The organism is Bacillus cereus group sp. MYBK30-2, assembly GCF_051915945.1.
GTDB lineage: Bacteria > Bacillota > Bacilli > Bacillales > Bacillaceae_G > Bacillus_A > Bacillus_A paramycoides.
In genome coordinates, this window is sequence record NZ_JBQAFR010000002.1 from 461,371 (window position 1) to 692,056 (window position 230,686).

The window sequence follows — 230,686 nt, forward strand, 5'->3', positions numbered from 1 at the left end:
TTTCTAAAATCAAATCTTCCACATGTTGAATTAGTTTCTCCGCCTCATCTGCATCATGATGTTTGGCAGTCAAACGTAATGTCACTTCTCCATCATTTGCAAGTGGTGCAATTGTTGGATTCGTTTGTCCATCAATTAAATCTTGAACTTTCACCTCTAATTGAGATTCACCAATACCAAAAAAGCGAAGAACACGAGAATAAATATTTTCACCCGTTGTAAAGTTACGTAAAAAAGGCTCTACGTAACTTACATACATCGGCTTCATTTCTTTCGGCGGTCCCGGTAATAAAATATAAACTTTTCCGTTCTTATTTAACCCCATACCTGGCGCCATACCGTGATCATTCGCAAATACTGTCGATCCATTTAAAACGAGCGCCTGCTTTTTATTATTCTCCGTAAATTCGCGGCCTGTACGCTTAAAATAATCGCTTATCGATGTTAATGCCTTTTCATCATACACAAGCTCTTCATTTAAACTAGACGCTATTGTTTCTTTCGTTAAATCATCTTTTGTCGGTCCTAATCCACCTGTAAAAATGAGCATATCAGCGCGTTCTTCAGCAACTTCAATTGCCTTCTGTAATCGCTTGTTATTATCCCCAACCACAGTATGGTAGTACACGTTAATTCCGATTGAAGCTAACTTTTCAGATAAAAACTGGGCATTTGTATTTGCAATTTGTCCAAGTAATAATTCAGTTCCAACCGCAATAATCTCAGCATTCATCCCGATTCCCCCATAAACTTCTATTTTGAGTTTACAAAAGCAGCTCTATTTTTCCAGAAATAATCCCATCCTGAAATAACGGTAAAGATTAATGCAATCCATATGAAAATATCTGCAACTGGGATATGGATTAAATTTAACGGTACATCGTGTAATAAATATGCTGCAATCGCAATAATTTGAGTCCACGTCTTAATTTTCCCCAACTGATTTGCTGCAACTACTTCCCCTGTTCCAGCAAGTACAAGGCGTAAACCTGTTACTGCAAACTCACGGCTTATAATTACAATAACGATCCAAGCAGGTACATATTGCATTTCTACTAATGTGATAAGTGCTGCCGAAACAAGTAATTTATCTGCTAACGGATCAAGGAATTTCCCTAAATTCGTTACAAGATTATACTTTCTTGCATAATGTCCATCAATCCAATCTGTAGCTGAAGCAATAATAAAGATAAGTGCCCCTACTAAATGTTGAATTGGTAACTCTACATCACCAATTGTAATTGAGCCCCAATCAAAGGGCGCTAGCATAATTACCATAAAAATTGGAATTAAGCAGATTCTAGATATTGTAATTTTATTTGGTAAATTCACAGCTATTCCTCCATCATGTCAAAAACATTTGTTCATTGAAAAAAGTCATCGAAGCGATGACTGTTATTGTGCAGGTTGCCCTATCCCTTGGTTTTTTATCACCAATCTTTGGTGATATTCTTTTTCTGGATCTAATGGGAAAGTAACCACTTGGCCATTCAGTTTAATTTCAACATTCGGTGCACTTCCAATATTAAGTCGCACTTCTTTTGCTGTTGATAAATCACGTTTTTCTGTTTGACCACTTTGTACTGTAGTGTTTAGAATTTCGTTACCCGCATCATCTTTAACATCTACATAACTTGCACCCTTTGCTGAGATTTCCAGTTCTAATGTTTTATTATTATGAATTTCCAAAGTAGATACCTTACCAGTTGTTCCAACTACTTTCACTTCTTGTTGTCCAGTTGGTTGCGCTGGTTGCTCCTCTTTCTTTGGTTCTTCTTTTTTAGGTTCTTCTTTTTTTGGCTCTTCCGCTTTCACTTCATCTTTCTTCGTATCTAGCGGAGAATCTTTTGCTTTTTGAACTTCAATTTTCTCACTTTGAGCATTTGGAACTTGTCCGTCATCTTTTCCAGTTAACATTTGAATCACAAACCAAACTACTACTCCAAATACGATTACTAATAACGCAATTAAAATCTTTGGCATATGATCTGCAATTGGCCATGATGAAGATTTCTGCATTGTTTCTTGTGTTTTTTGTCCAGTTGATACTTGTGGAACTTCACGATTTTCAGATTGTGGTATTGTGCTCTGATATTCTACAAGCAGTTCCTCTCCATTTAATCCAACAGCATCTGCATATTGTTTAATGAATGCACGCGCATAAAAAGCTCCTGGCAACACATCGTAATTGCCTTCTTCAATCGCTACTAAATGGCGTTTTTGAATTTTTGTAATCTCATGCAGCTGATCCATAGACAAGCCTTTTGCTTCTCTTGCTTCTTTCAGCTTTTGTCCTAATTCCGTCACTACTAACACCTCAATATTTCTTTAAAAGTCGAACATAGAGAAATTATTTTGCGCACCTTGCTCAATTTCATCTACTAAATTATATTGAATTTCTTCATCATAATCGTTACGCAATTCGATAATATAATCAAAATCATCCAACGTGTACTCTGACTGACTCACAAATACATCCGGATGTTCCACAACTTTCGTTGCAGGCAATCTCATTATTTCACGAACGAGCTGCCAATGCCTTTCATTTGCACGCTTTGTTGACACGATTCCATCTAGTATGAAAATATTATCATCGCTATACTCATCTTCAATCAATTGACTACGAACAGTTTGCTTAATAAGAGTAGATGATACGAATAACCACCTCTTATTTGCACAAACACTTGCGGCAACAATGGATTCTGTTTTTCCAACACGAGGCATTCCTCGTATTCCAATTAGTTTATGACCTTCTTTTTTCATTATCTCCGCCATAAAGTCTACAAGTAATCCTAATTCATCACGCACAAATCGAAATGTCTTCTTATCATCTGCATCTCGTTGTATGTACCTACCATGTCTAACCGCTAGCTTATCTCTAAGCTTTGGCGGACGATATTTCGTTACCGTTATATTATCCATAGTATTTAAAATTGATTCAAGTCTAGAGATTTGCTCTTGATTATCACACATAAGCAAAAGCCCACGTCGTGCATTATCTACACCATTAATTGTGACAATATTGATGCCAAGCATACCGATTAACGAAGAAACGTCACCAAGCAAGCCAGGTCGGTTCTTATGTATTTCATATTCAAAATACCATTCAATCATCCAAGATCACTCCCCCACGCTTACTTTACACCTACGTACTATATTATATGATTTCACCTTAATAGGGAAGCTAAATGTATAATCTATTCCGTGTAATTATTATACAAAAAAAGTAGAGAGGAGCTTCTCCTCTCTACTTTTACTTATGTTGTACAAATTTCACCATTAAATTTGCAATCGTATGTTGCTCTTGTTCATCAGCAACTTTCCAAAGTTCAGCTAACAATTTTTCTTGGTCATTACGCGCTTCCACTTCATTAGCTAGATAATCTCCAACGCGAAATGCCATATCTGATACTGCGCCACCATCAATTCCTTTTCCTTGCGCTTGTTCTAAACGTTCTCCTAAAAAGCTCTTCCACTGATCAAAGTTTTCTAACACTGTCATGTTTAAGCACCTCACTATTAAGTAATAGAATCATGCTTAATTTGTACAATTTCTTGTTTTTTATGTAAGAATTTTTAGCAATGCCAACCTCCATTGACTCCGATAATTTGTCCCGTAATATAAGAAGCTCCTGGTGAAACGAGGAAGGAGACTGTTTTTGCTACCTCATCCGGTAGTCCTATTCTACCTAATGGAATATCTTCAGCAATTTCATTTTTATCCTCTTCTGAAAATACACTTAACATTTCTGTCTCAATTGCTCCTGGCGCTACCGCATTAACACGCAATCCACTTAAAGAAACTTCTTTTGCTAAAGCTTTTACATATGAATTTTGTGCACCTTTTACCATTGAGTACAGTACCTCACAAGATGCTCCTATTTGCCCCCAAATGGATGAAATAATGACAACATTACCACTTCTTCGCCCTATCATCGGTGGAAGCGCCCTCTTTAGAAGTTTATATACACTCTTCACTTGAAGCTCCACCATATAATCTAATTCTTCATTCGTAACATCTGTTACTAATCCAAAGATACTCTTTCCAGCTGCGTATACGATAACATCAATCGGATGTTCGATTTGTCCCCATAATTCCTCAGCGCCCTCTTTAGAAGCTAAATTCGCTTGAACAGGAATTACTTCACCAAATTTCTTCTGTAACTCCCTTACCTTCTCTTCGCTTTTATTGTAATGAATATAAACTGTATAACCATCTTCGATTAACTGCTTCGAAATAGCAGAGCCAATCCCTCCGCTCCCGCCAGTTACTAATGCATACTTTTTCATAAATTCCCTCTCTTATCTTTTACGTATAAATAAATAATACCCTCATCTTACCATTTGGCAATAACCAAACGTTAGATGAGGGATTTAGATACTGCGTTTTTTATTCAAATATCACTTTATTTTTTTGGCAACACTTGGCAAACACTCATTTTCTCTTCAATTAATAATGTTTTCGCTGCCTGTTGTAAGTCTTGAACAGTTAATCCTTCCAACACTGTAAGAGCATCGAATAAACTAGATTCATTAAACGCATACCGTGTAAACTGATTTGCAATATACTCAGGTGAATTCAATGAGCGTAAGAATCCACCAATTTTCTTTTTCTTCACACGTTCCAATGCCGCCTCATCTAGCTGATCATAATTTGTTTGTAGTAAAATCCCTTTTAACCGATCTGCCAATTCGTCAGGCTGCTTCGTATCGCCGCCAACCATTGCAAAACCGAAGTTATTTTCTTCTGTATAGTCATACGAGAACGAATCATCAATAAGACCTTCGTTATATAGAGTTTCGTAATGAACTGACCCTTTCCCAAATAAATAATCTAAAAGTAATGTAAGCGCAATTTCTTGTTTTAAAAGGGCTTTCCCTTTTTCTTTTAAATTTGTCGCCTTAATACCAACTAGACATTTCGGAGTTTGAACAGGCATTGAAATAATCTTTTTCTTTTCATTCACTTCTTCTGGTTCCTCTTCAAAAGAGCGCACAATTTCCGGTTGGTTTTCATAATCTTTTTTCGCTTGGTTTTCTCGTACTAAATCCATTGTTTTTTCAGGGTCAATTGCTCCAACAACAAACATTAACATATTGCTCGGATGATAAAATGTTTCATAACATTCATACAAAAGGTCTTTTGTAATTTTACTAATCGACTCAATTGTCCCTGCAATATCAATTTTAATTGGATGTTTAACAAACAAACTATCGATTAATCCAAAATATAAACGCCAGTCTGGATTGTCTTGGTACATTTGAATTTCTTGGCCGATAATACCTTTTTCTTTTTCAACCGTTTTTTCAGAGAAATACGGTTCTTGGACAAAATTTAACAACGTATTTAAATTTCGCTCTACATTTGATGTACAGGAAAAGAGGTAAGCAGTTCTCGTAAAGGATGTAAAAGCATTTGCCGATGCTCCTTGTTTACTAAATAATTGGAACGCGTCATGGTCCTCTTTTTCAAACAGTTTATGTTCAAGGAAATGAGCAATTCCATCTGGTACACGAGTCATTTCTTCTTTTCCAAGCGGAACAAATGTATTATCAACGGAACCGTACTTCGTCGTAAATGTTGCAAATGTTTTGTTGAAGCCTTGTTTCGGTAAAATATACACGTCTAATCCATTCGGAAGTTTTTCATAATATAGCGTCTCTTTTAATTGCTCATACACAATCTTCTCCATTTATTCTCCCTCCGTTCCATGTAAAAAGTAAATTGTATCTAGTTCAATATTATTAGCAACTTTCACAATCTCTTCTTTCGTCACGCTTTCTATGCCTGTTATCCATTCTTCAACTGGACGTGTACGCTCTGAAATAACGCCGTGATAAAGCATTTCCACAAAACCACGTGGTGTATCAATTGCCTCTAATATTTGATTTTGAATTACACTTTTCGTTTGTTGAATCTCTTCCTCTGAAAAATCACCGTTTTGCATTGCTTTCATCTGTTCTTTAATAATTTCAACTGCTTTTTCAAAGTTTTTCGCTTCAATTCCAGACATAACGAAGAGCAACCCTTTATGACTTTCAAATCTCGATGCTGCATAGTACGCTAAACTATTTTTTTCACGGACATTTACGAACAACTTCGAATGAGAAAACCCTCCAAATAATCCATTAAACAATTGTAATGCAAAATAATCTTCATCTTTATACGTAACGAATGTGCGATAGCCGATATTTAATTTACTTTGCTTTAATTCTTGTTTTTCAACAATTTCTTTTTCTTCATTATTTCGTTTATGAAGAAGTACATTTTTTTCTTTCATAACACGAGGTGAAATCGAAAAATACTTATTTACAAGCTCCACAGCATCTTCTGAAATATCACCAATGATGTATAAATCCAGTTCATCTTCAGCTAACACTTTTTGATAATATTGATACAAACTTTCATTTGTAATAGAAGCTACACTCTCTTTTTTCCCATTTGCACTTAAGCGATATGGTTCTACTTTGCACATTTCTTCAATTAAACGCTCGTTTGCATAACGCATTTTATCATCATAAGTAGCTTCAATTCGTTGTAAGAGTGCACGTTTCTCACTTTCTACAATAGAAGATAGAAAGCCGTCCCCTTCTGTTGCCGGATGTAAAACAATATCAGATAACATAGAAAGCGCTTTTTCAAATAACGGTGGTGCATCGCGTAAATATGTTTCATTTGCGATGTCTACATAAATAGAAATGATATGGTCTTCCCCTTTTTTACTTACATCTACCGCTAAAGAAGATCCATATAATTCTTCTAAATATTGACGAAGTCGAATTACAGAAGGCAGTTTTTCTGTCGCACTTTGCAATACGTATGGCAATAGGGCACGCTCTGTCACCGTCTCCTCATTTAAAGATGCTTTGAAACGAAATACAAAGGTATTTGTTTTATATTTATCAGTCGGAATAATATGTACTCGCAAGCCACCTAACTCATGCATTTGCTGTTCCATTAGTTTCATTTATAGCCCTCCTTTACGTATATAGGAATATTCCTCTTCAATATACAGTTTTTAGAAATGAAAAATCAACTTTTCTTCCTTATTATGTTTACATATGACTCATTCTAAAAACTTTAATATGTAAGGAACATATTAAAATCCCGTATTAAATATATTCTATGTAAAAAAGCCCGCACTAATGTGCGAGCTTTTCTTATACTTTCTAAATACTCATCGTTTTCCTTTTTCATAAGGCGTTCCTAATGCTTTCGGAGCTTCAGATCGACCTACAAAACCAACAAGTGCTAATATTGTGAATACATACGGTAATATCGTTAAGAATACACTTGGAATTTCTTTCAATACAGGAATTGTACCACCTGTTATCCCAAGTGATTGAGCAAATCCGAAGAACAGAGCTGCTCCAAGGGCACCTAGTGGATTCCATTTACCAAAGATCATAGCTGCTAACGCTAAGAAACCTTGTCCTGTAATTGTAGCACCTGAGAAGTTACCGGAAATTGACATCGCAAATACCGCGCCACCAACCCCTGCAAACATTCCAGATATACAAACTGCAATATAACGCATTTTATATACATTAATCCCCATCGTATCCGCTGCCATTGGATGTTCACCAACAGCACGAAGACGAAGACCGAACGGCGTTTTATAAATAATATACCAAACAACAAAAGCTAAAATAATAGCAATATACGATGTTAACGGTACATTTGAGAAAAAGATTTTCCCGATTACCGGAATATCCGAAAGTCCTGGAACATCGATTTTTTCAATACGGTATTGAATAAAATCAGTTTGTCCTTTACCAAAGATTTTCTTAATCGCAAATACTGTTAAACCGAGAGCCAAAAAGTTAATCGCTACCCCACTTACTACTTGATCCGCGCGGAATGTAATGGATGCTACTGCGTGAAGAAGTGCAAATAACCCACTACCAATAGCTGCAAATAATAGTGCAATCCAAGGAGTCATCGATCCCCACGTATCCCCCATTAATAACGTTGTAACGATACCGATAAATGCACCAAATAACATTAAACCTTCTAATGCTATATTTACAACCCCAGAACGTTCACTGAACACTCCACCTAACGCCGTAAAAATAAGTGGCGCTGCCGTATATAACGTACCAGTCACAAGAATGGCTAAAATATCTAAAAAGCTCATTTATTTCCCCTCCTTGCTCATACGTGTAAGTGCCCAGCGTAAAACATAACTGCAAGCAACAAAGAAGATAATACATGCTATAATGACATTAATTAACTCCGATGGCACGTCAGCTTCAAAGTTCATTTGCGGCGCTGCACTTTTCAAACCACCGAACAGTAACGCAGATAGTAGTATACCAAACGGATTATTCCCTCCAAGAAGAGCTACCGCAATCCCATCAAATCCAATACCAGTAAACGATGTCATTGCCGTCATACTTTGGAATGTTCCTAGACCTTCCATAGCCCCACCAATCCCAGCAAAAGCGCCAGCAATTGTCATTGATAATACAACATTACGCGAAACTTTCATTCCTGCATAATGAGATGCATTTTGGTTAAAACCAACCGATTTCAATTCATACCCTAATGTTGTTCTATCTAATAAAAACCACATTACAATAGCAATTATAATAGCTACAACAATTCCCCAGTGCAAACGAGACCCATCTGTCAATGAAGATAGCCAATCAGAGGCTAACGAAGCGCTCGCTTGTACATCATAAGACTTCTCATTACCTTCATGTATAAAGCGTTTAATAAGGTCATACGTAACATAAAGCGCAATGTAGTTCATCATAATTGTGACAATTACTTCATTTACTTTAAACTTTCCTTTTAGATACCCAGGTATAAATCCCCATAAACCACCAACAATTGCCGCTACTAAAATAGATAACGGTATATGCAAAAATGCTGGTAAAGATACTGCATACCCAAACCACACAGCGGCAAGCCATCCAACTAATAATTGCCCCTCTACCCCAATGTTAAAAAGGCCGGTACGGAATGCAAATGCCACAGAAAGTCCTGCTAACACAAGTGGAATCATCGTACGTAATGTTTCACCAATTGCCTGTGGATTTCCAACCATCCCTTCCCATAACGCTGCATATCCAACAACTGGATCGTATCCACTAACTAACATTACAATGGCACCAACAAGTAAACCAAAAATAACGGATAATACTGGAACTAAAATATTAATTGTTCGCTCCGTTAAAAATTTTTTAGCCATTTGTATTCACCTTCTCTTTCTCCGTTCCGCCAGCCATTAACAAACCAAGCTGTTGTTCATTTGTTTCTTTCGCATCAACAATTGCTACAATTTCCCCTTCATATATAACAGCAACTCGATCACTTACATTTAAAATTTCATCCAGCTCTAAAGATAGGAGCAATACTGCCTTACCATTATCTCTCTGCTCAATTAATTTTTTATGAATAAATTCAATCGCACCTACATCTAAACCACGTGTTGGTTGTGCTGCAATTAATAAATCCGGATTACGATCTACTTCACGTGCAATGATAGCTTTCTGCTGATTTCCACCTGATAGAGCACGCGCTAATGTTTGTTCGCTAGGTGTACGTACATCGAACTGTTCAATAAGCGCCTTTGCCTTCTCTGTAATTTTGCTGAAATTTAAAATCCCCTTCTTTGAAAATGGATTTTTATAGTACGTTTGCAAAACTATATTATCTCTAACAGAAAAATCAAGAACTAGCCCGTGCTTATGACGGTCTTCTGGAATATGACCAATTCCCTCTTCTGTAATTCTTCGAACAGGCCAATTCGTTATTTCTTTGCCTTTAATTGCAATAGAACCTGACTCAACTTTTCGTAAACCAGTAATTGCTTCTATTAATTCGCTTTGTCCATTTCCATCGATCCCTGCAATACCAACAATTTCCCCCGCACGAACAGTTAAGTCAAGGCCTTTTACAGCAGGTAATTGGCGTGCATCTTGAACAACAAGATTTGCAATAGAAAGTACTTCTTCTTTTGGCGTAGCGTCTATTTTTTCTGTTTTAAAATTCACTTGACGTCCGACCATTAATTCCGCAAGTTTATGTTCATCCGTATTTGCAACGTCAACAGTTCCAATCCCTTTTCCTTTACGAATAATCGTACAACGATCGCAAACTTCCATAATTTCTTTCAATTTATGAGTAATAAGAATGATAGATTTTCCTTCTTGCACAAGCTTTTTCATAATTTGAATAAGTTCATGAATTTCTTGGGGAGTTAACACCGCAGTCGGCTCATCAAATATTAAAATTTCTGCACCGCGATAAAGTGTTTTTAATATTTCAACCCTTTGCTGCATCCCAACCGAAATATCTTCAATCTTCGCATTTGGATCAACAGCTAAACCGTACTGTTCAGATAATTGTTTAATTTCTTTCGCAGCCTCTTCAACAGCGATTTTCCCTTTTTTCCTCGGCTCATTTCCAAGAATGATATTCTCTGTAACTGTAAAATTATGAACAAGCATAAAATGCTGATGGACCATCCCAATGCCAAGGTCATTTGCTATATTCGGATTTGTAATTTTTACAGGTTTTCCTTTAATTTTAATCTCACCCTGTTCTGGTTGATACAAACCGAATAGTACATTCATCAGCGTTGATTTCCCTGCACCATTTTCTCCAAGTAAAGCATGTATTTCTCCCTGTTTTACTTGCAGCGTAATATCATCATTCGCTACAATGCCTGGGAATACTTTCGTAATATTGTTCATCTCAATTACGTATTCCATTTTGTTCCTCCTTCTAGCAGGGAACACTCCCCAATTACACTCTATTAAAAGTAATTTTATATATACAAAGGTTAGTTCTAAGAACTAACCTTTGCTATTTCTCTATTATTATTTCTTTAGAGAAGCTTCGTATGTTTTATATTCATCATCAGTCGCAGGTACTTTAATTTCGCCAGCAGTAATTTTCTTCTCAAACTCTTCTACTTTTGTTAAAATTTCTGGGTTTACTTTTTTCACATTGTCAGTTGTTTTCGCAATACCGACACCCTCATCTTTTAAGCCAAACTCTTCTATTTTACCGCCTTTTAACTTACCATCTTTCGCTTCTTGTGCCACTTTTGCAACCGCAATATCAACACGTTTTACCATTGAAGTTAAAGTTACGTTTTCAGGCATACCTTCTTGATTTTGGTCACGGTCAACACCGATTACCCAAACGTTTTCACCTTTTTTCTTACGATTTTTTGCTTCTGTAAATACACCGTTACCAGTTGCACCTGAAGCATGGTAAATTACGTCAACCCCTTGACCGTACATTGCTGATGCTAATACAGATCCTTTTTCTGGTTTATCAAATGCATCTGCATATTGCGCTACAATCTCGATGTTTGGATTTACTGCTTTCGCTCCAGCTTTAAAACCTGATTCGAACTTTGTGATTAACGGGCTCTTTACACCACCAACAAAACCAACTTTATTTGATTTCGTTGTCATTGCTGCTACAACCCCAACTAGGAATGAACCTTCATGATCTTTAAATGTAATACTTGTTACATTTGGCTTATCCACAACTGTATCTACAATTGCAAATTGTTCTTTCGGATACTGTTCAGCTACCTTTATTACAGATTTTTCCATTAGGTATCCGATACCAAATGTTGTGCTATAATTGTCTTTCGCAAATTTCGTTAAATTCGGGATATAGTCTGCATCTTTACTTGATTGAAGATAACGGTACCCTTCATTTTTCTTTAAATTATTGTCTTTACCAAATTTCGTTAAACCTTCCCAAGCTGATTGGTTGAATGATTTATCATCAACGCCCCCAACATCTGTAACCATACCAACTTTGAACTCTTTATCACCTTTTTTGTCGCTACCTGCTTTATCTGCTTTATCCGAATTACCACATGCACCTAACACTGTACTTGCTGCTAACGTTAACGATAATAAAAGACCTGCTTTTTTCTTCATACTAGAAACCCCTCCTGAAATGATATGTCTATTTTTTATACGCTGCTGTCCCTAACTTCTTGCTGTCACCTCCCTAAAAAGGAACTTACCTACATACGTTTTCTTAATACGTGGAAGCTAAACTTGTCAGCTCTAAAGTAATTAATAGAATATAAGATTGGCTCATCATTTTGATCATAGTGCATTTGCTTTAAAACTAGCAGTGCCGTTTCAGGCTCACATTCTAAAATCGGTGAAATTTTCGGATGATAACCTATTGGCTCAATGTGAGCAACTGCATATGTGATACGCTTGTGCGTGTTATTATGTATAACTGTAAGCAATGATTCCTCATTGTATCCCGATAAATCTGGTAATATCTCTTTCGCTAACTTATCGATACAGTACACAACAGGTTCCCCATCTGCTGTACGAACACGCTCAATCATCACTGCACTAAATCCATCTTCACTATTAAACTTCTCTTTTTCTTCTTCTGTTAAAGTTGTTGTAGATGATGATAAGAAGATTGTTCCTGGTGTTTTCCCCACACTAGAAATCATATCTGTAATACTAGAAAGTTGCTCTATGCCAGAAGAGAATAGCGGCTTCGCATTTACAAATGTCCCTACACCATGTCTACGAATAACAACATTTTCTTCTTCTAAAATACGCAATGCTTCCCTTAAAGTTGCCCTACTTACACCAAGTTCTTTCGCTAGATCAAACTCTGAAGGTAGCTTTTGTTTTTCTTTGTAAGCACCATCTTTAATTTTTTCTTTGATGTGATCAATCACCCGTAAATATAGGTGACGACTATCCGATTTTACTGACATAAGACTCCCCCGCATTTCAATTATTCGACCTCTGATGTAAGACTTCTTTTCTCTTTTTTCAACTTACAACATAGTATAAATTACTACATACTAAAAATAAGCATAATTGTCGAATAAATATTAATAATTTTTCAAGATGAAATTTTCACTCTTTATCCCATAAAAAAAACTTTGCACCATAAACATTCCTCATTTCGAGAAAAAGTTCGGCACAAAGATCCCTTACATCCTTTGTTACACACTTTTCCCCTCATAGTCTAGCAATTCATGGTTGCCAGGTAGAAACTTATGGACCTTATCTCCAAGATTATATGAGGCAGTGATTCTTTTCGAAGTAATCGTACCACTTGCTCCCATATGTGTCAACATAATTCAACACTTTTCTACATTGAATATCGAACATTTAAAAAAACTTAATAAAAAGCATTCGTATTCTAAAGGACACTCTCAAATGTAAGCCCTTTCTTAATTGCTAACTATAGTATATAACAGAAACAGCATATAAAAAAGCCTAATTGTAAAAACAATTAGGCTTTTTTTAAGAACTTTTTTCTTGTACATCTTTAATGAGTACTTCTCTCGGTTTACTACCTTCATAAGGACCTACTACACCATTCATTTCCATGGCATCAATTAAACGAGCCGCTCGCGTATATCCTACTCTAAATCTACGTTGTAACATAGAAACAGATGCTGTTTGCATTTCTACTACAAGCTGAACTGCTTCATCATACAATTCATCTTCTACTTCCTGTCTTGTTTCAGGAACATCTTGTGGAATCATATCCTCTTGATATTGCGCTTTTTGTTGTGCAACAACATATTCTACGACTCTCTCAACTTCATCATCAGATAAAAATGCCCCTTGTACACGAACAGGTTTCGATGCACCAATTGGTATGAACAACATATCTCCACGACCTAGCAATTTCTCAGCACCACCACCATCAAGAATCGTTCGAGAATCTGTTTGGGAAGATACAGCAAATGCAATACGTGATGGAATATTCGCCTTAATAACACCCGTAATAACGTCAACTGACGGACGTTGTGTCGCAATAATTAAATGAATACCAGCAGCACGTGCCATTTGTGCTAAACGCATAATTGCATCTTCTACATCAGAAGAAGCAACCATCATTAAATCAGCTAACTCGTCCACAATTACTACAATATATGGCAATTCAGGTTGTTTCGCTTCTGATTGGCTATTATGTTCTTTAATATGATCGTTATATCCTTCAATATTACGCGTTCCACTATGCGCGAACAATTCATAGCGACGCTCCATTTCACTCACAACTTTTTTCAACGCCTGTGACGCTTTTTTCGGATCAGTTACAACTGGTGTTAATAAGTGCGGAACCCCGTTATATACATTTAACTCTACCATTTTCGGGTCAATCATCATTAATTTTACTTCATGCGGTTTCGCACGCATTAAAATACTAACGATAATTCCATTAATACATACACTCTTTCCGCTACCAGTTGCACCAGCCACTAGTAAATGAGGCATTTTATTCAAACGTGCCAACACAGCTTCACCGGTAATATCACGTCCAAGACCGATTAATAACTTCTCTTCTGGATGGTTATTCGCCTTTGAATCTAGAACCTCTCTAAGCGTTACCATAGAAACTTCTGAATTCGGAACCTCAATCCCTACAGCCGATTTCCCGGGAATAGGTGCTTCAATACGAATATCTTTCGCAGCTAAAGCAAGTGCTAAATCATCACTTAAACTAACAATTTTACTTACCTTTACTCCCATATCAGGGTACACTTCATACTTCGTAACTGCAGGACCTCTATGTACTTTTGTTACTTTCGCTTTCACACCAAAACTTTGGAATGTACGTTCCAATTTACGAGCATTCTCATAAATTTCCGCATTTTCATTTGTAAGTTGTTTATTCTTTGGAAATTTCAATATATCAAGAGCAGGAAGCTTATAATCTTTATTTTCCACATTAGAAAATTGCATAGGTGGCGCTTTCGTTTCACTTTCTAGCGATTCAACGATTTTTTCTCCTCGTTTCTTTTGCGGTTGCTCTACTGGCGTAGGCGGAACTGCTTCTTCAATAAACGGAGATGTAATTGAATCATTTTCGTTCTCTTCTTCAATACGCTTTTCCGTCTCTTCACTCATTGGATAATTCTCAGTAAAATTCGAAATAATTGGTGGACCAATTTCTATTTCTTCTACCGGCTCAATAGCTTCTTCTTGTTCGGCAACACGTTCACGGCGCGTGCTTCTTGTTGTTTTTTTCTTTTCAGTTTGCTCGGCGACCCTTTTAGATCTCCAATCTTTATAATCCCCTTGCATCACTTGAAATTGACTTCTAAGTATTCTCCCTACTGGAGCAAGCACTTCTCCAATATGCTTATTTGTTATACAAAGTATTCCGAGGATAACTAAAATAATTCCAATGATATATGCTCCTACTTCATCAAATAAGAAGTAGCATGTTGCAAACATAAGCGCACCAAACATACCACCGCCTAAATGAACGCTATCTGGACCCTTTTTCATTTCAAGAAAGAAGTTATCTTTTGTACTAACAATAACAGATGTATTTTGCACCGCTCCATCTTTTGTAAGAAGATTAAATAATGTAATATGACTAAACATTAATATCGCTAATACAATTAAATAAACACCAATTAGCCGTTTATTTAAAAGGTTCGGCCACCCACGCTTTATGACGAACGCAACTGATAAAGCTATTACACCTAACACACCAATTATGTACCACTCACCAAAGAAGAAGCGAAAAAACAACACAAACGATTTCCCTACAACACCTAGCTGTAAAATCGTAATAATCGAAAGTGCAAAAAGAGTCAAACCGACGATTTCATAATACAAAGTTGGCTTTATCGTACGTCTTGCCTTTGCCTTCGTCCCTCTTTGCTTTTGTTTTGCCATTTCTTCACCTCATGTTCTAAAATTAAGTACAACTTCCTTATAAAAAAGCTCTACTTATATGTCTTTCTCTCTATTTTTCAGGTCTTTATATCTTCTATTTTTACACTTCTTGTAAAATGTTAAATAAACAGAAGAAAGCAGCCTACTCATGGCTGCTCAACCGTCTTGTTTTTTATATTATACCATAGCTTCTAAACAAAATCCTTCTTTTTACTAAAAGGTTATTTTCTGCCCAGGCTCAAATTCTAAGTAGTGAGATGGATTCGTACTTAACACCCGTACAATAGAATAACATTGATGATCCTCTTCAGAGACCATTAATTCTACACCGTTTATATTTACAACTTTTTGGCTTTCGCACTGTGAATAATCGGCCGGATATACAAGTTGTTCTGGCATAATTGTATATAAGATCATTGTAGCATTGTCCCTTCTGTATGATCGTCCATGCGCGCATCAATTAATTCGTTTAATTTTCGAAGTGCACTCCCAATACCACCGACATCATCTATAAGACCATACTTCACTGCATCTCCACCAATTACATTTGTCCCAATATCTCGTGTCAAATTCCCTTTCGCAAACATAAGTTCTTTAAAGCGATCTTCTGTTACTTTCGAATGCTTTGTCACAAATCGAATGACTCTTTCTTGCATTTTATCCAAATACTCAAATGTTTGCGGCACACCTATAACAAGACCTGTTAAACGAATTGGATGAATTGTCATCGTAGCTGTTTCGGCAATAAATGAATAGTCAGTCGAGACAGCAATCGGTACACCAATTGAATGCCCTCCTCCTAAAACAAGAGATACAGTTGGTTTCGAAAGTGACGCCACCATTTCAGAAATTGCTAGCCCAGCTTCAACGTCACCTCCAACTGTATTTAATATTAAGAGCAAGCCTTCAATTTTCGGATTTTGTTCAATCGCGACAATTTGCGGAATGATGTGCTCATATTTTGTTGTTTTATTTTGCGGCGGCAACTGAACATGACCTTCCACCTGTCCAACGATTGTTAAACAATGAATACGTGCTTCATTCATTTGCGGTACATTCGTTTGTCCAAGCTGTTGAATTTTCTCCACTATAGAAGCTTCTTTCGGCTCAGCTTCCTTTTCTTCATTTGTATAACGATCACGTTCTGTCATATCGCATCCCCTTTCACTCGTATATAACTATTATTTCTTAAGTTATAAATTTCATTCGATAGGGTTGAAAAAGAAAAAGATCACCTGTAAAGGTGACCTTCTTTATACTTCCATAATAATCGGTAAAATCATTGGCTTTCTCTTCGTTTCTTCGTACAAGAACTGCCCTAATAATTCACGAATATTTTGTTTCAACATAGACCATTCAATTGTATACTCTTTAATTGATTGTTCAACAATCATACGTACAATATCTGTAGATCGTTCGATTAATGCTTCTGATTCACGAACGTATACGAAACCACGTGAAATAATTTCTGGACCAGAGATGATTTTCTTTTCATCTTTACCAAGTGTCACAACGACAACTAAAATTCCATCTTGAGATAACATCTTTCTATCTCGAAGAACAATGTTACCAACGTCGCCCACACCTAATCCATCAATTAAAACATTGCCAGCTTGCACTTTACCGACTAAGTTTGCTTCATCGTCGCCAAAAGCAATTACATCACCTTTTTCTACGATAAAGATATTCTCTCTCGCAATACCTACATCTTCCGCTAAATATGCATGTGCTTTTTGCATACGGAACTCACCATGTACGGGTACAAAATACTTCGGCTTCATTAAGTTTAACATCAGTTTTAATTCTTCTTGGCTACCGTGACCTGAAACGTGAACTTTTCTTTCACCGTAGTAAACAACTTCAGCTCCAGCTCTAAATAACAAATCAATGATTTTCGATACAGATATTTCATTTCCTGGAATTGGAGAAGCTGCAATAATAACCGTATCACCTTTACGAATTGAAATTTGTTTATGAGCTTGCTTTGCCATTCTAGAAAGGGCTGCCATCGGCTCACCTTGACTACCTGTCGTTAAAATAGCTACCTTTTTCTCCGGGAAATTGTCTACTTCTTGTAATGAAATAATCATACCTTCTGGAACATCTAAATAACCAAGACGTCTTGCAATGTCTACCACTTTTACCATGCTACGTCCTACTACCGCTACTTTTCGTCCTGTTTCGGCAGCTGCATCAAATACTTGTTGGATGCGATGTACATTCGATGCAAATGAAGCAACAATAAGGCGACCTTCTGCACTATAGAACACTTTTGAAATCTCTATACCAACTTCTTTTTCCGAACCAGTATAGCCAGGACGTTCAGCATTTGTACTATCAGATAATAAGCACAGTACGCCTTCATTTCCGATTTGAGCCATTTTCCCAAGATCCGCTCCACTATTTCCGATTGGAGTTTGATCAAATTTAAAATCTCCTGTATACACTACAGCACCTTTTGATGTATGGAAACAAACACCAACAGAATCCGGAATACTATGTGTCGTTCCAAAGAATGACACAGTTGTTGAATTAAACTCAACAGTTGAATTCGAGTCAATTGTTTTTAAGTCTACACGGCCTAACATTCCTGCTTCGCCAAGCTTTTCTTGTATAAGTCCTACCGTTAATTTCGTCGCATATACTGGAATAGATAATTTACGAAGTACATAAACAATTCCACCGATATGATCTTCATGACCGTGAGTTATAAATAGTCCTTTTACTCGCTCTTGATTTTCTACTAAATATGTAATATCAGGAATAACAATATCAATCCCAAACATTTCATCTCCCGGGAACATCAATCCTGCATCTACAATAAAGATTTCAGAATCAATTTCAACACAGTACATGTTTTTTCCGATTTCACCTACTCCGCCAAGAGCAAATACTTTAACAGACTCATTCTCTTTTCTCTTCATGTTGTTGCCTGGTTTAAAAATCTTGCAAACACTGATTTCACTAAAATTGCAGAGACACCAGGGGAAACTCTACAACCACCATATATTCACCGTCCAAGACGAATGTCCTTACCGTTATGCGATATCATGTCCTTGTTTATTTTTTAAACCAGGTTTCACCTCTCTTTCATTATATAAATCAAATATCTTATTCGATATGATATGAAAATTTCATTAAATCATAATTTTTTCCAATTTTGCTAAGCATACCCGTACTAAGCTACTTAGCCATATTATACCTGATACAAGAAATAGAACACAAGTTAAATTATGCGAAAGACTAGAGAAGAAGCTAAAGTGAGGTTGTAATTTACGAGGAAATTTTTCATATCGTACCCACTATTTTTCCTACTTAGATAGGAGTTTAATGGAAAAATATACATGTAAGTTCTTTACATAAACATGAAGCGATTTTTACTAAAACATCTTATCTCTGTAAGCAGTTTCTAACCAATATTATGCCATCCCCTGCTGATTTTTACCACTCACATATATTTAATCAAAATAAAAATGACCTAGTTTTTCACTAGGCCATTTTTATTAACGAGGAATAGATTGCATTACAGATTGTAACGTTACTCTTTCTTCTTCTGTTAATGGAAGAAGCGGCAAACGTACCGAACCTACATCTAATCCAACCATTTGTAATGCTGTTTTTACTGGTGTTGGGCTTGGCGCCATAAATAGTGCATCCGTTACTTTTACTAGTAATTGATGTAATTTCTGCGCTTTTTTGAACTCTCCAGCTTGGAATGCAGCAATCATTTCTTGCATTTCATTCCCGATAACATGAGATGCTACAGAAACAATACCTTTTGCTCCAATTGCCATAGCTGGTAACGTTAAACCATCATCACCGCTGTATACCGCAAAGTCGTCCGCTGTTTTTTCAATGATTTCTGTCATTGTTAACACATCGCCGCCTGCATCTTTAATTGCAACAATGTTTTCTATTTCTGATAAACGAACAACTGTATCAACGGAGATTTGTACAATAGATCGTCCCGGAACATTATATAGCATAACCGGAAGCGGAGTGCTTTCAGCGATTATTTTAAAATGCTGATACATCCCTTCTTGACTCGGTTTGTTATAATACGGCGCCACTAGCATAACTGCATCGACACCAACTTCTGTTGCCTTTTTAGTTAAATCAACCGAAGCATGTGTATTATTGCTACCTGTTCCAGCGATTACGGGCACCCTTTTATCGACAACAGATACGACATGGCGATATAACGCTACTTTTTCTTCTGAAGTTAATGTAGGAGATTCACCTGTCGTTCCTCCTACCACGATTGCTGTTGTACCGTTATCAATTAAATAATTTACCAATTTCGTTGTCTTTGCAAAATCGATATTGCCGTTTATATCAAACGGTGTTACCATCGCGGTTGCAATTGTCCCAAAATCTATCATGGTCTCACTCCTTATTGTTCCAGTTGCTTTTCTTTTGAAAGCTCAAACGCACTATGTAATGCATTTACAGCCTCCACTAAATCGATTTCTTTTACAAGAACCCAAATCGTTGTATGACTATCTGCCGATTGCAAAATTTGAATACCTTTTTCCGCTAAAGCTGTAACAATTTTCGCAGTAACCCCTGGGTATCCTGCCATTCCAGCTCCAACAATAGATACTTTCGCACAATGTTCTGTCACAATTGGCTCATATCCAAGTTGTTTTAAGACTTCAACAGCACGAGCTGATACACTATCATTTACTGTATAAGCTACGCCAGTAGGAGAAATGTTAATTAAGTCAACACTAATGCCTTCGTTTGCCATCTCTTTAAACACTTGTTGTTGCAAATCATATGCAGTTTCTTTTGCAAGTACTTTAATTTGCGTTACGCTTGATACGTGAGCAATACCTGTAACAGGACGTTCTTCTACATCTTGCCCTTTTGTAGCACCATCGTATGCCGCAATAAGAGTACCTTCACTATCAGAATACGTAGAGCGTACACGAAGTGGTACTTTTGCATGCATCGCAATTTCAACCGCACGCGGATGAACAACTTTCGCACCTTGGTAAGCCATGTTACAAATCTCGTTATACGTTACAGTTTGAAGATGACGTGCATCTTTAACGATACGAGGATCCGCAGTCATAACACCTTCTACATCTGTGAAGATATCAATATATTCAGCATGAAGCGCAACACCTAATGCTGAAGCTGAAGTATCACTACCTCCGCGTCCAAGTGTTGTCGTATCTCCATTTTTCGTTTGACCTTGGAATCCAGTAACGACAATAACATCTACATTTTGTAACTCTTCATGTATACGATCGCAATTCATTTCAACTATTTTCGCATTAGTAAAATCCGCATTCGTTACAAAACCAGCTTGTGCACCATTTAGCGCTGCTGCTTTTATACCATTCTCATTTAACATATTAGAGAAAACAATTGCTGAGATTAATTCTCCACATGATAATAATAAATCTTGCTCACGTTTAGAAATATTAGATTCCTCTTGATTTACAAGACTTAATAACGTATCAGTTGCATACGGTTCACCTTTACGGCCCATTGCTGATACGACAGTAACTACTTTATAACCAGCAGCTAACGATTTTTTTATATGGTGAAGCGCATGCTTACGCCCATTGTCATCACGTACTGATGTACCACCAAATTTTTGAACAATAATTTTCATATTTTGCACCTTCTCTTAGCCGTTTACACTAATTGTAATTTTACTAAGCGCTCTGCGATTTGAACAGAATTCCATGCAGCGCCTTTTAATAAGTTATCAGATACGACCCAAAGATGGAACCCTTTATCATTATTTAAATCTTTACGGATTCTTCCAACGAATACTTCGTTTTTACCTACTGCAGTAGCAGGCATTGGATATAACTGCTCTGCTGGATTATCTTGCAGTACAATACCTTCTGCATTTGCAAGTAAGTTTTTCATTTCTTCTACTGTTACGCCTTCTTTATCCACTTCAATGTACACAGACTCAGAATGACCTGATACAACTGGTAAACGTACACATGTCGCAGCTACTTCTAATTCAGGCATATGCATAATTTTTTTCGTTTCATTAATCATTTTCATTTCTTCAAATGTAAATCCATTATCTTGGAATTTATCAATCTGTGGAATAGCGTTAAAAGCGATTTGGAAATGCTTTTCGTCACCTGATACAGGTAAAACATTCGCCTTTACTTCTTCTCCATTTAAGATTGCTTGTGATTGTTCATGAAGTTCTTCAATAGCTGCCGCACCAGCACCCGATACAGCTTGGTATGTGGAAACGATTACTCGTGTTAAACCATATTGCTGACGAACTGGCTCAAGAGCTACTACCATTTGAATTGTAGAACAGTTTGGATTTGCAATAATACCATTATGTTCTTTTAAATCATTTTCATTTACTTCAGGTACAACAAGTGGCACGTTTTCTGTCATACGGAATGCACTTGTATTATCAACAACAATTGCACCGCGCTTTGCTGCTTCAGGCGCTAATTGTTTCGATACAGATCCTCCAGCACTAAATAGTGCAATATCTACTCCTTCAAAACTTTCAGGAGTTGCCTCTTGAACTGTAAATTCTTCGCCTTTAAATACAAGTTTCTTACCTGCAGATCGTTTAGATGAAAGTAACGTTAACTTCCCAATTGGAAATTCTCGTTTCTCTAAAGTATTTAACATTTGTTCACCAACTGCGCCGGTTGCTCCAACTACAGCGACATGAAAAGTTTTTTGCTTTTCCATCACTATGCCCCTTTCTAGATACCAATCCTTCTATAACTTAGAATTAGAAGGAGCTACGATGCCCCTTCTAATCTTAATAACGTTAATTTTATCATATTCTACAGTAAGAATGATGGTTTCATCAAAAATTGTCCGTTTTTTTTCGTTTTTTAATTCATATATCTGAATTTTTCTACAACAACAGGTTGCAATTGCTTTCCTTGTAACGCCTCTAATACTGTATCTTCAAGTAACTCCATACGAGCTACCATTGAGTTCGGTTTTTTCTCTGGTGCATCTTGGCCGAACGGGACGAAGTATATGTTTTTTGTGGCCATTAAGCGCATAAGATTTACCCCATTAAGACCTAAAGCATCATTCGTCGATACAGCCAACACAACAGGCTTGCCATTTCTAAGCGTCGCCTTCGCCGCCATTAATACTGGAGAATCTGTCATCGCGTTAGCAAATTTACTCATCGAATTTCCAGTTAAAGGAGCAATTACCATACAATCTAGCGGGATTTTCGGTCCTAATGGTTCTGCTCCGACAATTGAATTTATTGCTTTAAATCCCGTTATTTCTTCAATTTTTTTAATCCATTCTGCCCCTTCGCCAAATCTAGTATTTGTTGATTCGACAGTATAAGAGACAACTGGACGCACTTCCGCACCTTCTGCAATTAACTTTTCTAGATGCGGCATAACTTCCTCATACGTACAATGTGAACCTGTAAATCCGAAACCAATTCGTTTCCCCTTCAAACTCATTTCTCATCCTCCTCCTTTGCACTTGCATCTGCTATTAATAACTGAGAAAGAACATTCGCTAAAATTTGCCCAGCTGTTTTCGGTGCAACAATTCCAGGAAGACCAGGTGCTAATAGTGCCTTCACGCCTCGCTTTTCCGCATAACGAAAGTCCGTTCCACCTGGCTTAGAAGCCAAATCTATAACTAACGTGTGAGCAGGCATCCGTGAAAGTACACTTGCCGTTACCACGAGATGCGGAATTGTATTAATAACAATATCGATATTGCTTACTTCTTTCTCAATGTCTTGCATATGAAAAGGAGAAAACATCATTTCTGTAATACGAGCAATATGTTCCGAACGTCTCGCTCCAACTTTGACATGTGCTCCTAATGATTGAAAGGCTCTTGCTACACTCATACCAGTTCTACCAAATCCTAAAACCATTACATTCGACCCATGAATTGTGTAATCAGTATGTTGAATAACCATCATTAATGTACCTTCTACAGTCGGAATAGAGTTATAGATTGCAACATCATCACGATCAAATAATTTTACCAGTTTGCGATTTGTAGTAGACACGAGATTTTCCAAGTAAGGTGTACCAATACCTGAATATATAGTAAAGTTTTCTGGCGTCTTTTCAATTTGTTCTTTCGTTATGGAAACTTTTTCATTTGAAAAAATAGTATCTACTTCTCCTTTGGCATTCGTCCCTGCAACCGGCAAAATAATCGCATCTAAAGAAGTGAAATCTAAATCTTGTATACTTTCTTTTGCTGCCCCTGTGAAGCCATGATCTAACTGTTCAAACCCTATTAATGAAAGTTTCGCGTCCAGTTCGACTAGCTTGCGAATTACTTCTAGCTGCCGTGCATCTCCTCCTATGACAGCAATATGCATCTCAGTCAACATTCCCTAATTCACCTTCTTTTTCTTTCATTTATAAGAAAAATGCCTACTTTTTCTTTTTCCTCCACATCATATGTAATGTACGAGTTTGAGGTGATTGAAAAACAAAAAGCACACGTGATTTATCTTCTTTATCCCGATTGGTGTGGGCTAATAATCAGTGGGGGACGGACAAAACCCCCACTGATTAAAGTTTCACTTTATATAAAAATAAAAAAAGACAACCAAAATGGTCATCTTTCACTCCGATTTTGAATGGTTCGTAAGATCACAAAGTATCATATCATGTCCCACCTTCTTTATTTTGCTCCATTCTACTCTCATTTCTTGCTGTTCTCTTTTAAAACCTCCCCATTTCCCAACAGGTATAATAAGCGCTTGTATTTGTCCATCTCTCTCATCAATTTCTAAATCTGTATGACCTAAAACTCCCATTTTTTCTGCTCTTTCTAAATCCACAATCTCTTTGCCACTTAATTCACTTAAACGCATTAAATCTCCCCCTATCCTACTTTTCATGAAGGTTATCCTATAATAAGTACCTATTCTGCATATCTAAAAAAAATAACCGTATCTCATATAAAAGAGATACGGTTATTTTCAAAAGCGAATGAATTACAAAACCGATTAAAGTTTCATTCCTTTTGGCAGTTTTCCATCTGGACTAATAAGTGCTGCAGAGAATTCATCGGTAAACATGTTGCGAATTAATTCGTCTACATTTTGTTTTGTTACAGTATTTACACTTTCAATAATCTCATCAAGAGAACGATGTTTACGAAGAAGCAGTTCGTTTTTACCGTTACGACTCATACGACTATTGGTACTTTCTAAACTTAACATTAAGTTTCCTTTTAATTGTTCTTTACTATTAACAAGCTCTTTTTCTGTAATACCTGTATTTTTTAACGTATCTAACGTTTCTTGCATTGTTTCATACAGTGTATCTAATTGTTGACTGCCTGTTCCACCGTAAAGCGTTAACATACCTGTATCTTCATAAGAAGAATGGTAAGAGAATACTGAGTATGCCAATCCACGTTGTTCACGTACTTCTTGGAATAAACGGCTACTCATGCTACCACCTAAAATATTATTCAATACAATTAAGTTATAAATATCTTCGTGTCCCATTTGCAAGCCTTTATATCCTAAACATAAATGAGCTTGTTCTGTTTCCTTTTTACGTGATACTTTATTAAAGTGGAAAATTGGGCTATGTACTTGTTCACGATTTGTTGTTCCTTCGTAATTACCGAAATATTGTTCCACAGTTTGAACAAATGCTTCATCAATATTTCCAGCAATTGATACAACTACGTTTTCAGGTGTATAGTGGTCTTTAATATATTGACGTAACGTATCACCTGTAAATGTTTCAAGCGTTTCCTCTGTTCCTAAAATAGGATATCCAAGCGGATGCGTTTCATATGTTGCTTTCGTTAACATATCATGCACAATATCATCTGGAGCATCTTCGTACATTTTAATTTCTTCACATACGACATTCTTCTCTTTTTTCAGTTCTTCCTCATCAAATGTTGAGTTAAAGAACATATCCGCTAATACATCTAAAGCATATTTAGCATGCTCATCTAGCACTTTCGCATAGTAACATGTATATTCTTTTGAAGTAAAAGCATTTACTTGTCCGCCAATGCTATCAAATGATTCTGCAATCTCTCTTGCACTTCGCGTTTCTGTCCCTTTAAAGAACATATGCTCTAAAAAGTGCGAAACTCCATTATTTTTTTCATTTTCATTTCTTGAACCTGCATGAATCCATATCCCAATCGCAACCGAGCGTACAGTTGGTATATTCTCCATAACAATTCTTACACCATTTTTACAAGTATATTTTTTAATCAAAAACTTTCCTCCTACTGCCAGTTTCTCTAAATAATTGCTATTGTTTAATGATAACAAGTTTACAGATGAATGTCATGCAAATGTATTTAATCCACACGTTTTTCATCTAGTAATTCTGTAATATTCCCCACTTTATATCCTTGTTCCTTCAAATTTTTAATCATAGTATCTAACGCTTCTGTTGTAGATGAAGTAGGGTGCATTAGCACAATAGCACCTGGATGGATTTTTCGCATTACTCTCTGCAATAGTACATCCGGTTCTGGACGCTTCCAATCAATTGTATCTACAGTCCACATAATCGTCCCCATTTGGAAATCATTCGCTATTTTTACTACCTCATCCCGAAAGCTTCCGCTTGGCGGGGCAAACCATCTCACTTTTTGATTCGTAGCTGCTTCTATCATTCGATTCGTTTTTTGTAATTGATCTCGTATTTCATCCGCAGATAGCGTTTTCATATTAGGATGTGTGTAAGAATGATTTCCTACTTCTTGATTTGCATCCACAATCATTTTTGCAAATCGTAAATTTTCTTTCACCCAACGCCCTTCTAAAAAGAAAGTCGCCTTCACATCATGTTTTTTCAATATCTCTAATATACGTGGCAAATACTCATTACCCCAGGCCACATTAATTGTTAATCCCACCATTTTTTTATTTGGATGTCCTCGATAAATGGGAGCTGGTGATAAATCTGCTAAGTGGACACTTGGTGATACTTCCTTAAATTCAAGTTGTTTGTGATCAAACTTCTTGAGCTTCTTCATATTATTATAGGACGCTTCTATATCCACTTGTCTTCCATTATACCCAGGCGTCGCTTTCCAAATCTTATCAATCATCGCATTTTGCGGCATGATCTCGTACTGTTTTGCATGCTTTCGAATCTCTTCATGCAAGTTATCCTGTGCAAAGACTGAATAAGAGCCAAAACCCACATATAAAGAAAATATAAATATGTATGCCAATATACGAACTTTCATAAAAAACCCTCCCATTAACTATAAAAAAAGAAACCATTTTCTTCTTATCTTTGTTAATTTGAGCGTTATGATGAAAACTATACCTATACTCACATAAAAATCTATATGAATCACATTTTTTACATAACAAAAAAAGCCAGCTAAACTGGCTTTCACTTATTGTTGTTCTTGTGCGTTTTCTTCTTTAGCATTTTCTTCTTTAGCAGCTTCTTTTTCTTGCTCTTCTTTTAGCAATACTTTTCTAGATAAGTTTACACGACCTTGTTTGTCAATCTCGATAACTTTAACTGAAATCTCATCACCGATTTTCACAACATCTTCTACCTTACCTACGCGCTCAAGTGCAAGTTCAGAGATGTGAACAAGTCCATCTTTACCGCTAAATAATTCAACGAAAGCACCGAATTTTTCAACACGTTTAACTTTTCCTAAGTAGATTTCGCCTACTTGTACTTCGCGAACGATATCTTCGATAATTTTCTTCGCTTTTTCATTCATCTCTTGATTAATTGATGAAATGAATACTGTACCATCTTGCTCGATGTCAATTTTAACGCCAGTTTCTTCAATGATTTTATTAATTTGTTTACCACTTGGTCCAATAACATCACGAATTTTATCTGGGTTAATTGTCATTGTAATAATCTTCGGAGCATACGCAGATAACTCTGTACGAGGTTCAGCGATAACAGATAACATGTGATCTAGAATGTGCATACGACCAACTTTCGCCTGTTGTAATGCTTCTTCTAAAATCTCACGAGATAAACCATCGATTTTAATGTCCATTTGTAGTGCAGTTACACCTTTTGCAGTACCTGCTACTTTAAAGTCCATATCACCTAAATGGTCTTCCATTCCTTGAATATCTGTTAAAATTGTGTAATGCTCACCAGATTTCACTAGACCCATTGCAATACCAGCAACTGGCGCTTTAAGTGGTACACCCGCATCCATCATCGCTAATGTACTACCGCAAATACTCGCTTGTGAAGTAGAACCATTTGATTCTAATACTTCAGATACAAGACGAACTGTATATGGGAAATCCTTTTCAGATGGAATTACAGGCTCAAGAGCACGTTCTCCTAGTGCACCGTGACCAATTTCACGACGACCTGGTCCACGCATTGGTCTTGTTTCACCGACACTAAATGAAGGGAAATTATAATGGTGCATAAAGCGTTTTGACTCTTCTACACCTAGACCATCTAAAATTTGCACATCACCTAATGCACCTAATGTACAAATACTTAATGCTTGCGTTTGTCCACGTGTGAATAGACCAGAACCATGTGTACGAGATAAAATGCCAACCTCTGATGCTAAAGGACGAATTTCGTCACCTTTACGACCATCTGGGCGGATTTTTTCAACTGTAATAAGACGACGTACTTCTTCTTTTACAATTTTATATAAAATCTCATTTACTTGTCCTAATGTGTCAGCATCAGCTTCTTCTGCTTCGTAATGCTCAATTACACGCTTTTTCACTTCATTAATTGCATCTTCACGTGCATGTTTTTCGTGCACTTGAATTGCAGAATGCATATCTGTCTCAGCCATTTCACGTATAGCTTGGTTCAAATCAGCATCCACTTCATAAAGCTTCACTGCTATTTTTTCTTTACCAACAGCTTGTACAATCTCTTCTTGGAATGCAATTAGACGTTTAATTTCATCGTGTCCAAACATAATTGCTTCTAACATTGTTTCTTCAGGTACTTGATCAGCTCCTGCTTCAACCATGTTAATTGCATCTTTCGTACCAGCTACAACAAGGTGCATATCACTTTGTTCTTGCTGTTCTACTGTTGGATTAATAACGAACTCGCCATTAATACGACCAACTGTCGCACCTGCGATTGGACCTTCAAATGGAATATCTGAAATCGATAATGCTAATGAAGAACCAAGCATAGCTGCCATCTCAGAAGAACAGTCTTGATCAACACTCATTACGATGCTGACAACTTGTACTTCATTACGGAAACCATCTGCGAAAAGTGGACGGATTGGACGGTCAATTAAACGACTTGCTAAAATTGCTTTTTCACTCGGACGGCCTTCGCGCTTAATAAAACCGCCTGGGATTTTTCCGACTGCATATAAACGTTCTTCATAGTTTACTGTAAGCGGGAAGAAATCCACATTTTTTGGCTCTTTTGATGCAGTTGCTGTAGATAGAACTGCTGTGTCGCCATATCTTACTAATACTGCTCCGTTTGCTTGTTTTGCAAGCTGACTTGTTTCAATTGTTAGCTGACGACCAGCTAAATCTATCGAGAAGACTTGCTTTTCCTGACTCATTTAAGTACCCCTCTCAATTTAAAATATTCAATTCTTCTATGTAAATGGATAGTATATCACAATATTCTTCCTCTAGTATTGCCGAAAATTAAGTAAGCTATAAAGAGTAGAAGATATATTTTTACCTAACAAAAAAGCGGGAATATTCCCGCTTCTTTGACTATCGACGTAAGCCAAGCTTTGTGATTAATTCACGGTAACGTGTGATATCGCTATTACGAAGGTAAGTAAGTAAGTTACGACGTTTACCAACCATCTTTAATAGACCACGACGTGAATGATGATCTTTCTTGTGAGTACGTAAGTGCTCGTTTAGAGTGTTAATTTGCTCCGTTAGGACAGCAATTTGAACCTCTGGAGAACCAGTATCAGTCTCATGAGTTCTAAATTGTGCAATGATTTCATTTTTACGCTCTTGTGTTAAAGCCATCCTATTTCACCTCCTATTAATTAAACCCCCAATTACCTAGCAAGCGTCGGTGAGTCGCAATGCCAAGCAATGGTTGTCATAAAGTACATAACATAGAATACTACTTTTCATTTGAAAAAGCAAGTGTATTCTTTACGCTCGCAAAATATTCTTGGGCAACTTTTTTATCCCGAGCGATTTGTGCAACTAACTCATCAATACCATTGAACTTTTTTTCTTCTCTTATACGCATGTGCCACTCTACTGTAACACTTTGTTCATATATGTCTTTATTAAATTCAAATAGGTGTACTTCAATCGATAATTGATGCTCATTCTCTTTGAAAGTTGGTTTATATCCGATATTACATACGCCATCATGCCACTCATCATGGACTTTCAGCCTTACTGCGTATACACCTACAGGTGGCAACAAATATTCATCACTTAAACCTACATTTGCAGTCGGAAAACCAATTTGGCGTCCACGCTTATCACCGTGCACAACTGTTCCTTCTACCGTGTATGCTCTCCCTAAAATAGATGGAATTTGTTCCATTTCGCCATTTCGAATTAACTTTCGTAATGAAGTAGAACTTACTTTTTCTTCTTGATATTCAACTTTTTCGATCACGGTCTGTGTAAACTCCCCTCTTGCATGAAATGGTAAAGTCTCCATCTTCCCTTTTCCTAAACGTCCATATGAATAATCAAAGCCTGCTACTACATGCTTTACATTTAAACCAATAATATAATCATCGACAAATTGTTGTGGCAATAATCCAGCAAATGGTTCATCGAATTTCACCACATATAATATATCAATTCCTAAACTTGCGATGATTTCTTCTTTAAGGCGCATCGGTGTAATGTACTCCACATGCGCTTCTTTTTTTCCTAATACAACAGATGGGTGTGGATGAAACGTCATGACAGCACTTTTACATCCTCTTTCATCCGCTATTTTTTTCGCTGTTCGAATTACACGTTGATGTCCTAAATGAATGCCATCAAAATATCCTAATGCCATTACAGTAGGTGGTAATTCTATTTTATTTTGTTCATGTGGATGAGTTAAATGAATAAGTTTCACGCTTGAATTCACCTTTTTCTGTAATAATCCTTCCAATAATTCATTATAGCTTTAGTTCTTGATTATTCACAAGTACTTTCATTGGCTTTAGCATACCAGGGTGTTTTGGATGGTGCTCATAAATTGCTAAGCAACGATCATTTTTATCAAATACTGTAATAAATGGTGCTGTTGTTTCTAATTCATTCTTTAAGAACATACCATTTTTTATTTTCTCTGCTTGCTTTTCATCTACAACCATTTTTGGAAACTTACTTAGCGCCTCATCAATTGAGATGAAAATAGACTCTACTGTTCCATTTTGCACGTTTTCTTCAATTTCTTCAAATGATATGCAATCTTCTAGTAAAAATTCACCAGATGCTGTTCTTACAAGGTGAGACATATGTGATGGAAAACCAAGTTTTTCACCAATCATTACTGCTAGCGTTCTTACATATGTTCCTTTACTACACGTTACACGAAAACGGAATGAAACGTTTTCCCCTTCAAAAACGTCACGCTCATCAAGTAATACAAATTCATGAATTGTAATTGTACGAACTGGACGTTCAACTTCTTGTCCTGCCCTTGCGTATTCGTATAGTTTTTTCCCGTTAACTTTTACAGCTGAGAACATCGGTGGCATTTGTTCAATTGTCCCTGTTAGTTCCGCTAGTACTTCTTCTACTTCTTTACGTGTAATGACACGAGTTACATCTTGTTTCTCCACAACTTCACCAGAAGCATCTTCTGTTGTTGTTGAAAATCCTAATGTCACTTCACCTTCGTATGTTTTTGTTTCACTTGTTAAAAATTGTGCAATTTTCGTTGCTCGCCCAACGCAAATAGGTAATACTCCTGTTACATCTGGATCCAGTGTCCCTGTATGACCAATTCGTTTCTCACGCAATATCTTTCTTAATTTAAACACACAATCATGTGATGTCATGCCCTTTGGCTTATGTAATAATACTACACCTTCCATATATTCACCTCATCGTTATTCTTTAGTAATAATCGTAATTATGCAAAACTTATTTTACATTGAAAAAATGGATAGACAAATGTCTATCCATTATTCTTCACGTTTACCGTCTTTATTAATTTCATGTAAAAGTGTATCAATTCGATGACCATATCCGATAGACTCATCAAACTCAAAGGAAATTTCCGGTGTTTTACGAAGACGAATACGTTGGCCAATTTCTGAACGAATAAAGCCTTTTGCCTTCGCTAAACCTTTTAATGTATTTTCTTTCTGTTCTTCGTCACCTAAAACAGAAATATATACTTTAGCAATTTGCAAATCTCCACTCACTTGTACATCTGTTACTGTAACAAATCCAACACGTGGGTCTTTAATTTTACGACTGATAATGTCGCCTAATTCTTTTTTCATTTGCTCGCCCACACGGTTCGCACGTAATTTCATAACTCTTCACCTCATTCAATACCATTCCAATTGTGTTATCGTACGTTCAATTTCAGGAAATGAATCGATATACTCAAGTACACGATTCATTTCTTTTTCACAGACAACACGATTTGAGGATACGGAAACAATTGCAATTTCTGTACGTTGCCATACATCTTGATGCCCAACTTCAGAAACAGCTACATTATAGCGCTGTTTCACACGAGTTAACACACGTTGCAAAATTGCTCGTTTCTCTTTTAAAGAATGTACATCGTAAATCATACACTCGAATGAGAGTGAAGCGATAATCATCGCTTCACTTCTTCCATAATGTACGCTTCAATGATGTCCCCTTCTTTAAGATCATTATATCTCTCAATTGTAATACCACACTCATAGTTTTGTGCAACTTCTTTTACGTCGTCTTTGAAACGTTTTAACGTATCAAGTTGTCCTTCGAAAATTACTACGCCATCACGGATAATACGAACGCCACTATCACGTGTAATTTTACCGTCTATTACGTAACAACCTGCGATTGTTCCAACTTTTGTTACTTTGAACGTTTGACGAACTTCCGCTTGACCGATTACTTTTTCTTCGAATTCTGGATCCAGCATACCTTGCATTGCTGATTCGATTTCTTCGATTACTTTATAGATAATACGGTGTAAACGAACATCAACGTTCTCTAATTCAGCTGTACGCTTCGCATTTACATCAGGGCGTACGTTGAATCCAATTATAATTGCATTAGATGCAGAAGCTAAAATAACATCTGATTCTGTAATCGCACCTACGCCTGTATGGATAATTTTCACTTTTACGCCTTCAACATCAATTTTACGAAGTGATGCTGCCATTGCTTCTACAGAACCTTGTACGTCTGCTTTCACAATTAAGTTAATTTCTTTTACATCGCCCTCTTGGATTTGTTGGAATAAATCTTCAAGGCTTAATTTAGATTTCTCACCACGTTGTGCAACTAATGCTTCTTGTGCACGTGATTCACCGATTTGACGAGCTTTCTTCTCATCAGCGAATGCCATGAAACGATCGCCCGCTTGTGGTACTTCATTTAAACCTGTAATTTCAACAGGAGTTGATGGACCGGCAACTTTTACACGACGACCAATATCACTTACCATTGCACGAACACGACCGAATGATGTCCCAACAACGATTGGATCTCCAACTCGAAGTGTACCGTTTTGAACAAGTAATGTCGCGATAGTTCCTTTACCTTTATCAAGCTGCGCTTCAATTACAGTACCAGTTGCATAGCGATTTGGATTTGCTTTATATTCTTCTACTTCACTTACAAGAAGAATCATTTCTAGCAAGTTGTCAATTCCCTCGCCTTGAATTGCAGAAATTGGTACAAAAATCGTGTCTCCGCCCCAAGCTTCTGGAACTAATTCATATTCTGTTAATTCTTGCATTACACGATCAGGATTTGCCGCTGGTTTATCCATTTTATTCACAGCCACAATAATTGGTACTCCAGCTGCTTTCGCATGGCTAATCGCTTCTACTGTTTGTGGCATAACACCGTCATCAGCTGCAACAACCAGAATTGTAATATCCGTTACTTGCGCACCACGAGCACGCATCGTTGTAAATGCCGCGTGACCAGGCGTATCTAAGAATGTAATTTTCTTATCGTTTACTTCAACTTGGTATGCACCAATATGTTGAGTGATCCCGCCAGCTTCGCCAGCAGTTACTTTTGAATTACGGATAGAGTCAAGTAAAGTTGTTTTACCATGGTCAACGTGTCCCATAATTGTAACAACAGCTGGACGTTCTTTTAAGTTTTCTTCATCATCTTGCTCATCGATGAATGTTTCAAATTCAGTTTCACTTACAACTACTTCTTCTTCTACTTCAATACCGTAATCAGTAGCAATTAACTCAATTGTATCTTTATCTAGATCTTGGTTAATTGTTGCCATAATTCCTAGCATGAAGAGCTTTTTAATAATTTCAGATGGCTCTTTGCTTAACTTTTTAGCAAGGTCACCTACTGTAAGGCTTCCAGAGAAAGTAATTTTATCTGGTGTTTCTACTATTTGCGTTTGTTGTCTTCCAGCAAAGTTATCTTGACGTTTGTCTTCATTTCCTTTGCCTTTTTTCTTCTTCTTATTGCTGTTCTTTTTACTGCGAACAACTTTCTCTTCTACTTCAAACTCATCTGCAACAGAAGGTTTTTCCGCTCCAGTGTTATATTGATTATCTAATTTGTTTACTACTTCATCTTCTAACATTGTCATATGATTCGAAACCTCGATATTCATCTCTTTTAGTTTTGTCATAAGATCTTTACTTGAGATATTATTTTTTTTTGCATATTCATGTACTCGAATTTTACTCATACCTTCACCCCCGGTAATTTGTATCGAGCATGCTACGTAGCTTTTTCGCAAAGCCTTCATCTAACACAGCTACAACGACTCGCTCGTCTCTCCCAATCGCATGCCCTAATTGTTGTCGATTTTCGACTTTTCTCATTGGTATGTTGTAGTACGTGGTTTTATCAATGATACGTTTTGTAGTGTTCGCTGACGCATCTTCAGAAAGCAATACAAGCTTTGCTTTGCCACTTCGTACTTCTTTTAAAACGAGTTCTTCACCCGAAATAATTTTTCGAGCGCGGTTTGCTAGTCCTAAAAACGATTTCCAATCGGACACTTATTTCGACTCCTTCTCAACAAGCTCAAGAAGCTCTTCGTACAGAGAACTGTCGATTTTCGCTTTTAGATGATGTTCCAAAATATTTTTCTTTTGGGCTTGAATAATGCATTCTTTATCTTTTGACAAATATGCACCTCGTCCTGATTTTTTTCCTGATAAATCAATAGACACTTCGCCCTCTTTGGAACGAACAATGCGAACGAGCTCTCGTTTTGATTTCATCTCTTGCGTCGCAATACATTTTCGTAACGGAACTTTTCGATTGCTCATACTCATCACCTCTACTCGATTTCGTCTTCAACTGAATCGAATCCGAATGCGATTACGCTATCTTCTTCTGTCACAATACCAAGTTGTTTCGCATCAGACTCACTTTTAATATCAATTTTCCAGCCTGTTAATTTAGCTGCAAGGCGCGCATTTTGTCCACGCTTACCAATTGCTAATGAAAGTTGGTGGTCTGGAACAACAACAGTTGTTGCTTTTTCTTCTTCATCTACAAGTACTTTAACGACTTGTGATGGACTTAAAGCATTCGCAACATATTCAACTGGATCATTTGACCAGCGAACGATGTCAATCTTTTCACCTTTTAGTTCATCCACAACGCGTTGTACACGTTGTCCTTTCGGTCCTACACAAGAACCTACTGGATCAACATCGATATTCTCTGCATATACAGAAATTTTAGAACGGTCGCCTGCTTCACGTGCTACAGAGCGAATTTCTACAGTTCCATCATAAATTTCTGGAACTTCCATTTCGAATAAACGTTTTAAAAGACCAGGATGTGTACGTGATACGTAAATTTGTGGTCCTTTCGTTGTCTTTTCTACTTTTGTAATAAATACGCGAATACGATCATGTGGTTTATATTGCTCATTTGGCATCTGCTCACTTACAGGTAATAAAGCTTCTACTTTCCCTAAACTTACATAGATGAAACGAGCATCTTGACGCTGTACAATACCAACCATAATGTCTTCTTCACGATCACTAAATTCTGAATAAATAACACCACGTTCCGCCTCACGAACTCGTTGTGTTACAACTTGTTTTGCAGTTTGCGCTGCAATACGACCAAAATCTTTTGGCGTTACTTCAATTTCTAGTACGTCGCCATCTTGGTAGTTTGGATTAATTTGTCTCGCCTCTTCTACAGAGATTTCAAGACGTGGATCAAACACATTATCAACAACGTCCTTACGTGCTAAAACTTGAATTGTTCCCACTTCTGGGTTAAAGCTCACACGAACGTTTTGTGCTTGGTTAAAATTGCGTTTATAAGCAGAGATTAATGCTGCTTCAATTGCATCAATAATAATATCTTTACTAATACCTTTTTCTGACTCTAATACGAGCAAAGCATCTAACAACTCAGTGCTCATGAAGATCCCCCTTCTTACTAAAACGTAACAGCAAGTCGCGCATTTGCAACTTTATCCATTGGAATTTGGATTTCTTTTTTACGTGTTTTAATTGTTAATAGTAGTGTAATTGTAGTACCGTCGTAGGAAAGTAGCTTTCCTTCAAACATCTTTTCACCATCAATCGGCTCATATGTTTTAATTGCCACTTGTTTTCCTACCGCTTGCTGGAAGTCTTTCTCTTTCTTTAATGGGCGTTCCGCTCCAGGAGATGATACATCCAAAAAGTAAAGATGAGGAATTGGATCCTCTTTATCTAAAGCTTCGCTTAAACGTTCACTTACCGCACCGCATTCTTCAATGTCGACTCCCTTTTCAGAATCGATGAATACGCGTAAGAACCAGTCTTGTCCTTCTTTCACATACTCTACATCTACAAGTTCAAGATTTAACTCTTCAACGATTGGCTGCGCAAATGCTTCTACAACTTCTGTGACTTTCTTATCCATAAACAGCCTCCTTCCTGCCGCCATGTACCATTTACAAGAAAAGATTCCGTTCATAAAGACGGTATATCTTATTCTTTCTCGTTAGCTAACAAAAGCCCCTGCCGTTAAGCAGGGAATATCTGTCTTAGTATTACCAAATTTAAGAAGTAAAACTTGTAACAAAATATGTATATACGACAGAAATATCTTTACTATCTACAGAAATAAAATGTAGATAGTAACACGAAAGAGTGGGTTTCCCCACTCTCTTTTTCACAAAATATACATGACATGGTTATCTCGGTTTATAGTATACCATAGCAAATGTTGATTTGCAAAGACTTTTCCTACCTATTAGAACAGTGACAATTGGTTTTGATCCGGTAAATCTCCTAGACAACCTTGACTATCTAAATACTCAATAATCGTTTTAGAAACCTTACTACGTTGCTGTAAGTCTTCTTTTGATAAGAAATCACCATTTTTACGAGCTTCAACGATACTGAAAGCTGCGTTTGTACCAAGACCAGGCACTGCATTAAATGGAGGAATTAAAGTATCCCCATCAATAATAAATTCGGTTGCATGCGAGCGATATAAATCAACCTTTTGGAATGAGTAGCCACGCTCACACATTTCAAGCGTCATTTCTAGTACCGTTAATAAACTTTTCTCTTTCGGTGCTGCATCCAACCCTTTTTGTGCAATTTCATCAATTCTTACACGTATGGATGCTGAACCTTTCGCCATCGCCTCTACATCAAAGTCATCTGCACGAACTGTAAAGTATGCCGCATAGAATAAAAGTGCGAAATGTACTTTAAAGTATGCGATACGTACAGCCATAAGTACGTAGGCAGCGGCATGGGCCTTAGGGAACATATATTTAATCTTCTTACATGAATCAATATACCAACCTGGTACATTGTTATTTCTCATGTCCTCTTCCCATTCTTCTGGTACACCTTTACCTTTACGCACCGACTCCATGATTTTGAAGGCTAATGATGGATCCAAACCTTGATAAATTAAATATACCATGATGTCATCACGACAACCGATAACTTCACTCAGTGTACACGTACCGTTATAAATTAATTCATTCGCATTACCTAACCATACATCTGTACCATGAGACAGTCCAGAAATTTGGACAAGCTCTGAAAACGTCGTTGGTTTCGTTTCCTCTAACATTTGTCTTACGAATTTTGTACCAAACTCTGGTATACCAAGCGTACCTGTTTTACAGTTAATTTGTTCTTCCGTTACCCCTAAAGATTCTGGACCAGAGAAAATCTTCATTACTTCCGGATCATCCGTTGGGATTGTTTTCGGATCAATACCACTTAAATCTTGAAGCATACGAATAACGGTCGGATCATCGTGTCCTAATATATCAAGCTTTAATAAATTATCATGAATGGAATGGAAGTCAAAGTGTGTAGTTCTCCACTCAGCCCCTATTGAATCAGCAGGAAACTGAATTGGTGAAAAGTCAAAAATATCCATGTAATCTGGCACAACGATAATACCACCTGGATGCTGCCCAGTTGTACGCTTTACTCCTGTACATCCCGCAACTAAGCGATCAATCTCTGCATTTCGAATTGTTAAGTTATGATCATTAGCATAACCTTTTACATACCCATAAGCGGTTTTTTCTGCAACCGTACCAATTGTTCCAGCACGGTATACATAATCCTCACCGAACAGTACTTTCGTATAGTTATGAGCACGCGGTTGGTATTCTCCGGAGAAGTTCAAATCGATATCGGGCACCTTATCTCCTTTAAATCCAAGGAATGTTTCGAACGGAATATCATGTCCATCTTTCACGTATGAAACATTACATGTTGGACATTCTTTATCTGGCAAGTCAAAACCAGAACCTACAGAACCGTCATTAAAGAACTCTGATTGTTTACACTTTGGACATACATAGTGCGGTGGTAATGGGTTTACTTCTGTAATTTCCATCATTGTTGCAACAAATGATGATCCTACTGATCCACGCGAACCTACTAGATAGCCGTCTACTAACGATTTTTTCACAAGCTTATGCGAAATTAAATAAATAACGGCGAATCCATGCCCAATAATACTTTTCAATTCTTTTTCCAGACGGGCCTCTACAATTTCCGGTAATTCTTCACCATAAATACTACGCGCCATTTTATAACTCATATCACGTGTTTCATCATCAGCACCTTCAATTTTCGGTGTGTATAAATCATCTTTTACTGGATGAACATCACCAATTAATGATGCAATCTTTTGTGTATTTGTTACAACAATTTCTTTCGCTGTATCTTCACCTAAGAATGAAAAACAATCTAGCATTTCATCTGTTGTACGGAAATGTACAGGCGGTAATGAATGGCGATTTAACGGATTTGCTCCGCCCTGTGAACTTACTAAAATTTTACGATACATCGCATCTTCTGGATCTAAATAATGCACATTCCCCGTAGCAACAACTGGTTTATCTAACGTCTCACCTAGTTTTACTAAGTTAGAAATAATTGTTTTTAATTGTCCTTCATCTCGGACAAGCTCACGTTCTACTAAATGACGTAACACCTCTGGAGGCATAACCTCAATATAGTCATAGAACTGTGCAATTTCTTCTACCTCTTCAGGTGCTTTTTGCATCATCGCTTCAAACACTTCACCTTTATCACAAGCCGTGCCTACTAATATACCTTCGCGATATTTTTTTAATAATGATCGTGGTACACGTGGTACACGGTAAAAGTAATTCAGATGAGAATAGGAAACAAGTTTATATAAATTTTTCAATCCAACGTCTGATGTGGCAAGTAATGTCATATGACTTGGACGCCCACGTTTATATGCATCCCCTTGCCCCATACTATCGTTTAGTTGATCGTGATATTCGAATCCCTTTTCAATCACATCTTTCAACATTTTCACAAGTAAATATCCCGTTGCTTCTGTATCATAAATCGCACGGTGATGTTGCGTTAATTCGATATCAAGCTTTTTACACATCGTATTTAACCGATGATTTTTCATTTCCGGGAATAAGAACCGTGCAAGTTCTAACGTATCAATAACTGGATTTTTCGTTTTTTCTAGCCCGGCCTTTTTAAAGCCGACATTAATGAATCCCATATCGAAGCTTGCGTTATGAGCAACAAGTGTATGGTCACCCATCCATTCCTCAAACTTCTTAAACACTTCGTCCACTTCTGGTGCATCAGTTAACATATCATCAGTAATACCTGTTAATTCAATAATCGTCGCCGATAATGGTTGATGGGGATTTGCGAAAGATTCAAAGCGATCAATAATTTCGCCACCTTTTACCTTTACAGCAGCTAACTCAATGACTGTGTCATATACAGCAGATAATCCTGTTGTCTCAACATCAAAGACAACATATGTTTCTTCTGCCAGTAGACGATGTGCTTCGTTATAAGCGATCGGTACACCATCATTAACTAAATTTGCTTCTACACCGTATAGAACTTTAACTCCAGCCTTTTTACCAGCAGAATATGCTTCTGGGAATGACTGCGCAACAGCATGGTCTGTAACTGCAATAGCCTCATGCCCCCATTTACCTGCTTGAGCAACAAGCCTAGAAACAGGAGTAACAGCATCCATTTGGCTCATTGGAGTATGAAGGTGAAGCTCTACACGTTTTTCGCCTTCTGGCGCTTTATCTTTACGAGACGGCCCTGTTATTTCATTAATATCATTTGCAATCATTACTAAATCTCGAACGAATGTATCATTTTGAACAGAACCACGTGCTTTCACCCACATTCCTTTTTTCAAGGATTGTAGCATTGGAATATCTTCTTTATCACGAGAGAACATTTTGATCATAATAGAATCCGTATAATCTGTTATTTTTAAGGTTAATAACGTACGACCACTACGAAGCTCTTTTGTTTCTACATGGAAGACATACCCTTGAACCGTTTTTCTTCTTTCTTCATCTTGAATTTCTCGCATCGGTGTAATCTCTTCATCTGGCTTAATAAGATACCCGAGTACAATCGGTCCTTCATGCACAACACTGCTTTCTTCAGCCTGCTTCTTCGCCATTTCTTCCATAGCTTGTATAACACGCTGACGGTCTTCTTGCTGAGTTTGCTCACGAAACTTTTGCATCTCTTCTGCATTTTGCTTTATATGTGTGTCTAACTGAAAACGTGGGAATCCAAAAGCTTCGTATTGATCACCTACTGGTTTCGCAACGTTTTTCTTTAAGGCTGTAGATTCCAGTTCATTATTCACATTTAATAGTAACTTCACGCCATTGACCTGCGGAAGTTGCTTCTTTAAGTATGCGAACATAGGTGAAAATGTAATTCGTTCCGTACAAAGCGGCCAATACGCTTTAACTTCTTCTTCTGTAAATTGTTTATTCTCTGTTTCTAATGCAAATGTTGTTCTTGCAATATGAGAAAATGATTGCTTAAGCTTTGTTTCTAGCAATTCATATAATTCTGTCGGCAAAATACGTGGCACTTGTAAGTCAAAATGCCAACTTTTATTCGCTTTATCAATAACTAGCTTTTCAATACCACCGCCATGTAAATATTGATTTATAAGGTCTTCTGGTATTTGCAACTGCTGGAGCAAAATTTGAAATCGCTCTTGTTGTTCATTTGTTAATGACATAAGCACTCTCCTTCCATTTGCTATTATAAATTGAAACGTACTACAAAGAAAGATTTCTACCTTCTTCTTTTACAAAATACGTTTACAAAGAAAGAGAAGGTACCTCATTATGAGGTACCTCTTCTTATTTTAAAATATTTGCAATATATGTTTGAAGTTCTTCTACTTGCACTTCTTCAGACTCGCCTGTAGCACGTACTTTCACTTCTACAATACCTTCATCTGCTTTTTTACCAACTGTAACGCGAACTGGAAGGCCGAATAAATCTGCATCTGCAAATTTAACACCTGCACGTTCTGCACGATCATCTAGTAATACTTCGTATCCTTGCTCTTGTAATGAGTTGTAGATGTTTTCACCCATTTCACGTTGTGCATCAGATTTCATATTTACTGGAATTACATGCACATGGAACGGTGCAACAGCTTTTGGCCAAACTAGACCGTTCTCATCATTAAACTGCTCTGCAATTGCTGCCACTGTACGAGATACACCAATACCGTAACAACCCATAATAAGTGGTCTTGTTTTTCCGTTTTCATCTAGGAATGTTGCGTTCATTGCTTCACTATAACGAGTTCCTAATTTAAATACATGACCAACTTCAATGCCACGCGCGAAAAGAATTGTTCCGTTTCCATCTGGAGATTGATCTCCTTCTTGGATGAAACGTAAATCTATATATTGACTTACTTTAAAGTCACGTTCTGGATTTACATTTACATAATGGAACCCTTCTTCGTTCGCTCCTGAACATCCGTTTACAATTGATGCTACAGCATGGTCAGCAATAATTTCTACATCGCCTGTCACACCAATCGGTCCTAATGAACCAACTTCACAATTTAATAATTCTTTTACTTCTTCATGAGAAGCAAGTTCAACAACTGAAGCGCCGTATACATTTTTCACTTTTACATCGTTTACTTCATGATCACCACGAACAAGTACAACTACTAATTTCTCGTCTACTTTAAATACCATAGACTTAATGCACTTTTCCGCTTCAATGTTTAAGAATGCAGATACTTCTTCAATTGCTTTTTGATCTGGTGTTGCTACTTTTTCAAGTGCCTTTTCTGCTTCGTCACTCTTCGTATACGTAGCTACAACAGGAGCCATTTCAATGTTCGCTGCATAATTAGATGTATCAGAGTATGCAATTGTATCTTCACCAACATCTGATAATACCATAAATTCATGTGTATCTTTTCCGCCCATTGCTCCAGAATCAGCAATAACCGCACGGAAATTCAAACCACAACGAGCAAAGATATTAGAATACGCTTCGTATAAACGGCTATATACTTCATCTAAACTTTCTTGTGTTGCATGGAAAGAATATGCATCTTTCATTAAAAATTCTCTTCCGCGTAATAAACCGAAACGTGGTCTTTGCTCATCACGGAACTTTGTTTGAATTTGATATAGTGTTAACGGTAATTTTTTATATGATTTTACTTCATCACGTACAAGATCAGTAATTACTTCTTCATGTGTCGCCCCTAATGCAAATTCACGAGCGTTACGATCTTTCATACGCATTAATTCAGATCCGTAAGAATACCAACGGCCTGATTCTTGCCATAATTCTGCAGCTTGCATAGCTGGCATTAATAATTCTACAGCTCCTGCGCGCTCCATTTCTTCACGAACAATACGTTCTACTTTGTGTAATACTTTTAGACCAAATGGTAGAAAACTATAAATACCTGAAGCATTTTGACGCATAAACCCTGCGCGAAGTAATAATTGATGACTCTTAATTTCAGCATCGGCTGGAACTTCACGTAATGTAGGACTGAATACCATACTTTGTTTCATTGATTCGCACCTCTTCATTTTACTCTTACACGCAGTAAAACCCCTCACCTCGAGTTAGGTGAGGGATTTTATTCTACGAGCTTTATTTCATTATAAACTTCATCTTATTTTACAAGAAAAACTTACGGATGTCATTCCATGTTACAACTAACATAAGCAACATTAATAATGCAAAACCAATAAAGTGAACCATTCCTTCTTTTTGACGATCAATCGGTTTGCCTCTTAACGCTTCAATTAAGAAGAAGAACAAACGTCCACCGTCTAAAGCTGGGACTGGTAATAAATTAAATAAACCAAGGTTAATACTTAAAACTGCTGCTAAACTTAGTACACGCGTAAATCCATACTCTACAACTTGATCTGTTAGATTATAAATTCCTACTGGACCTGACAACTCATTAATAGAAAATTGACCCGTTACTAATTTCACAAGAGAATCAAAAATTAGTTTCGTCCATTGGTACGTTTGTTCAAATCCTGATTTAATAGAACCCATCACTGTTTTCTCTACAGGAGAGTAAACACCAATTCTACCAACTTCTTCTTTTCCTTCTTTATCAACCGTTGGTGTTACTTTTACATTAAATTGCTCACTATCACGCTTTACTTGTAACGTAATTTCTTTATTTGGGTTTTCACGAACAATTGATACAACATCTTTCCATGTACTAGTGTTCTTCCCATTAATCGCTTGAATTGTATCATTTTCTTTTAATCCAGCTTGTTCTGCAGCACTATTCTCCATTACTTTTCCGACCATCGGTTTGTCAACAGGAACTCCTTGTACAAATCCAAGAATCACAAAAATAACAAATGCTAGAATAAAGTTCATTGCAGGACCTGCAAAAATTGTTAGAGCACGTTGGCCCAACTTTTTAGAGCCAAATTGTCTATTATACGGAGCGATTTGGATTTCTTCTCCCGCAGAAATGATACGAGCTTTTTCATTCACTCGGAATGTTTGCTGCTCTTCCTCGTACTCTTCATATCCCGAAATTGTAAGATTGTGTTCTAAATCAGCTTGTTCGACTTCAATGACACGAACATTTGGATATTTTTCATGTCCGTCAAAAACTAATTTCACAACTTCGTCTTTTTCATTTAATACAAGGCCAACCTTTTTCCCGGGCTTTAACTCAACTGTATCCGCATCCTCGCCAGCCATTCTTACATAGCCACCAAGGGGCAGTAATCGAATCGTATACACCGTTTCATTCTTCTCAAATGAGAATATTTTCGGACCAAAACCAATCGCAAACTCGCGGCACAAAATACCTGCTCTTTTTGCGAAATATAGATGCCCTAGCTCATGGAAAAATACGAGTGCACCGAAAATTAATATAAAGGCAATCGCTGTATTCAATTCCATAACCACCTTTGCTAAATTTGTTCCATCACAAACCGTCTTGTGGCTGCATCAATTTCCTGAATTTCCTCTAAGCTCGGACGCGCAATGACATTGTGATGGTGCATTGCTTTTTCAATGAGGTCTTCAACCGTTAAGAAACCAATTCTCTTTTGTAAAAAAGCTTCAACAGCTACTTCATTTGCCGCATTCATTACAGCTGGCATACTTCCACCTGTTTTTCCAGCTTCATACGCGAAACGTAGACAACGGAAACGTTCTTGATTCATTTTCTCAAAATGCAATGTTCCCATTTCCCATAAATTTAACTGTTTCGTGTCTGAAAGAGGTAATCTATCAGGATATGTAAGCGCGTATTGAATTGGTACTCGCATATCAGGTGAGCCAAGCTGCGCCATTACACTACGATCTTCAAATTCAACCATAGAATGAATAATACTTTCTTTATGTAGAACAACATCGATTTGCTCATAAGGGATACCAAAAAGCCAGTGTGCTTCAATTACTTCTAGCCCCTTATTCATCATTGTAGCAGAATCAATTGTAATTTTCGAACCCATTGACCAGTTTGGATGACGAAGCGCATCTTCTACGGTCACATGATGCAATTCATCTCTCGTTTTATCACGAAAACTTCCGCCTGAAGCAGTGATAATTAGTCGAGAGATCCTTTTTTCATTTTCACCATTCAAGCATTGAAAAATAGCTGAATGTTCACTATCTACCGGAAGTAACGACACGTTATGTTTTCGTGCTGCTTCCATTACAAGATGCCCTGCAGTTACTAAAGTTTCTTTGTTTGCAATTCCAATTGTTTTTTTTGCCTCAATTGCGCGGAGCGTCGGTAACAACCCTACGCTACCTACTACAGCATTCACTACAATTTCTGTATCTGGGTGTAACGCTACTTCTAATAGGCCTTCGCTACCATATACGACTTTTGTATTACCAGAAACAGCTTGTAATTTTAAAACATCTTCCTCTCTTTGCACAGAGACAATTTGCGGAGAAAATTCTTGAATTACCTTTACTGCGTAGTCAACATTTTTCCCTACAGAAAAAGCAACGAGACGGAATTGGTCTGGGTGCGAGCGTAACACATCTAATGTTTGTGTACCGATTGATCCGCTTGCACCTAATAAACTAATGTTTTTCATGACTCCAACCCCTCGTTCATTTATTAATTATATTGTAATAAGAAGTATAGAATTGGTAACACAAATAACCAACTATCTGTTCGATCTAATATACCACCATGCCCAGGTAAAATTGTACCTGAATCCTTTACACCATAATGGCGTTTAAATGCAGATTGCACTAAATCACCAATTTGTCCAAAAATAGAAATGATAATCGTCAGAACGATTAAAACTCCTATATTCGCTTCAACTGGGAAGAACATGTTGTAAACAAGTGCAACAACAATTCCACAAACAATACCGCCTAATGAACCTTCAATCGTTTTATTCGGACTAATTTCTGGCCACAATTTTCTTTTTCCAAATGCTTTTCCTATGAAATATGCACCTGAATCAGTTGCCCAAATGACAAATAGTGCACAGAACACATATTTGATTCCCAATATTCTCGTTTCATTTAAATATAAGAATCCCATTCCAACATATGTCGTTGCCATAAGTAAAAATGAAGCATTGTCAAAAGTAAATGTATTCTTAGAAAGGACTGTATATGATAAAAGTAATAAAACAATCACAAATGTGATTTCTAATTTACCTAATCCAATCCATGTAAACAGCTCTGATGCACTACTTGGAATTAAAATAACCCACAATAATACTGCAGCTAAAACTGTCGGTACCGAAATAAGCGTAAGCTTGTTCATACGAATTAATTCATATAAACCTATAGAAGCAAGTGCATACACTAAAACTGTAAAAGGCACACCACCGTAAATTACGATGGGAATGAATAGCGCGGCAGCAATCACTCCAGTAATAATTCTCTGTTTCACTACCAAACCCTCTCTTTCTACACGCCTCCGAATCTGCGCCCTCTATGCTGAAAGTCTGTAATCGCATTTAGCAAATGTTCCTCGGTAAAATCTGGCCAATACACATCTGTAAACCAAAATTCTGAATAAGCAATTTGCCATAACATGAAATTACTAATACGTAGTTCTCCGCTTGTACGGATTAACAACTCTGGATCAGGTAAAGAACTCGTCATTAAGTAAGAAGAAATTATTTCTTCATTTATTTCTTCAGTACGAATTTTTCCTTCCTCACTATCTTTCATCATATGTTGCACAGCAGAAACGATTTCATCTCGACTTCCATAGTTTAACGCGAAATTAAGAATTAATCCCGTATTCTCTTTCGTATCTTCCATGGCTTTTTCCATCGCTCTGCGCGTATGCGTAGGGAGACGATCTTTTTGCCCTATTACTCGGACTTGTACGTTTTCTTCAATCAATTCTGGTAAAAATGCACCTAGAAATTCTTCTGGAAGTTTCATCAAATAATCAACTTCCTTTTTCGGTCTTTTCCAGTTCTCAGTCGAAAAAGCATAAAGAGTTAATACTTTCACACCAAGTTTACTTGCAAATTTTGTAATTTTCTTCACAACTTGCATGCCTTCATGATGTCCAGCAATGCGAGGCATCGCTCTTCTCTTCGCCCATCTTCCATTACCATCCATAATAATAGCAATATGTTCTGGGATATATCCTTTTTTCACTTCTTCAATGAGATGATCAAACGATGTGACCTTTTTAGCTTTAAAAAAAGGAAACTTTTTAAACATCATTCATACCCTCCAACAAGCAGACGTATGCCTAAAAGTGTAAAAAGACCCCCTTAAGAAGAGGGTCATATTTGCGAAGTTATCGCTATTACACTTCCATGATTTCTTTTTCTTTGTTTTTTGCGATTTCGTCAACTTTTGCAATATATTTATCTGTTTCTTTTTGGATATCTTCAGTATATCCTCTTAAATCGTCTTCTGTAATTTCGCCAGCTTTTTCAAGCTTCTTAAGATCGTCATTACCATCACGACGTACGTTACGAACAGCAACTTTTGCTTCTTCAGCATATTTTTTCACAACTTTTACAAGATCACGACGACGCTCTTCTGTTAATGCAGGGAATGCAATACGAATTACAGTTCCATCATTAGAAGGGTTTAAGCCTAAATCTGCTTTTAAAATTGCTTTTTCAATATCACCGATAGAAGTTTTATCATAAGGTTGAATTACAAGTAAACGCGCTTCCGGAACTGTAATGTTCGCTAATTGCACAACTGGTGTTGGTGCACCATAGTAATCAACTTGTACCTTATCTAATACAGACGAACTTGCACGACCAGCGCGAACTGTCGCTAATTCACGAGAATAAGCAGCAACTGCTTTTTCCATTTTTTCATTTGAAGACTTCAATACTTGTTGTCCCATATTTATTTCCCCCTTACAACTGTTCCAATATTTTCGCCTAAAACGGCACGTTTAATATTACCTTTTTCCATAACCGAGAATACAATTAATGGAATATCATTATCCATACATAAAGAAGAAGCTGTAGAATCCATTACACCTAAACCTTCTTTTAATACATCTAAGTAAGTAAGTGTTTCGTATTTCGTAGCTGTTGGGTCAATAGATGGATCTGCGCTATATACGCCATCCACATTATTTTTCGCCATCAAAATAACGTCCGCTTCGATTTCCGCTGCACGTAATGCTGCTGTTGTATCTGTAGAGAAGTATGGGTTACCAGTACCTGCTGCAAAGATAACAACACGTTTTTTCTCTAAGTGACGGATTGCTTTACGACGAATGTAAGGCTCTGCCACTTGACGCATCTCAATTGAAGTTTGTACGCGAGTTTGAATTCCAATGTTCTCCAAGCTATCTTGAAGAGCTAATGAATTCATAACTGTTGCTAACATGCCCATGTAATCTGCTCCTGCACGATCCATGCCCATTTCACTTCCAATTTTCCCACGCCAAATGTTACCGCCACCAACAACAACAGCAACCTCTACATCAAGTTCTGCAATTTCTTTCACTTGTTCCGCAACTGACTTAATAACAGCCGGGTTAATTCCAAATCCTTGCTCGCCAGCTAAAGCTTCTCCGCTCAGCTTTAAAACGACACGATTATATTTCGGTGTACTCATAATGAACCTCCAATTGCTTACATCTGTATTTTAAAAAAGGGAACACAATGTGTTCCCTAATCTGTATTAGTTGTTACCTTTTACTTGGTTCATTACTTCTTCAGCAAAGTTGTCTTCGCGTTTTTCGATACCTTCACCAACAGCGTAGCGAACGAATCCTTTTAATGTTCCGCCTTTAGACTCAACGAATTGACGAACTTTCATATCAGGGTTTTTAACGAATGCTTGGTCAAGTAAGCAAATCTCTTCAAAGAATTTGCCAAGACGGCCTTCTACCATTTTTGCAACGATTTTTTCAGGCTTGCCTTCGTTTAAAGCTTGTTGTGTTAATACTTGACGCTCATGCTCAACTTCTTCAGCTGTTACAGCATCGCGGTCGATGTATTTAGGGTTAACTGCTGCAATGTGCATTGCTACATCTTTAGCAGCTGCCTCGTCAGTAGAACCTTCAAGAACTGTTAATACACCAATGCGTCCACCCATGTGTAGGTAAGCACCGAATGCATCTGCATCAGTTTTTGATACGATTTCGAAACGACGAAGTGTAAGTTTTTCACCAATTTTAGCGATTGCTTCATTGATGTGCTCTTCTACTGTTTTGCCGCCTTCAATTGTTTGAGCCATAGCTTCTTCAACGTTAGCTGGTTTGTTAGCTAATAAGTGAGCAGCTAATTCTTTAATTAAAGCTTGGAAACCTTCGTTTTTCGCAACGAAATCAGTTTCAGAGTTTAATTCTAAGATTAAACCGTCGTTACCGTTTGTTTCGATGAAAGTTAAACCTTCAGCAGCGATGCGGTCTGCTTTTTTAGCAGCTTTCGCAATACCTTTTTCACGTAAGAAGTCAATTGCTTTCTCCATGTCGCCGTTAGTTTCTGTTAAAGCTTTTTTGCAGTCCATCATACCTGCGCCAGTTTTTTCACGAAGTTCTTTTACCATTTGTGCAGTGATTGCCATATTTTTCATCCTCCTAAAATATGTATTTATACCTTTTGTAAAGGTGTTTATACCTTAAAAAAGGTGATAAAAGGCCGAACCCCTTATCACCTTTCCAAATTTGTTACGCAGTAACAGTTTCTTCACCTTGTTTTGCTTCAAGGATCGCGTCTGCCATTTTAGATGTAAGAAGTTTTACAGCACGAATTGCATCATCGTTTGCTGGGATAACGTGATCGATTTCGTCTGGATCACAGTTTGTATCAACGATACCGATGATTGGAATGTGTAATTTGCGTGCTTCAGCAACTGCAATACGCTCTTTACGAGGGTCTACTACGAATAATGCACTTGGAAGACCTTTCATATCTTTAATACCGCCTAAGAATTTCTCAAGACGCTCTAACTCTTTTTTAAGTTGAACAACTTCTTTCTTAGGAAGTACTTCGAAAGTGCCATCTTCTTGCATTCTTTCGATGTCTTTAAGACGCTTGATACGCTTTTGGATTGTTTGGAAGTTTGTTAAAGTTCCACCTAACCAACGTTGGTTAACGAAGTACATACCAGCACGAGTTGCTTCTTCTTTAATAGCTTCTTGTGCTTGTTTTTTAGTACCTACGAATAAAATGTCTCCACCTTCAGCAGCGATGTCACGCATCGTTCTGTAAGCTTCCTCAACTTTTTTCACAGTTTTTTGTAAGTCGATGATGTAGATACCGTTACGCTCTGTGAAAATGTAACGCTTCATTTTTGGGTTCCAACGACGAGTTTGATGTCCGAAATGAACACCAGCTTCAAGCAATTGCTTCATAGAAATTACTGACATAATTTAGTTCCTCCTAAATGGTTTTTGATATCCTCCGTTTACTTCATCTCTAAGCGAAACTACGAACGTAGCACCAACACTTAAATCAGTAAACGTGTGTACTTTGTACTGACACCACTGCTTACTATATCATACTGAAATATTACAATCAAGTCGAAAATGCGAACAATGTAAAACTTTCTTTTTTTCACGCTCAAATTCTAGTATTACCAACCTTCAATTCCTTTAAGCAAGGAATTGAAGGTTAATTAATAGTTTTCTAATGAACGTTGTCATGACGCCTTACGTAAGCAAAATCATTCTCTTAAAAAACAAAAAACTCTCCTCAACCGAGGAGAGTTTTTTTATAAATTAGTTTGTTTTTAATTTAGCAAGTTCCTGTAGAAACTTGTCGTTTAGCACTTTAATGTATGTTCCTTTCATACCTAAAGAGCGAGACTCAATAACACCAGCACTTTCTAATTTACGTAGTGCATTTACGATTACAGAACGAGTAATTCCTACGCGATCAGCAATTTTACTTGCAACAAGTAAACCTTCTGTTCCATTTAATTCTTCGAAGATATGCTCGATTGCTTCTAACTCACTGTAAGATAATGAGCTAATCGCCATTTGAACAACAGCTTTACTACGTGCTTCCTCTTCGATTTCTTCTGCTTTTTCACGTAAGATTTCCATACCTACAACAGTTGAGCTGTATTCAGCAAGAATCAAATCATCGTCTAAGAACTCTTGACCCAGACGAGCTAAGACTAGTGTACCTAGGCGCTCACCGCCACCAACGATTGGTACGATTGTAGTTAAACCTTGACCGAATAATTCTCTATTTTCTACTGGGAATGCTGTGTAAGCACTGTTCACATCTAAGTTAGAAGATGTTTCTGTAATGTTGAATAAGCTTTGTGTGTACTCTTCTGGGAATTGACGCTCTGCAAGCATTTGCTTCATGCGTTCGTTCTCGATTTGTTGGTGAATCGCATATCCTAATAATTTACCGCGACGACTTACAACGAACACGTTCGCTTCAATTACTTCACACATTGTGTCAGACATCTCTCTAAAGTTTACAGGCTTTCCTGCTGCGCTCTGTAATAACGCATTTAATTTTCTCGTTTTTGCTAATAATTCCATTTCAAAAGTTCCTCCTACATGTTACTTACATATTTTTTCATCACTTGGAAACTAGGGCGAGTCACCTGATGACACTATTACAAAATAAACTGGCTCACATCTTTATTTTTAGCAATTGTCGCTAATTTTTCCTCAACATATTGAGGTGTTATCGTTATTTTCTCTAACGTAATTTCAGATGCTTCAAACGATAAATCTTCAAGGAGCTTCTCCATAATAGTATGGAGTCTTCTCGCTCCAATATTATCTGTATCCTGATTAACTTGATAAGCAATCTCAGCAATCTTACGAATAGCTTCGTCTGAAAATTCAATTTCTATACCTTCAGTCGCTAATAATGCCATATATTGTTTAATTAACGCATTGTCAGGTTCGATTAATATTTTAACAAAATCATCTACTGATAATTTTGTTAACTCTACTCGAATCGGAAATCTCCCTTGCAATTCCGGAATTAAATCCGACGGTTTAGACATATGGAACGCTCCAGCTGCAACAAATAAAATATAATCCGTTTTTACTGATCCGTATTTTGTTGCAACATTCGATCCTTCTACAATCGGTAAAATGTCACGTTGCACACCTTCACGCGATACATCTACGCTATTCGACTGCTTACCAGCAATTTTGTCAATTTCATCGATAAAAATAATCCCGAGCTGTTCAGCACGATAAACAGCCTCTTGTGTAACTTCATCCATATCAATTAAGCGCTGTGCCTCTTCATTTGTCAAGAGTTTTCTTGCTTCTTTTACAGAAAGTTTACGTTTTTTCGTTTTTTTCGGCATGATACTTCCTAGTGCATCTTGGAAATTCATTCCCATTTGCTCCATACCAGTTCCTTGCAACATATCAAACATAGAAGACTGTTGTTCCGTCACTTCGATCGATACCACTTCATCTTCAAGAAGGCCTGCCGCAAGCTTTCTTTCCACATCTTGACGTTTCTTTTCGATTTCAACATCTTCCTGTGCATCAGATGTTTGGTTTGAATTTTGAGTACCACCAAAAAGCATTTCTAATGGATTTTTAAATCCAGATTGTTTCTCCGGACTCGGCACTAAAATTTCAACAAGACGTTGATTCGCTTGCTCTTCCGCTTTATCTTGAACTTTAACTACCATTTCCTCTTTCACGATACGAACGGATGTTTCAACAAGATCGCGGACCATCGACTCTACATCTCGACCCACATATCCAACTTCTGTAAATTTCGTCGCTTCAACCTTAATAAAAGGTGCTCCAACGAGTTTCGCCATTCGCCGTGCTACCTCTGTTTTACCAACACCTGTCGGTCCAATCATTAAAATGTTTTTAGGTGCAATTTCATCACGTAAATTTTCAGCTAATTTACTGCGACGGTATCGATTTCGTAGAGCTACAGCAACCGCTTTCTTTGCATCTTTTTGACCGATGATGTATTGATCTAATTTTTCCACAATTTGACGCGGAGTAAAATGTAAATGCATATAAAATGCCTCCCTTACGATTCTACAATTCTTCAACAATTATGTTGTGGTTCGTATAAACACAAATATCGCCTGCAATTTCTAAACTGGCCTTCGCAATTTGTTTCGCTGTTAAATGTTCACTTGCATGTTGCTTTAAAGCACGACCAGCAGCAAGTGCATAATGTCCACCTGAACCAATTGCTAAAATACCATCATCTGGTTCAATTACTTCTCCTGTACCTGAAACAAGGAGCATCGTTGTTTTATCCATTACAATGAGCATTGCTTCTAGCTGACGTAACATTTTATCACCACGCCATTGTTTCGCCATCTCAACTGCAGCGCGCTGCAAGTTGCCATTATACTCTTCTAATTTTCCTTCAAACATTTCAAAAAGAGTAAATGCATCAGCAACTGAGCCTGCAAAACCAGCTAAAACTTTCCCTTGGAAAAGTTTGCGAACTTTGCGAGCTGTATGTTTCATTACAACAGCATTCCCCATCGTTACCTGACCATCTCCAGCCATTGCACATTCTCCATTATGATGAACTGCAAATATCGTTGTAGCGTGGAAATTTCCCATAGAAAAAACTCCTTTATATGTTTTTATAGCTTTAAAAGCAATTTATGCCCGCGGGTGATGCTTCATGTACACAGAACGCAATCTTTCTTTAGAGACATGCGTATAAATTTGTGTCGTCGACAAATTCTCATGACCTAATAGCTCCTGCACAGTACGTAAATCCGCTCCTTCATCCAACATATGTGTAGCAAATGTATGCCTTAACATATGGGGATTTATCCGCATTGTAAGTGAAGCCTTTTTAATGAGTTCGTTCAAAACATAACGTACACCCTGATCTGTTAACGGCTTACCTTTCGCATTTAAAAATACCATATGAGATTGTTCTTCAGTCTTTTGAGCTAACTGTTTTCTCCCGTTCTCTATATAAGTAATTAAAGCATCTTGTGCATAGCTTCCGAACGGAATATATCTTTGTTTTTTCCCTTTTCCCATCACTAAAATTGTTCCCACTGCAAAGTCAATGTCGGTAAGTTGCAAATTAACGCATTCGCTTACACGAATCCCAGTTGCATACATCAACTCTAATAAAGCTTGATTCCTTTGACCTAATGGCGTCTCTGTATCAGAAACTTCAAACAATTCCTCTAACTCTTCAGCATATAAAAACTTTGGGATTGACAATTCTTTCTTGGGGAGTGACGCAAGTGCAAACGGATTATCTTTTTGATAACCTTCACGCATCAAAAAACGATATAAACTTCGTAAGCTTGATACTTTCCTTGCGACAGATTTACGGGCTAACTTTTCATCGTGCAACGTCGTCAAGTATAAACGAACATCCGCGTATGTAACATCTAAAAAAGAGGATATGCCTTCTCGCTCCATAAATTGCACAAAATGTTCTAAATCATTTTGATAACTTGCAATTGTATATTTTGAATAATTTCTTTCAATTTGTAAATATCCAACGAATAATTGTAACAATTTCTTCACATTCACATCCATATAACTCACCTCAATAAAGGCTACTAAATCGTATCACAACTTAGTAGCCTTTGCAAGAAATTTAATTAAATATTTACAAAATTTTGAATTGTTTCTAAAGCGCGTGTAGCATATGCTTCATTTCGCTCTTGTTTCTTTTTAATTTTCTTCTCTAACGGTGCAAATAATCCGAAGTTTGCATTCATTGGCTGGAAGTTTTTCGCATTTGTCGCAGTAATATAATTTGCCATACTTCCCATTGCAGTTACAGGTGGTAATACAACTGGCTCTTCACCTTGTACAAGTCGAGCAGCGTTAATACCCGCTAATAATCCTGATGCTGCTGATTCAACATAACCCTCTACCCCAGTCATTTGACCAGCGAAGAATAAATCATCACGTTGTTTATATTGATATGTTGGACGAAGCAAATTAGGCGAATTAATAAACGTATTACGATGCATTACACCATAACGTACAATCTCTGCGTTTTCTAGTCCTGGAATTAGCTGTAACACTTCTTTTTGTGGCCCCCACTTTAAATGTGTTTGGAAGCCTACAATATTGTATAATGTTCCTGCTGCATCATCTTGACGTAACTGAACAACCGCATACGGTGTTTTCCCTGTTTTCGGATCTTCTAACCCAACAGGCTTCATCGGTCCAAATACTAACGTCTGTCTTCCTCTACTTGCCATAACTTCTACTGGCATACAACCTTCAAAGAAAATTTCTTTTTCAAATTCTTTTAAAGGCACTGTCTCAGCAGCAATTAAAGCTTCATAAAAGCGATCAAACTCTTCTTCTGTCATTGGACAGTTTAAATATGCCGCTTCACCTTTATCATAACGAGATTTTAAATATACTTTATTCATGTCAATGCTGTCTTTCTCAACGATTGGCGCTGCAGCATCATAGAAATAAAAATAATCTTCACCTGTTAGTTTTTTTAATTGTGCAGAAAGATCCGGAGACGTAAGTGGACCTGTCGCAATAACAGTTGGTCCCTCTGGAATTTCAGTGATTTCCTCATTCATTACAGTTACGTTCGGATGATTTTTCACATATTCAGTCACTTTCGCCGCGAATTCATGACGGTCTACAGCTAAAGCACCTCCTGCTGGTACAGAGCACTCATCAGCTGCACGAATAATGACAGAATCCATTAGGCGCATTTCTTCTTTAATAACACCAACAGCATTTGTTAATGTGTTTGCGCGAAGTGAATTACTACATACTAATTCAGCAAATTTATCTGTGTGATGAGCTGGTGTTTGTCGTACCGGCCTCATTTCATATAATCTTACTTGGACACCACGTTTTGCAATTTGGTAAGCTGCTTCACTTCCTGCAAGACCTGCGCCAATGACGTTTACTACTTGTGTTGTCATATATATCACCTTTCCTTTTCTTCCCGAAAAAAATGTGAGCAGTTACGCTCACATTTGTTGTTCTTCTTCATAATCACACGAAATACATTGTACTTGCACGCCTTTTTTCAACTTCTTCTCTACAAGCATACCTTCACACTTCGGACATTTACGACCAATTGGCTTATCCCAAGATACAAAGTCACATTCTGGATACGTACCGCATCCGTAGAAAAGACGTTTCTTTTTATTACTACGACGTTCAATAATTTGTCCTTCTTCACACTTCGGACAAGTAACACCGATTTCTTTCACAATCGGTTTTGTATTACGACAATCAGGGAAATTCGAACAAGCCATAAACTTCCCGTATTTACCCATTTTAAAGACCATTGGATGACCACATAATTCACAGTCTTCCCCAGCTGGTTCATCTTTAATTTCCACTTCACGCATTTCTTTTTCCGCTTTTTCTAAGCGCGGTTCAAATCCTACGTAAAAATCATCAACAATTTTCACCCAATTCGCATTTCCTTCTTCTACTTCATCAAGGCTCTGCTCCATATTGGCAGTAAATTCAATGTTAATAATTTCCGGGAAAAACTCTAAAATAAGTTCGATTACTATTCCACCAAGTTCAGTCGGTACGAAGCGTTTATTATCTAAAGCAACGTATCCACGTTTTTGGATTGTTTCAAGTGTCGGTACATAAGTAGATGGTCTTCCAATTCCAAGCTCTTCAAGTGTTCTTACTAGACGAGCCTCTGTGTAACGCGGCGGAGGCTGTGTGTAATGTTGCTTCGGTTCTATATCTTTTGAAAATACAGTTTCACCTACTTCTAACGGCGGCAACATCTTATCCTTTTCTTCCGCACCATCATCTTTCGATTCTACGTACACTTTCATAAATCCTGGGAACTTTACAACTGATCCACTTGCACGGAACTGAACATTGTTATTAATGAGTCTCGCTGTAACAGTATCCATTATAGCAGATGCCATTTGACTTGCAACAAATCGCTCCCAAATCAGTTTATACAAACGAAGTTGATCACGACTTAAGAAACTTTTTAGTTCCTCTGGCTTTCTCATTACCGAAGTAGGACGAATCGCCTCATGCGCATCTTGTGCTTTCGACTTTTTCGTTTCTTTCTTCTTCTCTGTTCCTATGTATTCCGCACCAAACGCCTCAGTAATGTAATTACGAGCCTCTGTTTGAGCTGTTTCTGAGATACGTGTTGAATCAGTTCTCATATACGTAATAAGACCTACAGTCCCTTGTTTTCCAAGATCTATCCCTTCATACAGTTGCTGTGCAAGCATCATTGTTTTCTTTGCTCGCATATTTAATTTACGCGCTGCTTCCTGTTGTAGAGAAGATGTTGTAAATGGTAATGCAGGATTACGCTTTCGCTCTTTTCGAGTTACATTTTCAACCGAAAACGCATTGTCTTTCATCTTTTCGATTATTTCGTTCACTTGTTCTTCGTTCGTTAATTGAACTTTTTCACCATCTACACCGTAAAAGCTTGCTTCAAATGTGTCTTTCCCTTTCACAAATTCTGTTTTAATTGTCCAGAATTCTTCAGGTTCAAAGTTTTGAATTTCTTTTTCACGTTCGATAATTAAACGAACTGCTACAGATTGTACGCGTCCTGCACTTAATCCTTTTTTTACTTTCTTCCATAATAAAGGACTAATATTGTAGCCAACAAGACGATCAAGTATACGTCTTGCCTGTTGTGCATCTACTAAATCCATATTAATTGCACGAGGATATTTAAATGATTCTTTTATTGCATCTTTTGTAATCTCATTAAATACAACTCGGCAATCTGATTCAACGTCCACATTTAACGTATTCGCTAAATGCCAAGCAATTGCTTCTCCTTCACGATCCGGATCGGCCGCGAGATAGACTTTCTTTGCTTTTTTTGCCGCTGATTTTAAATCTTTTAAAACGGGACCCTTACCACGAATGGTAATATACTTCGGGGTGAAGTTATTCTTTACTTCTATCCCCATTTGGCTTTTAGGTAAATCGCGGACATGTCCCATGGACGCGACGACTTTGTATTTTTTCCCTAAATATTTCTCAATGGTCTTCGCCTTAGAAGGCGACTCCACGATTACGAGGTAATCTGACATGCTAGTGCCTCCTTAAGAGGTGGATTCAAGTCTTCATTAATCTTATTGATTTCTCTTGTTTTTGTCAATCAAGAATGAATATACCATACAGTGCCAATCTACCATTTGTCAATAATTGTTTAATAAAAACATAAAAATATAAAGTTAATTTATAAATTCTTCAAGGATATCCTCTGCATTTCGCACTAGTTTTGCACCTTGTTGAATAAGATGATTTGTTCCCGACGCACTATCTATAAATATAGGTCCAGGAAGCGCAAATACCTCTCTATTTTGCTCTAACGCTAGGTCTGCAGTAATAAGTGATCCACTTCTTGATTTTGCTTCTACAACTAAAACACCTTTACTTATACCACTAATAATTCGATTTCTTTTTGGAAAATACCATTTTTTCGGTGCATAATGTGGGGGATACTCTGTCAATAACAATATATAGTCTTTCCACGTGTCATATAAACTTCTATTCTCTTTCGGATACATATAAGATAATCCATGTCCTAATATGGCGATTGTCGGGCAATGCTGCCTTACTGTAACTTCGTGAGCAATTATATCTATCCCTCTTGCAAACCCACTAACAATAAGCCATTCCTTTTCAAGTAAAGGGTGTAAAATAAACCTCATACTCTCCTTTCCATATAAAGACGGCTCTCTCGTCCCAACAATCGCTAATTTATTTACTTTACTAAGAAAATCCCTCCCCCCTTTTCCATATAAAACAAAAGGGGGATCTTGTATTTCTCGCAATAATTGTGGATAATCCTTATCCCAAATAGTCGTATAAAATATTCGATTTTCTTCTAAATAGGAGATATATTGCAGGAGATTTGAAGTCTGAAGAAAATTTACTAGTTCTGAAGATTTTTCCGAGGATATTCCAGCGTAATATTCAAATTGTTTCGTACTAAAAGTGTATATTCCATTCAATTCCGGATCAATATATAGTAGCCTCTCCATCGCCTTCCAATGATCCGCCAACATGTAATGAAGGTGCAATAATCGTTCTCTTTTCATCTCAATTCTCCTTACCCATAATTTTTATTATGTAAACAGGAAAAGTGCAAAAAGACACCTTCAAACAAGAAGGTGCCTTTCAAAAAGATTAGTAGTTTTTACAAGTTTCAAATAATCCCTTTTCTTTTAAAACAGAGATTAATGTTTCACCCATAACAGCTGGTGTTTCAGCTACTTTAATACCACAAGCTTCCATTGTTTTAATCTTTTCAGCAGCAGTTCCTTTACCGCCAGAAATGATTGCCCCAGCATGACCCATACGTTTGCCAGCAGGCGCTGTTTGACCACCAATGAAGCCTACAACTGGTTTTGTCATATTAGCTTTTACCCATTCAGCTGCCTCTTCTTCTGCCGTACCGCCGATTTCACCAATCATAATTACAGCATGTGTTTCTTCATCATCATTAAATGCTTTTAACGCATCAATAAAGTCTGTACCGTTAACAGGGTCCCCACCGATACCTACAGCAGTAGATTGGCCAATACCTTCTTGTGTTAACTGATGTACAGCTTCATACGTTAATGTACCCGAGCGAGATACGATACCAACATGACCTTTTTTATGAATGTATCCTGGCATAATACCAATTTTACATTCATCAGGTGTAATGACACCAGGACAGTTTGGTCCAAGTAAACGTGTATGTTTACCCGCCATATACCTCTTTACGTTTACCATATCTAATACAGGGATCCCTTCAGTAATACATACTACTAAATCGATCTTTGCATCAACTGCTTCCATAATTGCATCAGCCGCAAAAGCGGGTGGAACGTATACAACTGAAGCGTTTGCGCCTGTTGCTTTCACAGCATCTTCTACTGTATCAAATACTGGTACACCTTCAATATCAGTGCCACCTTTACCTGGTGTTACACCACCGACAATTTTCGTACCGTATTCAATCATTTGTTTTGTATGGAATAATCCTTGAGAACCTGTAATACCTTGAACAATAACTTTTGTATCTTTATTAACTAATACGCTCATTTTTCTCCCCCGCTTTCTATTAGCCCACTAGTGAAACAATTTTTTGTGCACCGTCTGCCATAGATTCTGCTGCAACAATATTTAAACCAGACTCATTTAAAATTTTCTTACCTAACTCTACGTTTGTACCTTCAAGACGTACAACTAAAGGCAACTCAAGACCTACTTGCTTCGTTGCTTCAATAACACCTTCTGCGATAACATCACACTTCATAATGCCACCAAAAATGTTAACGAAGATACCTTTTACATTTTTATCAGAAAGGATAATTTTGAATGCTTCTGTAACTTTTTCAGCTGTCGCGCCGCCACCAACATCTAAGAAGTTAGCTGGGTCACCATGGTAATGTTTAATGATATCCATTGTAGCCATTGCTAAACCTGCACCATTAACCATACAACCGATATTTCCATCTAAAGGAATGTAGTTTAAGTCATATTTAGAAGCTTCAATTTCTTTTGAATCTTCTTCATCAAGATCACGAAGTTCTAAAATGTCTTTATGGCGATATAACGCATTAGAATCAAAGTTTAATTTTGCATCCAATGCCATTACTTTACCGTCACCTGTTGTAACAAGTGGATTAATCTCAGCGATAGAGCAATCTTTTTCGATAAACGCACTATATAAGCCCATCATAAACTTCACAGCTTGTCCTACAAGCTCTTTTGGAATATTGATATTAAACGCGATTCGACGCGCTTGGAAACCTTGTAAACCTACTGCTGGATCAATATATTCTTTAAAGATTTTTTCAGGTGTTTTTTCTGCTACTTCTTCAATTTCTGTTCCACCTTCTTCAGATGCCATTAAAACAACTTGAGAAGTTGCACGATCTAATACAAGACCTACATAATATTCTTTTTTAATATCGCAACCTTCTTCGATAAGTAAGCGTTTTACTTCCTTACCTTCAGGACCTGTTTGATGTGTCACAAGTGTAGTTCCTAAAATGCTTTCCGCATATGTACGAACTTCTTCTAAATTTTTCGCAACTTTTACTCCGCCAGCTTTGCCGCGTCCACCAGCGTGAATTTGTGCTTTAACTACACATACATCCGTTCCTAATTCTTTCGCTGCTTCTACAGCTTCTTCTACTGTAAATGCAACCTTCCCGTTCGGAACGCTAACCCCATAGCTTCTAAGGACTGCCTTACCTTGGTACTCATGGATATTCATGGTCCCATCCTCCCCTGTTTTCCTGTTTTACTCGAAAAGTTTTTTAATGTTTAAAAAACATTACATTGCCATTGTATAAGATGATTGGCACGCTGTCTACAATAAAGTGTCAGAAAACTGAAATCGCTTTATTCTTTTTTGAAAATAATAATGTTCATATACCAAAATAAAAAAATAAGCTGTATATTCACAGCTTATTTTTGAATCATATCTTTAATTGGTGCGAATGATTTCCGATGTTCCTCTAGTACCCCATGCACTTCAATCGCTTCTAAATGCTGTTTCGTCCCATATCCCATATGTTGTTCAAATCCATATGCAGGATACTTTTCACCTAATTCTTTCATCATACGATCTCTCGTCACTTTCGCAATAATAGATGCAGCCGAAATAGAGACACTTTTCGCATCACCTTTAATAATTGATGTTTGCGGAATTGATGTAGGAAGCTTCATCGCATCGATTAATAAATATTCTGGTGTACATGATAAATTAGCAACAGCATCTAACATCGCTTGCTTCGTTGCTTGATAAATATTTATTTCATCAATAACTTGTGGTGATACAATGCCAACTCCAATCGCAATCGCATGGTCTTTAATTTCATCATAAAAACGCTCACGCTTCGCTTCACTTAATTTTTTTGAGTCATTTAATCCTGGAATATAAAAATCTTCTGGAAGGATGACAGCCGCCGTCACAACCGGTCCAGCTAACGGTCCTCGGCCCACTTCATCAATGCCAGCAATGTATGTGAGACCTTTTTCACGTAACGCGTTTTCATACTTTGACATTTCTAAAAATTTTTCTCTTTCTTTTTGTGCTAATTCTTTTTGTTTATACCACTTCAAAATTAGTTTTTGAACACCTTTTCGCTCATCTTTCAATAACAGTTGAAAATGTTCATCCTCTTCACTCATAATTTCTTGCAATAAACATTCAGCTTCTTGAATAGTCATTTTTTGCATATATGTACACTCCCTTTTAAACGTAACCAAAAAGAAAAGACGCACAAACGCACGTCTTATACTTCTTCTACTTTTTCCACTTCTTCTACCTGCTCTGCAAACTCTTCTGGTATCTCAAACGTCATTCTTCCAAGTTTACCACCACGAAGTTCACGAAGTATAAGCTCAGATGTTTTATCATAATCAATCATTCCGCCGCCCATTAAGCAACCTCTGTTTTTTCCGATTGCATCAAATAACTCCACGATATCTTCTGGAATCTCATTTAAATTATATCGCTCTTTCAAACGTTCTGGATAATGTTTCTCCATAAAACGTAATGCGTAAACAGCTACATCTTGTAAATTTAAAATTGAATCTTTAATTGCACCCGTTGTCGCTAAACGAAGACCCACTAATTGATCTTCAAATTTAGGCCATAAAATACCCGGTGTATCTAACAGTTCCATTTCTTTCCCAACTTTAATCCATTGTTGGGCTGTTGTCACACCTGGGCGATCTCCTGTTTTAGCAATATTTTTCTTCGCCAACTTATTAATTAACGTAGATTTACCAACATTCGGTATACCTACAATTAATGCACGAATTGCTCTCGGTCTAATACCTTTAGCAACCATTTTGTCAAATTTTTCTTTAACCAACACTTTACAAGCCGCTGTAATTTCCTTCATCCCTTGTCCAGCTTGTGCGTTAATTGAAATTGCCATATGACCTTTTTCTTTAAAGTATGCAATCCACTGCTTCGTTAGACGGTCATCCGCCATATCCGCTTTATTTAAAACAACAAGTCTTGGTTTATGTGTAATAATTTCATCAATCATTGGGTTTCGAGATGATAAAGGTAATCGAGCATCTACAAGCTCAATTACAACATCAATTAACTTTAATTTTTCGGTTACTTGGCGTCTAGCCTTTGCCATATGTCCCGGGAACCATTGAATTACCATGTTGCCACCTTCTTTTTCTTTTATTTCACAATACGTGCATCTTTTAACGGCCAATATAACATATTTGCTTTACCAATCACTTGGTCCATTGAAATTGTACCAATTGAGCGGCTATCTTTACTAAAACGACGATTATCGCCTAAAACAAATAATTGACCTTCTGGAACAGTTTTCTTTCCTGTCATTTCTTCAAGAGTAAAATCATATGTAAGCGGTCCGTCAGCAAGTTGTTTTTTCTGCTTATCTAAATACGGCTCCTCATAAGGTTTCCCGTTAACATATAGTTTATCATTACGGTATTCGATTTCATCGCCTGGTAGGCCAATAATACGCTTAATATAATCTTTTTCTTCCGTCGCTCGGAATACAATAATATCAAAGCGCTTCGGATCACCTATGTGATAGCCAATTTTATTAACAATCATTCGATCACGGTCATGTAAAGTCGGCGACATCGATACACCATCTACGAGAATTGGGGCAAAGAAAAACTGTCTAATTACACCCGCTAATACAATGGCAATCAAAATTGCTTTAATCCATTCCCAAAGTGAACTCTTCTCTTTCTTCATGCTTTTCCCCTCCACAGTTATGTAAGCTGTTCGTATTATATCAAAATTTCATATAGATTGGAAAAAGGGAGCTTGCGTATTTACAAGCTCCCATACATGTCTTATCGAATTTCTTTAATACGTGCTTTTTTACCGCGAAGGTTACGTAAGTAGTATAACTTAGCACGACGTACTTTACCACGGCGAAGTACTTCGATTTTCGCGATTCTTGGCGTGTGAACTGGGAATGTACGCTCAACACCTACGCCGTAAGAAATCTTACGAACTGTGAATGTTTCACTGATTCCGCCACCACGACGTTTGATTACAACACCTTCGAAAAGCTGAATTCTTTCACGAGTTCCCTCAACTACTTTTACGTGTACACGTAAAGTGTCTCCAGGACGGAATGAAGGAAGGTCAGTTTTTAATTGGCCTTTTGTAATTTCTGCGATTAATTGTTGCATATTAAATTCTCTCCTTTAAACAGATGCTCTTATAAAGTCTTATTAAATTACAGCGGAACATCGTTAATATGGCCACTGATTTCAGTAGCACAAATGTTATAATAGCATATTGCTAGGACTGTTGCAATAGAAAATATATCAAGCCCTTATTGGTCTTCTTTTATCTGTTCTAGCCATTTCTCTTCTTGCTTAGATAATTCTCGTTCTTCCAATAAATCCGGTCTACGTGTGTACGTACGACGCAAGGATTCTTTATGGCGCCATTCATCAATATTTTTATGATTTCCTGACATTAGTACATCCGGTACCTTCATACCACGAAAATCAGCAGGACGTGTATAATGTGGGTGTTCTAACAAACCTGTGCTAAAAGAGTCTTCCACTTGTGACGTTTGATTCCCAAGTACTCCTGGTAAAAGACGTACAACACTATCAGTAACTACCATAGAGGCTAATTCTCCACCCGTTAATACGTAATCACCAATAGAAATCTCATCTGTTACAAGATGTTCACGAATTCTTTCATCGTATCCTTCATAATGGCCACATACAAAAATAACATGCTCTTCTCCAGCAAGCTCTTCTGCCTTCTTCTGCGTGAAACGCTCTCCTTGTGGACACATTAAGACGATTCTCGGTTTACGGTCTGTTTCCTTCGTTAGCTCTTCCACCGCATCAAAGATAGGTTGTGGGGTTAATACCATTCCAGCGCCCCCACCATACGGATAATCATCTACACTATTATGCTTACTAGTTGTATAATCACGGAAATTGACAACACGAAGCTCTACCGCTTCTTTTTCTTGAGCCTTCTTTAAAATTGAAGACCCAAACACACCTGTAAACATATCTGGAAACAATGTTAAAATGTCAATTTTCATTATAGCAATCCTTCCATTACATGAATGGTTACTAATTTATTTTCAATATTAACTTGAAGCACAACGTCATCAATGTAAGGAATTAAAAGATCTTGGCCCTTTGGACGTTTAATCACCCAAACATCATTTGCACCAGGGGATAGAATCTCTTTGATTGTCCCTAACGCTTCTCCTTCTTCCGTTACAACGTTGCAACCAATAATTTCATGATAGTAGTATTCACCTTCAGCTAGCTCGCCTAACTGCTCTTCTGGTACTTTTATTAAAGAACCTTTAAACTTCTCTACTTCATCTACATTGTTGTATCCTTCAAATGTTAATAAATCAAATGTCTTATGTTGACGATGAGAAGTTACCTTCACTGGAAGATAGTCTGTACCTTTCTCATTCGATATGTATAACGTGTTTCCTACCTTATATCGCTCTTCCGGAAAATCAGTACGAGAAATAACACGAATTTCTCCTCTTACGCCATGAGTATTTACAATTTTCCCTACGTTAAACCATTTTGTCATAAATAGTATGTCACCCCTGGTTTCTATATAAATTAAGCATCTCCATTTCATATACGGAACATGCAGTTTCTCTTTAAATGTTAAAAAAGGGAGAGGAAATAACTCCTCGCCCTTTTTACGTTTATTGAATTTCCAGTGTTACTTTTTCATCATTATGATGTCCCACTGAATACAAGAGCATTCGAATTGCTTTCGCAACTTTCCCTTGCTTTCCAATGACTTTTCCAACATCCTCAGGATGTACAGTTAATCGATACTTTATCTCTCCGTTGTAAAGTTCCTGTGTAACTTTTACATCTTCAGGATGATCGACAAGAGGCTTGACAATCGTCTCGACTAACTTCTTCATAGTCATTGCCTCAATTACTTACCTTGTTTAGATAAGTGGAATTTCTCCATGATACCTTGGTTAGAGAATAGGTTACGAACTGTATCAGATGGTTTAGCACCGTTTCCTAACCATTTTAATGCTGCTTCTTCGTTGATCTTAACTTCAGCTGGTTGAGCAACCGGATTGTAAGTACCGATTTCCTCAATGAAACGTCCGTCACGAGGAGAACGAGAATCTGCAACAACTACACGATAGAAAGGAGTTTTTTTAGCTCCCATACGTTTTAAACGAATTTTAACTGCCATTTATAAAGCACCTCCGAATTTATTTCACACAGATAATTATATTAGCAAAAAGACTATTGCTTTGTAAAGTATTTTTTCTTAACAGAGCCATCTTTTTTTCCTTACATGAATGGAAACTTCAATCCACCTAGTCCTTTTTTCTTACCTTTTTGCATTCCCGTCATCGTCTTCATCATTTTTTTCATATCATCAAACTGCTTGATTAGACGATTGATTTCTTGTACTGTTGTACCGCTACCTTTGGCAATGCGCTTTTTACGACTAGCATTGATTATTTCCGGTTGTTCTCGTTCTAATTTAGTCATAGAACGAATAATTGCCTCAATATGCCCAATTTGTTTTTCATCAACTTGCGCATTTTTCAGCCCTTTAATTTTATTTGCACCAGGAAGCATTCCTAACAATTCATCAAGTGGTCCAAGTTGACGCACTTGTCCAAGTTGTTCTAGGAAATCGTCAAGCGTAAACGAAAGCGTACGCATTTTTTGCTCAAGTTCTTTTGCTTTCTCTTCATCAACTGTAGCTTGCGCTTTTTCAATTAATGTTAAGACATCACCCATCCCTAAAATACGGGATGCCATACGTTCTGGATGGAACTCTTCAATCGCATCTAGTTTTTCACCCATACCAGCAAATTTAATTGGTGTGTTTGTTACAGCCTTAATAGATAATGCCGCACCACCGCGCGTGTCACCATCTAATTTCGTTAATACAACACCTGTTAACCCTAACTGCTCATGGAAACTTTGTGCAACATTTACCGCGTCTTGTCCCGTCATCGCATCGACAACAAGGAAAATTTCATCCGGTTTCGCAACTTCTTTAACTTTCGCTAATTCATCCATTAGTTCTTCATCAATATGCAGGCGACCCGCCGTATCGATTAAAACATAATCGTGATGATCTTCTTTTGCTTTTGCAATCGCTTGTTTCGCAATTTCAACAGGACTTACTTGATCTCCTAAAGAGAAAACAGGCATGTCCAATTGCTTCCCTAATGTTTCAAGCTGTTTAATCGCTGCTGGACGGTAAATATCCGCTGCAACAAGCATCGGTTTACGATTATGCTTTTTACGAAGCAAATTCGCAAGCTTACCTGTCGTCGTTGTTTTACCCGCACCTTGCAGACCAACCATCATAATAACAGTCGGTGGCTTATTAGCAACAGCAATTTTGCTTTGCTCTCCGCCCATAAGTCCTGTAAGTTCTTCCTGTACGACTTTAATTACTTGTTGTCCAGGTGTCAAACTTTTCATTACATCTTGTCCGACAGCACGCTCAGACACACGCTTTACAAAATCTTTTACTACTTTAAAGTTAACATCCGCTTCTAAAAGAGCTAGACGAACTTCTCTCATCATTTCTTTCACATCGGCTTCAGAAACTTTTCCTTTGCCGCGGATTTTTTGCATTGTCTGTTGAAGTCGGTCGGCTAATCCTTCAAATGCCATATTGCCGCCCTCCTAATCTAATTTTTCGATAGCTTCAACAACTTGTTTCATTTCTTCATTCACATGCTCTTCTTCGCTGATTAGCTGTTTTAGCTTTGCAACAAGTCGCTGTCGCTCTTGAAACTTTTGAAGTAATACTAATTTATCTTCATATTCTTCAAGCATCGCTTCAGTCCGTTTAATGTTATCATACACGGCTTGGCGACTTACATCAAATTCTTCCGCAATTTCACCAAGAGATAAATCATCTAGATAATAAAGCGACATATAACTTCTTTGTTTTTGCGTTAACAACGATTGATAAAAATCAAATAAATAGTTCATTCTCGTTGTTTTTTCGAGCATGTTGGATCATCCTTTGTTAAGTGATTTCCCTTTACATGAATTAGTTTACATGGAGTATAAAAGAGTGTCAAGTTTTTTTCTTAACATCACATATTTTTTTATACAAAAAGAAGCGGGAATACCGCTTCTTTCACTTACACTTCTTCTGTTTCTACCAAGTTCGCAAATAAACCATAAACATATTGTTCTGGATCAAACTGCTGCAGATCATCCATTTGCTCTCCTAATCCAACAAATTTCACCGGTACATCCATTTCGTTACGAATTGCTAATACGATACCACCTTTAGCAGTTCCATCTAACTTCGTTAAAACAATACCAGTAACATTCGTTGCTTCACGGAATGTTTTCGCTTGGCTTAAACCATTTTGTCCTGTTGTTGCATCAATAACAAGTAATACTTCATGAGGAGCTCCTGGTACTTCACGCTCAATTACACGCTTCACTTTCTCTAACTCTTTCATTAAGTTTACTTTGTTTTGTAAGCGTCCTGCTGTATCACATAGCAATACATCCACTTTACGAGCCTTTGCCGCTTGTACAGCATCGTACATAACCGCCGCTGGGTCAGATCCTGATCCTTGTTTAATTACTTCTACACCAACGCGATCGCCCCATACTTCTAATTGTTCAATCGCCCCAGCACGGAATGTATCTCCTGCCGCTAATAGGACAGACTTACCTTCCGATTTAAATTTATGTGCAAGCTTACCAATTGTCGTCGTTTTCCCAACACCATTAACACCAACAAATAAAACAACTGTTAATTGATTCTCTTGTATATTAACTTCATTACTAAAATCGCTGTCACCTTTGTAAATTCCCACTAACTTCTCAGAAATAACAGCCTGTACTTCTTTCGGATCTTGAATGTTACGACGTTGCACTTCTTCTTTCAGCTGATCAATTAATTCCATCACCGTCGAAACTCCGACATCTGCACTAATTAAAATTTCTTCTAATTCCTCAAAGAAATCTTCGTCTATTTTACGGTAACGATACACTAAGTCATTTACTTTATCAGCAAATGAATTTCTCGTTTTTTCTAATCCTTGTTTAAACTTCTCTGTTACCGTATCTGTTTGTTTTGAAATTTTTTCTTTTAATTTTTTAAAAAAGCTCATACTTCCCATCCTTCCTATTTACTTGCCACAAGTTCTTCGCCATCGTCTAAACGAACAGAAACAAGCTTAGACACCCCTGATTCTTGCATTGTTACACCGTACAATACATCAGACTCTTCCATTGTACCTTTCCGGTGTGTAATTACAATAAACTGCGTTTCATCACTAAATTTCTTTAAATACTGTGCAAAACGAGCAACGTTTGCCTCATCAAGAGCCGCTTCCACTTCATCTAGCACACAGAATGGAACTGGGCGTACTTTTAAAATACCAAATAAGAGCGCAATTGCAGTTAAGGCACGCTCTCCACCTGAAAGTAAACCTAAGTTTTGTAGTTTCTTCCCTGGCGGTTGCGCTACAATATCAATACCAGTATTTAATAAATCTTCTGGATTTGTCATTACTAAATCCGCTCTTCCGCCTCCGAATAATTCAGAGAATACAGATTGAAACTCCGTTCGAATGCCTTCAAACGTAGTAGAAAAGCGTTTTTTCATCTCTTCATCCATTTCTGTAATAAGTTGATGCAATGTCGATTTCGCTTCTTCTAGGTCATCTCTTTGCTCTAGCAAGAATGTGTGACGCTCTGCTACACGCTCATATTCATCAATTGCCCCTAAGTTTACTGTGCCTAACTCTTCGATGGATAGTTTAATTAGTTTCACCTTTTTACGTGCATCTTCTGCAGGCATCGTCATTGTATACTTCAGTTTTGCTGCTTCAAATGAAATAGTATATGTTTCACGCAAATGTTGCAATCTATTTTCCAACTCTACATCAAGTCGGTTAATCTTCACTTCTTGATCTTTCAACATCTCAAGAATATATTTATGTTTACCTATTGTTTCTTTCACATTGCGTTCTAAATGCTCTACTCTCTCTTGTAATGTTACGCGTTGTTCACGGCGAGAACGAATTAGCTCCGAAGTTTGATTACGATCATACGCTTTCTTCTCAATCATATTCGTAATTTGTTCTTCACCACTTGAATTAGATGTCATCTCTTGTTTTAAGAATGCTAAATCTTCTTTCGTTTTTACAAGCGTCGCATCTGTCTCTTCTTTTTCCTTCGTCAATCGTTCAACTTTTTCTTTTTGATTAGACAAACGCTGTTGTTGTTCAGCCGCTTGTACTTTTAGCTCAGTCATTTCCTTCTGAACTTTTTCTTTCGAAGAATGTTGTTCACTCTTTTGTTTCGTTAAAGCGACGATTTTGCTATCTAATTCCGTAATCTCCGCTTGAAGAGTCGCTAAAATCTTTTCTAACTCTTCTCTACGCCCTTGCATTTTTACTTGATCTTGTAAAAATCCTTCAATCTCTAAATCGTAAATAGATAAACGATCATTAATACGATGTTCTTCTAATTCTAAACGACTAATTTCTTCTCTTAATTTCTGTTCATCTACACGCTCTGTTTCTACACCTTGTCGTAGTTTGCGTATTTGTACTTCTTTTTCTTGAATCTCTTGCTTTACTGCTTTAACAAAGTTTTCTAGCTTCGTTGTTTTTTCTTCCATATCAGCTAGCTTATTAGTCCACTCTTCCAGTTCACGTTGACGCCCCAATATAGAGGATTTCGCTTGTTTTACAGCTCCACCAGTCATAGAACCGCCTGGATTCACTACGTCACCTTCGAGCGTTACAATACGATAGCGGTATTGCAGTTGTTTCGCTAATTCATTTACTCCGCGTAAATCTTTCGCAACAACAACAGTACCTAATAAATTTGAAACTACATTCTCATATTTATTATTGTACTGCACAAGTTCTGCCGCCACACCAACAAACGATGGATGCTGATTCACAATGCGTAATTGATCAAATGATAACGATCTACTTTTAATAACAGCTTGAGGTAAAAACGTTGCACGGCCATGCTTATTTTGCTTTAAAAATGCAATTGCATTACGAGCATGTTCTTCTGTTTGTACTACGATATGTTGCATCGCTGCCCCAAGGGCGATTTCCATTGCGATTTCATATTCTTTCGGCACAGTCAGAAGTTCTGCAACCGCTCCTTCAATGCCTTGTAACCTATTTTCTCTAGCCTTTAATACTTCACGTACTCCTTGATAGAAACCAGAATAGTCCTCTTGCATCTCTTCTAGCATTTCTTTTCGTGAGCGCGCCTGTTGCACAAATTGATACGCTTGATACAGTTTCGTTTCATTTTCACTATACTGCGACTTACATTTCCCAAGCGCAGCTTCTGTCTTCTGTATGTCGGAAATAATGCCAGCTACTTTCTCTTTCACTTGCTCATAACTTTCTACAAGTTTCGCCTTTTTCGCTGTAATTTCCATACGCATCTGTACATATTTTTCATTTTCTTCATCAAGTCGTTCATTTTTAGAGTTTTGCTGTTTAGATTGTTCTTCAATCATAGATAATTCATTTCGATGACTTGCTTGTTGATTTAAAAGTTCAATATAATCACCTTTTAAATTCTCAATCTGTTCCTCTAAATTCTCAGCAAAAGTTGCAAGTAGTTGCTCGTTATCATGCAATTTTGTCTCCAACTCTTTTACTTGATTCACAAATTGCATTAACGCTTCTGTACTTGTTTCAATTTCACCATCATAGCTTTTAGCTTTCTCTGCCAACTCAACAATTAGTTTTTCAAGTTGCTCACAATGCGTCGTTGCATTTTGCTTTCTTTCCTTTAACAACTCACGCTGTCCTTCTAGCTTTTCTAGCTCTTTACTAGAAAGAAGGAGAACTTCTTGTAAGGAGTCTACAGATTCATCAACCGCTTGTAATTGCCCACGTAATTCCTCAAGTTCTTCTTCACTTTTTTGTAAGTTCGTCGACATTTTGGCTTCTTCATCTTTATTATGCCCAAATTGATTTCGAAGCGCTTCCCACTTCTCATGTAATTCTTCAATTTCATGCACAATAAGCGCAGCTTCTACTTTCTCTAATTCTTCTTTTTTCTCAAGATAATCTTTCGCAATAGAAGCTTGTCTTTCTAACGGTTCTACTTGACTACTTAATTCGTGAATAATATCTTGTACACGATTTAAGTTTTCTTGTGTTTCCGCCAATTTCCCTTCAGCTTTCTTTTTACGAAGTTTGTATTTCAGCACACCCGCAGCTTCTTCAAATACACCACGACGTTCTTCTGATTTACTACTTAAAATCTCTTCGACTTTCCCCTGGCTAATAATTGAAAAAGCTTCCCTTCCCATACCAGAGTCCATAAATAAATCAATAATATCTTTCAATCTACAAGATTGTTTATTAATATAAAAATCACTATCACCTGAACGAGATACACGACGCGTTACACACACCTCGTTATACTCAATCGGTAATCGTTGGTCTTCATTATTTAAAGTTAATGTTACTTCAGCAACATTAACCGCTCTTCTCGTATCACTGCCAGCAAAAATAATATCCTCCATCTTTGCACCACGTAATGACTTTGCAGATTGTTCACCCAGTACCCAGCGAATTGCATCAGTAATATTACTTTTCCCGCTCCCATTAGGTCCTACTACAGACGTTACACCTGGAACAAAATCGACAGATACACGCTCAGCAAAAGATTTAAATCCTGCTATTTCTAATCTTTTTAAAAACACGAAAGGCCTTCCTCCTATTCTCCGTTGTTATAAACGTTGTCTGTACGAAAACAAGCTACTATACGGATTTCCCCCTCCTTTTACTTACAAATAAAAGGAAAGTTTCATTCTATGCATAAGGAATCCCCCTCATTCAAAGGGGGATTCCTTATGATTGTTCTTTTAACTTTTTCAATGCTTCTGCAGCAGCTTGTTGCTCTGCTTCTTTTTTTGACTTACCACTACCAAGACCTAACGCCACGTTATTTAACGTAACACGTGACACAAATTCTCGGTTATGGGCCGGTCCTTTTTCTTGCAAAATTTGATACTCAATATTGCCACTGCCATCACGCTGAATCAATTCTTGCAATTGGCTCTTATAATCCATCACATGAGAAAAAGCACCTTCATTAATTTTTGGATATACAACTTCTTTTAAGAATCCCCAAACTATTTCTAGCCCCTGATCAAGATAAAGGGCACCAATAAACGCTTCAAAGACATCCGCTAATAAAGCTGGTCGTTCACGTCCACCCGTCATTTCCTCACCTTTTCCTAATAACACCAGGCTACCAAATGACAATTCGTTTGCAAAACGAACAAGAGATGGCTCACATACAATAGCTGCACGTAGTTTTGTTAACTCACCTTCGCTCATTGTCGGATATTTTTGAAACAGATACTGTGATACAGTGAGTTCCAATACAGCATCTCCAAGAAATTCAAGACGCTCATTGTCCTCATGCGGTTTTTTTCGATGCTCATTCACATAGGATGAATGCGTAAATGCTTGAATCAATAATTTTTCATCTGTAAACGTAATACCTATCTTTTCTTGAAACACTTTAAAAGCTTCGCGATATTTTGTTTCGTATTTTTTTTCTCTATATTTTCGGTACGGCATAGGTCCCTCCAGATATAAGCCGAGAAAGCCCCGCTAAAAAACGGGACTTCACTCAAACATTATAGATGACTCTCTATGTAAGTCACAGCATCGCCAACAGTAGCAATCTTTTCAGCATCTTCATCAGAAATTTCCATTTCGAATTCATCTTCTAATTGCATTACAAGTTCTACTACATCTAGGGAGTCTGCGCCTAAATCTTCTTTGAAGCTTGCAGCTGGTACTACTTCAGTCTCTTCTACACCTAAACGATCAACGATGATTTTTGTTACACGCTCTAATACATCTGCCATTCCATTCACCTCCCCTCAAATATTATATTAAATATTGTCCAAAAAAACTAGGTGAAATCCATTCTTTTATTACATTACCATACCGCCATCAACATTTAACGTTTGGCCTGTAACATATTTGCTTTGATCAGAAGCAAAAAACGTTACAGCATTTGCGATATCTTGCGCTTCACCAAACTGAGCAGCAGGAATTACTTTTAACATTTCTTCTTTTATTTTTTCATCCAAAACATCCGTCATATCAGTCGCAATAAACCCTGGAGCAATTGCATTTACAGTAATACTTCGGCTCGCTAACTCTTTTGCCGATGTTTTTGTTAATCCAATCACACCAGCTTTAGCAGCAACATAGTTTGCTTGCCCTGGGTTTCCGATAACCCCAACAACCGAAGCAATATTTATAATTCGACCGTGACGTTGACGCATCATATAACGAGATACTGCTTTCGTACATAAGAAAACACCTTTTAAGTTTGTATTAATAACTGTATCCCATTCCTCTTCTTTCATACGCATTAATAAATTATCTTTCGTTACACCTGCGTTATTTACAAGAATATCAACTTGGCCAAACGTATCTACAGTTTGTTTTACCATATTTGTAACATCATCAGCATTTGCAACATCTGCTCTTACTGCAATTGCATCCGAACCTAATTTCTTTATTTCATCAACGACTTCATTCGCCTTTTGCTCATTACCAGCATAATTTACTACAACATTTGCCCCTTGTTTCGCTAAATCAATCGCAATTGCACGACCAATTCCACGTGATGCACCAGTTACTAATGCTACTTTCCCTTTTAACATCAGCTTTCTCCTCTCAAATTTGAAATGGTATCTTTTAATGTCTCTTCATCATATATCGCATATGCTTTCACTGAAGAATCAATCGACTTCATAAGACCAGCAAGTACTTTTCCAGGTCCGATTTCAATAAATGTATCTACCCCTTGATTCACCATGTTCTCAATAGATGGGTACCATAATACAGGCGAATAGAGCTGTTCAATTAGCTTTTCTTGAATATCTGTACCACGTGTAATAACGTCTGCCGTAACGTTTGCAATAACAGGAATATCCGTGTCTTGAATTGTAATTTCATTTAAAACACTTTGGAACCTATCAGCAGCTGGCTTCATAAGCGAGGAATGAAACGGTCCACTTACTTTTAGCGGAATTGCTCTTTTAGCACCATTTTCTTTCGCTCTCTGAGAAGCAAGTTCTACTCCTTGCTTTGTTCCAGAAATAACAATTTGCTTCGTGCTATTCATATTAGCAATTTGTACTGCATATCCTTCACTTGTTACTTCTTCTGTAACTCGTTTCAGCATATCCGGATCTGCACCTAAAATAGCTGCCATTGCACCTTCCCCGCCTGGAACTGCTTCTTCCATATATTCGCCACGTTTCCTTACAGCATATACAGCGTCTTCGAAAGTTAATGCACCCGCCGCTACAAGAGCGCTATATTCACCTAAACTATGTCCTGCGACAAAGTCAGGTATAATATCATACTCCTTCAAAGCTGTTAAAATTGCAAAACTCGTTGTTAATAATGCAGGTTGCGCATTTGTCGTTAATGTTAACTTTTCTTGTGGTCCTTCAAAAATCACTTCTGAAAGAGAATCATGCAAAACTTCATCCGCTTTTGCAAATACTTTTGCAACCTCTTTATTATTCTCCGCTAACTGTCTACCCATTCCAACTGCCTGTGAACCTTGGCCCGGAAAAAGAAATGCTATTTTTCCCATTTCAAATCCTCCTCTTATTGAAGCGGCTCCTTCTCCATTACACTTGAAATTGTAGGAATTACTTCTTTCGCTACCATTTCTCTCGTTTGACGAATCGCACTAAATATCGATTGGTCATTAGAAGAACCGTGAGCCTTAATGACAGGAGCTTTCAATCCAAATAACGCCGCTCCTCCATACTCCGAATAATCCATTTTATCTTTTAATACCATAAGTTTTGGTTTTAATACTGCTGCTGCTAATTTGCTCGTAAATGAACTCATTAGTTGCTCTTTTAACATAGAGAATAACGCAAGTGCTGTTCCTTCTAATGATTTCAACGCTACATTACCCGTAAAACCATCACATACAACAACGTCTGCTACACCTTGCAATAAGTCTCTTGATTCAACGTTTCCAACGAAATTAATTGGCGCATCCTTGAGCATAGCAAATACTTGTTTTGAAAGCTCGTTTCCTTTACCATCCTCTGTTCCAACGTTCAAAAGTCCAACGCGAGGGTTTTTAATCCCTCTTACCTTCTCTGCGTAAACAGATCCCATTACTGCATATTGATATAAATGAATTGGTTTTGCATCAACGTTTGCTCCAACATCTAACATAACAAAACCTTCTCCATCAACAGTTGGCATTGTAGGTGATAAAGCTGGCCTTTCAATCCCTTCCATACGACCGACAACAAACAATCCAGCCGCCATTAAAGCTCCTGTACTCCCTGCTGATATACAAGCATCCGCAACACCATCTTTTACTTGCTGCGCTGCAAGTACCATTGAAGCTTGTTTCTTTCGACGAACCGCTCTTACTGGTTCATCTGTCGCTTCGATTTTTTCATCTGTATGAAGTATAGTAATTCGCTCTTCACTCGTTAAGTATTGACGAATTTCCTCTTCTTTCCCTACTAACGTAATATGTATATCTGAATATTCCTTAATAGCTTTCATTGCTCCTAATACTACAGCCTTTGGAGCATGATCGCCTCCCATTGCATCTATTGCGATTTTCATAAGTTGTTACCTTCCTCACTATAATTACTAGATCGATACATTTCAAAAGTGCCTGTAAAAACAAGTTCTTCTCCAACAAAACTTCGCACTTTGACAACCGTCCGTCCTTTATCATTCTCTACATCCTCAACACGCGCTTTTGCAACAACGCGCTCTCCTAATTTTACAGGACGAATATATCGAATGGTAGACTTTGCAGTTAAAGCTAATTCTTCATCAATAACCGCAACAGCTAGTGAGTTTGCTTGTGCAAACAAATGATGCCCACGAGCAATTTGATTTCTTTTAAATACATGTTCTACCTTTACTTCAAAGATAGAAATAGCATGTCTATCTAATTCTATATCGATAATTTCTCCGACAACCTCTTCTAACGGTAAAGATTTCACATCTTCTTCATGTTGCTTTGTAGCTACATGCTTAATTCGCTCTCTTAATTCAGGAATAGATAATTCCATACGATCAAGACGAACAGTTTGTATGCTCACCTGAAATTTTTCAGCTAAATCTTCATCCGTAATAAAAGGATTCGTTTCTATTGTTTGTTGTAATAATTCTTGTCTTTCTTTTTTACTTCTTCTTTTTTTCATACCGCACCATCCATTTTTATGACTAGGTACTAACAGTAGTATATAATCATTAAAAGTAGAATGCAACAAAAACTTTTGTTGACTCCCTTTAATCGAGCTTCTCTCCTTGGAACACACCTGTTCCATCAAGATAAGTACGCAGCGAAGCATACTGATCATTGTGCCAAAATGCTTCTGATTCTACCAATATTGCCGCATCTTGTCTAGCAGTTTCTAACGCCCGATAATCATGTACCATATCAGCAACCTTAAATTCTGGCAGACCACTTTGCTTACTTCCAAAGAAATCCCCAGGACCTCGTAACTCTAAATCTTTTTCTGACAATACAAATCCATCATTCGTTTCAGTCATAATACGCATTCGCTCTTTTCCCGTTTCCGATTTCGGATCCGCGATTAATAAACAATATGATTGTTCACTACCACGTCCAACACGCCCCCTCAGCTGATGGAGCTGTGATAAACCGAAACGCTCTGCGTCATAAATAACCATAACAGTCGCATTTGGTACGTTCACACCTACTTCAACAACTGTTGTCGATACAAGAATTTGCACTTTATTTTCACTAAACTGTCCCATTATCTCTTCTTTTTCCTGAGATGATAGCCTTCCATGCATTAATCCAACTTGGCATTTCCCTTCGTAATGATGAGTCAGCATACTATGTAAATCGATAGCATTTTGCACATCAAGCTTCTCAGACTCTTCAATAAGAGGACAAATAACATATGCTTGTCTTCCTTTTTTTATCTCTTTCTCCACAAAACCGAGAACACGATCTAACATATCATGTTTTGCCCAATACGTTTCAATTACCTTTCTACCAGCTGGCATTTCGTCGATAATAGAAACGTCCATCTCTCCAAATGCAGTGATTGCTAACGTACGCGGAATTGGGGTCGCCGTCATAAATAACACATCTGGACTTTCACCTTTCTCCCGTAAAACCCGGCGCTGCGCTACACCAAATCGATGTTGTTCATCGGTAATAACGAGACCTAACCTATGAAATATAACTTCATCCTGAATTAAAGCATGCGTCCCAACGAGGATATCTATTTCTCCTTGTTCTAATTTCGCCAAAATTTCTCGACGTCTCGCACCCTTAACAGAACTTGTTAGTAATTCAACCTTCATACCGAAATACGAAAATGTCTCAGCGAGCGACTGATAATGTTGTTCAGCTAAAATTTCTGTAGGAACCATCAACGCGCCTTGGTAATGAGCCAATTTCGCCGCATAAAGAGCAATCGCAGCGACAACTGTTTTCCCAGACCCTACATCACCTTGTAATAATCGATTCATTCGATAAGGAGATGTCATATCTTTCATAATTTCATCTACAACTCGGCGTTGTGCGCCAGTTAACGGAAATGGAAGTGCATCGGTAAACTCTTGTAATTCTACTGACGAAATTTCTTTCTTCATCCCTTTCGAATTTTCCCTTTCCATCTTCCGAAGTGTTTGCATTTTCAACTGAAACAAGAAAAACTCCTCATATACAAAACGGCGACGCGCTTGCTTTAAGTCTTCCTGTCCCACTGGAAAATGTAACGCTCGCAGCGCTTCATAGCGTGGTAATAATTTATACCGACTTAACAAACCGTCTGGTAATACTTCGACTATGGAATCTCCATACTCCTTAAATGCTTGCGTAACAAAACGGCGCATCTGTTTTACTGTCAGTTTTCCTTTCACTGAATATACAGGCTCTACTTCTTGTTGACGTAAAACTGGTCCAAAATGAAGTTCTGATACAGCAATTGTTTGGCGATGCTGATCCCATTTACCAGTAATTGTTACCGTTTCCTCTAACTTTAACTTCTGTTTATAGTATGGTCTATTAAAACATACAGCTGTAATTAAATAACGACCAACGAGGACACGAACTGTTAGACGCGACTTCTTCTTCCCATAATATTGCAGTAAAGGAGCACTATGAACTTTCCCCTCAACTGTCACACGCTCATCATGCTTTACTTCAGCAAGATCTTTCATCGCATAGTCTTCATAACGGTACGGAAAATGTTCTAATAGATGAGAAACTGTATAAATTCCCATCTCGTGTAATAACTCAGATGTTTCTCCTCCGATTCCCTTTACATCCGTAACAGGAACTTGTACAACTTCATTCAAGATTCTCACGCTCCGTCACATTATTTTCTTTGTTTCACTCTATTGATTAACCATTAACATCATTAACATCTGTAATCGCTCTCTTTCACCCTATATATTCTATCATAGGCATTCTAAGAGAAACTACTCTAATCCCTCTATATAAAACAAAGTTATACAACACGTAAGAAAAGAGCCTCACTTTTAGCAGCAAGGCTCTTTTCTATCATCAATATGCTAGCCTTTTGAATAAAAACTAGTAATAAATTTCATATCACTACTTCTTATCCATTAGCAAGTAAGTAATCCATTTATTTTCAAAACGAATCTTTTCTTATTCTACAGAGAAGATGAAAGAATACACCGGTTGGTTCCCTGCATGTACTTCTACTTCTGCATCTTCAAAGCTCTCTTCTACAAACGTAACTAATTCAGCCACTTCTTCATCTGTTGCATCTTCACCTTGTAGAATCGTTACGATTTCAGAATCCTCATCAATTAGCGCTTCTAGTAATTGCTTCGCAGCTCCTACTTTTTCAGCATTTGTAGATACAATTTTCCCATCTGCAATACACATGAAATCATCTTTTTGAATTGCTACACCATCAATTTCCGTATCACGAACAGCATACGTAATTTGACCTGTTTTCACATGGGATAAAGCTTCTTTCATGTGTTCTTCATTCTCTTCTAACGTTCCAACTGGATTAAATGCTAACATAGCAGCCATACCTTGAGGAACTGTTTTTGAACGAACAACAATAACTTCTTGATCTACCACTGATGCTGCTTGTTCTGCTGCCATCACGATATTTCCGTTATTTGGTAAAATGATAATTTTTTCAGCATTCGCCTCTTCAATCGCCTTCACGATATCCTCCGTACTTGGATTCATCGTTTGGCCACCTTCGATAACTTTTGTTGCGCCAATGCTCTCAAATAAAGTTTTAATACCAGATCCCATAGCTACAGTTACAATACCATACGGTTGTTTCTCTTTTGGCTGATTCGTTTGTTCAGGCATCGGAGTAGGTTCATCTAATAAAGCAGTATGCTGTTCACGCATATTTTCTACTTTGATCTTAATTAGACTACCGTAACGCTGTCCGTAGTTCATAGGATCTCCAGGATGTTCCGCATGAATATGAACCTTTACAACCTCATCATCCGATACAACAAGTAGTGAATCTCCGTATACACTAATATCTTCACGGAATTTTTGTTCAGAGAAATTATGTTCCTTCATTTTTTCAGGCTCTAATTTCACCATGAATTCCGTACAATATCCATACTTAATATCTTCTGTACTCAATTGGCTTTGTACACTACGGTGATGTTCTGCGCGTACCATTTCATTCATAGATGGTTGTGCAGGCGCATCAGAAGAAATCGTTTCTCCTTTTAAGTCAGCTAAAAATCCTTCGTATACAACAACAAGACCTTTACCACCGCTATCTACAACGCCAACTTGTTTTAATACAGGTAATAAATCTGGCGTACGATTTAACGATGCATTTGCTTCTTTCACAACGTCTTCCATAAACAAAACAAAGTCGCGCTGTTTTTTCGCAACTGTCACTGCATATTTACCCGTTTCTCTTGCAACCGTTAAAATCGTTCCTTCGATCGGTTTCATAACCGCTTTGTAAGCCGCCTCTACTCCAGCTTCTAAAGCTGCAGCAAAATCAACTGTTGTTAATTCTTCTTTTTGTTCAATGGATTTAGAGAAACCACGGAACAATTGAGATAAAATAACACCAGAGTTACCACGTGCTCCCATTAATAATCCTTTGGCTAAACTTACGCCGACTTTACCAGCATGCTGTGAAGGATTTGCTTTCACTTCACGTGCGCCTGATGTCATTGATAAGTTCATGTTTGTACCGGTATCGCCATCTGGAACTGGAAATACGTTTAATGCATCAACAAGCTGAACATTATTTGTTAAATTATTCGCTCCTTGAATGATCATTTGTGATAAACGTTTCCCATCAATTTTTTGAATTGACACAGATTTTCCTCCTTAATGCACATTACAAGTTTATTACTTTAACTCCTTGTACGTAGATGTTTACAGAATCTACTGCTAGTCCTACAGTTTGATCTAATGTATATTTCACTTTCGTCTGCACGTTATGTGCTACTTCTGAAATTTTCGTACCATAGCTCACAATAATATACATATCAATATGTACTTCATCTTCATTTTTACGAACAATTACGCCTCTAGTGAAGTTTTCTTTTCGTAAAATGTCTGTTAATCCATCTTTTAATTGATTTTTTGATGCCATACCTACGATACCGTAGCAATCTACTGCGGCACCTCCAGCAATTGTTGCAATTACATCTGTACTAATATCAATTTGACCGTACTTCGTTTTAATTTCAATTGACATCTCGTTTCCCCCTTCATAAATGGTGAAAGTGAGCTAGACTACTTTAGTTACTATCATATAATCTTTTTAAAGAAAATTCCATCGTTCTTTCTTTTTCACTCTCATATTTTATGTTTTAAATTACATTTTTTTATGATGAGCAAAATAGTCCATTGTTATTATACAACATGTACCACTATAATATGTCAAGCAATTTTTCTTGATTTCAACTTTTCTTCCTTGATATATAGTGTCAAGTAATTTTTCTTGATTTCTTTTTCCTACGGTGTTGCATTCTCTTTTTAGTTGTGTTAAATTATAGTAGTGTTTTTAGCATCGCATAAAAGACTAACATTGAAAAATTACGTATGGTAAGGTATCAAGGGAGGGAAATATAAATGGCTCGTGTTTGTGCTATCACTGGAAGAAAAGCTCGTTCTGGTAACTCTCGTTCTCACGCAATGAACGCTACAAAACGTAAATGGGGCGCTAACCTTCAAAAAGTTCGCGTACGCATCGACGGTAAAGTTCAACGTGTTTACGTTTCTGCTAGAGCATTAAAATCTGGCAAAATCGAACGTGTTTAATAATAAAAAAAAGAGCCGCTAGGCTCTTTTTTTACTATACCAATGGAAAAAGCACCGGTAATAGGTGCTTTTTTTAGTCTTTTTTAAAGGTATTTAACATCGCACGAACAATTCCACCAAGAAATTTAGGTAACTTAATTGTATAAAATCTCATGGTTTCCCTCCTAATCCCCATTACTCCACTTGTTCACTATATGATGCAAGGAGCAAAATTGTTTCTTCAATCAGTGCTTCTTATCATCATTAATATGCCAGAAGTAAATGAAAAAGTACCTTTTTCATTAATGAGTTCATTACTAATACAAAGTGTCGATCCCCACTCTATTGTTTTATTAGTAAGAGGGTACTTAAAACCGTGAAGTGTAATGCCTTCCACCCTTTCAGTAACTGGTACAAATGATACGTATGGAAAATCTTCATTTCCTTCAATTATATACGTACCAAGCTTTTTCACCATTATTTCATTTTTATTGTCCACAATACACATTTCTATATTTACTTCTAATCCCTTTAAAAGCATCTGAATATTTGCTAAACCGTGATCAAGCCTTCCACCAGTAGCACCAAAAATACGAATTAATTTTGGTTTCTGTTCTAAAGCCCAGCTAATTGCAATTTCTAAATCTGTTTGATCTTTTTCTCGTGGGACAATATGTAATTCATTTGTCTGCTGTCCCATCCATGCTAATTCATCATCAGTAACTGAATCATAATCTCCAAACGCAACAGCCGGAGTGATTCCTCTTTTCAACAAACGGTACACTCCTCTATCAACGGCCGCCCACACTACTTCTTCATTTTCATATCGAGAGAAATCTGCGCAGTATTCTGCAGGTCCTCCCGCTAAAATATGAATAATCATTTTTCCTTCCCCTTCTATTGTAAAAAGGCAATCTGCCATTCGGTAGATTGCCTTTCTTCTTATTTTCTGCTCTAACATGTATAAATAGTGAAGTCTTAATGAACTAGAGGCTTCACTATGATAAAAGTTCGTTCATTCTTTATCCACGAATTACACGAATTGCTTCACCGCGGTCTTTTTGATTGTATACTGCTGATCCCGCTACAAGAACATTCGCTCCTGCTTCAATACAAAGTCTTGCCGTTTCAGCGTTGACACCACCATCAACTTCGATTTCCACTTGTAGATTTCGCTTTTTAACCATTTCTGCAACTTGTTTAATTTTCGGTAATACAGAATGAATAAACTTCTGTCCGCCAAATCCAGGATTTACTGTCATAAGTAATACCATGTCTATATCTTCTAATACATGCTCAATCGTTGAAACTGGAGTATGTGGATTTAATACAACCCCTGCTTTAATGTCATGAGATTTAATTAACTGAATTGTACGATGTAGATGAGGACAAGTTTCTACATGGACAGTAATAATATCCGCTCCCGCTTTTGCGAAAGTGGGGATATAGTTATCAGGATTTTCAATCATTAAATGTACATCTAACGGTAATGATGTAATCGGACGGATTGCTTCTACAATTAATGGTCCGATCGTAATATTTGGTACGAAATGTCCATCCATTACATCGACGTGAATGTAATCAGCTCCGCCTTTTTCTACATCTTTAATCTCTTCCCCTAATTTTGAAAAATCTGCTGATAAAATCGATGGTGCAATTTTAATCATGACTAATACCTCGGCTTTCTCTCTCTAATTTCTTCTACGAATTGTTTGTAATTCTTATAACGATATTCAGTAATCTTTCCTTCTTCAACCGCAACTTTCACCGCACATTTCGGTTCAGAAAGATGTGTACACCCTCTAAATTTACAGTATTGGCTCGCTTCTTTCAACTCTGGAAAACAATATGTAAGATCTTCTACTTCTATATCTATGAAATCCAGTGAACTAAAACCAGGTGTATCCGCAACTAGTCCGCTTCCAACTGTAATTAATTCCACGTGTCTTGTCGTATGCTTCCCGCGTCCTAAATGTGAAGAAATATCATTTGTTTTCAATTCTAAATCTGGACGTAATACGTTTAGCATTGAAGATTTCCCAACACCAGATTGGCCTGCAACGACAGAAATACAGCCTTCTAAGAATGGTTTCAAAATGTCGATACTTTCCGATGTATTTATAGAAGTAAACAAGACATCATAACCCATTTCACGATAATCATTTGCATAAGATTCAACAGTTTCTCTCATTTTTTCATCTACTAAATCCATCTTACTAATACAAATAATCGGCTTAATGTTATGATATTCAATCAATACTAAAAATCGATCTAACAGTCCTGGATTAAAATCTGGTTCTACTGCAGAGAAAACAAGAATTGCTTGATCAACATTAGCAATAGGAGGTCTAACAAGCTCATTTTTTCGATCAAACACTTCTAACACATAACCTTCATTCGGATTATCTGCTTGAAATACAACTTGGTCTCCTACAAGTGGCGTAATTTTATTCTTTCTAAATACACCACGCCCGCGACATTGTGTAATCCCTTCTTCATGCTGCACATAATAAAACCCACTTAAAGCTTTTACAATTTTTCCTTCTGGCATATAATTCTCCTTTATTTTGTATAAAGTGAAACTGTAATTAGAAATGAATGGACTAAAGCTCTTTAAACAATTATTTCAAAACCCACCAAATATATACCCAGGTTAATATATTTAATCTACCATCAAATTCAAAATACTATTTACAGCAATATCACTTTTATAGCTTTTTGAATCATATATTTTTGCCTGTTATACCGTCCACTATGTAGACAGCATAACAGGCAAGAGTAATAAAGTGAAATTTTAATCAGTGAGGGCTTTGGCTATCCCCCATAACAAGACAATGGAATTCACTATTATTGAGATGGATACGGCACTTCTTTGTCGATAATCGTTACTCCATCCCGAACAATTTTATAGTGTCCCTTTGCACCTTCTTGAATTACAAATTCTAAAGAAATAGTGGCCGACTCAGTAATTGTTCTCGTTTCAACTGGTCTATCCATTTTTTGCTGCATATCTTCTTTATAAATTTCTATTGTTTGTGGCTTTTTCTCACCTGTTGCAGGAGGCTCATATGGGATAGAAATGTTATCCACTTTTACCGTTTTCGTCACTTTAGGCTTCGGACCATCAGAGATAATAATCGTTACTTTATCTCCTTCTTTTAAAGCTGTCCCAGGCTTCGGAAATTGTGAAATAACAAGACCTTTATCAACCGTATCTGAATATTCCCTTTTTATATCAGAAACAAGTTTTCTTTCATTTAAATAACTTTTCACGCTATTTTCAGTCCAGCTTGAAAAATCCCCTGGTCTAATCTGATAAGGCCCTTTACTTATCCAAATCTTTACTTCTTGTTCTCCTTCTACAACCATTTGGTCAGGTGTTGGTATTTGTTCTACAATTTCACCTTTAGGTTTATCATTTTCAATATAATTTGGTGTAACTTGTTTATATTTCTCTTCTAGCTCAGCTCTTATACTCTCAAAATCTTTTCCTGTCAAATCGCGCATCTTACTTTTCTTTTTCCCACCTGATTGATAGATAGTAATTTTAGAGTTTTCTTTCACTACTCTTCCTGCTATAGGATCTGTTTTTATCACTTTTCCGACTTCAACATTATCTGTATATACAATATTAGGTTCAGTAACTTCAAACCCCTTTTCAACTAATGCATTTACAGCTGTCGTATACTTCATACCAGCCACGTCAGGAACCTTCACATCTTTCGGAATAAAGAAGCCTGGAATAACAGTAAGCGCTAATGTTATCCCTATCGCTAAAAGTAAAAATGTTGTAATTAAAACCTTCAGCCATTTGTTACTTCGTTTTTTCTTCTTACCGGATTCTGTCGCTTCTTTTCTTACTTGTTCATCCACTTTACTTCCTTTTAATACAATCGTTTCATCACTTACATTTTGAAATAATTGTTCTTGTTGAATAATTGGAATCGCTTTCGTCGCTTCCATATCTTCTGGTATGTAAAATGGTTGTTCATTTATTCGTTCTGGGTATAGCGCTGTTTCAATATCTCGTTTCATCGCATTAGCAGATTGATATCGATGAAACGGATCTTTCGCAGTTGCCTTTAATATAATATTTTCAACACTTTGTGGAATATTTTCATTCCATCTTTTCGGAGATGGTATTTCATTTTGTAAATGTTTTAAAGCAATTGCAACAGCAGATTCACCAGAAAATGGTTGTCTTCCTGTTAACAATTCAAACATAACAATCCCAAGTGAATAAATATCTGATTGTTTATTCGCTATACCGCCGCGCGCTTGTTCTGGTGATAAATAATGCACCGAACCGAGCACCGAATTTGTATGTGTAATCGTTGTTGCACTTGTAGCTGTCGCAATTCCAAAGTCTGTGACTTTTATCACTCCATCATCTCGAATCAAAATATTGTGCGGTTTAATATCACGATGTACAATCTCAAAATGATGGGCATGTGCCATGGCGGACGTTAACTGCTCCATAATATCAAGAGCTTCTCCTATCGGTAACATTCCTCGATCAATTATGTATTGCTTCAATGTTCGTCCAGGTACATATTCCATTACAAGATAATATATACCATCCTCTTCCCCAACATCATACATATTCACAATATTTGGATGCGACAACGTTGTAACAGATTGCGCTTCTCGATGGAAACGTTTAATAAACTCTTCGTTATTTGAATAGTCGAGTCTTAATATTTTTACCGCTACATCTCGGCCGAGTATATCATCATGAGCTAAATATACATTGGCCATTCCTCCACCGCCAATCATTTTTAGCAGTTTATAACGGTCATTTAAGCGTTTTCCAATCAGCACGTTGCACTTCACCTACTTTCGTTTGTCGAATCCGCATAATCAATAAGAACGAGGGTGATATTATCTTCTCCACCACGATCATTTGCTAATTGAATGAGATGCTCTCCTTTCGCCTCGAGCTGTTCATTTAATTGTAAAATTTGTTGCATATCAGTCATAGGTACTTTGTTAGACAATCCATCAGAGCAAAGAAGTAATTGATCGTCTTCTTCGAGCACCAATGTTTTTACATCTAGTTCGACCTTTTCTTCTGTTCCTAACGCTCTTAACAGAACATTCTTTTTCGGGTGATATTCTGCATCTTCTTTTGAAATTTCACCGTGCCTAACAAGTTCATTTACAAGTGAGTGATCTTCCGTTACAAGCGCTATCTCTCCCTCTGATACCATATAACAACGACTATCTCCTATATGACCAATTGTTACAAAACTAGGTGTACAAATCGCTACGATAACCGTTGTTCCCATGCCATTACATTCTACATGTTGCTTAGAGTACGCATATATGCGCTCATTAATAATTCCAACATTAGTATGTAACCACTTTTCTATCTTTTTAGGCTCATTCATATTATGCGTTTGCTTCCAATAATCATGGAATAATTGAATGGCCATCGAGCTGGCTACATCGCCAGCTCGATGACCTCCCATTCCATCTGCTACTACCGCTAAAATATTTCCATCTAAATTGTGAAAAACTCCTGCACTATCTTCATTATGTTGACGAACTTTCCCTTTATCCGATAGAAACACGGCTTTCATCTCGTCACCTCGTCTCTTCTTTGCGCTCCTTCGCACGCAACTGACCGCAGGCTGCATCAATATCATGACCTTGTTCACGGCGAATCGTTACATTCACTCCACGATCTTTTAGCGTCTTTTCAAATAAGAAAATTTGCTCACGTGGCGTACGTACGTAATCACGTTCTGGCACGTAGTTTACCGGAATTAAGTTTACATGACATTTTACACCTTTTAAGAGCGCAGCAAGTTCTTCAGCGTGCTCAACTTGGTCGTTTTCTCCTCCAAATAAGCCATATTCAAATGTAATACGACGCCCTGTTCTATTTACATAGTATTTAATAGCTTCCATTAAATCAGGTAGCTTATAAGCACGGTTAATCGGCATTAATTTTGAACGTAACTCTGTATTTGCAGCATGCAATGAAATCGCAAAATTGATTTGCATATCTTCTTCAGCGAACTTATAAATTTTCGGAACAATTCCACTTGTTGAAACTGTCATATGCCTTGCACCAATATGAATTCCTTTTTCATGATTTACAATGCGTAAGAATGACATTAAGTTGTCATAATTATCAAACGGTTCTCCAATTCCCATAACAACAAGAGAACTTACACGTTCTTCTGTTTCATCAAGCGCACGCTGAACTTCTACTACTTGCGCTACAATTTCTCCAGCTTCTAGGTTTCGTTTTAACCCACCAAGTGTAGATGCACAGAACGTACATCCAATACGGCAACCAACCTGTGTTGTTACACAAATGGAATTTCCATATTCATGTCGCATTAATACCGTTTCAATAGAGTACCCATCGTATAACTGGAATAAGAATTTAATTGTTCCATCCGAAGACGTTTGTTTTACTAACGTATTTAAAGTAGTAATATCAAAGGAATTCGACAATTTATCGCGCAATCCTTTAGAAAGGTTTGACATATCCTCATAATTTTTTACACGTTTTTTATATAGCCAATCAAAAATTTGTCCTGCACGGAATTTAGGTTCCCCTTGTTCCTTTAACCAATCTTGCATTTCATGAAGTTGTAAAGAGTAAATTGATGGTTTCTTTGTTTCTAGATTTTTCTTTTGTTTTTTTACAGTCGTTTCCATGATGCTACACCTTCTTTCTTAAACAAGCAATATAAAAGCCATCTGTTGCAAAATAATGCGGTAAAATTTGTATTTGACCTTCATTAATATACGGACTTAATTTTTCTGGCATACGCTCTTTAATCGTAGTATCCCACTCAAATTCAGGATGCTCTTGTAAAAATTGCTCTATTACTTGTTCATTTTCTATTTTTTCAATTGTGCACGTACTATAAACAAGGCGACCACCTTGTTTTAACAATGGTGCTATTTTTTCTAATATCGCAAGTTGAATCGTTGATAATCGTTCACTATCGCCCTTATCTTTGCCTAACTTAATATCAGGTTTACGTCTTATAACACCAAACCCAGAACATGGTGCATCTACTAATATTTTATCAAAAGTTTCATTTTCGAAATGCTCTTGAACTTTTCTAGCATCTAATGCCTTTGTTTCTACATTTTCTAGACCAAGTCGATCTGCTTGTTGTCTAATTAAACGTACTTTATGCGCGTGTAAATCAAGTGACATTACTTTACCCGTTCCCTTTAAACGCTCAGCTATATGCGTTGTTTTACCACCAGGAGCGGCACAGCTATCAAGAACTGTATCTCCCTCATTCGGTTCTAAAGCACGTGCAACAAGCATAGAGCTTTCATCTTGAATAGAAAGAAATCCTTTTTTGAACGCTTCTGTATGCGCTACATTCCCTCTTTCAATTTGAATTGCATCATCTGACAAATCGCCACGTTTCGCTTCTATACCCTCATTTGCTAATAGTCCAATCGCTTCTTCTACCGTAACTTTATCAACATTCACACGTGCTGTCGGTACAGGTGGTATCATATTTACTTCACACATTTTCTCTGCTGTCTCTAAACCATATTCAGATGCCCAGTCTTGTACAAGCCACATTGGATGACTTGTTGCAATCGCAAGACGTTCTACCGGATTATTGATTTCTTCTAAAGAAGGTACACCTTCTCGCTGAATCGAACGCAATACTCCGTTCACCATGCCTGAAATCCCCTTATGCCCACGACGCTTCGCAATCTCAACAGCTTCATGAATAGCAGCTCTTTCTGGAACTCGGTCTAAATATAGCATTTGATATAAAGATAAGCGAAGCAACACTCTTACCCACGCCTCAACCTTTTTTCTTAAAAATGGTTGTAAATAATAATCTAGTGTGTCACGACGTTGAATCGTTCCATATACAATTTCAGTTAATAAACCAATATCTTTTCTGTCAATTGTACTTTTTTCAATCAAATTATTTAAAAGTAAGTTACTATATGCACCACTTTTTTCTACTTGAATTAAACCATCAAGAGCTAACTCACGAACATTTTGTCTCATGCATTTTCTCCTAACTTCGTACCAATTTCAGGTTTTGTTCCACGTAAAAATTGTGAACAACTCATACGTTTTTTACCAGACGGTTGCAATTCAGTAATTTTAATACCTGTCTCATTCCCTGTTGCAACAACAAATCCATCTTCTTCATGAGCTACTACTGTACCTGGTTCAGCTTGCTCTGCCATAGAGACCTTCTCTCCCCACCATACTTTAACAACTTGTCCTGCTAAAGTCGTATAAGCAACTGGCCATGGATTCAATCCGCGAATGTGATTGTATACTTCTTCACCTGTTTTTGTCCAATCAATTTTCTCTTGCTCACGTTTTATATTATATGCGAACGTCACTTCATCTTCATTTTGTTTAATTGGTTCTAGTTTACCCTGAATTAGTAAAGGAACCGTTTTAGATAAAAGGTGCGCTCCCGCTTCGCTTAACTTATCAAATAATGAACCTGTTGTTTCACGCTCTTCAATTTCTACTTCTACTTGCGTTAAAATATCACCAGCATCTAATTTTTCTACCATATACATAATTGTAATACCTGTTTTCTCTTTACCTTCCATGATTGCATAGTGAATCGGTGCACCACCGCGAAGTTCTGGAAGTAATGAAGCATGGACATTAATACATCCGTACTTTGGCGCTTCTAAAATTTCATTCGGTACAATCTGACCGAACGCAGCTGTTACGATTAAATCCGGCTCTAACGCTAATACTTTTTCATATTCGTCTTTTTCACGAATTTTCAGTGGCTGTAACACCGGAATACCATGCTTCTCCGCTTCTACTTTAACAGGCGTAGGTGTTAAAACCTTTTTTCTACCTACTGGACGATCTGGTTGCGTTACAACACCCACTACGTCATATCCATCCTCGATAAGACGACGAAGCACCGGCACAGAAAAGTCCGGTGTTCCCATAAATACTACTTTTATCATTCAAAAACCGCTCCTTTTAACACCTATTCTAATTCGTTTTCTTCATAATATCTCGTCACTTTAGATGTGAATAAAACACCATGTAAATGATCGATTTCATGCTGAATTGCACGCGCCAAGAAGTCTTTCGCTTCTAATAAGAATATTTTCCCGCGGCGATTTTGCGCACGCACTTTAATATAATCTGCACGCTCCACTTCACCATAAAGTCCCGGAAAGCTTAAGCAGCCTTCGGGACCTACTTGTTCACCACGTTTTTCTAAAATAACCGGATTAATTAATTCGATTTTCCCCGTATCATCACCGATATCAACAACAGCTACTTGTAAGCTTACACCTACTTGTGGCGCAGCTAAACCAACGCCGTCTGCAATTAACATTGTTTCATGCATATCTTTTAACAATTTCACTAACTTTTTATCAAAGTTAATTACTCTTTCGCATGGTGTTTCTAACACTTCATTTGGATGCTTTACAATTTCTAAAACTGCCATATTTCCCTCCGCTACATTAACATTGTTGGATTAAAATCAATTGAGATTTGTAGCTCTTTTTGCATTTCTGCTTGATAATGTTCATTTACCATTTTGAGCACGTTCTTTAAGTTTGGTTCCCGTTTGTATTTTATCATGCATTGGTAACGATATCTATCTTTTATCCTTGGAATTGCTGAAGCAACTGGCCCTAATACCATCGTTTGCTGTGAACAATGCATTCGTAAATGACCGACAATTTTTTCCGTCACTTGGACTGCCTTTAATAATTCTGGATGAGATACAGTGACAAGTACAACATAGTAATATGGCGGATATTGCCTCATTCGCCTCATTTGCATTTCTTGTTCAAAAAATACATCATAGTGTTGATTCTTTGCTAATTCTACACTGTAATGTTCCGGCGTATACGTTTGAATTACAACTTCCCCTGGCAATTCATGTCTTCCTGCACGTCCACTCACTTGCGTCAATAGCTGATAGGTCTTTTCACTCGCCCGAAAATCAGGTAGGTGAAGCATCGTATCCGCCGTTAAAACACCAACAAGCGTCACCTTCGGAAAATCAAGTCCTTTTGCAATCATTTGTGTTCCAAGTAATATATCTGCTTTCTCTTCACCAAATGCCTTTAATAATTTTTCATGCATTCCTTTGCGGCTTGTTGTATCCACATCCATTCGAATGACTCGCGCTTCTGGAAATAGTTTTGTGATTTCTTCTTCAACCTTTTGCGTCCCTGTACCAAAGAAACGAATATAAGTACTATTACAAGCAGGACACTCTGTTGGCATATTTTCTTCATAACTACAATAATGACATTTTAAACGATGGTTCATTTTGTGATATGTCAGCGAAATATCACAATGCGGACATTGTACGACATACCCACAATCACGGCACATCACAAACGTAGAATGACCCCTTCTATTTAAAAAGAGAACCATTTGTTCTTTCTTTTCTAATCGATCTGCTATTTTTTCATGCAGTGCCTTTGAAAACATTGAGCGATTTCCATCACGAAGCTCTTCCCGCATATCAACAATTTCTACCGTCGGCAAGGCTTGTTCATTCATACGTTTTTCCATCGTCAGTAGCTCATAGACACCTTTTTTTGCTCTAGCAAACGATTCAAGTGTCGGCGTTGCACTTCCTAGAACGATTGGACACTTATGATATTGCCCTCTCCACACTGCTACATCTCTTGCATGATACTTCGGATTATCTTCTTGCTTATAACTCGATTCGTGCTCTTCATCAATAATAATGATCCCTAAATTTTCAAATGGAGCAAAAATAGCTGAACGCGCACCAACTACAACTTTCACTTCTTTTCTTAAAATCTTTCGCCATTCATCATATTTTTCTCCGACAGAAAGCGCACTATGAAGAACCGCAACTTGCGAACCGAACCTACCTTTGAAGCGATCTACCATCTGGGGCGTTAACGCGATTTCAGGAACAAGCACAATAGCTTCTTTTCCCTTTTTCAACACCGCTGCTATAGATTGTAAATACACTTCTGTCTTACCACTTCCTGTAACACCATATAGTAAAAATGGATTGTAAGTTTCATTTATAATCGATGACAGAATCGGTGTAATTACTTGTTTTTGTTCCTCAGTAAGCGGGAATGGTTTCGTTTGTTCAAAATCATCATCGTCATACGGATTCCGGTATACTTCTACATACTCTTCTGAGATTAGCCCTTTCTTAACAAGTGCTTTTATTGGTGCATCTGTTATTTGTAATTCTTCTGTTAAAATTTTCAACGGTACACTTTTATAATTTTCTACAAAATAATAAAGTACATCTTGTTGTTTTTTACTTTTCAGTTCAAACGCCGCTAATTCTAGTTTATCTTCCGGCAATTCTGGTTGAACTACTCTTTGTTTCTTCTTTTGTACTTTATCCTTTACTTGATAAACTACTTCAATCGTACCATTTTTAATTTCTTGTTGAATAGTGCGATATAGGTGTGGCTGCGCCTCGATAGCTTCCCAATCTATCGTTTCCTTCCCCTGAAATAAACAAAGAATTTCTGGCGTAACTTCTTCTTGTTTACGAAGCTGCAGACGCTTTTTATACGTTGCTTTTATCGCTGTCGGCAGCATCACTTGAAAAGCTGAAATCATATAACATAACGTTTCACTTGTAAGCCAATACCCAAGCTTTAATAACTCCTCATTTAAAACTGGAGTGACATCTAGTATTTCATAGAGTACCTTTAATTTTTTACTTTCTACGTCAACCGAATCCTTTATGCCAATAATAAAGCCTTGCAATTTCCTCGGGCCGAATGGGACTACTACACGCATTCCTGTTTGCACAATATCTTCCCATTTTTTAGGGATAATATAATCAAACGGTCGATCTGTTTGACGTGCAGGTACATCAACAATTACACTCGCAAACTTCATAAACGATCATCTTCTAACATCATTTCAATTTGCTTTAATATTTCACGAGCTACTTCTTTCTTCGTTAAAAGTGGCAACTCAATAATCTCTCCATCTTTTCTATACATTGTCACAATATTTGTATCTGTACCAAATCCAGCTCCTTGGGCTTTCACATCATTCGCAACAATCATATTTGCATTTTTCTCACGTAATTTTCTCGTTGCGTACTCCTCTATGTTTGTCGTTTCGGCTGCAAATCCAATAAGTAACTGTTGGTCCTTCTTCTCACCTAACGTTTTTAAAATATCCACTGTTCTTTCTAATTCAATAACAGCATCGCCATTCTTCTTTTTCATTTTATTATCATGAACATATTTCGGGCGGTAATCTGCAACTGCAGCTGTTTTAATAACAACATCCGTATTGGAATAATACTTAAGTACAGCTTCTAACATATCTTGTGCAGATTCCACTTGTACAGTTGTTACATGTAGTGGTGGAGTTAGCGATGTCGGTCCTGAAATAAGTATAACCTCAGCTCCTAAGTTTGCTGCCACTTCCGCAATTGCATATCCCATCTTTCCAGAAGAAAAATTCGTCATAAAACGAACCGGATCAATCTTTTCACGTGTCGGTCCAGCTGTTATTAATATTCGCTTTCCTTGCAATGGCTTTTTCTCTGAGAAAGATGCCTCTAAACGCGCGATAATCGTTTCAGGCTCTTCTAATCTTCCTTTTGCTACATAACCACATGCTAAAAAACCTTCCCCAGGCTCAATGAATGTATATCCTAAAGTTTTTAACGTCATCATATTTTTTTGAACAATTTTATTTTCATACATATGCACGTTCATAGCAGGTGCAATCCACACTGGCGCTGTAGTAGCTAACAAAGTAGTTGTAATCATATCGTCAGCAATACCACCAGCTAACTTTCCAATACAATTGGCTGTAGCAGGTGCAACAAGTACAACATCCGCCCAATCTGCTAAATCAATATGAGCGATAACCGCCGAGTCTTTCTCATCGAATGTATCTGTATATACATCATGACGAGAAAGCGCTTGAAATGTAAGAGGAGTAACAAACTTCATTGCTGACTCACTCATCATCACTTTTACAAGTGCCCCCGCTTGTGTCATTTTACTTGTTAACGCAGCTGCTTTAAAAACCGCAATGCCTCCTGTTACACATAGAAGTATCTTTTTCCCTTTTAGCATATGACTCGTCCTCTTTCTTTTTCAAACTTATTCTGCTGAAATGGAATTTTTTCAGCTCGTCAGTGCTAGTATTTCGTTTCTTCTTTATACAAGTTCTTTTCAGCTCTTTCGTAAAAAAATAACAACCTACTTGTAAATAGGTTGCTACCGTTACATAGAAAATTATAATGTCTATGTTTTAATTTGTCGAAAAGATGGTCTTAATCAATTATTTTGTCTTCGCTTGGTACATATTTTAATACTTCTGCATCGATTTCTTCTAATGATTTACCTACACATTTATGAGAAACAGGTTGTTCAATAACACAGTTGTCAGCAAGTTGCATTTCACGAGCACGCTTCGCAGCTACTGTTACAAGTGTATATTTAGAATCGATTTTTGTTAATAATGAATCAATTGATGGATTTAACATAATTATAGACCCTCCGTCATTTCTTTATAATATTTTGCTACTCTTTCGCGGCGGCAATGTTCGCCAACCACAATTGCTTTAATTCTGTCGCAAGCTAATTCAACTTGATCGTTTTCTACTACATAGTCATAAGCGTCCATCATTTCGATTTCTTCTTTCGCTACCGTTAAACGATTTTCAATAACATCTTCAGTTTCTGTACCACGACCGACAATTCGGTTCTTTAGTTCAGATAAACTTGGAGGTGCTAAGAAAATAAATACACCTTCAGGAAAGGCTTTTTTAACTTGAATTGCTCCTTGCACTTCAATTTCTAGGAACACATCTTTTCCTTCTTGTAATGTTTTTTCAACATAATCAATTGGTGTTCCGTAATAATTACCAACGAATTCAGCCCATTCAAGTAACCTCTCATTACGAATCATTTCTTCAAATTCTTCTCTCTCTTTAAAGAAATAATCCACACCATCTACTTCACCTTCACGCGGTTTACGTGTCGTTACTGAAATAGAGTACTGAAAACGCGTATCTTCATGGCTAAACAGCTCTTTTCGAACCGTTCCTTTCCCGACCCCAGAAGGTCCTGAAAGAACGATGAGCAATCCTCTTCTACTTCTCATAAATATGTAAAACCTACCCTTCCTCACTTAAATCTTCTTTATTATTCAAACGATGTGCAATCGTCTCTGGCTGAATTGGACTTAATACAATATGCCCATCATCCATAACAATAACCGCCCTTGTTTTTCTCCCATACGTAGCATCAAGCAAAGCATTATGTTCACGTGCTTCCTGTACTGTTCGTTTAATAGGAGCTGACTCCGGACTTACAATAGCAATAATTCGATGAGCAGATACAATGTTTCCATATCCAATATTTAAAAACCTCATGGCCATAGTTTGCGCCTCCTAGTAAGTCTATCCGATTTCTCCACCACGTATAACTTTATATATTTTTTGAAAGCTACTCAATATTTTGTACTTGTTCACGAATTTTTTCAAGGTTATTTTTCATTTCTACGACATATTTTGAAATTGTTAAGTCATTTGCCTTAGAACCAATCGTATTAACTTCTCTATGCATCTCTTGCACGATGAAGTCCATTTTCCTTCCAACAGGCTCTTCAATTTGCAGTGCTTCACGAAATTGATCTAAATGACTTTGTAAGCGTACTAGTTCTTCGTGAATATCTGAACGCTCTGCAAATATTGCCACTTCTGTTAGCAATCGTTGTTCATCTAAATCTTGATTATGTAATTCTTTTAAGCGATTTTCTAATCGTTCACGATATTTTTGTGTAACAATTGGCGCATGTGGGATAATTGCATTTACACAATTGTGAATCTCTTGCAAACGATACGCTATATCTTTATGTAATCGTTCTCCTTCGCCCTCTCTCATCGTTTTCAACATATGAGCAGCTTGGCGAACAGCCTCATATAAACTGTTTTCAAATTGTACATTTACATTTTCTATTTCTTCAATTGCCGTTACTTCTGGCATTCCCATTAATTGTTGAAGTGTAATAGAATCTTGTAATTGAAATTTTCCTTTTATATCTTCCATAATGGATTGGTACTGTTCAAGAAGCTCCCAATTCACACTTAATTTTCTTTCAACAAGCCCTTCACCTGTTATACTAATAGACACTTCAATACGTCCACGGCGAACTTGTTCTGCAATTATTTTACGAATTTTATCTTCAAATACCATCATTTGCTTCGGAAGTCGAATACTCATTTCTAAAAAGCGATGGTTCACCGACTTCATTTCTACTGTAATTTGAAAAGTATCGTTTTCTACTTTCGACCTTCCAAATCCTGTCATACTACAAATCATCTTTATCACATCCAAGCCATGAAATAACTCAATGAAAAAGGTAATAGAGATGCAACTCTACTACCTTCTGTAAATTATATCACATTTTCATATTATTGACTATTTCAAGTTTAATCCCTTCTTATATAACAGTGGTTTTTTCTTTTCCTCCTTTTTTCTTGTTAATAAGGATCCTACTAATAAGAATGTCGGAATAGATGATAACCCTCCAATTAACAACCAATCTCGTGCTTGTATCGGCAATGTGCTAAAAATCGGTTGTAATGGCGGATAATAAATAACTACAAGCATTAACAATAAGGAAATAATAACCGCTCCTACTAAATATATATTTCCAAATGGGTTGCGATGAAATATAGAATGTTCACTGCGACAATCAAATACATGAATAAGCTGAGCAAGTACTAATGTTGCGAATGCTACCGTTTGTGCATACTTCAATTCGTTCGGATGCTGGTTAAATGCAATAATAAACGCTACTAATGTCACTGCTCCGATTAGAAAACCACGACTTATAATTTTCCACGCAAGCCCTCTAGCAAATACCCCTTCTTTCGGATGGCGTGGCGTTCGCTTCATCACATCTCCTTCAGCTTTATCCAACCCTAATGCCATCGCTGGTAAACCATCAGTAACTAAGTTCACCCACAAAATTTGAATCGGAACCATCGGCAATGGCAAAGCAAGTAACATCGCAAATAACATAACTAAAATTTCACCAACATTAGATGCTAACAAATACCGAATAAACTTCCGGATATTTTCATATATGTTTCTACCTTCTTTAATCGCCGATTTAATCGTGGCGAAGTTGTCATCTAACAACACAAGTGAAGAAGCTTCCTTTGCAACATCTGTCCCTGTAATCCCCATCGCAATCCCTATATCGGCTGTTTTAATAGCTGGAGCATCGTTCACTCCATCACCTGTCATAGCTACTATATGCCCCCTATTTTGCAATGCCTTAACAATTTTCAATTTATGCTCAGGAGACACACGAGCGAATACATACGTATCTTCTACAATATTTTCTAATGCCTCCACATCCATATTCGCAAGTTCTACTCCTTCTACAACGCGTCCACCCGGTGGTAAAACCCCTAACTGTTCCGCAATTGCCATTGCTGTCACTTTATGATCTCCCGTAATCATTACCGTTCTAATACCAGCTTCCTTACACTCTTTCACCGCTTGTGCAACTTCTGGTCTTGGCGGATCTATCATTCCTTGTATTCCAACAAGCATAAAATCCTGCTCGACTTCTCTTTCATGTTCAATTGAATCTGTAATTTTTAACGGTTTAAATGCCACCGCAATCGTTCGTAAAGCTTGACTTCCCAAACTATGAACCGCTGCCTGCACTTCTTTTCGGTACAGTTCACTTAAAGGCTGCTGTTTATTTCCCCATAAAATTGTTTGGCTCATTTGCAAAAGAACATCTGGTGCTCCTTTTGTAATAACAAATTTTTTGCCTTCACGATCACGAACGATAACGCTCATCATTTTTCTAGTTGAATCAAAAGGAAATTCACGAATGACTTCAAACTTTCCTTTAAGAGCTTCACGTGATATCCCCGCCTTCATTGCTGCTGCAACGAGAGCTCCCTCTGTTGGATCTCCATCTAACACATACGTCTTTTTCTTTTGAATAACATTCGCATTATTACATAAACAGCCAAATGTAAGTAGTTGATAAAGTGATTTCGTCTTAGCAGGGTCAATTACTTTTTCACCCTTCATAAACGAACCTGTTGGCTCATAACCTTGACCTGTTACCTTCCACAATTCTCCACCTGACCACATATGCGTTACCATCATTTTATTTTGTGTCATTGTTCCTGTTTTATCTGAGCAAATAACAGAGGCGCAGCCTAATGTTTCTACAGCCGGCAACTTTCGCACAATCGCCTTCTTTTTAATCATGCGCTGTACGCCAAGTGATAACGCAACCGTAACGATTGCTGGCAATCCTTCCGGAATAGCCGCAACAGCGAGCGAAACCCCAGCCAAAAACATGTGATACACTTCATTCCCTTGATATACACCGGCTAGTACAACAAGAGCTGTCAAAATAAGAGCGACAATAATCAAAATTTTCCCAAGCTGTTCTAATCTTCTTTGTAATGGCGTTTCCATTTGCTCAGCATTTTGCAACATATTTGCAATTTGCCCCATAGCTGTATTCATTCCAGTTGCTACGACTACTCCTGTTCCAGCACCTCTCGTTATCATCGTCCCCATAAATGCCATGTTTTTTTGATCCCCAATTGAAACATCTTGACCTTGTAACGCCTCTACCTTCTTTTGCACAGGCACTGACTCTCCTGTAAGAGCCGACTCTTCAATATATAAACTTGAGGATTCCACAAGTCGAACATCCGCGCCAATACGGTCACCACTTGAAAACTTAATAATATCACCTAGTACAAGCGCTTTAGACGGTGCCTTTATCCACTTTCCATTTCTTAGTACAGTAACTTGAGGAGCGGCCAATTCTTTTAAAGCTTCCAACGATTTTTCAGCTTTCCTCTCTTGAAAGAAACCTAGGATACCATTAATAATAACGATTGCAACAATTGCAATAGAGTCGATATACTCTCCTAAAAAAGCCGAAATAATTGTAGCACCAAATAAAACAAGCACCATAAAATCTTTAAATTGCGCTAAAAACACCATAAGCGCAGAAGGGCGCTTTGCTTCTTCCAATTCATTTGTACCAAATTTCTTTAATCGCCCCTCTGCTTCTTGCTCTGTAAGACCTACCTCCACATTCGTATTCGTTCTTTCCTCCACTTCATGTGCACGCATTTCATACCAGTTCATTCTGCCATCGACCTCCTGATTCCAGACATACTCTAATGAAAGCTTATTCAGCCTCGTCCAAAAAAATGCTATAATTAACTTTTAGTTAGAAAGGAGTGTTCATTCATGGCATTCGATGGATTATTCACAAGAGCGATTACACATGAAATTGCAAATTCTCTTCAAACAGGAAGAATTTCAAAAATATATCAACCCTCAAAATATGAAATTTTATTACATATTCGAGCAAACGGAAAAAACCAAAAGCTGATTCTTTCATCTCATCCTACATATGCGCGTATGCACTTAACGAATCAAAACTATGATTCACCAGCGATACCGCCGATGTTTTGTATGCTTCTTCGCAAACATTTAGAAGGTGGGTTTATTGAAAAAATTGAACAAATTGACTTGGAACGTATTATTCAAATTACAGTTCGCAGTCGTAATGAAATCGGAGACGAATCTTTAAAAACATTAGTAATCGAAATAATGGGACGACACAGTAACATTATCTTAGTAGATACGAAAACAAATGTTATTTTAGATAGCTTAAAACACGTTTCTTTAGCCGTAAACCGTCATCGAACTGTATATGCGGGAGCTGAATATGTTGCACCACCAGCCCAACATAAAATCAACCCACTGCACATTGAAAATGCGGATGATTTTATTAGACCACTAGACTTTTTATCTGGAAATATGGATAAACAGCTTGTCGGAGCTTTTATGGGGATTTCCCCACTCTTTGCAAAAGAAGTTGTGAAAAAAGCAGGTATGGTAAATGAAAAAGCATTATCTGAAGCTTTCTTCATCTTGCAAAAACCACTACTAACGCATCAGTACGTGCCAACAATGATAACTGCAAATGGAAAAGAGTTCTTTTACCTATTCCCTCTTTCTCACTTGCAAGGAAATGAAAAAACATTTTCGTCTGTTAGTGAATTGTTGGATCGTTTCTTCTTTGGTAAAGCAGAGCGCGATCGTGTAAAACAACAAGCTCACGATTTAGAGCGATTTATGCAAAATGAAAAGTCAAAAAATGAAAAGAAGCTAATTAAACTAGAAAAAACATTACAAGACGCTGGAAAAGCAGATAAATATCAATTATTTGGAGAGCTACTTACAGCCAATATGTATGCTTTGAAAAAAGGGGATAAAGATATTGAAGTTGTTAACTATTACGACGAAAATAGTGGAACTGTAAAAATCACATTAGATCCTTTAAAAACACCATCTGAAAATGCACAGCGCTATTTCCAAAAGTACCAAAAAGCGAAAAATTCGGTTGCTATTGTAGAAGAACAAATCGAAAAAACAAATGAAGAAATTCTTTATTTTGATAGCTTACTGCAACAAATGGAAGCTGCTTCTTCAAAAGACATTGAAGAAATTCGTGAGGAACTAGCTGAAGAAGGTTATGTGCGTAGTCGTAAGACGAAGAATGCAAAGAAAAAACCAACTAAACCAATATTGGATAAATATTTGGCTAGTGATGGCACAGAAATTTTCGTCGGTAAAAATAATAAACAAAATGATTATTTAACAACGAAATTCGCTCGTCGTGATGAGATTTGGTTACATACGAAAGACATACCTGGGTCTCACGTTGTCATTCGTTCTTTGGAGCCTGCTGAAGAAACTTTACTAGAAGCTGCTAAAATAGCCGCTTATTTCAGTAAAGCAAAAGATTCTAGCTCTGTTCCTGTAGATTTCACAAAAATACGCCATGTCAAAAAACCGAGTGGTGCAAAACTGGGATTTGTTACATATGATAATCAACAAACAATATATGTAACGCCAGATGCCGACACAGTAATGAAATTAAAAGCGTAAATACTTAAAAATGCGTTGCTTGTAAGCAACGCATTTTTTTATGTTTTTAGTTTAGTTCATATATCCATTAACTAATTCGTAACATCTTTCTTTTGTCATCTTATATTTCTCCTCTGAAGCTTCTATACGTCTCATCGTTCCATTGTTTGGATCAGTACCAATTGCTTTAACTTTACTTTCTTTTTCTTTAACCCACGCAATTTGTTTCGTTTTTAACGAATGAAATGCATCAGGGGACATAGTATTTTTTAATGTGTTGTAAATTTCATTTAATTTACTATCCCACAATTGATAATTTCCTTCTATTTCATTTACTATATCGTTTGTTGTCATAACGTTCGTATGTTTTTCTTGATTTTCTAGAGCTGCTAACTCATTTAGAACCTTAGTTTTACCTAATGCTGAAGAAGATTCTTTTTTGAGCTGCTTCTCTTCTTTTGAGCTAGTATACGTACTGGAATCATTTCTCTTAGCTGTTTCTTGTTCTTGAATAACATCTTCTTTCGTTATCTTTTCTTGTTTTTTATCATCTACATTGTATGTAATAACAGATGTTTGGGCGTCCACAGCAACTACTCCGTTACTTTCTTTAAAAATATATTTCTTATCGCCACTATTCTCTTCTCTAACAAAAGAGACATTCTTGAAACCTTGTACTCTAAGAAGTTCGTTAGCTTCTTCTTTAGTTAACTTTAAATCTGCTGGAGTATTTGATGACCATCTATCCATTAACCATTTTCCATCTTTATAAACTAAAATAAATTCCCACGTCTCCGCTTCATTCCCCATATCATTTGCAAGGGTGAGTGTCTCAATCTTTAAAACATCATTTTTCTGCGAATAAGTTAGCCTCACTTCTGGCTCAATATGAATAGGAAATGGCAACATATCCGTTTCTCTTGACCTATTAAATGTATCAAGTAATCCAGGAAGCTGATTCTCTACAAACTTATTTGAAACTAATCCCTTAACCCCTTTTTTAGCTGTATCCAAATCTCCAGGATTATTTCGACTCCATCCATTTTCTTTTTCCATTTCACTAAAAGAGTTTGCAATTTCATCTACACTCTTTCTTACGATCTTTTTAGCTTCTTTCTCTGTCACCTCTGGCGCTTCATCCAGCTGATCAACTTTTTCATTGAGTTGAACGTTGTTATTACTTTTTTCACAGCCTGTTACAACAAGCATACTAGTCGCTAAACAGAATAACATTAATTTACTTAATTTCTTCATGTACTCACATTCCTTATTCATTTATATTCGTTACGCATTCCTATCTTCGAGAGAAATCCAACAATTACCTATTATATCAATAATCATCATCTATTTATATATTAAATTTTATATTCAAATAAAACAGGGAGCATACTACTTTTCCAAATATATAATCTAAAAATCACTTATACTTTTCTTTCCTAACTTCAATATTGTCAAAAAAATTTGACGCGCTATTTCGTATTTGTATAAATTTTTTTACAGTGTGTAAAGAAAGTGAATCTTGAATCGATGTATTTTTCATTCCCCCACTGATAATTGAAGCAATCTGTATTTCACGAGCAGCCCACCTTCCACAAATAGTGGGCTACATTTCTTACCTTCTCTAAAATATATGCAATTCCCACTATCTTTTCTCTAAATATATATTTTGGCACGCTACTTGCTTTATTCAATACTGTGAAAAGGGGGCATTAACATGACTTTAAGAATTAATAAAATACAAAAACAACTGCATAACTACGGAATTGATGGATTACTTATTACAAAAAAAGAAAATCGTCAATATGCAACAGGCTTTACAGGTAGCGCTGGCGTCGTCTTAATCTCTGCGGATAAAGCTATTTTTATAACCGACTTTCGCTATGTAGATCAGGCGAAATCACAAATAAAAGAAGCCGAAATTATTATGCATAAAGGAAATTTAGAAGAAGAAATTGCAAATCAAGTATCGAAATTAAACATTCAAAAACTTGGAATTGAAGAAAATAACATGACTCTACAACAATATAAGAACTTACAAAAATATATACATGCGGAAATAGTTCAGGTGTGTGAAATCATCGAAGATATTCGTATTATTAAAGACACTCCCGAAATAGAGATAATGAAATTTGCAGCTCATATTGCTGACGAAGCATTTCACCACATCCTTCAATTTCTAAAGCCAGGAATAAGTGAGACTGATGTCCGAGATGAATTAGAATTTTTCATGCGAAAAAAAGGAGCTACATCCTCATCATTTCAAATCATTGTGGCTTCTGGTGTTCGTTCTTCTCTCCCCCACGGAGTCGCATCAAATAAAATAATCGAGCGCGGCGATATCGTTACATTAGATTTCGGTGCCCTTTATAATGGATATTGTTCCGATATTACACGTACTGTAGCAATCGGCGAGCCATCAGAAGAATTCAAAAAAATATATAATGTTGTGCTAGAAGCATTAAAACGTGGAACTGAAGCAATTAAACCTGGAGAAGCTGCGAAAAGTATCGATGATATAACAAGAAACTACATTACAGAACACGGATATGGTCAATATTTTGGCCACTCTACCGGTCATGGCCTTGGTCTAGAAATACATGAGCCTCTTCGCCTATCCCAAGAAAGTACAGCTACTTTAGTAGAGGGGATGGTTGTTACAGTTGAACCAGGTATTTACATACCAAACTGGGGCGGTTGTAGAATTGAAGATGATATTGTCATTACAAAAGACGGTTATGAAGTTATTACAAAAGCAAATAGGGAACTAATTGTTATTCCTTGTTAAAGCTTCACGTATTTGAAGATGAAATCAATCACCGTGGACAAATTCGATTAATTAAAAAGATGCAAAAATCTCATTCAGTAAAGTAAAAAAGTGCCACCGAATAAGGTAGCACTTTTTTATTTATTTCTATTCGTTAGCAAATATTTTTTTGTTTACTCACTATCATTACTTTTTTTATTCTTAGAAAAGATACGACTTTCAAAAGGTGTTTTTTGTCACTTAGCGAAATTATTTTAGGAGAGCAATTATTCAAAACGTTTATGAGAACCAAATAACTTCTACTAAAAAAGGGGACATAACTATGAATGAATTGATTTTCTTCTTATTAATTTGTCCATTACTTATCTTTATTGTTTCAATAATTGGAACACGTAGAACGAGAATGTATTACGTAATGCCAATTGTAACGTTTGCTAGTTTTTTAATAATAGGTGTTATCGCCTTTACTCCAAAATTTTTCTTTTGGGTTGGCATGTACAGCATCTTCTCATTTATCGTTTCTTATATGACTCTATTATTTGTGAGAGGATATGAAGTTGCAGAAAGCAATAAGTAATTATTAGTAAGGAGATTGTAATATGATTTTCTTTGATATCGATGGAACTCTACTTGATTATGACGCCGCTGAGAGAAATGGCATTTTACATTTCTTCCAGAAGTATAATGATATTTTTCTAGGAAACGAATTAGAGGCTACGAAACTGTGGCATGAATTATCCGAACAATATTTCAATAAATTTTTATCCAATCAATTATCCTTCCATGAGCAACAAGCATTGCGAATGTATCATTTATTTAAAGCATATGAAGTACATTTATCACTTAAGGAATCTATGCAAAGATTCAATCAATATATCGAACTGTATAAAATAAACTGGATTGCATTTGAAGATGTACTATATACATTACAATCCTTAAAGCAAAAAGGATATTCATTAGGTATCATTAGTAACGGCGATTATGAACAACAAATTGAAAAGTTGACCGCTTTAAATATTCTACAATATTTCAGCTATATTTTTACTTCTAGTAAAATCGGGATTTCAAAACCCGATCCAGCAATTTTTCAAATGGCCGGATTACAATCTAATTTTGAACTAAAAGATTGCTATTATATTGGCGATCGATTAGAAACAGATGCAATTAGTAGTACAATAGCTGGCATGCAAGGGATATGGTTAAATCGGGATAACTCGCAGCTCAAGTGCGATGTTCCTACTATATGCTCTTTACATGAAATTTTAACAATGATATAAAAAAAACGACCGCGTTTCCCCCCGCAGTCGTCTTTTTTCGTGTTACGCTGTAACCCAAGCCTCGTCAGCTGGATTTTTACGCCACTCTTGTAATTTTTTCGTTTCAGCTTGTCCGATCATACCTTTTTCTGCTGCAACTTCAGTTAATGCACTGTAATCACTTAAAGAATATGATGCTACGTTTGCTGCTTCTAGTTTCTCTTTTCCTGACTCAAGCTCGTATGTGAAGATTGATACGATTCCTAATACTTCACAACCAGCTTCGCGAAGTGCTTCTACACATGTAATTGCACTACCACCAGTTGAAATTAAATCTTCTACTACAACTACTTTTTGACCTTTTTCAGCTTTTCCTTCGATTTGGTTCCCTTTACCGTGTCCTTTTGCTTTACTACGTACGTAGCACATTGGTAAATCCATACGATCACTTACCCATGCAGCGTGCGCAATACCAGCAGTTGCTGTTCCTGCAATAACTTCTACAGTTGGGAAGTGCTCTTTAATTAACTCTTCTAATCCAGCTGCAATCGCTTGGCGTACTTTTGGATAAGATAAAGTTAAACGATTATCACAATAAATTGGTGATTTCATACCAGAAGACCAAGTGAATGGATCATTCGGTTGTAAAAATACTGCTCCAATTTCTAATAAATGCGATGCGATTTCTTTTTTCATACTGTTACACCTTCCCACTGTTGTTTTACTGTTTTATACGCTTCAAGCGGATTTTCTGCTTTTGTAATACTACGTCCAACTACGATGTAGCTTGAACCAAGTTCCCTCGCACGTTTCGGTGTTGCAACGCGCACTTGGTCATTCACATCATCACTTGCAAGACGAATCCCCGGTGTTACTGTTACAAATGTTTCCCCGCATACTTCACGTAATTTTGGTACTTCAAGTGTTGAACAAACAACTCCATCAAGTCCACTTTCTTTCGTTAATTTGGCATAATGAGCAACCGCTTCTTCTAACGTTTTCTCAATACCAATCTCTTTTTTCATCATAGCTTCCGAAGTGCTTGTTAGTTGTGTAACTGCAATACAAATCGGTCTCTCTTTTCCTTCTTGCTTACCTTCCTCTAATCCCTCGATCGCAGCTTTCATCATACTGCTTCCCCCAGCAGCATGAACATTTACCATATCAACATCTAGACTAGCTAGGCTGCGCATAGCGCTTTTTACTGTATTCGGAATATCATGAAGCTTTAAATCTAGAAAGATTTTATGTCCTTTTTCCTTTAAGTACGTAATAATTGCAGATCCCTCTTTATAAAACAACTCCATACCAACTTTGACAAATAACTCTTCCCCTTCAAAGTGATGTAAAAATTGTTCTACCTCTTTCTTACCTGGAAAATCCAGTGCAACGATTAACGACTGTGACATGTTTGCTTCCAGCTCCTTCCTTGACATTCCGAAATGTGGTCAAATCCTAGCTCATCTAGTAATGCAGGTAACTCTTCAATGATCGTTGGACAAACGAACGGATCAATAAAGTTCGCTGTCCCTACTGCAACTGCGCTTGCGCCAGCGTAGAAGAATTCAATTACATCTTCCGCAGTTTCAATACCACCCATTCCGATAATCGGAATGTTAACCGCTTGACTTACTTCATGTACCATACGAATTGCTACTGGCTTAATCGCAGGCCCTGATAGTCCGCCCGTACGGTTTGCTAAAATTGGTTTTGCAGTTTTTAAATCTAGACGCATACCAAGCAATGTATTAATCATCGTTAAACCGTCCGCACCTGCATTTTCAATTGCTTTTGCAATCTCCACAATGTTTGCCACGTTCGGTGACAATTTCACATATACCGGCACTTCAGAAACCTCTTTTACTCGCTTCGTTAAATCAGCAGCAATTTCAGGATTTGTACCAAAAGCGATACCACCCGTTTTTACGTTTGGACAAGAAATATTTAATTCTAGCGCATGAACATTTGGTGCTTTTGAAATTTCCTTCGCAACCGCTACGTAATCCTCAGCTTGTGAACCAGCAACATTTGCAATAATCGGAAGATCAAATTGCTCGAGAAAAGGTAATTCAGAATTCATTACCTTTTCTAACCCAGGATTTTGAAGCCCAATTGCATTTAGCATTCCGCCTGGTGTTTCAGCAACACGAGGCGTTGGGTTTCCATAACGAGGTTGTTCTGTCGTCGCTTTAATCATAATTGATCCAAGTACACTTAAATCATAGAATTGTGCATACTCACGACCAAATCCGAAGCAACCAGATGCTGGGATGATTGGATTTTTTAATGATAACCCTGGTAATTCAACTTGCAATCTGTTCATAGTACAACCTCCCCGATTGGAAATACTGGTCCGTCGCTACACACCTTCTTGTAAGAATGTCCACTCGGATCTGCTTGCAAATGGCATACACATGCGAAACATGCTCCGATGCCACAGCCCATACGTTCTTCTAATGAAATGTAGGCTTTTCTCTCTTTATAGCGTCCTTCTAATGCACGAAGCATCGCTAAAGGTCCACATGAGTATAGAATGTCAAAGTCAATTCCATAGCTATCAATTACATCTGTTACAAACCCTTTCGTACCGTGCGTACCATCAACTGTTGCAACATACGTATCACCAAGCTCTGCGAATTTCTCTTCATAGAAGACAACATCTTTCGTTTGAAAACCTAAGATGTGAATAACGCGTACTCCCTTTGCTACAAGACGCTGCGACAATTCATATAGTGGTGGTACACCAATTCCCCCGCCTACTAATAAAGCCGTTTGTCCAGCTTCCGCTTCTTCTACAGGAAATCCATGACCAAGTGGTCCTAACACATCTACAAGTTCACCTTGTTTTCTTTTTGCTAATGTTTTTGTTCCTTGTCCTTCCGCACGATATAGCATTGTAAATTCGTTCTTGTCTTGATCGACATTACAAATACTAATTGGGCGGCGCAGAAGGGGCGTAATGCCCTCTGCTACCTTTATGTGTACAAACTGCCCTGGATCGTTCATTTGCTGCACCAGATCCCCTTGAAGCACTAATTCGTAAATGTTTTTTGCGATTTCTTTTTGGTTAACGACGATCATATTTTGCTTTTGCATCATGCATGTACCACCTCGTGACGCTTCGTTTGCGTAATTTCTTTCATTGAATGAGCTGAGAATGTCATAGATTCTAGTACTCTCAAGATTGCTCTCGTTGTATCAAGTGATGTTAAGCAAGCCACACCATTTTCTACTGATTCACGGCGAATGCGGAAACCATCACGCGCTGGTTGTTTTCCTTTTGTTAATGTATTGATTACAAACTGTGCTTTTCCTTGACGGATAATATCAAGTAAGTTGTATTCTTCAGAATCAATTTTGTTTACAACTTGCACTGGAATATTTTGCTCTGCTAACGATTGTGCTGTTCCAGCTGTTGCTAATAAGTTATAGCCGATTTCGTGGAAACGTTTTGCAATTTCCAGCGCTTCTTCTTTGTCTTTATCAGCTACAGTAATGATTACTGATCCGTGCGTTGGAATGTTAATTCCAGAAGCAACTAGCCCTTTGTATAATGCTTTTTCAAGCGTTAAGTCTTTACCCATTACTTCACCTGTTGATTTCATTTCAGGCCCTAATGTTGTATCAACTGAGCGTAGTTTCGCAAATGAGAATACTGGAGCTTTTACATACACTTCCTTCTCTTCTGGGTGATAGCCAGTTCCATATCCTTGTTCTACAAGGTTTTGACCTAAAATAACTTTCGTTGCAACATTCGCCATCGGTACGCCTGTAATTTTACTTAAGAATGGTACTGTACGGCTCGCACGTGGATTTACTTCAATTACATACACTTCATCTTTGAATACTACAAACTGGATATTTAGTAATCCAACAATATTTAATCCTCGTCCAAGTGCAATTGTATGTTCAATAATTTGTTCTTTTAGTTTTTTAGATAAGCTTTGTGGTGGATATACTCCAATTGAATCCCCAGAGTGAACTCCAGCGCGTTCAATATGTTCCATAATACCTGGAATGAATACATTTTCACCGTCTGAGATTGCATCTACTTCAATTTCTTTACCAACCATGTAGCGGTCAATTAATACTGGGTGATCCGCATGAACTTTAACTGCGTTCTTCATATAGTGCAGCAGTTCTTCTTGACGATATACAATTTCCATCGCACGTCCACCAAGTACGTAAGATGGTCTTACTAATACTGGGTAACCAATTTTGTCAGCGATTGCTACCGCTTGCTCTACAGTCGTTGCTGTTTTACCAACTGGTTGTGGGATACCAAGCTGCGTTAACGCTGCTTCAAACTTATCACGATCTTCTGCACGGTCTAAATCTTCAAGTGATGTTCCTAAGATTTTCACACCGTGTTCTTCTAATTTAGCAGCTAAGTTAATTGCCGTTTGTCCACCGAACTGAACGATAACACCTTCTGGCTTTTCTAAATCGATAATGTGCATTACATCTTCGATTGTTAGTGGTTCAAAGTATAATTTGTCAGAAATACTGAAGTCTGTTGAAACTGTTTCTGGGTTGTTATTAACAATGATTGCCTCATATCCAGCTTCTTTAATTGCCCATACAGAGTGAACTGTTGCATAGTCAAACTCAACACCTTGACCAATACGGATTGGACCAGATCCTAGTACAACTACACTCTTACGATCTGTTACAATCGATTCATTCTCGTCACCATATGTGCTGTAGTAGTATGGTGTTGCAGATTCAAACTCTGCCGCACAAGTATCTACCATTTTATAAACAGGAGTCATATTGCTTTCTTTACGCATATCGTAAATTTCACGCTCTGTTTTGTTCCAAGCAGCTGCGATGTAATGGTCACTGAAGCCCATTTCTTTCGCAGATTGTAATACTTCCATATTTCCTACATTTTCTTTTACTTTGCGTTCCATGTTTACGATGTTTTCAACTTTTTGTAAGAAGAAGAAGTCCATTTCACACCATTCGTTGATTTCTTCTTTCGTTACACCTTGACGAATTGCTTCTGCTACAATAAACAGTCTCTCATCATCGGCTTTAATAATGCGTTTTTTCATTGTTTCTTTGTCAAGTTCTTTTAAGTGATCTAATTCTAAGTGATAGCTACCAAGTTCTAAAGAACGAACCGCTTTTAATAATGATTGTTCTAAGTTACGTCCGATTGACATAACTTCACCCGTTGCCTTCATCTGTGTACCAAGTGTTCTGTTTGCTGATTCAAACTTATCAAATGGCCAACGTGGAATTTTTGAAACAACATAGTCTAATGCTGGCTCGAAGCAAGCGTATGTTTTTTGTGTTACTGGGTTTACAATTTCATCTAATGTTAAACCGACTGCAATTTTCGCCGCTAGCTTCGCAATTGGATATCCAGTTGCTTTAGATGCTAGTGCAGACGAACGACTTACACGCGGGTTTACTTCGATTACATAGTATTGGAAGCTATGTGGATCAAGTGCAAGCTGAACGTTACATCCACCTTCAATTCCTAATGCGCGAATAATTCTTAATGAAGTATTTCGTAACATTTGATACTCACGGTCACTTAATGTTTGGCTCGGTGCTACAACGATAGAATCACCTGTGTGAACCCCAACTGGATCGATATTTTCCATATTACATACTACAATCGCGTTATCATTCGAATCACGCATTACTTCATATTCAATTTCCTTACAACCAGCAATGCTCTTTTCTAATAAACATTGTGTTACTGGACTATGTTTTAATCCACCTGATACGATTTCAATTAGTTCTTCTTCATTACTACAGATTCCGCCACCTGTTCCCCCCATTGTAAATGCTGGGCGAACAATAACTGGATAACCAATTTCTTTTACAAATTCATGTGCTTCTTCTAGCGTATGAATAATGGTGCTAGATGGAATTGGTTCATTTAATTCCTGCATTAATGTACGGAATAAATCACGATCCTCCGCTTGCTCGATTGCTGATAATTTTGTTCCTAAAATTTCAACTCCGCACTCTTCAAGTATGCCTGATTTCGCAAGTTCAACAGCCATATTCAACCCTGTTTGACCACCTAATGTTGGTAGGATTGCATCTGGACGTTCTTTACGAATGATACGGCTTACGAATTCTAATGTTAATGGTTCTATATATACTTTATCTGCTGTTGCAGTATCTGTCATAATTGTTGCTGGGTTAGAGTTAACAAGGATTACTTTGTAACCTTCTTCTCTAAGAGATTGACAAGCTTGTGTACCAGAGTAATCAAACTCTGCTGCTTGCCCAATTACAATTGGTCCTGATCCGATTACTAAAATTGTGTTAATGTCTAGGCGTTTTGGCATAACTCTTCCCCTTCTTTCTTGAAGTTTTCAATCATTGCTAAGAAATCTTCGAATAAATCATTTGCATCTTCTGGTCCTGCTGAAGCTTCTGGATGGTATTGTACTGTAAATGCAGGGAACTTCTTATGACGAAGACCCTCTACTGTTCCGTCGTTTAAAGCAACATGCGTAATTTCAAGATTTGTATTTTTAACTGACTCTTCTTCTACTGCGTAACCATGGTTTTGAGATGTAATTGCTACTTTTCCAGTTGCAAGGTGTTTTACTGGGTGATTTAAACCACGGTGACCGAATTTCAACTTACTTGTATTCGCACCAGATGCTAGAGCGAATAATTGATGTCCTAAGCAAATCCCGAATAAAGGAACTTTACCGATGATTTCTTTTAACATTTCAATTGCTTCTGGTACATCTTTTGGATCCCCAGGTCCATTACTTAACATAATTCCATCTGGGCTAAGGCGTAAAATCTCTTCTGCTGTTGTATTGTAAGGTACTACAATTACATCACAGTCACGCTTATTTAATTCTCTTAAAATACCATGTTTCATTCCGAAGTCTACAAGTACAACTCGATGACCACGGCCTGGGCTTGGGTATGGATCTTTTGTTGATACGCGTTTTACATGATCTGTAAATACTGTCGCTTTTAATTGACTCACGATGTATTCTACATCTACATCCATGTTACATAGACGTCCGCGTAATGTACCGTATTGACGAATTTTTCTTGTTAATTTTCTCGTATCAATTCCTGCTAATCCTGGGATGTTTCTTTCTTTTAAGTAATCATTTAACGAAATTTCATTACGGAAGTTTGATGGGTGATCACAAATTTCGTTTACGATTAAACCATTTACAGATGGATGAATTGATTCGAAATCATCACGATTAATGCCGTAGTTTCCGATTAATGGGTAAGTAAATGTTACAATTTGACCGCAGTATGATGGATCAGATAATGTTTCTTGATATCCAGTCATTCCAGTTGTAAATACAACCTCACCTGACTTTTCGATTTCTCCTCCGAAACCTTTTCCAATTAATACTGTTCCATCTTCTAAGATAAGTTGTCTTTTCATACTAATGCACTCTCCTTTTGCCATGCGATCTTACCACCAACGATTGTCATAACCGGCCAACCTTGGCATTTCCAGCCTGCGAATGGCGTGTTTTTTCCTTTTGATAAGAATGTTGTTGGATCAATCTCTTCTTCTTGTTCTAAATCGATAATTGTAATATCAGCTGTTCTACCTTCTGTTAAGCGCCCTGCTTCTAAACTGAATGTGTCAGCTGGTTTTTCTGTTAAGAATTGAATTAGTTGCTCTAATGTAATGATTCCTTTTTTCACAAGGTTCGTATATAAAAGTGGGAATGCTGTTTCAAAACCAGTAATTCCGAATGGTGCTCTTTCAATTCCTTGTGCTTTCTCTTCCGCTGTATGTGGTGCATGGTCAGTTGCGATCATATCGATCGTTCCATCTAATAGCCCTTCAATTAACGCTTCATGATCTTCTTTTCCACGAAGCGGTGGGTTCATTTTAAAGTTAGGATCAGCTGATGGGATATCATCTTCACATAACACTAAGTGATGCGGTGTTACTTCTGCTGTTACTTTAATTCCAGCACGTTTTGCATCACGGATTACACGTACAGATCCTTTCGTACTTACGTGACATACGTGATAGTGACAATCTGCCGCTTCAGCAAGCAGTATATCCCTTGCAATATGTACAGATTCACATACTGATGGGATGCCGTTTAGTCCGTGTTTCTCAGAAAACTTCCCTTCATGTACACAACCTTTATTAATAAGTGTATTCTCTTCACAGTGCGCAACTACTGCCATATTCAATTTCGCTGCACGCTTCATAGCAGCTAACATCATGCTCGCATCTTGTACGCCTACACCGTCATCAGTGAAAGCAAATGCCCCAAGTTCTTTTAACGTTTCGAAATCTGTCATTTCAGAACCTGCTTGGCGTACTGTAATTGCTCCGTACGGTAGTACATTAACATGCGCTTTTTCTTTAATACGTTTTTGCAGGTCTTCCATATGTTCTTTACAATCTGGTACTGGGCGTGTATTTGGCATTGCACAAATTGTAGTAAATCCACCTTTTGCTGCTGCTAATGTGCCTGTTTCAATTGTTTCTTTATGTTCACCACCTGGTTCACGAAGATGTACGTGTACATCTACTAATCCAGGTGCGATTAACTTCCCGTTCACATCGATTACTTCAGCATTATCTGCCGTAATATTTTCTGCTACTTTCGCAATTTTACCGTCTTGTACGAGAAGATCTGTTGCTACAATTTTTCCTTCTTCATTCATATAACGACCGTTTTTAAACAAATAATTCATGTTTCATTCCTCCTAATACATTTGGTAATGCGCGTTTTAGTACAGCCATTCTTACGTAGACCCCGTTTTCCATTTGCTTAAATATGCGTGAGCGTTCACACTCAACAAGTTCACTCGCAATTTCAACATCACGGTTTACAGGGGCTGGATGCATAATAATGCTTCCTTCTTTCATACGTTTTTCTCTTTCAACTGTTAATCCGTGTTTCTCATGATACTCTTTCATAATGTCTGTTTCATAATGGTCATGACGCTCGTGTTGTACACGAAGTAACATCATCACATCCACTTCTGGAACAAGTTCATCTAATGCTTTGTATGTTCCAAATGTGTTATCTTCATCTTTCCACTCTTCTGGGCTTGCAAAGTAAATTGTCGCGCCCAGTTTTGCTAATGCTTCTGCATTAGAACGTGCTACTCGGCTATGACGAACATCTCCAACTATTGCAATCTTCAAACCTTCAAATCTTCCAAACTCTTGTTTGATTGTTAGAAGGTCGAGCAGACATTGCGTTGGATGATTTCCACATCCATCTCCAGCGTTCAAGATTGGAATGTTTACTTGATCTTTCAGCTCATCAAAGTAGCGATCTTGCTCATGGCGGATGACTACCGCTTTTGTTCCGATTGATTCTAGTGTCTTTATCGTATCGTATAAAGTTTCTCCTTTTTGTACGCTAGATGAATCTGCTGAAAAGTTTAATACATCAAGTCCTAATCTCTTCTCAGCAACTTCGAAGCTAAATCTCGTTCTCGTACTATTCTCAAAGAACAAGTTCGCAACAAATATTTGCTCTGTCGTTTTTCTCTCTTTTCCATTCGCAAAATCTTCTGCGTCTTTTAGGATTTCTGAAATTTCTTGTTCCGATAATTCACTCATCGTTAACAAATGGCTCATCGTCATCCCTCATCTTTCTGATTTTTATGATAACACTTCTGTATTTATATAACAATAACTGCATAAAAATACCCTAGCCATGTGAGACTAGGGTGCAAGGAAGAAGCCACCCTTTTCTGTCTCACAGGACTGAATTAAAAGGTTGTTTTTATGAAGCAATCTGCTTAGATTGTTTTGTTTGTTTCATTTCTGGTAATAGTAGATTTAATAGTACACCTACAATTGCTGCAAGCGCCATACCTTCTACTTGGAACGATTCACCTACATGGAGTACCGCTCCGCCAATACCAATTACTAGTATGACTGATGCAATCATTAGGTTTCGTTTGTCACCTAAGTCTGTTTTATCGTCTACCATCATACGTAAACCACTTGATGCGATTACACCGAAGAGCAAGATTGATACGCCACCCATAACCGGTGTTGGAATCGAGTGAATCAGTGCTGAAATCTTCCCGATAAATCCAAACATGATTGCGAACACTGCTGAACCGATGAATAAGTATACACTGTATGCTCTCGTAATTGCTAGCACACCGATATTTTCACCATACGTTGTATTCGGTGGTCCACCTATTAGTGACGCGATCAATGTTGCTACTCCATCACCGAAGATTGAACGATGTAAACCTGGTTTTTCAATTAAATCTCTTTTAATAACATTTCCAAGTACAATTTGATGTCCGATATGTTCTGAAATTGTTACTAGTGCTACTGGTACCATTAAAAGTACAATCTTCCATGAGAACTCCGGAGTATATGTTACAAACGGTACTGTGAAATCTGGTACAGTAAACCATTTTGCCTCAGCTACCGGCTTTAAATCTACTAGCCCTTGGAAGTAAGCGAAGATATACCCGCCGATGATTCCAAGTAACACTGGTATGATGCTGAAAAATCCTCTTCCGAATATGGAGCAAATGATTGTAATTGCTAAAGTTACTAGTGCTACTGAAAAGTGTGTAATGCTATACTTACCATCCGCACCGTTCATCGCCATGTTAACCGCTGTATGTGCTAAAGCTAAACCGATTACCATTACGACTGGTCCAACTACGATTGGCGGAAGTAATTTCATAATCCACTCTGACCCAGATTTCTTAATTCCGATTGAGATTAAGATGTACACAAGTCCCGCTAGCAAACCACCAAGCATTGCTGCTCCAGGTCCACCTGCTGTTTTTGCTGTAATAATTGGTGCAATAAAGGCGAATGATGATCCTAAATATGCTGGTACTTGACCTTTCGTTATAAGAAGAAACGCTAGCGTTCCTAATCCACTTGATATTAAAGCTACTGATGGATTCAGTCCTGTTAAAAACGGAACAAGCACTGTTGATCCAAACATCGCGAACAAATGTTGTATACTTAATAATAACCATTTTCCCGGTTTCGGTACTTCATGAATGTCTAACACTGGCTTTTGTTCCATTGTTACATCCTCCTTCAGTTATAATCTTTGCAATAAAAAAACTCTTTGTGCCTGTGCACAAAGAGTCCTATACTTTCGTATGCCAAATTTGACATATGAAAGCCAAGACCCTTTGGCAGCCTCACAGGACTACATTTAAAAGGGCTTTACTTATCGTATATGCTTACTCGATCTTGTTGATCTGTCTCTTGCAAATCAACTTCGATACGCTCTTCACTAGATGTTGGAATGTTTTTTCCTACATAATCAGCGCGAATTGGTAATTCACGATGTCCTCTATCAACAAGAACAGCCAGTTGGATTTGCGATGGTCTACCTAAATCCATAAGAGCATCCATTGCTGCTCGAACTGTTCTTCCTGTATATAATACATCATCCACAAGGATAACTTTTTTCTTCGTAATATCTACAGGGATATCAGAACCTTTTACAAGTGGTTCTTTATTTTTCGATTGTAGTGTCAAATCATCACGATATAACGTAATATCTAACTCTCCTACTTCCATCTCTTTTCCTTCAATTTGACCAATTCGTTCTGCCAAACGTTGTGCAATAAAAATTCCACGTGTTTTAATTCCGACAAGAACACAATTATCGACACCTTTATTTCGTTCCACGATTTCATGACTAATTCGTGTTAAAGCGCGGCGAATCATTTGGTCATCTAAAACGACAGCTTTCTCTTGCATGCTCTACACCTCCAAGCTTTTTTTCTTGCGTGAGAGTAATGGTATAAAAAAAGTCCTCTCAGCGTGTGCGAGAGGACTTTTGAAAAAAGGGTACAGCATACCCTAAGTATTTCAAACCGTTACCTTCTCAACCTCACGGGGCTGTGTTAAAGGATCATTATTTAACTGTTGTCAGTATCTCAGTTTTCTTATGATTTGTCAATACTATTTTCGTAAAATATTTAGTGCTTCTTCAAACACTTTTGGAATCGGTGCCTCAAACTCAATATATTCACCAGTACGAGGGTGTTCGAAACCTAAAATACCTGCGTGAAGTGCTTGCCCATTCATATCTAATGTTTTCTTCGGACCATACTTCGGATCCCCTGCAAGTGGATAACCAATATATTTCATATGCACACGAATTTGGTGCGTACGTCCCGTTTCTAAGCGGCATTCTACAAGTGTGAAATCTTTAAATCGCTCTAACACTTGGAAATGCGTAACAGCGTTCTTACCATTTTCATCAACTGTCATACTTTGACGTTCTTTCTTATCGCGACCAATTGGAGCATCAATTGTCCCTTTATCATGTGGAATTACACCGTGTACAATCGCTTTATAACGTCTCGTTACCGTTTTTGCTACAAGTTGATTTACAAGTGATTCGTGCGCCATATCATTTTTCGCAACCATTAACAGTCCAGATGTATCTTTATCAATACGATGTACGATACCTGGACGCATTACACCGTTAATACCTGATAAATCTGTACAATGATGCATAAGTCCGTTTACAAGCGTGCCGCTTGTGTGCCCTGGTGCTGGATGCACAACCATGCCACGTGGCTTATTTACTACGAGTACATCTGCATCTTCATAATAAATTTCTAAATTCATATCTTCCGGTTGAATATCTAACTCTTCTGGCTCAGGAATCGTCACTGTAATTTCATCATTTTCTTTTACTTTATAATTCCCTTTAACTGCTTTCCCATTAACTGTCACAACAGCATCTTTAATCCATTGCTGTACTTGTGAACGTGACCATTCATTGTTTATTCCTGCAACGAATTTATCAATTCGCTCGCTTTTTTGTTCTTCTGCAACTGTTACTTGTACTACTTCACTCATTCAATTACTCCTTCGTTTTCTTTCCTTCTAATACTGTTTGAATAATAATTAATACAACTCCAATACATAATGCTGAGTCAGCTATATTGAATACTGGATAGTTGTACGAGAAAATATACACGTGAATGAAATCCACTACTTCTTGTCTAAATACACGATCAATAAAATTGCCAATTGCTCCGCCTAAAATTAGACCTAATGAAATACCTAGAAGTTTGTCCGTTTTTGCATATTTTTTCATATAAAATACGATAAATGCTACGAAAACGACTGTAATAATGTAGAAGAACCACATTTTATTTTCTAAAATACCCCAGGCAGCTCCTCTATTTCGATGTGATGTTATGTATAATACATTATCGATAATCGGAATGCTCGTACCCAATTCCATGTTCTTTACAATTAGCCACTTCGATATTTGATCGATGGCAATGACAAATAACGCTATTACATAATATATCATTTTCATTTCCCCCATAAAGACAGTGTACCTCAAAATTTTAGCATAGCTGCTATCTTTTCACAATGAACCTTTATAGAAGAATAAAATAAATTAAAAAAAGGTAATATAATATCGTTGTGCGTATTCATACATTTACCTTTTCATAGAAAAATTCATGAATCGTACGGGCAGTTGGCATTGTTTTCATTTGTTTTACCGAAATTACTCTCCCAGTTTCTTCACAAATACCGTACATATCTATTTCCATTTTAAACAATGCACGTTCTACATCTTTTAAATCCTCTTTTATATCATGTAATAGCAATTTTTTCTTTGTCTCTTCCTTTATTTCATATCCAAGCTCTTGCCCAAATTCCATATAATATGTGTGCATTACTTCTTTAGCCAATCTCTCTTGCAACTCTTTTCTCATCAATTGTAATTCTTCTTTTATTTCCATATAAATTTCATTCACGTGTACATTCCTCCCAGCTGCAATGTACAATTAGTGTGTCCGAAATTTCCACGCTTACCTCACACACATTTTTCCTTCGTAGGAAAGAGAGCGAAAATTATTTCAATATATCATCAATAAAAAAACTGACTGCTATTACGAGCAGTCAGTTTTTTTTATTATTTCACATAGTTTTCTTTAACAACTGTTGCACAACGCTCACATAATGTTTCATGTTCTGCATCTTTACCAATTGTTTCTGAAACAACCCAACAACGTTCACACGTATCACCTGTTGCCTGAGCTACAACAACCGCTGTATGCTCATACTTAGGTGCATCTGCTGGCGCTTCTTCCATCATACCACCAAGTTTATACTCAGAAACGATAAATAGTTGCTTTAAGTCTTCACTAATAGACTCTAACATAGCTTTCATTTCTGCAGTCGGATATAGTGTAATACTTGCATTTAATGACTTACCAATTACTTTTTCATTACGAGCGACTTCTAAAGCTTTTAATACGTCATCACGTAACGTCATAAACGCATCCCATTTTGTTTTTAACGCTTCAGCACCATCTACTTCTACAACTTCTGGCATATTAGTTAACTGTACGCTTTCTTCTTCTGCACCAGGAACATATGGCCATACTTCATCAGCTGTATGAGGTAAGATTGGCGTTACCAGTTTTGTTAATGCAACAAGAACATCATATAGCACTGTTTGAATCGCACGACGATCGTGGTGATTTGCACCTTCAATGTATAAAATGTCTTTCGCAAAATCTAAATAGAATGAGCTTAAATCAATTGTACAGAAGTTATGAATTGCATGATATACTGCCGCAAAGTCATATGCTTCATACGCTTCTTTTACTTTTGTAATTAAGTCATTTAATTTTACTAGCATGTAACGGTCCACTTCACGAAGCTCAGCTGCCACCACTGTATTTTCACTCGGATTAAAGTCATCTAAGTTACCTAATAAGAAACGGAATGTATTACGGATTTTACGATACACTTCTGCTACTTGTTTTAAAATATCATCTGAAATACGTACATCAGATTGGTAGTCAACAGAAGATACCCATAAGCGTAAAATATCTCCGCCTAATTGATCCATAATTTTCTTCGGTACGACGATGTTTCCAATCGACTTACTCATTTTACGTCCTTCACCATCTAGTACGAAACCGTGGCTTAGAACACCTTTATACGGTGCTTTACCTGTTACAGCAACAGCTGTTGATAATGAAGAGTTAAACCAACCGCGATATTGGTCAGATCCTTCTAAATATAAATCTGCTGGGCGTTGCAGGTCATCACGCTCTTCTAATACCGCTTGGTGAGAAGATCCTGAATCAAACCAAACATCCATAATGTCTGTTTCTTTTCGGAATTCACCATTTGGGCTACCTGGATGTGTAAATCCTTCTGGTAATAGATCTTTCGCTTCACGCTCGAACCATACGTTAGAACCGTGTTCACGGAATAAATCTGCTACATAGCTAATTGTTTCATCTGTAATAATCGGGTCTCCATTTTCCGCATAAAATACTGGAATTGGCACACCCCATGCACGTTGACGAGAAATACACCAATCCCCACGGTCACGAACCATATTATGAAGACGAGTCTCACCCCATGCTGGCACCCATTTCGTTTCTTCAACAGCTTGTAATAATTCTTTACGGAATGCTTCAATAGATGCAAACCACTGTGCTGTTGCACGGAAAATAATTGGTTTTTTCGTTCTCCAGTCATGTGGGTATGAATGCGTAATAAATGTTAATTTTAGTAACGCGCCTACTTCTTCTAATTTTTCCGTAATTGGTTTGTTAGCTTTATCATAGAATAAGCCTTCAAATCCAGGTGCTTCACTTGTTAATACACCTTTATCATCAACTGGGCAAAGAACTTCTAATCCATATTTCTTACCAACAAGGAAATCGTCTTCCCCATGTCCAGGTGCTGTATGAACACAACCTGTACCAGCATCTGTTGTAACGTGCTCACCTAGCATAACTAAAGAGTCACGATCATAGAATGGATGCTTCGCAACTGTATACTCAAGCTCGCTACCTTTTACTGTTTTCACAACTTCAGTATTTTCCCACTCTAACGTTTTTGCAACTGTATCAAATAGTTCAGAAGCAATAATATATTTTTCATCATTTACTTTCACAATGCTATATTCAAGTTCTGGATGAACAGAAATACCTAAGTTTGCAGGTAACGTCCAAGGTGTTGTTGTCCAAATAATAAATTTCTCATCACCTTCTAATACGTTCTTTCCGTCTTTTACAGGAAATGCTACGTAAATAGATGCTGATTTTTTATCTTGGTATTCAATTTCAGCTTCTGCTAAAGCAGACTCACTCGTTGGAGACCAATAAACTGGTTTCTGTCCTTTATAGATATAACCTTTTTTCGCCATGTCACCAAACACTTTAATTTGTTGTGCTTCATAAGCTGGCTCTAAAGTAATATATGGATTGTCCCAATCTGCACGTACACCTAGACGCTTAAATTGTTCACGTTGACGTTCTACTTGTTCATATGCATACTCTGCACATAACTTACGGAACTCAGCAACTGTCATTTCTTTACGCTTTACACCTTTATTCGTTAAAGCTTGTTCAATTGGTAAACCGTGTGTATCCCAACCTGGTACATACGGTGCACAGTATCCTGTCATTGATTTAAAACGAACGATAAAGTCTTTTAACACTTTATTCAACGCGTGTCCCATATGAATGTCACCATTCGCATATGGAGGTCCATCATGCAGTACAAATAAAGGACGACCCTTTGTATGCTCTTGCACCTTTTCATAAATGTTCATTTCAGCCCATTTTTCTTGCATTGCAGGCTCACGTTTTGGTAAATTCCCACGCATAGGGAATTCTGTTTTTGGCATTAGTAATGTATTTTTGTACTCCATGCTCAATTCCTCCTTGAATGTATAAAAGAAAGACCTTAAAAAACGGAATAAAAAAGAGACTTTCTCATCCCAAAAAGGGACGAGAAAGTCTCCCGCGGTACCACCCTAGTAGACCATATACAAATGTATAGGATCCTCTTTATATTCTTAACGCGAATATACGCCTACGCTTACTACAAATGTTCAGCGTGGAACTCCAGGGTGATATTCCCATTATCTCCTTATCCTGAGCTTACACCATCCTCAGTTCGCTATATAAGGTATGAAAAAGGTACTTATCCCTATCTTCGTTTTTCTTAATAAATATGTTGTTTAAAATTATATGTAATAATGAGAAAAACGTCAAGCTTACACTGTTTCTTCTTTTTTCAACAGCTCGTCTACTTCGTCTTCTAACTCAATTAGTTTATCCCAATCGTCGTTGTTTAACATTTCAAGTTGTGTTTCTAATAACATACGGAAACGAGTTCGGAATACTTTCGCTTGTTTCTTCAACTCTTCAATATCAAAAGCAACTTTTCTTGATTTCACTAACGCTTCGTTAATGATACGATCTGCATTTTTTTCTGCTTCACGTACAATTAATTTTGCTTCTTTTTGTGCATTACGCTTCACTTCTTCAGCAGCCTCTTGTGCGACAACGATAGATTTGTTCAGCGTATCTTCAATATTAGAAAAATGATCTAACTTTCCTTCTAATTGTGCAACCTTTTCTTCTAAAGCTTTTTTCTCACGAATGACTAATTCATAATCTTTGATGATTTGATCAAGAAACTCATTTACTTGATCTTCATCATAGCCACGGAATCCGCGACCAAATTCTTTGTTATGAATATCTAATGGTGTTAACGGCACAACGCCACCTCCAAGTAGTTATCTAAATTTCCTCTTTCAATTATATCTTTTCTTCGACAAAATAAGAGAATTTCCTTCTAAAAAACCAATCATTTTAGTATACCATACAAAACTCTCCATTTGTCGCGCTTCGTTCTACCTTCTACGGAAAATAATTTACTTCGTCCATACCCTCTAATCGAGAAAACATCCCCTGGAAAACATTCATACGAAGTTTGCTCTACTGTTTTCCAATTGACTTTTACTAGACCATTTTTTATGAGGGGTTGTGCTTTTTGCCTAGATATATGTAACATTTCAGCTAATAAAACATCTAGACGAAGTGACGAAACAGTACCAGATTTTTCTCCCCATTTTTCACTTACCTGCAAAATTTGCTCTACTTGTATAGGAGAAAGTGTGACTTTCATTTTCCCTATTGATTGTAAGTTCATTTCAATATACGATACAACTTCTTTCGCAACTGCAATTTGGGCACGATCTTCTTGCAGCAAAATATCACCACATTTTTCCCTTGTTAAACCAAGCGACATGAATGCACCTAATATTTGCCTATGTTCTAGCGTATAAAACTTGGAAGGATAGTCAATTTCTAATACTTCTACTTGAAATTCCTCTTCATTTAATTCTAGATAGTCTGGATAAATTAGTGCTCTTTTCCGTTCGGCTTCAGGCATCGCACCATCAAACCGTACAGCTACATCTCCTTGTCCTATTACCATAGAAACAATTTGTTGCTGTCTTGGATCAAGAAAGTCCGTTAACTTGACTTGATGGTACTCAGCTGCCTGTTTCCACTCTAATACTTTATCCACAAAGACCTCTTCATCAGGTCTAAAATGCTCGTAGATGCTCATGCATGTAACCTCTCGCTAAACAAAATAAAGAAATAAACTCGCCAATCCTCTACCAGCAAGATTCAATGTGAAAATCGCGACAATTGGAGAAATATCAATCATACCAAGCGGTGGAATAAATCTCCTAAAAGGCTCTAAATAAGGTTCGCAAATGCGTGCAAGAAAATCACCAAATGCTGATTCTCTTGCACCTGGGAACCAAGACAAAAGAATGTAAATGATAAGCGCATAGGAATAAATTTGAATAGCATAATGCAATACTGTTAGAACTGTTATCATGGCGTATTACCACCTCTTTATATTCGTCTCTTCTTCTTCACCGAACAACTCTGAAATTGCACCAACAATATCTACATTTTCAGGTGTACACATAAATGTTTTCGGGCCTATTTTTTGAATATCCCCGCCTATAGCGTATACAGTACCACTTAAAAAGTCAACGATACGTACAGCTTGATCTGTAGACATTCTCTGCAAATTAATTACAACAGCTCGTCTACCTTTTAAGTGATCCGAAATGCCTTGTGCTTCCGAATATGTGCGTGGTTCTAGTAAAACAACTTTTGAAGGTTGCTTTGCTGTTTCAATACTCACAACATTTTGCTTCGGTTGCACTTTCGCAAACGGAACATCTTGTTGTTCTGGGGGATCTTGTTGTTTTTTCATGTCTGTTTGCTCCTTTTCATAACCATATTGAGCTGCTTCTTTTTCTTCCGGTGTGTCAAAAAAGAAGTATTTTACTTTTGACCAACTCATAATAACTTTCTCCTTCCTTTTACACTTTTCCTACTAGAACCGTTCCCAAACGAATATATGTAGCACCTTCCTCAATTGCAATCGTGTAATCATTGGACATTCCCATTGATAATTCTTTACATGGCGCATGTAATAATTCTAGCTCCTGAACTTGCTTTTGTAGCATGTGCAATTCCTTAAAGCAGCGACGAACCTCTTCCTCTTTTTCTGTAAACGGAGCCATTGTCATCAGTCCTACCACTTCAATTTTATCCAATTCTTGCAAACTTTGAATAAAAGAAATTGTTTCTTCTATCGCCAATCCTTGCTTTGATTCTTCAGATGATGTTTTCACTTGAATAAAGCATTGAATTTTCTTTTCAGCACGTTTTTGAATTTCTTTTGCAAGAGAAAGACGATCTAATGAATGTAAATAATCAATCTCATTAATGATTTCTTTTACTTTTCTCGTTTGCAATGAGCCAATAAAATGCCAATTCACTTTTGAGCCGAAATGCTCATATTTTTGTAAAAAACCTTCATTTCTATTTTCACCTAAATCGATAATTCCAGCTTCAATTACTTCGCTTGTTTTTTCAATTCCTACAGTTTTTGTAACTGCAACGAGCTTAATATCTTTCACCGAACGTCCAGCTCGTGCACAAGATTTTGTAATCGCCTCGTTTACAACTGCTAAATTCCCTTGTACTGTCACTTGCTTCAATCCTCCTTAAAACCTATGAAACTCAACATTCTCCCTGTCTTACCTTGATCACGACGATGAGAGAAAAAGAATTGTTCTTCACAGCTTGTACAAAGAGATGACATTACAATATGTTCTTCTTTTATACCTGCTTGTACACATAATATACGATTAACTTCTTTTAAATTAATTGCATACTGTCCATCAGAAATTACTTTATAAGGAACAGGACCGTTTACTACTTGCTGAGCTGCTGTTAATACTCGATCATCAACAACATAACAACATGATCCGATTGCTGGCCCAATTGCAACATGAATTTCATCACTTGAAACACCTTCTGCATTCCACTTTTGAATCATTTCTTTCGCAATCTCTTTTACAGTTCCTTTCCATCCAGCATGTGCAAGTCCTATCATACCATGTGATGGTGCATAAAAATAGAGTGGAACACAATCCGCGTAACAAGATGTTAAGAGTACATCTGTATTAGTTGTATAAATGCCATCCGTTTTTGGAATACCGTCTTCATATGAATAGACGCCTTTTCCTTTTTCTTGTTGCCCTACTTTTTCAACATGATGATCATGAACTTGTTCAGAACAAATCCATTTTTCTAATGGTTTTTGTAACTTATTCGCTAAAATGCGTCTGTTTTCATGAACATTCTCCACGATATCATTCACATGTAATCCTAAATTCATCGCATGAAAGGAGCCTGTACTTACCCCACCATCTTTTGTCGTAAATCCAGCAGTAATGTTTCCAAGTTCTTTCCACGCTTGTAAATACAGTATACCGTCCACATATTTAAATGGTTCTCTCATAAAGCGGCTCCTTTTAATTAAAATAACAGAAAAAAAGCATGGTACTTCCTGTCTATTTTACCATACTTTTATTTTTTCATAATGACAACAGAAAAAAAAGAGGAATTTGTAATATTCTTTAAGAAATTGTCGGTATTTGTATTGATTCTGTTACAGAATTAACATGATCTACTTTTACAAGTATGACATCTTCCCCAATTTTCATAATTTGTTCCCAAGGAATTACAAATTCTACTTCCTTCCCAAAGAGTCCAAGCATTCGTGCCTGCTTAGAAATAATAACCGCCCTAATCTTTCCTGTGTCTATATCAATATCAATATCTCCAATATTCCCAAGCCTCTTTCCATCTGAAACATTTACAACATCCTTCATTTGAAACTCCGAAATCCGTATCATATTCATCCTCTCCCTTATATCGCAAATTGTAAGTACGCAGACCATTATTTCTCACATAAAGTGAAACTTTAATCAGTGGGGGTTTTGTTCATCCCCCACTGATTATTAGCCCTCACCAATCGGGCTTTTACAGGCAGCCCGACTCCCACCTAACTCCTTTGCTTTGCAGTCAAATCTTGTGGTGGGAGTCTTACTGCCCGCAAATAACGGGATTAACAGGAAGTAACCGCTACTAAGAGAAACTCCATATCGTTTTCATTATATGAATCCGTCCCCCCTACTATGAGCGTCAACTCCATTACATATAAAAAGGCCTCACCATAACTGGTGAGGGCCTTATCCTTGAATCGTCTTATTCATTTGCTTAATAGCAGACTTCTCCAAACGTGATACTTGCGCTTGAGAAATCCCAATTTCTTCAGCAACTTCCATCTGTGTCTTTCCTTGGAAGAAACGTTTTCGAATAATCATTTTCTCACGATCATTTAAACGCTTCATCCCTTCTTTCAACGCTAGTTCTTCAACCCACTGCTCGTCCTTTTGTTTTTCATCACTTAACTGATCCATAACAAAGATAGGATCTCCTCCATCGTTATAAATTGGTTCAAATAATGAAACTGGGTCTTGAATCGCATCTAGCGCAAAAACAATCTCTTCATGTGTCACTTCGAGAACTTTTGCAATATCCATTGCTGTTGGTTCTTTTGAATTTTCAGCAATCAACTTTTCTCTTACTTGCAATGCTTTATACGCAATATCGCGCAATGAGCGAGATACGCGAATTGGATTATTATCACGCAAATATCTGCGTATTTCCCCAATAATCATCGGCACAGCATACGTTGAAAATTTAACATTTTGGCCTAAATCAAAGTTATCAATGGATTTCATAAGTCCAATGCAGCCAACTTGAAATAAATCATCAACATATTCTCCTCTGTTATTAAATCTTTGGATGACGCTCAGTACAAGACGTAAGTTTCCATTCACTAATTTCTCTCTTGCGCTTATCTCTCCACTTTGCATTTCACGAAATAATTTACGCATCTCTTCATTTTTTAGTACTGGAAGTTTAGCTGTATCAACACCGCAAATTTCTACTTTGTTTCTCGTCAAAGTGTTCCCTCCTATCGGGAGTTGCTGTACAGTGTAAAGTATTTCCTTTGAAGGGGATTTTATGCATATGGTTTTCTCATCATTTTTCATAAACGTTTCATTTCCTAATGCAACAAAAAAGAATAAGACCAGCTTGGATCCCAAGCTGGTCTTATTCTTTACACCATTTTATTAAATTCTTTTCGTAATCTTTTTATAATTCTTTTTTCCAAACGAGAAATATAAGACTGCGAAATTCCGAGCATATCCGCCACGTCTTTTTGTGTCTTTTCTTCTTCACCAGCGAGCCCAAATCGAAGCTCCATAATTTGTTTTTCACGATCATTTAATTGATGCAATGCTTTCATCAAAAGATGACGATCTACAGTAGCTTCTAAATCTTTTGTAATAATGTCATCATCTGTACCTAAAACATCTGATAACAACAATTCATTGCCATCCCAATCTATGTTAAGTGGTTCATCAAAAGAAACTTCCGAACGATTTTTATTATTTCGACGCAAATGCATTAAAATCTCATTTTCTATACAACGAGATGCATATGTTGCTAATTTTATTTTCTTTTCTGGATTAAATGTATTCACTGCTTTAATAAGACCGATTGTTCCTATACTTATCAAATCCTCAATATTTATCCCTGTATTTTCAAACTTTCTCGCTATATATACAACAAGACGTAAATTACGTTCAATAAGCAGTGACCTCGCCGCTTGATCTCCTTTTGGCAATTTATTCAAAAGAACTTCCTCTTCTTCTTTCGTTAAAGGAGGTGGCAGTGCTTCACTTCCACCTATGTAATAAATTTCATCGGTCTTAATTCCTAGTTTCAATAATACTTTATACCAAAGGTATACTAAATAAAATTTCAATTTCATCATATTATCCCGCCTCTCATAATTAAGCGATTACCACTTTTTGTGAAATCAACATTTTCGGATGTACAATACATTGATACTCTCCATTAGTGGACAATTGCTGTGTGTTTAGCCCAATCAGAACCTTATTTACAACCACAGCATTTCCTTCGTGATAAACTTGAACACTATCTGGCTTAATCGCCCATAAAAATTGATGTTCTATCCCTACTGCCCGAAAAGGAACTAAACGCAACCTTGTCGCCCATCCAGAATCATTTTCTGGTATTTGAGGGATTTCTGTTTTGGAATAAATCTGCGCTGTCAACCAAGTTGGTAAACAATGCTCTAATGATGAAATATGCATAATCATAACAGGTGTTTTGGTTAAAGGATCGTGAAGTTGGTTCCCACTATCAATTAGACCGTCTAATTCCAATTCATACTCTGCTAATTGGATCTTTACCTTTACAATTTGATCATAATGTATTTTTGTAACTTCTACACTTTCAATACGTTTCTTGGAGAAATAATAAATAATCGGAAAACCAAGAAAAACGAATAACCAACTGACAGGATCTCCATAAGAAATCGATTTCGCTTGAACTAATCCATTTACCATTTCATTTGTTTGCAAAAAGAAATGAGTTCCAATTAATCCTCCGCCAACCATAAAAGTTACAAAGTAAAAAGTAAAAACGGTTTGTGCATAATTTCTAAACGTTGAAAATCCAAATGCTGTATACACAATAAGTAACGAGTACAGTAGTTTCATAATTGGATGTGTCATCATAGAAGCAAAGGGAGTAAAGGCGAAAATAACAATGGTTGAACCTATAAATGCCCCTAACACTAGCCTCCATCTTTTGATCCTCTTTTTCAACACGGTAGCTGTTAATAAAAGTAAAAGAAAATCAATGCAGGCGTTTAACAACCAAACAACGTCGGCGTAAACAACCAAACAATTCACCTCTTTTTTTAAGTTGAGACTAGTATAATGCATATCCACTAGGAAAGTGTGTCAATTTGCGGAGGGGTTTTTTTGTTATTTTGTGATTTCTAGACATAATCTGTCGGTAATAAATAAAAATATTTTTTCATAGAATAATATAGATTTCTTACTTGTATACATATGAAGTGAACTATATGTAAACAAAAATATAAAGGTCTCCATTGACAAGCAATAAAAAAAGACCTGCTTAGCAGATCTTTTGCATTTAGACAACAAAAAAAGGAGCATGAAAGCTCCTTTTTTTTATCGTCTACGACGGTTACGTAAAAATGCTGGAATATCGATATCATCTGAATCTGTATGACGCTCATGTACAATCGGCTCTTCACGTTTCATTTCACGTTTTACTTCACGCTGTTTTGAAGGTTGAGCTACTGGTTGTTGCTGTTGTGCATGATTCACATTCGGACGGATAATTGGTTTTGGTGGCTGCGTCGCAGCGCTATCATCAAAACCAGTTGCAATTACAGTTACAACGATATCATCTTTTAACCCTTCATTAATAACAGAACCGAAGATCATATTTACTTCTGGATCCGAAGCTGAAGCTACAATATCTGCCGCTTCTTGCACTTCATATAAACTTAAGTTTGCTCCACCCGTAATGTTCATAATAACACCTTGAGCTCCATCAATAGATGTCTCTAGTAATGGACTAGAGATCGCTTTTTTCGCAGCTTCAGCAGCACGATTTTCACCATTACCAGAACCGATACCCATTAAAGCAGAACCTCTATTAGACATAATTGTCTTTACGTCTGCAAAGTCTAAGTTAATAAGACCTGGTGTAGCAATTAAATCAGAAATACCTTGAACACCTTGACGTAACACGTTATCTGCTTCACGGAACGCTTCTAACATTGGCGTATTTTTATCAACAATTTCTAATAAGCGGTCGTTTGGAATTACAATAAGTGTATCTACATTTTCTTTAAATGCTGCAATACCAGATGCAGCTTGCGTTGCACGCTTACGTCCTTCAAATGTAAATGGACGTGTTACAACACCAACTGTTAACGCGCCTAGTTCTTTTGCAACTTGAGCAACAACTGGAGCTGCACCAGTTCCAGTTCCACCGCCCATACCAGCAGTTACGAATACCATATCTGCACCACGAAGTGCTTCTTGGATCTGTTCTTTACTTTCTTCCGCAGCTTTTTTCCCTACTTCAGGGTTCGCGCCTGCACCAAGTCCACGCGTTAATTTTCCACCAATTTGCATTTTTGTTTCAGCTTTTGATAGATTTAATGCTTGTGCATCAGTATTCACAGCGATAAAGTCTACACCTTGCACACCGTGTTCAATCATACGGTTTACAGCATTGTTTCCGCCACCGCCGACACCGATAACTTTTATATTCGCTAATTGATCTTGAGTAGTATCAAACTCTAACATGTCGAAATCCCCCTAGAACCTCATTTTTCGTGTCCAATTTTAATCCCATAAATAACGGAATACACGTTTTACTTTTGACATCATACGGTCATCATTTTGATTATTATTGTTTTGATTACGAGTTTTTTGCTTTGCAGGTTGCTGTTGTACCGGCGTTGGTGCTGGTACTGGTTCAAAATGCTCTTGCTTTTCCTGCACATTTTTCCCACGTAATTTAGCTTTTTGATAAGAGTGTTTAATTAATCCAACTCCAATTGTATATTGAGGCTCACGAACACCAATATAATCAGGAGTTGCTATACGAACATTTTCATGTAAAATATCATACGCAAGATCAAGAACACCTGGCATAGAAGCAATTCCACCAGTTAGTACATATCCAGAAGCTACTTGTTTTACTCCTAACTTACGCACTTCATCTTGAACAAACATTAAAATTTCCTCTATACGAGCCTCGATGATATCCGATAATTCCAATTGAGAATATTGTTCTGTTTGATCGCTTCCCATAATAGGAACCGTAAACATCTCTTCTTCAGATGCTGTATCATAAAAAGCATGTCCATATTTCAGCTTAATTTGATCTGCATTTTCTGTCGAAGTTTTCAGCCCAATCGCTATATCCTTCGTTATATGATCTCCACCTAATGGCAATACGCTCGTTGCTTGCAGCTCTCCATCTTTAAAAATAGATAACGTAGTAGATCCTCCACCAATATCAACAAGGGCTACTCCTCTATTTCTTTCATCCGAAGATAAGGCAACTGTCGCAGCAGCTAAAGGTTGCAGACAAATATCAACAATTTCAAGACCTGCTTTTTCTACACAACGAAGTAGGTTATGTAGTAAAGTTCTCGAGCCTGTAATAAGTGTACCTTCCATTTCTAATCTTACACCGATCATCCCGCGTGGATCGTTAATCTCGTCAAGACCGTCTACAATGAACTGTCGAGGTACCACATCAATAAATTCACGTTCAGGAGCAATCGACACAACTTGTGCTGCATCTAGAACGCGTAAGACATCTTCATTCCCGATTTCACGATCTTCATTTGATACAGCGACTACTCCGTGACAAGGGAGCAACTGTACCTGGTTTGCATTGACACCTACTACAACTTGCTCAATGTGGATCCCCACCATGCGCTCAGCTTGTTCAATTGCTTTTTTAATTGATCGAACAGTCTCGTCTATATCAACTATTGATCCCTTCTTCAAACCATTTGATTTTACGTTTCCAACACCAATAATGTTTAAGCTGTCATTAACCATTTCACCAATGATGACTTTAACATTGGATGTACCGATGTCAAGACTAACATATATTTCATTGCTGTTCATTCTTTGGCACCTCCTTCTTTATTTATACCATACAACTCAATATATGGAACAACAATCGCAACTTTACTATTTATAAGAAAAATATTCAACGTCTTTATACGTTTCCCTTTTTTAACCCTATATTTTTCTTATTTTTATTTAACATTCATTTAAGAATATCGCAGTAAACTGTGGATAACTGCTTTATCTTGAAATAATTCCATTTCAAGCGTAAAGTTTACCGCCAAGTATAAGTCTACACTAAGATGTACTTGTAGAAAAGTGAAACTTGTACCAATCCTAGTATGAATCTAAGAAAATTTACATATTTTTCATCAAATGAAGCATTCTTGTAAATTAGTATGCATATAAAAGAACATTCGTTTCATTTTATCCGTAATAACGTCGTGAAAACGACCATTCTATTCTTTTTTTTCTTCAGCACCTAAATCCTTCGTATATGCGCCTACTTCTAAGTCAATTAAAACCTTCTTACCAGGTTCAATTGTTTTTATAATAAGTGGATAAGCTTCCATTCGCTTTGCGAAATTTTGAATAGTGGTGCTTACTTCATATCCTTCATTCATATATAAAGTAAGATGGTCTTCATTTGCGCTCGTTGGTGTATAACGAATTTCAGAAATAGACCTTAAAATAGCCGGCGTTAATTTTTCTAGTTCTGCAATTAACTCCTTCATTTTCTCCTCTTTAAAAGGTTCAAAAATTGGTGCTGCAACAGGAAGTTTACCATTCGGAAGTACATCGAGTGTTTTCCCGTTTTCTAACAACGGTTGTAATTTTCCATCTTTGTTTATATAACCAATCGTTAAATATTCTTCAATATGAATGTCAATTTTGTTAGGAAAACGTTTTTTTACATTTACCGCTTTAATTTCTTTTCGTTTCGTTAAGTTTTCTTCTGCTTTATGTGCTGTTACTCGGAAATAACTTGTATCATAGGTCACACCAGATTCCTTCATAACTTGTTCATCTGTCATATAATGATTTCCAAACACACTTATCTTTTTTATATTACTAAGCGGAGACCGAAAATAAATTAAAAAGAGTACTAATAAAAATAAAATTGATATGTATAAAATTAAACGATGATTAACAGGTTTTTTATTCTTTTTCTTTTGATTCTTTAATTTTGGTACACGATCTTGTAGTTTAATCACTTTACTATTTTTCATGTACGATCCCCCTACGTAACATAAAGAACGGCATGTTCTTCATGCCGTTCTTATCTTCTTATTATAACATAAATGATAATGAGCGGAACGAATAACCGTTATCTTCCAATGATTTCTACTTCTGTATGCATATCTACACCAAATTTATCTTTAATTGTATGCTTTATCAATGCAATCAAATCTAATACATCTTGCGCTGATGCAGCCCCAGTATTAATAATAAAATTCCCATGCATTTCAGAAATTTGAGCCCCACCTATTTTATAACCACGAAGCCCTGCTTTTTCTATTAAATTTCCTGCAAAATACGGGATTGGGTTTCGAAATATACTTCCTGCACAAGGATGATTCCACGGCTGCGTTTCACGGCGGTAATCTTTATTCTTTTGCATGCTACTTATAATTTCCTCACGCTCTCCTGCCTGTAATTGAAACTCAGCTTCCAAAACAATACCAGGACGTTTCCTTTGTAATACAGATGTACGATAGGAAAATTCCATTTCATTATTCGTCAGCCAGTCAATTGTACCATTTTCAAACAAAATACGAGTCTTCGTTAATATATTCGATATCTCTGAGTTATGAGCCCCTGCATTCATATATACTGCACCACCAACACTTCCTGGAATACCACTTGCAAATTCCAATCCAGCTAATCCTTGGCGACTAAGTAAAGTTGACAATTTAATAAGGGGATATCCACCACCAACTCTTACTCTATTTTTTTCGACTTCTAAGTGGTCTAATCCTTCTCCTAAACGAATAACGACACCTTCTATACCTTGATCAGATATGAGAAGGTTTGAACCGCGACCAATTGCAGTCCACTCTTTCTTATATTTCTTTACTAACTCTAGCGTTTTCTCAATACCGGCAACATGCTTTGGCACAATTAAAATATCAGCTGGTCCACCTATTTTCATAGTCGTGTAACGCGCTAACGGTTCGTTAACTAACACGCGACCAACATTTGCTTCTAAAAGCTCTTTTACTAATTGTTCCATAACAATCTCCCCCATATTAAGTCTCCTTATTACAGTAATATGCAGGGCGTTCACCTAATGTTATTTTTTAATAAGCTTGTTCATTACTTCATACAGCTTATTTGCTGCATCTGGAATACCTAGTTGCTTAGCAGCCAGTTTCATGTTTTGTAATGTTTGTGCATCTAATAAAATTTCATCAATATCACGAATAAGCGTTTCAGATGTTAAATCTTTTTCAAGTAGCATTTTAGCTGCTCCTTTATCAACAACTGAACGTGCATTTTTTTCTTGATGGTTATTTGTTACGTACGGACTTGGAATTAATACACTCGGCTTTCCTAACGCTGTTAATTCCGCAAGCGTTGTAGCTCCTGCTCTTGAAACAACAAGATCTACACCAGTCAGTACCTCCGGCATATTATGAATGAAAGGTTTAATAATAACATTATTCGGATTCCCTTTTTGTTTCACGGCTTCCATAACTTTATCATAATGTACTTCACCGGTTACATATAATACTTCGTAACTTTTATTCCCAAATTGTTCAATCGCTTCTACAAAAGCATCATTAATCGGTCTAGCTCCGCGACTCCCACCAAAAATAAGTACGGATTTTTTAGGAAGAGATAGTCCTACTGAACGTTTCCCTTTCATTCCATTTTGATCCATTACTTCTGATGCACGTGGATTACCTGTCATAACCACTTTTGACTCAGGAAAATGCTCTGCAGCTGCTTCAAAGCAAACAGCAACTTTATCAACATAACGACTTAAAAATTTATTCGTTACACCAGGTACACTATTTTGTTCGTGTACAATAGTTGGAATACCTAATTTGGCCGCAGCATAAACAACTGGACCACATACATATCCACCAGTGCCAATAACAATATCAGGATTAAAACGACGAATATATCGTTTACTATCTTGAACACCTTTTAAGAAACGCATCACTGTTTTTACATTATCGAGAGATATTTTTCGTTTAAATCCACTGATAACAATAGATTGAAACGGTATACCTGCTTTCGGTACGATAGTACTCTCTAACCCATTTTCCGTACCAATGTATAAAAACCTTGCTTCCGGATTTAATTTTTTTATTTCTCTAATTAAAGCAAGAGCTGGATAAATATGTCCTCCAGTCCCCCCACCACTAACTAATACTCGCACTACAAATTCCTCCACTTCCCTGTTCTTATTCAATCGTATTTATTTCTATATACATATTGTATTTTCACACACATACGAAAAACCCTGTCTTATAAACAGGGTTTAATAGCGAGAATGGCGACTTATATTCAACAATACACCTACTGCCATTAACATTAAGGTCAAACTTGATCCACCATAACTTAAAAACGGCAAAGTAATACCTGTAACAGGCATTAGTCCTGTTACAACACCAACATTAATCATTACTTGAATCGCAATCATCGCCACAATACCTACTGCTAAAAACGTACCATATAAATCTGGCGCTCCTAATGCTATACGAATCCCGCGCCATAGTAATAGACTAAATAATAATAACACAAATGAACCACCAATAAAACCTAATTCCTCGGATAAGATTGCAAATATAAAATCTGTTTGTGGTTCAGGCAAATAAAGAAATTTTTGTCTACTTTGTCCAAGTCCAAGCCCAAATAAACCACCAGGTCCAATTGCGAGTAACGATTGGATAATTTGAAATCCGCTTCCAAGCGGATCTGACCATGGATCTAAATAAGATGTAATCCGCTTCATTCGATATGGTGCCGATGCAATTAACCCTACAAATCCTGCTACGCCAAGTAATCCAAACATTGCAAAATGAAAGACTCGTGCTCCCGAAACAAATATCATGATGATACATGTCCCAACCATTACGGTTCCCGTACCAAGGTCTGGTTGTAACATAATCATCCCAAAAGCAAGAAATACAAAACTAAGAGCTGGTAGTAAACCACGTTTAAAAGATGTAATTAATTTTTGTCGTTCCGCTAAAAATTTTGCTAGGAAAATAATCATCGCGAATTTCATAAACTCTGACGGTTGGATAGAAAATGCCCCGATTCCAATCCAACTTCGCGCGCCCCCACGAACGAGACCTACTCCAGGAATAAGAACGAGAATAAGAAGAATGAAACAAACTAGCAAAATTACTTTTGAATACGTACGCCACACCCAATAATCAATTTTCATTATAAAAAACATAGCTACTACCCCAAGGCTTGCAAATAACAATTGTCTTTTTGCAAAAAAGAATGAATCTCCCATTTTATAAGAGGCCCAAACCGCACTCGCACTATAAACCATAATCATTCCGATTGTTAACAACGCAAGTGTAACGATGATGAGAATAAAATCAGGCGTTTTCTTCATTATCCATGAACACCACCTCTTTGGGCAGAACCTTTTGCCCTATGTAACAAAACATCAGTAGGTGTTAGCCTACTGATGTTTTGATTTACTTTATATAAGTTTATGCACAGCTTGTATAAAAATGTCTCCTCTTTCTTCAAATGTTTTAAATTGATCCCAGCTTGCACATGCTGGTGAAAGAAGAATAACGTCACCATCTGTAGAATGAGCATAAGCTTTCACTACTGCATCCTCCAAAGTATCGACACTTTCAATTACATCTAATCCTGCTTTTTCTGCCGCTCTTACTAATTTAGGGGCAGTTTGTCCAAATGTTACAATCGCTTTGACATGTTTAAAGTATGGAATTAAATCATCAAATTCATTTCCACGATCAAGTCCACCAGCTAATAAAACAATCGGTTGTGTAAATGCAGATAATGCTTTTTCTGTCGCTAGCATATTCGTCGCTTTTGAATCATTATAAAACTTACGATTGTTAATCGTCGTTACATATTCTAAACGATGTTTTACACCTGTAAAACGTTTTAATACAACAATAATTGCTTCATTAGAAACACCTAGTAATTTAGCAATACTCATTGCTGCTAAAATATTTTCTAAATTATGCTTACCAGGTAAAACAATATCGTTTACTTCAACCACTTTTTCACCTTTAAAATAAAGAGCATTATCTTTTATATACGCACCATCTTCAATTTCTTTCGTCGTCGAAAATAGTACTTTCTGCCCTTTACTTTGTGCCGATAATGCCATTACATCCGCATCGTCTGCATTAATTACACTATAATCTGTTTCAGTTTGGTTTTTGAAAATATTTGCTTTCGCTAAACCATACTCTTTCTTCGTCCCATGATAATCTAAGTGAGCCTCAAATAAATTTAAAAAGGCTGCAATTTTTGGTTGGAACGATTCTACTCCCATCAATTGGAACGATGAAAGTTCTGTAACGACAACTTCATTTTCTTTCGCGGATTGCGCAACTTCACAAGCTACAGTACCGATATTCCCCGCAATAACTGGGTGCTTTTGTCCTTCTTTTAACATTTCAAACGTTAACATAGTCGTTGTTGTTTTACCATTAGATCCCGTAATCCCAACAAACGGTGCTACTGAAATGCGATATGCTAATTCAACCTCAGTTACAATTGGAATTTGCTTTTCTTTCGCCGCTACTAATAGTGGATTAGAATATGGAATTCCTGGATTTTTTACGACAAGTGAAATGTTTCTCTCCAGCAATTCTAACGGATGTCCACCACATACAACATCCATTCCTTCCGCTTGTAACTCAGCTGCAAGTACATTACCCGCTAATGGTTTCCCATCATTTACAATGACGTTTGCCCCTAATTTTTTTAATAAAGTAGCTGCTGCATAACCACTTTTAGCAATACCTAATACAAGAACATTTTTATTTTGATATTCAGTTACAGTTTTCAATTACATCCACACCCCGATATAAATTCCTAGCACAGCTAATAAAAATCCTACAGACCAAAACGTCACAACAACGCGCCACTCTGACCAACCACATAATTCATAATGGTGATGTAATGGACTCATTTTAAAGACACGCTTTCCTGTTGTTTTGAACGAAATAACTTGGATAATAACAGATAAAGTCTCCATTACGAATACGCCGCCAATAATAACAAGTAGCAATTCTTGTTTTAACAAAATCGCTACAGCTGCGATTGCACCACCTAAAGCTAGAGAACCCGTGTCCCCCATAAATACTCTCGCTGGATTCGCATTGAATACTAAAAAGCCAAGTACAGCTCCTACAACTGCCATACAGAAAATCGCTACCCCAAATTGTTCTTGAGCCACAGCAATAATACTAAATGCTCCGAATGCAATAGCAGCTGTCCCTGATAATAAACCATCTAAACCATCTGTTAAGTTAACCGCATTCGATCCACCAATAAGCATAAATAATACAAGAACAAAATATGCCCAGCTCAGTTCGAATTTAACATCAGTTCCCGGAATCATGATATACGTGTGAAATGCTTGCCCTTTTCCAATTAAAAAGAACGCAATAGCAATTACAAGCTGACCAATCAATTTTTGTTTTGATGTTAAACCAAGATTTCTTTTCTTAACTACTTTTATGTAGTCATCTAAAAACCCGATTAATCCGTACCCAAATGTAACTAATAATAACAATGATACTTCTGCACCTAAATGGTCAAATTTAATCGCCATAATAAGCGTAGTCACCATCATAGATACATATATGACAATACCACCCATCGTTGGTGTCCCTGATTTCTTTTGGTGTGACTTCGGTCCTTCGTCACGAATACTCTGTCCGAACTTTAACTTTCTTAAAAATGGAATAAATAATGGCGAAAGGGCAACAGAAATTAAGAATGCTACCCCAGCCGTTACTAATAAACCTTGTTCAAGCACATGTAGTCCTCCTCTCATGCTGTTACTCTTCGTTGTTTAAACGCTCCGTGATTGCTTCTTTAGCGACTTCACGATCGTCAAAATGATGAACTTCTTTACCAATAATTTGATACGTTTCATGCCCTTTACCAGCAATAATAATAATATCTTCTGCTTTCACTTTTGAAATCGCATAGCGTATCGCTTCTTTCCGATCAACAATTACTTCATAATTATTCCCTTTTGCACCGTTTATCATATCATCTAAAATAGCCACTGGATCTTCACTTCTTGGATTGTCTGATGTGTAGATTGCTTGAGATGCATATTTAGTTGCGACACTTGCCATCACCGGTCTTTTCGTCCGATCTCTATCACCACCGCAACCAACAATACAATATACATCACCTTTTGCGAACTGTTTCGCTGTTTTCAGTACGTTCTCCAAACTATCCGGTGTATGTGCATAATCGACAATAACTGTGTAATTCTGTCCGCCATCAACAACTTCAAAACGCCCAGGAACACCAGCTAGCTGTTTAATTACGTCAATAATTGTTTGTAAGTTCACGCCTGAAACAAGCCCTGCTGCTGTAGCAGCTAATACATTGTATACGTTGAACTTACCAATTAATTTCATCGTAACATTTACACTTTCATATGGTGTTACAAGTGTAAATGTTGTGCCACCGCTCGTCATAACGATATCTTTTGCCATAATATCACTTGAAACCTCTATACCGTATGTAACGACAGTAGCTGCCGTACTTCTCATATACTCTTCCGCGACTGGATCATCACTGTTTAATATAGCGTACTTTTCACGATTATGATTAAAACTATTGCCAAGCTGCGCAAAAAGCAATCCCTTCGCATGTTTATATTCTTCCATCGTATTATGATAGTCTAAATGATCTTGTGTTAAATTCGTAAATACTGCAACATCATAATCGCATCCGTGTACACGACCAAGATCTAAAGCATGAGACGAAACTTCCATTACTGTGCTATCCACACCTTGTTCAACCATTTTTGAAAACGTCTGTTGAAGTGTTAGTGCATCTGGTGTTGTATTCTTCACCTCTAATGTTTCATCACCGATTTTCATATTAATCGTTCCAATTAGCCCTGTTTTATGACCATGTGCGCGCATAATTTCATCCATAATATGCGATGTTGTTGTCTTTCCATTTGTACCTGTAATACCGATTAAATGTAACTTGTGTGTTGGTTGGCCATAAAAGTAATCAGCTAAAACCGCTAACGAACGAAAAGTATTTTTCACAAGTACAACTGGAACGTCAACATCAATTGGTCTTTCCGCAACAATAGCAGCCGCTCCTTGTGCGGCTGCTTGCTTAGCAAAGTCATGGCTATCAACCGTATATCCTTTCATACATACAAATAAGCTTCCCTCTCTCACTTTACGTGAATCAGCTTCAATAGATGTTATTTCTGGATTTTCTTTTGGAACAACTGGAAAATCATGCAAACATGATACAAGTGTATGCAACTTCATTTCACTAAACCCTCTCTACATTGTTTATTTATCTCTTATTTTTAAGTTAGTACCACGTTACCTCCTAGTCATATAAAAACTGGAGGTAAGTGCTACTACAGTCTAATAAATAGACTTATTTATTAATGAGACACTTTTCGTCTCAAATAAAGCAACTCTTCTATAAAGAACTCACTTCCACCAATTGTACCATAAAACACAATCTGTTACCTTTAATTCCCGAAGTAAATTCTAATTTTCGAACCTTCTTTAACTTTCGCACCAGCTTCTGGTGATTGTTTAATTACTTTCTCTCCATCACCACTTATATCAAGCTTCAAATCGACAAGTTGTGTTTGTAAATCTTTCTTCGTCATACCAATTAAATTTGGAACTTCCACAGTTGGTGTATCGCCCCATTTATATTCTTTCTCAACTTGCTCTTTTCTCGGCTCCACTCCCATAACAGGAAGTGCATCTCGAAGAATATTCCCAACAATTGGAGCTGCAACAACTCCACCAAATTGAGTGACTCCTTTCGGATTATCAACAGCAACGTAAACAACAATTTGCGGATCATCTGCTGGAGCAAAACCGATAAAAGATACAATATAGTTATTATCTAAATATTTTCCATCTTTCACCTTTTGAGCAGTTCCGGTTTTTCCACCTACACGATATCCATCAATATAAGCGCCTTTACCAGATCCTTTCGCTACAACATTCTCTAATGCATAGCGAACTTTCTCTGAAGTTTCCTTGGAAATAACTTTTCTTTTCGCAACAGGCGTCTTTTTGCTGACAACTTGATTATTCTTTGGGTCAATAAATTCCTTCGCTATATAAGGCTGATACAAAGTTCCACCATTTACAGCAGCCGCTACTGCCGCTACTTGTTGAATCGGTGTAACAGAAACACCTTGCCCGAATGAAGTCGTTGCTTGCTCGACTGGGCCAACTTTATCTAAATTAAATAAAATCCCGCTACCTTCACCTTGCAAGTCAATTCCGGTCTTCTGTCCAAAGCCGAAATTGCGAATGTATTTAAACAATCGGTCTTTGCCAAGACGATCACCGAGTTCAATAAATCCTGGGTTACAAGAGTTTTGAACTACCTCTAAAAACGTTTGGCTACCATGGCCTCCAGCTTTCCAACATCGCAATCTAGCTCCACCAACTTCAGCTGCTCCATCATCATAAAACGTATCTTTCTCTAAGTCTACTAAATTTTCATTCAAGGCTGCAGCTAATGTAATAATCTTAAATGTTGATCCAGGCTCATACGTACTCCATACAGGCAAGTTTCTATTATATACTTCCGGAGAAACACTTTGAAAATCTGCTGGATCAAAACTTGGTCGACTTGACATACCTAAAATTTCACCATTTTTCGGATTCATCGCAATTGCTATCATACCATCTGGATTATACGTCGATTCCGCAATATTCATTTCTCTTTCCATAATCCTTGTAATGCGTGAATCAATTGTTAATCCTAAATTCAAGCCGGCTTCTGGTTTTTTGAAATCATCACCAACATTAGGCATTCTCTGTCCTTTCGCATCTGCAAAAAATCGCACATGACCTTTATCACCATTTAGCTCTTTGTCATAATATTTCTCTAGCCCCATAAGCCCTTGATTATCACTGCCCGCAAATCCTAATACGTGTGATAAAAAATTACCGAATGGATAGTACCGGATAGAATCTTCCGCGATATAAACACCCTTTAAGCTTAACCCCCGTACTTCTTTCGCTTTGTCATGCGATATTTTCCTTCCGCCTTTATCAAGCCTTACAATTGACTCTTTTTTTGTAATCCGCTTATAAATATCATCTTTTTCCACACCTAATACTGCAGCTAACTTCTCTGCAGTCTCTGCTGGTTTTTCAATTTGCCTCGGCACAACAAAGACGGTCGGTGCACTTTTATTCGTAGCAAGCTCCACACCATTTCGATCTAAAATTTTCCCTCGCTCTGGTTCAAAAGTAATATTACGACTCCATGAATCCTTCGCACGATCCGTTAACATATTCCCAAGAAAAAATTGCACATATCCAAGACGAATATCGATGATGGTGAAAATGAGTATTCCCGATATAAGTATAAAAATAAGTCGTTTTCTAACTGTTACATTTGATACACGCATATTGGAACAAGCCTCCCTTACGCCTAGCTTGTTCCAATATATGCTTGTACTTATTTAATTAGAACTTCTTCCCTATTACCATTATGGCTTTTCTGCTTCTTGCTGCGGCTCAAGTGGTGGTACGAGTGTTACATCTAATTCTGTACCAGGTTGCAACAATGTTCCTTCCGCCACACTTTGTTCCGTTACATACCCTGTACCAGAAGGTTTTAAGTTAAGCTTTAATGTTTTTGCTAAATTCATAACATCACGCAGTGCCCATCCCTGTATATTTGGCATTGTAGGCTTATCTCCTACTAAGAAGACTCGATCACCCTTCAATGTTTGTTCAGTCGCTTTTGGCACTTGTTGCTGTACTTTCCCTTCACCTAATACGATTGGACGAAGTTTTGCTTTATCAATTGCTTTTTTCGCTTCTTCCATCGTTTTTCCGGTTACATCTGGAACGACAGTTTGTTGCTCTTTCACATATTTTTTCGGATCTTTTACTTCATTTGGCTTAATCTTTAAATACTCTAAACTATTCTTCGTTACATATTTAAAGATATCAGCTAAAGGTTGAGCCCCGTTTTCATCATCTTTTAATTTCGGCTGTTTAACGGCCAAATACACAACAAGTTGCGGATCGTCCATCGGTGCCATACCTAGGAATGAGAATATATAATTCTCTCTTCCTGTCATATAGCCACCTTTTCCGTCAGGAATTTGTGCTGTACCTGTTTTACCACCGACTGAATACCCATCAACTTTATATGCAGTTCCTGTTCCTTTCGGTGATGTAACAACACGTTCTAGTAATTGCCTTACTTGTGCTGCTGTCTCTTTTGAAACAGGTTTTCCTACTTCTTCTGGTTTATGCTCTAACTGCACTTTACCTGTTATTGGATCCACAATTTTATCAATTGTATAAGGTTTCATCATTTTCCCATCATTCGCAATCGCTGTTGCAGCTTGCACAAGTTGGATTGGTGTAACTGTAGAACCTTGTCCAAACGCTGTTGTTACTTGCTGTATTTGTTGATCAAATAAAATTGTATTTGACCCTTCACCAGCTAAATCAATATTCGTTTTTTCGTCTAATCCAAAACTATGAATATATTTTCGGAAACGTTCTGGACCAAGTTTTTGATCACCTAAAATTGCAAACGCTACGTTTGAAGAGCGCTCTACCCCTTCATCAAATGTTATAGAGCCCCATCCAGCGCCGCCGTTATGATCTTTTATTTTGCGATTACCCACTTGATATGTACCAGACTGATAAAAGTCTTGCCCATTGTATACACCTTCATTAATGGCCGCAGCTAACGTGAAAATTTTCATTGTTGATCCAGGTTCAAATGCATTTGCAATTGCATCATTAAAATAATAATCAATATTACGTTGATTCGGATCGTAACTAGGTTTACTAGACATCGCTAATATTTTTCCCGTTTTCGGATCCGCAACAATTCCTATTAAACTTTTCGGATCATAACGTTTACTCGCTTCTTTCATTGCGTCTTCTAAATAACTTTGAATACGTTGGTCAAGCGTTAAATACACGTTATCTCCATTTTTTGGTGCCTTTACATTCACTTTTCCACCGTCAAGAGATACTCCTTTACGATCACCTGTATAAGCTACCTCACCATTAGAGGCACCTAAATATTTATCCAAACTCTTCTCTAAGCCAAATTGACCTACTGAGATTCCGTGTTCATCCGGTTTCGCATGACCTATGACGTAAGATGCGAAATCTCCATTTGGATACACTCTCGCATTTTCGGTAATAAAAGAAATCCCCGGCAATTTCAATGCTTCTATTTGTTCTTTCTGTTCTTTCGTCAAGTCCTTGCCTAACGTTCCTAATTCCACTTGACTTTTATCCTTATTTAAAGCGGCTAAAATCTGATCTTCACCTTTTCCGAGTACTCCAGCGATTTTCTTTGCGGTATCCTCTTTATTCTCAACAGGTTTAGCACCTTTTAATTCCGCTACAATTTTATAGGAATTTGCATCTTGCGCTAACACATGACCATTTTGATCATAAATTGTTCCTCGATTCGCTTCGAGAACTCCTTTTTTACTATGTTTTTGCTCAGCAAGTTTCTTTAAATCATGATTATCCACTGTTCCTGTTACTTGTATGTAAAAAAATCGGGCTAATAACAGCAAAAAGAGCAGGAGGAAAAATATCATAAAATAACCTGCTCCTTTATTGGTATGAAATTTGGTCATATTTCTCTTCATCTTTTCTTCACACCTATTTGCCTTACTTCAGGCCCTTCACGTTATTCGCATTAATTTCTAGCCCGTGTTTTTTTGCAACTTCAGCGATACGTTCATAACGACTTAACTTCTCTACTTCAGCCTGCAATTCTTGATTTTCTTTTTGTTGCTTCACAATCTGTTCTTCTATCGTCGCTGCTTCTACATTAACTTGATAAAGACCCGCTTTATTTCCAATAAAAGCTACACAGGCATATATTAAAAAGCCAATAAACGCTACATACAACAGCTTTTCGATTCTTGTAATTTTCGCTTTTACTTTCGGCTTAACCATCTGCTGTGGTGGCGTTTGAATTTGTACCTCTTCTTGCGCTTGTTGTTTGTACTTAACAGCTAAATTAGTCATACCTCTCTCTCCTTTTTATCTTTTTTCAGCGATTCTCAACTTCGCAGAACGTGCCCGATTATTTTCTTCTAATTCGATATCAGAAGGTAAAATCGGTTTTCTTGTAATAAGTTTTAATTTCGGCTTAAATTCATCCGGGATTATCGGTAGTCCTGGTGGTAATTGCGGCGTTGTACTATTTCGCTTAAACGTCGTTTTACAAATACGATCTTCTAAAGAATGGAATGTTATAACACTAACTCTTCCGCCAGGCTTGACCATCTCAATTGCAGATTCCAACGCTTCTTCAAATACTTTTAATTCATCATTTACAGCAATACGAATCGCCTGGAATACTCGCTTCGCAGGATGTCCACCTGTTCTACGGGCCGGAGCTGGAATACCTTCTTTAATTAATTCCACTAACTCTCCTGTCGTTTCAATCGCTTTATTCTCGCGATACGCTTCAATCTTCCTTGCAATTTGCTTTGAAAATTTCTCTTCACCGTACTGGAAGAAAATTCTTACGAGTTGTTCATATGACCAGCTGTTCACAACATCATATGCTGTTAATGGGGCATCTTGATCCATCCGCATATCTAACGGTGCATCATGATGGTAACTAAAACCACGCTCTGGTGTATCTAATTGTGGGGATGAAACACCTAAATCGAATAAAATCCCGTCTACTTCTGTGATACCTAATTCATGTAGTTTTTCAGATAAATAACGAAAATTACTCTTCACTGTTACAAATTGTTCACCATAAGAAGAAAACTTTTCCTTCGCATTTTGAATCGCTATTTCATCCTGATCAAATGCTATTAATTTTCCGCCATCAGTTAGCTGGGATAATAAATAAGAACTATGTCCTCCTCCACCCAGTGTACAATCTACATATGTACCACCTGGCTTTATATCTAAGCCATCTACTGTTTCTTTCAAAAGTACTGTTACGTGTTTAAACATTGTTGCACCTACTCTTTTTCCAATTAATTATGTTGAATGCATCTCTTCCTCTAAACGCATATTTTACTACTAGAGAACGAAATGCTACTAAAGAACGACTCATTTAACTTACCAACAAAGGCAGCATACTATACAAATCGCTATTTTATTTTATTATATACTAAATTTTATCATCTTTTGCGGGAATTTAAATAAAAACCTGTCGAAAAAGATATTAATCCGTTTACATTTTGTGCTATTTTGTCATATATATATATCTGCTGCATAGCGATTCCGTACATTAATATAAGAATGATAATTCAGAAAAATTTCACTTCACAGTTAATTCGATGTAATAAAAATAAAATCCTGCTCCAAAGAGCAAGATTCTATAGTTTTATTACATGATGTTTTCCATCCCACGAAAAGGATTGTTTCATTACTCGGTCAACAAAATCAAGACCGAACTGATTTAAATAATAGCATACATTCCACACACGTTCTTGCGGTGCTCCTAACGGACGAAGCGCAAATTGTATACGACGGAATTTATTTAGCTGAACCTCATGCTTCTTCTCAACATTTCTTTTCAACATTCTTTCTAATAGTTCAATTTGTTCATTAATTTTCAGTTCATTTTTTCCTGCAAACTCACTTAATCCTGGATCTATTTTTTTCACAAATCGTTGTAATGATGTATGAATATCAATTATTTCTTTTTTCGCTTCTACAAATCGATCGCCTATTGGTTCCTCTATTTGATTCGAAAGCCAATTGTCACGTAAATTATCTATATTATTTAGAAATGGATCCATTTCTTGCAAGTCTAAATCGTATAAATCTGTCGCAATATCTCTCTCAATATAAGTAATTGTAAGACGCGGAACGACAGGTGGCATTTGGAAACCGACTGTATGGAACACTTGTTGCAATTCACTCCAATAAGCTAACTCCCCTGGCCCGCCAATAAACGCTAACGTAGGAAACATATACTCTTGCATAAGAGGGCGTGTGACAACGTTATTACTAAAACGCTCTGGACTTCTTTCCATCTCTTCCATCAATTCTTCATAAGAAAATGAATGTACTCCATCTTTTCCAACAAACTTCCCTTGATCCTCTTCAAGCAATACTCGCTCATTATCAATTTCCATGAATATATGCACCGCGTTAGACTTCGTTTCAATAATCGGTTTAAATCCTAGTTCCTTAATTACTTCCTGTTGATTATGAAGTCCTACTTGAATTTCTTTATATTTACTTATAATTTGTTGTAAGAACGGCACTTCTAATTTTCTTAATGCAGGATGATGTGAATCTACAAGAATTAAACCAGAATTCGCGAACAATTTCATAATAAGGTAAGCAAAGAAATCTACATACGTATTCGATTTATTCAAAGCATCATCAATAAATTGTAATACATCCTTTGTAAAATTAGTTTCTGGATATGTTTTAAAAATCTCCTCAATCCATTTTCTACAGTCTTCAATAGAAAGCTCAGACTCAGAAGCACTCGCCTTTTTCGGATGACGATCATGAAAAATAGTCTTTTTTATTTTTTTATTTTTCGTTACGAAAGTGTGATTAATCTCATCCATATCATGGTCTTCACCAGCAATCCAAAAGACAGGAACAACTCGAACCCCTAAGCTCTCTTCTTTTTCTTTCGCAAGCTGTAAAATTGAAATAATTTTATGCACTGTATAAAGCGGTCCCGTTAATAACCCCGCTTGTTGTCCAGCTATAACTACATATGTATTTTCATCTTCAAGCGCTTTTATATTTTGAATTGTAAATTCTCCGGCTTGTAATTGTGTATTATATTCTAATAAATGCGTTACTAAATCTTGACGAAAAAACTTTCTCTCGCGCAAATCATGTATACGCTGTTTAAAAGCATCTTCTGTTAACATATAATCAAAACATGACTGTATCTCTTTTTTACCGTTCATATAGTCCGCTACAACTCCTTGTAGTGGAACAGAGATTTCTTTTATCTCCATATAATTCTTCCTTTCGTATCCTGTTCTCTCACCAACCCACATTGTAGTCAATGTTTCACGTAAAAGCAAAGAATAACACTTATGCTTCTATTCCTTTTATTGCCTTGAACAGAAATTGTAGTGCCGGAACTGATTGTTGTTGTTCCTTAGCTTCTTCTAATACATATCCAATAATTGCATTAACTTCCGTTTGTCTATTCGCTCTTACATCCGCTAACATAGATGATGTATTATGAGATGTTCTTTCACATACCCGGCGTACCAGTTGCCATACCGTTTCTTTCTCTTCTTCTTTAAGAAGGAATGCAACTTCCTGAAATACTTGCTCCATCATTTGATAAAAATAAGGATTTGAAATTAACTCTCCATTTTGAACCTGCAATAATGCCGTCAATGGATTAATACACACATTGACTACTAATTTATTGCGCATAATCCCCTTCCAATCATCTTCTATCTGAATCGGAAAATAATCAAAAGGAAAACAATTAAATACCCTTTTAAAACAACTAGATTGACCGCGCACTACACCAAATTTTGTAACACCTATTCCAGTATGATGAACTGTATGTCCATCCTCTTTTTTTGCACCATGCTCCACAATCCCGACCGCTATTCGTTCATTCCCTAATTTTCGCATAATATGAAGGTGGGACATTCCATTTTGTAAAAAGATTAATGAAGATTCTCCCTGTACAAAAGGTAATATGTCAGTTATGTGATATTGCTTTACAGCAATAAATGTATAATCTAACTTGTTATTCAGCATACTTTCTATCGGTAAAATAGACGGAAACACTGTTTCACGTTCTCCATTCCTAATACACGTTACACCCGTTAAGTTTAATTCCTCCGCTTGCTTAGCGGTCCTTGTAAACAACGTAACATCTTGATTGCTTTTTTGTAAATAAAATGCATATAGGAGACCAATAGCCCCCGGTCCAACAATTCCAATTTTCATCTTTACACAAGGAACTCATAATAGTAATTTACATAAGTCTCCTTGTCCTCCCCCCTTTACATCTTACTAAATTACAATAACATAGTTGAGGATTCAATTATCTTGTAACTAATGCAACCTCTTCTTTCACTATGTATATACTACTTATATACATAGTTCTACTCTTAGTTTAGCAAATCCTCAAAAAAATAATGAAAGAAATATTCTATCTTCTTCATAAAAATTAAAAAATGAGTTATAATATTATTATAAATATTTATACTTTTCTGCATTCAACAAGATAAGAAAGGGATGTGATGTAATGATATTCCCAAAAGTTGAGCGTTTGCTCATCAATTATAAAACGTTAGATGAATTTAAAAAGTTTAAAGGCTGCGGAGCTTTAGAGTTATCCATGCTTGAAGAATTACAGGCAAATATTATTGAAAATGATAGCGAATCTCCATTTTATGGTATTTATTACGGAGGATCACTAATCGCGCGTATGAGTCTATATATGAAAAGGAACGGTGGAGAAAATTTCGAAATCACTGGTCCTTATATAGAACTCTATAAACTTGAGGTGTTACCAACTTTTCAAAAACAAGGATTTGGACAAATGCTCGTTAATTACGCGAAGCAACTACAATTCCCGATTAAAACGATAGCACGTGTCCAATCAGCAGGTTTTTGGGATAAATTAAATTTCCAAAAAGTATCAGTAACCGATGGTGAATTTTACATTTGGCAACCAGAAACAAATTTGAATGCGGTTACAAACGAAGGATCTGCTTAAGAAATAAAAAAACAGCTGCATAACAGCTGTTTTTTTATTTCTTTAACTTCTCCAATTTTTCATTCGCACGAACAACATCTCTTTCTTTTCCCTCTAATACCATTACACTTCTTTTTTGATCAATATAATCAAGTAATGTTCTATACTCTTCCTCATATACTGATAACCGCTCCAGAAGACGCGCTCTCTCTGTTTGTAATGATTCAATTTGTTGCTGCAACACAGTTGAATCTTTTTCATCTTTATAATTTTGCAAGAAATCAATGACATCATTTAATGTAAGAGACGTAGGTGCCTCCACCTTTGTCTCTCTCACTTCATAATTTTCCACTTTACGGAGTTGCTTCGCTTCTTCAATACGTTCTCTGTGCTGCTTCCTAACGTAAGAATTCCACCTAAATCCACATGCTGCAGGTGTACGAGACAAATGTCTTCCCACCTCTTTAAAAGCGGAAAGTTGCGTTCCACCTTCACGAATATGCCGGAGTACTACTTCTGCCAGAAGCAAATCTTCATCATCAGTCCAAGCATCTTGTCTTGTTGTCGCCATCTCTCTAGTCCTCCCTATGCATTTTTTATTAAGCATATGCAGTTACTAGAAAAGATAGAATACAACAAATAAAGAATAAGACAAAAAAAATAAACGTAGAAGATATCTTCTACGTTTATTTTTTGCAATTACTTGCTGATTACTTCTTTACCTTTGTAAGTACCGCATGCTTTACATACACGGTGAGCTAATTTCGCTTCACCACAGCTTGGGCACTCTACCATACCAGGTACTGATAATTTGAAATGCGTACGACGCTTTCTTTTTACTGTTTTAGAAGTTCTTCTAAAAGGTACAGCCATTCTTCCCACCTCCTTAAAAGAAATAGTTATTTTCATATGAAGGCCTGAACCAGTCTTCCGATTATTTGTCAAAAAACTTTGCAAGTCCTGCCAATCTTGGATCAACAGGCTTTTCTTTGTTTTCTTCCGAAATCACTTGCCAGTCTTGACCTTGCGTCGGTGCTCCACCAGAAACATCATCACTGAAAATTTGCATTGGAATCTCCAAAAGTATATTTTCCTTGATTACGGGCAGTAAGTCAAGTACTTCTCCTTCTAAACAATGAATTTCAGTTTCTGTTTCAAACTCCTCTTCAGAAGTTTGGAACACCTCAGTTGTTTTAATGTCAAATGGTAATGTCACATCTACTAAAGAGCGAGAACATGGTAAAACCATGCTTCCAGTTATATGTAGATGAAACGTAAACTTACCGGAGCCAAAATCAACTCTTCCTGTTACATGAACAGGATTAATTTCACGAATATCTTTCTCGACCTCTTTTAGCTCACTTACATCTACCATCTCATCCAATGTCAATCCTTTATTTCTCAATTTATTCAATTGATGGATGGACCATTTCATATCATATCACCTCAAGGCAACAAACAAAATTATAGCTAGCCATTTTATATTTGTCAATGTTTTTTCTTTACACTATAATGAAGTCATCATAGGAAATAATATATAGATTATCACGTTTTCCAAAAAGATGCTACATCGAAAGGAGAGATTACCATAAAAGCCAGTGGTATTGTTGTTGAATATAACCCTTTTCACAACGGTCATGCTTATCATGTGCAACAAACAAAAAAGTTAACACAGTCTGATATTATTATTGCCGTTATGAGCGGTCCTTTTTTACAGCGTGGTGAGCCTGCACTCATCTCCAAATGGTATCGTACCAAAATGGCCTTAGCAAGCGGCGTAGACCTTGTTGTAGAGCTTCCATATGCATTTGCAACACAAAAGGCTGAAACATTCGCAAATGGCGCAATTTCCATTTTAAACGCCCTTCGTGTTTCTGAAATTTGTTTCGGTAGTGAAGATGGGCAAACTGAAAATTTTTATAATACCATTTCTGTACAAAAAAATGAAGAAGAGACTTTTAATCGTCTTGTAAAACAATTTATGAACGAGGGGAATAGTTACGCAAAAGCAACATCTGAAGCCTTTCTACGCATCTTACCACCCGAAAAAAACGTAGATATGTCACAACCAAATAACATTTTAGGCTTACAATACATCAAGGCAATTCTCTCACAAAATAGTGCCATGCAAGTACAAACTATAAAAAGATTCGCCTCTCATTATCATGATGAAACATTTCATAATAAACATATTGCAAGCGCAACAAGTATTCGTAAGCAACTATTTAGCGAAAACAGTTCATTTTCAACTATTGAGCCTTTTATCCCGAAAACGTCTGCTTCTCTTTTAGAAAATTACAAGCAAAACTACGGTATGTTACATAACTGGGAAAATTACTTTTCGTTTTTCAAATACAAACTCATGACCATGTCTTCTCAAGACTTACAACATATATATGAAATGGAAGAAGGTTTAGAGCATCGTATTTTATCAAAAATACAGGACAGTTCATCGTTCCATTCATTCATGGAGGCATTAAAAACAAAACGTTATACATGGACTAGATTACAAAGAGCTTGTACACATATTTTAACAAATACAACGAAGGAAGAAATATACAATGCAAATATAGAGCAATACGCGCCGTATATCCGTCTACTTGGCATGTCACAAAAAGGACAAACTTACCTTTCTAAAAATAAGAAAAAAATAGATCTCCCAATCCTTACCCATACAAAAACATTCAAACACCCTACTTTAGACATAGAACGAAAAGCAAATGCTGTATATTTCTCCATAATGAAAGAACCGATACGGACACAATCGCTAAAGCAAGACGCAACGCATCATCCAATTCGTTACGACGAAACAACAACAAGATTCTTATAAAAAAACCTCTCTTTCTCAGAGAGGTTTACTTTTTTTCGCCCATTTTTTCCAAATACTTCAACGCATCATCCAATGTATCCACTGGTACAATTTTCATCTTTGTTTTAATATCTTTTGCAGCCTCAAGCGCATCTTTATAATTTGATTTCTCCGCACCTTTTTCATTCGGCGCAAAGAATACCTCAGCACCCGCATCACTAGCAGCTACCACTTTTTGCTGAATACCACCAATTGGACCAACTTCTCCTTGTTCATTGATTGTACCTGTTCCAGCTATTTCATGTCCTTTTGTTAAATCCTCTTCAATAAGCTGATTATAAATTTCTAATGTGAACATTAAACCTGCTGATGGTCCCCCTATTTCATGGGAATCAATTTTCACTTTCGGATCCACTACTAATTCTCTTTCCGTAACGATAGAGACCCCTATACCAACGCGTCCATTTCCGTTAGGAATTGTCTTTACATTTAAATTTTCTTTAAACTGTTTTCCCCCTCGCTTATATTCAATATTTACTGTATCCCCTTCTTTTTTTCCTGTCATATACTCAATAAATTGTTCCGTCTTGTCAAATGTTTTTCCATCGACAGCTATAATAACATCCCCAAGCTTCAGCTTTCCTTCTGACGGCATACCCTTTGCTACACCTGCAACCAGTACACCTTTATTTTCAAAAGAAACAGAACGATTTGCACGTTTATAAGCATTATAGATTGCTGCATCTTGCGAATCTTTCATTGCATAATTTTGGCGAAATTGATATTCTTCATCACTCTCGCCTCTTTGTAATATTTCTTCCGCTTTCGAAATATGTGTATATTTATTAAACTGCGCGGCTATTAAATTCACCACATTTGCAGGTCCCATTGAGACAGTGACAAGCATGAAATCACCAGACTCTTTCGTCCCACCATCCACTTGAACGTATGGCGCTAATTTCGCCGCCATACCTGGTTTTGTTACATAGTACGGCAAACGTACATAAACAAGTAGCATCGCCAATATAACCCCTATTAAAATTGCATAAATAAACCGAAAACGCTTAAACATTATGTTTCTCCTTCCACTGCTCAATTAGTAAATAAATGTTTGAAATGTGTTTTTCTGCTTCCACTTCTCCGACCCTAATAATGTCTTCAATATGTGTAAAAGCACGCGAACTAAATTGTTCTACAGCTGGTCGCATCATTAAATCTGATGCTATTTGCCGATTCAACACAAGTTCATGTTGCATAATTTCAATACTTTGCATAATCACATCATAAATAGATGTAACCTCTCCATTCACCTTAATCGGAGATACATCAACAGCAATAACAATATCAGCACCTAAATCTTTTACAACTGATACTGGAATACGGTCAATTACTCCTCCATCTACTAATAAGCGGCCATCTATTTTTTCCGGAACAAACACCCCCGGTACAGATATACTAGCTCGAACTGCCTCTGCAATCGGACCGCTTGTAAAGACAACTTTTTCCCCCTTCAAAATGTCAGTAGCCACAACAGCTGTTGGGATATCTAACTCTTCTAAATTTTTATTATATGTAAACATTTTAATCATATCTTTGATACGTTTTCCAGCAATAAATCCCATTTTAGGAACTGTAAAATCTAAATAATATTTCCTTTTAAAAACAGCTGCCAATTTATACAGTCTTTCTACGTTACTACTCGCTGCATAAAATGTGCCTATTAATGCTCCTATACTACTACCTGCTATCATATGAATAGGGATGCCAGCTTCCCTTAACACTTTTATTACCCCAATGTGAGCAAAACCTTTCGCACCTCCAGATCCAAGCGCTAAACCGATTTTTGGTTCCTTCATTTTTCTCACCCTTTAATTTTTTTCATTCCTTTTTCATACTTATGGTCTAAATTCACCACATATCCACGTATACTGAAATGAACGTTTTTGGGACAAAGGGGGATTTTCTTACATGTACGAAAAATGGAAAACTGCTTTTCTTACCATATCAATGTTATTTTTAACCTTTTCTCTTGTACTCCACCCCCAAGCTGCCTTGCAAGCTTCAATTCGCGGGTTAAATATATGGTGGGAAGTTGTATTCCCTTCACTACTACCGTTTTTCATCATTGCGGAACTTCTAATCAGTATTGGTATTGTAAAATTTATCGGTGTTATATTAGAGCCGCTAATGCGGCCACTTTTTCGTGTTCCAGGGGTAGGCGGGTTTGTTTGGGCAATGGGAATGGCTTCAGGATTCCCTGCTGGCGCCAAATTAAGCGCTAGACTACGCAAAAGCAATCAACTAACACAAATTGAAGCAGAACGACTCGTATCTTTCACAAATTCTTCTAATCCACTTTTTATTTTCGGAGCTGTTTCTATCGGTTTTTTCAATAATCCGAAATTAGGGTTTGTATTAGCAGCTGCACATTATATAAGTAACTTTGCCGTCGGATTAATTATGCGTTTTTACGGCAATAACGATACCTACATAAAAGACAAACATACTATCCAAAAACGTCCCTTTCAAAACCCTTTCTCAGTCCTCCACCAAACGCGTATGCAAGAAAAAAGACCAATCGGAAAACTACTCGGAGACGCTATCGTTTCTTCTATTCAAACATTACTCATGATTGGTGGGTTTATTATTTTATTCTCTGTTTTAAATAAAATGATTACTGTTTTCCAAATTACAGAAGCGCTTTCTTTTATTATGCAACATATTTTATCATTCTTCCAACTAACATCCGAATTTAGCATTCCGATACTATCTGGTATTTTTGAAATGACACTTGGAAGCCAAATGATTAGTCAAATAAATGAAACCACACTTCTTCAACAAGCGATGGTAACAAGCTTCATATTAGCATTTAGCGGTCTTTCTATTCAGGCTCAAGTAGCAAGCATATTAGCGGAGACAGACATCCGCTTTAAACCATATTTTTTAGCGCGAATTATCCAAAGTATTTTCGCTCCTATTCTCACTTTTATATTTTGGGGACCATTTTATGAAAAAGTTCATTCTTTCTCACCTACACAAGAAGATATACCCGTATTTTTATTGAATCATTCTTCTGCACTTAATGATGTTTGGACATCGTTTATACACTACGGACCTATCTTCACTTTATTTTGTTTATATTTATATGTTATCTTACTGTTTTTACGCATTAATAAAGTGAAACTTTAATCCGTGGAGGTTTTGTTCATCCCCCTACAGATTTTATTAGCCTTCACCAATCGGGCTTTTACGGGCAGCCCGACTCCCACCTAAATTCATTGCTTCAGCCGAGGTTTGAGGTTTGAGTCTTACTGTCCGCAAATAGAGGGATAAAGAAAAACCCCGTTCACTTTAACGGGGTTTGAAACTTTTCTTTTAAAGCACGCTCTACAACTGGAGGAACAAGGTCTACTACACTTCCACCATATCTTGCAACTTCTTTCACAATACTCGAGCTTAAAAATGAGTATTGATTGTTTGTCATAATAAAAAAGGTTTCGATATTTTCATCTAATTTTCGATTCATAGAAGTAATTTGCATCTCATATTCAAAATCAGAAACCGCTCGTAACCCGCGTAAAATCGCATTTGCATTACGCATTTTTGCATATTCCACTAATAATCCACTATGTGAATCAACTTTTACATTCGGGATGTCCTTTGTTGCCTCTTTAATTAACTCTAGGCGCTCTTCTACTGAAAAAAATGGTTTTTTTGATGAATTGTTTAATACAACTACATACACTTCATCAAATACTTTTGCTCCCCTTTTAATAATATCCAAATGTCCAAGGGTAATTGGATCAAAACTTCCTGAAGAAATAGCTATACTTGTCATTCTGTCCCCTCACCTTCATACTTATAAATCGAAATTGCTGTAATCCCATAATTTTCTGCTCGCACTTTTACAAGTTCTCCTATAGAATCAGGTAAAACTACGTCATCGCCATGTTCTGCCATAATTAATCCATCTTCATTTAACAATCCATGTTGATCCATCACACTAATTAAAGATACAATTCTTTGATCTTTATATGGAGGGTCTATTAGTATAAGATCGAATGATATTTCACGCTTTATAAGCGCCTTTACCGCACGCTCTGCATCATTTCGATACACTTCAGCTTGTTCATGTATTCTACAGCTTTCTAAATTTTGATGAATTACTTTTATCGCTTTACTATCTCGGTCAACAAAAATCGCTTTATCAATCCCTCTACTTATGGCCTCAATTCCAAGGCCACCGCTACCACCAAATAAATCAAGAGCGATACCACCATTATAATAAGGACCTATCATATTAAAAATAGATTCTTTCACTTTATCTGTCGTTGGCCGTGTTGTATTACCAGGTACCGCTTTAAGTGGGTGCCCTTTACATTTTCCTGAAACTACTCTCATCTGTTGTCACTACCTTTATTTCAATCTATCGAGCGATTACAGCAAATCCATCCGAATTCAGTAACCGCTACCAAACCATACAATTCTTCACTAATTCGTTACTTAACCAATAGAGAACTTTAGTTAAAATAACCGTTCGCTATTTCCTACATATTCATCTCACTATTTGCGAACAAGAACCCTTTATGTACATCAGCTCTACTTTACCTTTTTTATCCTATCATAAAATAAAAAAAAGAAAAATAAAAAGCCAAACATAAATTTTAATTTCATTATGTATATCTTCATTTAGATTGGACATAAATAAATATAACAACATCACCTTCGATGTTGTTGCCAACCGCGGAGAAGACTTACGTTTCCCCATAAGTTCTTCCTCCGGTTTCTCCTCTCCCTTTGCCTTCTTACTAGTACATACTAGTATTAGAAGGGCCCTGCTTTGCAGGGTTTTTTTCTTTGTCTACTTTTCATTTAAAAAGTGAGATGGTACAGTAAAAGAAAGAGGAGGAAAAAATATGATTCAACGCTTTATAGAACTCGGAGAAGGCTACTCTGACTTATATGAATTACTTGAAATTGCCAAAACAAACCAAGAACGTGTAACACATATGTTACAATTTGAAACTGTAAAAAACGAAAAAAAAGTGTGTTCACTTGTTGTAATACTAAAACCGACAACTACTGGCGATTTCCAGCCATTATACATATGTCGTGAAGGCATTCCTATACTTGAAAATAAAAAAAGCAAACGTGTCGTTTTATTTGAAGAAATGGCAGAACAAATAGGAAAAAAAGTTACACCCTTTACTGTAAAACCATCAACAACTTTCCCTGAAAAAGAACTATTTTTTAATCATCTGATTGGTATTTTACGAATGAACAATTTCATTCCTCCAATGAGATAACACGTTATTTCAAGTGAAAAAATCCCCCACTGAATTTAGCGGGGGATTTTTTCACTTAGCTATAATCGTATTCTTTTGCCCGGTCAGGACGCGAATTTTCGAATTCCGTTTTTAAAAACGGGCGATACGACTGTTCTACTTTTTTTACAAAAGGAAGTTTATTCAATTTTTGCATCATATGCTCAATTTGTTCCATATCACAATATACAACGGCATATTTCAATCGTTTTGATATGTAATGAATGTTACCATATTTCCTTAAAATCTTGGCATGTTTCAATGAATGTAAATAAACAATCATACTTTGTCGTTGCCCGAACATAATCTTCTCCATCTTCTCCTTTTTAAAAACTTATATTCTTATATTTTATGAAAACCAATCAGAAATTTATGACATTATAGGACAAACTCTGTATACGTTTTCTTCTATATTCTAAAAAACAGGGTAAATTACCCCGTTTTTTTACAACCACAACCGCCTCCGGTACCACAGCCACCGCCACAGCCACCCACATCAAAAAATGGATTTCCTGTTGGAACTTTAATGGAAGATGACACCTCAGAACCAATTGCTACACTAACTTCATCTAATAACTTTTGTAAATCAGTTTCTGCTCTTTTAAAGGCTGCAACCTTATCATGCAAATCTACAGAACGCTTTAATTCCCTCATTTTCGTCGAAACGAAAGTATAGTCAGGATGATATTTACCAAAACGTTGCACTTCTTCATATCGCTCTTTCATCGCTGTAAATTGCTGAATTAACGTCTGGACTTCCATATCTTCTTGCAAATCCTTATAATACTTACGATAATCTTCTGCTATATCTGAACAGATAATCGCTTTTGCAAGCTGCTCTGCCTTATCTAAAATCAATACGCTTTCCAGCGTCGCTACAATCATGAGAGACACCTCCGAGTATTCATCATAACACATTTGGAACAGAACTACTAATTGAAGTGTCTCACCTAAAAGAAAGATATGATTCTAACTAATTTCCATACAATTCCCTTGTACTTTTATACAATAATATGCTCCGCAATATTATATTTAAGAACATCCCATTTCCCACCATTTTCTTTCACGTAGCTAATACATGCATTTTTTAATGGCGTTTTAAATGTAATTTCATCTGGCGCAATTGCGTGTAAAATCGCTTTTATTGCATGTGAATGCGCAACAATGATAATACGTTTATCTCCATGTGTTGCTGCAACCTCTTGTAATGCGGTAAAACAGCGCTCTACAATCTCTTCATCCTGCTCCATTCCTTCTACATTACCTTCTGCAATTAACGCCCTAACGGCCGCAACTGGTTTCCCAGAAGCTTCCCCAAAATTACGTTCCATAAATCGTTCATCTAATAAAATAGATTGCAATCCAATAGCCCCAGCAATTTCCTTAGCCGTTTCTTGCGCTCTAATTAACGGGCTACTTATAATTATATCCCACGATTCCGCTTGCAAGGCAGCTGCACTTTGACTCGCTTGCTTTTTCCCAACTTCGTTGAGCGGAATATCTTCGCGCCCTTGAATAATCTCTTGAAAATTCCAATCAGTTTGTCCATGTCGTACTAAACAAATTTCCGTCATGCTGCAACTCCTTTTTTAATAATCCGATTCTATTGTAACAAAAGTTTTGCATAACGGACATAGTTTTCCCTTCCAATTTTACGTCGCATTTTGCTGCTTCATATACTGGAACATATCAATCATAATTGAGGCAACCGCCAATTGATTTTGAAATTTTTCTACTTTATCTGGTATCGTTTTTTTGAAATGTTGCATGGCAGCTAACTCAAAAGCCTCTTTTTCTTCTGGATTACGTGTTAATTTCCGGTACCAGTATGGCTGTTCCCGAATATAACGAGCTAAATCCTCATCAGCCTTTATAAACTCCATAAGCTCTGCTCTCATCCTCTTTCCCCCTAATCCTTTTGAAAGAAAAATGGATTATTTTCAGAAGTATTTTGTTCTTGCTGCGTGCGGTTCCCTTGAAATTGTTGGATAACTTGCTGCACACTACCAATCGCACTCGTTACATTTGCTAAATGGTGTTGCATTTGTTCTACGTCTAACTTTTTAAAGAAAGAAAGCATTTGCCCCATCACATCAGCAGTTTTTTCCTCCTCAGTTCGATTTTCTTTTTCTTCTTTATTTTCTTTTACTGAAGAAAAAGCAGGTGCTCCATCAGGTCTATACGCTGCCCATATTTGATCTTCTTCACCAAGTAAGTACCATTCTTCATAAAATTGCTGCCAAGTTTTTTGACCACTTCTAACCTCATGAACCATTTTAGGGTGATGGTTTACAAACTCTTTAAACTGTTGAACCGATGGATGTAACGGTCCTTTTGTTGTTGGCATACTACTCACCTCTTCATGTATATCTACTATATTGTAAGAAAAAAAAGGCACATGGTTCGCCTATTTTTAGACGATTCATGCACCTTTTTATTTTCGGATAAAGTTTTGAGTATAAAATTTATCATATACCCCAACACCTAATCCAGTAAATTGTTCATTTAATAAATTCTTTCTGTGCCCCTCACTATTTAACCAGCCTTGTACAGCTGCAATTCCATCACTATGTTGCGCGGCTATATTCTCACCAGCAAGTTGAAAAGCCACTTGCCCACGTTGCAAACGATCTCCTAACGTACCAAAGGTGGGAGAATCGTGTGAAAAATAATTATTATCTTTCATATCTTTACTATGGCCAAATGCAACATCTGCAGTTTGTTGATCCCATGTTAACAACGGTAATTGATGACGACTTCGAATAATATTTGTTAAGTCGAGAATTTGTTGCATATTTCCATTTTCTACTTGCTTCATTTTTTCTGGCGTCAACGGCTGTTCTGCTATTAATTCACCTGAATAAACAAGCTGATATGGTCTTTGGCGTAATAACGTTTCATCATCCATATAACGAACACCAACAAGTTCATGTGTAAAGTGATCAAAATATAATTGTGCCCACCCATCTTCTACAGGGATTAGTGGTTGTTCCATTACTTCCGTATCAGATAACTCAAATTGATAACTATTCTTTCCTCTTTTTAATGAAATCTCATGTGAAAGCGGATTCTTTTTATATACCTCTTCATACTTTTCATTTATATAATAGGGAGCTACCTTGACTTGATCACCAGCAACATACGCCGTTACAACTTTACGTTCAGCAACTCCAAATTGAACATACTGAGTTAAATCTTGATTATACACCCACCATTCATATCCATAAGCAGACGGCTCTATTCGAGACGGTTCGCCCCACTTTGCTAATAAATTCTCAGGATCCCCACCAATCATATTTAAAACAGTGTCTGTGGATTCTTCATTTACTTGCTTTTTCTTTTTCACAATTTTATTTTCTTGCTTAGAGTGCGATGGAGTTAATATATATTGTGAAACGAGTAACTTCCCGTATAAATCAACAGCTAAAATTAAAAATGTAATCATTACGATACGCAATAATTTCTTCAAACGATATACCTCCTGAACAAAACATAAAATTGAGATATACACAAAGCCTTTTCTTTCCTTTTTTTGTGTGTACCGTACTCTTTTCACTATATCATATTTTCACGAAAAAAGTCTGGATTATCCCTTTTCTCTCAATATGAATTGCACTTTCTTACTATTCATACTATTATAAAAATAATAAAACACCATAAAAAGAAGGAGGTATTCTATGCAATTTACAAATACGAAGTTTAATGGTGCAGTCATTGATTTAACTCTTTTAACTGAGATTATGGAAAACAATCATTTTGTACTTGCTGGACAATGGGATTACGAACGCGTTACATATGATTATAAATTTGAAATATTAAAGGATATTTATTATTTACGCGTACAAGGTTTTGCTGTTGAAGGTGACATCGGCAGCAGACACGCTCAAGTAAAACTATTGCCACCCTTATTAGGAAAACATTATTACCCTCACGGCGTTGAATATGGTGATGACGAGATTTTCCCAACGAATGTACTTCAAAAAAGCGAACAGCTCCTACTAAATATTGAAAAAGAGTTGAAAGAATTTCAAATTATTGAGTAAATAGAACAAGCGCATCAATATGATGCGCTTGTTCTATTTATCTTTCCTAAGAATGAATCGTCTTTTTGACTGGATACCCATAAATGGATCCATCTTTTACTTTAATCTCATCTTCCCAAGGGACTTTATATTTACCTTCAGCTAAATCTTTTACAAACGTATACGGGTTTTCTTTCACCCCACCAGGAGTCGCGACATACCCCCTTGAACCTAAATTATATATATTATTTTCTAGACCCCATCCTAATCTAGCCTGATCTGCTAGCTCTGGATATACTTCAGCAGTAACAATCTCCCAAGGGTTTCGGTGTCCCTGCACTAAAGTAGTCCCATCAAAATTACATACTTGTCCTTCACCAAAGTAATAAAATACACCATCATAACCCGCTAAGTTCACTGACAATGTATACATTAAATTTTGCCATGCATTTGAACGATTGGTTAACATCCATTGTTCACTAACTTGTGTGCTATATCCAGAAATACGAATCAAGACATTTGCACCTTTATAGGCCGCTTCACGAGCTACTTCAGGAAACATGCCATCATGACAAATACAAACAGCTAATTTACTTCCTCCAGGTCCATCACAAACAGGTAAGCCTAAATCTCCAGCTTTCCAAGGTTCGACTGGCACCCAAGGATTTAACTTACGATACTTCAAAATCATTTCACCTTGTGGATCAATAATAATTGCTGTATTATACGGTTCTCCACCATCAGGATTTCTTTCCATTATAGAAAAAACACCATATACTTCAGATTCTTTACATGCCTCAGCAAATAAGTCCGTTTCTGGCCCAGGCACTGAACATAAAAACTCTTCTGTAGTCCATTTTTTTGTATTGAGCCCTTGTGTACTATATTCAGGAAATACTATCAATTCTAATCCAGGGTAGCCTGATTTAGTTGAATGAATTGTTTTTATGATCTGTTTAATTTGTTTATCAATGTCTGCACGCGACTCCACTACCGGTACTGGATATTGAATTAACGCTGTTAAAAAACCACTAATCGGCTTTACCATACTTCCACTACTACCCATTTAAAATCCCCCTTAAAATAGTTTGTGTTTATTAAAGAAAACAATATAAATTTGTAACTCTCTAAAAAACTAGCACTACATCTGGAAATATTACGTATTAAAGCTAGTAGTAAGTTTTATATCCACTTTTAGTACATGCCTACACTAGGTTAACACAAAAAGATTGAAAATTCAATCTTTTTACATGTCCACTACAACTAAAAAAGAAAAAAGCGTATGGGCTCCCATACGCTTTTTCTACTTAGTCTGTAAATACGGTGGTAGCTCCTGTAATTGCTCCTTATCCTTTTCACGCTCTCTACGTGCCCATCTAAAGAACACATAGCCGATAATCGTGCCGTACACTATTTCCTGGACAATTTTCATAATGATACCGCCTGTTTGTTGGTCTTGCACTACTGGTATCCAATGTAAAAATTCTGGTCCAGTAATATTTAAATCTGATAAAGTACCAGCCGGTACACAAAGCTCCATCGCCTTCATCCAAGCAGCCGGATCTGTATATGTTGCAAATAATGGTTCAGTCGCAAAAATTATTAACGCACAAGCTGGGGTTAATAAAATACCATTAGCAAACATATAACCAAGTTTCTTTATATCACTTAATGTTTGATATTCCGGCAGTGGATTTAACATCGGCCACCACATCATCATTGCTGTAAAAAACAATATAGCGAGGCAAATGGGGTGTGCTATTTGACTTTGTTTTACTGTATCAAAAACAATTGGCAAATGATAAAAGGAAAACAGACCATTAAATACAAACAACGCAATAAGCGGTTTAGCAAAAGCCTTTAGTACAATTTGAACAAACTTAAAAGAAGTAATATAACGATATAACCAAACAGGTATACCAAGCAATAATAATGGAGGAACTGCAATGTACATTACTGCCATTTCAAACATATGTGCACTAAATATAATATGACCAATTAAATCAATAGGTCCTCCCTTTACAAAATACAAAAGAACAATCCCGGTCGTAAAATAAAAAATCTGCTTTTTACTTACCTTCGTCGCATTTTCAAATCGTGTTCTATACGGTCCAATAATTAAGAAATAACTAATAAGAATCGAGGCCATAAATAACAGAAAAATCGGACTCCATAAAGCCTGAAAACCAAATATCCATAAATTCTCCATTTTCACACCTACCTTTTCAAAATTCTTATCTTTCATATGAAAAGAGGGCTATGATAAATCAGAGCCCTCCAACTACTACTGTTTAAATCCACACAATTGTCATAAAGGCTAAAATCGTTAATAAACCTATTAACAATCCAGAGTATAAGAAGAAACTCGCCGCTTCATGTCCTTTATGACTCATATGCATGAAATAATATAATTGAAATACAACTTGAACAACTGCTAACAATAAAATAAATGGCACCGAAAAAATCGGACTAAATGTTTTCGGATATGCTACCGCTGCAAATGCAACAAATGTTAAAAAGATCATTAGTGCAAACGTAATAACTTGGTGCTTCATTTCCTCTGCACTTTTTCTTTTCCGATAAACAAGATCAACCTTAGGATTATTCGTTTGCTTAATTGCCATTGTTTATCCCACCATTCCCATCAAATATACTACAGTGAAAATAAACACCCAAACTACATCTATAAAGTGCCAATAAATTGATGCAACGTAAAACTTTGGTGCATTGTATAAATTTAAGCCTCGCTTCGCATTTCTAAAGATTAATGTCGAAATCCAACACAATCCAAACAATACGTGGAGCCCATGCGTACCAACAAGAGCATAAAATGCAGAACCAAATGCACTGCTTCTCATAGTATGCTTAAATTCATGTGTATAATGATAAAACTCATAGATTTCAAATCCCAAAAATCCTAAGCCAAGCAACACTGTTATAAGTAGCCACAGTTGCATTTTCTTAAAATTGAAATTTTTCATATGATACATTGCATATACACTCGTTAAACTACTTGTCAACAACAACATCGTCATGATGAAAACGAGCGGCATTTGAAACATTTCTTGAGATGTTGGTCCACCATTTGTAGAATTCTTTAACGCTAAATATGTGCCAAATAAGGAAGCGAACAACACTGTTTCGCCTCCAAGAAATAACCAAAAACCGACAAACTTATTTTTCCCCTCAAGGGTTGCTTTTTCAGGCTCTGCTGGAAATGTTTCATTCGTTAATTTTTCATCTACATGCATTATGCCTTGCCCCCCTTATCTTCTAGATCTTCCTTATGAATATGATATCCATGATCATCGATTACTGAGCGAAGGAACATTGTACCGAATGTAATGATCAAACCTATAATTGCTACTAATAACCAAAATTTATCTTTGCCACCTTGCATATACATCGCACCAAAAGCGGCTATAAATAGACCTAGAGAAATGATAAACGGTGAAAATGAAGCATTCGGCATATGAATATCACCGACTGGTTCCGCCGCTGTCATCTCTTTTTTACCTTCGCGTTTTTCAATCCAAAACGGATCTAACCCACGAACAAATGGTAATTGTTTGAAATTGTATTCTGGTGTAGGCGCTGGCATTGTCCACTCTAATGTACGCGCATTCCATGGATCACGACCAGCTTTTTCTTTTGATACTGTTGTTTTTATAACATTGAACAAAAGAACAATCGTTCCAAGGGCCATGAAAACTGCTCCAATTGAACTAATCATATTTCCAACCTCTAATCCTTGCCCCTCTAAATATGTGTAGTAACGACGCGGCATACCGATTAAACCAAGGAAATGTTGGATAAAGAACGTTAAATGGAAACCAATAAAGAATAACCAAAATGTTATCTTTCCTAACGTTTCATTTAATACTTTATTAAACATAAGCGGCCAATAATAGTGTGCACCTGCAAGTAAACCAAATACAACACCGCCGACAATTACATAATGGAAGTGTGCTACTACGAAATAATTATCATGGAATTGATAATCAGCTGGTGCCGACGCAAGCATAACTCCTGTAACTCCACCCATAACGAATGATGGAATAAAAGCTACCGCCCACATCATTGGTGTCGTAAACCGAATACTTCCACCCCACATTGTAAAGAGCCAGTTAAAGATTTTAATACCTGTCGGAACTGCAATCGCCATTGTTGCAACTGAGAAGATAGCATTTGCAACAGGACCAAGACCAACGGTAAACATATGATGCGCCCATACCATAAAGCCTAAAAATCCAATTAATACAGTCGCGAACACCATCGATGAATAACCGAATAATCGTTTTTTCGAAAATGTAGCGAAGATTTCTGAGAATATTCCGAAAGCTGGGAGTATAAGAATGTATACTTCTGGATGACCGAAGATCCAGAATAAATGCTCCCATATAATTGTGTTCCCACCTAATGCTGGATTAAAGAAACTTGTGCCAAATAAACGATCCAACATTAGAAGCCCTAATCCTACAGTTAACGGTGGAAATGCAAATAATATAAGTGAAGATGTTACAAATGTTGTCCATGTAAACATTGGCATGCGCATATATGTCATTCCTGGCGCACGCATATTAATAATTGTAACAAGGAAGTTAATACCTCCAATCAATGTACCAATACCTGATATTTGCAAGCCGAGTACATAAAAATCAACACCATGTCCTTTGGAGGATAAAGCTAAAGATGCATACGATGTCCAACCTGCATCAGGTGCTCCCCCTAAAAACCAACTTAAATTTAAAAATACTCCACCAAAGAAAAATAACCAAAATCCAAGTGAATTCAAAAACGGGAACGCCACATCACGTGCTCCAATTTGAAGTGGTACTGCGGCGTTCATAAATGCAAACACGAGTGGCATAGCTGCGAGGAAAATCATTGTTGTACCGTGCATCGTTAATACTTGGTTATAAGCATCCCCAACTAGAAAAGCATTGTTAGGAATCGCTAACTGAAGGCGAATAAATAGCGCTTCTATTCCGCCTATTACAAAAAACAATCCACCTGCAATTAAATAGAGAATGGCAATCTTTTTATGGTCTACTGTCGTTAAATAATCCCATATGACAGCACCCATCCCCTGTTTTTTTGCTACAGAACTCACGTTTTCAACCTCCCCTTCGCAAATGATCCCTCTTTACTTTTCAATCTTTAACGTTTGTAAATATGCATTTAATGCATCAATTTGATCATCCGTTAAGTTACCATATTTACCAGTCATTTTATTACCTGGCTTCATATTTTCAGGATCTTTGAGCCATTTTTTTAAGTTCGCTTCATTATTTTCGGCAATACCGGCAACCATATCGCGATCAGCAAAGTTTGCTAAGTTTGGTGCGATACGAGCAGAAGGTGGTCTACTATCATTTGATCCAACTGCATGACAACCAATACAGCTTTTATTAAATACGTCTTGACCTTCTTGCGCCTTTGTAGACGCTACTTCTTTCTTCCCATCAATCTTCTTCATGTCAGCAAGCCATTTTTTGTACTCGCTTTCATCCAGAGCTTTCACTTTGAATTGCATTAAAGAATGTGATGGGCCACAAAATTCTGCACAAAAACCATTATAAGTGCCCGACTTATCTGCCTTTAACCACATTTTGTTCACATTATCTGTATTTGTATCCATTTTACCAGCTAAAGATGGAACCCAAAACGAATGTTTAATATCGGCACCCTTCAAATTCAAATACACTTTCTTGCCTGTGGGGATAACTAAATCTTGAGAAGTTACTATTTTTTCTGATTTATAAGAAAATTCCCACCAATAAAGATTCGCTGTTACATCAACAACGATAGTATCTTTATCAATATTCTTTTTCTCCATCGCACTTACATCAGCAAGTTTGAATGTATATGTAACAGTCGGAACAGCCAAGATTAATAAAAGAATAATCGGAATAACTGTCCATATAATTTCTAGTTTGTGATTCCCTTCAACTTGCTCTGGAATATAATCTTCCTCACCCTTTTTTTGTCGGAAACGCACAATTACATATAAGAAAATAATAGTAACTACAAGTACTACTCCTACCATGATTGCACTCGCTAGCAAGAGCAAATCGTATTGCATTTTTGCTACTTCCCCTTGCGGAATTAAAGTAGATTGAAAGGCTTTACCGCATCCCCCTAACAGTAAAGCCAGCAGTGAAACGAACGAAAGCAGTCGCCACTGTTTCTTCATACAAACAACCCCCACTTTCTTTGTGAATTAGATTGTACTTTATAGTTAAGTAAAGTAAATCTCAACGTAAAGAAATCCAATCATGTCGTTGTCTTAGAAGAATGTAACTACAATCATTGACACAAATAAGATTGTCAAGTAATTCAGGGAGTAAACAAACATTTTTACGGACCATTTGATGTCATCTTGCTTACGGAAGCCATAAAACCCTAGTACGATCCATCCGATGTTAAGCAATGTTGCAATTACCATGAAGGTTACTCCAAGCCCACTCATATAAAATGGTAGTGGTAATAAACATACTGTCCAGATCATAATCTGACGTTTCGTAATATTAAATCCCTGTACAACAGGAAGCATTGGGATTCCTGCATTGCGATATTCATCAACACGTTTCATCGCTAACGCGAGGAAATGTGGGATTTGCCAAATAAACATAATTAAAAATAACATCCAAGCTATTGGATGATCTAAAGATGGATCAATTGCCGCCCATCCAATTAAAGGTGGAACAGCTCCTGATATACTACCTACAACAGTATTTAACGTATATTTTCTCTTCGTCCATAATGTATATAAAACTACATATGTGAAGGCACCAATAAATGCGATTAATACTGCCATTGGTGTCGTAAGTAATAAAAATACGAAGCCAAGAAGTAAAATTACAAGTCCAAATGCAAGTGCAAATCCAGGTTTATATTTACCTGTTACCGTTGGACGGTTTTTTGTTCTCTCCATTAATGGATCGATATCTCGGTCAATGTAGTTATTTAAACAACATACCCCTGCCATAATTAATGCAGAACCAACGATTGTAAAAAATAGCTTATCCAGATGGTCCATAACACTCAATCCATTAAAATGTAAAGCCAACCAAAATCCTGTAAATACAGTAAGTGTATTTGAGTTTACAATCCCCATTTTAACGAGCGCTGATAAATCTTGTAACCGAGTTGTTTCCGGTACACTTGAAACAGCTGACTCATCATGCAGCTCACTTGTTGCATGGTTCATCACTTTAACCCCCTCTTAAACCTATCATCTTTCTAAGCGAAATATTTCGCTTCTATATAGCAATATTATTACAGTAGAAATATTGTTAACCCATTCTACTACTAATCTACGCCCATACTCCAATATATTAAATCATATTTCCCGAACAATTTGTGAAGAAAACATGAACTTTTTGTGTCGAATAATAAAAAACTTTATTCTAACCTATCCTTATCATAACATGATGTTATCTTCTATAATAAACTATTTTGTCATATTTAGCATGTATTCTCCCCATTTCTTTTCAAAATAGACTCATTTTCGCCTAAAATATGTATTTAAAATCCCATTTTTTTCTTTATTCTGTATACGTTGTCCTCACCCTTCATTTCTTTGCTATTTTATTATTTTTTATATATCATAGGACTGTAGCACGTTTTATTCTATACATAATGGAATGAAAATATTTCGCAATAACTTCATAGCAGAAAGATGGTGAAAGAGATTGCAACGCTTTATTAAATGGTTAGCAGTCATTACAAGTCTCGATTTATTAGTAGTTTTACTAGGAGGCGCTTTAGTTACAAAAACAGGTTCAGGCCAAGGGTGCGGTAAATCATGGCCACTTTGTAACGGTGAATTTGTTCCATCTAATTTATCAATGGAAACTATTATTGAGCTGAGTCACCGCTTAACATCGGGATCAGCAGGTATCCTTGTTACTCTTCTTTGTATCTTGTCCTGGAAATATTATAAACATGTGCGTGAAACAAAGACGTTAGCAATTTTATCCTTCGTATTTTTAGTTGCACAAGCATTAATGGGGGCAGCTGCAGTTGTTTGGGGACAAATACCTGCTGTACTAGCTATTCATTTTGGTATTTCATTAATTTCATTTGCTTCTGTCATCTTGTTAACGTGTCTTATTTTTGAAATTGATCAGAAATTCGATGCACGTTCACTTATTATGGACAAAAAAATGAAATTCCATATTTATGGTGTAACAATTTACAGTTATATCGTTGTCTACACAGGAGCTTTAGTACGTCACGAACGAGCTAGCTTAGCCTGTCCAGACTTCCCTTTATGCAGTAAAAACAGACCTATGCCAACTCAACTACATGAGTGGGTTCAAATGGGACATAGAGTTGCAGCGATGTTAATATTCTTTTGGATACTATATGTGATGATTATTGCTATTCGTCATTACAAACAGCAGCGTGTAGTATATTGGGGATGGATTATTTCATTTATCCTTGTAACACTTCAAGCTATTGTAGGAATTTTAGTTGTATATACAAATGCTAGTTTATCAATGGCATTATTACACTCACTCTTCATTTCTTGCTTGTTTGCAGTACTATGCTATTTAGTTATGTTAGGTACAAGAAGTACAGTCAATGCAAAAGAAGCCGTATCGACTTCTAAGCAAAATAAAATAAAGTAACACTTTAATACCTTGCCAATTCGGCAAGGTATTATTTGCAACAAAAAAGAGCTGCTTTCGCACAGCTCTTTTTCTTTATTTTAATGATCTAATTCAATGAGTAAATCTCCCGTTTGAATTGCATCACCATCATTTACATATACTTTCTTCACTTTACCATTGAATGGTGCTTGAACCGTCGTTTCCATTTTCATTGCTTCTGTAATTGCCATAGAATCGCCTTTTTTCACTTCATCGCCTTCTTTTACAACTACTTTAACAACAGTTCCTGGCATCGTTGCGCTAATGTGATTGGGATTTTCACGGTTTCCTTTCACACGTTGGGCAACTGTTGCTTTCACACTTTCATCTTTCACAACAATCTCACGTGGTTGACCGTTAAATTCCAAGTAAAGAACACGATTTCCATCTGGCTGCGGCTCTCCAATTGATACTAGTTTAACCATCAATGTTTTACCTTGTTCGATTTCCACATCAATTTCTTCACCAAGTCTCATACCATAGAAGAATGTCGGTGTATCAAGCACAGATACGTTTCCATAAAGTGCGGCAACTTTTTCGTAGTCCATAAATACTTTCGGATACAATGCATATGCGACTACATCAAAAATCGTTACTTCGCGCCCAAGTTTATGGTATAACTCTTCTTTTAAAGCGTCGAAATCTACTGGCTCTAATAATTCACCTGGTCTTACTGTTAATGGCTCTTTCCCTTTTAATATAATTTTTTGTAATTCTTTCGGGAAACCACCATATGGTTGACCTAAATCTCCAGAGAACATTTCAACAACAGACCCCGGGAAGTCCATAGAATGTCCACGCTCTAAAATATCTTGTTCTGTCAGATGATTTTGAACCATAAATAATGCCATATCACCAACAACTTTAGATGACGGTGTTACTTTTACAATATCTCCAAACATGTCATTAACACGACGGTACATTACTTTAACTTCATCAAAACGATCTCCTAAACCAACCGCCTTCGCTTGTTGTTGAAGATTACTATACTGTCCACCTGGCATTTCGTGCATATATACCTCTGTGTGAGGAGCGTTCATACCACTTTCAAATGGCGCATAGTATTTACGTACATCTTCCCAATAATGAGATAGTTTTTCTAATGAGTCTATATTAACATCTGGTTGTCTTTCATTTCCACCTAACGCATAGTATAGAGTATTCGCACTCGGTTGTGACGTTTGACCAGCCATAGAACTCACCGCTACATCAACAATGTCAACGCCTGCTTCAATCGCTTTCGTATACGTTAAAATACCATTTCCGCTAGTATCGTGTGTATGCAAATGAATTGGAATCGACACCGTCTCTTTTAATGCTGAAACTAAATCATATGCTGCATTCGGCTTTAATAAGCCCGCCATATCTTTAATTCCTAAAATGTGAGCTCCTGATGCTTCCAGCTCTTTCGCTAAGTTTTTATAATAATTTAAATCATATTTGCTTCGTAATGGATCGTGAATGTCTCCTGTGTAACACATTGTCGCTTCTGCAATTTTACCAGTATCTCGTACAGCATCAATTGCAACTCTCATACCTTCTACCCAGTTTAAGCTATCAAAAATACGGAACACATCAATTCCAGCTTGAGCGGAACATTCTACAAATTTTTGAATTAAATTATCTGGATAGTTTTTGTATCCAACTGCGTTTGAAGAACGAAGTAACATTTGGAATAAAACGTTCGGCATTTTTTCACGAAGATCTAGTAATCGTTCCCATGGATCTTCTTTTAAGAAACGATACGCAACATCAAACGTTGCACCGCCCCACATTTCTGCGGAGAATAAGTTTGGCAACATTCTCGCTGTTGGCTCTGCGATTTGATGTAAATCTTTTGTACGAATACGCGTTGCAAGTAAAGATTGATGTGCATCACGGAATGTTGTATCCGTTAAAAGCACACGTTTTTGATCTTGAACCCACTTTACTAATCCATCCGCCCCGCGCTCATCTAAAATTTGTTTCGTTCCGTTTTGAATTGGTTCTGAGTGTTTTACACTTGGTATACGAGCATCCGGGAAAATTGGCTTCTCTTTTTTCCCTACTCCTGGGAAGCCATTTACTGTTACTGTACCAATGTAATTTAACATTTTTGTTCCGCGGTCTTTACGTTTTGGGAACAAGAACAGTTCAGGTGACGCGTCAATAAACGAAGTATCATATTCTCCTGATAAGAAGTTTTTATGTTTTACTACATTCTCTAAGAATGGAATATTTGTTTTAATACCACGAATACGGAATTCTTTTAAGTTACGTTCCATTTTTGCAGCAGCTTGTTCAAAAGTAAGCGCCCAAGTTGTAACTTTTACAAGTAAAGAATCATAGTACGGTGTAATAACTGCGCCTTGGAAACTATTACCTGTATCAAGACGAACACCAAAACCACCGCCTGATCGATATGCCATAATCTTCCCTGTATCAGGCATAAAGTTATTAAGCGGGTCTTCTGTCGTTACACGAGATTGAATGGCATAACCATGTACAATAATCTCATCTTGTTTCGGCACACTTACAATCTTACTATGTAAAGCATGTCCATCTGCAATTAAAATTTGTGATTGAACAATATCAATTCCTGTAATCATTTCTGTAATTGTATGTTCTACTTGAACACGTGGATTTACTTCAATAAAGTAAAACTCATCACCTTTTACTAGGAATTCAACTGTTCCAGCATTTAAATAATTTACATTTTTCGTTAACTTTACTGCAGCATCACAAATTCGCTGACGCAAATCATCTGAAAGCGACACGCTCGGTGCAATTTCAACTACTTTTTGATGACGTCGTTGTACAGAGCAATCACGCTCATATAAATGCACAACATTACCTTCTTCATCTGCCAAAATTTGTACTTCTATATGTTTAGGTTTTTCAACGAATTTTTCAACGTAAACTTCATCATTACCAAAAGCTGCTTTTGCTTCTGATTTCGCACGATTATACGATTCTCTTAATTCTTCACTAGTGCGCACGATACGCATACCACGACCACCGCCACCAAGCGATGCTTTAATAATAATCGGGTAATCATACTTTTCAGCAAATTCTGCGACTTCTTCTAATGAATTTACTGGACCATCACTACCAGGAATAACTGGAATTTGTGCTAGCTGCGCTTGTATTCTTGCTTTAACTTTATCTCCAAACATATCTAAATGCTTACTTTTTGGACCGATAAAGATAATCCCTTCTTCTTCACAACGTTTTGCGAATTGAATATTTTCTGACAAGAAACCATATCCAGGGTGGATTGCATCTACATGATTACTTTTCGCAATCTCAATAATGCCTTCAATATCTAGATAAGCATCAATTGGCTTTTTCCCTTCCCCAACTAAATAGGACTCATCGGCTTTATAGCGATGATAAGAACCGCTATCCTCTTTCGAATAGATTGCAACTGTGTTTAATCCAAGTTCTGAACATGCTCGAAATACACGAATTGCAATCTCTCCACGGTTAGCTACCAATACTTTTTGAATACGTTGCAGCTTTGTCATGATTTTCCCCCTCTACTTTCCTACCACTCTAGAGATAAAATACATACACACTCTAAAGAGCGTGAAGTTCTTCACTTTCCACATTATATTATACTTAGAAAGCTTCACTTTATTTTTATCCATCATACCTTATTTTTCAACAAATGATAAGTTTTCTGATTAATTTGTTTCACAAAAATAGTATAGCATACCTCTTCCTTTTCTAACAACCTTATTGTATATCACATTAATTTATATGTGATATGTTTTTAACCACAATAACAAAGTAGTATATCACATTAAGGGTGGTCGAAATAAAAAGCACACTGAGCTTTTCAGCCCAATGTGCTTTTATTTTACAACAACAAGATGCGGTCCACCTTGTTCTCTTTCTTTAGTCATTTCGTTTTGTTGCTTCTCTTGTCGTTTTACATGACTAGCAATATTCAATAGTATACCCATTGCAAGTAGATTTGCTAATAAGGAACTACCGCCATAACTTATAAATGGCAAAGGCACACCTGTAAGTGGTATTAATCCAGACATGCCACCTACGTTAACAAACGTTTGAATCCCAAATAAACTAGCAATACCAATTGCTATTATGCTTCCAAATGGATCTTTACACTTTTGAGCAATCCTGAATGAACGAATGATAATAAGTAGCAAACAAATTAAAATAACAGCCACACCAATAAAACCAAGCTCTTCAGATATAATTGCCATAATAAAATCCGTTTGCGGTTCTGGTAAGTATCCATATTTTTGTACACTGTTTCCTAGTCCTCGACCGTTTAGTCCTCCTGAAGCAATTCCAATAAAAGAATTTATTAGCTGGAATCCATCATTTTGAGGATCATTAAATGGATCAAGAAAGACTGAAAAGCGAGCTTTTTGGTACGCACTTAACTTAAAGTTAGCTAACAAATAAAGAGATGGAACCCATATTATAGAAGTTAAAACAATTCGTTTTATCCACAAATTGATCCGCACTCCCGAGCAAAGAAACATAATTCCAACTGTTCCCCCAATTAACAAATCGGTACCTAAATCATTTTGCTTTAAAATTAAAAGCATTGCCAATCCAACAAAAGCAAGCGTAACTCCCGATCCTTTAAAAACAGGCGTATCTGTCTCTTGTCTTCTTGCAAAAAAACGAGCTAAAATAATAATAATCGATATTTTAACAAATTCAGCGGGCTGTATACCTAATATCCACCCTTTTGCACCATTTATTTCCTGACCGAAAGCCAATGCTGCTGCTAATAAACCAAGACTACCTATTCCCATTGCCAATAGAACTATTCGCTTTCTCCAAAGTTTATAAGGAATAGAAATGATGATCGCTAACATTATTGTTCCAACAGCCAGAGCTACTAATTGCCTTTTAAAAAAGTAATTTGCCGGCCAATTATGCCTCGAAATCGCAACAATGGAACTAGAACTATATACCATTATTACTCCCAGCACACATAAGATAACAAGAGGAAGTAATAATGAATAATCCATTGACTTCCATACTTTTTTCATTTCATTTCCTCTTTCTGTGTCAATTTAATTATTGTTGTATTCCATATGTATATAGGTTCTTCCTGCTTTATTATACAAATAAAAAGCCCAAACTATTTCAGTTTGAGCCCCCTTATTTGAACCCGTTATTGTTGTTTGTTTGTAAATGCTTCATGAAGTGTAGATAACTCACGTTCGAGCTCTCCTAACATTGCTTTCCCTTGTTCTTCTGCAATAAGACCAAGGCGAACCGCAAAATCGACCTCTCGGGATAGTCCAAACATTTGTGTGTCTAACACTTCTTCATATAATGGACATTGCGGCATTGTAAGATGGTCCATTTGCACCTTAATAAGTCTTAAGATCTTCTCCGCATCCGCTTGTAGAAGGGCAAGTGCCTTTTCCTGATGATTTGATACTGTCTCAGACGCCAAATTGATTCCCTCCATTTCCGTCCTACTCTCTCCTATCTATTAATATTAGCGATAGTTTTAATAAATTGCAATAGAAACATTTTTTGTGACAACAGTGTCTAATACTATTATACTGAAAAGTGGGAGTATAACACAAATGGGGGAACAACAATGAGCGAAATTTTATTTATTAATGGAAAAGTTCGTTTTCCGATCACTATCGATCCAACTGTTTGGATTTTTGATGACCGGAAAGTAGATTTAACAACTTACTTTGATGAAACTAGAGAAGAAATATCCGAATTAGAAACATACTTAAAGCATACTTCAGAACATTGGGATCGTGAAATCCGTGATGGTGCTGCCTTCCCACCAATCCAAAAAAGTGTAAAGAAATATAAAAAAGAACAGCTTATTACCGGTACATTCGGTATACCATTTCATCCATTTCTTACGAACGCTGAACTTTCAGACGATGCTACTCAAGTCGTAATTGAAACAGTAGACAATACAGTTACACTTCCATTAGAAACAGTCGAAAAAGCTATTCTTGGTTTTTCAAAAGAAGGAAAACCGTTAAGAGGAGACGGACCTGTTCATCTATATTTCCATGATGGATCTAATAGACAAAATCCAATCCGTAACATCCGTAAATTTACAATTATTTAATTGTATAGTTAAACGGTAAAAAGGAGTGAGCTTATGCCCACTCCTTTTTATAATAAATCCGCTGCTAGTTGAGCTAAATTAGAACGCTCTCCTTTAACAAACTTTACATGACCACTAATACGTTGTTCTTTAAACTTCTCTACAACATACGTTAAACCATTATTATATTCATCTAGATATGGGTGATCAATTTGCTGAGGATCTCCCATTAATACAATCTTACTTTTTTCTCCTACCCTTGTTAATATCGTCTTTACTTCATGTTTCGTTAAGTTTTGCGCCTCGTCAATTATAATGAACTGATCTGGAATACTTCTCCCGCGTATATAGGTAAGTGCTTCTACTTCAATCGAACCCATCCCAGCTAAAATAGCATCTAGCTCTCCAGGCTTTTTCGTATTAAATAAATACTCTAGATTATCAAAAATCGGCTGCATCCACGGTCTTAACTTTTCTTCTTTTTCTCCTGGTAAATAACCTATATCTTTTCCTACCGGAACAATTGGTCTCGCAACAAGTAGTTTTTTATATAACCCTAAATCTTCCGTTTGCATTAGTCCCGAAGCTAATGCAAGTAACGTTTTTCCTGTACCTGCTTTCCCTGTTAACGTTACAAGTGGAATATCTTCCCGAAGTAACAATTCTAATCCCATAATTTGCTGTACGTTTCGCGGACGTATCCCCCACACTTGCTCATTGTGAAAAATAAGTTTCTTCACCTTCTTACCTAAGTGATCGACAATCCCTAGTGCGGAGCTAGAGCCACCTAGCGCATCCTTCATTACAACAAATTGATTTGGATAAAAAGGATGGTTTGCAATTTCAGATAAAGGTAGTTCACCTTTTTCATAAAAATAATCTAATTTTTCTTTTGATATATACCCTTCTAAAAATCCTGAATATATATTTTCCACTTCAATTACTCGATCACTTAAATAATCTTCAGCCTGTAATCCGATTGCATCGGCTTTTACCCTTACGAGCACATCTTTACTTACTAAAATAACTGATTTCCCATCCTCTTTTTCTTGTTCTTCTAAAGAGAGGTTTTTCGCTACAGCTAAAATTCGATTATCATTTGTTTTTTCTACAAAGATATCTTGCAGTTGAACAAATGAGCGATGATTTAATTCAATACGAAATGTACCGCCGTTTTCTAGCAGAATACTTTCATGCAGCTTTCCTATTTCACGAAATTTGTCTATTAACTTAGATACATAGCGAGCATTTCGTCCTACTTCATCCATATAACGTTTTTTCGAATCAACCTCTTCTAATACAACTGCTGGAATCACTACTTCATTTGTTTCAAATGAAAAAATAGATAAAGGATCCTGCAAAAGTACATTCGTATCTAACACATAAATTTTATCCAACCTGTTACCCCCTGACTCCACTTTTAAATTTGTAGAACAAGGGTTTCATCCATAAAGAATGGACGAACCATTGTTATAATTATATGTACCGTATAAACGAGGTAGAATCGAAATTCATAGAAATTAAACCTTTTCTTTATTTTTTATTCATTTCTATTCAATATATTACTTTTAATTATAATTTTTCACATTAAATCACAATACTCAATTACAAAAGTTAATGAACTAATTTCCTATTAACCCCATTTATAATTCTTTCATGCCTACTAGCACTTGATTATCAAGCTTTTTCGCAGCTCGAAGATCATATGTTTTTTCATATGCTGGTTCTGTAGCAAGTTTCGCCCCATAAAACATAACGTCACGAACTTCTTGCACATTTACTTCTATTACAGTTAATTTCAGAGGAATCCCTTCCATTCTATCTGTTAAAATTTCACCTTCACCACTTATGGAAAATACGGATTCATTCGCCATTATAGTCAAAACCACCCCTGCATTATGCCGCATATTTTCCACAATACGTGAGCGTTGATCTACCGCAAATCGAATACTAGTTTCACTCACTGCATATACCCAAGAAATAGCACTTACGTTAGGCATTTGTTTTTCGAAATCTGTCGTTGCTATCATAACGATACACTCTTTACGTAACGATTGTACTAAATCATCTGTCAATGTAGGCTCTACTACATTCGCCATATTTCCACCTCCAAATATTCTTTCTATATCCTTATCATAACTTATTTTTCGAATTGCGAAAATATTATTTTTTCCGGCTATTATTCAAAAACATTATGCTTCCATGATATACTTATACTGATAGAATTCGTATTGAGGTGACGAAATGAGAGTCAAATGTATGATTTGTGATAAAAAAGATATGTTAGATGACGAAAATCCTATGGCAAAAAAACTGCGTAATCGCCCTATTCATACATATATGTGCATGGAATGTACGGAACGAATTGCAGAGCGTACTATGGAGCGCCATGCAAGTGGTAATTTCCGATTGTATCGTGATAAAAAAGTAGAAGACGATTGGTAGATCGTAAATAAGTCCTTAATCATATAGATAAGGACTTATTTGTATTTTTCTGGTTCACGATTCATCTGATCCAAAAAACAATCAATTGCTTCTACTGGAAATCTTGCACACCTCATTTCCCCATCAATTTCATATGTAATCAAATACATTTCCTCGTTCTTTTCAACTTCTACATTTCTTAATTTATGCTCTTCATATATCATATTTTGAAATAATAAATACGTTTCTTGTGCGGCATTATCATCTGAACGTGCTTCCGCAACCGTTTTAATTGTTAACCAATTATATAGTGCATCTTGTACTGAGCGCATGAAAGTCCCCCTTTTCACCCTGCTTTTTGTTGTTTAGCTTGACGTAAACGCAGTCTATAAATTCCAAGTACAATTGCCGCCACAACGAGCCCCTCTCCAACAGGTAAAAAAACTGCAAAGAAAGTTAATACCGTGCATCCAATTGCTAAAGATGTATATATCACTATATTTTTCAGTACCGATAGTTTCCTTGCGAATCCTAAATTATATACAAGTGCACTTAATATAATAATTGTTCCATAAAGCAACCACATCCCTAGTTCTGGATTTTCATCGACTTTGCACAATTTCGCGAAAAATGACATTCTTTCTAACACTACCTTTCACCCCTTCTCATGAAAACAAATTTTCTTTATGTACTTAATACTAGATTAACCCGCAAAAAAAATACTGTCTACAAAAAGAGTAAATATTCTAAAAAAATAAACAAAATAAAAACAGCTACCTTTATAAAAGGTAGCTGTTCTATTATTTTACGCTTCAACAGATTTCTTTTTCTTAGCAGCTCTTTCGCGCTCGCTCTTATCAAGAATCTTTTTACGTAGACGAATTGATTCTGGAGTTACTTCACAGAACTCGTCATCGTTTAAGTACTCTAATGACTCTTCTAAAGTCATTAAGCGTGGTTTTTTCATTGTTGAAGTTTGATCTTTCGTCGCAGAACGAATGTTAGTTTGTTGTTTCATTTTTACAACGTTAACTGTTAAATCATTCTCACGTGTATGTTCTCCAACGATCATACCAGCATATACTTCTGTACCTGGTTCAACGAAGATTACACCGCGATCTTCAACTTGCATAATACCGTATTGTGATGCTTTTCCTGTTTCAAGTGAAACTAGAACACCTTGACGACGTCCACCAACTTGTCCAGCATGTACTGGTTGGTAGCAATCAAATGTGTGGTTTAAAATACCGTAACCACGAGTTAATGTTAGGAATTCTGTTGTGTAACCAATTAAACCACGTGCTGGAACCATGAAAGTAAGGCGAACTTGACCGTTTCCATTATTCACCATATCTAACATTTCACCTTTACGTGCACCCATTGATTCCATAATAGAACCAGTGTATTCTTCAGGCACATCGATTTGCACGCGCTCTACAGGCTCACATCTTACGCCATCAACATCTTTAATAATTACTTCAGGCTTAGATACTTGTAGTTCATAACCTTCACGACGCATATTTTCAATTAAGATAGATAGATGTAATTCCCCACGTCCAGATACGATCCATGCATCAGGAGAATCTGTATTATCTACACGTAAACTTACATCTGTTTCTAATTGTGAACGAAGACGCTCTTCAATTTTACGAGATGTAATGTATTTACCTTCACGACCTGCAAATGGGCTGTTATTTACAAGGAATGTCATTTGTAGTGTTGGCTCATCAATACGTAATAATGGTAAAGCCTCTTCATGCTCAACCGGACATACCGTTTCACCTACGTTAATGTCTTCCATACCTGAAACAGCTACTAAATCTCCAGCTTTTGCTTCTTCAATTTCTTGACGTTTTAATCCAATGTAACCAAATAATTTAGTTACACGGAATTGTTTTACACTTCCGTCAACCTTCATTAATGCAACTTGTTGTCCTACTTTCATTGTACCACGGAATACGCGTCCAACCCCGATACGACCAACATAGTCATTGTAATCAAGAAGTGCTACTTGGAATTGAAGTGGCTCTTCGCTGTTATCAACTGGTGCCGGAATATGTTCAACGATTGTGTCAAACAATGATTTCATATTCTCTTCTTGATTTGCTGGATTTGAATCTAAGCTTGCTGTTCCGTTCATTGCTGATGCAAATACAACCGGGAACTCTAATTGATCTTCGTTTGCACCAAGTTCGATGAATAAGTCGACTACTTCATCAACTACTTCATCAGGGCGAGCGAAGTCACGGTCAATTTTGTTTACAACAACGATTGGCGTTAAATTTTGCTCAAGAGCTTTCTTTAAAACAAATCGTGTTTGTGGCATACAACCTTCATATGCATCAACAACAAGTAGAACACCATCAACCATTTTCATGATACGTTCTACTTCTCCACCGAAGTCAGCGTGACCAGGTGTATCTAAAATGTTAATTCTTTTATCTTCATAGTGAATCGCAGTATTCTTCGCTAAAATTGTAATACCACGTTCTCTTTCTAGATCATTTGAGTCCATTGCGCGTTCTTCAATGTGTTCATTCGCACGGAACGTCCCCGCTTGACGTAATAACTGGTCAACAAGTGTTGTTTTACCATGGTCAACGTGGGCAATAATTGCTATATTTCGTAAATCTTGTCGTTTTTTCAACATGTCCAACTCCTAATGTCTTTTTAATCCTTCTCTATTATAAGAGCGAAGGGGATACAATGGCAATCAAAATAAAATCAAGAATGAAAATATAGTTGTATTCTTACTTTTGTGAAAGTAAAATGAGATTGGAGGGTGAAGAAATGGAACACATTCAATATCGCTTTTTATTAACAGCAATTATCGGTGTTATCTTCTTAATTGGTATCGGAATTATGATTGCTGAAAATAGTCCCATCGGCATTATTATTTGCATTATCGGCACATTTGTTACAGTTGGATACGGTTTTGTAACAAAAAGAAAAATGCGTAAATCGCAATAACATTAAAAAGTAAGAAGCTCCTTTATGCCTCTTACTTTTTTTGTTACTGAGATACAAGTGGGAATAATTCTTCGTATACCCCTGGTTTTGCAACTAACACGCTGCTTTTCTCTACAATGGAAAGAGGCGTTCCTAAAAACGTTGTCACTTTACCGCCAACTTCTTCTACAATAATCTGTCCCCCGCCAAAATCCCACGGCGATAAGCGCGGTGTTACATATGCATCTAATCTTCCCGTTGCAACATATACCATTTCTAACGCAGCACAACCATATGACCTCGTACCTCTCGCCTTCTTAACGAGCATCATCATTTTTTCCATATTAAGCAATGGATTATCAGTAAGCCATATCGCATTCAGAGCTATAATTCCATGCTCTACTGTTCCTTTTTCCAACATGGGAATAGCTAAATCATTGCAAAAAGCCCCTTTTCCCTTTACCGCATGATATAGTTCGTCATGAACTGGATCATAAATAAGACCAATCTTTCCGATACCGTTCTCATAAATCCCGATTGAGATTGCGAAATTCCTTTTTTGATGAACAAAGTTCATCGTGCCGTCAATTGGATCAATTAACCAAACAACCCCGTTAGAAGAAGTAATCTCATCTCCGTAGCCTTCTTCCCCTAAAATATAATGAGTTGGGAATGTTTCTTTAATTCTCCCAATTAAAAACTGCTCCGTTTCTCGGTCCATGTTTGTTACTAGATCAGCTGCATTTGATTTTGTTTCTATAATAGGTGCTTTTTCCAGCGACGCCATTAAACGTTCTCCCGCTTCTCGAATCCACTGTTTCGCGTGTGTATCGATGTCTTTCCATACTTCTTGCATGTTTAAACACTCCGATCTATACTGTTCACAGAAAAAACGAACCCTTTATAAGGTTCGCACCAACTAATTATTTATACATATACTATTATTACGCTTCTAAACGGATCATTTCAAGTCTTAACACTTCTAATTTTTGTACGCACTCTTCTTTTTTCTGTTTGTCGTTCTCCATCATCGCATCATATAAAGTTGCTAATTCATAATCTAGCTCCAAACGTAGCACCGGAATTCTTTTTTCAGCATCTGTTCTCTTTAACGCATTAATCACCTGTCTCATTTTTTTGCCTCCTCCCAATATTCGTCTGCCCTCGGACTAGAATTGATTCAATTTTCTGATTTTTTGTTTTATACTATACTATGTTGGATAAATCATCTATGCAACAAAATTATATTTTTTTATTTAAATTTTTTTGTGCTGTTTTTTTTATGAATAGTACAAGCTATGCTAAAATTAAAACAAAATAGGAGTTGGAGGAACAATCATGACACTACAAACATTCACATCAACTGATTTTGAAGTCTTTACTGTTGATGGTCTTGAAGAACGAATGAGCGCAATTAAAACGAATATTCATCCTAAGCTAGAAGCTTTAGGGGAACAGTTTGCAGAATATTTATCACAACAGACTGATGAAAACTTTTTCTACCATGTAGCAAAACATGCACGCCGCAAAGTCAATCCACCAAACGATACTTGGGTTGCTTTTTCAACAAATAAACGTGGATATAAAATGTTACCACACTTTCAAATTGGTTTATGGGGTACTCATGCCTTCATATACTTTGGTTTAATCTATGAGTGTCCACAAAAAGTGGAGACGGCTCACGCCTTCTTAGAACATTTAAATGATTTAAAAACAAATATTCCAAATGACTTCGTTTGGTCCATTGACCATACTAAACCAGGTGTAAAATTACATGAAACGCTTGAAACGGAAGACTTACAAAAGATGATTGAACGTTTAGCTACTGTGAAAAAAGCAGAATTATTAGTCGGTATTCATATATCACCAGAGGAGTTTTCAGCAATGACCAACGAACAATTCCTTGCTAAGATTGAATCTACGATGCAATCACTCCTTCCTTTATATGCACTTTGTAATCGATAGCAGAAAACGGACAATTTATATTGTCCGTTTTTAGTTGTTATCACATTATAGCACTTTGTATTTTATTTTTCAAAATTTTTTTACATTTTTACAATCTTTTGTTCCGCTACTTCTTTTGCTTTTTGAATCGCACGATATATAGAATATCCACTTACTTCTTGAAATTCTTTATCTATTTTTTTCTCCGCTGCCTTCGATGGCACAATCTCTTTAAAACGACGATATAATTCCATCAAATCTTCTCTCAAAACTCCTTTTTCATATACCTTTTCAATCGCTTCATAAAACTTTACAACTGCTACCATTTCTTCATTTGACCAATCGTAGTCAAGTGGATATTGATATTCCATTTTTGCACCTCATTCAGTATTCTTTCTTTTTTCATTATGCTACCTTTAAGAGAAACTTTTATTCTTCACTATAGCCACTCTGCATTATACACCATTTATCCATTTCAATGGAATTGTCTTCCTCTTTGCGGTATTTAAAATATAACTATTAAGCATACTCACCTTGAAAATGAGTTTTTTCTATACATCTATAATTATTGGTGATATAATGCTTTTGTTTTATAGAAAATAAAGTGAGACTACCATCCCCAAAAAGGCTTTTGTGAATGGCAGAAAAACAAGTCACGTTCTAAAAGTTTGTCATCTTAATTTCCTTTTAGAATGAGATGAAATCATATAAAACAAACTCTAATAAATATTACGAAGAAGAAGGGGTGTATAGATTGTCCCAATACGAAACACCATTGTTTACCGCTTTAGTTGAGCACAGTAAGCGAAATCCAATTCAATTCCATATTCCTGGTCATAAAAAAGGACAGGGCATGGATCCTACATTTCGCGAATTTATTGGGCATAATGCATTAGCAATTGATTTAATTAATATTGCGCCGCTCGATGATTTACATCATCCAAAGGGTATGATTAAAGAAGCACAGGATTTAGCAGCCGCTGCTTTCGGTGCAGATCATACGTTCTTTTCTATTCAAGGTACAAGTGGTGCAATTATGACAATGGTGATGAGCGTTTGCGGTCCTGGGGATAAAATCCTCGTGCCACGAAATGTGCATAAATCAGTAATGTCAGCTATTATTTTCTCAGGTGCAAAACCAATTTTCATGCATCCTGAGATTGATCCGAAGCTCGGTATTTCACATGGAATTACAATTCAATCTGTCAAAAAGGCTCTTGAAGAGCACTCAGATGCGAAAGGCTTACTTGTTATAAATCCAACATATTTTGGGTTTGCTGCAGACTTAGAGCAGATTGTAGAATTAGCTCATTCTTACGATATTCCTGTACTTGTTGATGAAGCTCACGGTGTTCATATCCATTTTCATGATGAACTGCCGATGTCAGCTATGCAAGCGGGTGCAGATATGGCAGCAACAAGTGTTCACAAATTAGGAGGGTCTTTAACCCAAAGCTCTATTCTTAATGTAAAAGAGGGGCTTGTTAACGTAAAACATGTTCAATCCATTATTAGCATGCTTACGACAACATCAACTTCTTACATTTTGTTAGCATCACTTGATGTTGCTAGAAAACGTCTTGCTACAGAAGGAAAAGCTCTCATAGAACAAACAATACAATTAGCTGAACATGTTCGTGATGCTATAAATGTTATTGAGCATCTTTATTGTCCTGGAAAAGAGATGCTAGGCACAGATGCTACTTTTAACTATGATCCTACAAAGATAATTGTATCTGTAAAAGATTTAGGTATTACAGGCCATCAGGCTGAAGTATGGCTTAGAGAACATTTCAACATTGAAGTCGAACTCTCTGATTTATATAATATACTTTGTCTTGTCACTTTTGGTGATACAGAAAGTGAAACAAATATACTTATTAGAGCATTACAAGATTTAGCAGCAACATTTAGAAATAGAGCGGATAAAGGTGTTCAAGTACAAGTAGAAATACCCGAAATACCTGTGCTAGCACTTTCTCCTAGAGATGCTTTTTATTCAGAAACGGAAGTCATTCCATTTGAAAACGCAGCAGGTCGTATTATAGCTGATTTTGTTATGGTTTATCCGCCAGGGATTCCAATCTTTACTCCGGGGGAAATTATTACACAAGAAAACTTAGAGTATATTCGTAAAAATTTAGAAGCTGGGTTACCTGTACAAGGCCCAGAAGATATGACATTACAAACATTACGTGTTATTAAAGAGTACAAGCCTATCAGTTGATAGGCTTTTCTTTCACCTTTTTTTCTTTTCCTCATACGATACTAAAGAATGTAACGTATAGGTGGGGATACCATTATGATTGTGATAGGCCGTTCTATTGTACACCCTTATATCACAAATGAATATGAGCCATTTGCAGCTGAGAAACAACAAATTTTATCCATAATGGCGGGAAATCAAGAAGTTTATTCCTTCCGAACAGCTGATGAACTCAGCTTTGATCTTAATTTACGAGTTAATATTATTACTTCCGCGCTAGAACTTTTTCAAAGTGGCTTTCAGTTTCGTACATTTCAACAATCTTTTTGCAACCCTCAGTTTTGGGAAAGAACATCACTTGGGGGGTTTCAACTACTTCCAAACGTACCACCCTCTATTGCCATCCAAGATATTTTTAAAAATGGAAAACTATATGGAACTGAATGCGCCACCGCAATGATTATCATTTTTTACAAAGCATTACTAGCATTATATGAGGAAGAAACTTTCAACCGTCTATTCGCGAACCTTTTACTTTATACATGGGACTACGATCGCGACTTAAAGCTCATAACAAAAACGAGTGGCGATATCGTTCCAGGTGACCTCGTTTACTTTAAAAACCCACAAGTGAATCCAGCTACGATTGAGTGGCAAGGAGAAAACACAATCTATCTAGGAAATTTCTTTTTTTACGGACATGGTGTAGGCGTAAAAACGAAAGAGGAAATTATTTATTCATTAAATGAACGAAGGATTCCTTACGCTTTTATTTCAGCTTATTTGACCGATTTTATTACTCGTATTGATAGTCGTATTATGAGTCACTACACTTCTCCTAACACGCCACAAACAGCAATAGGATTTATCCCTATTAGAGATGATGCAATCGTTGCAACAGTTGGACATACAACTACAATCTATTAAAAAAACGCCTACACAAGTAGGCGTTTTCTCTTATCATTAAGCTTTTGTATGTTCTTTATGGTCACATTCGCAATGAGATCCACACTTCCCATAAAGTACTGTTGATTTTTCATCTTCAAAATGTGCGATTGTTCCTTCACAAACTTGGCATACGATTGTTCCCATTTTCATGTCCCCCTGAGTTTTAAGAATAATCTACTTATATATGATTAAGCTTTCGCATTGTCTCTACTAGCACAGTCACAATTTGATCCACATTTCCCATAAAGTACTGTCGTTTTCTCATCCTCAAAATGTGCGATTGTTCCTTCGCAATCTTGACATACGATTGTTCCCATTTTTCATTTCCCCCTAAGTTTATGGTCCTAAAAACTTTTAGCTGTCCATTTCCTATCAATTATTGGGCTTTTGTATGCTCTGTGTGATCACATCCGCAAGATCCACATTTCCCGTAAAGTACCGTTACTTTCTCATCCTCGAAGTGTGCAATTGTACCTTCACAATCTTGACATACGATTGTTCCCATTTTTCATTTCCCCCTAAGTTTATAATCCCAAAAACTTTTGTAACCGCTTAACTTTCTGTCTTTATTTTAATATGTTATACTTTTTACGTCAATAGGTTTTTAGTATAACACATTAAATATTTTTAATTTTAATTAGTATGCGATATTAACATGAAAAAACAGCCATATCCATACGTACGACTGTTTCTCATTAATTATTCTTCATACTCCGCATGTAATAAAGATGTAGACGGAACAAGAAATTTAAAAAACTGAGCTACCTCCTCGGCTTCCTCTTCCGATCCTAACTTAAAAGTTTCTTGTATATATTGAACATTCTCCACATCATCTCGTCCAAGCAAAGCCGATCTTCCTGTTTGCATGCAAACGATGAGTGGCTTTCCAAAAAACATATTTGTATAAATAACTCCAAAATCATAGCGTGTATCATGCGTCATAAACCCTAAAAATCGTACCTTCACACTTTCATGCTCATCATACAATTTTTCAAACATTAGTTTCCACCTTTCTAAGTAACACTTCCTACTCATAAATATATTAAACAAAAAAAGTAATACTCCTTTTAATTGTCAAAAAATTCAGTAGGATGTAGAATTATATTATTCTACTAAGCTAGGGGGAATTTATATGCAACATGCCTTTATCACACTTGTACCTAAATCCAATAAACAATCTGTTTCAATAGAAGATGTAAAACACCTTTTTCATTACTATAAAACCATCACCTCCAAGACTGGTGATCAAATTAATTATACTTATACAAATACAGCTTTTCCTTATGAAATATTAGATACATCAGCAACAACATTAAAACTTCAATCTAGTCACGATCGATATGATTCAATTTATGTTGGAATCGGGATAGAAAATGAACAATCTTTCATTCAGATTTCTTTACCCACTACAGCAACATTCGGTGATAAAGGAAAAGCAAACGAATTTAGCCGTTTTCTAGCGAAGAAATTAGAAGGAGAGTTACAATTATTTAATGGAAGAACAATGTATTTCTATAAACGCTAATTTAAAAAATCGATAATAGGACTAAAAAAAGTATACAATTTGAACACGTAAGAAATAGAGCCCGTTTCCTGACGTGTAATACAAAACATGCTATCACATACGCTAAATAAAGAAATACGAAAAAGAGAATTACTTTGTAATGGAATTTATCTCCATTTGATAATGATAATACAATGGAAAAACCACTCCATAGTAGAAAATGATAAAATATAACATGTAATATTTTCATGGAACCTTCTCCTTTGACATGCTCTATTTTATTAATATATGGGGTTAAATTTGAATCAATTACATATTATACGAGGGCATATATACCACTTTTAAAGTAACATATGTTTTAACAGTTCATTAAAGTATTATATATTCATTCGACAAGTACATATAAAGACCTTGCAACTCATTTTATGGAAATAAAAATAACCCATCTCTTAAAATAAGAGATGGGTTATTTACATTACTTAAATTATTTTACAATGTGAATTGGCATTCCAAGAGCAACTTCAGCTGCTTCCATTGTGATTTCACCTAATGTTGGGTGAGCATGGATTGTTTGAGCGATATCTTCCGCTGTCATTCCAGCTTCGATAGCTAAACCAATCTCAGAGATAATATCAGAAGCGCCTGCACCTGCAACTTGTGCACCTACAAGAAGACCATCTTCTTTACGTGTTACAAGTTGTAAGAAACCGTCAGTGCTGTTTAATGATAACGCACGACCGTTTGCAGCGAATGGGAACTTAGATACAGTTACTGCCATTCCTGCTTCTTCAGCTTGTTTCTTAGTGTAACCAACAGATGCTAATTCTGGATCAGTGAAGCATACTGCAGGAATTCCGATGTAATCGATTGCTGATGCATGGCCACTAATTGCTTCAACAGCTACTTTACCTTCGTAAGAAGCTTTGTGAGCTAATGGTGGTCCAGGAACGATATCACCGATTGCATAGATGTTTGAAATATTTGTACGGCATTGCTCATCGATTTCGATGATACCGCGGTCAGTCATTTTAACTCCAACTTGCTCAAGACCGATTTCTTGAGTATTTGGACGACGACCTACAGTTACTAATACGTAATCTGCTTCTACAGTTTGGATTTCACCTTTAACTTCGAAGCTAACTTTTACGCCAGTTTCTGTTTCTTCAACGCCTTTAGCCATAGCTTTTGTATGGATATTTACGTTTCCTTTTTTCTGAAGAGCACGTTTAACAACAGAGCTCATTGCTTTTTCAAAACCAGCTAGGATTTCGTCGCCAGCTTCTACTACAGTAACTTCTGTACCGAAGTTAGCATATGCAGTACCTAATTCCATACCGATGTAACCGCCGCCGATTACAACAAGTTTTTTAGGAATTTCAGGTAAGCTTAAAGCGCCTGTAGAGTTGATAACACGTTTAGAGTATTTGAATCCAGGAATTTCGATTGGTGTAGAACCAGTTGCAAGAACAGCATTTTTAAACGTATAAGTTTGAGCTGCATCTTCAGTCATTACGCGTAATGTGTTAGCATCTACGAAGTAAGCTTCACCGCGAATGATTTCAACTTTGTTACCTTTAAGAAGGCCTTCAACACCGCCAGTTAATTTCTTAACTACGCCGTTTTTCCATTCTTGAACTTTTGTAAAGTCAACTTTTACGTTCTCTGCAGTGATACCCATGTCATCAGAATGCATTGCATTCTCATAACGATGACCTGCATTGATTAACGCTTTTGAAGGAATACATCCAACGTTTAAGCATACGCCACCAAGGTTAGCTTTTTCAATAATTGCTACCTTTTGACCTAATTGTGCTGCACGAATTGCCGCAACGTATCCACCAGGACCTGCACCAACAACGACTGTATCTAATTCAATTGGGAAATCTCCTACTACCATTGTTATTACGCCTCCATTACTAATAATTGTGGGTCATTCAATAAACGTTTAATTTGGTTTAATGCTTTTTGAGCAGTTGCGCCGTCAATTAAACGATGGTCAAAGCTTAGAGATAATGCTAATACTGGAGCTGCAACGATTTCACCGTTTTTCACAACTGGTTTCTCAGCAATACGGCCGATACCAAGGATTGCTACTTCTGGGTGATTGATAACTGGAGTGAACCATTGTCCACCTGCAGAACCAATGTTTGTAATTGTGCAAGAAGCACCTTTCATTTCAGTTGGAGCTAAACGACCGTCACGTGCTTTACCAGCAAGATCATTGATCTCGTTAGAAATAGTAAAGATTGACTTGCGATCTGTATCTTTAACAACTGGTACTAATAGACCTTTGTCTGTATCAGCTGCGATACCGATGTTGAAGTAATGTTTATGAACTACTTCTTGAGATGCATCGTCTAAAGAAGTGTTTAACATTGGGTATTCACGTAATGCAGATGTTAAAGCTTTAACAACGTATGGAAGGTAAGTTAATTTAATACCTTTGTCCGCTGCAACAGCTTTGAACTTCTTACGGTGAGCAACAAGCTCAGTTACATCAATTTCATCCATTAATGTTACGTGAGGAGCTGTATGCTTAGAGTTAACCATTGCTTTCGCAATCGCTTTACGGATACCACTCATTTTCTCACGAGTTTCTGGATATTCACCAGCTGGGATTGGTTGTGCTTTTGGTGCTTCTTCTTTCGCTGCTGCTGGAGTAGCTTCTACTGCTGCTGGAGCCTCAGTTGCTGCTACAGTTTGTCCACCATTTGCAAATGCATCGATGTCAGTTTTCACAACACGGCCGTTCTTACCAGAACCAGCTACTTTATGAATATCTACACCTTTTTCACGAGCATATTTACGAACAGATGGCATAGCGATAACGCGCTCATTTACTACTTCTGCAGTTGCTGCTGGAGTAGCTTCCGCTGCTGGAGCTTCTACTGCTGCTTCTTCAGCTTTTGGAGCTGCATCATGATCGTCACCTTTAAATTTAAGGTTTTCGTATCCAGGAGCATCAAATTTAATTAATGTATCTCCTACAATTGCAACTGTTCCTTCTTCTACAAGTACTTCAAGTACTTTACCTTTAACAGGAGAAGGGATTTCTACTACTGCTTTATCATTTTGTACTTCAAGAAGTACATCGTCTTCATTTACTTCATCGCCTGGTTTAATAAACCATTTTACGATTTCACCTTCGTGGATACCTTCACCGATATCTGGTAGTTTAAATTCAAATGCCACGGAATTCAGCCCCCTGATTCATTTCATTATTATGGAATATGTACAAAAGAAACCAGCATGTGCTGATTTCTTCTGCACATGAAAAACTAAAAATTAGAAGTTCATTACTTTGTTAACAGCTTCAACAATATCTTTATGGTTTGGTAACCATACGCTCTCAGCTTGAGAGAATGGGAATACTGTATCAGCAGCTGCAACACGTACAACTGGAGCTTCTAAGTTTAAGATTGCACGGTCGTTAATTTCCGCTACAACGTTAGCTGCAATACCAGCTTGTTTTTGAGCTTCTTGAACTACAACTACGCGGCCTGTTTTTTCAACAGAAGCGATGATTGTTTCGATATCTAATGGTTGAACTGTACGTAAGTCAACAACCTCTAAAGAGATACCTTCTTTTTCAAGTTCTTCAGCAGCTTTTAATGCAGCATGAACCATAGCACCATAAGCGATAACAGATACATCTGTACCTTCACGTTTGATATCAGCTTTACCTAAATCAATTGTGTAATCGCCTTCTGGTACATCTTGACGGAATGAACGGTACAATTTCATATGCTCTAAGTAGATAACTGGATCGTTGTCACGAATCGCAGAGATTAAAAGACCTTTTGCATCGTATGGAGTAGATGGAATAACAACTTTTAGACCAGGTTGTTGTGCCACTAATCCTTCTAAGCTATCAGCATGTAGTTCAGGAGTATGAACACCACCACCGAATGGCGAACGAATTGTTACTGGAGCAGTCCAACGTCCACCAGAACGGTAACGCATACGAGCTAATTGACCAGAAACTGAATCCATTACTTCATAAATGAAACCGAAGAATTGAATTTCTGGAACTGGACGGAAACCTTCAAGTGCAAGTCCAACTGCAAGTCCACCAATACCAGACTCTGCAAGTGGAGTATCCATTACACGATCTTCACCGAATTCAGCTTGTAAACCTTCAGTAGCACGGAATACTCCGCCGTTTACACCAACGTCTTCACCAAACACAAGTACGTTAGGGTCATTTTTCATTTCAACGCGTAAAGCATCAGTGATTGCTTGAATCATTGTCATTTGAGCCATGGCTTACTTCGACTCCTTTTCTTTGTAAATTTCATATTGTTCAGCTAAGTTGTAAGGCATTTTTTCGTACATGATTTCCATTAAATCAGTAACTTTTTGTTTTGGAGCTTGGTCAGCCTTAGCAATTGCTTGTTTGATATCTTCTTTTGCTTCTTCGATTACTTTCTCTTCAACTTCTTGAGACCATAGGCCTTTGTTTTCTAAGAATGCACGGAAGCGTACGATTGGATCTTTTTGTTCCCATTCGTTTTCGATATCTTTTGTACGGTAACGAGTTGGGTCATCACCAGCCATTGTATGTGGACCATAACGGAATGTTAAAGTCTCGATTAAAGTAGGGCCTTCGCCGTTTACTGCGCGCTCACGAGCGAAAGCAGTTGCTGCGTATACAGCTAATGGATCCATACCGTCTACTTGAATTCCGTAAATACCTGCTGCTACTGCTTTTTGTGCTACAGTTTTAGCTGCAGATTGCTTTTCTACTGGAGTAGAGATTGCATAACGGTTGTTTTGTACAACGAAGATTGCTGGAGCTTTGAATGCACCCGCAAAGTTCATACCTTCGTAGAAGTCACCTTGTGAAGCACCACCGTCACCAGTGTAAGTAATAGCAACAGATTTTTTACCACGTAGTTTCATACCTAACGCAACACCAGCAGTTTGGATGATTTGCGCACCGATAATGATTTGTGGAGCAAGTGCATTTACATTCTCAGGCATTTGGTTACCCATGAAATGTCCACGAGAGAATAAGAATGCTTGGTATAATGGTAAACCGTGCCATACTAATTGTGGCACATCACGATATCCTGGTAAGATGAAATCTTCTGCTTCAAGTGCGAAATGACTTGCTAATTGAGAAGCCTCTTGTCCAGCTGTTGGTGCGTAGAATCCTAAACGTCCTTGACGGTTTAAAGAAATAGAACGTTGATCTAGTACGCGAGTATACACCATACGGCGCATTAATTCTTTTAATTGATCATCAGATAATTCAGGCATAGCTGCTTCATTCACAACTTCGCCTTTTTCATTTAAAATTTGTAATGTTTCAAATTGAGCTGCGATAGCTTTCATTTGCTCATCAACATTAAATAGGGTCTTTTTTGTTTTAGTACCCATTCCGTTCACCTCTTCCTCTCTTGAACCATATTCTGAAACGCTTTCACTATCTATTAGCTAGACTGAAAACGTAACAATGTAAACCAACAAATTTGTCTGTCGGTTGAGAATAATTTTGTGTACCTAACAATCTGTACTAATGTTTTTTCAGAAACATATTAATACAATCTTGATCACGTTTTTTAGTTTACAACTATTCTAATTACGATGTCAATTACTTTGAATACGTTTTTTTATAAATAATATGCAGGTTTCCTCTACACAAACGTGTTTTTATTTTTCACATCTGTATTAGTAAGCATTAACCCACTGTTATATTATTCCCTTTTTAGCTTGTTTTTGCTCTTAGAATAATATGTAAACGATTTAATTCTCCTTAGTTTTTCTCTCTTCCCAATAAAAATATACAAACTCTTCTCCCTTTTCTAGGTGAACACCCATACATTTCTTACTGCTACTCCATACATTAAAGTAACCGCAGTATTAGCGGGAAATGATAAAGGAGGTCATCTCATGTACGGATACTCATATTGCTATCCAACGACTTGTTCATATCCTTCCTACGGTTATGGCGGTTCTTGCGGCGGATCTGGGTGCGGCTTCGCATTAATCGTTGTGTTGTTTATCCTTTTAATTATCGTTGGTGCTGCTTGCATTCGCTAATGTAAAATGAAACAACTATGGAAAGAAACAGACGGCTTTGCCGTCTTTTCTTTTTATTATGCACATAACTTATCTATAGAAGATTTGTTTCCAAGTAGCCCTACCTTACTTGCCGATGACTTTTTTTATCTCCTTTGGTAGACTAAAGAAGAAAGGAGAGATTACATATGCTTACAATGAATGATGTAATTCGCGAAGGAAATCCTATTTTGCGAGAAGTCGCAGAAGAAGTTTCATTACCAGCGAGCGAAGAAGATACAAATACCCTTAAAGAAATGATCGAATTTGTAATAAATAGCCAAGACCCTGAAATGGCTGAAAAATATAATTTGCGCCCTGGAATAGGATTAGCAGCTCCGCAAATCGGTGTTTCAAAGAAAATGATCGCTGTTCATGTGACCGATACAAATGATACGTTATATAGTTACGCATTATTTAATCCAAAAATTATTAGTCATTCTGTTGAACGTACACATTTACCAAGTGGTGAAGGGTGTCTATCTGTAGACCGTGAAGTATCTGGTTATGTTCCTCGTTACACAAGGATTACGGTGAGAGCCACAACTATTAACGGTGAAGACGTAAAACTACGATTAAAAGGGTTACCGGCAATTGTATTCCAACATGAAATCGACCATTTAAATGGTGTTATGTTCTATGACCATATTAATAAAGACAATCCATTTGCAGCTCCTGATGATTCAAAACCTCTAGAGCGATAAGTAAAAAGGCGGAAGATTTAACTTCCGCCTTTTTTATTATATGAAATGGGTTCCATATCCACTTACAACAACCTAGCCCATTTCAACCCATGATAAATACCGTCTTCACTAACATCTTTTGTCACATAATTAGCTAGTTTTTTCAAGTCCTCATGACCATTCCCCATCACAATTCCTGTTCCTACTGCTTCAATCATTTCTAAATCATTTAATCCGTCCCCAAATGCATATACTTGTTCACGGTTAAACCCTAATTTCTCAATAAATTTCTCAATTCCTTTTGCCTTAGAACCACCATTAGGAATAATATCCATTGAATATGCATGCCAACGTATAAAATGAAAATCCGGATACTGATGAATAAACTTTTCTTCTTCATTTACTTCACAAAAAAGAAGCGTTTGATATATATCGCGTTCCTCATAAAACTCAGGCTCATATGCTGGATGCTTAAAGTGTAAGCTCCCAAACCCCTCTTTCACATAATCATGATATTCTACTGTCGCTTTCATTTCTTGATGATCAAGATATACAAGGGGATATCCTTCTTTTTTTGCAAACTCAGTAAACTTATGTAGAGCAGCTGGATGTAATGGATTGTTAAATATCACCTCATCTTCAAACACAACGTACTGTCCATTAAAACTGACATAGTTATGAATATTAAGTTCCTTCCGAATATCTTCAAACATAAATGGAGCACGTCCTGTCGCAATTGCTACATGCACGCCTTTTTCTTGTAAATGTCGTACTGCATCTCGTGTAGATTGCGGAATTTTTTTATCATGATCTAATAATGTTCCATCAATATCAAAAAAGACAATTTTATCATTCATTTGTCAAAATCCTTTCTGGCACTCTATATTCCTATTTTGGTTATCACTTTTCAAAATCCAAAAAAAAGTATAACATATTAAACATCTGTGAAGAAAGCGTTCACTTTCTGACCTTATTTATGGAATACGCATATACTATTAGTAAAAAATGTGGATACTTGTTCGGATGAATTTTCTTTTCCATTCTTTCTCATACTATAGCTATAACTAACGGCTACTAATCGTTACTACAAGATAACTTACACTGTACTTGAAAGAACAAGATTCATAATTCACTTCTAATCTTCTTTCTTGTACGGAGGGCGAAGTTATCACTAGTAATATGCATGTTTCAAATAAGGAAAGGAAGGAGTAATCATGCTGAAGAAGCTGAAGAAAAAGCTCAAGCGTTATTTAAATGATCTAGTCCGTAAAAAGACAATCGCTTAAATTGTGCCCATTTCGGGCTTTTTCTTCATTCTCATTCGAAAAAACATGAAAATCGTGACTGTTTGCTTTATAATAAGTAACAGATAATGCAAAACATAGACAAGGAGAGGTTTTCCAAATGATTTTTAAAGTATTTTATCAAGAAAAATTAACTGAGGTCCCAGTACGTGAAAATACAAAAGTTTTATATTTAGAGGCTACGTCTGAAAAGGATGTTCGTACAAAATTACAGAAGTTCGCATATAATATCGAGTTTGTTCAGTCTGTTACTGGCGCTCATCTTGAATATGAAAAACAAAACGCTGATTTAACATTAGCGGAGATTGTATAGTCATATGAAATTTCTAAAAAACGATCAAGTTGCCGTTTTTGCTCTCGGTGGACTTGGTGAAATCGGTAAAAATACATATGCTGTTCAATTTCAAGATGAAATTATTATAATTGATGCTGGAATTAAGTTTCCAGAAGACGAACTTCTCGGAATCGATTATGTAATACCAGATTACACTTATTTTGTGCGAAACGAAGATAAAATTAAAGGATTATTCATTACACATGGTCACGAAGATCATATCGGTGGAATCCCTTACCTATTACGTCAAGTGAACATTCCAATTTACGGCGGTAAATTAGCAATTGCACTAATAAAAAACAAATTAGAAGAGCACGGATTACTTCGTAAAGCGAAACTTTATGAAATTCAAGAAGATGATGTTATTAAATTTAAAAAGACATCTGTTTCCTTCTTCCGTACAACTCACAGTATTCCAGATTCATACGGAGTTGTTGTGAAAACACCTCAAGGACAAGTCGTTCATACTGGTGATTTCAAGTTCGATTTCACACCAGTCGGTGAGCCAGCAGATTTAACTAAAATGGCCGAAATCGGAAAAGACGGTGTACTTTGTCTCCTATCTGATAGTACAAACAGTGAAGTTCCGAACTTTACGATGTCTGAACGCCGCGTTGGTGATAGTATTCAAGATATATTCCGCAAGGTAGAAGGTCGTATTATATTCGCAACCTTTGCATCGAATATACATCGCTTACAACAAGTTGTTGAGGCTGCTGTTGAAAACAATCGTAAAGTGGCTGTTTTCGGTCGAAGTATGGAAGCTGCTATTGAAATCGGACAAAACCTTGGTTATATACGATGTCCAAAGGATACATTCATAGATACATCTCAGCTAAACCGCCTACCAGCTAATAAAGTTGTTATTTTATGTACAGGTAGTCAAGGTGAGCCGATGGCAGCACTTTCACGTATTGCTAATGGTACACATCGTCAAATTCAAATTATCCCTGGCGATACAGTTGTTTTCTCTTCTTCACCAATCCCAGGCAATACAATTAGCGTAAGTCGTACAATTAACATGTTGTACCGCGCTGGCGCTGATGTAATCCATGGTAAACTCTCAAATATTCATACGAGTGGACACGGTGGACAAGAGGAACAGAAGTTGATGCTACGTCTTATTAAACCGAAATATTTCATGCCAATTCATGGTGAGTATCGTATGCAACGTATGCATATGAAATTAGCTAATGATTGTGGTATTCCAGAAGAAAATTGTTTCATTATGGATAATGGAGATGTTCTTGCTTTACGTTCTGACGAAGCAAGCGTAGCTGGAAAAATCCCATCTGGTTCTGTCTATATCGATGGAAACGGTATTGGAGATATCGGTAATATCGTATTACGTGATCGTCGCATTCTTTCTGAAGAAGGGCTTGTAATTGTAGTTGTAAGCATTGATATGAAAGAATTTAAAGTTGCAGCAGGACCTGATATCATCTCACGTGGTTTCGTTTATATGCGTGAAAGCAGCGATTTAATCAATGATGCACAAACATTAATTACAACACATTTAGAAAAAGTAATGGAGCGAAAAACAACACAATGGTCTGAAATTAAAAATGAGATTACAGACACATTAGCACCATTCCTATATGAAAAAACGAAACGTCGTCCAATGATTTTACCAATCATTATGGAAATATAAGAAAAAGGACAATGCCTTCTTGGCATTGTCCTTTTCTCTTATCTTAAAAAATGCTTAAAACGATCTACTTCATCGTCATGACCAATTACAATTAATATATCTCCTGCTTGAATATTTTCTGTAGCTCGAGGAGATACGATAACTTCTTTACCACGTTTAATTGCTACAATATTCAAACCAAACTTCGCACGAATATCTAATTCAATTAAAGAGTGCCCATCAATTTTCTTATTTGCAATAATCTCTACAATACTATGCTCATCTGAAAGCTCTAGGTAATCTAACACATTACTTGATGCGATATTATTAGCAATCCTTTTTCCCATATCTCGTTCTGGATGCACAATATGATCTGCCCCTATTTTACTTAACACTTTTTCATGGTAGTCATTTTGAGCTTTCACAGTAATATTTTTCACACCTAATTCTTTCAAAATTAACGTTGTTAAAATACTTGAATTTAAATTATCTCCAATAGCAACGACCACATGGTCAAAGTTACGGATACCAAGACTTTTTAATACCATCTCATCTGTTGAATCCGCAATTACAGCATGCGAAGCAATATTTGCAAACTCATTAATTTTATCTTCATCTGAATCAATTGCCATTACTTCCATACCTAATTGCGCTAGTTCGCGGCAAATACTTCCACCAAAACGCCCAAGCCCAATGACAGCAAATTCTTTCTCTTTTTCACTCACAGGAATTCCTCCAATAACATCAAGTACTATGTGATTTTATTGTAACATACTTTATATTTGCTACAAAAACCTGTATATAATCCTTATTTTTGTTTTTGCATATAAAAATACTGTTGTAAATAAAATGCGATACTGAAAATTAACATACCGAATACAAATATATTTCCAAACGAACTAAATGTTTCAAAAACGAACAATAATGTTTCTTGTCCAAAAAAAGCAAATAAAAGTTGTGTAAATGCGAATAACAGTGCCAATATGTAATGATGTTGATGGAATAAATAATGCGTTGCACCTAAAAAGGCTATAAACGAAACAATGAAGATCCACCAAGTTTCTAAAAACAGTTGCCAATTAGAAAATTGATATCCATTTACTAATATCGCAATAATTCCTATAACTGCCATTGTTGGCACACTCCATAATAATGCACGTCCTCTAAAGAAGCGTGTACCTTTTGTATCTCCTTTTTCATTTGCAATGTATGTTAGCACGACAGTACTTATATACAAAACAGAGAGGATTGTTAAAACAATGATAAGCCAAAAATGTAATTGATAATATTCATGTTCTATATTCGTCACGATCGCAGCTAGCATACATGGAATTAACATGCCTGTCCAACCATCTATTTTTCTTTCATTCCAAAACACCGTATTACCAATCCGAATTCCTAATAGCATAAAAATAATGATACCTAGTACAAATAATGTAGTCTTATTCCCTACTAAACTAGTTGAGAAAGCAATTAATCCAATAAATAAAAAAAGAACAAATCCATTCATAATTTCTAGTACAGGTGATAAATATCTTTTCACCCATTTATATGTTTCTTCATATTCACTATTATTCGCTAAACGATAGGCGTAAAAACTTATCCCAAAATAAACCGCCGCAATAATAACATATGCATATAAGACGAAACATAAAATCGCACTGCTAATTTGCACGTAATTCCCCACCCTTTTTTCTATGTATCACATTGATTTTACACACTTTTTATACTAAAAGTAAACATATATACGGTAGTTAAACAATTATCTTCCCTATTAGCGAGAATTAATAATGAGCAGTGGCTTCCCCCTGCTCATTATTAATACGCTAAATTTCACTTCATCCATTTGTATGAAGTTGTCTAACACTAACAAATATGAAAGATGTTTTCGTCTCAGTACTAAGAGGCGCCTACTCTAAACTTTTGCAAAGTTAGCAAGTAAGTTTACTTTCTATTTCCTTTCCACTTCACATATTGATCTAGAAATGCAATTGCTTGCTCAATAGCTTCTTCGTCTGGTTTTAATTTCGCATGATGTAAACCATGTTCTGAATTTACTCCAAGCCAAAACATAAATCCCGGTATCTCTCGAAGCATATAGCCAAAATCTTCACCTGTCATTGCTTCAGTGCATGTAATGACATCCATATCTGTTTGTTCACCTACAAATTGCATAAACTCTCTCGTTAACTCTTCATGGTTATACACTTGATGATACATTGCTCCATAGTCAATAACAGCTTCGCATTGGAAAGAAGCTTCTATACCCACGACAATTGCCTCAATTCGACTTTTAACACGTTTCATTGACTCAACGGATAGTGTACGAATCGTTCCTTCTAAACGAGATTTTTCCGCGATGATGTTTTGAACTGTACCGCCTGTGATTTTCCCAATTGTAATTACAGCACTGTCAAGAGGATTCACATTACGACTAATAACTGATTGAAGTTGTGTAACGAGATGACTTGCTGCAACAATCATATCATTTGCTGTATGAGGATATGCAGCATGTCCACCTTTCCCTTTTAAATCAACATATAACTCTGATGTATTTGCAAATAATAACCCCTCTTTAGTTGCAATTGTCCCAACAGGGTATTCTGGCGCAATATGAAGACCAAGAATTATATTCGGCTTCCATTCTTTTAGCTCTTCGCTTTCTAACATAGGAAGAGCACCACCTGGCCCTTCTTCTGCTGGTTGGAATATAAACACAATATCATCATCTATTCTTTCGCTTACAGCTGCTGTTAGAAGGCCTAAACCAATTGTCGCATGCAAATCATGCCCACATGCATGCATCATTCCTTCATGAACAGAAGCAAACTCATACCCTGTTTCCTCTGTAATTGGTAAACCATCTATATCTGCGCGATAGCCTATTATTTTCTCTGGATTTTCCCCATTTACTTTAACGATTACACCTGTCTTCCATGTCTTCACTTCTAAATATTCATTAGGGAGAGTTCCTATGTAATCTAAAATATATTGTTGTGTTTTCCACTCTTTAAATCCAATTTCCGGGATCTTATGTAAATCTCTACGAATTTTGACAAATTTGCTTACTGTCATTTTTGCACCTCTATCTATAAAAAGCGTAAGAGCCCATTTATGCTCTTACGCTTTTTGTTTTTTTATTTCTCTGGGTTTAATTGACGAAGCTCTTGTTTAATTTCAGTTTTTGCTTTTGTCTTCTCATCAATTTCTTTAATTACACGTGCTGGAGTTCCTGCAACAACTGTATATGGAGGCACATCTTCTGTTACAACAGCTCCTGCCGCTACAACTGCACCTTTACCTACTGTTACACCTTCTAAAACAACTACATTTGCACCAATTACAACATCATCTTCAACGATAACTGGTTTTGCAGAAGGCGGCTCAATAACACCTGCAAGTACAGCACCTGCACCTACGTGACAATTTTTACCAACTGTTGCACGTCCACCAAGTACTGCGTTCATGTCGATCATAGAACCTTCACCAATTACAGCACCGATGTTAATTGTTGCATTCATCATGATAACTGCATTGTCACCAATTTCAACATGATCACGAATAATCGCACCTGGCTCGATACGAGCTTTAATACCTTTTAAATCAAGCATTGGAATTGCAGAATTACGACGGTCGTTTTCTACAACATAATCAACAATGTGCTTTTTATTTTCTTCAAGAATTGTCTTAATTTCAGACCATTCTCCGAATAATACACCAGATTTTTTATTTACAAATGCTTGTACTGTTTCAGGGAATGTTACTTCTTTTAAATCCCCTTTTATGTATACCTTTACAGGAGTTTTCTTTTCACTTTTTTGAATAAACGAAATAATTTCGTTAGCGTCCATCATTTTCATTCTTGTTGCCTCCTAAATCCATTTATAATGTTACTCTACCAAACGATAGGGCCAGTAGCAAGACAATAATCTTATTTTTCCATTTGAATTTCTTCTATAATTTCTAAAAATGCTTGCACTTGCTTCAATTGTCTTGCTGAGTCGCTCGTCAATAACCATGTTTCTCTCGTTAATTGAACAGGTGTTTTATACATATTTTCCTGCACTTCTTTTAAAACCGTCGAAGGTAAAAGAGCATAACCTATACCATTTAAAACGAGCTGTTTGCACGTTTCAATTTGGTCAACTACAATCGTCCGTTTAGGTGGATTGGAAAATAACCCATACCACCAATTTTGTATTTGTCCATAGTAGGTCGAGTCACTTTTAAATTGAATAAATGGTCTATTCGTTTCTTTTAACATCGAAATATCTTTTATTTCTTTATCAACTAAATATAATTCGTCTTCAAACAATTGTTGCTTTTGTCCTTTATATTCTTGTGATCCTCTTAATATAGCGACGTGAACGTCCCCTTCATAAAATTGCTTTTGAACTTCACTACTCCAGCCAGTGAACAGAGATATCTTCACAGAAGGATACTTATGCACAAATTTTTTCAAAACAGGCGGAAGCCAATATTGGCCAATGACTGACGCAACAGCTATCTTTAGCGTTCCGTAAGTTTCTGTTCTAAAAACAGCCAGTTCACTTTTTATATCCTCTTCCTTTTGCAACATTTCTTTTGCATAATTTGCGACTTTTTCCCCTTCAGGTGTAATTGTCAATCCTTTTTGTGAACGGATAAAAAATTTCATTCCCCATTGTTTCTCCATAGATTGTAATCGTTGGCTAAGCGCAGGTTGGGAAACAAATAAACGTTCCGCCGCTTTTCTCATATTTGATTCCTGAGCTAACACAACCATCATTTGAAAATCATCAATTTGCAACTTTCTCCCTCTTTCCTTAGCTTCCATACACCTAATTTCAATAAGCTTTTCATCCTTAATTTAATTAAATACTTTTATACAGAAGAACGATTTTTCAGTTCAAACTTTTCTTATGTTTTATGTCTTTTTAAATATAATACATACACAACTGATATGCACGAAAAAAAGTGACTTCTTCTTTTCTATGAAGTCACTTTTTTCACGTTATCGATTATGCTGTCTCACTTTTTTATTCAACAATTTTAAAATAGCTCGACGTGTTAAAATCCCCTCAAAGTACCCTTCTCCATTGACAGCGCAAATAAAAGGATGATCAATTGTCATTTCTAAAGCTTTTGCAAAGGAATCTTCTAACATAAGAACTGGAATATCTTCCTTCATCACTTGTTCCACTTTCATATTCTCAAGTCTTTCAAACTCAATGCGCTCTAACCCTAAAATACCGTCTAAAATCATAGCAGTACTAATTAACCCATGTAATTTATACATCGGATCTAGAACAGGAATCGCCGAATATCCAGATTTCACAAGAACGAGTAAAGCATGTTCTAAACCATTCCCTATTTGGACATGTGCCACCTTCTCTGATGAAATCATTAAATCCTTCACAAGAATTTGTTGAAACTCGTCTTTCGGAATACTAATCATGTTACATCCCCCATCTTCCCTTTTTCCTGCTAATATTCTCGATCCTATTCACATTTTATGATAGCGTTTTCATATTATTATTTTGTCCTTACGTTATTCTAATAAAAATAAAGATACACAGCTATTTTAGCATACAACACAAAAAAAAGACTACCATTCCGGTAGCACTTAATACCCTTTATTTTTTAATCGGTAAAATAATCTTGTTATTTTTTTATATTGTGTCACATCTGTCTTTTTTAAACCATTCTCAATATCTGTAAGCTCCACTGCTAAAATTTCGCTCGCGTAATTTTGCTGAAACAGAATATCCAGTAATAAACTTTCTTCTTCTTTTGTTAAAATTAATTCCTTTTCCATATACTCCTCTCCTTACACTCGCATCGTCACCCTTATTATATAAAATTTTCAGCCCATTTAATAGATGTAATATTCAGTTTTGGGTAGTTGTATTTAAAAGCAGCAAATATATAGAAATCGGTTCGTACTATTTAGTATATCGATTTGCATAACTAAACGCCGCATAAGCATCCGGTTTAATTTTTGCGGTTAATCCCATTGCTTGAATTTTCATCGTCATATCTAAAATAAATTCTTTTGTTAAACCATCATTCCCGATATCTAAATGAATTTCCATTATGAATCCTGCCCCTTCTTGAGCGTATGGGTGCAATAAATCCCATATTGTTTGTATACGATTGGGAGTAAATAGACAGGCGATTTCTTGACTAAACTGTGTTTCTAAATATATTTTCTCACGCAATGTTGCTGGCTTGTTTTTTACTGATTTATGGTGCAAACATCCCCATGCTCCTTTTCCAACCCGATGAATATGTATCGCTGTAATAAACCTCGTATCCTTTTGATGCGCTTGTGAGTCTGTCCCAATAGATAATCGATATAAATTTCGTGGATCCTTTTCAATGAAACTGCAAATGCGGTTAAAGACCATATCAAAATTCAAATGTCTCTCTGAAACATTATAAAATGTATGCTCACCGTCCACATAGTCACGTCCTTTCAATTAGACAGACTTTTCGTATTCTCATTGTATGGGACAAAAACAAAAATTATAACTACTACCCTTTATTCGTTTCAATATTTCGAATTACATAATGACAAAACCTACACGTATAAATTACATTTTGATTAGACTGGGCGGTTAATACATGAATAATTTCAGCGTGATTGTGACAATTCGGACAAATAACAATCGGTAAACGTTCCATTCTCCGCACCTCCTATTTTATATTTACTACCATTGTAGGAAAAACAAAAAATTCCTATACATGTACGTTTGTAAAAACTCCTTTATATGATCGGGACTAAAAATGCGATTTTCACTACCTGTATAGCTTTTTAAGTAATATAACTAAAAAAGGTACTACCATTTGGCAGTACCTTTTTTATATGTATCAAGAAATGATATCGTAAATCTCAATTGCAACCATGTCGATGTTATCGAATTGATACACTTGAGGTTTTTCACCTTGTTGATACACTTCTAACTCATACATTTCACTTTTATCGAAAAATTTCACGCTACATTTGCGCTCACCGTTCACTTCAAAATAGCGTTGTGCTACTTCACCGCTTTCAGCTTGTTCTTGTAGACTAACAAGTCGAGTTAAAATTCCTTGGAGTAGAGACATGAAATCTCTCCTTTCTCTGATCTTCCTACCAATAGGTTTTACAGCTATACTCATTCTATCCGTCATAGCAGAAAAAATGTTCCACACTCTAGGATAAAGGTTCTTGGCCAGAAACTCAACTAAAATTTGTCGAAATACGAAGTAAAAAGAAGAAAGTTCATCTTTTCTCTTCTTTATTGCGATTTTTATACTGGCAGAATATAATAAAAAACAGAAAAAGGGAGGAATTACAATGAAAAAAATTGAGCTTTATACACAACCAGATTGTCCGCCATGTGCCATTGTAAAAGAATTTTTTAAACATAATAACGTTACATATGCAGAATTTGACGTAAAAAAAGACGTTGCCGCTCGCAATCGCCTTTTACATGACTATGACTCCTATTCAACTCCAACAGTTGTAATTGACGGAGAAGTTGTCGCAGGTTTTCAAATCGAAAAATTACAGCAGTTATTAAATATAGAATAGGAATAGGAAGACACCTATTCCTATTTTTATAATTGTTGTAACCTTTTTATTTCAGTTAAAAGTTCCTGACTTTCATGATACCCTGCTAATTTCCATTTCCCGTTGTCCTTTTGCAATGTCACAATTTGATATTGTCCACTTTTCGCCCGCTCATATACATATAAATTTTTATGTTCTTCATCATAAGACATTTTTGTTTCTGAATTAAAGGAGAAAGGAGCCTCCTTTGCCGGGAGTAAATATTCACCACTCTGCTTATCATTTCTACTGTTTTCATCTGTAAAAACTTGAAGGAAATTATCTGTAAAATACGGTGATAACGTCTCTATCATCCTATTCATTGGCAAATGCTTCCCACGGATTGAAAATTGTGTCTCATACCCTTTTTGTATCGTTGTAAATACTTCTTTCCGATCAACTTTTACTTCTTCTTTTCCTAAAACAGTTGTGACACTATAGCCAACTAGAAAGGCAACACATACAAATAGAACAAACCATATTCCATATTTCCTCATTTTTTCACCTTCCCTTTAAAGAGCTTGTCTTTGTAGTATTCATTGTAACAATGATTATGCAAAGAAAGGGATGATTTCGTTCGTAAAATCTTTACAACGATAGACAGCATTTTCATCATCATTTTCACTATTACCAATTTATGATAAAAACAAACAAAAAAATGCACGAATCTCTTCGTGCATTAAAATAAAACATCTTCTTCATATAAATATTCATAAGATAAATCTATAAATAAAAAGTTTTCATCATCAATTGGAAAAGAAAATGTTCGTACCATTTCACCAGTTTCGATATCAGCATATAAGTCGGAAAGTCTTGCCTTATTCTCAAAACGCATTTTCATTATATTCTCTAGAAAATAAGGGCGCCAACTCCAGTTCTTCATATAATACTCTGGCATAATGATCCATTCACCATCTTTTTTCATGACATTACCAGATTGCTGAAAACCATCTTCATTACAAATAAATATCCGAAAACTATATTGTGATACACTTTGGCTAAATTGTAACAACCAAGCATTTATATCTTCATTCTTTTTTTGTTTGGATAAAACATCTCCAATTTGATTACGTAACATCTCTGTTAAATTATAAATTTTTTGTAATTTCTTCTTTTCATGCTGAATAAATTGGTGACATTCATTACCAAGTCGCTCTTTTAAAACATTTGTTTCGATAAAATCTGGTAAACATTCTTTCAAATAATTACCTTGATAATATCTACCACCGTTTTTCCAAGCATATTGCAGTTGATAAAAAGCATCTATTTCTTCATATAACAATGTTGCCCCAATTCTTCTTGCAAGTAATGATAGGGAATATAAAATATCTTGATAAGATTGTAAAAGTGCAGTTTGCCTTAAATTTGTTAAATCTACTTTTAAAATATCTGGTGCTAATACGCTAATACGCTCTAAGTTACTTGTACCTGTTCCAACTTTATTAATCGAAATTTGAATACCGTATGTACGATAGTACATAAGTAAATGATTAAATTGTTCTATATCTTCTTTACATTCATGTTCTGTTATCTCTAAAACAATGCATTTCAAATTTAAACCTTGTTTTTCATACATCAACAAAAGTTGGAGTAAACTTTCATCTTCATCATTCATTAATACATTAGCATTCCGATGTATAAATAATAATAATTTTTGATCGCTTTCTAAATACCTATGTAAAGCTTTTTCTACAATAATGTTATCTGCTTCAAGTTGAAACTCACTCGGAATAGAATCATCATGAAAGAAAGAGGCTAAACTTTGTATGCCCTCTTCTGTTTGAATACGTCCTACGACTTCATATCCAATTACTGTATGCTCATCAGCACTAAAAATAGCTTGATAATAAGGAAGGACTTTATCCAAGTTACTCATTACATCTAATGCATCTATCAACGCGCTTCCCTCCCTTTACTTTTCAAAATTATAACACGATATTTACGGAAAAATAATAAAAAATCCCTTCAGTGTTCCTGAAGGGATTAGAGGGGTAAAATGCTAAGGGGAATTAGCAATTCTACTATGAAGAAAAAAGAGGTCTTAAATATAACGTATATATCCCCTCTTGTAAACACTTTTCTTTCACATGTCACAATTTCGTCATATTTTACCGCAAAAAAATGAATAAATCATTCATTTTTTCATCCCTTTTAAAATGGATATTGATGCAAATGTTGTCCTCCATCCATTGTCATGCAAGTTCCATTTATGTACGCAGCTTCATCTGAACATAAATAATAAGCTAGACCCGCAATTTCTTCTGGTGTACCCAGTCGACCAAGTGGAACACTTTGTAATGTACGCTTAGCCATTTCTTCTGAAATCCATAATTTATCGGCACCGCCTGTACGTTCAATTGGTCCTGGTGCGATAGCGTTCACTCGTATCCCATATTTACGTCCCCACTCAACAGCAAGTGTTTTCGTCATTGCTAATACTCCAGCCTTTGCTGCAGCTGAATGAATAACTCCTGGACCTGCATCCCATGCATATGTTGCCACCATGTTAATGATATTTCCTTTTATACCTTTCTCAATCCAATATTTCCCGACAGCATGGCTACAATAGAACGTTCCATTTAATACAATATTAATGACAGAATTCCAGCCATTTACAGATAAATCCTCTGCTGGACAAATAAAATTTCCAGCTGCATTATTTATTAGAATATCAATTCGTCCAAACTTCTCATCAATATGTTCAATCATTCTTTGAATATCATCAGTATTGCGTACATCCATTTGTACAGGTAATACTTGCCCTGGGAACTGTTCAATCTCTAGCCTTGTTTCTTCTAGCTTTTCTTTCGTACGCCCTGTAATAACAACTCGTGCCCCTTCTTTTGCAAAACGAGTCGCCATTCCTTTTCCCATTCCACTCGATCCACCTGTTATAATAACTACCTTTTCTTTCAACTACATCCCCTCCCAAAAATGAATACACATTCATTTTATCATTTAATTTGATAGAAATCTTTATATTTTTAAATTTTTCTGATATTTTAATGTAGAGAAATTTCTTTCTCTTCTATTTTCCTTAATCTATACTACTTTTCTCGAGTCTAAAATATATTTTTAAAAACAAACTGAAAGGAGATTCGAGTAACCTGTATATGGAATACATACATTTGCTGTAAACCTGATAGGTATACTCACATTATTATGAAGCAAATTACACGAAGGAAATTTTTAAAAGTTGGAATACGCACTTGTCTATATTCATTTATAACCGCTAGCATCGGCTATTATTATGCGAAATATATAGAGCCACATTGCGTCTCTTTTACAAGGCACACACTTAAATCACCACTCATACCAAGAAGTTTTCACGGTATGAAGATCCTTCAATTTAGTGACTTACATCTTGGATACTATTTCTCACTCCAACACCTATCTCAAATCGTTTCCAAAATCAATGCCGAAAAGCCAGATATTGTCCTTTTTACTGGTGATCTCATTGACAATTACCAAACATATACTGAAGCTCCTTTTGTTGCATCCATTTTAAAAAATATAAAAGCACCATTCGGTAAATTTTCTATTTATGGAAATCACGACCACGGCGGATATGGAACTGAATACTATGATCACATCATGCGTGAATCTGGTTTTGAACTTTTACAAAATAAAGAAACACGAATTCGTTTATTGGATAATAGTGAAATTTCCATTTTTGGAATCGATGATATACTACTAGGCAAGCCAAAAATAGAGGAAACATTACAACATGCCCAGCAAAATATTTATACAATTGTTCTTGTTCACGAGCCAGATATCGCACCCAAAATCGCTACATATCCAATCAATCTTCAACTTTCTGGTCATAGCCACGGTGGACAAGTACAACTTCCTTTTTTAGGTGCTATTATTACCCCAGCCCTCGCGAAATACTACATTGAAGGTTTCTATAACCTTCGAAATTTGACTCTCTATGTCAATCGAGGTCTTGGAAGAACACGTGTCCCATTCCGCTTTATGGCTAAACCTGAAATTACGCTTTTTACCTTGCAACATTCGTAACATATATTTGCCTATTTTCTTATACATCCTTTCTTGTACGCGCTCATCCACACTTGGTTCACCATATGATAAAAGTGAGTCCAGTAAAGGAGGTTTGTTCATGTATCCATATTATCAACCAGTCCCAGTTCGTTCAGCACCTATTGGTCCAGTCAGCGACTCACGCTTCTTTCCATTTTTCGGCGTTCCATTTCTAGCTGGAATTGCTGGAGGATTGCTCGGTGGAGCATTAGCTTTCGGCCCTAGACCGTTTTATCCGCCATATCCACCGCCTTTCCCACCACCAGCACCTTTCCCTTGTTACGGAGGGCCTTGTCAACAACCATTCTATTATTAATTTAAACCAACGAACCGATTCATCACACGCCTATAATAAAAACTATTCTCTCTACTCATTCTTCCATTTATGGAACATATGATAGAGAAAAAAGTAAAAACCTCTTAATTGCAATAAGAGGTTTTTACTTTTTTTCATTATTCAGCGTCTGTATTTTGATACGCCATCTTAAATAAGTTCACTTGGCTATCAATTTCTTCTATACTACTATTAATTATGTAGTAATAGTCACCATCTTTATTTTGTTCACGTGTTTTCACGTTATCAGCTAAAATAAGCTGTAAAATTGCCTTTATTCTCGCTTTCATTTCAATATCTAAAATTGGGAAGGATATTTCTACTCGTTTTTCCATATTTCGCGTCATCAAATCAGCTGAAGATAAATATATTTTTTCATCGCCATTATGATGGAAATAATAAATACGACTATGTTCTAAATATCTTCCAACAACACTAACTACACGAATATTTTCACTTACATTTGGAATCCCAGGCCTTAAACAACATGTCCCTCTAACGATGAGCTCTACCTTTACCCCAGCTTGTGATGCTTCATACATTTTTTTTATTAATGGTTTATCTGTTAACGAATTCATCTTAGCGATAATATATCCATTTCCATATTGTCTATGATAACGGATTTCCTCATCTATTAAGTCCATAAATTGCTCTCTTATATCAAACGGTGCAACAGATAGATGATGAAAATGCGGTTTCGTTGTATAACCACTCAAATAATTAAAGAAATTCGTTGCATCTACACCAAAGTCTTTTCGCGATGTAATATATCCAAAATCAGTATACAACTTCGCTGTTGCATCATTATAATTTCCTGTTCCAAGATGTACAAACCTTTCGATTTTCCCGTTTTTTCTCCTTACAACAAGTGTGATTTTACTATGCGTTTTCAAGTGACTTACTCCGTAAATAACATGACATCCAGCCTGTTCCAGTTCTTTAGCCCAATGAACATTATTCTCTTCATCAAACCTCGCCTTTAATTCAACCAATACCGTTACTTGTTTTCCTTTTTCAGCCGCCACCTTCAAGGCCTGAATTATTGGGGAGTCTCCACTTACACGATATAATGTTTGTTTAATCGCAAGTACATTCGAGTCCTCTGCCGCATCACGGACAAAATCAACAACTGGCTGAAACGACTCAAATGGATGGTGTAATAAAATGTCATGTTCTATCGCTTTTTCAAATACATCTTCCTCATCACCTAAGTCTTGAGGAGGTTGAGGAATAAGGGCTGGATATACAAGATGCTCATATAAAGGCGCTAATTTTTTATATAAGGAGAATAAACATGTTAAATCTAGCGGTCCATCCATCATATACACATCTTCATCTTTTACTTCCAACACTTCATATAGTAACGACAATACTCTTTCATCAATGTGTTCTTTACCAACTTCTAAACGAACAGCAGCTCCCCACTTACGCTTTTTCAATTCTTTTTCAATTACTTTTAATAAATCACGTGCACCTTCTTCATGAATTGTTAAGTCCGCATTACGTGTAATACGAAAACGAGTAACAGGCGATACTTTATATCCTGTGAATAATTTATGGGTAAAACCACTAATTACATCTTCTAATAAAATAAATTTATGCTTTTGTCCTTCACTCGGTAAAAATATGAAACGCTCAAGTAATGAAGGTACTTGTACAATTCCTAACTTCGTACGATTTTCTTCCTCAGCTTGCTTCTCATCATATAAAATAGTAGCTAAATTCAAACTTTTATTTAATAACATCGGAAATGGACGATACGCATCAATAGCAACAGGGGTTAAAACTGGAAATATTTGTTCATCGAAATACTCCTCGATAAATTCCCTTTGCTCTTTCGTCAAATCATGGAATGTTAAACGCTCAATCCCCTCTAGTTCAAGCGCTGGTAATACATAATTTTTAAACGTGTTATACTGCACAGTCATTAACTCATGAGCTTTTATCGCAATCTTATTTAACTGTTTCTTCGGTGTTAAACCTGCCTTATTTTCTGGCTGATTAAATCCGGCACTTACTTGATCTTTCAAACCTGCCACGCGCACCATAAAAAATTCATCTAAATTTGAACTGAAAATACTAATAAACTTTAATCTTTCTAAAAGTGGATTATTTTCATCTTGTGCTTCTTGTAGTACACGTTCATTAAACGCTAGCCAGCTTAATTCACGATTATTATAATAAGCTGTATCATTTAAATTTACTAAATTCCCCTTTAGCAATTCCATTCTCTTCACACTTCCCTTTGAAACTTTTTCAATATAATTTAGTTCCTTTTATTTTATCAAATTACAATATTCTAAAGTGTTAATTTTTTGTAAAGATATCCGTACCACTTATCGTTTTAATTCGAATACTAAATTAATATTCGTTTTTAATACTCTTTCTAGCTGTTTTTTTTGTTTTTCCGCTTGGACTTTTTCCGCTAATGCCGATTGTTCACATAAAATCCTGAATGTTAAACCTTCTTTACTTTCCGTTATATATATCGTTTCAATAAGCGGCCTTTGTCTCACATTTAAAGCAGCCGAAAATTGTAATACAGCCCCTAATAATCGAATTTTTTTTTGTTCACTTTTATCAAACCACCCTTCAAACGGCGCCAAATGCTGTTTAAATAACATTTTTGATTTATAAGAAGCTATAAGTGCTAATCTAACTCGATCTTTATGCATCATACCATCAATTGTTTTGTTGGCTAGTAAGTAAAACGTATGTAAACGGCTCGCTTCTTCATCTATATATTTTCCAATATTAAATACTTTCGCTGCTTGATGGAATATTTCCCAGTCTTTCGCTGACATAGAAATGAGTCCAGCTCCTTCAAGTTGTTTGCAGATTAATGTTCCTAGTTTAATAAGTTGAATAACAAATTCCATATCTAATTCGTATTCATATGATAATAAATGTAAACTTTCTTCCACTACATTCGGATAGTATGAAATCCCCAAATCTTTCGTTAATTCTTCATAGAAAACACCTTCTCTTAATCCTTTTTTGCTTAATACAAAAGCAGGTGCCTGTATAACATTAACAAGCGTATGAAATACTTCGACAGCTGGAATAATTGTATCTGCTCGATCTTTTGCTAATCCTTCTAATTTTTGAAGTTCTATGAATGATAATTGTTTTAATTCATCTTTCACATTTTTAATATCTTCTTCTTTCATTTTGTATAAATGTAGTCCAGCTATAGGATAACAAATTAAATTTTGATGGATTTTCACCATGTTCCTCGCACTACCCCCAATTGCGATAAGTGGCAATTTTTTATCGATTATCCATGGTAGCGTTCGGAATTGACTACATAAATAGCTTCTAATCTCATCTAACTCCTCTGTAGTAGGAATATTATCTTGAATAAATTGTTGCTTTAAAGAAAGTGCTCCAAAAGAAAAGCTGTGGTATTCTAAAATTTCTCTATTACGGAAGTATGTAACTTCTGTACTTCCCCCACCGATATCAACTGTAATTCCTTCTGAAAACGAAGTAGAATTCATAACTGCTAAATAACCATAACGTGCTTCTTCATATTCTGATAAAACTCTAAGAGTAAAATCTGTTTGTCCTTCAACAAGTTTTTTAATTTCATCTTGATTCTCAGCCTGTCTAATTGTTGCCGTTGCAACACAAAGTGCATGATGTAACTTATAGAATCGTGTACTTTCTTGAAATTGAAATAATGTTTGTAACAACACTTCTATTCCCTCTTCAATTAATACACCATTGACTAAATAATTTCTTAGCCTAGCAACTACTTTCGTATTTTCAATCTCTTTATAAAAACCACCGTTTTGTTTTTCATAAATAACTAAACGCATTGTATTGGAGCCTATGTCTATAATGGCATATTGTTGTTTTAATATTTCTTTCAAACTTCTCACTCTTTCATTATCAAATTTCTAAAACATATTCTATCACTATTATACAAAATAGTTGTTTTTTGTAACAATATTGCTTTAATATTGAAAATATATACAATCACTTTTTGCATATAATAAAAACCTATTTTATTTATGTTATAATAAGGAAAACTTGAAAGGAGATTCAATATGAAACCTTCACAACCACAATCTCAATTACATAACCAACATTCTATTAACAGACTAGCTCAATCTATTTTCGTTGTGAATCGACATGCTAAAGCTGCAACTAATCCTAAATACTTATACTGGTTAAAAAAGACCGCTTTAGAACGTCTCATTGCTGAAAAAAAAGCTATCAAAGAAGGATTACATTTTTCTAGAAATCCGCGTTTTAGTCAACAACAATCTGATGTTCTCATACGTTTAGGTGATTATTTTTTCCATATCCCTCCTACGAAAGATGATTTTCGCACCCTACCACATCTTGGTCATCTTGAATCCTCCTATCGAAATCCGAAAACAACCTTATCTTTAACTATTGCAAAAAAAACACTTCAAGATTATATTGGTCCGGAAGCAGTAAAACAAGAAAAAAAATTAAGCGAACCAGTTCCATGGTATAGCCGTACCTATACAAAAAAATAAAACAGTTTGGCCTAATATAGGCCAAACTGTTTTATTTTTTATCTTCTTTAATTTTAATATTTGCTTGCTTATAGAATGCAACTTTTTCTGTATTATATGATTTTGTATATTCATTAAACTTATCTTTTTCTTGCTCAATATCCTTATAAGATTGGTTTACTGTCTTTACTTTCTCACTAATATCTTTTAATTTTGTTCCTTTATCTTGTAGCATTGTATACAATTCTTTTTCTTGCTTTAAAGATTTATTATAACTATCATACATTTTTTTGAATGAATCATGTCGTTTCTCATAAGTACTCTTTACTTTATCCGCCTGGTCTTTTAATTTATTATCTTCAATTTTCCCCACATACTTATCAGCCGATTTCACTTCTTCTTGCGCTTTATTTAACGCATCTTTTTCTTTAATAAGAACTTTTTCTCGTTCATCTGTATTTTTCACTGCTTGATCAAGCTTTTCCTTAACAGCCTGATTATTATCTTTTCCTTCTTGAACAATTTGATTATATAATGCTTGTCCTTCTTTCTCTAATGATTCAAGCTTTTTCGCATCTTCAAACATTGTTTTTTCTTGCTTGGCAGCATTCTCAAATGCAACATATAGTTCCTCTTCTGGTTTCGGACCGAAACAACCAGCTAGTAAAGTCATTGATAATGCAGTTACAATTGCTAATTTATTATATTTCAACATCTATTCCTCCTATTAATAAACGATCATCGCGCCAAAAATCCCATGCAAAATGTGTAAATTCTTCATCTATTTCACCCTCACATCTTTTTACGAAGATCATCAATAATTATTTATCATGCTTGTACAGTTTCTCTCTTTTCTTGCACAAATTTAGTACTTAAAATTACGTTTTTCGTTTCTACATTTGTATTATGTAGTAGTTTCAAATTATGTAATAGCTTCAAACACAAAGGAATTTACCTCAGTTTTAATAACTGCAAGAACAACTATAATAATTCACCTGATAAAAGATGATCGTTGGTCTCTCACGTCTATCATTCCATCATTCCCTTTCCGCTTTCTATCAAATAATCTCTTTGTCCATTTTACACAGTACAAAGGTTATCTCGCAACAACTTACAAATATTCTTTTAATTTCCTAAAAAGGAAAAGTGTAGAGCTTATTTTCCTCTACACTTTTAAAATAAAACGCATTGTGCAAAATGCATTGACACATCCAACATAATTATATGCTGATTACATATATTTTTAAAGGATTTTGTTACAAAAAAATGTTTTTTGTAACAAAATCCAAAAAAATGTTACAGGAAAATTTCTTCATATCATACTTCTTCAAATCAAAGTTTCACTCATCACCTTGCGAATTTCTATAATTATACAATTGATTTTGTGCCTTTCTTAACAACTCTTCAAAAGTTTTCCCCTCTCCTGGATAACTAGCAGCGCCAAATAGTAAAGTAACACTTAGTAAATCATTTGCTATTTCATTTTGAATATTTTTGATTAATCGATTTGTTATTGTTGATTTTTCATAGCCATTATCAACTACTACAATAACGTATTTATTTTCATCCCATCTCGTAACTACATCGCCTTTTCGAACTGTCTTTACAATTGTAGGCTCCACTCTTTGGACTAACTCATCCAACTTTTTTCTTGCACTGTGCCTTTTATTACATCCCACTCTTTTACTGAAAGAATGTACAATGTAATATTACGAGAATCTCTTTCGGATAAAGCAGCTACTTTCCTGAAAAAATCAACGACAAAATCGTTGTTCGTCATTCCTCCCACTTCAACATTCATACGTACGCTTGCTCTTTTATCGTACCAATATATATTTCTATAAAAATAATGTTTTTCTACAAAATAAAAAATGTACATATTCGATGCACATTTTCGCTTAAGCTTGTATACCTTTTCTATTCTATTTCATATATATACTATATATCGTTTTTAGAAAGGAGTGACATATATGCCTCAAAAAGAAAATCTATCAGATATTATGCGCTTACTAGCTGGTTTTTTATTATCATTAAAACTACTATTTAAATCTTTCGGAATAAACTTCATTACAAACGATCAAATTGACGCTATAGTAAATGTTAGTTCATTTCTATTCATTCTATATGTTGGATACAAAAATAACTATGTAGGAAAAAAAGGAATAGAACAAAAGAAATTACTCAAGAAACACAATCTTCATTAAAAAAGGAACCTTTCACTCAGGTTCCTTTTTATCATTGCCTTACAACCACTTCATTTGTTTGCAGTGGGCCATATGATAATCCTTTATATTGACATGTGTATGTAGCTTGAAATACTGAATTTGGAGGAGCTTTATCTTTATTTGCTTTTATTTTACAAATTAATTCCACTTTTTCATTTGGTGATAAATTATCGATTCGCCACCTTACAAGCTGAAATAAAAATTCACTTATCCCCTTATCTGTCTTTAAAGAATTGGGGATATACGCAAAATAGTCACGAATCATATGACTTACGACAACTCGTGAAATCATTTCAACTCCTTTATTTTCAACTTCAAGACGAATAATAAGTATATCATTGACATCAAAGGCTAGTTTATATGCAAATTTTTCTTTATACATACTACGGATTTGCAATGTGACGGCTACATTAGGAATTTCGGTTTCTTTTTTTGAACCATCAATCCACAAAACAGGCTGCAACGGTATAGAATACCTTCCTTGATCCGAAATTCGTTTCCATATTTTCATAATGTAAATTCACCTCATTCCAGATGTATCATCTATACAACTTTATTCTGCCTATCTACACAATAAATCACACAAAAAAATATTGGAACTTGTTACAAACAGCATTAATTATTTCTCTCCCTTTTATCCTATTCGACAATATAAAGAAAAAACCATTTTTAATAGGTGACAGGGGCTATTCTTTATTAAATATTTTTTTACATTTTCCTTCATTGACTATGTAACAACGTCAAGCCTTACTGCCCGTAAATAGCCGGATAAGAGAATAATTTGGTGAAAGAAAAAGTTTGCCTTTTAGTCAAATTTGACTATAATATAATTTATGATTTCTAATCTTTATATCATGTCAGTGCAATTTTTTATAAATAACGCGGGAACGAGACAAACTGTACATGAAGTTTTTTATGCACTGCACCCAAAAACTTAAGTTAGTTTAATTTTTATTAAAGGAGGGCTATATTTGGAAACACAACTATCAAAAAAAGACTCAAGCAAAACAAAATTTGTTGTTGCTGGTTTATTGCTTGGTATTCTAATGGCAGCAATGGATAATACAATAGTCGCAACCGCGATGGCAACTATCGTCGGAGACCTAGGAGGGTTCGACAAATTCGTTTGGGTCACATCTGCATACATGGTAGCAACAATGGCCGGAATGCCTATTTTCGGTAAGCTGTCTGATATGTACGGACGAAAACGTTTTTATATTGGTGGACTAATTCTTTTCTTATTCGGTTCTGCCCTTTGCGGCACAGCATCAAGTATTGAACAACTAAGTATTTATAGAGCCATTCAAGGAATTGGTGGCGGCGCTCTTATGCCTATCGCATTTACAATTATGTATGATATATTCCCACCTGAAAAACGAGGGAAAATGACAGGACTATTTGGTGCCGTTTTCGGGACATCTAGTGTTTTCGGACCTTTATTAGGTGCATATATTACAGATTATATAAGCTGGCACTGGGTCTTCTATATTAATATTCCATTAGGACTTATCTCCTTCTTCTTCATTACTAAATACTACAACGAGTCTCTAGAATATCGAAAACAAAAAATTGACTGGGCTGGTGCCATTACACTGGTCATTAGTATCGTTTGTTTAATGTTTGCCCTAGAACTTGGCGGTAAAGAATATGCATGGAATTCTAATGTAATTATTGGTTTATTTACAGCAGTTGTTATTATGCTTATTATTTTCTTCTTCGTAGAAAGAAACGCGATTGAGCCTATTATTTCTTTCCATTTATTTAAAAAGCCTTTATTTGCAGCCAGCCAAGGGGTTGCCTTTTTCTATGGTGCAGCTTTTATCATCTGCACAGTTTATATTCCAATCTTCGTTCAAGGTGTTCTCGGTGGTTCGGCCTCAAATGCTGGATTAATTTTAACACCAATGATGGTAGGGTCTGTAATCGGGAGTCAAACTGGTGGACAGTTAGCTTCACGAACAAGCTATCGTAACATTATGATGGTATCTGGAGTTTTCTTCGTTCTTGGTATTTATTTACTAAGCACTTTAACAATGGAAACACCTCGTACACTCGTAACAATGTTTATGATTCTCGCTGGACTTGGAGTTGGATTCTCCTTCTCAGTTTTAAGTATGGCATCTATTCACAAACTAGAAATGAGAGATCGCGGTTCTGCTACATCAACAAATTCATTCTTCCGTTCACTAGGAATGACCCTCGGTGTCACTATTTTCGGTACGATTCAAAATCATATCTTCACTGATAAATTAAAAGCAGTCTTTCCTCCTGAATTAGCAAAAATGGCACCAAAAGGTGGAGACACCAGCTTCTTATTATCACCAAACGCTACTGAAAAGCTACCACCTGAAATACTAAGCGGAATTAAGGATGCCCTTGCAACATCTATTGCTAATACATTTTTTTGGGCACTTATCCCAGCTATACTAAGTATAATCTGTATTTTACTTATGGGAAATGAACGTCTTTTAACAGGACCAAAAACGAAACAAAAACAAAAACAAGTAAGCTAATATGGAAAAATGAAACGGTATATCCCTTTATGAAAGAGGATATACCGTTTATAATATGTATAAAATTTCTATATACAGGAGTTGAGACAGCATGAGTATGAAATTAGTCATTCTCGGCTTGCTACTCGAAGGGGATAAGCATCCATATGAAGTACAGCACATAATGAAAGAAAGACAAATGGATTGTTATATTAAATATGCCAAGGGATCACTATACTATGCCTTCGAGCAATTAGAAAAGCAAGGTGCAATTCGTGTTACAAATATTGTTCGAGATACGAATAGACCAGATAAAACAATCTTCCATATAACTGAGGAAGGAAAAAACCTTTTCCACACTTTATTATTAAAGCAATTTGAAGCAAAAAATCAAATATATAAACCAATTTATTCAGCGCTCTCTTTCGCTCACTTTAGTGACGAACAAGCACTAGTTCCTATTTTAGAAAAAAAGAGAGATGATACGGTTCAATACTTACATACAATGCAAACAATATACGATCGTAACAAACAAATAGTTCCTCGTGCCCAACTATATATTTTACAGAGCGTCATTGAGCATATTAATGTTGAATTGCGCTGGCTAAACACACTCCTAAAAGATGCAACTGCAAGTCGCCTTTCAGAAATAGGAGTAGAGACTGATTAAGTTTTTCTAAAAGAGGTATCACCTCTTTTAGAAAAACTTAATACCACCATTGTTTCACAGTTCAAAACACCCTCATTCTAGTATAAAAACCAACCTAAATATTTTTAAAATTACAAATACAAGGAAATGAAAACTTTAGAATTTTCTTATTTTAAAACAGTAGACAAAATTCCAAAAATTATGTTAGAATTTGTTTCAATATCATATCGCTTGTTAAATTCCTTTCAAAAGGAAAATAGGTACACGAAAATTTTATTTCGTGTTTAAAAGGGAAGTTTGGTGAAACTCCAACACGGTCCCGCCACTGTAAATGCTGAGATTTCTTTTTTGTGCCACTGTGAAAACGGGAAGGTGAAAGAAATTATATGAAGCATAAGTCAGGAGACCTGCCTATTTTAACAACACTGATAGACTCACGGATGATGATGAGGTGTTAAGAACAAAAAGGAAGGCTTATTTTCTATGCCTTTATGCTTTTTGTTATAGGTATTTCCTAGTAAACGGAAATGCTTACTTTCAATTAGGGAGGAATTTGAAATGGCAATTCAAACAAGTAACTTAGGTTATCCACGTATCGGACTACAACGAGAGTGGAAAAAAACATTGGAAGCTTTTTGGTCCAATAAAATTGATGAAGAGACATTTTTAACGACAATGAAAGAAATCCGCCTTCAACACGTAAAGGTACAGCAAGAAAAAGGAATTGAATTAATTCCAATAGGCGATTTTACATATTATGACCACGTTCTGGATACAGCCTACATGTTAGGATTCATCCCATCACGTTTTTCAGAGTTTACATCTTACCTTGATGTATATTTTGCAATGGCACGTGGATCTAAAGATCATGTTGCTTCTGAAATGACAAAGTGGTTTAACACAAACTATCATTATATTGTTCCTGAATATGAAGAAGGGTTACAAATCTCTTTAAAAGACAATCGTCCCCTTCGTTTATATGAAGAAGCGAAAAAAGAGTTAGGCGTCGATGGCAAACCAGTTATTTTAGGACCTTATACATTCCTAAAACTAGCAAAAGGTTATACCGAAGATCAATTTGCCACTATTTTAAAACAGCTAATTGCGCCTTACGTACAATTATTCTCTGAATTACACGAAGCTGGAGCACAAATTATTCAAGTTGACGAACCAATCTTCGCATCTTTAACAAAAGATGAAATTAATCAAGCGAAAGAACTTTACGAAGCTATTCATAAAGAAGTTCCAAATGCTAACCTTATTCTACAAACATATTTTGATAGTGTAGAAGAAAACTATGAAGAAATTATTACATTCCCTGTTTCTGGTATTGGATTGGACTTTGTTCATGGCAAAGAAGGTAATGTAAATGCTATTTCAAAATATGGATTCCCAGCTGATAAAATTTTAGCTATCGGTTGTATAGATGGCCGTAACATTTGGAGAGCTGATCTTGATGATGTACTTTCTTTATTTACAACATTACAAAATCAAGTCACAGCAAAAGGTTTAATTGTTCAACCTTCTTGTAGCTTATTGCATACTCCAATTGATAAAACAGAAGAAAAGCACTTATCAACCGAACTATTTGATGCACTTGCATTTGCCAATCAAAAGTTAGAAGAACTAGTCCTTATCCAATCTGCTCTTACTAAAGGTGTTGAAAGCATCAGTAACGAGCTGACAACATATCGTAATGCACATCATGCAATCCGTTCATCAGCTGCACGTAATCGTGAAGATGTAAAAGCAGCGCGTACAGCACTTAAAGAAGATGATTTCTCACGTCCTCTTCCATTTGAAAAAAGATATGAATTACAGCAAGTGGCTTTACAGTTACCACTGTTACCAACAACAACTATCGGTAGCTTCCCACAAACAACTGAAGTTCGTCAAACACGTAAACAGTGGCGTAACGGCGATATTACAAATGAACAATATACTCAATTCATTGAAAAGGAAACTGAGAAGTGGATTCGTTACCAAGAAGATATTGGTCTTGATGTCCTAGTACACGGTGAATTCGAAAGAACTGACATGGTGGAATACTTTGGTGAAAGACTTGCTGGCTTCTCCTTTACTAAAAATGGATGGGTACAATCATACGGTTCTCGCTGTGTGAAACCACCTGTTATTTATGGCGATGTTGCCTTTATAAATGGAATGACTATTAAAGAAACTGTATATGCACAAAGCTTAACAGAGAAAGTAGTAAAGGGTATGCTAACTGGACCTGTCACTATTTTAAATTGGTCATTCGTTCGAAATGACATTTCAAGAAAAGAAGTTTCATATCAAATTGCATTAGCACTTCGTCATGAAATTGAATTACTTGAATCTTCCGGAATTAGGGTAATCCAAGTCGATGAGCCAGCACTTCGTGAAGGAATGCCGTTAAAAGAAAAAGATTGGAATGCATATATTACATGGGCAGTTCAATCATTCCTTTTAGCAACATCTTCTGTAGAAAATGAAACACAAATTCACACTCATATGTGTTACAGTAACTTCGAAGATATTGTAGATGCAATTCGCGCATTAGATGCAGATGTTATTTCCATCGAAACATCAAGAAGTCATGGGGAATTTATTGATACATTAAAACATACAACATATGAAAAAGGAATTGGTCTAGGTGTATATGACATTCATAGCCCACGTGTCCCAAGTAAAGACGAAATGTTTGCAATCGTAGAACAATCTTTACAAGTATGTGATCCTAAATATTTCTGGATTAATCCAGACTGTGGTTTAAAAACTAGAAGAACCGAAGAAGTTATACCTGCCTTAGAGTATATGGTTCAGGCAGCGAAAGACGCTCGTTCTCTCCTAAAGACAAATGCATAATAAAAAAACGTGTTATCCTTCAAAAAGGATAACACGTTTTTTTATTCTACACTCTCAAAATAGAAGTCGTATCGTACTTTATACAATTCATCGTCTGTTGGCTTTTCAAGAGGAGTCGCCTGCAAGACTATCATATATTCCCCATTCGGAATAGGAATATGCAATTTATTAGAAAGAATACTCGTTATAAAAACTCCTTCATTCTTTACAGTGAAAGGAACTGATATCGTTCGAACCACTTCTTCCTTCTCAATATGCTTTCCACAAGTCACTTCCACTTCACAAGTATAGTCAGAGATTGCTTCAAAAATAATCGCTCCATCCACCTCAGCATAACCTCTTTCAAAATCTTCAGGAGTCCAATCTACATAAGGCTGCTGATTATCAGAGTTCATCACCATTAATTGCGAATATGAAATTGTTAATTCCATAACTATCCTTCTCCTCCACTATGAAATGTACGCCGGTTACTACTTCACTTCAAATTTCACACGCGTACCATCTGGATATTTATCTAGCTTATTCCCTACCCAAGAACCTGCACCACGATTATCTGCTGGACTTATATATTCAATATGAGCTCCTTTTCCGCCTTCCTTACACATCGCCATTGGCCATTCATCGCGATCATAACCTTTCTTCGACGGATATGGTGCTAACGATAATTTCCTTCTATCCGCTGCACCATTACGATCAATTGTACAAATTTCTGAATGCCCTTCTTTTATAGCATCCGTTATATGTTTTCCCGTCTCTGGATAACGTTCTTTCGGGAACTCTAAAACTTGATCATACGTAGTTGTTGTTTTTTTATTACTTGTCTCCTCTGGAATAAGTACTTCATAGACCGCTACCAGCAGAGAAAGAATTGCAATAATTGAAATGATAATACCTTTTAATTGCTTCATGTGTACCTCCATGTTCCTACCAATTTCTTTTCCTCAGTTATTATAACAAACTTCTTCTATATATGTTTTCAGACATTATTTTAGCTCTTCCTCTCCATTCCGCCAAAAACATTCATTTTCCCTCACCTTTTCACTAATCCTGTAGAAAACTAATAACCTTCCGACATTCTTTTTCAAAGGAAGTTATCATAAAAGATTGAATTGGTATATACGATACTTTTTGGGGAGGAAATTTCATGGACGCAATCTATAAAACGAAAGATGTCACGAATAAAACAGGCATCCCAAAACATACAGTTCGAAAATATAGTCAACTTTTAGAGGAACATGGTTATATCATTTCAAAAGCTGCTGATGCTCGTATTTATAAAATGGATGATTTAAAACTATTAAAATCCATACACGAAAGAGCAGCGACATTGCAAGAAGATATTTCAGAAACAATTCCAATTATTTTAAAGGAAAAAGATAATCCCCCAATACCAATTGCACAAAACAAACAAGAAGTACAAACAAAAGATGACGGGCGTAACTTTGAAGAATTCATGTTAAAGCTTGAAATGCTCGCTCAATTAAATGAGGCAATTATTCATCAAAATTCTACCCTTATTACACAAAATCGTTTAAAAGATGAGAAGTTAGATGAACTGATGCAACAAGTTTATGTCAAAGAAGGTTCACAAGAAAAAATGCTACAAGAGCTAGTTGATCATGCTGCTCAAACAGATGCACTCCAAAAAGAAAAGATGGACTTATTAATGAATCATATGTATAAGCGAGAATCCAAACAAGAAGAGAAAATGAATAAACTTGTCAACCAAATTTACAATAAAGACAGTAGCCGTGATGCACAGCTTATGCAAGTTATTCGCGAAATTCAAGAAACAAAAAGATTAGTCGCCGCCTCAAAAGAGCAAAGCTTCTTTCAATCATTTAGAAGTTTATTTGTTCGAACAAAACAAGAAAAAACAAATGAGTAAAATCATATATATTTTTCTAATGTAACATAAAATAAAAAGTTACCTTCTACCGGTAACTTTTATTCCTTATTTCTTACAGCTGGCAATATAATAATCGCTTCAGTTCCTTTTCCACTTTCACTTTTATATTCCAGTGTACCATTATGTGCTTGTAGAATACTAAATGTTACCATAAGGCCTAATCCTGTTCCTTTTTCTTTCAAAGAATAATAAGGTTGTCCAAGCCTTGCTAACTGTTCTTTTGTCATTCCAACACCACTATCTTTAACTCTTATTACGATCATTTCATCTTTTTGAACAGCTGTTACTTTTAAATATCCTTTGTTTCCTTGAATTGCTTCAATACCGTTTTTAACAACATTCATAATAGCTTGCTTCAACTTCGTCTTATCACCGATTGTGTAAAGACTCTCAGAAATCTCAACTTGCAAATATACACCTTGCATCGCTGCAAATGATGACATAAGAGTTGTCATTTCAATCAATTGCGCTGATAAACAAATATGTTCTTTCTTTTCAATTTGGGGCCTTGCTAAATTCAAATAATCTGAAATAATTTGTTCAGCACGATCTAGTTCAGCTAATACGAGACGCATATACTCTTTATTTTTCATGTCTTCCGTACTCTCTAGTAATTGGATAAATCCCCGTACAACAGTGAGGGGATTTCGAACTTCATGCGCTACACTTGCAGCTAACTCACTTACAATATTAAGTTTTTCTGATTTTTGCATCTCTGTATGCAATAATGCATTCTCATTTAAATACTCAGTCAAATATACTTGAAATACCATTGTCATAACCATAATAAGTGAAGCAAATATATACCTACTATATAGATGAGATATATATGGTGTAAAACCTGTTTCCAAAAGGACATTAAACATGCTAAATACTAATGAAACAAGAACATAAACTGATGAAATCATAAAAGCTAATATTAGCTTCTTATCTCTTGAAAAAAGAGACCATTTCTTTGATAAGAACAATGGAATTATCGAAAGAAATATTACTTCTACGATAGGAAACCAACTGATTCCCTTTAAAAACCATTCATATGTAACAAAAATAATGGCAGGGATGAGCCCAACAATCCCACCATATAAAAAACCACTAACAATCGGGATTGGATGAAAATTGTATCCGCAAACGGTACCAAAGCAAATAGAATATGTCATGGAGAGAACGAGTGTAACGCTAGATAAAAACATAATAAAGTAGCGATTAGGCTTCGGAAGCATTTCTTGATAACGATTTAAACGAATCGCTTCATATAAAAATAGTGGCAAAATAATGATGGCAATTTGGATCATTAAATCACGGATAAGCTCCATAGCCTCTCATCCCCTATATGTATTTTGATATGATTATATCATTTATAAGTCTATTTGTTTTAAAATTTTGATTTTTCTTAACATATTTGTTAATTATTTGTTAACAACTAATAATAAATGTTACAGATTTCCGAAATGATTGTAAACCCTGTACCAAATTTCCTTCGTGCAGTATACAATGAATACGGATTACAAAGAAAATAAAAAACACTTCACTGGACGGACAACTATCGCAAAATACAGCATATAATCCATACTATCTATGTTTACAAATAAGTGATCATTACTTTAGTAGGAGGAAGATAAATATGGCGGGTACTACGCTTGTTTTAAAAGAAGAAAATTTGGTTGTGCTAGAAAACGTTGAAAAATCAGTATACGAAGAATTGCAACATAAAACGGGGGAAGAAAACTGTACATGTGCTGTAAATGAATCTGTTGTCCATCTTGGCAAAGTATCTTCCGTACTTTGGAACGATGATGAAATAGATTGGGAATACGGTTATTAAAAAGTCGCTTTCAGCGGCTTTTTTTGTGCAATACGTACAGCAACATTTATACCTAGATTGAAGGGAAATCTTAATTACCTCACACCTAATCTGTTCTTATCTCTTACTTCCATTGAATTTTAATATAGGAGATTCTTACCGCTCACAAATAGCAGGATAAAGTTTATATACAAAGCGTAATAATGAAAAATATGATAAAATGAACTTAATTTTCAAACGGAAGAAAGGGAGATACAATGGAACAATTCATTAACCCTAGAGTGAAGGACATCCAAATTTCTGGAATCCGCCAGTTCTCTAACATGATTCAAAACTATGATAATCTTATCTCTTTAACAATTGGGCAACCCGATTTCCCTACACCTTCTCTAGTAAAAGAAGCTGCTAAACGGGCCATTACAGAAAATTATACAAGCTATACACATAACGCTGGTTTACTAAAATTACGCGAGGCGGCTTGTAACTTTGTAAAAGATAATTACGATTTACACTATTCACCTGAAAACGAAACCATTGTTACAATCGGTGCTAGCGAAGCGATTGATGTTGCATTCCGTACAATTTTGGAGCCAGGAACGGAAGTGATTTTACCTGCTCCTATTTATCCAGGTTACGAGCCTATTATTCGACTATGCGGTGCAACGCCTATTTTTATAGATGTTCGTGAAACTGGATTTCGTTTAACAGCTGAAGCATTGCAAAATGCAATTACTGAACGAACAAGATGCGTTGTTTTACCGTATCCTTCTAATCCAACTGGTGTTACCCTATCAAAAGAAGAATTAAAAGATATTGTATCTGTCTTAAAAGATAAAAATATATTCGTTCTTTCTGATGAAATTTATAGCGAACTTGTATATGAAGAAAAGCACATGTCTATTGCTCATTTCCCAGAAATGCGAGAGAAGACTATTGTCATTAACGGCTTATCAAAATCACACTCTATGACTGGCTGGCGTATCGGACTTTTATTTGCTCCAAGCTATTTAGCAAAACATATTTTAAAAGTTCACCAATACAATGTTACATGCGCTACTTCAATTGCCCAATATGCTGCAATCGAGGCTTTAACAGCTGCTAAAGATGCACCGAAGATGATGCGCCACCAATATAAAAAGCGCCTTGATTATGTATATAATAGACTCATTCAAATGGGCTTAACAGTCGAGAAGCCAACGGGTGCGTTTTACTTATTCCCATATGTCGGAAACTTAACATCTTCATCATTTGATTTTGCACTTGATCTTGTAAAAGAAGCTGGGCTGGCCGTCGTTCCTGGAACGGCATTTTCTGAATACGGTGAAGGCTATCTTCGCCTTTCCTACGCTTATAGTATCGAAACTTTAAAAGAAGGCTGTGACCGTTTAGAAGCCTTTCTAAAGCAAAAAGCTAAGAGTTAAACTCTTAGCTTTTTTATGCATAATGATCACAAGTTTGACGTTTCAATAACTTATGCGGAATAATGATACATTTTGCAGTAGACTCCGAATGCTCCACCTTATCGACTAAAGCTTTTGCTGCTTCATACCCTAGTTGATAAATATTCACATCAACTGTCGAAAGTGGTGGACTAGCTATTTCTGATAATAAGGCATTGTTAAAGCTTACAATAGAAACATCCTTTGGTACAACGAACCCTTTTTTAGAAAGTGCGCTTAGTACGCCAAGTCCAATTAAATCATCAGTCGCCATAATTGCTGTCGGTGGTTGTTCAAGTCCCATTAACTCCTCTACAGCCTGTTGTCCACCTTCTCTTGAGAAATCAAAATGTAAAATGTACTCTTTCGGTAATAAAATGTCTGCTAGTTTCAAAGCATCACTCATACCTGCCAAACGATCTCTTGTTACAAGTAAATCTGAGCCACCGCCAATGAACGCGATTTGTTTATGCCCTAATGAAATCAAATATTCCGCTACTTCTCTTGCAGCCGTATAATTGTCATTATCTACATATGTAATTTCATCTTTTCGATCATATGGTTTTCCGATTAAAACAAACGGGAAATTTTGATTATGTAAATACTGAATGATCCGGTCATTTTCTCTTGAATATAAAAGAATAATCCCACCAATTTGACGCCCTTGTACCATCTTTACAACACCATTAAAAATTTCGTCTTCCGTTTCACCTGTCGACATATAGAGCGCATACCCTTCCATGTGTGCGAATGAGCTAATTCCTCTTATAACTTCTGGGAAAAACGGATTTTGAAAAGCTTTACTTGCAGAACTCGGCATAACGAGTCCAAGCGTTTTCGTTGTTTGGTTCGCAAGGTTTCTTGCATTTAAATTTGGGTGATAGCCTAGTTCACTCATTACTTTTCGAACTCGGCGCTTTGTTTTTTCACTTATACTTGGATTATCAGCAATTACACGTGAAACCGTCGATGGTGCAACATTTGCTTTCTTCGCCACATCTTTAATTGTAACTGTCATAAAAATCCCCTCCTCTCACGTTTCTGCCATATTTCATATATTGTTATCTTGCAATCGTTGCAAGTAATAGGAGAAATCGCAAACTTTCATCACTTCGTTCTATCTTGCAAAAATTATTATCTTCTCCCTCTCCATGTATTGTAAGGGATATAGCTTTATTTTCCTATACTATAATATACTATTTATTTCACATCTTTTCACATGTGATGTCAAATCTCTTTTCATCTCCCTACAAATTTTTATAGGGAGATGAAAAGAG

228 protein-coding genes, 2 pseudogenes, 2 riboswitches and 1 other annotated feature (1 of these 233 cut by a window edge) are annotated in these 230,686 nt (G+C 36.5%); of the genes and pseudogenes, 34 read left to right on the forward strand and 196 right to left on the reverse strand.

Annotated elements, in window-relative coordinates; translation table 11 throughout:
* The 76 genes from cinA to ACTFQM_RS14275 all read right to left on the reverse strand — a co-directional run.
* On the reverse strand, positions 1–733 hold the 5' portion of the coding sequence (cinA, locus tag ACTFQM_RS13900) for a competence/damage-inducible protein CinA (protein ID WP_440034888.1). It extends 506 nt beyond the left edge of the window; only the first 733 of its 1,239 coding nucleotides appear in the window; its start codon is at positions 731–733; its stop codon lies off the left edge, out of view.
* A gap of 20 nt (positions 734–753) precedes the next feature.
* Positions 754–1,332: a CDP-diacylglycerol--glycerol-3-phosphate 3-phosphatidyltransferase gene (gene pgsA / locus ACTFQM_RS13905; protein WP_440034889.1), complete on the reverse strand. Its 579-nt coding sequence runs from the start codon at positions 1,330–1,332 to the stop codon at positions 754–756.
* Between the two features lie 63 nt (positions 1,333–1,395).
* The gene (locus tag ACTFQM_RS13910) at positions 1,396–2,307 is read right to left on the reverse strand and encodes a helix-turn-helix domain-containing protein (protein WP_048371602.1); all 912 of its coding nucleotides are present in this window, start codon (positions 2,305–2,307) and stop codon (positions 1,396–1,398) included.
* Positions 2,308–2,328: 21 nt separating this feature from the next.
* Positions 2,329–3,114, reverse strand: coding sequence for a DUF3388 domain-containing protein (locus ACTFQM_RS13915; RefSeq protein WP_098304012.1), 786 nt, complete (start codon positions 3,112–3,114; stop codon positions 2,329–2,331).
* 139 nt (positions 3,115–3,253) lie between these two features.
* Positions 3,254–3,502: a DUF3243 domain-containing protein gene (locus ACTFQM_RS13920; RefSeq protein WP_400528339.1), complete on the reverse strand. Its 249-nt coding sequence runs from the start codon at positions 3,500–3,502 to the stop codon at positions 3,254–3,256.
* A 74-nt stretch (positions 3,503–3,576) separates the two neighbouring features.
* Entirely contained in the window at positions 3,577–4,290 is a 714-nt protein-coding gene (ymfI, locus tag ACTFQM_RS13925; protein WP_440034892.1) for an elongation factor P 5-aminopentanone reductase, read from the reverse strand.
* A 116-nt stretch (positions 4,291–4,406) separates the two neighbouring features.
* Positions 4,407–5,693, reverse strand: coding sequence for an EF-P 5-aminopentanol modification-associated protein YfmH (yfmH, locus tag ACTFQM_RS13930; protein ID WP_440034895.1), 1,287 nt, complete (start codon positions 5,691–5,693; stop codon positions 4,407–4,409).
* Positions 5,694–6,968 carry an EF-P 5-aminopentanol modification-associated protein YfmF gene (yfmF, locus tag ACTFQM_RS13935; RefSeq protein ID WP_400528343.1) on the reverse strand — a complete coding sequence of 425 codons (1,275 nt, stop codon included), beginning with the start codon at positions 6,966–6,968 and terminating at the stop codon, positions 5,694–5,696. It lies immediately after the preceding gene.
* A 210-nt stretch (positions 6,969–7,178) separates the two neighbouring features.
* Entirely contained in the window at positions 7,179–8,138 is a 960-nt protein-coding gene (locus ACTFQM_RS13940) for an ABC transporter permease (protein WP_353768675.1), read from the reverse strand.
* Positions 8,139–9,197, reverse strand: coding sequence for an ABC transporter permease (locus ACTFQM_RS13945; protein ID WP_440034899.1), 1,059 nt, complete (start codon positions 9,195–9,197; stop codon positions 8,139–8,141).
* Positions 9,190–10,722, reverse strand: coding sequence for an ABC transporter ATP-binding protein (locus tag ACTFQM_RS13950; protein ID WP_440034901.1), 1,533 nt, complete (start codon positions 10,720–10,722; stop codon positions 9,190–9,192). The genes ACTFQM_RS13945 and ACTFQM_RS13950 overlap by 8 nt, the downstream gene beginning before the upstream one ends.
* Positions 10,723–10,830: 108 nt before the next feature.
* Positions 10,831–11,916, reverse strand: a complete 1,086-nt coding sequence (locus ACTFQM_RS13955) for a BMP family lipoprotein (protein ID WP_002173067.1) — start codon at positions 11,914–11,916, stop codon at positions 10,831–10,833.
* Between the two features lie 89 nt (positions 11,917–12,005).
* Positions 12,006–12,731: a GntR family transcriptional regulator gene (locus ACTFQM_RS13960; protein ID WP_025148361.1), complete on the reverse strand. Its 726-nt coding sequence runs from the start codon at positions 12,729–12,731 to the stop codon at positions 12,006–12,008.
* 233 nt (positions 12,732–12,964) lie between these two features.
* A riboswitch (purine riboswitch) is annotated at positions 12,965–13,066 on the reverse strand.
* Between the two features lie 203 nt (positions 13,067–13,269).
* Entirely contained in the window at positions 13,270–15,663 is a 2,394-nt protein-coding gene (locus ACTFQM_RS13965) for a DNA translocase FtsK (RefSeq protein WP_440034902.1), read from the reverse strand.
* A 213-nt stretch (positions 15,664–15,876) separates the two neighbouring features.
* Positions 15,877–16,080: a YlzJ-like family protein gene (locus tag ACTFQM_RS13970; protein ID WP_002173070.1), complete on the reverse strand. Its 204-nt coding sequence runs from the start codon at positions 16,078–16,080 to the stop codon at positions 15,877–15,879.
* Positions 16,077–16,814: a translocation-enhancing protein TepA gene (tepA, locus tag ACTFQM_RS13975; RefSeq protein WP_025148358.1), complete on the reverse strand. Its 738-nt coding sequence runs from the start codon at positions 16,812–16,814 to the stop codon at positions 16,077–16,079. The genes ACTFQM_RS13970 and tepA overlap by 4 nt, the downstream gene beginning before the upstream one ends.
* Before the next feature lie 102 nt (positions 16,815–16,916).
* Positions 16,917–18,587, reverse strand: coding sequence for a ribonuclease J (locus tag ACTFQM_RS13980; protein ID WP_025148357.1), 1,671 nt, complete (start codon positions 18,585–18,587; stop codon positions 16,917–16,919).
* Between the two features lie 579 nt (positions 18,588–19,166).
* A complete protein-coding gene (gene dapA / locus ACTFQM_RS13985; protein WP_071718914.1) occupies positions 19,167–20,045 on the reverse strand; it encodes a 4-hydroxy-tetrahydrodipicolinate synthase in 879 nt (292 codons plus the stop codon).
* An 11-nt stretch (positions 20,046–20,056) separates the two neighbouring features.
* Positions 20,057–21,289 carry an aspartate kinase gene (dapG, locus tag ACTFQM_RS13990; protein ID WP_071718913.1) on the reverse strand — a complete coding sequence of 411 codons (1,233 nt, stop codon included), beginning with the start codon at positions 21,287–21,289 and terminating at the stop codon, positions 20,057–20,059.
* Between the two features lie 23 nt (positions 21,290–21,312).
* A complete protein-coding gene (gene asd, locus ACTFQM_RS13995; RefSeq protein WP_002173075.1) occupies positions 21,313–22,359 on the reverse strand; it encodes an aspartate-semialdehyde dehydrogenase in 1,047 nt (348 codons plus the stop codon).
* Between the two features lie 149 nt (positions 22,360–22,508).
* A complete protein-coding gene (gene dpaB / locus ACTFQM_RS14000; RefSeq protein WP_002173076.1) occupies positions 22,509–23,108 on the reverse strand; it encodes a dipicolinate synthase subunit B in 600 nt (199 codons plus the stop codon).
* A complete protein-coding gene (gene dpaA, locus ACTFQM_RS14005) occupies positions 23,105–24,007 on the reverse strand; it encodes a dipicolinic acid synthetase subunit A (protein WP_002173077.1) in 903 nt (300 codons plus the stop codon). Before dpaA ends, dpaB begins: the two co-directional genes overlap by 4 nt.
* Positions 24,008–24,244: 237 nt before the next feature.
* Positions 24,245–24,496, reverse strand: coding sequence for a YlmC/YmxH family sporulation protein (locus ACTFQM_RS14010; RefSeq protein WP_048371618.1), 252 nt, complete (start codon positions 24,494–24,496; stop codon positions 24,245–24,247).
* Positions 24,497–24,631: 135 nt separating this feature from the next.
* Complete coding sequence (locus tag ACTFQM_RS14015; RefSeq protein WP_002173079.1) at positions 24,632–25,873, reverse strand: M16 family metallopeptidase; 1,242 nt, start codon at positions 25,871–25,873, stop codon at positions 24,632–24,634.
* 86 nt (positions 25,874–25,959) lie between these two features.
* Positions 25,960–26,859 (reverse strand): polysaccharide deacetylase family protein, encoded by a 900-nt coding sequence (locus ACTFQM_RS14020; protein WP_002173080.1) that lies wholly within the window; start codon positions 26,857–26,859, stop codon positions 25,960–25,962.
* Positions 26,860–27,015: 156 nt separating this feature from the next.
* The gene (pnp, locus tag ACTFQM_RS14025; RefSeq protein WP_440034907.1) at positions 27,016–29,169 is read right to left on the reverse strand and encodes a polyribonucleotide nucleotidyltransferase; all 2,154 of its coding nucleotides are present in this window, start codon (positions 29,167–29,169) and stop codon (positions 27,016–27,018) included.
* Positions 29,170–29,329: 160 nt separating this feature from the next.
* Positions 29,330–29,599 (reverse strand): 30S ribosomal protein S15, encoded by a 270-nt coding sequence (rpsO, locus tag ACTFQM_RS14030; RefSeq protein ID WP_001229392.1) that lies wholly within the window; start codon positions 29,597–29,599, stop codon positions 29,330–29,332.
* A 100-nt stretch (positions 29,600–29,699) separates the two neighbouring features.
* The gene (gene ribF, locus ACTFQM_RS14035) at positions 29,700–30,671 is read right to left on the reverse strand and encodes a bifunctional riboflavin kinase/FAD synthetase (RefSeq protein WP_440034910.1); all 972 of its coding nucleotides are present in this window, start codon (positions 30,669–30,671) and stop codon (positions 29,700–29,702) included.
* Positions 30,672–30,714: 43 nt separating this feature from the next.
* Positions 30,715–31,638 (reverse strand): tRNA pseudouridine(55) synthase TruB, encoded by a 924-nt coding sequence (gene truB, locus ACTFQM_RS14040; RefSeq protein ID WP_440034912.1) that lies wholly within the window; start codon positions 31,636–31,638, stop codon positions 30,715–30,717.
* A 90-nt stretch (positions 31,639–31,728) separates the two neighbouring features.
* Positions 31,729–32,085: a 30S ribosome-binding factor RbfA gene (rbfA, locus tag ACTFQM_RS14045; protein WP_017151269.1), complete on the reverse strand. Its 357-nt coding sequence runs from the start codon at positions 32,083–32,085 to the stop codon at positions 31,729–31,731.
* 15 nt (positions 32,086–32,100) lie between these two features.
* Entirely contained in the window at positions 32,101–32,382 is a 282-nt protein-coding gene (locus tag ACTFQM_RS14050) for a DUF503 domain-containing protein (RefSeq protein ID WP_017151268.1), read from the reverse strand.
* Positions 32,379–34,445, reverse strand: coding sequence for a translation initiation factor IF-2 (gene infB / locus ACTFQM_RS14055; RefSeq protein WP_071718860.1), 2,067 nt, complete (start codon positions 34,443–34,445; stop codon positions 32,379–32,381). The genes ACTFQM_RS14050 and infB overlap by 4 nt, the downstream gene beginning before the upstream one ends.
* A 4-nt stretch (positions 34,446–34,449) precedes the next feature.
* Complete coding sequence (locus tag ACTFQM_RS14060) at positions 34,450–34,761, reverse strand: YlxQ family RNA-binding protein (protein WP_001286519.1); 312 nt, start codon at positions 34,759–34,761, stop codon at positions 34,450–34,452.
* Positions 34,762–35,034: an RNase P modulator RnpM gene (gene rnpM / locus ACTFQM_RS14065; protein WP_000071123.1), complete on the reverse strand. Its 273-nt coding sequence runs from the start codon at positions 35,032–35,034 to the stop codon at positions 34,762–34,764.
* Between the two features lie 11 nt (positions 35,035–35,045).
* Positions 35,046–36,152, reverse strand: coding sequence for a transcription termination factor NusA (gene nusA / locus ACTFQM_RS14070; protein WP_002173086.1), 1,107 nt, complete (start codon positions 36,150–36,152; stop codon positions 35,046–35,048).
* Between the two features lie 17 nt (positions 36,153–36,169).
* Positions 36,170–36,640: a ribosome maturation factor RimP gene (rimP, locus tag ACTFQM_RS14075; protein WP_000359095.1), complete on the reverse strand. Its 471-nt coding sequence runs from the start codon at positions 36,638–36,640 to the stop codon at positions 36,170–36,172.
* 333 nt (positions 36,641–36,973) lie between these two features.
* Positions 36,974–41,275 (reverse strand): PolC-type DNA polymerase III, encoded by a 4,302-nt coding sequence (locus ACTFQM_RS14080; protein ID WP_440034914.1) that lies wholly within the window; start codon positions 41,273–41,275, stop codon positions 36,974–36,976.
* Between the two features lie 124 nt (positions 41,276–41,399).
* A complete protein-coding gene (locus tag ACTFQM_RS14085) occupies positions 41,400–43,100 on the reverse strand; it encodes a proline--tRNA ligase (RefSeq protein WP_440034916.1) in 1,701 nt (566 codons plus the stop codon).
* A gap of 109 nt (positions 43,101–43,209) precedes the next feature.
* Entirely contained in the window at positions 43,210–44,466 is a 1,257-nt protein-coding gene (gene rseP, locus ACTFQM_RS14090; RefSeq protein WP_002173089.1) for an RIP metalloprotease RseP, read from the reverse strand.
* A 17-nt stretch (positions 44,467–44,483) separates the two neighbouring features.
* Complete coding sequence (gene dxr / locus ACTFQM_RS14095) at positions 44,484–45,626, reverse strand: 1-deoxy-D-xylulose-5-phosphate reductoisomerase (RefSeq protein WP_002173090.1); 1,143 nt, start codon at positions 45,624–45,626, stop codon at positions 44,484–44,486.
* A gap of 23 nt (positions 45,627–45,649) precedes the next feature.
* A complete protein-coding gene (cdsA, locus tag ACTFQM_RS14100; protein WP_002173091.1) occupies positions 45,650–46,441 on the reverse strand; it encodes a phosphatidate cytidylyltransferase in 792 nt (263 codons plus the stop codon).
* Positions 46,442–46,458: 17 nt separating this feature from the next.
* The gene (locus ACTFQM_RS14105) at positions 46,459–47,235 is read right to left on the reverse strand and encodes an isoprenyl transferase (RefSeq protein WP_440034918.1); all 777 of its coding nucleotides are present in this window, start codon (positions 47,233–47,235) and stop codon (positions 46,459–46,461) included.
* Positions 47,236–47,320: 85 nt separating this feature from the next.
* Positions 47,321–47,878 carry a ribosome recycling factor gene (frr, locus tag ACTFQM_RS14110; protein ID WP_000531505.1) on the reverse strand — a complete coding sequence of 186 codons (558 nt, stop codon included), beginning with the start codon at positions 47,876–47,878 and terminating at the stop codon, positions 47,321–47,323.
* A 2-nt stretch (positions 47,879–47,880) separates the two neighbouring features.
* A complete protein-coding gene (gene pyrH, locus ACTFQM_RS14115; protein WP_002173093.1) occupies positions 47,881–48,603 on the reverse strand; it encodes a UMP kinase in 723 nt (240 codons plus the stop codon).
* 66 nt (positions 48,604–48,669) lie between these two features.
* Entirely contained in the window at positions 48,670–49,557 is an 888-nt protein-coding gene (gene tsf, locus ACTFQM_RS14120; RefSeq protein ID WP_001018579.1) for a translation elongation factor Ts, read from the reverse strand.
* 103 nt (positions 49,558–49,660) lie between these two features.
* On the reverse strand, positions 49,661–50,362 hold the full coding sequence (gene rpsB, locus ACTFQM_RS14125; RefSeq protein WP_000111485.1) for a 30S ribosomal protein S2: 702 nt from the start codon (positions 50,360–50,362) through the stop codon (positions 49,661–49,663).
* Positions 50,363–50,713: 351 nt separating this feature from the next.
* Positions 50,714–51,493: a GTP-sensing pleiotropic transcriptional regulator CodY gene (gene codY, locus ACTFQM_RS14130; RefSeq protein ID WP_000421290.1), complete on the reverse strand. Its 780-nt coding sequence runs from the start codon at positions 51,491–51,493 to the stop codon at positions 50,714–50,716.
* Positions 51,494–51,570: 77 nt separating this feature from the next.
* On the reverse strand, positions 51,571–52,962 hold the full coding sequence (hslU, locus tag ACTFQM_RS14135) for an ATP-dependent protease ATPase subunit HslU (protein ID WP_002173094.1): 1,392 nt from the start codon (positions 52,960–52,962) through the stop codon (positions 51,571–51,573).
* Positions 52,963–52,984: 22 nt separating this feature from the next.
* The gene (hslV, locus tag ACTFQM_RS14140; protein WP_002014538.1) at positions 52,985–53,527 is read right to left on the reverse strand and encodes an ATP-dependent protease proteolytic subunit HslV; all 543 of its coding nucleotides are present in this window, start codon (positions 53,525–53,527) and stop codon (positions 52,985–52,987) included.
* Positions 53,528–53,569: 42 nt separating this feature from the next.
* Positions 53,570–54,469 (reverse strand): tyrosine recombinase XerC, encoded by a 900-nt coding sequence (gene xerC / locus ACTFQM_RS14145; protein WP_082147959.1) that lies wholly within the window; start codon positions 54,467–54,469, stop codon positions 53,570–53,572.
* 71 nt (positions 54,470–54,540) lie between these two features.
* The gene (gene trmFO / locus ACTFQM_RS14150) at positions 54,541–55,845 is read right to left on the reverse strand and encodes an FADH(2)-oxidizing methylenetetrahydrofolate--tRNA-(uracil(54)-C(5))-methyltransferase TrmFO (RefSeq protein ID WP_178939076.1); all 1,305 of its coding nucleotides are present in this window, start codon (positions 55,843–55,845) and stop codon (positions 54,541–54,543) included.
* 48 nt (positions 55,846–55,893) lie between these two features.
* Entirely contained in the window at positions 55,894–57,972 is a 2,079-nt protein-coding gene (gene topA, locus ACTFQM_RS14155; protein ID WP_327917370.1) for a type I DNA topoisomerase, read from the reverse strand.
* Between the two features lie 144 nt (positions 57,973–58,116).
* On the reverse strand, positions 58,117–58,986 hold the full coding sequence (gene dprA / locus ACTFQM_RS14160; RefSeq protein WP_440034919.1) for a DNA-processing protein DprA: 870 nt from the start codon (positions 58,984–58,986) through the stop codon (positions 58,117–58,119).
* An 88-nt stretch (positions 58,987–59,074) separates the two neighbouring features.
* On the reverse strand, positions 59,075–59,977 hold the full coding sequence (gene sucD / locus ACTFQM_RS14165; protein WP_025148336.1) for a succinate--CoA ligase subunit alpha: 903 nt from the start codon (positions 59,975–59,977) through the stop codon (positions 59,075–59,077).
* A 19-nt stretch (positions 59,978–59,996) separates the two neighbouring features.
* Positions 59,997–61,157: an ADP-forming succinate--CoA ligase subunit beta gene (sucC, locus tag ACTFQM_RS14170; protein WP_002173100.1), complete on the reverse strand. Its 1,161-nt coding sequence runs from the start codon at positions 61,155–61,157 to the stop codon at positions 59,997–59,999.
* A gap of 194 nt (positions 61,158–61,351) precedes the next feature.
* Positions 61,352–62,125 (reverse strand): ribonuclease HII, encoded by a 774-nt coding sequence (locus tag ACTFQM_RS14175; RefSeq protein ID WP_071718853.1) that lies wholly within the window; start codon positions 62,123–62,125, stop codon positions 61,352–61,354.
* Between the two features lie 56 nt (positions 62,126–62,181).
* Positions 62,182–63,072 carry a ribosome biogenesis GTPase YlqF gene (ylqF, locus tag ACTFQM_RS14180; protein WP_400559232.1) on the reverse strand — a complete coding sequence of 297 codons (891 nt, stop codon included), beginning with the start codon at positions 63,070–63,072 and terminating at the stop codon, positions 62,182–62,184.
* Between the two features lie 20 nt (positions 63,073–63,092).
* Positions 63,093–63,644 (reverse strand): signal peptidase I, encoded by a 552-nt coding sequence (gene lepB / locus ACTFQM_RS14185; RefSeq protein WP_025148333.1) that lies wholly within the window; start codon positions 63,642–63,644, stop codon positions 63,093–63,095.
* 101 nt (positions 63,645–63,745) lie between these two features.
* Positions 63,746–64,090, reverse strand: a complete 345-nt coding sequence (gene rplS / locus ACTFQM_RS14190) for a 50S ribosomal protein L19 (protein WP_001186516.1) — start codon at positions 64,088–64,090, stop codon at positions 63,746–63,748.
* 146 nt (positions 64,091–64,236) lie between these two features.
* Positions 64,237–64,971 (reverse strand): tRNA (guanosine(37)-N1)-methyltransferase TrmD, encoded by a 735-nt coding sequence (gene trmD / locus ACTFQM_RS14195; RefSeq protein ID WP_002173104.1) that lies wholly within the window; start codon positions 64,969–64,971, stop codon positions 64,237–64,239.
* Positions 64,971–65,486: a ribosome maturation factor RimM gene (gene rimM / locus ACTFQM_RS14200; RefSeq protein WP_071718852.1), complete on the reverse strand. Its 516-nt coding sequence runs from the start codon at positions 65,484–65,486 to the stop codon at positions 64,971–64,973. The genes trmD and rimM overlap by 1 nt, the downstream gene beginning before the upstream one ends.
* Before the next feature lie 121 nt (positions 65,487–65,607).
* Positions 65,608–65,835, reverse strand: coding sequence for a KH domain-containing protein (locus ACTFQM_RS14205; protein WP_000737397.1), 228 nt, complete (start codon positions 65,833–65,835; stop codon positions 65,608–65,610).
* Between the two features lie 14 nt (positions 65,836–65,849).
* Positions 65,850–66,122 (reverse strand): 30S ribosomal protein S16, encoded by a 273-nt coding sequence (rpsP, locus tag ACTFQM_RS14210; RefSeq protein WP_000268750.1) that lies wholly within the window; start codon positions 66,120–66,122, stop codon positions 65,850–65,852.
* Positions 66,123–66,223: 101 nt separating this feature from the next.
* A complete protein-coding gene (gene ffh / locus ACTFQM_RS14215) occupies positions 66,224–67,573 on the reverse strand; it encodes a signal recognition particle protein (protein ID WP_071718851.1) in 1,350 nt (449 codons plus the stop codon).
* A 12-nt stretch (positions 67,574–67,585) separates the two neighbouring features.
* Positions 67,586–67,918, reverse strand: a complete 333-nt coding sequence (locus ACTFQM_RS14220) for a putative DNA-binding protein (RefSeq protein ID WP_000891061.1) — start codon at positions 67,916–67,918, stop codon at positions 67,586–67,588.
* Between the two features lie 134 nt (positions 67,919–68,052).
* Positions 68,053–69,042 (reverse strand): signal recognition particle-docking protein FtsY, encoded by a 990-nt coding sequence (gene ftsY / locus ACTFQM_RS14225; protein ID WP_002173107.1) that lies wholly within the window; start codon positions 69,040–69,042, stop codon positions 68,053–68,055.
* Positions 69,043–69,056: 14 nt separating this feature from the next.
* Positions 69,057–72,626 (reverse strand): chromosome segregation protein SMC, encoded by a 3,570-nt coding sequence (gene smc, locus ACTFQM_RS14230; RefSeq protein ID WP_440034922.1) that lies wholly within the window; start codon positions 72,624–72,626, stop codon positions 69,057–69,059.
* Positions 72,627–72,774: 148 nt separating this feature from the next.
* Positions 72,775–73,512 carry a ribonuclease III gene (gene rncS / locus ACTFQM_RS14235; protein WP_025148326.1) on the reverse strand — a complete coding sequence of 246 codons (738 nt, stop codon included), beginning with the start codon at positions 73,510–73,512 and terminating at the stop codon, positions 72,775–72,777.
* A 59-nt stretch (positions 73,513–73,571) separates the two neighbouring features.
* Positions 73,572–73,805 (reverse strand): acyl carrier protein, encoded by a 234-nt coding sequence (gene acpP / locus ACTFQM_RS14240; protein WP_000786062.1) that lies wholly within the window; start codon positions 73,803–73,805, stop codon positions 73,572–73,574.
* A 69-nt stretch (positions 73,806–73,874) separates the two neighbouring features.
* On the reverse strand, positions 73,875–74,615 hold the full coding sequence (fabG, locus tag ACTFQM_RS14245; RefSeq protein WP_048373926.1) for a 3-oxoacyl-[acyl-carrier-protein] reductase: 741 nt from the start codon (positions 74,613–74,615) through the stop codon (positions 73,875–73,877).
* The gene (gene fabD / locus ACTFQM_RS14250; RefSeq protein ID WP_025148324.1) at positions 74,615–75,559 is read right to left on the reverse strand and encodes an ACP S-malonyltransferase; all 945 of its coding nucleotides are present in this window, start codon (positions 75,557–75,559) and stop codon (positions 74,615–74,617) included. Before fabD ends, fabG begins: the two co-directional genes overlap by 1 nt.
* Before the next feature lie 14 nt (positions 75,560–75,573).
* Positions 75,574–76,566 (reverse strand): phosphate acyltransferase PlsX, encoded by a 993-nt coding sequence (gene plsX, locus ACTFQM_RS14255; protein ID WP_098473413.1) that lies wholly within the window; start codon positions 76,564–76,566, stop codon positions 75,574–75,576.
* Positions 76,563–77,156, reverse strand: coding sequence for a transcription factor FapR (gene fapR / locus ACTFQM_RS14260; RefSeq protein WP_000747352.1), 594 nt, complete (start codon positions 77,154–77,156; stop codon positions 76,563–76,565). Before fapR ends, plsX begins: the two co-directional genes overlap by 4 nt.
* An 88-nt stretch (positions 77,157–77,244) precedes the next feature.
* Complete coding sequence (recG, locus tag ACTFQM_RS14265; RefSeq protein WP_440034926.1) at positions 77,245–79,293, reverse strand: ATP-dependent DNA helicase RecG; 2,049 nt, start codon at positions 79,291–79,293, stop codon at positions 77,245–77,247.
* Positions 79,294–79,606: 313 nt separating this feature from the next.
* Positions 79,607–81,283: a DAK2 domain-containing protein gene (locus ACTFQM_RS14270; RefSeq protein WP_048373932.1), complete on the reverse strand. Its 1,677-nt coding sequence runs from the start codon at positions 81,281–81,283 to the stop codon at positions 79,607–79,609.
* A gap of 22 nt (positions 81,284–81,305) precedes the next feature.
* Positions 81,306–81,668, reverse strand: coding sequence for an Asp23/Gls24 family envelope stress response protein (locus ACTFQM_RS14275; RefSeq protein WP_002173116.1), 363 nt, complete (start codon positions 81,666–81,668; stop codon positions 81,306–81,308).
* A 377-nt stretch (positions 81,669–82,045) separates the two neighbouring features.
* On the opposite strand from ACTFQM_RS14275, the gene rpmB reads away from it, so the two are divergent.
* On the forward strand, positions 82,046–82,234 hold the full coding sequence (gene rpmB, locus ACTFQM_RS14280) for a 50S ribosomal protein L28 (protein WP_000124776.1): 189 nt from the start codon (positions 82,046–82,048) through the stop codon (positions 82,232–82,234).
* 73 nt (positions 82,235–82,307) lie between these two features.
* Here rpmB and spoVM read toward each other — a convergent pair whose 3' ends face one another.
* The 17 genes from spoVM to ACTFQM_RS14365 form a co-directional block, all read right to left on the reverse strand.
* Positions 82,308–82,388, reverse strand: coding sequence for a stage V sporulation protein SpoVM (gene spoVM / locus ACTFQM_RS14285; protein WP_001213599.1), 81 nt, complete (start codon positions 82,386–82,388; stop codon positions 82,308–82,310).
* A gap of 66 nt (positions 82,389–82,454) precedes the next feature.
* Complete coding sequence (locus tag ACTFQM_RS14290) at positions 82,455–83,135, reverse strand: thiamine diphosphokinase (RefSeq protein ID WP_440034930.1); 681 nt, start codon at positions 83,133–83,135, stop codon at positions 82,455–82,457.
* A 100-nt stretch (positions 83,136–83,235) separates the two neighbouring features.
* Positions 83,236–83,880: a ribulose-phosphate 3-epimerase gene (rpe, locus tag ACTFQM_RS14295; protein WP_440034932.1), complete on the reverse strand. Its 645-nt coding sequence runs from the start codon at positions 83,878–83,880 to the stop codon at positions 83,236–83,238.
* 2 nt (positions 83,881–83,882) lie between these two features.
* Entirely contained in the window at positions 83,883–84,764 is an 882-nt protein-coding gene (gene rsgA / locus ACTFQM_RS14300; RefSeq protein WP_025148318.1) for a ribosome small subunit-dependent GTPase A, read from the reverse strand.
* A gap of 296 nt (positions 84,765–85,060) precedes the next feature.
* A complete protein-coding gene (pknB, locus tag ACTFQM_RS14305; protein ID WP_440034936.1) occupies positions 85,061–87,034 on the reverse strand; it encodes a Stk1 family PASTA domain-containing Ser/Thr kinase in 1,974 nt (657 codons plus the stop codon).
* An 8-nt stretch (positions 87,035–87,042) separates the two neighbouring features.
* Complete coding sequence (locus tag ACTFQM_RS14310; protein WP_071718844.1) at positions 87,043–87,795, reverse strand: Stp1/IreP family PP2C-type Ser/Thr phosphatase; 753 nt, start codon at positions 87,793–87,795, stop codon at positions 87,043–87,045.
* Between the two features lie 4 nt (positions 87,796–87,799).
* Positions 87,800–88,888 carry a 23S rRNA (adenine(2503)-C(2))-methyltransferase RlmN gene (rlmN, locus tag ACTFQM_RS14315; RefSeq protein ID WP_400559221.1) on the reverse strand — a complete coding sequence of 363 codons (1,089 nt, stop codon included), beginning with the start codon at positions 88,886–88,888 and terminating at the stop codon, positions 87,800–87,802.
* A 4-nt stretch (positions 88,889–88,892) separates the two neighbouring features.
* Positions 88,893–90,227 carry a 16S rRNA (cytosine(967)-C(5))-methyltransferase RsmB gene (gene rsmB, locus ACTFQM_RS14320; protein WP_178939064.1) on the reverse strand — a complete coding sequence of 445 codons (1,335 nt, stop codon included), beginning with the start codon at positions 90,225–90,227 and terminating at the stop codon, positions 88,893–88,895.
* Complete coding sequence (gene fmt / locus ACTFQM_RS14325) at positions 90,224–91,168, reverse strand: methionyl-tRNA formyltransferase (RefSeq protein WP_098303982.1); 945 nt, start codon at positions 91,166–91,168, stop codon at positions 90,224–90,226. Before fmt ends, rsmB begins: the two co-directional genes overlap by 4 nt.
* 23 nt (positions 91,169–91,191) lie before the next feature.
* Positions 91,192–91,662 carry a peptide deformylase gene (gene def, locus ACTFQM_RS14330; protein ID WP_002173124.1) on the reverse strand — a complete coding sequence of 157 codons (471 nt, stop codon included), beginning with the start codon at positions 91,660–91,662 and terminating at the stop codon, positions 91,192–91,194.
* A gap of 11 nt (positions 91,663–91,673) precedes the next feature.
* Complete coding sequence (gene priA / locus ACTFQM_RS14335) at positions 91,674–94,079, reverse strand: primosomal protein N' (RefSeq protein ID WP_440034942.1); 2,406 nt, start codon at positions 94,077–94,079, stop codon at positions 91,674–91,676.
* Positions 94,076–95,281 carry a bifunctional phosphopantothenoylcysteine decarboxylase/phosphopantothenate--cysteine ligase CoaBC gene (gene coaBC / locus ACTFQM_RS14340; RefSeq protein WP_002173126.1) on the reverse strand — a complete coding sequence of 402 codons (1,206 nt, stop codon included), beginning with the start codon at positions 95,279–95,281 and terminating at the stop codon, positions 94,076–94,078. Before coaBC ends, priA begins: the two co-directional genes overlap by 4 nt.
* A gap of 200 nt (positions 95,282–95,481) precedes the next feature.
* The gene (gene rpoZ, locus ACTFQM_RS14345; protein WP_000933964.1) at positions 95,482–95,694 is read right to left on the reverse strand and encodes a DNA-directed RNA polymerase subunit omega; all 213 of its coding nucleotides are present in this window, start codon (positions 95,692–95,694) and stop codon (positions 95,482–95,484) included.
* Between the two features lie 2 nt (positions 95,695–95,696).
* On the reverse strand, positions 95,697–96,314 hold the full coding sequence (gene gmk / locus ACTFQM_RS14350) for a guanylate kinase (RefSeq protein ID WP_002173127.1): 618 nt from the start codon (positions 96,312–96,314) through the stop codon (positions 95,697–95,699).
* Positions 96,315–96,327: 13 nt separating this feature from the next.
* On the reverse strand, positions 96,328–96,591 hold the full coding sequence (gene remA, locus ACTFQM_RS14355) for an extracellular matrix/biofilm regulator RemA (protein WP_002173128.1): 264 nt from the start codon (positions 96,589–96,591) through the stop codon (positions 96,328–96,330).
* 67 nt (positions 96,592–96,658) lie between these two features.
* The gene (locus ACTFQM_RS14360; protein WP_002173129.1) at positions 96,659–97,534 is read right to left on the reverse strand and encodes a YicC/YloC family endoribonuclease; all 876 of its coding nucleotides are present in this window, start codon (positions 97,532–97,534) and stop codon (positions 96,659–96,661) included.
* Positions 97,535–97,633: 99 nt separating this feature from the next.
* Complete coding sequence (locus ACTFQM_RS14365) at positions 97,634–100,357, reverse strand: calcium-translocating P-type ATPase, SERCA-type (protein ID WP_440034945.1); 2,724 nt, start codon at positions 100,355–100,357, stop codon at positions 97,634–97,636.
* Between the two features lie 105 nt (positions 100,358–100,462).
* Here ACTFQM_RS14365 and ACTFQM_RS14370 point away from each other — a divergent pair, with 105 nt between their 5' ends.
* Positions 100,463–102,172, forward strand: a complete 1,710-nt coding sequence (locus ACTFQM_RS14370) for an Rqc2 family fibronectin-binding protein (protein ID WP_327910532.1) — start codon at positions 100,463–100,465, stop codon at positions 102,170–102,172.
* A 51-nt stretch (positions 102,173–102,223) separates the two neighbouring features.
* Here ACTFQM_RS14370 and ACTFQM_RS14375 read toward each other — a convergent pair whose 3' ends face one another.
* The gene (locus ACTFQM_RS14375; protein ID WP_440034948.1) at positions 102,224–103,405 is read right to left on the reverse strand and encodes a lysozyme inhibitor LprI family protein; all 1,182 of its coding nucleotides are present in this window, start codon (positions 103,403–103,405) and stop codon (positions 102,224–102,226) included.
* 460 nt (positions 103,406–103,865) lie between these two features.
* On the opposite strand from ACTFQM_RS14375, the gene ACTFQM_RS14380 reads away from it, so the two are divergent.
* The 4 genes and pseudogenes from ACTFQM_RS14380 (at position 103,866) to ACTFQM_RS14395 (ending at position 106,192) form a co-directional block, all read left to right on the forward strand.
* Positions 103,866–104,936 (forward strand): M24 family metallopeptidase, encoded by a 1,071-nt coding sequence (locus tag ACTFQM_RS14380; protein ID WP_440034950.1) that lies wholly within the window; start codon positions 103,866–103,868, stop codon positions 104,934–104,936.
* A 5-nt stretch (positions 104,937–104,941) separates the two neighbouring features.
* Positions 104,942–105,022: pseudogene (locus tag ACTFQM_RS14385) on the forward strand (DinB family protein); the annotation flags it as partial.
* Positions 105,023–105,237: 215 nt separating this feature from the next.
* On the forward strand, positions 105,238–105,492 hold the full coding sequence (locus ACTFQM_RS14390) for a YbeF family protein (RefSeq protein WP_025148304.1): 255 nt from the start codon (positions 105,238–105,240) through the stop codon (positions 105,490–105,492).
* A 22-nt stretch (positions 105,493–105,514) separates the two neighbouring features.
* Positions 105,515–106,192 carry an HAD family hydrolase gene (locus ACTFQM_RS14395; RefSeq protein ID WP_440034952.1) on the forward strand — a complete coding sequence of 226 codons (678 nt, stop codon included), beginning with the start codon at positions 105,515–105,517 and terminating at the stop codon, positions 106,190–106,192.
* 42 nt (positions 106,193–106,234) lie between these two features.
* Here the strand turns inward: ACTFQM_RS14395 and pyrE are convergent, their stop codons facing one another.
* The 39 genes from pyrE to panE form a co-directional block, all read right to left on the reverse strand.
* Positions 106,235–106,867 (reverse strand): orotate phosphoribosyltransferase, encoded by a 633-nt coding sequence (pyrE, locus tag ACTFQM_RS14400; RefSeq protein ID WP_000711455.1) that lies wholly within the window; start codon positions 106,865–106,867, stop codon positions 106,235–106,237.
* Positions 106,864–107,580 carry an orotidine-5'-phosphate decarboxylase gene (gene pyrF / locus ACTFQM_RS14405; RefSeq protein WP_440034954.1) on the reverse strand — a complete coding sequence of 239 codons (717 nt, stop codon included), beginning with the start codon at positions 107,578–107,580 and terminating at the stop codon, positions 106,864–106,866. The genes pyrE and pyrF overlap by 4 nt, the downstream gene beginning before the upstream one ends.
* On the reverse strand, positions 107,565–108,494 hold the full coding sequence (gene pyrD / locus ACTFQM_RS14410) for a dihydroorotate oxidase B catalytic subunit (RefSeq protein ID WP_001081053.1): 930 nt from the start codon (positions 108,492–108,494) through the stop codon (positions 107,565–107,567). The genes pyrF and pyrD overlap by 16 nt, the downstream gene beginning before the upstream one ends.
* A complete protein-coding gene (pyrK, locus tag ACTFQM_RS14415; RefSeq protein ID WP_002173137.1) occupies positions 108,491–109,270 on the reverse strand; it encodes a dihydroorotate oxidase B electron transfer subunit in 780 nt (259 codons plus the stop codon). Before pyrK ends, pyrD begins: the two co-directional genes overlap by 4 nt.
* Positions 109,267–112,485, reverse strand: a complete 3,219-nt coding sequence (gene carB, locus ACTFQM_RS14420) for a carbamoyl-phosphate synthase large subunit (RefSeq protein ID WP_440034955.1) — start codon at positions 112,483–112,485, stop codon at positions 109,267–109,269. Before carB ends, pyrK begins: the two co-directional genes overlap by 4 nt.
* Complete coding sequence (locus ACTFQM_RS14425; protein WP_440034958.1) at positions 112,470–113,567, reverse strand: carbamoyl phosphate synthase small subunit; 1,098 nt, start codon at positions 113,565–113,567, stop codon at positions 112,470–112,472. Before ACTFQM_RS14425 ends, carB begins: the two co-directional genes overlap by 16 nt.
* On the reverse strand, positions 113,564–114,850 hold the full coding sequence (pyrC, locus tag ACTFQM_RS14430) for a dihydroorotase (protein ID WP_440034960.1): 1,287 nt from the start codon (positions 114,848–114,850) through the stop codon (positions 113,564–113,566). The genes ACTFQM_RS14425 and pyrC overlap by 4 nt, the downstream gene beginning before the upstream one ends.
* Positions 114,834–115,748, reverse strand: coding sequence for an aspartate carbamoyltransferase (gene pyrB / locus ACTFQM_RS14435; protein WP_328045891.1), 915 nt, complete (start codon positions 115,746–115,748; stop codon positions 114,834–114,836). The genes pyrC and pyrB overlap by 17 nt, the downstream gene beginning before the upstream one ends.
* A gap of 148 nt (positions 115,749–115,896) precedes the next feature.
* The gene (gene uraA / locus ACTFQM_RS14440; protein ID WP_002173142.1) at positions 115,897–117,180 is read right to left on the reverse strand and encodes a uracil permease; all 1,284 of its coding nucleotides are present in this window, start codon (positions 117,178–117,180) and stop codon (positions 115,897–115,899) included.
* 146 nt (positions 117,181–117,326) lie between these two features.
* The gene (gene pyrR, locus ACTFQM_RS14445; RefSeq protein ID WP_001156491.1) at positions 117,327–117,869 is read right to left on the reverse strand and encodes a bifunctional pyrimidine operon transcriptional regulator/uracil phosphoribosyltransferase; all 543 of its coding nucleotides are present in this window, start codon (positions 117,867–117,869) and stop codon (positions 117,327–117,329) included.
* Between the two features lie 204 nt (positions 117,870–118,073).
* The gene (locus tag ACTFQM_RS14450; protein WP_440034963.1) at positions 118,074–118,982 is read right to left on the reverse strand and encodes an RluA family pseudouridine synthase; all 909 of its coding nucleotides are present in this window, start codon (positions 118,980–118,982) and stop codon (positions 118,074–118,076) included.
* Between the two features lie 4 nt (positions 118,983–118,986).
* Complete coding sequence (gene lspA / locus ACTFQM_RS14455) at positions 118,987–119,445, reverse strand: lipoprotein signal peptidase LspA (protein ID WP_000642178.1); 459 nt, start codon at positions 119,443–119,445, stop codon at positions 118,987–118,989.
* A gap of 124 nt (positions 119,446–119,569) precedes the next feature.
* On the reverse strand, positions 119,570–119,899 hold the full coding sequence (locus ACTFQM_RS14460; protein WP_002173144.1) for a hypothetical protein: 330 nt from the start codon (positions 119,897–119,899) through the stop codon (positions 119,570–119,572).
* 158 nt (positions 119,900–120,057) lie between these two features.
* Positions 120,058–122,823 (reverse strand): isoleucine--tRNA ligase, encoded by a 2,766-nt coding sequence (ileS2, locus tag ACTFQM_RS14465; RefSeq protein ID WP_002173145.1) that lies wholly within the window; start codon positions 122,821–122,823, stop codon positions 120,058–120,060.
* Positions 122,824–122,895: 72 nt separating this feature from the next.
* Positions 122,896–123,120, reverse strand: a binding site (T-box leader).
* Positions 123,121–123,171: 51 nt separating this feature from the next.
* Positions 123,172–123,678: a septum site-determining protein DivIVA gene (gene divIVA / locus ACTFQM_RS14470; protein WP_001131611.1), complete on the reverse strand. Its 507-nt coding sequence runs from the start codon at positions 123,676–123,678 to the stop codon at positions 123,172–123,174.
* 89 nt (positions 123,679–123,767) lie between these two features.
* Positions 123,768–124,535 (reverse strand): RNA-binding protein, encoded by a 768-nt coding sequence (locus tag ACTFQM_RS14475; protein ID WP_048373984.1) that lies wholly within the window; start codon positions 124,533–124,535, stop codon positions 123,768–123,770.
* A gap of 15 nt (positions 124,536–124,550) precedes the next feature.
* Entirely contained in the window at positions 124,551–124,814 is a 264-nt protein-coding gene (locus ACTFQM_RS14480; protein WP_002173147.1) for a YggT family protein, read from the reverse strand.
* 6 nt (positions 124,815–124,820) lie between these two features.
* Positions 124,821–125,291, reverse strand: coding sequence for a cell division protein SepF (locus tag ACTFQM_RS14485; protein WP_002173148.1), 471 nt, complete (start codon positions 125,289–125,291; stop codon positions 124,821–124,823).
* A gap of 19 nt (positions 125,292–125,310) precedes the next feature.
* Positions 125,311–125,985 (reverse strand): YggS family pyridoxal phosphate-dependent enzyme, encoded by a 675-nt coding sequence (locus ACTFQM_RS14490; RefSeq protein ID WP_440035781.1) that lies wholly within the window; start codon positions 125,983–125,985, stop codon positions 125,311–125,313.
* Positions 125,986–125,990: 5 nt separating this feature from the next.
* Positions 125,991–126,800, reverse strand: coding sequence for a peptidoglycan editing factor PgeF (gene pgeF / locus ACTFQM_RS14495; RefSeq protein WP_440034967.1), 810 nt, complete (start codon positions 126,798–126,800; stop codon positions 125,991–125,993).
* A gap of 118 nt (positions 126,801–126,918) precedes the next feature.
* Positions 126,919–127,197, reverse strand: coding sequence for a YlmC/YmxH family sporulation protein (locus tag ACTFQM_RS14500; RefSeq protein WP_427309970.1), 279 nt, complete (start codon positions 127,195–127,197; stop codon positions 126,919–126,921).
* A 336-nt stretch (positions 127,198–127,533) separates the two neighbouring features.
* Entirely contained in the window at positions 127,534–128,313 is a 780-nt protein-coding gene (gene sigG, locus ACTFQM_RS14505) for an RNA polymerase sporulation sigma factor SigG (protein WP_000197755.1), read from the reverse strand.
* A gap of 158 nt (positions 128,314–128,471) precedes the next feature.
* Positions 128,472–129,191 carry an RNA polymerase sporulation sigma factor SigE gene (sigE, locus tag ACTFQM_RS14510; protein ID WP_000976947.1) on the reverse strand — a complete coding sequence of 240 codons (720 nt, stop codon included), beginning with the start codon at positions 129,189–129,191 and terminating at the stop codon, positions 128,472–128,474.
* Positions 129,192–129,210: 19 nt separating this feature from the next.
* Positions 129,211–130,128, reverse strand: a complete 918-nt coding sequence (spoIIGA, locus tag ACTFQM_RS14515; protein WP_048373994.1) for a sigma-E processing peptidase SpoIIGA — start codon at positions 130,126–130,128, stop codon at positions 129,211–129,213.
* Positions 130,129–130,422: 294 nt separating this feature from the next.
* Positions 130,423–131,574 carry a cell division protein FtsZ gene (ftsZ, locus tag ACTFQM_RS14520; RefSeq protein ID WP_048373997.1) on the reverse strand — a complete coding sequence of 384 codons (1,152 nt, stop codon included), beginning with the start codon at positions 131,572–131,574 and terminating at the stop codon, positions 130,423–130,425.
* A gap of 39 nt (positions 131,575–131,613) precedes the next feature.
* On the reverse strand, positions 131,614–132,915 hold the full coding sequence (ftsA, locus tag ACTFQM_RS14525) for a cell division protein FtsA (protein ID WP_440034970.1): 1,302 nt from the start codon (positions 132,913–132,915) through the stop codon (positions 131,614–131,616).
* Positions 132,916–133,316: 401 nt separating this feature from the next.
* Positions 133,317–134,087, reverse strand: coding sequence for a cell division protein DivIB (gene divIB, locus ACTFQM_RS14530; RefSeq protein ID WP_242270801.1), 771 nt, complete (start codon positions 134,085–134,087; stop codon positions 133,317–133,319).
* 98 nt (positions 134,088–134,185) lie between these two features.
* Positions 134,186–135,091 carry a UDP-N-acetylmuramate dehydrogenase gene (murB, locus tag ACTFQM_RS14535; RefSeq protein ID WP_033719437.1) on the reverse strand — a complete coding sequence of 302 codons (906 nt, stop codon included), beginning with the start codon at positions 135,089–135,091 and terminating at the stop codon, positions 134,186–134,188.
* A gap of 60 nt (positions 135,092–135,151) precedes the next feature.
* Positions 135,152–136,246: an undecaprenyldiphospho-muramoylpentapeptide beta-N-acetylglucosaminyltransferase gene (gene murG, locus ACTFQM_RS14540; RefSeq protein ID WP_025147785.1), complete on the reverse strand. Its 1,095-nt coding sequence runs from the start codon at positions 136,244–136,246 to the stop codon at positions 135,152–135,154.
* Positions 136,247–136,348: 102 nt separating this feature from the next.
* Entirely contained in the window at positions 136,349–137,440 is a 1,092-nt protein-coding gene (gene spoVE, locus ACTFQM_RS14545; RefSeq protein WP_002173158.1) for a stage V sporulation protein E, read from the reverse strand.
* 90 nt (positions 137,441–137,530) lie between these two features.
* A complete protein-coding gene (murD, locus tag ACTFQM_RS14550; protein WP_440034975.1) occupies positions 137,531–138,883 on the reverse strand; it encodes a UDP-N-acetylmuramoyl-L-alanine--D-glutamate ligase in 1,353 nt (450 codons plus the stop codon).
* Complete coding sequence (mraY, locus tag ACTFQM_RS14555; RefSeq protein WP_440034977.1) at positions 138,884–139,858, reverse strand: phospho-N-acetylmuramoyl-pentapeptide-transferase; 975 nt, start codon at positions 139,856–139,858, stop codon at positions 138,884–138,886.
* Positions 139,859–139,880: 22 nt separating this feature from the next.
* Positions 139,881–141,356, reverse strand: a complete 1,476-nt coding sequence (locus tag ACTFQM_RS14560; protein ID WP_440034978.1) for a UDP-N-acetylmuramoyl-L-alanyl-D-glutamate--2,6-diaminopimelate ligase — start codon at positions 141,354–141,356, stop codon at positions 139,881–139,883.
* A 212-nt stretch (positions 141,357–141,568) separates the two neighbouring features.
* Entirely contained in the window at positions 141,569–143,485 is a 1,917-nt protein-coding gene (locus tag ACTFQM_RS14565; protein ID WP_002173162.1) for a stage V sporulation protein D, read from the reverse strand.
* 81 nt (positions 143,486–143,566) lie between these two features.
* Positions 143,567–145,714: a penicillin-binding protein gene (locus ACTFQM_RS14570; protein ID WP_440034981.1), complete on the reverse strand. Its 2,148-nt coding sequence runs from the start codon at positions 145,712–145,714 to the stop codon at positions 143,567–143,569.
* A 22-nt stretch (positions 145,715–145,736) separates the two neighbouring features.
* Complete coding sequence (ftsL, locus tag ACTFQM_RS14575) at positions 145,737–146,099, reverse strand: cell division protein FtsL (RefSeq protein ID WP_002173164.1); 363 nt, start codon at positions 146,097–146,099, stop codon at positions 145,737–145,739.
* Positions 146,100–146,114: 15 nt separating this feature from the next.
* Positions 146,115–147,047 carry a 16S rRNA (cytosine(1402)-N(4))-methyltransferase RsmH gene (rsmH, locus tag ACTFQM_RS14580; RefSeq protein WP_002173165.1) on the reverse strand — a complete coding sequence of 311 codons (933 nt, stop codon included), beginning with the start codon at positions 147,045–147,047 and terminating at the stop codon, positions 146,115–146,117.
* A gap of 368 nt (positions 147,048–147,415) precedes the next feature.
* Entirely contained in the window at positions 147,416–149,032 is a 1,617-nt protein-coding gene (gene bshC, locus ACTFQM_RS14585) for a bacillithiol biosynthesis cysteine-adding enzyme BshC (protein ID WP_440034983.1), read from the reverse strand.
* A gap of 79 nt (positions 149,033–149,111) precedes the next feature.
* Positions 149,112–149,993: a 2-dehydropantoate 2-reductase gene (gene panE / locus ACTFQM_RS14590; RefSeq protein WP_440034985.1), complete on the reverse strand. Its 882-nt coding sequence runs from the start codon at positions 149,991–149,993 to the stop codon at positions 149,112–149,114.
* Positions 149,994–150,294: 301 nt separating this feature from the next.
* On the opposite strand from panE, the gene ACTFQM_RS14595 reads away from it, so the two are divergent.
* The gene (locus ACTFQM_RS14595) at positions 150,295–150,768 is read left to right on the forward strand and encodes an N-acetyltransferase (RefSeq protein ID WP_440034987.1); all 474 of its coding nucleotides are present in this window, start codon (positions 150,295–150,297) and stop codon (positions 150,766–150,768) included.
* Positions 150,769–150,802: 34 nt separating this feature from the next.
* Here ACTFQM_RS14595 and ACTFQM_RS14600 read toward each other — a convergent pair whose 3' ends face one another.
* From ACTFQM_RS14600 to ACTFQM_RS14610, 3 genes are all read right to left on the reverse strand, one after another.
* Positions 150,803–151,318: an RsfA family transcriptional regulator gene (locus ACTFQM_RS14600; RefSeq protein WP_440034989.1), complete on the reverse strand. Its 516-nt coding sequence runs from the start codon at positions 151,316–151,318 to the stop codon at positions 150,803–150,805.
* A gap of 128 nt (positions 151,319–151,446) precedes the next feature.
* The gene (gene rpmF, locus ACTFQM_RS14605; protein ID WP_001984764.1) at positions 151,447–151,620 is read right to left on the reverse strand and encodes a 50S ribosomal protein L32; all 174 of its coding nucleotides are present in this window, start codon (positions 151,618–151,620) and stop codon (positions 151,447–151,449) included.
* A gap of 61 nt (positions 151,621–151,681) precedes the next feature.
* A complete protein-coding gene (locus ACTFQM_RS14610) occupies positions 151,682–152,182 on the reverse strand; it encodes a YceD family protein (protein ID WP_048374014.1) in 501 nt (166 codons plus the stop codon).
* Positions 152,183–152,395: 213 nt separating this feature from the next.
* On the opposite strand from ACTFQM_RS14610, the gene ACTFQM_RS14615 reads away from it, so the two are divergent.
* A complete protein-coding gene (locus ACTFQM_RS14615) occupies positions 152,396–153,577 on the forward strand; it encodes a nucleotidyltransferase (RefSeq protein ID WP_002173171.1) in 1,182 nt (393 codons plus the stop codon).
* 25 nt (positions 153,578–153,602) lie between these two features.
* Here the strand turns inward: ACTFQM_RS14615 and ACTFQM_RS14620 are convergent, their stop codons facing one another.
* Both ACTFQM_RS14620 and ACTFQM_RS14625 read right to left on the reverse strand, forming a co-directional pair.
* On the reverse strand, positions 153,603–154,628 hold the full coding sequence (locus ACTFQM_RS14620; protein ID WP_328045899.1) for a SepM family pheromone-processing serine protease: 1,026 nt from the start codon (positions 154,626–154,628) through the stop codon (positions 153,603–153,605).
* Positions 154,621–155,412, reverse strand: coding sequence for a patatin-like phospholipase family protein (locus ACTFQM_RS14625; protein ID WP_440034992.1), 792 nt, complete (start codon positions 155,410–155,412; stop codon positions 154,621–154,623). The genes ACTFQM_RS14620 and ACTFQM_RS14625 overlap by 8 nt, the downstream gene beginning before the upstream one ends.
* Positions 155,413–155,524: 112 nt before the next feature.
* Between ACTFQM_RS14625 and ylbJ the strand changes: the two genes are divergently transcribed.
* Positions 155,525–156,745, forward strand: a complete 1,221-nt coding sequence (gene ylbJ, locus ACTFQM_RS14630; RefSeq protein ID WP_265621685.1) for a sporulation integral membrane protein YlbJ — start codon at positions 155,525–155,527, stop codon at positions 156,743–156,745.
* A gap of 157 nt (positions 156,746–156,902) precedes the next feature.
* Here ylbJ and coaD read toward each other — a convergent pair whose 3' ends face one another.
* Together coaD and rsmD are read right to left on the reverse strand one after the other, a co-directional pair.
* Entirely contained in the window at positions 156,903–157,394 is a 492-nt protein-coding gene (gene coaD, locus ACTFQM_RS14635; protein WP_025147769.1) for a pantetheine-phosphate adenylyltransferase, read from the reverse strand.
* Positions 157,391–157,957: a 16S rRNA (guanine(966)-N(2))-methyltransferase RsmD gene (gene rsmD, locus ACTFQM_RS14640; RefSeq protein ID WP_440034994.1), complete on the reverse strand. Its 567-nt coding sequence runs from the start codon at positions 157,955–157,957 to the stop codon at positions 157,391–157,393. The genes coaD and rsmD overlap by 4 nt, the downstream gene beginning before the upstream one ends.
* 515 nt (positions 157,958–158,472) lie before the next feature.
* Between rsmD and ACTFQM_RS14645 the strand changes: the two genes are divergently transcribed.
* Entirely contained in the window at positions 158,473–158,862 is a 390-nt protein-coding gene (locus tag ACTFQM_RS14645; protein WP_002173177.1) for a DUF7147 family protein, read from the forward strand.
* Positions 158,863–158,917: 55 nt separating this feature from the next.
* Here the strand turns inward: ACTFQM_RS14645 and ACTFQM_RS14650 are convergent, their stop codons facing one another.
* From ACTFQM_RS14650 to ACTFQM_RS14675, 6 genes are all read right to left on the reverse strand, one after another.
* The gene (locus ACTFQM_RS14650; RefSeq protein ID WP_002088292.1) at positions 158,918–159,184 is read right to left on the reverse strand and encodes a YlbG family protein; all 267 of its coding nucleotides are present in this window, start codon (positions 159,182–159,184) and stop codon (positions 158,918–158,920) included.
* A 128-nt stretch (positions 159,185–159,312) separates the two neighbouring features.
* A complete protein-coding gene (locus ACTFQM_RS14655) occupies positions 159,313–159,765 on the reverse strand; it encodes a YlbF family regulator (protein WP_025147766.1) in 453 nt (150 codons plus the stop codon).
* A 116-nt stretch (positions 159,766–159,881) separates the two neighbouring features.
* Positions 159,882–160,454, reverse strand: coding sequence for a histidine phosphatase family protein (locus ACTFQM_RS14660; RefSeq protein WP_440034998.1), 573 nt, complete (start codon positions 160,452–160,454; stop codon positions 159,882–159,884).
* A 78-nt stretch (positions 160,455–160,532) separates the two neighbouring features.
* Positions 160,533–160,778: a YlbE-like family protein gene (locus tag ACTFQM_RS14665; RefSeq protein WP_002173180.1), complete on the reverse strand. Its 246-nt coding sequence runs from the start codon at positions 160,776–160,778 to the stop codon at positions 160,533–160,535.
* 11 nt (positions 160,779–160,789) lie between these two features.
* Positions 160,790–161,227 carry a YlbD family protein gene (locus tag ACTFQM_RS14670; RefSeq protein WP_048374018.1) on the reverse strand — a complete coding sequence of 146 codons (438 nt, stop codon included), beginning with the start codon at positions 161,225–161,227 and terminating at the stop codon, positions 160,790–160,792.
* Between the two features lie 87 nt (positions 161,228–161,314).
* Positions 161,315–162,349 (reverse strand): CAP domain-containing protein, encoded by a 1,035-nt coding sequence (locus tag ACTFQM_RS14675; RefSeq protein ID WP_440035000.1) that lies wholly within the window; start codon positions 162,347–162,349, stop codon positions 161,315–161,317.
* Positions 162,350–162,557: 208 nt separating this feature from the next.
* Here ACTFQM_RS14675 and ACTFQM_RS14680 point away from each other — a divergent pair, with 208 nt between their 5' ends.
* Positions 162,558–162,923, forward strand: a complete 366-nt coding sequence (locus ACTFQM_RS14680; protein WP_048374020.1) for a YugN family protein — start codon at positions 162,558–162,560, stop codon at positions 162,921–162,923.
* Between the two features lie 46 nt (positions 162,924–162,969).
* Here ACTFQM_RS14680 and ACTFQM_RS14685 read toward each other — a convergent pair whose 3' ends face one another.
* The 7 genes from ACTFQM_RS14685 to ctaB all read right to left on the reverse strand — a co-directional run bounded on the left by ACTFQM_RS14685 (position 162,970) and on the right by ctaB (position 170,115).
* Positions 162,970–163,968 carry a formamidase gene (locus ACTFQM_RS14685; protein WP_440035002.1) on the reverse strand — a complete coding sequence of 333 codons (999 nt, stop codon included), beginning with the start codon at positions 163,966–163,968 and terminating at the stop codon, positions 162,970–162,972.
* A 237-nt stretch (positions 163,969–164,205) separates the two neighbouring features.
* Complete coding sequence (ctaG, locus tag ACTFQM_RS14690; RefSeq protein WP_002173184.1) at positions 164,206–165,111, reverse strand: cytochrome c oxidase assembly factor CtaG; 906 nt, start codon at positions 165,109–165,111, stop codon at positions 164,206–164,208.
* 82 nt (positions 165,112–165,193) lie between these two features.
* Positions 165,194–165,526 (reverse strand): cytochrome c oxidase subunit IVB, encoded by a 333-nt coding sequence (gene ctaF, locus ACTFQM_RS14695; protein WP_002173185.1) that lies wholly within the window; start codon positions 165,524–165,526, stop codon positions 165,194–165,196.
* A 3-nt stretch (positions 165,527–165,529) separates the two neighbouring features.
* The gene (gene ctaE, locus ACTFQM_RS14700) at positions 165,530–166,153 is read right to left on the reverse strand and encodes a cytochrome c oxidase subunit III (RefSeq protein WP_002173186.1); all 624 of its coding nucleotides are present in this window, start codon (positions 166,151–166,153) and stop codon (positions 165,530–165,532) included.
* Positions 166,153–167,988: a cytochrome c oxidase subunit I gene (gene ctaD / locus ACTFQM_RS14705; RefSeq protein WP_198284895.1), complete on the reverse strand. Its 1,836-nt coding sequence runs from the start codon at positions 167,986–167,988 to the stop codon at positions 166,153–166,155. Before ctaD ends, ctaE begins: the two co-directional genes overlap by 1 nt.
* Before the next feature lie 60 nt (positions 167,989–168,048).
* Positions 168,049–169,098 (reverse strand): cytochrome c oxidase subunit II, encoded by a 1,050-nt coding sequence (gene coxB, locus ACTFQM_RS14710; protein WP_002173188.1) that lies wholly within the window; start codon positions 169,096–169,098, stop codon positions 168,049–168,051.
* Between the two features lie 93 nt (positions 169,099–169,191).
* Entirely contained in the window at positions 169,192–170,115 is a 924-nt protein-coding gene (gene ctaB / locus ACTFQM_RS14715) for a protoheme IX farnesyltransferase (protein WP_002173189.1), read from the reverse strand.
* A gap of 484 nt (positions 170,116–170,599) precedes the next feature.
* Between ctaB and ctaA the strand changes: the two genes are divergently transcribed.
* Entirely contained in the window at positions 170,600–171,541 is a 942-nt protein-coding gene (gene ctaA, locus ACTFQM_RS14720) for a heme A synthase (RefSeq protein WP_002173190.1), read from the forward strand.
* An 80-nt stretch (positions 171,542–171,621) separates the two neighbouring features.
* Here the strand turns inward: ctaA and pyc are convergent, their stop codons facing one another.
* The 3 genes from pyc to ACTFQM_RS14735 all read right to left on the reverse strand — a co-directional run bounded on the left by pyc (position 171,622) and on the right by ACTFQM_RS14735 (position 176,990).
* Positions 171,622–175,068 (reverse strand): pyruvate carboxylase, encoded by a 3,447-nt coding sequence (pyc, locus tag ACTFQM_RS14725; protein ID WP_440035006.1) that lies wholly within the window; start codon positions 175,066–175,068, stop codon positions 171,622–171,624.
* Positions 175,069–175,398: 330 nt separating this feature from the next.
* Positions 175,399–176,577 (reverse strand): FtsW/RodA/SpoVE family cell cycle protein, encoded by a 1,179-nt coding sequence (locus ACTFQM_RS14730; RefSeq protein WP_440035008.1) that lies wholly within the window; start codon positions 176,575–176,577, stop codon positions 175,399–175,401.
* A gap of 125 nt (positions 176,578–176,702) precedes the next feature.
* The gene (locus tag ACTFQM_RS14735; protein ID WP_440035010.1) at positions 176,703–176,990 is read right to left on the reverse strand and encodes a YlaN family protein; all 288 of its coding nucleotides are present in this window, start codon (positions 176,988–176,990) and stop codon (positions 176,703–176,705) included.
* Positions 176,991–177,140: 150 nt separating this feature from the next.
* Between ACTFQM_RS14735 and ACTFQM_RS14740 the strand changes: the two genes are divergently transcribed.
* The gene (locus ACTFQM_RS14740) at positions 177,141–177,638 is read left to right on the forward strand and encodes a peptidyl-prolyl cis-trans isomerase (protein ID WP_440035013.1); all 498 of its coding nucleotides are present in this window, start codon (positions 177,141–177,143) and stop codon (positions 177,636–177,638) included.
* Positions 177,639–177,685: 47 nt separating this feature from the next.
* Here ACTFQM_RS14740 and ACTFQM_RS14745 read toward each other — a convergent pair whose 3' ends face one another.
* Positions 177,686–179,014 carry a PhoH family protein gene (locus ACTFQM_RS14745; protein WP_440035015.1) on the reverse strand — a complete coding sequence of 443 codons (1,329 nt, stop codon included), beginning with the start codon at positions 179,012–179,014 and terminating at the stop codon, positions 177,686–177,688.
* A gap of 246 nt (positions 179,015–179,260) precedes the next feature.
* Positions 179,261–179,716 (reverse strand): pyridoxamine 5'-phosphate oxidase family protein, encoded by a 456-nt coding sequence (locus tag ACTFQM_RS14750; protein ID WP_242270843.1) that lies wholly within the window; start codon positions 179,714–179,716, stop codon positions 179,261–179,263.
* Positions 179,717–179,861: 145 nt separating this feature from the next.
* Here ACTFQM_RS14750 and ACTFQM_RS14755 point away from each other — a divergent pair, with 145 nt between their 5' ends.
* Positions 179,862–180,062 carry a YlaI family protein gene (locus ACTFQM_RS14755; RefSeq protein WP_002111485.1) on the forward strand — a complete coding sequence of 67 codons (201 nt, stop codon included), beginning with the start codon at positions 179,862–179,864 and terminating at the stop codon, positions 180,060–180,062.
* Positions 180,063–180,097: 35 nt separating this feature from the next.
* Here the strand turns inward: ACTFQM_RS14755 and ACTFQM_RS14760 are convergent, their stop codons facing one another.
* From ACTFQM_RS14760 to typA, 3 genes are all read right to left on the reverse strand, one after another.
* On the reverse strand, positions 180,098–180,373 hold the full coding sequence (locus ACTFQM_RS14760) for a hypothetical protein (protein ID WP_440035018.1): 276 nt from the start codon (positions 180,371–180,373) through the stop codon (positions 180,098–180,100).
* Positions 180,374–180,387: 14 nt separating this feature from the next.
* Positions 180,388–180,690 carry a YlaH-like family protein gene (locus ACTFQM_RS14765; protein WP_440035020.1) on the reverse strand — a complete coding sequence of 101 codons (303 nt, stop codon included), beginning with the start codon at positions 180,688–180,690 and terminating at the stop codon, positions 180,388–180,390.
* A gap of 156 nt (positions 180,691–180,846) precedes the next feature.
* Complete coding sequence (gene typA / locus ACTFQM_RS14770; protein WP_048374030.1) at positions 180,847–182,691, reverse strand: translational GTPase TypA; 1,845 nt, start codon at positions 182,689–182,691, stop codon at positions 180,847–180,849.
* A gap of 140 nt (positions 182,692–182,831) precedes the next feature.
* Between typA and ACTFQM_RS14775 the strand changes: the two genes are divergently transcribed.
* The gene (locus tag ACTFQM_RS14775; RefSeq protein WP_000400127.1) at positions 182,832–183,011 is read left to right on the forward strand and encodes a DUF5325 family protein; all 180 of its coding nucleotides are present in this window, start codon (positions 182,832–182,834) and stop codon (positions 183,009–183,011) included.
* Positions 183,012–183,054: 43 nt separating this feature from the next.
* On the opposite strand, the gene ACTFQM_RS14780 is transcribed toward ACTFQM_RS14775, so the two are convergent.
* Together ACTFQM_RS14780 and ACTFQM_RS14785 are read right to left on the reverse strand one after the other, a co-directional pair.
* Positions 183,055–183,846: an inositol monophosphatase family protein gene (locus ACTFQM_RS14780; RefSeq protein WP_071718795.1), complete on the reverse strand. Its 792-nt coding sequence runs from the start codon at positions 183,844–183,846 to the stop codon at positions 183,055–183,057.
* An 88-nt stretch (positions 183,847–183,934) separates the two neighbouring features.
* Positions 183,935–184,123 carry a hypothetical protein gene (locus tag ACTFQM_RS14785; protein WP_001250168.1) on the reverse strand — a complete coding sequence of 63 codons (189 nt, stop codon included), beginning with the start codon at positions 184,121–184,123 and terminating at the stop codon, positions 183,935–183,937.
* Positions 184,124–184,328: 205 nt separating this feature from the next.
* Here ACTFQM_RS14785 and ACTFQM_RS14790 point away from each other — a divergent pair, with 205 nt between their 5' ends.
* On the forward strand, positions 184,329–184,955 hold the full coding sequence (locus ACTFQM_RS14790; RefSeq protein ID WP_002173202.1) for a YktB family protein: 627 nt from the start codon (positions 184,329–184,331) through the stop codon (positions 184,953–184,955).
* 80 nt (positions 184,956–185,035) lie between these two features.
* Here ACTFQM_RS14790 and ACTFQM_RS14795 read toward each other — a convergent pair whose 3' ends face one another.
* Positions 185,036–185,305: a UPF0223 family protein gene (locus tag ACTFQM_RS14795; RefSeq protein WP_025147747.1), complete on the reverse strand. Its 270-nt coding sequence runs from the start codon at positions 185,303–185,305 to the stop codon at positions 185,036–185,038.
* Between the two features lie 383 nt (positions 185,306–185,688).
* Between ACTFQM_RS14795 and speA the strand changes: the two genes are divergently transcribed.
* Together speA and ACTFQM_RS14805 are read left to right on the forward strand one after the other, a co-directional pair.
* Positions 185,689–187,161, forward strand: a complete 1,473-nt coding sequence (gene speA, locus ACTFQM_RS14800) for an arginine decarboxylase (protein WP_025147746.1) — start codon at positions 185,689–185,691, stop codon at positions 187,159–187,161.
* Between the two features lie 75 nt (positions 187,162–187,236).
* Complete coding sequence (locus tag ACTFQM_RS14805; RefSeq protein ID WP_265621701.1) at positions 187,237–188,067, forward strand: protein-glutamine gamma-glutamyltransferase; 831 nt, start codon at positions 187,237–187,239, stop codon at positions 188,065–188,067.
* Positions 188,068–188,103: 36 nt separating this feature from the next.
* Here ACTFQM_RS14805 and ACTFQM_RS14810 read toward each other — a convergent pair whose 3' ends face one another.
* From ACTFQM_RS14810 to ACTFQM_RS14825, 4 genes are all read right to left on the reverse strand, one after another.
* The gene (locus ACTFQM_RS14810; protein WP_000536785.1) at positions 188,104–188,232 is read right to left on the reverse strand and encodes a GapA-binding peptide SR1P; all 129 of its coding nucleotides are present in this window, start codon (positions 188,230–188,232) and stop codon (positions 188,104–188,106) included.
* A 44-nt stretch (positions 188,233–188,276) separates the two neighbouring features.
* Entirely contained in the window at positions 188,277–188,405 is a 129-nt protein-coding gene (locus ACTFQM_RS14815; protein ID WP_071718793.1) for a GapA-binding peptide SR1P, read from the reverse strand.
* Positions 188,406–188,464: 59 nt separating this feature from the next.
* Positions 188,465–188,593 carry a GapA-binding peptide SR1P gene (locus ACTFQM_RS14820; protein ID WP_000536778.1) on the reverse strand — a complete coding sequence of 43 codons (129 nt, stop codon included), beginning with the start codon at positions 188,591–188,593 and terminating at the stop codon, positions 188,465–188,467.
* 194 nt (positions 188,594–188,787) lie between these two features.
* On the reverse strand, positions 188,788–189,087 hold the full coding sequence (locus ACTFQM_RS14825; protein ID WP_327901980.1) for a DUF3055 domain-containing protein: 300 nt from the start codon (positions 189,085–189,087) through the stop codon (positions 188,788–188,790).
* Positions 189,088–189,220: 133 nt separating this feature from the next.
* Between ACTFQM_RS14825 and ACTFQM_RS14830 the strand changes: the two genes are divergently transcribed.
* Complete coding sequence (locus ACTFQM_RS14830; RefSeq protein ID WP_025147743.1) at positions 189,221–189,613, forward strand: DUF1885 family protein; 393 nt, start codon at positions 189,221–189,223, stop codon at positions 189,611–189,613.
* Position 189,614: 1 nt separating this feature from the next.
* Here ACTFQM_RS14830 and ACTFQM_RS14835 read toward each other — a convergent pair whose 3' ends face one another.
* From ACTFQM_RS14835 to pdhA, 5 genes are all read right to left on the reverse strand, one after another.
* Positions 189,615–189,842, reverse strand: a complete 228-nt coding sequence (locus ACTFQM_RS14835; RefSeq protein WP_082183101.1) for a hypothetical protein — start codon at positions 189,840–189,842, stop codon at positions 189,615–189,617.
* Positions 189,843–190,076: 234 nt separating this feature from the next.
* Complete coding sequence (gene lpdA, locus ACTFQM_RS14840) at positions 190,077–191,489, reverse strand: dihydrolipoyl dehydrogenase (protein ID WP_071718791.1); 1,413 nt, start codon at positions 191,487–191,489, stop codon at positions 190,077–190,079.
* 5 nt (positions 191,490–191,494) lie between these two features.
* Complete coding sequence (pdhC, locus tag ACTFQM_RS14845) at positions 191,495–192,784, reverse strand: pyruvate dehydrogenase complex dihydrolipoyllysine-residue acetyltransferase (protein WP_071718790.1); 1,290 nt, start codon at positions 192,782–192,784, stop codon at positions 191,495–191,497.
* Positions 192,785–192,877: 93 nt separating this feature from the next.
* Positions 192,878–193,855, reverse strand: coding sequence for a pyruvate dehydrogenase complex E1 component subunit beta (gene pdhB, locus ACTFQM_RS14850; RefSeq protein ID WP_000068162.1), 978 nt, complete (start codon positions 193,853–193,855; stop codon positions 192,878–192,880).
* Between the two features lie 3 nt (positions 193,856–193,858).
* Positions 193,859–194,974 carry a pyruvate dehydrogenase E1 component subunit alpha gene (gene pdhA, locus ACTFQM_RS14855; protein WP_000536893.1) on the reverse strand — a complete coding sequence of 372 codons (1,116 nt, stop codon included), beginning with the start codon at positions 194,972–194,974 and terminating at the stop codon, positions 193,859–193,861.
* Between the two features lie 513 nt (positions 194,975–195,487).
* Here pdhA and ACTFQM_RS14860 point away from each other — a divergent pair.
* Together ACTFQM_RS14860 and def (ACTFQM_RS14865) are read left to right on the forward strand one after the other, a co-directional pair.
* The gene (locus ACTFQM_RS14860) at positions 195,488–195,637 is read left to right on the forward strand and encodes a YjcZ family sporulation protein (RefSeq protein WP_025147739.1); all 150 of its coding nucleotides are present in this window, start codon (positions 195,488–195,490) and stop codon (positions 195,635–195,637) included.
* 167 nt (positions 195,638–195,804) lie between these two features.
* Positions 195,805–196,359, forward strand: a complete 555-nt coding sequence (gene def, locus ACTFQM_RS14865; protein ID WP_048374038.1) for a peptide deformylase — start codon at positions 195,805–195,807, stop codon at positions 196,357–196,359.
* A gap of 62 nt (positions 196,360–196,421) precedes the next feature.
* Here the strand turns inward: def (ACTFQM_RS14865) and ACTFQM_RS14870 are convergent, their stop codons facing one another.
* Positions 196,422–197,195 carry a Cof-type HAD-IIB family hydrolase gene (locus tag ACTFQM_RS14870; RefSeq protein ID WP_440035023.1) on the reverse strand — a complete coding sequence of 258 codons (774 nt, stop codon included), beginning with the start codon at positions 197,193–197,195 and terminating at the stop codon, positions 196,422–196,424.
* 547 nt (positions 197,196–197,742) lie between these two features.
* Here ACTFQM_RS14870 and ACTFQM_RS14875 point away from each other — a divergent pair.
* Both ACTFQM_RS14875 and rnjA read left to right on the forward strand, forming a co-directional pair.
* Positions 197,743–197,955: a DNA-dependent RNA polymerase subunit epsilon gene (locus ACTFQM_RS14875; protein WP_025147736.1), complete on the forward strand. Its 213-nt coding sequence runs from the start codon at positions 197,743–197,745 to the stop codon at positions 197,953–197,955.
* A 4-nt stretch (positions 197,956–197,959) separates the two neighbouring features.
* Positions 197,960–199,627, forward strand: coding sequence for a ribonuclease J1 (rnjA, locus tag ACTFQM_RS14880; protein ID WP_440035025.1), 1,668 nt, complete (start codon positions 197,960–197,962; stop codon positions 199,625–199,627).
* A 38-nt stretch (positions 199,628–199,665) separates the two neighbouring features.
* On the opposite strand, the gene ACTFQM_RS14885 is transcribed toward rnjA, so the two are convergent.
* From ACTFQM_RS14885 to ACTFQM_RS14930, 10 genes are all read right to left on the reverse strand, one after another.
* Positions 199,666–200,331, reverse strand: a complete 666-nt coding sequence (locus ACTFQM_RS14885; protein WP_001290442.1) for a potassium channel family protein — start codon at positions 200,329–200,331, stop codon at positions 199,666–199,668.
* 83 nt (positions 200,332–200,414) lie between these two features.
* On the reverse strand, positions 200,415–201,281 hold the full coding sequence (locus tag ACTFQM_RS14890; RefSeq protein WP_002173217.1) for a hypothetical protein: 867 nt from the start codon (positions 201,279–201,281) through the stop codon (positions 200,415–200,417).
* Positions 201,282–201,550: 269 nt separating this feature from the next.
* Positions 201,551–202,681 carry an N-acetyldiaminopimelate deacetylase gene (locus ACTFQM_RS14895; RefSeq protein ID WP_440035027.1) on the reverse strand — a complete coding sequence of 377 codons (1,131 nt, stop codon included), beginning with the start codon at positions 202,679–202,681 and terminating at the stop codon, positions 201,551–201,553.
* Between the two features lie 62 nt (positions 202,682–202,743).
* A complete protein-coding gene (gene dapD, locus ACTFQM_RS14900; protein ID WP_327917331.1) occupies positions 202,744–203,466 on the reverse strand; it encodes a 2,3,4,5-tetrahydropyridine-2,6-dicarboxylate N-acetyltransferase in 723 nt (240 codons plus the stop codon).
* Between the two features lie 71 nt (positions 203,467–203,537).
* Positions 203,538–204,422, reverse strand: coding sequence for a LysR family transcriptional regulator (locus ACTFQM_RS14905; protein ID WP_025147731.1), 885 nt, complete (start codon positions 204,420–204,422; stop codon positions 203,538–203,540).
* A gap of 177 nt (positions 204,423–204,599) precedes the next feature.
* Positions 204,600–205,043, reverse strand: a complete 444-nt coding sequence (gene cbpB / locus ACTFQM_RS14910) for a cyclic-di-AMP-binding protein CbpB (protein ID WP_440035031.1) — start codon at positions 205,041–205,043, stop codon at positions 204,600–204,602.
* Between the two features lie 168 nt (positions 205,044–205,211).
* Positions 205,212–205,403 (reverse strand): antirepressor AbbA, encoded by a 192-nt coding sequence (gene abbA / locus ACTFQM_RS14915; protein WP_002173222.1) that lies wholly within the window; start codon positions 205,401–205,403, stop codon positions 205,212–205,214.
* Between the two features lie 127 nt (positions 205,404–205,530).
* Positions 205,531–206,049, reverse strand: a complete 519-nt coding sequence (locus ACTFQM_RS14920) for a ribonuclease H-like YkuK family protein (RefSeq protein WP_025147730.1) — start codon at positions 206,047–206,049, stop codon at positions 205,531–205,533.
* A 73-nt stretch (positions 206,050–206,122) separates the two neighbouring features.
* A complete protein-coding gene (locus ACTFQM_RS14925; protein WP_033795377.1) occupies positions 206,123–206,272 on the reverse strand; it encodes a hypothetical protein in 150 nt (49 codons plus the stop codon).
* Between the two features lie 186 nt (positions 206,273–206,458).
* The gene (locus ACTFQM_RS14930; protein WP_000055151.1) at positions 206,459–206,695 is read right to left on the reverse strand and encodes a YkuJ family protein; all 237 of its coding nucleotides are present in this window, start codon (positions 206,693–206,695) and stop codon (positions 206,459–206,461) included.
* A 232-nt stretch (positions 206,696–206,927) separates the two neighbouring features.
* On the opposite strand from ACTFQM_RS14930, the gene ACTFQM_RS14935 reads away from it, so the two are divergent.
* Positions 206,928–207,164: a glutaredoxin domain-containing protein gene (locus ACTFQM_RS14935; protein ID WP_440035033.1), complete on the forward strand. Its 237-nt coding sequence runs from the start codon at positions 206,928–206,930 to the stop codon at positions 207,162–207,164.
* A 26-nt stretch (positions 207,165–207,190) separates the two neighbouring features.
* Here ACTFQM_RS14935 and ACTFQM_RS14940 read toward each other — a convergent pair whose 3' ends face one another.
* The 3 genes from ACTFQM_RS14940 to fadH all read right to left on the reverse strand — a co-directional run bounded on the left by ACTFQM_RS14940 (position 207,191) and on the right by fadH (position 210,098).
* Entirely contained in the window at positions 207,191–207,679 is a 489-nt protein-coding gene (locus tag ACTFQM_RS14940) for a DUF3993 domain-containing protein (RefSeq protein WP_002173226.1), read from the reverse strand.
* Between the two features lie 182 nt (positions 207,680–207,861).
* Complete coding sequence (locus ACTFQM_RS14945; protein ID WP_440035035.1) at positions 207,862–209,079, reverse strand: EAL domain-containing protein; 1,218 nt, start codon at positions 209,077–209,079, stop codon at positions 207,862–207,864.
* Between the two features lie 254 nt (positions 209,080–209,333).
* Complete coding sequence (gene fadH, locus ACTFQM_RS14950) at positions 209,334–210,098, reverse strand: 2,4-dienoyl-CoA reductase (protein ID WP_440035036.1); 765 nt, start codon at positions 210,096–210,098, stop codon at positions 209,334–209,336.
* A 246-nt stretch (positions 210,099–210,344) separates the two neighbouring features.
* Here fadH and ACTFQM_RS14955 point away from each other — a divergent pair, with 246 nt between their 5' ends.
* Positions 210,345–211,202, forward strand: coding sequence for a metallophosphoesterase (locus tag ACTFQM_RS14955; protein WP_440035037.1), 858 nt, complete (start codon positions 210,345–210,347; stop codon positions 211,200–211,202).
* Between the two features lie 100 nt (positions 211,203–211,302).
* Positions 211,303–211,539: a hypothetical protein gene (locus ACTFQM_RS14960; protein WP_242270866.1), complete on the forward strand. Its 237-nt coding sequence runs from the start codon at positions 211,303–211,305 to the stop codon at positions 211,537–211,539.
* Positions 211,540–211,676: 137 nt separating this feature from the next.
* On the opposite strand, the gene ACTFQM_RS14965 is transcribed toward ACTFQM_RS14960, so the two are convergent.
* Positions 211,677–213,785: a polyphosphate kinase gene (locus tag ACTFQM_RS14965; protein WP_178939029.1), complete on the reverse strand. Its 2,109-nt coding sequence runs from the start codon at positions 213,783–213,785 to the stop codon at positions 211,677–211,679.
* Positions 213,786–213,893: 108 nt separating this feature from the next.
* The gene (locus tag ACTFQM_RS14970) at positions 213,894–215,432 is read right to left on the reverse strand and encodes a Ppx/GppA phosphatase family protein (RefSeq protein WP_440035038.1); all 1,539 of its coding nucleotides are present in this window, start codon (positions 215,430–215,432) and stop codon (positions 213,894–213,896) included.
* A 177-nt stretch (positions 215,433–215,609) separates the two neighbouring features.
* On the opposite strand from ACTFQM_RS14970, the gene ACTFQM_RS14975 reads away from it, so the two are divergent.
* Entirely contained in the window at positions 215,610–216,068 is a 459-nt protein-coding gene (locus ACTFQM_RS14975) for a YkyB family protein (RefSeq protein ID WP_025147723.1), read from the forward strand.
* 31 nt (positions 216,069–216,099) lie between these two features.
* On the opposite strand, the gene ACTFQM_RS14980 is transcribed toward ACTFQM_RS14975, so the two are convergent.
* Positions 216,100–216,762 (reverse strand): YkyA family protein, encoded by a 663-nt coding sequence (locus ACTFQM_RS14980; protein WP_048374050.1) that lies wholly within the window; start codon positions 216,760–216,762, stop codon positions 216,100–216,102.
* 625 nt (positions 216,763–217,387) lie between these two features.
* Positions 217,388–217,881: pseudogene (locus tag ACTFQM_RS14985) on the reverse strand (GGDEF domain-containing protein); the annotation flags it as partial.
* Between the two features lie 136 nt (positions 217,882–218,017).
* On the opposite strand from ACTFQM_RS14985, the gene ACTFQM_RS14990 reads away from it, so the two are divergent.
* Positions 218,018–218,251 carry a phage holin gene (locus tag ACTFQM_RS14990; protein ID WP_025147721.1) on the forward strand — a complete coding sequence of 78 codons (234 nt, stop codon included), beginning with the start codon at positions 218,018–218,020 and terminating at the stop codon, positions 218,249–218,251.
* 31 nt (positions 218,252–218,282) lie between these two features.
* On the opposite strand, the gene ACTFQM_RS14995 is transcribed toward ACTFQM_RS14990, so the two are convergent.
* Complete coding sequence (locus ACTFQM_RS14995) at positions 218,283–218,783, reverse strand: hypothetical protein (RefSeq protein WP_440035040.1); 501 nt, start codon at positions 218,781–218,783, stop codon at positions 218,283–218,285.
* Between the two features lie 460 nt (positions 218,784–219,243).
* Here ACTFQM_RS14995 and ACTFQM_RS15000 point away from each other — a divergent pair, with 460 nt between their 5' ends.
* The 3 genes from ACTFQM_RS15000 (at position 219,244) to metE (ending at position 224,260) form a co-directional block, all read left to right on the forward strand.
* Positions 219,244–220,785, forward strand: coding sequence for an MDR family MFS transporter (locus ACTFQM_RS15000; RefSeq protein WP_002173236.1), 1,542 nt, complete (start codon positions 219,244–219,246; stop codon positions 220,783–220,785).
* 91 nt (positions 220,786–220,876) lie between these two features.
* A complete protein-coding gene (locus ACTFQM_RS15005; protein ID WP_002173237.1) occupies positions 220,877–221,434 on the forward strand; it encodes a PadR family transcriptional regulator in 558 nt (185 codons plus the stop codon).
* A 220-nt stretch (positions 221,435–221,654) separates the two neighbouring features.
* Positions 221,655–221,842, forward strand: a riboswitch (cobalamin riboswitch).
* Positions 221,843–221,971: 129 nt separating this feature from the next.
* Entirely contained in the window at positions 221,972–224,260 is a 2,289-nt protein-coding gene (gene metE / locus ACTFQM_RS15010) for a 5-methyltetrahydropteroyltriglutamate--homocysteine S-methyltransferase (protein WP_440035042.1), read from the forward strand.
* 41 nt (positions 224,261–224,301) lie between these two features.
* Here metE and comJ read toward each other — a convergent pair whose 3' ends face one another.
* Positions 224,302–224,691, reverse strand: a complete 390-nt coding sequence (gene comJ / locus ACTFQM_RS15015; RefSeq protein WP_440035043.1) for a competence protein ComJ — start codon at positions 224,689–224,691, stop codon at positions 224,302–224,304.
* A 39-nt stretch (positions 224,692–224,730) separates the two neighbouring features.
* Complete coding sequence (gene nucA / locus ACTFQM_RS15020) at positions 224,731–225,168, reverse strand: DNA-entry nuclease (RefSeq protein WP_025150416.1); 438 nt, start codon at positions 225,166–225,168, stop codon at positions 224,731–224,733.
* Between the two features lie 236 nt (positions 225,169–225,404).
* Between nucA and ACTFQM_RS15025 the strand changes: the two genes are divergently transcribed.
* On the forward strand, positions 225,405–226,148 hold the full coding sequence (locus ACTFQM_RS15025) for a DUF3967 domain-containing protein (protein ID WP_440035044.1): 744 nt from the start codon (positions 225,405–225,407) through the stop codon (positions 226,146–226,148).
* 59 nt (positions 226,149–226,207) lie between these two features.
* Here the strand turns inward: ACTFQM_RS15025 and kinB are convergent, their stop codons facing one another.
* Positions 226,208–227,482 carry a sporulation sensor histidine kinase KinB gene (gene kinB, locus ACTFQM_RS15030; protein ID WP_440035047.1) on the reverse strand — a complete coding sequence of 425 codons (1,275 nt, stop codon included), beginning with the start codon at positions 227,480–227,482 and terminating at the stop codon, positions 226,208–226,210.
* A gap of 308 nt (positions 227,483–227,790) precedes the next feature.
* Here kinB and ACTFQM_RS15035 point away from each other — a divergent pair, with 308 nt between their 5' ends.
* Together ACTFQM_RS15035 and ACTFQM_RS15040 are read left to right on the forward strand one after the other, a co-directional pair.
* Complete coding sequence (locus tag ACTFQM_RS15035; RefSeq protein WP_440035785.1) at positions 227,791–227,991, forward strand: hypothetical protein; 201 nt, start codon at positions 227,791–227,793, stop codon at positions 227,989–227,991.
* Positions 227,992–228,227: 236 nt separating this feature from the next.
* Positions 228,228–229,391 (forward strand): aminotransferase A, encoded by a 1,164-nt coding sequence (locus ACTFQM_RS15040; RefSeq protein ID WP_048374059.1) that lies wholly within the window; start codon positions 228,228–228,230, stop codon positions 229,389–229,391.
* A gap of 13 nt (positions 229,392–229,404) precedes the next feature.
* Here ACTFQM_RS15040 and malR read toward each other — a convergent pair whose 3' ends face one another.
* The gene (gene malR / locus ACTFQM_RS15045; RefSeq protein ID WP_002173244.1) at positions 229,405–230,427 is read right to left on the reverse strand and encodes a maltose operon transcriptional repressor MalR; all 1,023 of its coding nucleotides are present in this window, start codon (positions 230,425–230,427) and stop codon (positions 229,405–229,407) included.
* Positions 230,428–230,686: the final 259 nt, after the last annotated feature.

Excerpts from the sequence above, each read along its gene's own strand:
- yfmF (WP_400528343.1), bottom strand. The coding sequence starts at position 6,968 with ATGAAACTAATGGAACAGCAAATGCATGAGTTAGGTGGCTTGCGAGTA.
- ctaG (WP_002173184.1), bottom strand. The coding sequence starts at position 165,111 with ATGGAGAATTTATGGATATTTGGTTTTCAGGCTTTATGGAGTCCGATT.
- ACTFQM_RS14750 (WP_242270843.1), bottom strand. The coding sequence starts at position 179,716 with ATGGCGAATGTAGTAGAGCCTACATTGACAGATGATTTAGTACAATCG.
- ctaB (WP_002173189.1), bottom strand. The coding sequence starts at position 170,115 with ATGAACCATGCAACAAGTGAGCTGCATGATGAGTCAGCTGTTTCAAGT.
- ACTFQM_RS14780 (WP_071718795.1), bottom strand. The coding sequence starts at position 183,846 with ATGCAAGAAGTATGGAAAGACATCGATACACACGCGAAACAGTGGATT.
- ACTFQM_RS14930 (WP_000055151.1), bottom strand. The coding sequence starts at position 206,695 with ATGTCTCTACTCCAAGGAATTTTAACTCGACTTGTTAGTCTACAAGAA.
- ACTFQM_RS14685 (WP_440035002.1), bottom strand. The coding sequence starts at position 163,968 with ATGGGTAGTAGTGGAAGTATGGTAAAGCCGATTAGTGGTTTTTTAACA.
- ACTFQM_RS14600 (WP_440034989.1), bottom strand. The coding sequence starts at position 151,318 with ATGGCGACAACAAGACAAGATGCTTGGACTGATGATGAAGATTTGCTT.
- pyrB (WP_328045891.1), bottom strand. The coding sequence starts at position 115,748 with ATGAGCCATTTGTTAACGATGAGTGAATTATCGGAACAAGAAATTTCA.
- ACTFQM_RS14965 (WP_178939029.1), bottom strand. The coding sequence starts at position 213,785 with ATGGAATTGCTAAAGGGGAATTTAGTAAATTTAAATGATACAGCTTAT.
- ACTFQM_RS14940 (WP_002173226.1), bottom strand. The coding sequence starts at position 207,679 with ATGAGGAAATATGGAATATGGTTTGTTCTATTTGTATGTGTTGCCTTT.
- typA (WP_048374030.1), bottom strand. The coding sequence starts at position 182,691 with ATGTTGAAAAAACGACAAGATTTACGAAATATAGCAATTATTGCCCAC.
- ACTFQM_RS13945 (WP_440034899.1), bottom strand. The coding sequence starts at position 9,197 with ATGGCTAAAAAATTTTTAACGGAGCGAACAATTAATATTTTAGTTCCA.
- ACTFQM_RS14485 (WP_002173148.1), bottom strand. The coding sequence starts at position 125,291 with ATGAGTTGGTCAAAAGTAAAATACTTCTTTTTTGACACACCGGAAGAA.
- comJ (WP_440035043.1), bottom strand. The coding sequence starts at position 224,691 with ATGGAATTAACAATTTCATATTCGCAATTAATGGTGATGAACTCTGAT.
- ACTFQM_RS14820 (WP_000536778.1), bottom strand. The coding sequence starts at position 188,593 with ATGGGAACAATCGTATGTCAAGATTGTGAAGGTACAATTGCACACTTC.
- ACTFQM_RS14175 (WP_071718853.1), bottom strand. The coding sequence starts at position 62,125 with ATGCAAAAAATGACTATTCAAGAAGCTGAATGTTTATTGCAAGAAATT.
- ACTFQM_RS14020 (WP_002173080.1), bottom strand. The coding sequence starts at position 26,859 with ATGAAAGTTCGTATATTGGCATACATATTTATATTTTCTTTATATGTG.
- ACTFQM_RS14815 (WP_071718793.1), bottom strand. The coding sequence starts at position 188,405 with ATGGGAACAATCGTATGTCAAGATTGCGAAGGAACAATCGCACATTTT.
- spoVM (WP_001213599.1), bottom strand. The coding sequence starts at position 82,388 with ATGAGATTTTATACAATTAAGTTACCTAAATTTCTTGGTGGAATTGTT.
- rncS (WP_025148326.1), bottom strand. The coding sequence starts at position 73,512 with ATGCCGTACCGAAAATATAGAGAAAAAAAATACGAAACAAAATATCGC.
- dapG (WP_071718913.1), bottom strand. The coding sequence starts at position 21,289 with ATGAAAATTATTGTTCAAAAATTTGGTGGTACATCAGTACGTGATGAC.
- rplS (WP_001186516.1), bottom strand. The coding sequence starts at position 64,090 with ATGCAACAATTAATCGCAGAAATTACAAAAGGCCAATTAAAAACTGAC.
- ACTFQM_RS14365 (WP_440034945.1), bottom strand. The coding sequence starts at position 100,357 with ATGAACTGGTATGAAATGCGTGCACATGAAGTGGAGGAAAGAACGAAT.
- rsmH (WP_002173165.1), bottom strand. The coding sequence starts at position 147,047 with ATGTTTAAACACGTAACAGTACTTTTGAAAGAAACAGTAGATGGCTTA.
- ftsL (WP_002173164.1), bottom strand. The coding sequence starts at position 146,099 with ATGACTAATTTAGCTGTTAAGTACAAACAACAAGCGCAAGAAGAGGTA.
- yfmH (WP_440034895.1), bottom strand. The coding sequence starts at position 5,693 with ATGGAGAAGATTGTGTATGAGCAATTAAAAGAGACGCTATATTATGAA.
- ACTFQM_RS14275 (WP_002173116.1), bottom strand. The coding sequence starts at position 81,668 with ATGTCAATTGAAATTAAAACGAAGTACGGTCAAATTGATATTAGTACA.
- tepA (WP_025148358.1), bottom strand. The coding sequence starts at position 16,814 with ATGACAGAACGTGATCGTTATACAAATGAAGAAAAGGAAGCTGAGCCG.
- rpsP (WP_000268750.1), bottom strand. The coding sequence starts at position 66,122 with ATGGCAGTTAAAATTCGTTTAAAACGTATGGGAGCTAAAAAAACTCCT.
- lepB (WP_025148333.1), bottom strand. The coding sequence starts at position 63,644 with ATGAAGAAAGAGAAGAGTTCACTTTGGGAATGGATTAAAGCAATTTTG.
- ACTFQM_RS14375 (WP_440034948.1), bottom strand. The coding sequence starts at position 103,405 with ATGAAGAAATTAAGTAAATTAATGTTATTCTGTTTAGCGACTAGTATG.
- ileS2 (WP_002173145.1), bottom strand. The coding sequence starts at position 122,823 with ATGGAGTACAAAAATACATTACTAATGCCAAAAACAGAATTCCCTATG.
- ACTFQM_RS14650 (WP_002088292.1), bottom strand. The coding sequence starts at position 159,184 with ATGTTCGGGCAACGACAAAGTATGATTGTTTATTTACATTCATTGAAA.
- metE (WP_440035042.1), top strand. The coding sequence starts at position 221,972 with ATGGCAATTCAAACAAGTAACTTAGGTTATCCACGTATCGGACTACAA.
- fabG (WP_048373926.1), bottom strand. The coding sequence starts at position 74,615 with ATGTTAAAAGGGAAAGTAGCATTAGTAACTGGTGCATCACGTGGAATT.
- ACTFQM_RS14990 (WP_025147721.1), top strand. The coding sequence starts at position 218,018 with ATGCCTCAAAAAGAAAATCTATCAGATATTATGCGCTTACTAGCTGGT.
- ACTFQM_RS14960 (WP_242270866.1), top strand. The coding sequence starts at position 211,303 with ATGTATCCATATTATCAACCAGTCCCAGTTCGTTCAGCACCTATTGGT.
- bshC (WP_440034983.1), bottom strand. The coding sequence starts at position 149,032 with ATGGAGATAAAAGAAATCTCTGTTCCACTACAAGGAGTTGTAGCGGAC.
- rsmB (WP_178939064.1), bottom strand. The coding sequence starts at position 90,227 with ATGAGACAAAATGTTCGTGAGTTAGCTCTTGATGGTTTAATTCAAGTA.
- ymfI (WP_440034892.1), bottom strand. The coding sequence starts at position 4,290 with ATGAAAAAGTATGCATTAGTAACTGGCGGGAGCGGAGGGATTGGCTCT.
- ACTFQM_RS13950 (WP_440034901.1), bottom strand. The coding sequence starts at position 10,722 with ATGGAATACGTAATTGAGATGAACAATATTACGAAAGTATTCCCAGGC.
- ACTFQM_RS14625 (WP_440034992.1), bottom strand. The coding sequence starts at position 155,412 with ATGAAGGAACCAAAAATCGGTTTAGCGCTTGGATCTGGAGGTGCGAAA.
- rpsB (WP_000111485.1), bottom strand. The coding sequence starts at position 50,362 with ATGTCAGTAATTTCTATGAAGCAATTGCTTGAAGCTGGTGTTCATTTC.
- ACTFQM_RS14560 (WP_440034978.1), bottom strand. The coding sequence starts at position 141,356 with ATGAAGTTGCATACACTTGTATCATGTTTGCATGATTTTCCAGTTGTT.
- ACTFQM_RS14570 (WP_440034981.1), bottom strand. The coding sequence starts at position 145,714 with ATGAAGAGAAATATGACCAAATTTCATACCAATAAAGGAGCAGGTTAT.
- ACTFQM_RS13960 (WP_025148361.1), bottom strand. The coding sequence starts at position 12,731 with ATGTCAGTAAAATCGGATAGTCGTCACCTATATTTACGGGTGATTGAT.
- ACTFQM_RS14395 (WP_440034952.1), top strand. The coding sequence starts at position 105,515 with ATGATTTTCTTTGATATCGATGGAACTCTACTTGATTATGACGCCGCT.
- ACTFQM_RS14975 (WP_025147723.1), top strand. The coding sequence starts at position 215,610 with ATGAAACCTTCACAACCACAATCTCAATTACATAACCAACATTCTATT.
- ACTFQM_RS15040 (WP_048374059.1), top strand. The coding sequence starts at position 228,228 with ATGGAACAATTCATTAACCCTAGAGTGAAGGACATCCAAATTTCTGGA.
- dpaA (WP_002173077.1), bottom strand. The coding sequence starts at position 24,007 with ATGTTGACTGAGATGCATATTGCTGTCATAGGAGGAGATGCACGGCAG.
- ftsA (WP_440034970.1), bottom strand. The coding sequence starts at position 132,915 with ATGAACAGCAATGAAATATATGTTAGTCTTGACATCGGTACATCCAAT.
- pdhB (WP_000068162.1), bottom strand. The coding sequence starts at position 193,855 with ATGGCTCAAATGACAATGATTCAAGCAATCACTGATGCTTTACGCGTT.
- ylbJ (WP_265621685.1), top strand. The coding sequence starts at position 155,525 with ATGTACGAAAAATGGAAAACTGCTTTTCTTACCATATCAATGTTATTT.
- pyrE (WP_000711455.1), bottom strand. The coding sequence starts at position 106,867 with ATGAAAAAAGAAATCGCATCGCATTTATTAGAAATTGGAGCAGTATTT.
- rpe (WP_440034932.1), bottom strand. The coding sequence starts at position 83,880 with ATGATTAAAATTGCACCATCGATTTTATCAGCAGATTTTTCAAAATTA.
- ACTFQM_RS14810 (WP_000536785.1), bottom strand. The coding sequence starts at position 188,232 with ATGGGAACAATCGTATGCCAAGTTTGTGAAGGAACAATCGCACATTTT.
- rpsO (WP_001229392.1), bottom strand. The coding sequence starts at position 29,599 with ATGGCTTTAACACAAGAGCGTAAAAATGAAATCATTGCACAATTTAGA.
- rimP (WP_000359095.1), bottom strand. The coding sequence starts at position 36,640 with ATGGATAAGAAAGTCACAGAAGTTGTAGAAGCATTTGCGCAGCCAATC.
- ACTFQM_RS14595 (WP_440034987.1), top strand. The coding sequence starts at position 150,295 with ATGATATTCCCAAAAGTTGAGCGTTTGCTCATCAATTATAAAACGTTA.
- rlmN (WP_400559221.1), bottom strand. The coding sequence starts at position 88,888 with ATGGAAACGACTGTAAAAAAACAAAAGAAAAATCTAGAAACAAAGAAA.
- panE (WP_440034985.1), bottom strand. The coding sequence starts at position 149,993 with ATGAAAATTGGAATTGTTGGACCGGGGGCTATTGGTCTCCTATATGCA.
- dapA (WP_071718914.1), bottom strand. The coding sequence starts at position 20,045 with ATGATAGATTTTGGGACAATTGCAACCGCGATGGTAACACCGTTTGAT.
- ACTFQM_RS14870 (WP_440035023.1), bottom strand. The coding sequence starts at position 197,195 with ATGAATGATAAAATTGTCTTTTTTGATATTGATGGAACATTATTAGAT.
- pyrK (WP_002173137.1), bottom strand. The coding sequence starts at position 109,270 with ATGATGCAAAAGCAAAATATGATCGTCGTTAACCAAAAAGAAATCGCA.
- trmFO (WP_178939076.1), bottom strand. The coding sequence starts at position 55,845 with ATGACAACACAAGTAGTAAACGTCATTGGCGCAGGTCTTGCAGGAAGT.
- ctaD (WP_198284895.1), bottom strand. The coding sequence starts at position 167,988 with ATGGGTGCTGTCATATGGGATTATTTAACGACAGTAGACCATAAAAAG.
- coxB (WP_002173188.1), bottom strand. The coding sequence starts at position 169,098 with ATGAAGAAACAGTGGCGACTGCTTTCGTTCGTTTCACTGCTGGCTTTA.
- hslU (WP_002173094.1), bottom strand. The coding sequence starts at position 52,962 with ATGCATTTACATTTTACTCCGCGTCAAATTGTGGAAAAATTAGATCAA.
- ACTFQM_RS14475 (WP_048373984.1), bottom strand. The coding sequence starts at position 124,535 with ATGAGCATCTACGAGCATTTTAGACCTGATGAAGAGGTCTTTGTGGAT.
- plsX (WP_098473413.1), bottom strand. The coding sequence starts at position 76,566 with ATGAAAATCGCAATAGATGCAATGGGAGGCGATCATGCTCCAAAGGCT.
- ACTFQM_RS14480 (WP_002173147.1), bottom strand. The coding sequence starts at position 124,814 with ATGATAACAGTTCTAACAGTATTGCATTATGCTATTCAAATTTATTCC.
- asd (WP_002173075.1), bottom strand. The coding sequence starts at position 22,359 with ATGGAAAAGCAAAAAACTTTTCATGTCGCTGTAGTTGGAGCAACCGGC.
- pnp (WP_440034907.1), bottom strand. The coding sequence starts at position 29,169 with ATGAGTCAGGAAAAGCAAGTCTTCTCGATAGATTTAGCTGGTCGTCAG.
- trmD (WP_002173104.1), bottom strand. The coding sequence starts at position 64,971 with ATGAAAATTGACATTTTAACATTGTTTCCAGATATGTTTACAGGTGTG.
- pyrD (WP_001081053.1), bottom strand. The coding sequence starts at position 108,494 with ATGAACAGATTGCAAGTTGAATTACCAGGGTTATCATTAAAAAATCCA.
- ACTFQM_RS14050 (WP_017151268.1), bottom strand. The coding sequence starts at position 32,382 with ATGATTATCGCTTCACTCTCATTCGAGTGTATGATTTACGATGTACAT.
- ylqF (WP_400559232.1), bottom strand. The coding sequence starts at position 63,072 with ATGGTAATTCAATGGTTCCCGGGACATATGGCAAAGGCTAGACGCCAA.
- nucA (WP_025150416.1), bottom strand. The coding sequence starts at position 225,168 with ATGAAGCAATTAAAAGGTATTATCATTTCAATTATTGCAATTCTTTCT.
- nusA (WP_002173086.1), bottom strand. The coding sequence starts at position 36,152 with ATGAGCACTGAGTTGTTAGATGCTTTGCTCGTATTAGAGTCAGAAAAA.
- ACTFQM_RS14655 (WP_025147766.1), bottom strand. The coding sequence starts at position 159,765 with ATGATTGTAGCGACGCTGGAAAGCGTATTGATTTTAGATAAGGCAGAG.
- ACTFQM_RS14860 (WP_025147739.1), top strand. The coding sequence starts at position 195,488 with ATGTACGGATACTCATATTGCTATCCAACGACTTGTTCATATCCTTCC.
- dapD (WP_327917331.1), bottom strand. The coding sequence starts at position 203,466 with ATGAAAATGATGGACGCTAACGAAATTATTTCGTTTATTCAAAAAAGT.
- ACTFQM_RS14080 (WP_440034914.1), bottom strand. The coding sequence starts at position 41,275 with ATGTCATTAACAAATGAACAACAAGAGCGATTTCAAATTTTGCTCCAG.
- acpP (WP_000786062.1), bottom strand. The coding sequence starts at position 73,805 with ATGGCAGATGTATTAGAGCGTGTAACAAAAATCATCGTTGATCGTTTA.
- ACTFQM_RS14980 (WP_048374050.1), bottom strand. The coding sequence starts at position 216,762 with ATGTTGAAATATAATAAATTAGCAATTGTAACTGCATTATCAATGACT.
- codY (WP_000421290.1), bottom strand. The coding sequence starts at position 51,493 with ATGGAATTATTAGCAAAAACGAGAAAATTAAATGCGTTATTACAGAGC.
- ACTFQM_RS14755 (WP_002111485.1), top strand. The coding sequence starts at position 179,862 with ATGAGAGTCAAATGTATGATTTGTGATAAAAAAGATATGTTAGATGAC.
- uraA (WP_002173142.1), bottom strand. The coding sequence starts at position 117,180 with ATGGAACAAAAGCCAGTGTTAGACATTCATGAAGTACCGAAACCGGGA.
- priA (WP_440034942.1), bottom strand. The coding sequence starts at position 94,079 with ATGAAGTTTGCGAGTGTAATTGTTGATGTACCTGCACGTCAAACAGAT.
- murB (WP_033719437.1), bottom strand. The coding sequence starts at position 135,091 with ATGGAACAATTAGTAAAAGAGCTTTTAGAAGCAAATGTTGGTCGCGTG.
- pyrH (WP_002173093.1), bottom strand. The coding sequence starts at position 48,603 with ATGAGTACACCGAAATATAATCGTGTCGTTTTAAAGCTGAGCGGAGAA.
- rnpM (WP_000071123.1), bottom strand. The coding sequence starts at position 35,034 with ATGAGCAATCGAAAAGTTCCGTTACGAAAATGTATTGCGACGCAAGAG.
- rpmF (WP_001984764.1), bottom strand. The coding sequence starts at position 151,620 with ATGGCTGTACCTTTTAGAAGAACTTCTAAAACAGTAAAAAGAAAGCGT.
- dxr (WP_002173090.1), bottom strand. The coding sequence starts at position 45,626 with ATGAAAAACATTAGTTTATTAGGTGCAAGCGGATCAATCGGTACACAA.
- ACTFQM_RS13980 (WP_025148357.1), bottom strand. The coding sequence starts at position 18,587 with ATGAAGAGAAAAGAGAATGAGTCTGTTAAAGTATTTGCTCTTGGCGGA.
- ftsY (WP_002173107.1), bottom strand. The coding sequence starts at position 69,042 with ATGAGCTTTTTTAAAAAATTAAAAGAAAAAATTTCAAAACAAACAGAT.
- fmt (WP_098303982.1), bottom strand. The coding sequence starts at position 91,168 with ATGATAAAAGTAGTATTTATGGGAACACCGGACTTTTCTGTGCCGGTG.
- ACTFQM_RS15005 (WP_002173237.1), top strand. The coding sequence starts at position 220,877 with ATGAGTATGAAATTAGTCATTCTCGGCTTGCTACTCGAAGGGGATAAG.
- ACTFQM_RS13970 (WP_002173070.1), bottom strand. The coding sequence starts at position 16,080 with ATGATCTTATATACAATTATGCCAGAACAACTTGTATATCCGGCCGAT.
- ACTFQM_RS13940 (WP_353768675.1), bottom strand. The coding sequence starts at position 8,138 with ATGAGCTTTTTAGATATTTTAGCCATTCTTGTGACTGGTACGTTATAT.
- pyc (WP_440035006.1), bottom strand. The coding sequence starts at position 175,068 with ATGACAAAGCTGCAACGTATTCAAAAAGTATTGGTAGCTAACCGTGGA.
- ACTFQM_RS14740 (WP_440035013.1), top strand. The coding sequence starts at position 177,141 with ATGAGCGAAATTTTATTTATTAATGGAAAAGTTCGTTTTCCGATCACT.
- ACTFQM_RS14665 (WP_002173180.1), bottom strand. The coding sequence starts at position 160,778 with ATGAGAGCAGAGCTTATGGAGTTTATAAAGGCTGATGAGGATTTAGCT.
- ACTFQM_RS14390 (WP_025148304.1), top strand. The coding sequence starts at position 105,238 with ATGAATGAATTGATTTTCTTCTTATTAATTTGTCCATTACTTATCTTT.
- ACTFQM_RS14925 (WP_033795377.1), bottom strand. The coding sequence starts at position 206,272 with ATGGAACGTTTACCGATTGTTATTTGTCCGAATTGTCACAATCACGCT.
- ACTFQM_RS14905 (WP_025147731.1), bottom strand. The coding sequence starts at position 204,422 with ATGGAAGCTAAGGAAAGAGGGAGAAAGTTGCAAATTGATGATTTTCAA.
- pyrC (WP_440034960.1), bottom strand. The coding sequence starts at position 114,850 with ATGAATTATTTGTTTAAAAACGGTCGTTATATGAATGAAGAAGGAAAA.
- ACTFQM_RS14290 (WP_440034930.1), bottom strand. The coding sequence starts at position 83,135 with ATGGCAGATTGCCTTTTTACAATAGAAGGGGAAGGAAAAATGATTATT.
- def (WP_002173124.1), bottom strand. The coding sequence starts at position 91,662 with ATGGCAGTTTTAGAAATTGTAAAGCATCCAAATGAAGTGTTAGAAACA.
- ACTFQM_RS14645 (WP_002173177.1), top strand. The coding sequence starts at position 158,473 with ATGATTCAACGCTTTATAGAACTCGGAGAAGGCTACTCTGACTTATAT.
- ACTFQM_RS14565 (WP_002173162.1), bottom strand. The coding sequence starts at position 143,485 with ATGCGTGTATCAAATGTAACAGTTAGAAAACGACTTATTTTTATACTT.
- lspA (WP_000642178.1), bottom strand. The coding sequence starts at position 119,445 with ATGATATATTATGTAATAGCGTTATTTGTCATTGCCATCGATCAAATA.
- ACTFQM_RS14205 (WP_000737397.1), bottom strand. The coding sequence starts at position 65,835 with ATGAAGAAGTTAGTCGAGACGATTGTCAAGCCTCTTGTCGATCATCCT.
- dpaB (WP_002173076.1), bottom strand. The coding sequence starts at position 23,108 with ATGAGTTTGAAGGGGAAACGAATTGGTTTCGGATTTACAGGTTCACAT.
- coaD (WP_025147769.1), bottom strand. The coding sequence starts at position 157,394 with ATGACAAGTATAGCTATTTCTTCAGGAAGTTTTGATCCAATTACCCTT.
- ACTFQM_RS14835 (WP_082183101.1), bottom strand. The coding sequence starts at position 189,842 with ATGAAAATATTACATGTTATATTTTATCATTTTCTACTATGGAGTGGT.
- fabD (WP_025148324.1), bottom strand. The coding sequence starts at position 75,559 with ATGGGAAAAATAGCATTTCTTTTTCCGGGCCAAGGTTCACAGGCAGTT.
- rbfA (WP_017151269.1), bottom strand. The coding sequence starts at position 32,085 with ATGAAATTACGTGCGAACCGTGTGGGCGAGCAAATGAAAAAAGAATTA.
- spoVE (WP_002173158.1), bottom strand. The coding sequence starts at position 137,440 with ATGAAGAAAACGCCTGATTTTATTCTCATCATCGTTACACTTGCGTTG.
- rimM (WP_071718852.1), bottom strand. The coding sequence starts at position 65,486 with ATGACAAAATGGTTTAACGTAGGGAAAATTGTAAATACTCATGGCGTA.
- pgeF (WP_440034967.1), bottom strand. The coding sequence starts at position 126,800 with ATGAGAGAACCATTTAAATATGTGGACGGTATACTGTATTTACAAGCG.
- ACTFQM_RS14010 (WP_048371618.1), bottom strand. The coding sequence starts at position 24,496 with ATGCGTTTAAGTGAATTAAGTGGCAAAGAGATTGTGGATTTAGAAAGA.
- tsf (WP_001018579.1), bottom strand. The coding sequence starts at position 49,557 with ATGGCAATCACTGCACAAATGGTAAAAGAACTTCGTGAAAAAACTGGC.
- ACTFQM_RS14830 (WP_025147743.1), top strand. The coding sequence starts at position 189,221 with ATGCAACATGCCTTTATCACACTTGTACCTAAATCCAATAAACAATCT.
- ACTFQM_RS14935 (WP_440035033.1), top strand. The coding sequence starts at position 206,928 with ATGAAAAAAATTGAGCTTTATACACAACCAGATTGTCCGCCATGTGCC.
- ACTFQM_RS14380 (WP_440034950.1), top strand. The coding sequence starts at position 103,866 with ATGACTTTAAGAATTAATAAAATACAAAAACAACTGCATAACTACGGA.
- ACTFQM_RS14680 (WP_048374020.1), top strand. The coding sequence starts at position 162,558 with ATGCAATTTACAAATACGAAGTTTAATGGTGCAGTCATTGATTTAACT.
- ACTFQM_RS14620 (WP_328045899.1), bottom strand. The coding sequence starts at position 154,628 with ATGTTTAAGCGTTTTCGGTTTATTTATGCAATTTTAATAGGGGTTATA.
- ffh (WP_071718851.1), bottom strand. The coding sequence starts at position 67,573 with ATGGCATTTGAAGGATTAGCCGACCGACTTCAACAGACAATGCAAAAA.
- topA (WP_327917370.1), bottom strand. The coding sequence starts at position 57,972 with ATGTCAGATTACCTCGTAATCGTGGAGTCGCCTTCTAAGGCGAAGACC.
- pdhA (WP_000536893.1), bottom strand. The coding sequence starts at position 194,974 with ATGGGTACTAAAACAAAAAAGACCCTATTTAATGTTGATGAGCAAATG.
- rnjA (WP_440035025.1), top strand. The coding sequence starts at position 197,960 with ATGAAATTTCTAAAAAACGATCAAGTTGCCGTTTTTGCTCTCGGTGGA.
- malR (WP_002173244.1), bottom strand. The coding sequence starts at position 230,427 with ATGACAGTTACAATTAAAGATGTGGCGAAGAAAGCAAATGTTGCACCA.
- fapR (WP_000747352.1), bottom strand. The coding sequence starts at position 77,156 with ATGAAAAAAAGAAGAAGTAAAAAAGAAAGACAAGAATTATTACAACAA.
- ACTFQM_RS13915 (WP_098304012.1), bottom strand. The coding sequence starts at position 3,114 with ATGATTGAATGGTATTTTGAATATGAAATACATAAGAACCGACCTGGC.
- ACTFQM_RS14610 (WP_048374014.1), bottom strand. The coding sequence starts at position 152,182 with ATGAAATGGTCCATCCATCAATTGAATAAATTGAGAAATAAAGGATTG.
- ACTFQM_RS14360 (WP_002173129.1), bottom strand. The coding sequence starts at position 97,534 with ATGATTTGTAGTATGACAGGATTTGGAAGGTCGAAAGTAGAAAACGAT.
- ACTFQM_RS14775 (WP_000400127.1), top strand. The coding sequence starts at position 182,832 with ATGGAACACATTCAATATCGCTTTTTATTAACAGCAATTATCGGTGTT.
- sucC (WP_002173100.1), bottom strand. The coding sequence starts at position 61,157 with ATGAATATCCATGAGTACCAAGGTAAGGCAGTCCTTAGAAGCTATGGG.
- ACTFQM_RS14730 (WP_440035008.1), bottom strand. The coding sequence starts at position 176,577 with ATGAAAAAAGTATGGAAGTCAATGGATTATTCATTATTACTTCCTCTT.
- ACTFQM_RS13955 (WP_002173067.1), bottom strand. The coding sequence starts at position 11,916 with ATGAAGAAAAAAGCAGGTCTTTTATTATCGTTAACGTTAGCAGCAAGT.
- def (WP_048374038.1), top strand. The coding sequence starts at position 195,805 with ATGCTTACAATGAATGATGTAATTCGCGAAGGAAATCCTATTTTGCGA.
- pyrF (WP_440034954.1), bottom strand. The coding sequence starts at position 107,580 with ATGTCACAGTCGTTAATCGTTGCACTGGATTTTCCAGGTAAGAAAGAG.
- ACTFQM_RS14310 (WP_071718844.1), bottom strand. The coding sequence starts at position 87,795 with ATGAAAGCCGTGTTTCTATCGGATAAAGGGAAAGTTCGTCAACATAAT.
- dprA (WP_440034919.1), bottom strand. The coding sequence starts at position 58,986 with ATGAAAAGAGAACGATTATTGCACCTTCATTACATGTTGGCGGATCAT.
- rsmD (WP_440034994.1), bottom strand. The coding sequence starts at position 157,957 with ATGAGAGTAGTTTCAGGAAAATGTAAAGGGCACCCACTTAAAGCGGTA.
- ACTFQM_RS14660 (WP_440034998.1), bottom strand. The coding sequence starts at position 160,454 with ATGACGGAAATTTGTTTAGTACGACATGGACAAACTGATTGGAATTTT.
- frr (WP_000531505.1), bottom strand. The coding sequence starts at position 47,878 with ATGGGACAACAAGTATTGAAGTCTTCAAATGAAAAAATGGAAAAAGCA.
- ACTFQM_RS14955 (WP_440035037.1), top strand. The coding sequence starts at position 210,345 with ATGAAGCAAATTACACGAAGGAAATTTTTAAAAGTTGGAATACGCACT.
- ACTFQM_RS15035 (WP_440035785.1), top strand. The coding sequence starts at position 227,791 with ATGGCGGGTACTACGCTTGTTTTAAAAGAAGAAAATTTGGTTGTGCTA.
- ACTFQM_RS14450 (WP_440034963.1), bottom strand. The coding sequence starts at position 118,982 with ATGAGTGAAGTAGTACAAGTAACAGTTGCAGAAGAACAAAAAAGCGAG.
- ACTFQM_RS14825 (WP_327901980.1), bottom strand. The coding sequence starts at position 189,087 with ATGTTTGAAAAATTGTATGATGAGCATGAAAGTGTGAAGGTACGATTT.
- ACTFQM_RS14895 (WP_440035027.1), bottom strand. The coding sequence starts at position 202,681 with ATGACAGTAAGCAAATTTGTCAAAATTCGTAGAGATTTACATAAGATC.
- ACTFQM_RS14670 (WP_048374018.1), bottom strand. The coding sequence starts at position 161,227 with ATGCCAACAACAAAAGGACCGTTACATCCATCGGTTCAACAGTTTAAA.
- cbpB (WP_440035031.1), bottom strand. The coding sequence starts at position 205,043 with ATGATTAGTATTCCGAAAGACGAGTTTCAACAAATTCTTGTGAAGGAT.
- ACTFQM_RS14425 (WP_440034958.1), bottom strand. The coding sequence starts at position 113,567 with ATGAAAAGACAACTTATCTTAGAAGATGGAACAGTATTAATTGGAAAA.
- ctaE (WP_002173186.1), bottom strand. The coding sequence starts at position 166,153 with ATGCATGTAGATGAAAAATTAACGAATGAAACATTTCCAGCAGAGCCT.
- sucD (WP_025148336.1), bottom strand. The coding sequence starts at position 59,977 with ATGAGCGTATTAGTTAATAAAGATACAAAAGTTATTGTTCAAGGTATT.
- gmk (WP_002173127.1), bottom strand. The coding sequence starts at position 96,314 with ATGAGAAGTAGAAGAGGATTGCTCATCGTTCTTTCAGGACCTTCTGGG.
- divIB (WP_242270801.1), bottom strand. The coding sequence starts at position 134,087 with ATGAAAAATAGTAAAGTGATTAAACTACAAGATCGTGTACCAAAATTA.
- ACTFQM_RS15025 (WP_440035044.1), top strand. The coding sequence starts at position 225,405 with ATGGACGCAATCTATAAAACGAAAGATGTCACGAATAAAACAGGCATC.
- truB (WP_440034912.1), bottom strand. The coding sequence starts at position 31,638 with ATGGAAGGTGTAGTATTATTACATAAGCCAAAGGGCATGACATCACAT.
- ACTFQM_RS13965 (WP_440034902.1), bottom strand. The coding sequence starts at position 15,663 with ATGGCAAAACAAAAGCAAAGAGGGACGAAGGCAAAGGCAAGACGTACG.
- ACTFQM_RS14875 (WP_025147736.1), top strand. The coding sequence starts at position 197,743 with ATGATTTTTAAAGTATTTTATCAAGAAAAATTAACTGAGGTCCCAGTA.
- ACTFQM_RS14760 (WP_440035018.1), bottom strand. The coding sequence starts at position 180,373 with ATGCGCTCAGTACAAGATGCACTATATAATTGGTTAACAATTAAAACG.
- ACTFQM_RS14805 (WP_265621701.1), top strand. The coding sequence starts at position 187,237 with ATGATTGTGATAGGCCGTTCTATTGTACACCCTTATATCACAAATGAA.
- abbA (WP_002173222.1), bottom strand. The coding sequence starts at position 205,403 with ATGGAAAAGGAATTAATTTTAACAAAAGAAGAAGAAAGTTTATTACTG.
- infB (WP_071718860.1), bottom strand. The coding sequence starts at position 34,445 with ATGAGTAAAATTCGAGTACATGAATATGCAAAAAAAAATAATATCTCA.
- ACTFQM_RS13920 (WP_400528339.1), bottom strand. The coding sequence starts at position 3,502 with ATGACAGTGTTAGAAAACTTTGATCAGTGGAAGAGCTTTTTAGGAGAA.
- pyrR (WP_001156491.1), bottom strand. The coding sequence starts at position 117,869 with ATGCAAGAGAAAGCTGTCGTTTTAGATGACCAAATGATTCGCCGCGCT.
- kinB (WP_440035047.1), bottom strand. The coding sequence starts at position 227,482 with ATGGAGCTTATCCGTGATTTAATGATCCAAATTGCCATCATTATTTTG.
- carB (WP_440034955.1), bottom strand. The coding sequence starts at position 112,485 with ATGCCAAAACGCCTAGACATTAACACAATTTTAGTAATCGGATCAGGA.
- rpmB (WP_000124776.1), top strand. The coding sequence starts at position 82,046 with ATGGCTCGTGTTTGTGCTATCACTGGAAGAAAAGCTCGTTCTGGTAAC.
- ACTFQM_RS14500 (WP_427309970.1), bottom strand. The coding sequence starts at position 127,197 with ATGATACGGATTTCGGAGTTTCAAATGAAGGATGTTGTAAATGTTTCA.
- rpoZ (WP_000933964.1), bottom strand. The coding sequence starts at position 95,694 with ATGTTAAATCCATCAATTGATTCATTATTAACAAAAATCGATTCTAAA.
- ACTFQM_RS14995 (WP_440035040.1), bottom strand. The coding sequence starts at position 218,783 with ATGAAAATATGGAAACGAATTTCGGATCAAGGAAGGTATTCTATACCG.
- ACTFQM_RS14785 (WP_001250168.1), bottom strand. The coding sequence starts at position 184,123 with ATGAGACAGGTGATTAATGCGTTAAAGAGAACAGATGCTGAAAAAAGA.
- ftsZ (WP_048373997.1), bottom strand. The coding sequence starts at position 131,574 with ATGTTAGAGTTTGATACTACTCAAGATCAATTAGCGAATATAAAAGTT.
- sigE (WP_000976947.1), bottom strand. The coding sequence starts at position 129,191 with ATGATGAAATTGAAATTTTATTTAGTATACCTTTGGTATAAAGTATTA.
- ACTFQM_RS14795 (WP_025147747.1), bottom strand. The coding sequence starts at position 185,305 with ATGGAATATCAATATCCACTTGACTACGATTGGTCAAATGAAGAAATG.
- ACTFQM_RS14105 (WP_440034918.1), bottom strand. The coding sequence starts at position 47,235 with ATGATGTTTAAAAAGTTTCCTTTTTTTAAAGCTAAAAAGGTCACATCG.
- lpdA (WP_071718791.1), bottom strand. The coding sequence starts at position 191,489 with ATGGTAGTAGGAGATTTCCCAATTGAATTAGATACAGTCGTTGTTGGT.
- ACTFQM_RS14370 (WP_327910532.1), top strand. The coding sequence starts at position 100,463 with ATGGCATTCGATGGATTATTCACAAGAGCGATTACACATGAAATTGCA.
- ACTFQM_RS14790 (WP_002173202.1), top strand. The coding sequence starts at position 184,329 with ATGACACTACAAACATTCACATCAACTGATTTTGAAGTCTTTACTGTT.
- coaBC (WP_002173126.1), bottom strand. The coding sequence starts at position 95,281 with ATGCTAAAAGGGAAAAAGATACTTCTATGTGTAACAGGAGGCATTGCG.
- ACTFQM_RS14220 (WP_000891061.1), bottom strand. The coding sequence starts at position 67,918 with ATGCTCGAAAAAACAACGAGAATGAACTATTTATTTGATTTTTATCAA.
- ctaF (WP_002173185.1), bottom strand. The coding sequence starts at position 165,526 with ATGGCAATTAAGCAAACGAATAATCCTAAGGTTGATCTTGTTTATCGG.
- remA (WP_002173128.1), bottom strand. The coding sequence starts at position 96,591 with ATGGCCATGAGGTTTTTAAATATTGGATATGGAAACATTGTATCTGCT.
- rsgA (WP_025148318.1), bottom strand. The coding sequence starts at position 84,764 with ATGCCAGAAGGAAAAATTGTAAAAGCTTTAAGTGGGTTTTATTATGTG.
- ACTFQM_RS14085 (WP_440034916.1), bottom strand. The coding sequence starts at position 43,100 with ATGAAACAAAGTATGGTATTCAGTCCTACATTACGTGAAGTTCCAGCC.
- hslV (WP_002014538.1), bottom strand. The coding sequence starts at position 53,527 with ATGGGAAATTTCCACGCTACAACGATATTTGCAGTTCATCATAATGGA.